Annotated in this window: 160 protein-coding genes and 1 riboswitch (1 of these 161 running past the window's edge); of the genes, 120 read left to right on the forward strand and 40 right to left on the reverse strand. The window is 52.2% G+C overall.

Annotated elements, in window-relative coordinates:
• The 3 genes from purL to Q399_RS0107980 all read left to right on the forward strand — a co-directional run.
• On the forward strand, nucleotides 1–273 hold the end of the coding sequence (purL, locus tag Q399_RS0107970; RefSeq protein WP_031567521.1) for a phosphoribosylformylglycinamidine synthase. Its footprint begins 3621 nt before the window's first position; the window shows 273 of its 3894 coding nt (coding positions 3622–3894); the start codon falls outside the window, past its left edge; the stop codon is at nucleotides 271–273.
• Between the two features lie 262 nt (nucleotides 274–535).
• Entirely contained in the window at nucleotides 536–1777 is a 1242-nt protein-coding gene (locus Q399_RS0107975) for an HlyD family secretion protein (protein WP_031567522.1), read from the forward strand.
• Complete coding sequence (locus Q399_RS0107980; RefSeq protein WP_031567523.1) at nucleotides 1777–3882, forward strand: peptidase domain-containing ABC transporter; 2106 nt, start codon at nucleotides 1777–1779, stop codon at nucleotides 3880–3882. The genes Q399_RS0107975 and Q399_RS0107980 overlap by 1 nt, the downstream gene beginning before the upstream one ends.
• Before the next feature lie 211 nt (nucleotides 3883–4093).
• Here Q399_RS0107980 and Q399_RS0107990 read toward each other — a convergent pair whose 3' ends face one another.
• Complete coding sequence (locus Q399_RS0107990) at nucleotides 4094–4792, reverse strand: OmpW/AlkL family protein (protein ID WP_031567524.1); 699 nt, start codon at nucleotides 4790–4792, stop codon at nucleotides 4094–4096.
• A 368-nt stretch (nucleotides 4793–5160) separates the two neighbouring features.
• On the opposite strand from Q399_RS0107990, the gene Q399_RS0108000 reads away from it, so the two are divergent.
• On the forward strand, nucleotides 5161–6429 hold the full coding sequence (locus tag Q399_RS0108000; protein WP_031567525.1) for a sugar MFS transporter: 1269 nt from the start codon (nucleotides 5161–5163) through the stop codon (nucleotides 6427–6429).
• 42 nt (nucleotides 6430–6471) lie between these two features.
• On the opposite strand, the gene olsF is transcribed toward Q399_RS0108000, so the two are convergent.
• Nucleotides 6472–8184 carry a bifunctional ornithine lipid synthase OlsF gene (gene olsF / locus Q399_RS0108005; RefSeq protein WP_031567526.1) on the reverse strand — a complete coding sequence of 571 codons (1713 nt, stop codon included), beginning with the start codon at nucleotides 8182–8184 and terminating at the stop codon, nucleotides 6472–6474.
• A gap of 179 nt (nucleotides 8185–8363) precedes the next feature.
• On the opposite strand from olsF, the gene Q399_RS0108010 reads away from it, so the two are divergent.
• The 3 genes from Q399_RS0108010 to Q399_RS0108020 are packed head-to-tail and all read left to right on the forward strand — an operon-like array spanning nucleotide 8364 to nucleotide 10665.
• Nucleotides 8364–9287, forward strand: coding sequence for a 2-hydroxyacid dehydrogenase (locus Q399_RS0108010; RefSeq protein ID WP_031567540.1), 924 nt, complete (start codon nucleotides 8364–8366; stop codon nucleotides 9285–9287).
• Nucleotides 9287–10051: an enoyl-CoA hydratase-related protein gene (locus Q399_RS0108015; RefSeq protein ID WP_031567542.1), complete on the forward strand. Its 765-nt coding sequence runs from the start codon at nucleotides 9287–9289 to the stop codon at nucleotides 10049–10051. Before Q399_RS0108010 ends, Q399_RS0108015 begins: the two co-directional genes overlap by 1 nt.
• A 17-nt stretch (nucleotides 10052–10068) precedes the next feature.
• Entirely contained in the window at nucleotides 10069–10665 is a 597-nt protein-coding gene (locus Q399_RS0108020) for a GNAT family N-acetyltransferase (RefSeq protein WP_037045887.1), read from the forward strand.
• 310 nt (nucleotides 10666–10975) lie between these two features.
• Here the strand turns inward: Q399_RS0108020 and smrA are convergent, their stop codons facing one another.
• Complete coding sequence (gene smrA / locus Q399_RS0108030) at nucleotides 10976–11554, reverse strand: DNA endonuclease SmrA (protein ID WP_031567548.1); 579 nt, start codon at nucleotides 11552–11554, stop codon at nucleotides 10976–10978.
• Between the two features lie 176 nt (nucleotides 11555–11730).
• On the opposite strand from smrA, the gene Q399_RS0108035 reads away from it, so the two are divergent.
• Entirely contained in the window at nucleotides 11731–12120 is a 390-nt protein-coding gene (locus tag Q399_RS0108035) for a hypothetical protein (RefSeq protein ID WP_031567550.1), read from the forward strand.
• Between the two features lie 42 nt (nucleotides 12121–12162).
• Here the strand turns inward: Q399_RS0108035 and Q399_RS0108040 are convergent, their stop codons facing one another.
• Entirely contained in the window at nucleotides 12163–13500 is a 1338-nt protein-coding gene (locus tag Q399_RS0108040) for a M20/M25/M40 family metallo-hydrolase (RefSeq protein ID WP_031567552.1), read from the reverse strand.
• A gap of 387 nt (nucleotides 13501–13887) precedes the next feature.
• Here Q399_RS0108040 and Q399_RS0108045 point away from each other — a divergent pair, with 387 nt between their 5' ends.
• The gene (locus Q399_RS0108045) at nucleotides 13888–14190 is read left to right on the forward strand and encodes an ArsR/SmtB family transcription factor (protein ID WP_031567555.1); all 303 of its coding nucleotides are present in this window, start codon (nucleotides 13888–13890) and stop codon (nucleotides 14188–14190) included.
• A 181-nt stretch (nucleotides 14191–14371) separates the two neighbouring features.
• Here the strand turns inward: Q399_RS0108045 and rpsT are convergent, their stop codons facing one another.
• Nucleotides 14372–14644 (reverse strand): 30S ribosomal protein S20, encoded by a 273-nt coding sequence (gene rpsT / locus Q399_RS0108050; protein WP_031567557.1) that lies wholly within the window; start codon nucleotides 14642–14644, stop codon nucleotides 14372–14374.
• A gap of 173 nt (nucleotides 14645–14817) precedes the next feature.
• Here rpsT and murJ point away from each other — a divergent pair, with 173 nt between their 5' ends.
• From murJ to Q399_RS0108145, 19 genes are all read left to right on the forward strand, one after another.
• Nucleotides 14818–16407 carry a murein biosynthesis integral membrane protein MurJ gene (gene murJ / locus Q399_RS0108055; RefSeq protein ID WP_084164204.1) on the forward strand — a complete coding sequence of 530 codons (1590 nt, stop codon included), beginning with the start codon at nucleotides 14818–14820 and terminating at the stop codon, nucleotides 16405–16407.
• Nucleotides 16408–16456: 49 nt separating this feature from the next.
• Complete coding sequence (ribF, locus tag Q399_RS0108060; protein WP_031567563.1) at nucleotides 16457–17386, forward strand: bifunctional riboflavin kinase/FAD synthetase; 930 nt, start codon at nucleotides 16457–16459, stop codon at nucleotides 17384–17386.
• Nucleotides 17387–17436: 50 nt separating this feature from the next.
• Complete coding sequence (gene ileS / locus Q399_RS0108065; protein ID WP_031567565.1) at nucleotides 17437–20265, forward strand: isoleucine--tRNA ligase; 2829 nt, start codon at nucleotides 17437–17439, stop codon at nucleotides 20263–20265.
• Entirely contained in the window at nucleotides 20265–20771 is a 507-nt protein-coding gene (gene lspA, locus Q399_RS0108070) for a signal peptidase II (RefSeq protein WP_031567568.1), read from the forward strand. The genes ileS and lspA overlap by 1 nt, the downstream gene beginning before the upstream one ends.
• The gene (gene fkpB, locus Q399_RS0108075) at nucleotides 20768–21196 is read left to right on the forward strand and encodes an FKBP-type peptidyl-prolyl cis-trans isomerase (RefSeq protein WP_031567571.1); all 429 of its coding nucleotides are present in this window, start codon (nucleotides 20768–20770) and stop codon (nucleotides 21194–21196) included. Before lspA ends, fkpB begins: the two co-directional genes overlap by 4 nt.
• 2 nt (nucleotides 21197–21198) lie before the next feature.
• A complete protein-coding gene (gene ispH / locus Q399_RS0108080; RefSeq protein ID WP_031567573.1) occupies nucleotides 21199–22128 on the forward strand; it encodes a 4-hydroxy-3-methylbut-2-enyl diphosphate reductase in 930 nt (309 codons plus the stop codon).
• Nucleotides 22129–23238: a sensor histidine kinase gene (locus Q399_RS0108085; protein WP_051685844.1), complete on the forward strand. Its 1110-nt coding sequence runs from the start codon at nucleotides 22129–22131 to the stop codon at nucleotides 23236–23238.
• Entirely contained in the window at nucleotides 23219–23935 is a 717-nt protein-coding gene (locus Q399_RS0108090) for a LytR/AlgR family response regulator transcription factor (protein ID WP_031567578.1), read from the forward strand. Before Q399_RS0108085 ends, Q399_RS0108090 begins: the two co-directional genes overlap by 20 nt.
• Nucleotides 23936–24060: 125 nt before the next feature.
• Nucleotides 24061–24630, forward strand: coding sequence for a GspH/FimT family pseudopilin (locus Q399_RS21450; RefSeq protein WP_084164219.1), 570 nt, complete (start codon nucleotides 24061–24063; stop codon nucleotides 24628–24630).
• Complete coding sequence (pilV, locus tag Q399_RS0108100) at nucleotides 24627–25073, forward strand: type IV pilus modification protein PilV (protein ID WP_031567581.1); 447 nt, start codon at nucleotides 24627–24629, stop codon at nucleotides 25071–25073. The genes Q399_RS21450 and pilV overlap by 4 nt, the downstream gene beginning before the upstream one ends.
• A gap of 8 nt (nucleotides 25074–25081) precedes the next feature.
• Nucleotides 25082–26032 carry a prepilin-type N-terminal cleavage/methylation domain-containing protein gene (locus Q399_RS21455; RefSeq protein WP_157836256.1) on the forward strand — a complete coding sequence of 317 codons (951 nt, stop codon included), beginning with the start codon at nucleotides 25082–25084 and terminating at the stop codon, nucleotides 26030–26032.
• Nucleotides 26033–26042: 10 nt separating this feature from the next.
• Nucleotides 26043–26537: a pilus assembly PilX family protein gene (locus Q399_RS21460; RefSeq protein WP_051685846.1), complete on the forward strand. Its 495-nt coding sequence runs from the start codon at nucleotides 26043–26045 to the stop codon at nucleotides 26535–26537.
• A 38-nt stretch (nucleotides 26538–26575) separates the two neighbouring features.
• Nucleotides 26576–29848, forward strand: a complete 3273-nt coding sequence (locus Q399_RS0108115) for a pilus assembly protein (protein ID WP_051685847.1) — start codon at nucleotides 26576–26578, stop codon at nucleotides 29846–29848.
• A 10-nt stretch (nucleotides 29849–29858) separates the two neighbouring features.
• Nucleotides 29859–30284: a type IV pilin protein gene (locus tag Q399_RS0108120; protein WP_037045892.1), complete on the forward strand. Its 426-nt coding sequence runs from the start codon at nucleotides 29859–29861 to the stop codon at nucleotides 30282–30284.
• Between the two features lie 59 nt (nucleotides 30285–30343).
• Nucleotides 30344–30793, forward strand: a complete 450-nt coding sequence (locus tag Q399_RS0108125) for a prepilin-type N-terminal cleavage/methylation domain-containing protein (protein ID WP_031567590.1) — start codon at nucleotides 30344–30346, stop codon at nucleotides 30791–30793.
• Nucleotides 30790–31731 carry a PilW family protein gene (locus tag Q399_RS0108130; protein WP_031567591.1) on the forward strand — a complete coding sequence of 314 codons (942 nt, stop codon included), beginning with the start codon at nucleotides 30790–30792 and terminating at the stop codon, nucleotides 31729–31731. The genes Q399_RS0108125 and Q399_RS0108130 overlap by 4 nt, the downstream gene beginning before the upstream one ends.
• Before the next feature lie 20 nt (nucleotides 31732–31751).
• Complete coding sequence (locus tag Q399_RS0108135; protein WP_031567594.1) at nucleotides 31752–32096, forward strand: hypothetical protein; 345 nt, start codon at nucleotides 31752–31754, stop codon at nucleotides 32094–32096.
• The gene (locus Q399_RS0108140) at nucleotides 32093–33430 is read left to right on the forward strand and encodes a hypothetical protein (RefSeq protein ID WP_031567596.1); all 1338 of its coding nucleotides are present in this window, start codon (nucleotides 32093–32095) and stop codon (nucleotides 33428–33430) included. Before Q399_RS0108135 ends, Q399_RS0108140 begins: the two co-directional genes overlap by 4 nt.
• Nucleotides 33430–33834, forward strand: coding sequence for a type IV pilin protein (locus tag Q399_RS0108145; protein WP_031567598.1), 405 nt, complete (start codon nucleotides 33430–33432; stop codon nucleotides 33832–33834). The genes Q399_RS0108140 and Q399_RS0108145 overlap by 1 nt, the downstream gene beginning before the upstream one ends.
• Here the strand turns inward: Q399_RS0108145 and Q399_RS0108150 are convergent.
• Entirely contained in the window at nucleotides 33831–34361 is a 531-nt protein-coding gene (locus tag Q399_RS0108150; protein ID WP_051685848.1) for a GspH/FimT family pseudopilin, read from the reverse strand. The genes Q399_RS0108145 and Q399_RS0108150 overlap by 4 nt on opposite strands.
• A gap of 185 nt (nucleotides 34362–34546) precedes the next feature.
• Here Q399_RS0108150 and Q399_RS0108155 point away from each other — a divergent pair, with 185 nt between their 5' ends.
• The 5 genes from Q399_RS0108155 to Q399_RS0108175 are packed head-to-tail and all read left to right on the forward strand — an operon-like array spanning nucleotide 34547 to nucleotide 40175.
• Entirely contained in the window at nucleotides 34547–36169 is a 1623-nt protein-coding gene (locus tag Q399_RS0108155) for an NAD+ synthase (protein WP_031567602.1), read from the forward strand.
• Nucleotides 36170–36177: 8 nt separating this feature from the next.
• Nucleotides 36178–36516, forward strand: a complete 339-nt coding sequence (gene glnB, locus Q399_RS0108160) for a nitrogen regulatory protein P-II (RefSeq protein WP_031567605.1) — start codon at nucleotides 36178–36180, stop codon at nucleotides 36514–36516.
• A 5-nt stretch (nucleotides 36517–36521) separates the two neighbouring features.
• A complete protein-coding gene (locus tag Q399_RS0108165; RefSeq protein WP_245612864.1) occupies nucleotides 36522–37850 on the forward strand; it encodes a PqiA/YebS family transporter subunit in 1329 nt (442 codons plus the stop codon).
• Nucleotides 37816–39597: an intermembrane transport protein PqiB gene (gene pqiB, locus Q399_RS0108170; RefSeq protein WP_031567609.1), complete on the forward strand. Its 1782-nt coding sequence runs from the start codon at nucleotides 37816–37818 to the stop codon at nucleotides 39595–39597. The genes Q399_RS0108165 and pqiB overlap by 35 nt, the downstream gene beginning before the upstream one ends.
• Nucleotides 39594–40175 (forward strand): ABC-type transport auxiliary lipoprotein family protein, encoded by a 582-nt coding sequence (locus Q399_RS0108175; RefSeq protein WP_031567611.1) that lies wholly within the window; start codon nucleotides 39594–39596, stop codon nucleotides 40173–40175. Before pqiB ends, Q399_RS0108175 begins: the two co-directional genes overlap by 4 nt.
• Nucleotides 40176–40186: 11 nt before the next feature.
• Here Q399_RS0108175 and Q399_RS0108180 read toward each other — a convergent pair whose 3' ends face one another.
• The gene (locus tag Q399_RS0108180; RefSeq protein WP_245612853.1) at nucleotides 40187–41317 is read right to left on the reverse strand and encodes an anhydro-N-acetylmuramic acid kinase; all 1131 of its coding nucleotides are present in this window, start codon (nucleotides 41315–41317) and stop codon (nucleotides 40187–40189) included.
• Nucleotides 41318–41323: 6 nt separating this feature from the next.
• A complete protein-coding gene (locus Q399_RS0108185; RefSeq protein WP_031567616.1) occupies nucleotides 41324–42628 on the reverse strand; it encodes a peptidoglycan DD-metalloendopeptidase family protein in 1305 nt (434 codons plus the stop codon).
• 161 nt (nucleotides 42629–42789) lie between these two features.
• Between Q399_RS0108185 and tyrS the strand changes: the two genes are divergently transcribed.
• The 3 genes from tyrS to Q399_RS0108200 all read left to right on the forward strand — a co-directional run bounded on the left by tyrS (nucleotide 42790) and on the right by Q399_RS0108200 (nucleotide 45231).
• A complete protein-coding gene (gene tyrS, locus Q399_RS0108190) occupies nucleotides 42790–43992 on the forward strand; it encodes a tyrosine--tRNA ligase (RefSeq protein WP_031567618.1) in 1203 nt (400 codons plus the stop codon).
• Between the two features lie 153 nt (nucleotides 43993–44145).
• Nucleotides 44146–45003, forward strand: coding sequence for an SPFH domain-containing protein (locus tag Q399_RS0108195; protein WP_031567620.1), 858 nt, complete (start codon nucleotides 44146–44148; stop codon nucleotides 45001–45003).
• Between the two features lie 12 nt (nucleotides 45004–45015).
• Nucleotides 45016–45231 (forward strand): type II toxin-antitoxin system antitoxin, encoded by a 216-nt coding sequence (locus Q399_RS0108200; protein ID WP_031567622.1) that lies wholly within the window; start codon nucleotides 45016–45018, stop codon nucleotides 45229–45231.
• Here the strand turns inward: Q399_RS0108200 and pnuC are convergent.
• The 7 genes from pnuC to dksA all read right to left on the reverse strand — a co-directional run bounded on the left by pnuC (nucleotide 45171) and on the right by dksA (nucleotide 51237).
• On the reverse strand, nucleotides 45171–45761 hold the full coding sequence (gene pnuC, locus Q399_RS0108205) for a nicotinamide riboside transporter PnuC (protein WP_031567624.1): 591 nt from the start codon (nucleotides 45759–45761) through the stop codon (nucleotides 45171–45173). The genes Q399_RS0108200 and pnuC overlap by 61 nt on opposite strands.
• The gene (gene panC, locus Q399_RS0108210; protein WP_031567626.1) at nucleotides 45761–46603 is read right to left on the reverse strand and encodes a pantoate--beta-alanine ligase; all 843 of its coding nucleotides are present in this window, start codon (nucleotides 46601–46603) and stop codon (nucleotides 45761–45763) included. The genes pnuC and panC overlap by 1 nt, the downstream gene beginning before the upstream one ends.
• Nucleotides 46604–46618: 15 nt before the next feature.
• Nucleotides 46619–47410: a 3-methyl-2-oxobutanoate hydroxymethyltransferase gene (panB, locus tag Q399_RS0108215; RefSeq protein WP_031567627.1), complete on the reverse strand. Its 792-nt coding sequence runs from the start codon at nucleotides 47408–47410 to the stop codon at nucleotides 46619–46621.
• Between the two features lie 92 nt (nucleotides 47411–47502).
• On the reverse strand, nucleotides 47503–47997 hold the full coding sequence (gene folK, locus Q399_RS0108220; protein ID WP_031567628.1) for a 2-amino-4-hydroxy-6-hydroxymethyldihydropteridine diphosphokinase: 495 nt from the start codon (nucleotides 47995–47997) through the stop codon (nucleotides 47503–47505).
• Nucleotides 47994–49649, reverse strand: a complete 1656-nt coding sequence (gene pcnB, locus Q399_RS0108225; protein ID WP_245612854.1) for a polynucleotide adenylyltransferase PcnB — start codon at nucleotides 49647–49649, stop codon at nucleotides 47994–47996. Before pcnB ends, folK begins: the two co-directional genes overlap by 4 nt.
• Nucleotides 49650–49891: 242 nt before the next feature.
• Nucleotides 49892–50785 (reverse strand): tRNA glutamyl-Q(34) synthetase GluQRS, encoded by an 894-nt coding sequence (gene gluQRS / locus Q399_RS0108230; RefSeq protein ID WP_245612855.1) that lies wholly within the window; start codon nucleotides 50783–50785, stop codon nucleotides 49892–49894.
• 2 nt (nucleotides 50786–50787) lie between these two features.
• Entirely contained in the window at nucleotides 50788–51237 is a 450-nt protein-coding gene (gene dksA / locus Q399_RS0108235; protein ID WP_031567631.1) for an RNA polymerase-binding protein DksA, read from the reverse strand.
• A gap of 243 nt (nucleotides 51238–51480) precedes the next feature.
• On the opposite strand from dksA, the gene Q399_RS0108240 reads away from it, so the two are divergent.
• The 7 genes from Q399_RS0108240 to Q399_RS0108265 all read left to right on the forward strand — a co-directional run bounded on the left by Q399_RS0108240 (nucleotide 51481) and on the right by Q399_RS0108265 (nucleotide 63168).
• Nucleotides 51481–52281: a sulfite exporter TauE/SafE family protein gene (locus Q399_RS0108240; protein WP_031567633.1), complete on the forward strand. Its 801-nt coding sequence runs from the start codon at nucleotides 51481–51483 to the stop codon at nucleotides 52279–52281.
• A gap of 89 nt (nucleotides 52282–52370) precedes the next feature.
• Nucleotides 52371–53669 (forward strand): aminopeptidase PepB, encoded by a 1299-nt coding sequence (gene pepB, locus Q399_RS0108245; protein WP_031567635.1) that lies wholly within the window; start codon nucleotides 52371–52373, stop codon nucleotides 53667–53669.
• A gap of 63 nt (nucleotides 53670–53732) precedes the next feature.
• Nucleotides 53733–56207 (forward strand): ATP-dependent helicase HrpB, encoded by a 2475-nt coding sequence (hrpB, locus tag Q399_RS0108250; RefSeq protein ID WP_031567637.1) that lies wholly within the window; start codon nucleotides 53733–53735, stop codon nucleotides 56205–56207.
• On the forward strand, nucleotides 56204–58441 hold the full coding sequence (gene mrcB, locus Q399_RS0108255; RefSeq protein WP_031567639.1) for a penicillin-binding protein 1B: 2238 nt from the start codon (nucleotides 56204–56206) through the stop codon (nucleotides 58439–58441). The genes hrpB and mrcB overlap by 4 nt, the downstream gene beginning before the upstream one ends.
• A 24-nt stretch (nucleotides 58442–58465) precedes the next feature.
• Nucleotides 58466–60616: a winged helix-turn-helix domain-containing protein gene (locus Q399_RS0108260; RefSeq protein WP_031567641.1), complete on the forward strand. Its 2151-nt coding sequence runs from the start codon at nucleotides 58466–58468 to the stop codon at nucleotides 60614–60616.
• A gap of 106 nt (nucleotides 60617–60722) precedes the next feature.
• On the forward strand, nucleotides 60723–60920 hold the full coding sequence (locus Q399_RS22085) for a hypothetical protein (RefSeq protein ID WP_157836257.1): 198 nt from the start codon (nucleotides 60723–60725) through the stop codon (nucleotides 60918–60920).
• Nucleotides 60921–61020: 100 nt separating this feature from the next.
• The gene (locus tag Q399_RS0108265) at nucleotides 61021–63168 is read left to right on the forward strand and encodes a winged helix-turn-helix domain-containing protein (protein ID WP_031567643.1); all 2148 of its coding nucleotides are present in this window, start codon (nucleotides 61021–61023) and stop codon (nucleotides 63166–63168) included.
• An 18-nt stretch (nucleotides 63169–63186) separates the two neighbouring features.
• Here the strand turns inward: Q399_RS0108265 and hemL are convergent, their stop codons facing one another.
• The 4 genes from hemL to Q399_RS0108285 all read right to left on the reverse strand — a co-directional run bounded on the left by hemL (nucleotide 63187) and on the right by Q399_RS0108285 (nucleotide 67834).
• Nucleotides 63187–64467: a glutamate-1-semialdehyde 2,1-aminomutase gene (hemL, locus tag Q399_RS0108270; protein WP_031567645.1), complete on the reverse strand. Its 1281-nt coding sequence runs from the start codon at nucleotides 64465–64467 to the stop codon at nucleotides 63187–63189.
• A gap of 18 nt (nucleotides 64468–64485) precedes the next feature.
• On the reverse strand, nucleotides 64486–65496 hold the full coding sequence (locus tag Q399_RS0108275) for an aspartate carbamoyltransferase (protein ID WP_031567647.1): 1011 nt from the start codon (nucleotides 65494–65496) through the stop codon (nucleotides 64486–64488).
• 154 nt (nucleotides 65497–65650) lie between these two features.
• Nucleotides 65651–66082, reverse strand: coding sequence for a CopD family protein (locus Q399_RS0108280; RefSeq protein ID WP_031567650.1), 432 nt, complete (start codon nucleotides 66080–66082; stop codon nucleotides 65651–65653).
• A 45-nt stretch (nucleotides 66083–66127) separates the two neighbouring features.
• A complete protein-coding gene (locus Q399_RS0108285; RefSeq protein ID WP_031567652.1) occupies nucleotides 66128–67834 on the reverse strand; it encodes a chloride channel protein in 1707 nt (568 codons plus the stop codon).
• A gap of 56 nt (nucleotides 67835–67890) precedes the next feature.
• Here Q399_RS0108285 and Q399_RS0108290 point away from each other — a divergent pair, with 56 nt between their 5' ends.
• The 3 genes from Q399_RS0108290 (at nucleotide 67891) to Q399_RS0108300 (ending at nucleotide 69672) form a co-directional block, all read left to right on the forward strand.
• A complete protein-coding gene (locus tag Q399_RS0108290) occupies nucleotides 67891–68616 on the forward strand; it encodes a DUF6776 family protein (RefSeq protein ID WP_157836258.1) in 726 nt (241 codons plus the stop codon).
• A gap of 57 nt (nucleotides 68617–68673) precedes the next feature.
• Entirely contained in the window at nucleotides 68674–69015 is a 342-nt protein-coding gene (erpA, locus tag Q399_RS0108295; protein ID WP_031567658.1) for an iron-sulfur cluster insertion protein ErpA, read from the forward strand.
• Nucleotides 69016–69429: 414 nt separating this feature from the next.
• Nucleotides 69430–69672 carry a helix-turn-helix domain-containing protein gene (locus Q399_RS0108300; protein ID WP_031567660.1) on the forward strand — a complete coding sequence of 81 codons (243 nt, stop codon included), beginning with the start codon at nucleotides 69430–69432 and terminating at the stop codon, nucleotides 69670–69672.
• Nucleotides 69673–69738: 66 nt separating this feature from the next.
• Here Q399_RS0108300 and Q399_RS0108305 read toward each other — a convergent pair whose 3' ends face one another.
• The 5 genes from Q399_RS0108305 to Q399_RS0108325 all read right to left on the reverse strand — a co-directional run bounded on the left by Q399_RS0108305 (nucleotide 69739) and on the right by Q399_RS0108325 (nucleotide 73907).
• A complete protein-coding gene (locus tag Q399_RS0108305) occupies nucleotides 69739–71085 on the reverse strand; it encodes an AmpG family muropeptide MFS transporter (protein ID WP_031567662.1) in 1347 nt (448 codons plus the stop codon).
• Nucleotides 71086–71160: 75 nt separating this feature from the next.
• Nucleotides 71161–71481, reverse strand: coding sequence for a hypothetical protein (locus tag Q399_RS0108310; protein ID WP_031567665.1), 321 nt, complete (start codon nucleotides 71479–71481; stop codon nucleotides 71161–71163).
• A 120-nt stretch (nucleotides 71482–71601) separates the two neighbouring features.
• Nucleotides 71602–72189 carry a peptidylprolyl isomerase gene (locus tag Q399_RS0108315; RefSeq protein WP_031567667.1) on the reverse strand — a complete coding sequence of 196 codons (588 nt, stop codon included), beginning with the start codon at nucleotides 72187–72189 and terminating at the stop codon, nucleotides 71602–71604.
• Between the two features lie 3 nt (nucleotides 72190–72192).
• Nucleotides 72193–72753: a YajG family lipoprotein gene (locus Q399_RS0108320; RefSeq protein WP_031567670.1), complete on the reverse strand. Its 561-nt coding sequence runs from the start codon at nucleotides 72751–72753 to the stop codon at nucleotides 72193–72195.
• 2 nt (nucleotides 72754–72755) lie between these two features.
• Nucleotides 72756–73907 carry a methyltransferase gene (locus tag Q399_RS0108325; protein ID WP_031567672.1) on the reverse strand — a complete coding sequence of 384 codons (1152 nt, stop codon included), beginning with the start codon at nucleotides 73905–73907 and terminating at the stop codon, nucleotides 72756–72758.
• Nucleotides 73908–74015: 108 nt separating this feature from the next.
• Here Q399_RS0108325 and Q399_RS0108330 point away from each other — a divergent pair, with 108 nt between their 5' ends.
• The 14 genes from Q399_RS0108330 (at nucleotide 74016) to Q399_RS0108400 (ending at nucleotide 88570) form a co-directional block, all read left to right on the forward strand.
• Nucleotides 74016–74579 (forward strand): alpha-ketoglutarate-dependent dioxygenase AlkB family protein, encoded by a 564-nt coding sequence (locus Q399_RS0108330; RefSeq protein ID WP_245612856.1) that lies wholly within the window; start codon nucleotides 74016–74018, stop codon nucleotides 74577–74579.
• Between the two features lie 120 nt (nucleotides 74580–74699).
• Nucleotides 74700–75035, forward strand: a complete 336-nt coding sequence (locus Q399_RS0108335) for a BolA family protein (RefSeq protein WP_031567677.1) — start codon at nucleotides 74700–74702, stop codon at nucleotides 75033–75035.
• A 119-nt stretch (nucleotides 75036–75154) separates the two neighbouring features.
• On the forward strand, nucleotides 75155–76345 hold the full coding sequence (gene fabV, locus Q399_RS0108340; RefSeq protein WP_031567679.1) for an enoyl-ACP reductase FabV: 1191 nt from the start codon (nucleotides 75155–75157) through the stop codon (nucleotides 76343–76345).
• Between the two features lie 348 nt (nucleotides 76346–76693).
• Entirely contained in the window at nucleotides 76694–78034 is a 1341-nt protein-coding gene (locus Q399_RS0108345; protein ID WP_031567681.1) for a Na(+)-translocating NADH-quinone reductase subunit A, read from the forward strand.
• Nucleotide 78035: 1 nt separating this feature from the next.
• Nucleotides 78036–79241, forward strand: coding sequence for an NADH:ubiquinone reductase (Na(+)-transporting) subunit B (locus Q399_RS0108350; protein WP_031567683.1), 1206 nt, complete (start codon nucleotides 78036–78038; stop codon nucleotides 79239–79241).
• Nucleotides 79234–80022 carry a Na(+)-translocating NADH-quinone reductase subunit C gene (locus tag Q399_RS0108355; protein WP_031567685.1) on the forward strand — a complete coding sequence of 263 codons (789 nt, stop codon included), beginning with the start codon at nucleotides 79234–79236 and terminating at the stop codon, nucleotides 80020–80022. Before Q399_RS0108350 ends, Q399_RS0108355 begins: the two co-directional genes overlap by 8 nt.
• A complete protein-coding gene (locus tag Q399_RS0108360) occupies nucleotides 80015–80644 on the forward strand; it encodes an NADH:ubiquinone reductase (Na(+)-transporting) subunit D (protein WP_031567687.1) in 630 nt (209 codons plus the stop codon). The genes Q399_RS0108355 and Q399_RS0108360 overlap by 8 nt, the downstream gene beginning before the upstream one ends.
• 10 nt (nucleotides 80645–80654) lie before the next feature.
• Nucleotides 80655–81263, forward strand: coding sequence for an NADH:ubiquinone reductase (Na(+)-transporting) subunit E (nqrE, locus tag Q399_RS0108365; protein ID WP_031567689.1), 609 nt, complete (start codon nucleotides 80655–80657; stop codon nucleotides 81261–81263).
• A 25-nt stretch (nucleotides 81264–81288) separates the two neighbouring features.
• Nucleotides 81289–82521: an NADH:ubiquinone reductase (Na(+)-transporting) subunit F gene (gene nqrF, locus Q399_RS0108370; protein ID WP_031567692.1), complete on the forward strand. Its 1233-nt coding sequence runs from the start codon at nucleotides 81289–81291 to the stop codon at nucleotides 82519–82521.
• Nucleotides 82522–82725: 204 nt separating this feature from the next.
• On the forward strand, nucleotides 82726–82938 hold the full coding sequence (gene nqrM, locus Q399_RS0108380) for a (Na+)-NQR maturation NqrM (protein WP_031567696.1): 213 nt from the start codon (nucleotides 82726–82728) through the stop codon (nucleotides 82936–82938).
• A 36-nt stretch (nucleotides 82939–82974) separates the two neighbouring features.
• Entirely contained in the window at nucleotides 82975–84513 is a 1539-nt protein-coding gene (locus tag Q399_RS0108385; protein ID WP_031567698.1) for a M17 family metallopeptidase, read from the forward strand.
• 164 nt (nucleotides 84514–84677) lie between these two features.
• Nucleotides 84678–87296 (forward strand): ATP-binding protein, encoded by a 2619-nt coding sequence (locus tag Q399_RS0108390; RefSeq protein ID WP_245612857.1) that lies wholly within the window; start codon nucleotides 84678–84680, stop codon nucleotides 87294–87296.
• Nucleotides 87297–87306: 10 nt separating this feature from the next.
• Nucleotides 87307–87720, forward strand: coding sequence for an HIT domain-containing protein (locus tag Q399_RS0108395; RefSeq protein ID WP_031567703.1), 414 nt, complete (start codon nucleotides 87307–87309; stop codon nucleotides 87718–87720).
• 10 nt (nucleotides 87721–87730) lie between these two features.
• Complete coding sequence (locus Q399_RS0108400) at nucleotides 87731–88570, forward strand: HDOD domain-containing protein (RefSeq protein ID WP_031567705.1); 840 nt, start codon at nucleotides 87731–87733, stop codon at nucleotides 88568–88570.
• Between the two features lie 63 nt (nucleotides 88571–88633).
• Here the strand turns inward: Q399_RS0108400 and Q399_RS0108405 are convergent, their stop codons facing one another.
• Both Q399_RS0108405 and Q399_RS0108410 read right to left on the reverse strand, forming a co-directional pair.
• The gene (locus tag Q399_RS0108405) at nucleotides 88634–89539 is read right to left on the reverse strand and encodes a recombination-associated protein RdgC (protein ID WP_031567708.1); all 906 of its coding nucleotides are present in this window, start codon (nucleotides 89537–89539) and stop codon (nucleotides 88634–88636) included.
• Between the two features lie 104 nt (nucleotides 89540–89643).
• A complete protein-coding gene (locus tag Q399_RS0108410; protein WP_031567710.1) occupies nucleotides 89644–91386 on the reverse strand; it encodes a sensor histidine kinase in 1743 nt (580 codons plus the stop codon).
• 330 nt (nucleotides 91387–91716) lie between these two features.
• On the opposite strand from Q399_RS0108410, the gene Q399_RS0108420 reads away from it, so the two are divergent.
• From Q399_RS0108420 to ung, 7 genes are all read left to right on the forward strand, one after another.
• Nucleotides 91717–92082, forward strand: a complete 366-nt coding sequence (locus tag Q399_RS0108420) for a response regulator (protein ID WP_031567712.1) — start codon at nucleotides 91717–91719, stop codon at nucleotides 92080–92082.
• Nucleotides 92079–92693 (forward strand): hypothetical protein, encoded by a 615-nt coding sequence (locus Q399_RS0108425; protein ID WP_031567715.1) that lies wholly within the window; start codon nucleotides 92079–92081, stop codon nucleotides 92691–92693. Before Q399_RS0108420 ends, Q399_RS0108425 begins: the two co-directional genes overlap by 4 nt.
• Complete coding sequence (locus tag Q399_RS0108430) at nucleotides 92693–93664, forward strand: sensor domain-containing diguanylate cyclase (protein ID WP_031567717.1); 972 nt, start codon at nucleotides 92693–92695, stop codon at nucleotides 93662–93664. Before Q399_RS0108425 ends, Q399_RS0108430 begins: the two co-directional genes overlap by 1 nt.
• A 202-nt stretch (nucleotides 93665–93866) precedes the next feature.
• Nucleotides 93867–96326, forward strand: a complete 2460-nt coding sequence (gene thrA / locus Q399_RS0108435) for a bifunctional aspartate kinase/homoserine dehydrogenase I (RefSeq protein ID WP_031567720.1) — start codon at nucleotides 93867–93869, stop codon at nucleotides 96324–96326.
• Between the two features lie 2 nt (nucleotides 96327–96328).
• A complete protein-coding gene (gene thrB / locus Q399_RS0108440) occupies nucleotides 96329–97261 on the forward strand; it encodes a homoserine kinase (protein ID WP_031567723.1) in 933 nt (310 codons plus the stop codon).
• Nucleotides 97262–97317: 56 nt separating this feature from the next.
• On the forward strand, nucleotides 97318–98604 hold the full coding sequence (gene thrC / locus Q399_RS0108445; protein WP_031567726.1) for a threonine synthase: 1287 nt from the start codon (nucleotides 97318–97320) through the stop codon (nucleotides 98602–98604).
• 3 nt (nucleotides 98605–98607) lie between these two features.
• Nucleotides 98608–99270 (forward strand): uracil-DNA glycosylase, encoded by a 663-nt coding sequence (gene ung, locus Q399_RS0108450; RefSeq protein WP_211253236.1) that lies wholly within the window; start codon nucleotides 98608–98610, stop codon nucleotides 99268–99270.
• 367 nt (nucleotides 99271–99637) lie between these two features.
• Here ung and Q399_RS21875 read toward each other — a convergent pair whose 3' ends face one another.
• The 3 genes from Q399_RS21875 to tal all read right to left on the reverse strand — a co-directional run bounded on the left by Q399_RS21875 (nucleotide 99638) and on the right by tal (nucleotide 102584).
• A complete protein-coding gene (locus Q399_RS21875) occupies nucleotides 99638–99811 on the reverse strand; it encodes a DUF3545 family protein (RefSeq protein WP_084164207.1) in 174 nt (57 codons plus the stop codon).
• Between the two features lie 175 nt (nucleotides 99812–99986).
• Nucleotides 99987–101603, reverse strand: a complete 1617-nt coding sequence (pgi, locus tag Q399_RS0108460; protein ID WP_031567730.1) for a glucose-6-phosphate isomerase — start codon at nucleotides 101601–101603, stop codon at nucleotides 99987–99989.
• Between the two features lie 27 nt (nucleotides 101604–101630).
• Complete coding sequence (gene tal, locus Q399_RS0108465; RefSeq protein WP_031567732.1) at nucleotides 101631–102584, reverse strand: transaldolase; 954 nt, start codon at nucleotides 102582–102584, stop codon at nucleotides 101631–101633.
• 272 nt (nucleotides 102585–102856) lie between these two features.
• Between tal and Q399_RS0108470 the strand changes: the two genes are divergently transcribed.
• The 4 genes from Q399_RS0108470 to Q399_RS0108490 all read left to right on the forward strand — a co-directional run bounded on the left by Q399_RS0108470 (nucleotide 102857) and on the right by Q399_RS0108490 (nucleotide 109156).
• Nucleotides 102857–104476, forward strand: a complete 1620-nt coding sequence (locus tag Q399_RS0108470) for a response regulator (RefSeq protein ID WP_031567734.1) — start codon at nucleotides 102857–102859, stop codon at nucleotides 104474–104476.
• 48 nt (nucleotides 104477–104524) lie between these two features.
• Entirely contained in the window at nucleotides 104525–105307 is a 783-nt protein-coding gene (gene yaaA, locus Q399_RS0108475; protein WP_031567736.1) for a peroxide stress protein YaaA, read from the forward strand.
• Nucleotides 105308–105393: 86 nt separating this feature from the next.
• A complete protein-coding gene (locus Q399_RS0108480) occupies nucleotides 105394–106692 on the forward strand; it encodes an inosine/guanosine kinase (protein WP_031567741.1) in 1299 nt (432 codons plus the stop codon).
• A gap of 190 nt (nucleotides 106693–106882) precedes the next feature.
• Complete coding sequence (locus tag Q399_RS0108490; RefSeq protein WP_031567743.1) at nucleotides 106883–109156, forward strand: carbohydrate binding family 9 domain-containing protein; 2274 nt, start codon at nucleotides 106883–106885, stop codon at nucleotides 109154–109156.
• A gap of 73 nt (nucleotides 109157–109229) precedes the next feature.
• On the opposite strand, the gene srmB is transcribed toward Q399_RS0108490, so the two are convergent.
• On the reverse strand, nucleotides 109230–110486 hold the full coding sequence (srmB, locus tag Q399_RS0108495) for an ATP-dependent RNA helicase SrmB (protein ID WP_245612858.1): 1257 nt from the start codon (nucleotides 110484–110486) through the stop codon (nucleotides 109230–109232).
• Between the two features lie 144 nt (nucleotides 110487–110630).
• Between srmB and Q399_RS0108500 the strand changes: the two genes are divergently transcribed.
• Complete coding sequence (locus tag Q399_RS0108500; RefSeq protein WP_245612859.1) at nucleotides 110631–111305, forward strand: tRNA1(Val) (adenine(37)-N6)-methyltransferase; 675 nt, start codon at nucleotides 110631–110633, stop codon at nucleotides 111303–111305.
• A gap of 9 nt (nucleotides 111306–111314) precedes the next feature.
• Nucleotides 111315–112511, forward strand: coding sequence for a winged helix-turn-helix domain-containing protein (locus Q399_RS0108505; RefSeq protein ID WP_031567749.1), 1197 nt, complete (start codon nucleotides 111315–111317; stop codon nucleotides 112509–112511).
• Between the two features lie 23 nt (nucleotides 112512–112534).
• Here the strand turns inward: Q399_RS0108505 and Q399_RS0108510 are convergent, their stop codons facing one another.
• Nucleotides 112535–112906 carry a DUF3718 domain-containing protein gene (locus Q399_RS0108510; protein WP_031567752.1) on the reverse strand — a complete coding sequence of 124 codons (372 nt, stop codon included), beginning with the start codon at nucleotides 112904–112906 and terminating at the stop codon, nucleotides 112535–112537.
• Between the two features lie 122 nt (nucleotides 112907–113028).
• A riboswitch (cyclic di-GMP riboswitch) is annotated at nucleotides 113029–113117 on the reverse strand.
• 144 nt (nucleotides 113118–113261) lie between these two features.
• A complete protein-coding gene (gene fldB, locus Q399_RS0108515; RefSeq protein ID WP_031567755.1) occupies nucleotides 113262–113804 on the reverse strand; it encodes a flavodoxin FldB in 543 nt (180 codons plus the stop codon).
• Nucleotides 113805–113905: 101 nt separating this feature from the next.
• Between fldB and xerD the strand changes: the two genes are divergently transcribed.
• From xerD to Q399_RS0108565, 9 genes are all read left to right on the forward strand, one after another.
• A complete protein-coding gene (xerD, locus tag Q399_RS0108520; RefSeq protein ID WP_051685850.1) occupies nucleotides 113906–114829 on the forward strand; it encodes a site-specific tyrosine recombinase XerD in 924 nt (307 codons plus the stop codon).
• 18 nt (nucleotides 114830–114847) lie between these two features.
• Nucleotides 114848–115567: a bifunctional protein-disulfide isomerase/oxidoreductase DsbC gene (dsbC, locus tag Q399_RS0108525; protein ID WP_031567759.1), complete on the forward strand. Its 720-nt coding sequence runs from the start codon at nucleotides 114848–114850 to the stop codon at nucleotides 115565–115567.
• Nucleotides 115568–115571: 4 nt separating this feature from the next.
• A complete protein-coding gene (gene recJ / locus Q399_RS0108530) occupies nucleotides 115572–117296 on the forward strand; it encodes a single-stranded-DNA-specific exonuclease RecJ (RefSeq protein WP_031567762.1) in 1725 nt (574 codons plus the stop codon).
• 121 nt (nucleotides 117297–117417) lie between these two features.
• Nucleotides 117418–118516, forward strand: a protein-coding gene (prfB, locus tag Q399_RS0108540; RefSeq protein WP_169739306.1) for a peptide chain release factor 2 whose coding sequence is annotated in 2 segments (ribosomal slippage) — nucleotides 117418–117492 and nucleotides 117494–118516 — 1098 coding nt in all. Because the reading frame shifts where the segments join, the coding sequence is not laid out codon by codon here.
• A gap of 26 nt (nucleotides 118517–118542) precedes the next feature.
• The gene (gene lysS, locus Q399_RS0108545) at nucleotides 118543–120069 is read left to right on the forward strand and encodes a lysine--tRNA ligase (RefSeq protein WP_031567767.1); all 1527 of its coding nucleotides are present in this window, start codon (nucleotides 118543–118545) and stop codon (nucleotides 120067–120069) included.
• 426 nt (nucleotides 120070–120495) lie between these two features.
• Nucleotides 120496–122781, forward strand: a complete 2286-nt coding sequence (locus Q399_RS0108550; protein WP_031567770.1) for a catecholate siderophore receptor Fiu — start codon at nucleotides 120496–120498, stop codon at nucleotides 122779–122781.
• Nucleotides 122782–122856: 75 nt separating this feature from the next.
• Nucleotides 122857–123537, forward strand: coding sequence for a Fe2+-dependent dioxygenase (locus Q399_RS0108555; protein ID WP_031567773.1), 681 nt, complete (start codon nucleotides 122857–122859; stop codon nucleotides 123535–123537).
• Nucleotides 123538–123776: 239 nt separating this feature from the next.
• Complete coding sequence (locus Q399_RS0108560; RefSeq protein ID WP_031567775.1) at nucleotides 123777–124658, forward strand: ABC transporter ATP-binding protein; 882 nt, start codon at nucleotides 123777–123779, stop codon at nucleotides 124656–124658.
• 10 nt (nucleotides 124659–124668) lie between these two features.
• On the forward strand, nucleotides 124669–128226 hold the full coding sequence (locus Q399_RS0108565) for a M1 family aminopeptidase (protein ID WP_031567778.1): 3558 nt from the start codon (nucleotides 124669–124671) through the stop codon (nucleotides 128224–128226).
• Nucleotides 128227–128315: 89 nt separating this feature from the next.
• On the opposite strand, the gene Q399_RS0108570 is transcribed toward Q399_RS0108565, so the two are convergent.
• The 4 genes from Q399_RS0108570 to ygfZ form a co-directional block, all read right to left on the reverse strand.
• Complete coding sequence (locus Q399_RS0108570; protein ID WP_031567781.1) at nucleotides 128316–128813, reverse strand: CreA family protein; 498 nt, start codon at nucleotides 128811–128813, stop codon at nucleotides 128316–128318.
• 66 nt (nucleotides 128814–128879) lie between these two features.
• On the reverse strand, nucleotides 128880–129911 hold the full coding sequence (locus Q399_RS0108575; RefSeq protein ID WP_031567783.1) for a DUF2804 domain-containing protein: 1032 nt from the start codon (nucleotides 129909–129911) through the stop codon (nucleotides 128880–128882).
• A gap of 134 nt (nucleotides 129912–130045) precedes the next feature.
• The gene (locus tag Q399_RS0108580; protein WP_031567785.1) at nucleotides 130046–130537 is read right to left on the reverse strand and encodes an FKBP-type peptidyl-prolyl cis-trans isomerase; all 492 of its coding nucleotides are present in this window, start codon (nucleotides 130535–130537) and stop codon (nucleotides 130046–130048) included.
• Nucleotides 130538–130544: 7 nt separating this feature from the next.
• Nucleotides 130545–131519: a tRNA-modifying protein YgfZ gene (gene ygfZ, locus Q399_RS0108585; RefSeq protein ID WP_031567787.1), complete on the reverse strand. Its 975-nt coding sequence runs from the start codon at nucleotides 131517–131519 to the stop codon at nucleotides 130545–130547.
• A 145-nt stretch (nucleotides 131520–131664) separates the two neighbouring features.
• Here ygfZ and Q399_RS0108590 point away from each other — a divergent pair, with 145 nt between their 5' ends.
• Genes Q399_RS0108590 through Q399_RS0108600 form a run of 3 tightly spaced genes read left to right on the forward strand, consistent with a single transcriptional unit; the run spans nucleotide 131665 to nucleotide 132718 of the window.
• Entirely contained in the window at nucleotides 131665–131916 is a 252-nt protein-coding gene (locus tag Q399_RS0108590) for an FAD assembly factor SdhE (RefSeq protein WP_031567789.1), read from the forward strand.
• A gap of 3 nt (nucleotides 131917–131919) precedes the next feature.
• Nucleotides 131920–132396, forward strand: a complete 477-nt coding sequence (locus tag Q399_RS0108595) for a hypothetical protein (protein ID WP_031567791.1) — start codon at nucleotides 131920–131922, stop codon at nucleotides 132394–132396.
• Nucleotides 132397–132442: 46 nt separating this feature from the next.
• On the forward strand, nucleotides 132443–132718 hold the full coding sequence (locus Q399_RS0108600) for a hypothetical protein (protein ID WP_051685851.1): 276 nt from the start codon (nucleotides 132443–132445) through the stop codon (nucleotides 132716–132718).
• Nucleotides 132719–132801: 83 nt separating this feature from the next.
• Here the strand turns inward: Q399_RS0108600 and nadB are convergent, their stop codons facing one another.
• Entirely contained in the window at nucleotides 132802–134409 is a 1608-nt protein-coding gene (gene nadB / locus Q399_RS0108605) for an L-aspartate oxidase (protein WP_031567795.1), read from the reverse strand.
• Between the two features lie 257 nt (nucleotides 134410–134666).
• Here nadB and rpoE point away from each other — a divergent pair, with 257 nt between their 5' ends.
• The 11 genes from rpoE to acpS all read left to right on the forward strand — a co-directional run bounded on the left by rpoE (nucleotide 134667) and on the right by acpS (nucleotide 143896).
• Nucleotides 134667–135242: an RNA polymerase sigma factor RpoE gene (rpoE, locus tag Q399_RS0108610; RefSeq protein WP_031567797.1), complete on the forward strand. Its 576-nt coding sequence runs from the start codon at nucleotides 134667–134669 to the stop codon at nucleotides 135240–135242.
• Nucleotides 135243–135267: 25 nt separating this feature from the next.
• A complete protein-coding gene (locus Q399_RS0108615; RefSeq protein WP_031567800.1) occupies nucleotides 135268–135909 on the forward strand; it encodes a sigma-E factor negative regulatory protein in 642 nt (213 codons plus the stop codon).
• Nucleotides 135906–136868, forward strand: coding sequence for a MucB/RseB C-terminal domain-containing protein (locus tag Q399_RS0108620; protein WP_245612860.1), 963 nt, complete (start codon nucleotides 135906–135908; stop codon nucleotides 136866–136868). Before Q399_RS0108615 ends, Q399_RS0108620 begins: the two co-directional genes overlap by 4 nt.
• Nucleotides 136869–136970: 102 nt before the next feature.
• The gene (locus Q399_RS0108625; RefSeq protein WP_051685852.1) at nucleotides 136971–137504 is read left to right on the forward strand and encodes a SoxR reducing system RseC family protein; all 534 of its coding nucleotides are present in this window, start codon (nucleotides 136971–136973) and stop codon (nucleotides 137502–137504) included.
• 127 nt (nucleotides 137505–137631) lie between these two features.
• Nucleotides 137632–139431 carry a translation elongation factor 4 gene (gene lepA, locus Q399_RS0108630; RefSeq protein WP_031567807.1) on the forward strand — a complete coding sequence of 600 codons (1800 nt, stop codon included), beginning with the start codon at nucleotides 137632–137634 and terminating at the stop codon, nucleotides 139429–139431.
• 164 nt (nucleotides 139432–139595) lie between these two features.
• The gene (gene lepB / locus Q399_RS0108635) at nucleotides 139596–140459 is read left to right on the forward strand and encodes a signal peptidase I (protein WP_031567809.1); all 864 of its coding nucleotides are present in this window, start codon (nucleotides 139596–139598) and stop codon (nucleotides 140457–140459) included.
• Nucleotides 140460–140467: 8 nt separating this feature from the next.
• Nucleotides 140468–141139 (forward strand): ribonuclease III, encoded by a 672-nt coding sequence (gene rnc / locus Q399_RS0108640; protein WP_031567810.1) that lies wholly within the window; start codon nucleotides 140468–140470, stop codon nucleotides 141137–141139.
• Nucleotides 141132–142049 carry a GTPase Era gene (gene era, locus Q399_RS0108645; protein ID WP_031567814.1) on the forward strand — a complete coding sequence of 306 codons (918 nt, stop codon included), beginning with the start codon at nucleotides 141132–141134 and terminating at the stop codon, nucleotides 142047–142049. The genes rnc and era overlap by 8 nt, the downstream gene beginning before the upstream one ends.
• Entirely contained in the window at nucleotides 142049–142753 is a 705-nt protein-coding gene (recO, locus tag Q399_RS0108650) for a DNA repair protein RecO (protein WP_031567819.1), read from the forward strand. Before era ends, recO begins: the two co-directional genes overlap by 1 nt.
• 34 nt (nucleotides 142754–142787) lie before the next feature.
• Nucleotides 142788–143519 (forward strand): pyridoxine 5'-phosphate synthase, encoded by a 732-nt coding sequence (pdxJ, locus tag Q399_RS0108655; RefSeq protein WP_031567821.1) that lies wholly within the window; start codon nucleotides 142788–142790, stop codon nucleotides 143517–143519.
• Nucleotides 143519–143896 carry a holo-ACP synthase gene (gene acpS, locus Q399_RS0108660; protein WP_031567824.1) on the forward strand — a complete coding sequence of 126 codons (378 nt, stop codon included), beginning with the start codon at nucleotides 143519–143521 and terminating at the stop codon, nucleotides 143894–143896. The genes pdxJ and acpS overlap by 1 nt, the downstream gene beginning before the upstream one ends.
• Nucleotides 143897–143905: 9 nt before the next feature.
• Here acpS and barA read toward each other — a convergent pair whose 3' ends face one another.
• The gene (gene barA / locus Q399_RS0108665) at nucleotides 143906–146716 is read right to left on the reverse strand and encodes a two-component sensor histidine kinase BarA (RefSeq protein ID WP_031567826.1); all 2811 of its coding nucleotides are present in this window, start codon (nucleotides 146714–146716) and stop codon (nucleotides 143906–143908) included.
• Nucleotides 146717–146839: 123 nt separating this feature from the next.
• Between barA and rlmD the strand changes: the two genes are divergently transcribed.
• The 19 genes from rlmD to Q399_RS0108760 all read left to right on the forward strand — a co-directional run bounded on the left by rlmD (nucleotide 146840) and on the right by Q399_RS0108760 (nucleotide 167805).
• The gene (rlmD, locus tag Q399_RS0108670) at nucleotides 146840–148162 is read left to right on the forward strand and encodes a 23S rRNA (uracil(1939)-C(5))-methyltransferase RlmD (RefSeq protein ID WP_031567828.1); all 1323 of its coding nucleotides are present in this window, start codon (nucleotides 146840–146842) and stop codon (nucleotides 148160–148162) included.
• Nucleotides 148163–148194: 32 nt separating this feature from the next.
• Nucleotides 148195–150384, forward strand: a complete 2190-nt coding sequence (gene relA / locus Q399_RS0108675) for a GTP diphosphokinase (RefSeq protein WP_031567830.1) — start codon at nucleotides 148195–148197, stop codon at nucleotides 150382–150384.
• A gap of 67 nt (nucleotides 150385–150451) precedes the next feature.
• A complete protein-coding gene (gene mazG, locus Q399_RS0108680) occupies nucleotides 150452–151270 on the forward strand; it encodes a nucleoside triphosphate pyrophosphohydrolase (RefSeq protein WP_031567832.1) in 819 nt (272 codons plus the stop codon).
• 189 nt (nucleotides 151271–151459) lie between these two features.
• Nucleotides 151460–153100, forward strand: coding sequence for a CTP synthase (locus Q399_RS0108685; RefSeq protein WP_031567834.1), 1641 nt, complete (start codon nucleotides 151460–151462; stop codon nucleotides 153098–153100).
• A gap of 56 nt (nucleotides 153101–153156) precedes the next feature.
• Entirely contained in the window at nucleotides 153157–154449 is a 1293-nt protein-coding gene (gene eno / locus Q399_RS0108690) for a phosphopyruvate hydratase (RefSeq protein WP_031567836.1), read from the forward strand.
• Nucleotides 154450–154571: 122 nt separating this feature from the next.
• Nucleotides 154572–155255 carry a hypothetical protein gene (locus Q399_RS0108695; RefSeq protein ID WP_051685853.1) on the forward strand — a complete coding sequence of 228 codons (684 nt, stop codon included), beginning with the start codon at nucleotides 154572–154574 and terminating at the stop codon, nucleotides 155253–155255.
• A gap of 67 nt (nucleotides 155256–155322) precedes the next feature.
• Nucleotides 155323–155607, forward strand: coding sequence for a cell division protein FtsB (ftsB, locus tag Q399_RS0108700; RefSeq protein WP_031567841.1), 285 nt, complete (start codon nucleotides 155323–155325; stop codon nucleotides 155605–155607).
• The gene (gene ispD / locus Q399_RS0108705) at nucleotides 155604–156296 is read left to right on the forward strand and encodes a 2-C-methyl-D-erythritol 4-phosphate cytidylyltransferase (protein WP_031567843.1); all 693 of its coding nucleotides are present in this window, start codon (nucleotides 155604–155606) and stop codon (nucleotides 156294–156296) included. The genes ftsB and ispD overlap by 4 nt, the downstream gene beginning before the upstream one ends.
• A complete protein-coding gene (ispF, locus tag Q399_RS0108710; RefSeq protein ID WP_031567846.1) occupies nucleotides 156293–156778 on the forward strand; it encodes a 2-C-methyl-D-erythritol 2,4-cyclodiphosphate synthase in 486 nt (161 codons plus the stop codon). Before ispD ends, ispF begins: the two co-directional genes overlap by 4 nt.
• Nucleotides 156775–157839 (forward strand): tRNA pseudouridine(13) synthase TruD, encoded by a 1065-nt coding sequence (gene truD, locus Q399_RS0108715; RefSeq protein ID WP_031567848.1) that lies wholly within the window; start codon nucleotides 156775–156777, stop codon nucleotides 157837–157839. Before ispF ends, truD begins: the two co-directional genes overlap by 4 nt.
• A complete protein-coding gene (gene surE, locus Q399_RS0108720; RefSeq protein WP_031567850.1) occupies nucleotides 157840–158592 on the forward strand; it encodes a 5'/3'-nucleotidase SurE in 753 nt (250 codons plus the stop codon). It abuts the gene before it with no gap.
• Nucleotides 158592–159248, forward strand: coding sequence for a protein-L-isoaspartate(D-aspartate) O-methyltransferase (locus Q399_RS0108725; protein WP_031567852.1), 657 nt, complete (start codon nucleotides 158592–158594; stop codon nucleotides 159246–159248). The genes surE and Q399_RS0108725 overlap by 1 nt, the downstream gene beginning before the upstream one ends.
• A 20-nt stretch (nucleotides 159249–159268) precedes the next feature.
• A complete protein-coding gene (locus Q399_RS0108730) occupies nucleotides 159269–159847 on the forward strand; it encodes a YqaA family protein (protein ID WP_031567854.1) in 579 nt (192 codons plus the stop codon).
• Between the two features lie 154 nt (nucleotides 159848–160001).
• A complete protein-coding gene (locus tag Q399_RS0108735; RefSeq protein ID WP_245612861.1) occupies nucleotides 160002–160715 on the forward strand; it encodes a peptidoglycan DD-metalloendopeptidase family protein in 714 nt (237 codons plus the stop codon).
• A 78-nt stretch (nucleotides 160716–160793) separates the two neighbouring features.
• Complete coding sequence (rpoS, locus tag Q399_RS0108740; RefSeq protein WP_031567858.1) at nucleotides 160794–161792, forward strand: RNA polymerase sigma factor RpoS; 999 nt, start codon at nucleotides 160794–160796, stop codon at nucleotides 161790–161792.
• A gap of 249 nt (nucleotides 161793–162041) precedes the next feature.
• Complete coding sequence (locus tag Q399_RS0108745) at nucleotides 162042–163490, forward strand: circularly permuted type 2 ATP-grasp protein (protein ID WP_031567859.1); 1449 nt, start codon at nucleotides 162042–162044, stop codon at nucleotides 163488–163490.
• Between the two features lie 3 nt (nucleotides 163491–163493).
• On the forward strand, nucleotides 163494–164462 hold the full coding sequence (locus tag Q399_RS0108750; protein WP_031567860.1) for an alpha-E domain-containing protein: 969 nt from the start codon (nucleotides 163494–163496) through the stop codon (nucleotides 164460–164462).
• 18 nt (nucleotides 164463–164480) lie between these two features.
• Nucleotides 164481–166904: a circularly permuted type 2 ATP-grasp protein gene (locus Q399_RS0108755; RefSeq protein ID WP_031567861.1), complete on the forward strand. Its 2424-nt coding sequence runs from the start codon at nucleotides 164481–164483 to the stop codon at nucleotides 166902–166904.
• Nucleotides 166905–166938: 34 nt separating this feature from the next.
• Nucleotides 166939–167805, forward strand: a complete 867-nt coding sequence (locus tag Q399_RS0108760) for a transglutaminase family protein (protein WP_031567862.1) — start codon at nucleotides 166939–166941, stop codon at nucleotides 167803–167805.
• A 48-nt stretch (nucleotides 167806–167853) separates the two neighbouring features.
• Here the strand turns inward: Q399_RS0108760 and mutS are convergent, their stop codons facing one another.
• Nucleotides 167854–170439, reverse strand: coding sequence for a DNA mismatch repair protein MutS (mutS, locus tag Q399_RS0108765; RefSeq protein ID WP_031567863.1), 2586 nt, complete (start codon nucleotides 170437–170439; stop codon nucleotides 167854–167856).
• A gap of 34 nt (nucleotides 170440–170473) precedes the next feature.
• On the opposite strand from mutS, the gene Q399_RS0108770 reads away from it, so the two are divergent.
• Together Q399_RS0108770 and recA are read left to right on the forward strand one after the other, a co-directional pair.
• Nucleotides 170474–170986 (forward strand): CinA family protein, encoded by a 513-nt coding sequence (locus Q399_RS0108770; protein ID WP_031567865.1) that lies wholly within the window; start codon nucleotides 170474–170476, stop codon nucleotides 170984–170986.
• Between the two features lie 42 nt (nucleotides 170987–171028).
• Nucleotides 171029–172084, forward strand: a complete 1056-nt coding sequence (gene recA / locus Q399_RS0108775; RefSeq protein ID WP_031567866.1) for a recombinase RecA — start codon at nucleotides 171029–171031, stop codon at nucleotides 172082–172084.
• A 94-nt stretch (nucleotides 172085–172178) separates the two neighbouring features.
• Here the strand turns inward: recA and Q399_RS0108780 are convergent, their stop codons facing one another.
• Nucleotides 172179–173120, reverse strand: coding sequence for a type 2 periplasmic-binding domain-containing protein (locus Q399_RS0108780; RefSeq protein WP_211253240.1), 942 nt, complete (start codon nucleotides 173118–173120; stop codon nucleotides 172179–172181).
• Nucleotides 173121–173266: 146 nt separating this feature from the next.
• Here Q399_RS0108780 and metA point away from each other — a divergent pair, with 146 nt between their 5' ends.
• From metA to metH, 3 genes are read left to right on the forward strand one after another with little or no spacing between them, the layout of a single operon-like run.
• A complete protein-coding gene (gene metA, locus Q399_RS0108785; RefSeq protein WP_031567868.1) occupies nucleotides 173267–174199 on the forward strand; it encodes a homoserine O-acetyltransferase MetA in 933 nt (310 codons plus the stop codon).
• Nucleotides 174196–175260 carry a homocysteine S-methyltransferase family protein gene (locus Q399_RS22315; RefSeq protein ID WP_031567870.1) on the forward strand — a complete coding sequence of 355 codons (1065 nt, stop codon included), beginning with the start codon at nucleotides 174196–174198 and terminating at the stop codon, nucleotides 175258–175260. Before metA ends, Q399_RS22315 begins: the two co-directional genes overlap by 4 nt.
• The gene (metH, locus tag Q399_RS0108795) at nucleotides 175260–177887 is read left to right on the forward strand and encodes a methionine synthase (protein ID WP_031567872.1); all 2628 of its coding nucleotides are present in this window, start codon (nucleotides 175260–175262) and stop codon (nucleotides 177885–177887) included. Before Q399_RS22315 ends, metH begins: the two co-directional genes overlap by 1 nt.
• Nucleotides 177888–178539 lie beyond the last annotated feature (652 nt).

Here is a 178539-nt window from a genome sequence, read left to right on the forward strand (position 1 = left end):
GCACAAGCCTTAGCGGCGGCGGAGCAAAGCGGCACTATCGCGCTGCGTTTTGTCGATAACTATGGTCAGGTCACCACCCAGTATCCGGCCAACCCGAACGGCTCAGCCAACGGCATCACGGCACTGACCACCACAGACGGCCGCGTCACTATTATGATGCCGCACCCTGAGCGTGTATTCCGCGCCGTCAGCAACAGCTGGCACCCGGACGAGTGGCGGGAAGACAGCCCATGGCTGCGCATGTTCCGCAACGCGCGGGTCTGGTTGGGTTAATCAACTGATCCTCTTCAAAAAACCGCCGGGAGCGGTTTTTAACAACGCATCGCGTTGGCCTGCAAGGTGAGCGCCAGGGATGGTGCGAATAAAAAAACCAGCTTCGGCTGGTTTTTTTGTTTGATGTCCAGTTCGATACGTCGTCGGTATGCAGGCTGGGCAGCGCACCGCCTACTATTGCCGGTTGCGTTTGGCCATAGCTTCGTTTTAAGCTGAACCTCACGCAGTGACGCGCTATAACAATTCCAATAGAAGCGAGCCGATGTCTTCCATTTTTCGTCCCGAAGTGCTGGCCAGGCAGCAACAGCGCTTGCAAGGCCAAATCAACCTGACCCGACCGCCGCAGCTGGTATGGCTGAGTGGCTTGTTATTGGCAATTGCACTGCTGAGCATCAGCTTTTTACTCAGCGCCGACTATACCCGCAAAGAAACCGTGCAAGGCTTGCTGTTGCCAGTGCAGGGCCAGGTCAGAGTGCAGGCGCAAAACAGCGGAGTGGTCAGCCAACTTAATGTGCAGGAAGGTCAGCTGGTCAAAGCCGGCACGCCATTGCTGCAACTGAGCAGCAGTAAAATTGGTGCCGGTCAGACCGATTTAAGCCAAAGCCTGCAAACCGAAATGGACCGGATGCTGCAGAACAAAATCAATGAGCAGCAGCAACTGCAGCAACGCCATCAGCTCGAGCAACAGGCGCTGCAGAATCAAATCGACAATGATAAAGCCCGTTTAACCGAACTGGCACAGCAGCTGGTGACTTTTCGCGAACGTCTCAATATCAATCAGCAGCAGCTGGCGCAGCTGCAAAAATTGTCCGGCAGTGGTTATATCTCCGGCCTTGAAATCAACAAACAAAAAGACGCTTTGCTGGCGCTGCAACAGCAGGAGAAAAGCCTGCAATCAGAACAGCTGAAACTGCAACAGCAACTGCAACAAAATCAAGATTTACTCAATCAGTTGCCACTGCGTCAGCAAACTGAATCAGCACAGCTGGACAACGCCATTTCCGCGTTAAAAAATCAAAAAACTGAGCTGCAGCAGCAACAGGAGATTTGGCTGACCGCACCAGTGGACGGGCAGGTCAGTGCGCTGCGTGTCAGTGCCGGCCAAAGCTTAGATGCCGGGGCTGTGGCGCTGACGTTGTTGCCAGCCAATGCTGAACTCGAAGCCGTGTTGTATGTGCCAACCCGGGCTATCGCTTTTGTTAGTACCGGCCAGCCGGTGCGCATTCGCTATGACGCCTTCCCGTTTCAACGCTTTGGTGTGTTTAGCGGTACCGTACATGAACTGAGTAACACCGTGTTATTGCCGGCCGAAGTAGCGGAAGTAGCACTGCAGCAGCCGAGTTACCGGCTGAAAGTGCGCTTGAACGGCCAGTCCATTCAGGCTTATCAGCGGGAGTTACCACTCAAAGCGGGCATGACGTTACAGGCCGATTTAATCACCGAACAACGTAATTTATGGCAGTGGTTGTTTGACCCGATCCTGGCCTTACGGGGACAATTCTGATGAGTCAGCTTGCCAGTCAACTGAAGTTATGGCCCGCCCAGCGGCTGCCGGTGTTATTACAATCCGAAGCAGCCGAATGTGGTATTGCCTGTCTTGGCATGGTGGCCGGTTTTTATGGCCATCATCTAAACATTCAGCAGCTTCGCGCTTTATTTGGCAGCTCGATTGCCGGCTGCACCATGAAAGATTTGGTCGAATTTGCCAGCACGCTGGCGCTCAGCAGCCGCGCGTTGAAGCTCGAACCGCAAGCGCTTGGTAAATTACAGCTGCCGGCGATTTTGCACTGGGATATGAATCATTTTGTTGTGCTGAAATCAGTGCGGCGCGGCAAAGCAGTGATCCACGACCCGGCGCGCGGCGAGCGCACACTGAGCCTGGCCGAAGTCTCCGAACATTTTACCGGCGTAGCACTGGAGCTGTTACCGACGCAGGATTTCAGCCAAAGACCGGCCGATAAAGGCCTGCGGCTGCGTGATTTCTGGTCCGGTATCAGCGGGCTGAAACGCTCGGTGGCGCTGATTTTAACTTTATCGTTGTTATTGCAGCTGTTTACGCTGGTCGCGCCTTATTACCTGCAGCTGGTGGTCGATGATGTGCTGCTCAGTGCAGACCGCAGTTTGTTGCTGGTGCTGGCACTTGGTTTTGGTCTGTTGTTGCTGTTTGAGATCAGTACCTCGGTGCTGCGCTCTTTTGTGCTGCTGCATTTTAACAGCGCGATGAATATTCAGATGGCGGCGAATCTGCTGCATCACCTCATTCGCCTGCCATTGAGTTACTTCGAAAAACGCCAGATTGGCGATGTGTTGTCGCGTTTTGGTTCGCTGCAACAAGTGCGCGAACTCTTGACCAGTGGCGTGATGGAAGCGCTGATCGACGGCCTGATGGCAGTGGCCATTCTGGCTGTATTGCTATGGTACAGCCCGTTATTGTGTCTGATTGTGCTGATAGCGCTGCTCTGTTACGGCTTGGTGCAACTGCTGATGTACCACCAGTACCGCAAAGTGTCTGAGCAACAAATCGTGGCGCAGGCGCAGGTGCAAAGCCATCAGATTGAAACCGTGCGCGCGATGCAGACGTTAAAGTTGTTCAGCGCGGAAGCCAAACGCGAAGCCAGCTGGCTGCATTTGTATATCGCTGCTGCCAATCGCGGCATTCAGCTCGGCGTATTTAACTTAAGTTTTCAGCATATCAATAAGTTATTGACCGGTATTGAGCATGTGCTGGTGATTTATTTTGGCGCTTTGCTGGTGCTGGACGGTGGTTTCAGTACCGGTATGTTGTTCGCATTTATCGCCTATAAAAGTCAGTTTATGGAGCGGATGTCGCGGCTCATCGATAAAGGCCTGGCGCTGAAAATGCTCAATCTGCATTTTGCCCGGCTGGCGGATATTGTTGCCACACCGCGCGAAGATAAGCAGGTTAGCGGAGCGCAGCGTGAGCTGGTGCTCAGCGGCCAAATCAGCGTGGATAATTTAAGTTTTGCCTATAGCAGCACGGGTGCGCCGGTGTTGCAGCAGGTGAGCCTTGACGTCGCCGCCGGTGAATCTGTCGCTGTGGTTGGCCCTTCCGGCTGTGGCAAAACCACATTGTTAAAGCTGATGCTGGGGCTTTTTACGCCGCAGCAAGGCGAAGTGCGGGTCGATGGAGTGCCACTCAGTCAGGTCAATCAAGCCTGTTATCGCAATCAGATTGCCGCAGTGATGCAGGACGACCAGCTGTTATCTGGTTCCATCCGCGACAATATCTGCTTTTTTGCTGATGAGCCGGATGATAGCTGGGTGCAGGAGTGTGCCAAACTCGCGGCGGTGCATGAAGATATCGGCCGGATGCCGATGGGGTATCACAGCCTGATTGGCGATATGGGCTCGGCATTATCTGGCGGCCAGAAACAGCGGATTTTGCTGGCGCGCGCTTTGTACCGGCGGCCGAAGATTCTGTTTTTAGATGAAGCCACCAGCCATTTGGATATGGCCACTGAAGCCGTGGTCAGCTGCGCACTGCAACAGCTGCAAATTACCCGGATTATTATCGCGCACCGGCCTGAGACTATTGCCTCGGCAGACCGGGTGTTGACCTTGCCGGCATTGCAGCAGGGGCCCAACTGATAACTTCGGTTTTAGAAGTTTGCCTAACTAATTACAGTCTCGACCCTAAGCATCACCGAAAATTGCTCCTGCATTTTCGGTGTACCGTCCATCCTGGACATAAAAACAGCGGCATAGCCGCTGTTTTGTTCCCCCTTATTCTGCACCTTCCGTGCTGCTACACCGGCTGCCTGCCGGCGTCTACCCTGTTTGCCGCAGGATAAATTCTTGCTTACATGCTCCAGCGCACGCCAACCATGTAAACCCATGGATCGATTTGCACATCAACGCTTTGGATCACGTTGTTATTGACGCGGACTTCACCAGTCGTGTCGATATCCATTTTGCTGACCGCAAAGTGAGCACCCCAGTTGTCGCTCAGTTTGTAGTTAAAACCAGCTTGCAGCGCCAGGCCCCAGCTTGCTTTTAATTTCAGGTCGACATCATCAGAAGCTGTGGTCACTTTCAGTGCCTGCAGAGTGGTTTTTAACGCACCTGAGGCAGACTCATCAAAGAATTTGGTGTAGTTCAGACCGACGCCAACAAAGGGGTCAAAGTTGCTGTTACCGACGTCAAAGTGATACTGCGCCACTAAAGTTGGTGGCAAATGTTTGGTGTTACCAATCGCCAGACCATCAATGGCTGAGCCTTTTACCGCGATATCGTGGCTGAAAGGGGTGGCGGCAATCAGTTCTGCGGTCCAGTTTTTATTGAATTTGTAGTCGATAGTTAGGCCCAGCTGGGTGTTGTTGTCGACAGAGACTGCTGTGGAGCCTGTTGGTAAACCGGCAACTTTTTCCACTACGTTCAGTGAGCTGCTGCTGTCGCTCGGTGCCACAGTAATAGCGCCAACGTTGACAGAGATATTGGCAGAAGCGGCGGTAGTAAAACCAGCCAGGGCCAGTGCAAATAGGTTCAGTTTAGTGTTCATGTTATTTTCCTTCAGAGACACAGGTCTTGTTTAACTGCGGGCATTGTGCGCTTCTGCGCAGGCAAAACTTTGGGCTGGATCAAGCTTTTGCCGCAACAAGCCGCTTTGCAGCACCAAACTTTGATATGAAACAAACTTTGCTGAAGTGGTAGCTTGTGGAGGATAAAGAGGTACATTTTCGACAAAATGTTGGAAACTTACATACGTATGGCAGGGTTGAGGTGTTTGCAAGCCGCTGATTGATGCGTATAGTACAAACAGCTAAATCTGGCTGCGGGCTTCGTCAGCACTGACTGACAGAGGGGAGAGACCGCCTTAGCCGTTTTAGTCACGCACAGGATAGACACTTCCATAACAAGAGAAATTGTATGTCAGTAACCACACCATCCGGCGAGGCTTATACCACCAACGCCAGCGGGCAGAATCATGGTTTTGCCCTGACCAGCCTGACGTTTTTGTTTTTTATCTGGGGTTTTATCACTTGTCTGAACGACATTTTGATCCCGCACCTGAAAAATGTGTTTGACCTGAGTTATACCCAGGCATCCTTAATTCAGTTCTGTTTCTTTGGCGCTTATTTCCTGGTGTCGCTGCCGGCAGGTTTGTTGGTGCGTCGCGCCGGTTATCAGCGTGGTATTGTCATTGGCCTGCTGATCGCAGCCAGTGGTTGTGTGCTGTTTTATCCGGCCGCTTCAACCCAGACCTATGCGTTGTTTTTAGGCGCATTGTTTGTGCTGGCGTCGGGCATCACCATTTTACAGGTGGCAGCCAATCCTTATGTGACCGCGCTTGGTCGTGCTGAAACTGCATCGAGCCGCTTGTCGATGACTCAGGCCTTTAACTCGCTCGGCACTACTATCGCGCCCTGGTTTGGTGGTCTGATGATCATGGGCGCTGTAACGGCGGCCGCCGGCACTGCTCAACATAAATTACAGGAAGCGCAAGCAGTACAAATTCCTTATCTGATGCTGGCCGGAGCCTTATTGGTGCTGGCTGCTGTGTTTGCCAAATTAAAGCTGCCGACAGTGTCAGAGCACCATGTCGATGAAAAAGTAAATGCTGATCCGGGTTCAGCCTGGCAATACAGCCACCTGGTACTGGGCGCGTTGGGGATTTTTGTCTACGTCGGCGGTGAAGTGTCGATTGGCAGTTATCTGGTGAATTTCCTTGGTGAGCCGCATATTGCCGGCATGCCGGAAGCACAGGCGGCAGCTTATTTAAGTTATTACTGGGGCGGCGCTATGGTCGGCCGGTTTATCGGTGCTGCGGTCATGCAAAAAATCTCTGCCGGGAAAGTGCTGGCCTTTAATGCCGTCGTTGCTGCTTTGCTGGTTGTGGTCGCTATTGTCGGCAGCGGTCCGCTGGCGATGTGGTCTTTGCTGGCGGTTGGTTTGTTTAACTCTATTATGTTCCCGACAATTTTCAGTCTGGCAGTGACAGGCCTTGGTCGTTTCACCAGTAACGGTAGCGGTGTACTTTGTGCTGCTATTGTCGGTGGCGCATTAGTGCCGGTATTGCAGGCTGTATTGGCGGATACCATCGGCTTGCAACTGAGCTTTATCGTGCCGGTGTTCTGTTACGTCTACATCTGTTATTACGGTCTGGTTGGCTCGAAGATTAAGCAGCCACAGATTTAAATGCGGATGATCAAAAACGCCGGCAACTGCCGGCGTTTGTTTTTAGGCGTCGCCCAAATACCTCGCCCGTTTTGCCGCTTTAATCTTACTGATATCCACCAGCACCAACCCGTCGATGCAATCGGCAAATTCCGGGTCCACACCAAAAGATAAAAACTGCACACCACCGGGTTCGGCCAGTTCACTGTACTGTTTGTACAAAGTCGGTACCGCCAACCCCATATTAGCCAGCAGGTGTTTCAGCTCGACAAAATCTTCGGTGTAATTGGTACCACTAAAATGCTGCTGCAGCTGCTGCATCGTGGTGATGTCGAGCGCATAAGGCCGGTTTGGCAGGGCGCTGTCATCTTCGCTGCTGAAATACAAAGTGTAAAAATACACCAGCAAATCGCGCGCAGCTTTTGGATAACTGTTCGATAAACTGACGCCGCCAAACAAATACCGGATATGCGGACGCTGTTTTAAATAAGCGCCGATGCCGTACCACAAATAATCCAGGCTGCGTTTACCCCAGTATTTCGGCTGGACAAAACTGCGGCCAAGCTCCAGTCCTTGCGCCAGCACCGGCTGCAATTGTTCACTGAACTGAAATAAGGATGCCGTGTACAGGCCTTGTTGGCCGTGCTCGGCCAGCACAGGTGCCGCTTCAGCAAAACGATAAGCACCAACAATTTCCAGCTCGTCGTTGTCCCATAAAATCAGCTGCTGGTAATAACTGTCGTATTTGTCGGTGTCACGGCGTTTGCCGCTGCCTTCGCCAACAGCCCGAAAGGCGATTTCACGTAACCGGCCTATTTCGCGCAGCAGCACGGAGCCCGGTTCCGGCTGATACAAATAAATTTGTTTGCCGTCGGCGGTTTCGCCGAGTCGCGGGCATTGGCTGATAGCTTTTTTCAGCATTTGCCGGTCTTCCGGATGGGCGATTGCCGATTGGGTTTTTAGCAGCGGAGCTTTGTCTTTGGCGAGGCGATACAGATGTTTTTTAAACACTTTGACCATAGTTTTATGGTCAAACAACGGCTGGGCAAAGCTGTCGTACGGGATCATGTCACCGATGCGCAGGCCAATATGTTTATGCTTTTGCTTAAACATCTCCTGCACCAGCAACATGGTCGATAGCGGCTTGTACAGCATCGAGGCGCCATAAAACAGCAGTGAATTGCGCGCATCGATATAAATCGGCAGGATCGGCGCTTTGGCGGCCCGGGCAAAGCGTAAAAAGCCACCGTGCCATTTGCCGTCACGCACGCCGTTCGGTTTTAGCCGCGACACTTCGCCGGCCGGAAACAAAATCACCGCGCCTTCAGCCGCCAGATGGGCACCGATATTATCCAACATCCGCCGCTCAGTATTGCCTTGCATGTTATTGACCGGCAGCAGCAGGTCGTGTAACGGGCCAATACTGCTCAGTAACTGATTCGCCACCACTTTGACATCAGGCCGGATATCGCTGACTAGCTTAATCAGGGCCAGGCCATCCAGCGAGCCAATCGGGTGATTGGCGATAATGACAACCCGGCCGGCCGCCGGAATGCGCTCTAATTCGTTGTCGCGCACCTGATAGCGAAACGCAAAATAATCCAGCACCTGCTCGACAAACTCCAGGCCAAACAGATGCGGATATTGCGCTGCAAAGCGCTGAAATTCATCTTCATGCAGCAGATGTTTCAGCGCGCCTTTGACCGGTTTGGCCAGCCAGCTGTTGTTATTCAGTTGCGGCAGGTGCCGCTCGACGACTTGTTCCACATTTAACATGCTTGCCTCGGTGCCGGGTCATTCGGTATCACGCCAAGGCTAAGCAGGCTGTATGACAGTCCGGTCACAGAATTATGGCAATTTGCTGAAATTTCCGGCGGATGATTGGATTTCTGACTGGTCAGGCAGGGATAGGGCTGTTTAGAATGACGCCATATCTTCTGTCGATTGAGCCAGTTATGAGCGTTGCGCTGATTATTCCGGACCGAAAACTAGATGGCGTGATTGCCGCATTACAGCAACAGTTGCCGGAGGTGGCGATTGAAGTCTGGCCGCAGCTGCAAAACCCGGCTGCTGTCGATTTTGCGGTGCTGTGGAAACAGCCGCCTGGCGTGGTCGCAGCTCTGCCCAACCTCAAAGCACTACAGTCCTTTGGTGCCGGCGTTGATAGTATTCTGTCAGACAGCACCTTGCCACCAGACTTGCCACTGGCGCGTATCGTCGACCCGCACCTGACCGCGTCTATGCTGCAATACCTCGATACTGTGCTGAATTATTACCGGCTGCGGTTTGATGAATTCAGCGCCAATCAGCAGCAACAGCTGTGGAAACCGCGCTCACCGCGGAGAATTCAGCAGATTTGTGTGTTGGGCTTAGGTGAACTGGGCGCAGCAGCGGCGCAACATTTTGCCGCTTTGGGTTATCAGGTCAGCGGCTGGTCTGGCAGTCAACGCCAGATCAGCGGCGTACAGTGTTTCGCCGGCCCCAACCAGTTTTCCGCCGCAGTGGCGCAAGCTGATATGCTGATTTGTCTGTTGCCGTTAACGCCGGCGACCGAAAATCTGTTGAATAAAACGCGGCTCGCGCAGCTTAAACCGGGTTCTATTCTGGTCAACGTGGCGCGTGGTGCTATTGTGGATGACGAGGCTTTATTAGCGGCCTTGCACAGTGGTCAGATTGCCGCGGCTTGTCTGGACGTGTTCCGCACAGAACCTTTGCCGGCAGAGCATCCATTCTGGCACACACCGGGTATGCTGCTGACACCACATATTTCGGCGGTGACTAATGCCGATACCGCTGTGGCACAAATTGCCGAAAACTACCGCCGGGTGCAGGCAGGCCTGCCGATGGTTAATCAGGTCGACCGCACAAGAGGATACTGATGGCTGCTTATACTTTAGAAATCATCGAGCATCTGGCTGTACTGACGTTAGTCAGCAGCGAAAAACGTAATTTGTTAACGCCAGCGTCGGCACTGGAAATCGCCAAAGCGGTGGAAGGTTTGCTGGACAACCCGGCAGTCAAAGCCTTAGCGGTGACGGGCCGCGCCGGTGCTTTTTGTTCTGGTGCTGATTTGTCGGCGCTGCAGCAGGCAGCAAAGGGCGATGGTGAAGAACTGCAGCAGATTTATTCGGCTTTTACCTCTGTGGCACACAGCCCGTTATTTACCATCGCATTGGTCAATGGCCCGGCCTTAGGCGCCGGCATGAACCTGGCGATGGCCTGTGATATTCGCCTGGCGAGTCCGGAAGCCTGGTTCGAGAGCCGGTTTTTTAATCTGGCCATTCATCCGGGTGGTGGCCACACCTGGTTATTACCGCAACTGGTCGGCTGGCAGCAGGCTGCGGCGATGATTTTCTCCGGTGAACGGTTGTCGGCTCAGCAGGCCCTGGCGCAGGGTTTTGTTAAAGAACTGGTTGATGAGGAAGTGCTGCTGACCCGTGCCAAACAGTTGTGCGCCCATCTGTCGACCATTCCAACCGCGCTGGTACGCCAGACTAAAACTTCCATGTTGCAATTACGCAGCTGTTACCGGCAGGACGATGCAGTCGCTTTTGAGTTTCGCCAGCAGTTTCAGTCGTTGCAGACCGATGCGGCGCAACAACACATTGCAGCCTTGCTGGCCCGTATCCAAAAAAATAACTGACAGGATTTACCGACTCGATGACACAAAGCACGCAATCGCTGCCACTGGTGACCACCTGGCATCTGGATTATCAGGGGCCTGAACTGACATTGCCGCTCTGGCCGGAAGGCGTATACCTGCAGGAGGCAGAAGTACCAAGCCCGGAGTTTAGTCAGTTTTTGTTTGTCGCCGTCGGTGCGCCCTGGCGCTGGTATGGCCGGCTTGGCTGGACCTATCAGCAGTGGGCTGAACATCTGAGTTCGGGTCAGGTACGCACTTTTGTGCTGTATCAGCGCGGTACGCCGGCAGGTTTCTTTGAGTTGTGTCGCCATCCGGAACATAACAATAGTGTAGAGCTGAAATACTTTGGCCTGCTACCGGCATTTGTCGGGCAGGGACTTGGCGGAGGCTTAGTGCAGGCTGCTATTGCGTTGGCGCAGCAGTGGAGTCAGGGACGCGTCTGGTTACATACCTGTAGTGACGATCATCCGGCCGCATTATCGACTTATCAAAAGCAGGGTTTTGTGTTGATTCAAACAGAGACCGAAGTTTCCGCGGCACCAGTGGATTACGCCACGGCAATCCTTGATGCGGCTTTTGTGCACAGCCGCCTGGCCAGTTTTAAACAAAACTGAATAAAGTGTCGGATCAATTGGTTAGTGCTGTTGTGATCCGACTTTAAACGCTCTACACTGGCGAAGATCCCGGTTCAGGAACAGTTGACTCCTCTGGTCAGCGTAGGCTGTTTGGCCGTAACTCCTACCGGGTGTGGTGTTTACCCAGACAACAAAAATAATGAGGGGCCCCCATGCGTAAAGCATCCAGCCGCGGTTTTGGATTCACTGCCATCGCAGTGCTTGTTATCCTGATGGCCTGTTCGGCCTTGTTCACCAGCGCAGAAGCCGCCGTTTTATTACTGAGTTGAGCGCCAGCTGACCACAAACATTATCTCTTCTGATGCATTTCGCGGTTTTCGCGTTTTTGCTCGGCATTTTTCTGTAATAACACATAAGTTGCGGCGTAACCGCCCTGCGCTTTTAATGCGGTATGACAAGCCAGCACTTGCGGAATTTGTTGCAGCCATTTAAAGGTATAACTGCGTAAAATAGCCGGATGAGGTTTACTGTCACGCCCCATACCGTGATGCACCAGTAAAGTTCTGATACCGCGCTGATGACAATCCAGTACGAACTGCGCCAGAGCCGAACGCGCTTCGACCAATGATTTTCCCAGCAACATCAACGTGGCGTCGACCTGATATTTTCCTAACCGCAGATTTTTGTACACACCTTCCTGTACACCATCTTTTTTGTAGGCAAGGATTTCGTCGGGTTTGACTAAATCAACATATTCCATGCTGAGATAATTAGGGTCGTATTCCGGCTCAAGCTCTGCCGCCTTGCGTCGCGCCAGCTGCGCCAGTGTTGGCGCGCCGGCACCATTTTCGTCGGCTAACACGTCGGCATCCAGTCGTTTGACACCAGACATTTCCTGTAAAAACAACTCAAGTTCATCATTGGCCATGTTCGATACTTCAGATCAGCAATGTGGAATAAGCCGGATTATACGCGGCCTGTAGCAGTCAGACCATGCAGTACGGTGATTTCCTCCTGCCAAAAGTGCCAGAGGCTCAACTGGCAGCCGGGGGACTTTCAGCTAGACTGCAAAGATATTGTGATTGTAAAGGGAGGGATGAACCGATGTTATCACAGCGGGTTTATGAGAGTTTGCCGTATCTTTATCTGGGACTTGGCATGTCGATTTTATGTTCGGTAAAAAACCCTTATGCTTTGTCCTCTGCGTTGTTATTTATTCTTGCCGGGGCTGTGGTCTGGGTGGTGCGTTCAGAACATAGGCGGATCCGTCATCGCCTGACGCAACAGGCACATGGCTCGCTGCCATTCTGGTGTTATGAAATGCTGCCTTTCAGCTATCTGACGTTAGGTGTATCACTGCTGGTATACAGTGAAAATATGTTGATGTACCCGTCGGCAGTGGTGCTGGCGGTGATCGGTTTTCAAGTCTGGGTGATGCGGGCGTTGCAACGCCGGCCGAGCCATCATGTCATGCCAAAGCGGGTGTCGGGCTGAGCTCAATCCAGGCCCGGTAGTTGCCGGGCCCGGTTCAGCCGATTACTTGCGAAAATCTACAGTGCTGTTGGCGACAACACTGGTCATGCGGATCCAGGCTTGCAGATTCTGCTGCAGAGCTGCAGGATCAATCTTATCCAGCGTGTCGTTGGGCGTGTGATGGTAATCGAAATAATCAGAACCATCCTGCTCAAGACTGACTACTGGCACCCCAAGGGCTTTTAATACTGACACGTCGGGACCACCAAAAGCATCGTTATTGCCGGGCTGAATTTGCAGCGGCGTCAGTTGTTTTTGGATCTCAGCAGCGAATGGCAAAGATTTGGGACCGAAATTGGTTGAAAATTGCCAGATGCGGCCCGCACCAAAATCCGATTCTGAAGCCAGCACATGCTTGTCGAGTTCTTTGGCATGTTTTGCCGCATAAGCACGGGCACCGACTAAACCACCTTCTTCATTGCCGTATAACACGACGCGAATAGTACGCTTGGGTTGGCCTTGCTGTTTGATAATCGCAGCGGCTGCCATCACTAAACCAACTCCCGCGCCGTCGTCCAACGCGCCAGTGCCCTGATCCCAGGAATCGAGGTGAGCGCCAATCAGCACAATTTCATCCGGCCGCTCTGAGCCGGTGATTTCACCAATCACATTGTGACTGATAGCATCTTCGGTTTGTTGGGTGTCGAGCTGCAGTTTGATTTTCGCTTCTGGCGCTTTGGTCAGGATCCGCGCCAATTGTTGGGCATCCGGGGCAGAGATAGCTACGGCCGGAATTTTTGGTACTGCCGGGTCATAGGTCATTTTACCAGTGTGGGCAAAACGATTGCTGCTGGTGCCAACCGAACGAATGATCAGTGCTTTAGCACCAAGTCTGGCGGCTTCTACTGCGCCTTTGGCGCGAGCTCCGACCACTTTGCCGTATTGAGAACCGGCTTTGTCTTTGGTCATGGCTTTATTGATAAACACAATTTTGTCTTTTACTTGCTCAGGTTTAGCTGCCATCAATGCTTCCAGGCTGTCGAACATCACCAGGCTGGCATCAATGCCATTAGCCGGTGTGCCGACAGACCCGCCTAAAGCGGTCAGCACTAAGGCTTGTGGAAACGGCGACAGAACTTCCAGCCGGGCCTGACCGCGCTGCCAGTAGGGTGTGACAAACTCTTCGGTCCAGACTTTGTCAAAACCCAGCGCCTGCAGATTTTTTGTGGCCCAGGCCACCGAAGCCCGATCGCCGGGGCTGCCGGCCAGCCGCGGGCCCACTTCTGTAGTAAGACTTTCGGTCAGCTGGTAAGCAAGCTGGTCATTGAACGAAGTTGCGGCAGCCAGACTGCAGAGCGGCGTCAGCATCAGACTAAAGAAAAGGGGTTTTAGCGCTTTCATAGAGTTCCTGGAATTTTCTGTATGTTGTAGTGGTCAATCTAACATAGCGTGTTCATTCACCAGAAGGGCAGCATGACCCGTTTACCGGGGAGTTAGTCGCAGTGCCAGACGGCGAAAATATACAAAAGTTAACATTTTGTAGGTGTGTAATTGCTTTATTAGCAGGGTATAATTTGCTTGTTTTGGGTGACAGCTGCGCGCCGTAAGGCTTTCAAGACCATTTGCTCAGCTTTTTACCAGATTATCGGATGTTATTTTTTCTAAATTAAAAAGCTTTGAAAGTTAATTAATTAGAAAAAATAAGCAACTAATTCACAAAATAGCTATTGTAAGCTGCGGCTTGCCTGTTAGATAATGAGACGTCTAGACATGCACGGTGAAAACAACATGAACTTACAAGATATGGTGAATAATTCGGCTAAAGCGGTCAGACTGCTGAAAGCTGTATCGAATGAACGCCGGCTGTTAATCCTGTGCCATCTGCTGAGCGGTGAATTATCGGTCGGAGAGATGAATGAAAAGCTGGGATTGAGTCAGTCAGCGTTATCACAGCATCTGGCTTTGTTACGCCGCAACAAGCTGGTGAAAACCCGCAAAGAAGCACAAACTGTGTTTTATAGTATGAACAGTAAAGAAGCAGAAGCGGTGATTGGCTTAATGCACTCGTTATACTGCGCAAAGACCGCCTGAACAATCATAAAATCAGAGCGCTATTGAGACAAAATAAAAAACCAGCTTTTCAGCTGGTTTTTTCGTTTCTTGTCATTGAACCGGATTAAAATCTGATATTCATCGACATTTGTTACTACAGCCCGACGATATCTGCAGATACAAAAAAACGCCTTTCGGCGTTTCTTTGTGAGCTAATCAATTAAGCAGCTGTTACTAATGCCTTAACGTGGGCATTCAAACGTGACTTATGACGAGCTGCTTTGTTTTTATGGATCAGACCTTTGTCTGCCATACGGTCCAGCACTGGAACCATTTTCTTGAACGCTTCTTGTGCGGCTACTGCATCAGTAGTTAACACTGCTGCGTAGGTTTTCTTAATGAAAGTACGCATCATTGAGCGCTGACTTGCGTTTTGCTGACGACGCTTTTCTGATTGAATAGCGCGTTTCTTAGCAGACTTAATGTTAGCCAAGGTAACACTCCTAAAAACTAAACCGGGACTCTTTAAAGGCCGCATAATATGCCTATTTTATCGCCCTGTGTCAAATCATTTTGCGGCTGATTTCAGTGATTTTGAACGGATTAAAATCACAGGAAGCTGGCATAAAGCGGATGCTTTAGTGACAATAGCGCCAGAAGCAAAAGATGGAGTTTCCCTTGTCTGCGAAGTTATTGAAATCCGGCATGATTGTCAGCGTAATGACGCTGATTTCCCGCGTACTGGGACTGGTCCGTGATGTGGTTACCGCCAACGTCTTAGGTGCCGGCGCTGCCGCTGACGTCTTCCTGATGGTCAACCGTATTCCGAATTTCTTGCGCCGGCTGTTTGCTGAAGGTGCATTCTCTCAGGCTTTTGTGCCTGTGCTGTCTGAGGTCAAAGCCAGGCATGGTGATGACGCGGTGCGTGAGCTGATGGCAAAAGCAGCGGGCACGCTGGGGATGATTGTCACCGTGGTGACTCTGCTCGCGATGCTGGGGTCTCCGGTGCTGATGGCGCTGTTTGGCATGGGCTGGTTTGAAGATTATCTGCAGGGCGGCCCCGACGGCGCCAAATATGAACAAGCCAGTGTGCTGCTGAAAATTACTTTTCCCTATCTTTGGTTTATTACTTTTGTCGCGCTATCCGGCGCCGTACTAAATGTTTACAACAAATTTGCCGTGGCAGCTTTCAGCCCGGTCTTTCTGAATATCGCCATGATTGGCGCGGCATTGTTTCTAACGCCTTACACTGAAGACCCGGCGGCGGCTTTGGCCTGGGGCGTGTTTTTGGGTGGTTTGTTTCAATTCCTGTTCCAGCTACCATTTTTAGCCAAAGCTGGTTTGTTAGTATTACCGCGTTGGGCCTGGCAGGACGAGTACATTGTCCGCATCCGTAAGCTAATGCTGCCGGCGTTATTTGGTGTGTCGGTCAGTCAAATCAACTTGCTGCTGGATGCCATTATCGCGTCTTTCCTGCAGACCGGCTCGGTCAGCTGGTTGTATTACTCCGACCGTTTACTGGAATTTCCGCTTGGCATGTTTGGCATCGCGATTGCGACCGTTATTTTGCCGAACTTGTCGCGGTTACACGCGCTGGATAATCAAAAAGATTTTCGCGCAACCCTCGATTGGTCGATCAGCCTGATTTGTTTATTGGGTATTCCGTCAATGTTTGGCCTGATTGCTTTGGCAGAACCGATTCTGCTGACAGTCTTTGCCCACGGCAAATTCACCGCTTTTGATGCGACCCAGGCCAGCTGGAGTCTGATTGCTTATTGCATCGGTCTGGTGCCTTTGATGTTGATCAAAGTGCTTGCGCCGGCGTTTTACGCGCGGCAGGACATCAAAACCCCGGTGCGGATTGGCATTATCGCCATGATTGCCAACATGGTATTTAACCTGATGCTGGCGCCATTTATCAGTTATGTCGGTCTGGCGCTTGCGACGACGCTGTCCGGCGCACTGAATGCCTGGTTGCTGTATCAGGGCCTGAAAAAAGCCGACATCTATCAGCTATCACGTCACACGCTGCTGACGATAGGGCGCGCTATATTGGCCGCTATGGCGATGGCGGCGCTGATTTGGTACTTGTTACCCGATATGGCGATGCTAAGGGCCTGCAGCTTTGGTGAACGGTCATTCACAGTGGGGCTGGTGATCCTGGCGGCGGTACCGCTGTATTTTGTCGCGCTGGCCTTGTTCGGTGTCCGGTTGCGTGACCTGAAACGGCAAACTATTGCTGAAAGTCACGACTGATGTCGTTATAATCGGCCGTTTAGACAGCAAGACAGAGAAGCGCAAACGGATGGAGTTGATTCGTGGCCTGCAGAATATTCTGCCGCAGCACCGGGGTTGTGTGCTGACCATTGGCAACTTCGATGGCGTCCATCTCGGGCATCAGGCGGTGTTGGCACAGGTCCGGCAGATCGCGTCTGCGCTGCAATTACCAGCGGTGGTGATGGTGTTTGAACCTCAGCCGCTGGAACTGTTTAAGCCTGAACTGGCGCCGGCACGTTTGACCCGTTTTCGGGAAAAATATCACTGGCTGGCGCGACAAGGCTTAGACCGCCTGCTCTGTGTCAAATTTGATCAGGCTTTTGCCAGTCAGGAGCCTGACTATTTTATCCGGCAGTTATTGCTGGAAAAACTCGATGTGCGGCATTTAATCGTCGGTGACGATTTCTGTTTTGGGAAAAACCGTGCCGGTAACTTTGCGCTGCTGCAACAAGCCGCCACTGAACATGGGTTTGGCTTAACGCCGACCGCCAGTCTGAAACTGGCGCAGCATCGGGTCAGCAGTACGCTTATTCGCGAAGCGCTGGCGGCGGATGATCTTGATAGCGCTGCAGCCATGCTCGGCCGGCCATTCTCGTTGATGGGGCGGGTACGGCACGGCCAGAAGCTCGGGCGACAACTCGGCTTTCCGACGGCCAACGTCTGGCTGTACCGAAAGAAATTACCGCTGCATGGTGTTTTTGCCATTGAAGCCCATACAGCTCAGGGTAATTTTCGCGGTGTCGCCAACATCGGTTTACGCCCGACTGTGCAAGGGCGGGTTGAACAATTAGAAGCGCATTTCTTTGATTTCAAAGGCGATTTATACGGCCAGCAAATTGAAGTGGTGCTCAGAAAAAAAATCCGTGCTGAACAAAAGTTCAGTTCGGTTGACGAATTACAGCAGCAAATCCAACGCGACGCGCAAGCCGCCCGCGAATATTTTGCCGCTTTGCTTTAATACCAGCACCGCCAGACGCGGGCTGAGACAGCCAACACGGGATTGATCGGATGAGTGATTACAAAGCAACGCTGAACCTGCCGGATACGGCCTTTGCGATGCGCGCCAACCTGGCGCAGCGTGAGCCGCAAATGTTAGCAAACTGGACTGCGGCTGACTTATACGGTCAGATCCGCGCGGCGAAAAAAGGTAAAAAGACTTTTATCCTGCACGACGGCCCGCCGTACGCCAACGGCAACATTCACATCGGCCATGCCGTCAATAAAATCCTGAAAGACTTCATTGTGAAATCCCGCACTCTGGCCGATTTCGACGCGCCTTATGTGCCGGGGTGGGATTGTCACGGTCTGCCGATTGAGCTGGTCGTGGAGAAAAAATACGGCAAACCGGGCGTGAAGTTGACCGCTGCTGAATTCCGTGAAAAATGCCGTGAATACGCGCTGACGCAAATCGAAGCACAAAAAACTGATTTTATCCGCTTAGGTGTGCTGGGTGACTGGAACAATCCGTACCGCACCATGGATTTTGCATTTGAAGCCAATATCATCCGTTCTTTGTCGCGCATCATTGAAAATGGTCATTTGCATCAAGGCTTTAAGCCGGTGCACTGGTGTACCGACTGTGGGTCAGCACTAGCTGAAGCGGAAGTGGAATATCAGGATAAAGTCTCACCAGCCATCGACGTGCGTTTCCGCGTGGTTGACGAAGCAGTTGCCGACAAATTCGACCATCCGGCTGGCCATGCCGGCACAGGCACAATCTCGATTGTGATCTGGACCACCACGCCGTGGACTATCCCAGCCAACCGCGCTGTGGCACTCAATGCGGCACTTAGCTACAGCCTGGTGCAGGTGGAAGAAGGCCCGAATGGCGCTGAGCGTTTGATTTTGGCCACTGATTTAGTTAAAGACGTGATGGCACGCGCCGGTATTGAAAAATACCATGCGCTGGGTTTTGCCAAAGGCGAAGCGCTGGAGCTGGTGCAGCTCAAGCATCCGTTATACGACTTCACTGTGCCTGTGGTACTGGGTGACCACGTCACGACAGATTCAGGTACCGGTGCTGTGCACACGGCACCAGGTCATGGTCAGGAAGATTTTGTGGTTGGCCTGAAATATGGCCTGGAAGTGGCGAATCCGGTGGGAGGCAATGGGGTTTATCTGCCAGACACGCCAATGTTTGCCGGTCAGCATGTATTTAAAGCCAACGATTCTGTGGTTGAAGCGTTAAAAGAAGTTGGCGCACTGCTGGTACATAAAGCCTACAAACACAGCTACCCACATTGCTGGCGCCATAAAACGCCAATTATTTTCCGTGCGACGCCACAGTGGTTTGTCAGCATGGATCAGGCCAAGCTGCGCTCAACCTCATTAACGGAAATCGACAATACCCGCTGGATCCCGGATTGGGGTCAGCAGCGTATTGAAAACATGGTCGCAGGCCGGCCGGATTGGTGTATTTCACGCCAGCGTACCTGGGGCGTGCCTATTGCGCTCTTTGTGCATAAAGATACTGGCGCATTGCATCCAAACACCAAAGCGTTGATGGAACAGGTCGCAGCCAAAGTGGAGCAAGCCGGTATTCAGGCCTGGTTTGATTTGGACGCGGCAGAACTGTTAGGTGCTGAAGCTGCTGATTACGTCAAAGTGACCGACACGCTGGACGTCTGGTTTGACTCCGGCGTGACCCATGCCTGTGTGATTGATCCTCGGCCTGAATTTGGCGGCGCAACGCAAGCCGACATGTATCTGGAAGGTTCAGATCAGCACCGCGGTTGGTTTATGTCGTCCCTGATGACCGGTGTCGCCATCAAAGGCCATGCGCCATACAAACAAGTGTTGACCCATGGTTTCACTGTCGATGGTGAAGGCCGCAAAATGTCAAAATCGCTCGGCAACGTGGTGTCACCGCAGGATGTGATGAATAAACTCGGTGCTGATATTCTGCGTTTGTGGGTAGCGACCACCGACTACACCTCAGAAATGACAGTGTCGGATGAAATTTTAAACCGTGCTGCCGACAAATACCGCCGTATCCGCAATACCGCACGCTTTATTCTGGCCAACCTGAATGGTTTTAATCCGGCCACTGATTTAGTGCCGCTAAACGAACTGGTTGAACTGGACCTGTGGATGGTACAGCGTGCAGCTGAACTGCAAAAAGAAATCGAAGCGGATTATCTGGATTATCAGTTCCATCTGGTCAGCCAAAAGCTGATGAATTTCTGTACTGTCGAACTGGGCAGTTTCTACTTAGACGTGATTAAAGATCGCCAATACACCGCCAAAACCGACGGTCTGGCGCGCCGTTCTTGTCAGACTGCGCTGTATCACATCATTGAAGCCATGGTGCGCTGGATGGCGCCTATTATGAGCTTCACCGCGCAGGAAATTTGGGAAGCTTTACCAGCCCGCGCTGAGCCGTTTGTCTTCACCGGTGTCTGGTACACAGGTCTTGCTGAAGTACCAAACGGCAAAGTATCTGATGCGTTCTGGCGTCAACTGCTGGCGGTGCGTGATGAAGTGAATAGAGTCATCGAAGTGGCGCGTAAAGACGGCAACATCGGTGCATCTTTACAGGCGGAAGTCACACTGTACGCCGAAGGTGAGCTCGGTTCACAATTGCAGCAACTCGGCGATGAACTGCGGTTTGTACTGATGACATCAACTGCCGCTGTTGAAGTGAAAGCTGCGCCTGCAGATGCAGTCGCAACCGGCATAGCTGGCCTGGCAGTACAAGTGGTGACGTCAACAGCGGCCAAGTGTGACCGCTGCTGGCATCACCGCCACGATGTTGGCGCCAACCCGGCGCATCCGCTGATTTGTCTGCGTTGTGTCGACAATGTCGAAGGCGCCGGCGAACACAGGACTTTTGCCTGATGCGGTTACTGAACGACACAGGCTGGCGCTTCTGGTGGATAGCGCTGTTGGTGCTGGTCGCTGACCAGCTCAGCAAAATTTGGGTATTGCAAAACTTCGAGCTGGGCGAGTCGATTCAGCTATTGCCGGTGTTTAATTTCACCTATGCGCGTAATTACGGCGCGGCCTTTTCGTTTTTAGGTGACGCCGGTGGCTGGCAACGCTGGTTGTTTACAGCGATCGCAATTGTGGTCACTTGCGTATTAAGCGTTTGGTTAAGCCGGCTGCAGCGCTCGCAGCTGAAACTGAGCCTGGCGCTGGTGCTGATTATTGCAGGCGCCATCGGGAATTTAATCGACCGCAGCCTTTATGGTTATGTAGTTGATTTTCTTCATGTCTATTACCAGCAGTGGCATTATCCGGTATTTAACATCGCCGATTGTGCCATTACGATTGGTGCCGGTTTACTGATTTGGGACAGTTTTACGTCCGATGAAGAACCCGCACAAACGAGGACAAACGGATGATTGGGGCAGGCAGTACCGTCATTTTTCATTTTGATATCAAACTAGCCGACGGCAGTGCCGCGGAAAGTACCCGGGTCCATAACAAGCCGGCGAAGCTGCAGATGGGCGATGGCTCTTTGTCACCAGCTTTTGAAGCGGAATTAACCGGTTTACAGGCCGGCGACAAAAAAACTTTTACGCTGGCGCCGCAAGACGCTTATGGCATGCCGAACCCGGACAATATTTATTATGTCGACCGTAGTAAATTTTCGCTGGATGCGCCGGCGCAGGTTGGCATGATCATCGGTTTTGCCATGCCGGATGGTTCCGAGTTGCCGGGGCTGGTGCGCGAAGTGGTCGGTGATTCGGTCACTATCGATTTTAATCATCCGCTGGCCGGGCAGACTCTGACCTTTAACGTCGAAATTGTTGAGGTTATCAACTAATTATGGATATTTTTCTCGCCAATCCACGCGGCTTTTGTGCCGGTGTCGACCGGGCTATCAGTATCGTCTCACGCGCATTGGAACTGTACGAGCCGCCGATTTATGTGCGTCATGAAGTGGTGCACAACAAGTTTGTCGTGGACGGCCTGCGTCGCAGCGGTGCGGTGTTTGTTGATGAGCTGGATGAAGTGCCGGATGGCAATATTGTGATTTTCTCGGCCCACGGCGTATCTCAGGCGGTGCGTGAGAACGCCCGTCAACGCGGCTTAAAAGTGTTTGATGCAACCTGCCCGCTGGTCACTAAAGTGCATATGGAAGTCACCCGCGCCAGCCGCAAGGGCGTGGAATGTATTCTGATTGGCCACGCCGGTCACCCGGAAGTCGAAGGCACTATGGGCCAATACGATAACCCGGAAGGCGGCATTTATCTGGTGGAATCGGTAGAAGATGTGGAAAAGCTGCAGGTGAAAAACCCGGCTGAGCTGTGTTTCTCCAGCCAAACCACCTTGTCAGTCGATGATACCGCTGATGTGATTGACGCGCTGCGGCAGAAATTCCCCGATATCGAAGGCCCGCGCAAAGACGATATTTGTTACGCCACCCAGAACCGTCAGGACGCCGTGCGTGAACTGGCCGCTAAAGTGCAGTTGTTGTTGGTGGTTGGTGCGAAAAACTCCAGTAATTCCAACCGGTTGCGTGAATTGGCGGAAAAAATGGGCTGCTGTGCTTATCTGATTGATACTGCTGCAGATATTCAGCAGGACTGGCTGAAGGATGTTCAGGCAGTCGGCGTGACTGCAGGCGCGTCTGCGCCAGAAGTGCTGGTGAAGCAAGTGGTAGAGCAGCTGACGGCATGGGGTGGAAAACAAGTCATTGAACACCCGGGCCGGGAAGAACACGTCGTGTTTGCCGTCCCGGCGGAGCTGCGCTGAGTGAGCCGCCGGCAGCGCGGTGCTTATTCGCAGCGCGTTGCTCAGCTGCAGCGCAATGCTGCTGCACCCCGTATGCCGGTAGAACAATTACTGCCGGAGTTTTGCCGCAGTGGCACAGTGCTGCGTATCATCATTCTGGCCCAGGCGTTGGCGATATTGCTGGCGCTGGTGCCGGGCGTGACCTCGGAATTCTGGTCGCGGCTTGGCCTCATGTCTTTATTTGTGCATTGGGTAACGTTGCCGTTACTGGCACTGCTTTGTGTGTTTCAACGATATTGGCGGCAGTTCAGCCCGCCGGCTCTGGCCTGGTTTTTCCTGCTGTTGCTATTGCTGATCAGTCTGGTTGTTGGCACTTTTGCCCATCAGTTCTTACAAAGCGCGGGCTGGCCGGGCGCCGGTGCTTATCACAGTTTTTTACTGCAAGTGTTGTTCATGAGTCTGTTGGTTGGCGTCATCGGCATTCAGCTCGGTACTTTGTATGTGCAACAACGGCTACGCCTCGATGCGCAGGCGCGGGCTGAACTGGATGCATTGCAAGCCAGGATCCGGCCGCACTTTTTGTTTAATAGCCTCAACACTGCTGCGGAGCTGACCCATAGCCAGCCCGACCTGGCCGAACAGGCTTTGCTGGATTTGGCCAGTTTGTTCCGGGCGGCGCTGCATTCTGATACTGCGGTGACGCTGGAAGAGGATCTGCTGCTGGCCCGGCGTTATCTGGCGCTGGAACAGCTAAGGCTACAACACCGCTTGCAGCTGGATTGGCAGGTGCCAACGCAGTTACCGCAAATCAAGATCCCTTGTCTGACATTACAGCCGTTACTGGAAAATGCTGTGCGGCACGGCATTGAAACCCGCTCTGAACCGGGGTTGATCCGGCTGCTGCTGACGTTGGGTAATGACGCGGTCAGTTTGCAGATTGAGAACCCACGCGGGCAGAATCTGCCCCATTCCGGTGGCAATGGTATTGCGCTCGGCAATATCCGCCGCCGGCTGGAGCTGATGTATGGCGATAAAGCCCGGCTTGTGGCGGTGATGAGCGAAGACAGTTATGGTTTAAAACTGACGTTGCCGTTGGCAGAGGAGGGCGTAGATGCGCGTACTCATCGTTGACGATGAACCCCTGGCCCGCAGTCGGCTGAATCGTTTATTGACGCAGCTTGGTGGTTATCAGGTGGTGGCTGAGGCTGAGAATGGGCAGCAGGCGCTTCAGCTGTGTAGCGAACTGAACCCGGATTTGGTGTTGCTGGATATTGAAATGCCAGGCGCCGACGGACTCAGTGTGGCGGCAGAACTTGGCAACAATCAGCCACCGCCGGCGGTGATTTTTGTCACCGCACACCCGCAACATGCACTGGCTGCTTATCAGGTGGCCCCGGCCGGTTATCTGCTCAAACCCGTCGGGCTTGAGGCTTTGCAGCAATGCCTGCAACGGTCAGGCGTTAGTACTCGTGTGCATCTGGAAAAACAAAAAGCCAGTGCGCCGCGGCTGAGCTTCCGCATTGGCCTGGAGCAGCGCAGCATTTTGCTCAGCGAACTGTTTTATTTGCAGGCAGAAGACAAATATGTGCGTCTGGTGTACCAGGGCGGCGAAGCATTGACTGAAACCAGTCTGAAGCAACTACAGGAAAAATATCCGGACCAACTGCTGCGCATTCATCGTCATACGCTGGTGCTGGTGGAGCGGGTCTGTGGGGTGAGCCGCGGTGCAGATGGCCAGCATTTGATCCTGTTACGTGATTGTCCGGACCAACCGGAGATCAGCCGGCGTGAACTGGCGCAAGTCAAAGCATTGCTGCAATCCTCTTAACACTCCGTTCTGTGGTTTTTCTCTGACTAACGGTACATTTTTCCCGATATACGGTTCGATTTTTTCCGCGGGATGCGGCAATCTTGGCACTATGTGGTTGCTTTAAGGTTTGGGACAGGATTCAGATGATGAAGTCGTTACGGCTGCAACAAGGGGTAACTCTTATTGAATTGATGGTGGCCCTGGTCGTTCTTACCATTGGCATCGTCATCGCTGGCCCCGGGTTTAGTTCTTTCAGCGGCAGCAGTAAGCTTGAATCGCAAAGCCGGGAGATCCAAAACGCTTTGATGTTCGCCCGCTCTGAAGCGATCCGCCTCAATCAAAATGTGTTGTTTTGTCACAGTACCGACAGTCTGGTCTGTTCCGCGCCGCCATCATCCGGCTGGAAGGGCTGGTTAGTGATCCCCGCTGCTGCCGCTATCGGCTCCGAAACCGGTCCGGTATTGCGGGCCAACCAGTTTTCCGACAGCGCAATCAAAGTCGGCTCCGGTACAGTGCTTGCCAGCTCGCAGCACGCGCTGCGCTTTAATTCGCAAGGCCTGATCCGGGTGTTCGGCAATAACACGCCGCTCAGTGACAGCATCAATCTGTGTATCGCTGATGCATCTTTAAAGCCGAACCAATATCAGGTGCAGTTTAATTCCGGCGGCCGCCTGCAACAAATCACTTCAGATACCAACGGGAGCTGTCTATGAATACTTTGCATAGTCAGCGCGGTATTTCGTTGCTCGAAACGCTGATCGCAGTGCTGGTCCTGGCGATAGGCCTGTTAGGTGTGGCCGGTTTACAGACCACCAATTTAAAAAACAGTCAAAGTGCGCATCAGCGCACTATGGCGGTGATGCTGACCGGCAGTATGGCTGAACGGATCCGCGCTAACAATGCCATTGCGGCAACCGGAGCTTTTGCGCTGGCGAAAACCTGTAGCAGCATCAGTGCTACCGGTTCAATTCAGAATGTAGAACGTGGTCAGTGGATCGCAGAAATTTTGCTCGCCTTCGGTACTGCCGGCACCAGCTGCGGGGAAGTCAGTTATGATGCGGCCAATCGCATTTACACCATCACGGTGAGCTGGGATGACTCACGGGCGTTGGGCGGTTTAAGCACTATGAGTCTGCGCCAGCAGGTAAGGATTTAATGATGCGGATGCAGAAACCTCAGAAACAACAGGGCTTTACTCTGACCGAACTGATGATAGCGCTGGTACTGGGCAGTTTTCTGGTGGCCGGTGTAGTTGGCGTCTATGTATCAAATATTCGCACCGGACAAGTACAGCAACGCTTAATGTCGTCGCAGCAAGCCAGTCAAATTGGCTTTCAGTTATTAAGCCGGGACGCGATGCACGCCGGCTTTTCCGGTTGCGCCAATATGATCCAACAACGGGTGGTCAACGTGTTAAATCCGCCATTGGCCTGGTGGGCGATTTGGACCGCAGGTATCCGTGGTCACGAGCAGGGCGCTGTACCGCAATTTGCCGGGGCCGGCATCCTGCCGCTCGCGGGGGCGGATGGCGTGCAGCTGATGTATGGCCGCGGCACCAGCGCGTCGATTGTCTCGCACAATGTGGTGGGTAATCCGCCGATGGTGATCAATCAAAATGTCGCGGGCATAGTCGCGAACGACATCGTGATGGCCTGCGATTCAAAAATGGCGGTGATTTTTCAGGTCACTGCAATTGCCGGCAATAACATCAGCCATGCGGTTGGGGCGGGCGCGCCAGGTAATGCCTCGCTGAATTTTGGTTTTGGTGCCAATGGCGCGAATTTCCCGCAGAGTTTGTCGTCTGATGCCGGCACTGTGATGCCGCTGGAAACAGTTGGCTGGTTTGTTGGTACGAACAGCGATGGCAATTCATTGTACCGGGTTGCACTTGTAGCCGGACAAATGCGCACCGAGGAGATCCTGCCCGGCGTCGATAATCTGCAGATCCAGTATTTGTCCCGTGGCGCAGCCAACTATGTCAATGCTAATGCAGTGGCAGATTGGGAGCAGGTCGTGGCGCTGCGCGCGACGCTGACCCTGACCAACGATGCCAAAATGCCGGTGGCTGCCGGGCTTCGGACTTTCACTCAGGTTATTAACCTGCGCAATCACTGAGGCCAGCACTATGCAGCAGAATCAACAACGCGGAATCGCCTTAGTCCTGAGTTTACTGATGCTGGTGGCTATCACCCTGCTGGCAGTCAGCGCCATGCGTGGCACCACTTTGCAGGAAAAGATGGCATCCAATCTGAACGACCGCGAAGTGGCGAAGCAAGTGGCTGACGCCACATTACGTCAGGTCAGTACTTTATTACCGCCTGCAGCCGGCAGCGCATGGTTCAGTGCGCCTATCCCGGTGCCGGTGCAGGGGACTGCCGACCGCTGGAACAATCCTCTGGTTTGGGCCAACGCCGGCACGGTTGCTGTGGTGGTAAACGGTGTCAGCTATAGCGGCCAGTTTTTGGTCGAAAATATGGGATTCTGGACCAGCCGGCAGGACCCGACCTGTAAACCGAAAGAAAATCCATTGTGTGAACGTCAGACCTACCGTATCACAGTGCGCAACCAGCCAGTAAATGGCCGGGCCGCAGTCGTGGTGCAGGTGGTCTGGCGGATTTAACTGCACGTCAACATGTCCTAGTCGACAGGAGAAGGATGATGGCAAAGAAAACTTGGCATTGGCAATCGGCCCTTTGTGGTGCTTTGCTGGCCAGCGGAACTGTCCAGGCCGCTATCGATATCGCCTCTGCACCGCTGGAAACAGGCTCGACAGTGGACCCGAATATTTTCTTCGTGATTGATGATTCGGGGTCGATGTTGCAGGGCATGATGCCTGAGAATTTGGAAGACAATGCCAGTGTCAACGATTCTTGCTCAAAAAAAACTTATGCCGGCCTCAGCATGTGTTACTACGATATGACGGGTCGTGAGTATCTGGCCTCTCCGCATCTGAATAAACTGTATTACAACCCAGATGTGACTTATCCGGTGCCGACCAAAGCGGATGGAACCACCTTTGGACCTGCCTCTTTTACAGCGGCAAAAATCGATGGATACGTCAGTACTTCCGCATCAGTCAATTTGAGTAGTGAATATCGGGCAATTATGGCTGCAGGCAGTATAGGCACAGGTGCCAAGACCGTTTTTGCAGTGAGCCCGGATGGGGTAGCGGGGCCGGCTTTTTTTTACAAATATACGGTTGGTTGCATAAATAGCGTTTACAGTGACTCCTGCTATAACATTGAATATCTCAATACCACTGCGAAACAACAAAATTTTGCCAATTGGTTCTCGTATCATCGTACCCGTTTGTTGGCTGCGAAATCAGGCATTGGTAGCGCCTTCCACCAGCAAGGCACTGCGATGCGGGTTGGTTATGGTTCTATTAACGAGATGTCGTCTAGGGTCGGCGTCAAACAGTTCAGTGGTACTAACAGAACTGCATTTTTTAACTGGTTGTATACCTTGCCGCCAGATTCTGGCGGGACGCCGCTACGCAGCGCATTAATCAGCGCCGGTAACTATTACAGAACTGAGGAGCCATGGCGGGTTGATCCGGCAAATTCCTCATCGGCGCTGCTGGAATGCCGTCAGAGCTTTACCATCCTGATGACCGATGGTTATTACAATGACAGTGCCCAGGGTGGTGAACACGACAACAGTGCCGGTACGACCATCACCGGGCCAAAAGGTAAAACTTATACCTACGCGCCGCAGAGTCCATTTGCATTCAATACCAAAGACACTTTGGCTGATATCGCGATGAACTATTGGAAAAATGATGCCGATGCCAGCTGGTCTGCTTCGAAAAAAATGGAAAATACCGTGCCAACTTCGGCCGCTAATCCGGCATTCTGGCAACATATGGTCACTTTTGGCGTTGGTTTTGGCGTGCAGGGCTCAATCAATCCGACAACCGCTTTTAATGCCATCAGTAGCGGTGCCACCATTAACTGGCCGAGCACCAGCACAGATCCGGGCAAAATCGATGACTTATTACATGCTTCGGTAAATGGTCGCGGTGGCTTTTTCGCAGCAAGCGATCCGGTGGCATTTTCGCAGGGTTTAGCGGACACCCTGAGCGCTATTGCTGAACGGATTGGGACCTCCTCGAATATTGCAGCGACGGCCATTAACTCGCTGCAATCAGAGTCAAATCTGTATCAGGCGCGTTATGTTGCCGGCGAATGGAGCGGCGACCTGTGGGCTTACGATACCGATGACACCACTACACCTATCTGGAAAGCCAGTGATGTGTTGCCGGAGCATGCCAGCAGAAAAATAATGTATGGTGCTGATTCTGGCGCGGCAAAAAACTTTAACTGGAGCAATTTATCAACAGCGGAAAAAACAGCACTGAGTAATGTCAGCACAGTACTGGATTATATTCGCGGCGACACCACGCTGGAAAAACGCAATCCGGGGGGGATTTACCGTAATCGTGGAAAAATCCTCGGCGATTTGGTGAACTCTTCGCCAGAACTGGTGGAAGCGCCTTATGACCTGAGTTATCACAGATACAACTGGACTGGCGCTTCTTCTTACCGCAGTTTTATTGAAGGACCGGCGAAATCACGCACGCCTATGCTGTATGTTGGTTCAAACGACGGTATGTTGCATGGATTTAATGCGAACACCGGGGTTGAGGTTTTTGCATATATTCCAAAAGCGGTGATGGCACCATTGCCATCGGATACCGTTAATGTGCTGAAAAAGTACTCAGAGCCTAATTACAGCCATAAGTTTTCAGTCGATGGCTCTCCGATTGTTGCAGATGTTTATGTCGGCAGCATGGGCTGGAGAAGTTTGTTAATCGGTTCGCAGGGACGTGGTGGCAATAGCCTGTTTGTGATTGATGTCACAGAACCCGACAGTGTCACGCCTGGCAATATTATGTGGGACAAATCATTCAGTGAGTTGGGTGCATATCTTGGCACGCCACAAGTGACAAGAACTGAGTCTGGGCAATGGGTGATTGTTGCTGGTTATGGCTATAACAACTCGACCGACCAATCCGGTTTGCTGGTGATTGATCTGTTGTCAGGTAATATTGTGAAGCAACTGGCGACTGGTAAAGGCTCATCCAGCGATCCAAATGGTATGGCTGAGGTCAATTTGCTGGATGTTGATGCGGACGGAAATACGGATTGGGTTTATGGCGGCGACATGCATGGTTATGTATGGAAGTTTGATCTTTCATCATCATCCAGCTCTGCATGGAATATAGCCTATAGCGGCCAACCGCTGTTTCAGGCCAAAAATGGCAGTGGCACCCGGCAGATGATCACTGGCGGGGTCCTGTCCAGCGTTGAGCCAACGACCGGAAAAGTCTGGTTGTTCTTTGGTACCGGCCGTTATCTGAACGTGAACGACCCCAGCAATAATGACCAGCAGACCTGGTATGGTCTGATCGACGGTGCGACTATCAGTGGCCGCACTGAGCTGGACAGCCGGACTATGACCAATGTCGGCGATCAGCGGGTGGTGACTGAAGTGAGCAGTTTGACACCCGGCAAAAAAGGCTGGTACATGGATTTGATCGACACCCGCGAACGGATTGTTGATATGCCGCTGATGGTCGGTCCGGAACTGGTGATGAACACGACGATCCCGGATACTAACGTCTGTAACCCCAGCGGTTCCGGTTATCTGATGGTCGTGTCACCTTACACCGGTGGCCGGCTGAAAAAGACCTTTTTTGATATTGATGACAACAATGAATTTGATGAAGACGATAAAGTCAGCGTGGCCGGTAACCCGACTGTGGTCAGTGGTATCAAAGTCAGCAGTCTGAACTCGGTGACCCGTCTGGCAAAGGTTGGTGAGCTGATCAAGAGCTTTAATAACTGTGAAGGCGGTTGTATTGAATCAAGGGCTATAGATCCGACGCGCAATGTCGGCATGCAGTCCTGGCGTGAACTGACGAATTAACAGGTGAAATATGCAGTCAAAACAACGGGGTTTTAGTCTGATGGAACTGATGGTGGCAGTGGCGGTGGCGGGCATTCTGCTCGCCATTGCGGTGCCTTCTTATCAGAATTATCTGAATGGTAATCGCAGGGCCGTGGCCGGTGCTTGTCTGGTCGAGATGTCTCAGTTTATGGAACGGGTTTATACCAGCAGTATGGTTTATAACCTCAATAACGGCGTTGCGACCGCGCTGCCGGCTACAACATGTCAGCAGACATTAGATGCCACTTATACCTTCACTCTGTCGGTTGCTGCACAGACTTACACGATTTCTGCGGCACCAAAAGGCGCACAAAGTGGTGATACAACCTGCGGTACTTTGACCATCAATCAGGCTGGTGTGCGCAGCGCTGCAGGGCTCAGCACCGCCGACCAGATCAAAAAATGCTTTGGTTAGTGGCATATTTGAAAATTTAAGTTAAATTAAATGTAAATTTCAGGTGTAAGGATATACCTGTGTTTACGAAAGGATTCAGTTTACTGGAAACCCTATTGGCATTAGCGCTGAGTTGCTTGCTGTTGTTATCAGCGCTCAGTTGCCAGTGGTTTGCCCGCCGTAGTTTTCAAGTCAGCCTCGAACAGATGACAGCCATGCATCTGTTAATTGATATCAGCAATAGTACCGATAGTAGCCGCTTTATACCCGGTCAATCGGTGGCGGCAGCCCTTGCTGCCTGCCCAACCTGTGACGCCTTAACCTTACAGCATTTGCAGTCCGCGGTGGCTATGTTGACGCAAGGACCGGGACAGCAACTCCGGGAACCCGAACTCTGTACTGACGGCGTTGCTGGTAAGCGTCGCCTGATACTGAGCTGGAAAAGTGCCGTGGTACCTGCTGCAGATCCGCTGATTCGTTGCGGCGGTGGCAGTGGTCGCCGCCAGGCGATGCTGGAGCTGTCCGAATGAGCCGGTACTTTTCACTGCAACAAGGCTTTTTGTTGGTCCAGCAAATGGTCGTTTTGTTGTTATCAGCATTGTTGTTGCTCATGTTCAGCAGTGCACTGGTTATACAGTGGCAGGCGTTTCGCCAGCACAGCCAGCTGACGTTGCTGCAACAGACGTCTGTGCAACTGCACGCTTTGTTGCAGCGCGAACTGAGTAACAGTAAATTTTGGGCTGGCTTACAACATACACAGTTGTTACCTCCAGCAGTGCCGGTGTCCGGCGATTGCCCCAGTGCGGCGCCCGATAGTGGCAGTTTCCCAACCAATAGCAGGCAATGGTTACCATTTTTCGCCGGTACTGTCGGCAGTGCCCTCACGCCGTTTTGCCTGACCAATGCCAGTAAACAATCCGATTTTATTCAGCTTAAACATCTGGCCGGTGACCCTTTGGTGCTGGCAGACCTGCGTAACAACCGGGCATATCTGCAACAAACTGGCTGGCAGGGGCGATTTGTCAGTAGCAACGATGCCGGCTTAGACGCGCAAGCCTGGTACTGGCCTTATGTGCATGAATTGTATTATGTCGCGGGACAGACCCTTGCCGGAGTGGGCATTCCGGTACTGATGCGCAAGCGGTTGATCCGCAACGCGCAGGGTAATTTTGTGGTGGATACTCATGCAGTGCTGGACGGAGTAGAGCTGTTGGTATTTGAACTGGGCCTGGATGCCGACGGCGATGGTTATGCCGAACAGTTTTTGCCGGCGGCTCAGATGACCGCAGCGCATTGGCGTCAGCCTCGTCTCATCAGTCAGGTGCGTTATTTTGTGTTGCTGCGTGCGCTGCAAGCAGAGCCCGGTTATCGCAATCAACAGCAATATCAGCTGGGACAACGGCGTTTTCAGGCACCGGGCGATCCTTACCGGCGATTACTTATCAGCAGTTCTGTATCACTTCCATAACCGCAATCAGGAGTCGCTCTATGTGTACAAAAGGATTTGTGCTGGTGATGTGTTTGTTATTTGGCTTGCTGTGCAGCGCGCTGGCGCTGGCCGCTTTGACTCTGACTGCGCTCAGTGCGCAGTTTAATCAGGCCTTGTTGTGGCAAAAGCAAAGGCCGGCAACGTTACTGCTACCACAAATAACAGCCGGGAATGCGCCGGAGCAACAGCTGGTGCCGTGCCCGCCACAATTTAATCTGTGGCCGTCTGACTGGCAAAGTTGCCAGCTCAGGCGTGCAGCCAACAAGGATCTCACAGTCGATAGTGATGCCGGTGTCGTCGTGACCTGGCAGATTGACCCACAAACCCATGGAGGGGAATTATGAAAAAGTGTCTGATGTTAGCGGTAGCTTTTGGCAGCGTCGCTGCCACTGCCGCGTGGGCTGAGGCCTGGCAGGAGACAGCTGCCGGAACTTTACAGTTGCGGTCAGCGACGACTTTGCAGACGGGCTGCGCTGCCGGTCATGCAACATCGTATCTGAGCTTCCCGTTCAGTGGACATCCGCAATATCACCGCGCTGCGTATCAGGACCGACATTTTAGTTTCCACGCGGATGGGGCTGCGCCTTTGCAACTCATTCCGCTGAGTGGGACTACTGCAAATGCAACGTCGCGACAGGCAGCATTTTGGGGTGTCCTGCCGGCGGGGGACCGTCGCGGCGTGCCAGCATTGCGGTTGTACTGGCAGGATGAAGCTGCGGCTGTGGTCCGCTCAGCGCGGTTAACCCTGGCCCCGCTGCAGTGGCTCCCCGAGTGGACGGTGAGTTATCAGCCGGCGGCTGCGCCCTGGCTGTCAGATCAATTGATTCCGAAGCGGCTGGCTGACGAGCCTGCCAGTGAATGGCTGTTGCTGCCGGGAGATGCGCAGGTGCCAGTTCGATTATTTGCTGCTGACAACGGCTTGCCGCGCCAATTGTCATTGCCGGCGACGGCCGGGGTGTTTTCGCTGCTGCCGCTGGCGGAGGATCCGGATCAGGACGGACTGGCCGAACGGCTCTATCTGCTCAGCCAACAAGGCGTATTGTGGCAATTTGCCTGGCAGGCTGGTAGTGGCTGGCAGGCGAGTCTGGTCGCAGATTTACACAGCAGTGGCTGGGATTTCAGCGGCAGTTTGCAGCGTTTTGCTGCGCGCTGGCAGACCACGGCCGGCTGGCACGAAGGTGAAGTTTTTGTGATCCTGGCGCGTTCAGGCGCTGATTACCGGCTGTTGGTGTTGCGGCGCGACATAAATACCGAACAACCTCTGAGCTTTGCTGATGTGGCAATGGCTCCAGATTTAACTAAAGCTGGTTGGTACACCGAACTTGCTGATGCGCCGCTCAGTCGTGCCAAAGTACTGGCAGGTGTCCTCTATCTGCCGCTCAAAGCGGAGAGCGGTTGTGCTGACGATGCGGCTTACGATCAAATTCTGGCACTACAGCTCTATAGCGGCGCTGCAGCCTACGACGAGCCAGTACTTCGTTTGGCGCAACCACTGCAGGCGCCACTGCGGATGGTGCAGTCGGCACAACAACTGCAGTTGTGGTCAGGTGCGGTGCCGGTTGTTCCCCAACTGATGACGTTAAGCCCGGCCTGTCCGAACTGTACTGAGCAGTTAACTCCGCAGCATTTACAGGGCCAGCAGACTATCGCCGTGTTTCGGCGTGAGCAGGTGTACTGATGAAAACAGCAGCTCGCGCTTTTGTTCTGGTAGAAATGATGGTGGTGGTGGCGCTGTTTGGTATTTTGCTGGCGATGATAGTGCCCGGCTATCAGCAGCAGGTACTCAACAGCTATCGCTTTGAGGCCACACAGGAACTCTTGCGTCTTGCCGTATTACAGCAGCAATTTTATCTGGAGCAGCAGCACTACACGGCCGCATTGTCATCTCTGGCAGCACCGGACGACAGCTATCTTACAGCCAGCGGGCGCTATAAGATTTCGGCTGTGGCTTCTGCACAAGGCTTTCTTTTACAGGCCGAAGCGGTTGGGCCACAACGTAAAGATTCGGCTTGTCAGTGGTTTCGGCTGGACCAGACCGGCCAGAAGTTCAGCAGCCCGACCGCCGATTGCTGGCATTTTTAATACGGGCATGGCAGTTCATGCCATTGCAGCTGGCTGCGTCCGCTCTGACTGACACTCAGGCTGGCGTGCCAGCGATATTGCACGACACAGTATATAAAAGTGCCATTTTGCAGCGCATTCAGACTGCCGTCGGCACGAAACTCCAGCAGTTCCCTGTTGTAATACAGGCGGTGGTTGGGCTTTAAAGCATCGATTTGTTTCAGCACCGCACTCCCAGGCGATGCATCAAAAATTTGCACCGGCGTCTCGCTCCAGCGTCCGTCACATTGCTTCAGTTGACGGGGACAGACTGTGACGATACTCCCCAGGCTCACCGCTTGCACTCTGGCGTAGCTGAGCTGCTGGCGAAATTGTTGCATAAAACTTTCTGCTTGTTGCCGGGCAAACAGCTCGGCGAGGCTTGGCACAGCCAACAGCGACATCACAGCGAAAATCGCCAGACAGACCAGCAGTTCTGTTAATGAAAATCCGCCAGTTACGGATGAGGTTACGGACGCTGGAATAGGACTTGATTGTGGCAGTTCCATGGCATGTTCCTGTGTTTCGGTTCCGTGAAGACACTCGTTTACCTTAGTCGTCAAGCTGCAGGCTTGCAAGTCGGTTAGCGCTCGCGGATTTTCCGGTTATTCCGGCAATCCAGACCCACAGTGGTTTGAGAAAACAGCGAAAAATCGCTACCATAGCGCCCAAGTTGTTGTACAGGCACCCTGATATGTCGCATTCCATTTCCGTCAGTTTGATCCAGCAGCGTTTCAGCGTCGGTGCTGTGCAGCAAAACTGTGACAAAATCCTGCAGTTCGCCGCCGAAGCTGGCACCGATTTAGTGATTTTTCCCGAGCTGACGCTGACCGGTTATCCACCGGAAGATTTATTGTTCCGCGCTGATTTACAGCAGTATGTTGACGCTGCACTGGCACAGATCACTGCCGCAAAACTGCCATACACCCTGTTAATTGGTCATCCCTGGCAACAAGATGGCAAATTATATAACGCTGCTTCTGTCATCCGCAGCGGCCAGCTGATTGGCCGTTATTTCAAGCAATGCTTGCCGAATTACGGTGTCTTCGACGAGCAGCGTTATTTCACGCCAGGCAGCGACACTTTTGTGTTTGAATTGAACCAGCAAAAATTTGCTGTGCTGATTTGTGAAGACGTCTGGCACGGCGAACCGGCCGCGGCAGCCAAAGCCGCCGGTGCTGACTGGGCGCTGGTATTAAACGCATCTCCTTATGAAATCGGCAAAAAAGCGCAGCGTGAGCACCTGCTTACCACACTCGCCAAACGATTGCTGCTTGGTTTTGTTTACGTCAATCAGATGCAAGGCCAGGACGAGCTGGTGTTTGATGGCAGTTCGTTGATTGTTTGCCCACAAGGTGAAATCGCGCTGGCGGCACCGGCTTTTGCAAGCGGCATTTATTCCGCCCAATTACGCCATCAACAGCAAGGCTGGCAAGTGGGGCATCAGCATGCCCGGCCAGCAGCGCAGTCAGTCGAAGCTGAGGTTTATCAGGCTTTAGTGGTCGCGACGCGTGATTACATCGAACAAAATGGTTTCCCAGGCGCTGTGCTGGGCCTGTCAGGTGGCATTGATTCGGCGCTGACGCTGGCCATTGCCGCCGATGCGATTGGCGCCGACAAAGTGCAGGCGCTGATGCTGCCGTTTCGTTATACCTCAGGCATTAGTGTGGATGATGCCACCGAACAAGCCCGCACCATGGGCATTGAGTTTGACGTGGTGTCGATTGAACCGATGTACGACGCATACATGTCCCAGCTCACGCCATTATTTGCCGGCCGTAAAGCTGATACCACTGAAGAGAATTTGCAGGCGCGCTTGCGCGGTGTGCTGTTAATGGCGCTGTCGAACAAAACCGGCCGCATTTTACTGACCACCGGCAATAAAAGCGAAGTGGCTGTCGGTTATTGCACCTTGTATGGCGATATGTGCGGCGGTTTTGCCGTGATTAAGGACATCCCAAAAACCCTGGTTTACCGCCTGGCGGAATACCGCAATACCATCTCGCCGGTTATCCCACAACGCGTCATCGACCGGCCGCCGTCGGCGGAGCTGGCACCGGGCCAAACCGACCAGGACAACTTACCGCCTTATGATGATTTGGATGCAATGATTGAAGCTTATGTCGAACAGGACAAATCGCTGTCCGACATTGTGGCGATGGGCTATGCTGAAGCCACTGTCCGTCGTGTTCTCAATCTGATTGATTTTAATGAATATAAACGCCGGCAATCGGCAATTGGCCCCAAAGTTACGCCACGTAATTTTGGCAAAGATCGCCGGGTGCCGATCACCTCAGCGCTGCGCAAACAAAGGTAAAGCGGGTTATGAAAAAAATTGAAGCCATTATCAAACCTTTTAAACTCGATGACGTGCGCGAAGCGTTGGCAGATATTAATGTCACTGGCATGACAGTGACTGAAGTCAAAGGCTTTGGCCGGCAGAAAGGTCACACCGAACTGTACCGTGGTGCTGAGTACATGGTGGATTTCCTGCCAAAAGTGAAATTAGACATCGTCGTCGCCGACGATCAGGTCGACCGTTGCGTTGAAGCTATCATGAAAACGGCACAGACCGGCCGGATTGGTGATGGCAAGATTTTTGTCTTTGATGTCGAGCGGGTGATCCGCATCCGTACCGGCGAAGAAGACGAAGAGGCGATTTGAAGTCAGTGTCTGCCAGCCTGGTGTCAGACTCATCAATGGCACCAGTTCCGGCGTCGCCGCAAGCGGCGCCCGCGGAGCTGGTGCTTTGCCGCTATTGCGATTTATTGCAACACCTGCCGGCATTGGCCGATGGCGAAGAAGCCCATTGCAGCCGCTGTGGTCATGAACTGGATGCCCGGCAGCGTGAATCTGCCCTGAGGCCGATTTTATACGCGTTATCCGCGCTTTTTATGCTGGTGCTGACCAATCTGTTCCCATTTGTTGGCATGGATGCGGCCGGTAGCCATCGTGACATGACCTTCCTCGATACGTCAGCTGTGTTACTGGATGAAGATTATCCATGGCTTGCAGTGTTGGTCTGGCTCTTTATTCAGGCTATTCCAGCCTTTTGTATGATAGCCATTATCTATTTGAAACTGGGTATGTTTTACCAGTTGCCGGCTTTAGTTCAAGTGGCACGTCTGCTTTATGCGCTGAAGCCCTGGAGCATGGTCGATATTTTTCTGATGGGCTTATTGGTTAGTTTCGTCAAGCTGCTGACCCATTTTGAGCTGACGCTCGGCATGAGTTTTTGGGCTTTTTGTGGTTTTTGCCTGCTGCACCTGCGCACTTTTCAGGTGGTGGACCGGCACGAACTCTGGTCACGTATTGCACCGGCGCCGCAGCCGGTATCCGGTGCTGTGGCAGGTTTCACGGGGCTCAGCCAGCAACTGAAAGTCTGCCAGTGTTGTACTGCTTTAGTCCCGCTGGCCGAGCCGCGCTGCAGTCGCTGTGGCAGCAAAGTGCGGGCCCGCATTCCGGCTAGTGTACAAAAGACCATCGCGCTGTTGGTCACTGCGACCATTTTATATATTCCGGCGAATTTATTGACGATGATGGAAACCGTGTCGCTCGGCGACAGCATCGAATCGACCATTATCAGCGGGATTTTGCTGATGTGGGCCGACGGGGCTTATCCGGTGGCGATTGTGGTGCTGCTGGCGAGTGTGGTGGTGCCTATTGTCAAAATCGTCGTGATGTTCTGGTTATGTTATCTGACGACGCTGCCATTGAGTGAACGCAGCAAACACGGCACCTGGGTTTATCCGGTGGTGGACTGGATTGGCCGCTGGTCGATGGTCGATGTGCTGGTGGTAGCTATTCTGGCTGCGCTGGTGCGCTTCGACAGTCTGGTTGGTGTTTATCCTGGCGCTGCGACTTTTGTATTTGCTGCCGTGGTGATAGTGACGATGTTGGCGGCGATGAGTTTTGATCCGCGCTTATTATGGGACCCGAGTCCTGCAGAAATGGAGTTACAAAGTGACAAACAGTCCGGTACAGGCCACAGTACGTAAAATCAGCCAATGGTCGCCAATCTGGATAGTGCCGGTCGCTGCTGTGTTGATCGGCAGCTGGATGCTGTACCACACCTTTCAGAATCAGGGCCCAACAGTAACTCTGCTGGCGAGTAATGCTGAGGGTATCATCTCCGGCAAAACCCAGATCAAAAGCCGCAGCGTCGACGTCGGTAAGGTGGTGTCGGTCGAGTTATCGCAGGATTTAAAACAGGTAGTGATCAGAGCGCGGATGAATCCGGGCACTGCAAATCTGCTGAACGACGAATCTCAGCTCTGGGTGGTCAAACCCACTATCGGCCGGGGTGGTGTCAGCGGTCTTAATACGCTGTTGTCCGGCGCTTATATCGAATTGCAGCCCGGCAAAGGCGACAGCGGCAAATACTTCTTTGAACTGTTGGAAACGCCGCCTATTGCGCCGCCGGATGCACCGGGTGTGCGGATTTTCTTAAGCAGCAGCGACGCCGCAGCGCTGGCAGTCGGCGACCCGATTTTATATCGCGGTTATGATGTCGGTACTGTTGAGCGCAGTGAGTTCGACATGCAAAAACGCAATATGCGTTATCAGCTGTTTATCCGCGCGCCTTATGATGCTTTGGTCACTGAAAACGTCCGCTTCTGGAAATCGTCCGGCATGGCGCTGGATATGTCGGCAGAAGGCGTACGGATTGAAATGGCGTCGATGGCGACATTGCTTGGCGGCGGTGTGACTTTTGACGTGCTCGACGGCTGGCCGGCCGGCAACAAGGCCGCCAATAACAGCGATTTCCAGCTGTTTGAGAACCGCAAAAGTATTCAGGATGGTCTTTATAACGAGTATCTCGAGTACCTGCTGTTTTTTGACGAATCTATTCGTGGCCTGACTGCCGGTGCGCCGGTGGAATATCGTGGCGTGCGCGTCGGTACTGTCGCTTCGGTGCCTTATTTCTTTAACATGAAAAACCCGCTGCAAGTGGCATTTAATAAAGGCATCCCGGTGCTGATCCGGATTGAAACCGGCCGTTTGTACGACAATCTGACTTTGCCACAGCTGCAGGCAGAACTGGATCAGGCGGTGAGTCTGGGCCTGCGCGCCGTACTGAAAACCGGTAACCTGCTGACTGGAGGTTTGTATATCGATTTAAATCAGCAAAGTGGAGCGGAAACCAAAGCAGTGGCTGCGCCGGTAACTGTCGCCGCCAGCCCTGTTGCAGAAAATCCACCCTCTGCAACTGAGGCTGATACTGTGGCTGTTGTAGTGGAACAACCGGCGACAACGCCGCCAGTAGTCGCAACACCGCTGCTGCCAGAACCGTTACCTGAGTTTGCCGGTTATAAAATTCTGCCGACCAGCCGAAGTGGCCTTGGCCATATCGAACAAAAAGTGCTGCAGGCGCTGGATAAAATTAACAATCTGCCGGTGGAACAAGTACTGGCAGATAGTTCCGCCACTCTCAATGCAACCAAAGATCTGATGCAGCAAAGCCAGCAGCTGGTACAAAGCCTGGATGCGTTGGTTAAAGCAGATGCAACCCAACAGCTGCCTGCCGAAGTGAATAAAAGTCTGGCGGATTTACGTAAAACGCTGGCTGGTTTAAGCCCGGGTTCGCCGGTGTATGAACGTATCAACAGCAATTTGCAGGCGATGGACAAAGTGCTGCGTGACCTGCAGCCGGTGGTGCAGACGCTGAACCAACAAAGTAATGCGCTGATCATCAGCGCCGATCCGGCGGCAGATCCGGAACCTGAACAAGGAAATGAACCATGAAAGCAGGACTGTTTCTGAGCGGTATTACCGCGTTGACCTTATTGGCCGCCTGCAGTTCGTCGGTGGAGCTGCGGTACTATCAGTTACCTCAAACCGCCATGGTGACGGCACCACCTGCTGCCAGTGCGCAGGTACTTTATGTTGAACCTGTAATGGTTGCGTCATTTCTCAATACTAATGCGCTGATTTTGCAGACTTCTGCCGTCGAATTGCACAAAACGACGCAGCATCAGTGGGCGGAAGCGCTGGACCAGCAATTACAACGATTGTTAGTCAACGGTTTGCAGCAGGCGTTGCCAGCGTATCGGGTGACAAGCCAACAGCCTGGCAGCGATGCGATGCGGTTGTTAGTGCAGGTTGAGCAGTTCCATGGTCAGCAGCAGGGGATTGCGCTGGTTAGCGGGCGTTTTCATTTGCTGAAGGGTGATAAAGTGCAAAGCCAGAGTTTTCAGTTGCAGCTGCCACAACCGGAAGAGGGTTATCCGGCGTTGGTGGACACACTCGGACAAGGCTGGCAACAGGCGATCACGCAGTTTGCTGCAGCTGTAAGCAGCATGGCGCCCGCATCCAACTCATAACCAGATCACGTTCAGGGCGTGTAACGCACGCCCAATACCAGCGATTGGCTGGCTCCGGTCACCGCCGGCACATTACCAGGAATTTGTTGGTCAAAAGCATAAGCCAGCCAGGCAAATGCCATGGCTTCAACCCAATCAGGATGCACACCTAAGGCTTCCGTGGTGTTGATCTGACATTGTGGCAATAGCTCAGCTAAATCCTGTAGCAATACGGCGTTATGTGCGCCGCCGCCACAGACATAAATCTCCGACACCACAAAACGGCTGACCGCCAGAGCTATAGTACCGGCAGTAAAGCGGCTTAAGGTGCGCTGCACGTCGGCGGCTGTCGGCATGTTGCCCGTCGTCGCCTGCAGTTGCTGCAGCTGTTGTTGAAGCCAGTTGAGCTGAAAGTATTCGCGTCCGGTACTTTTAGGGCCGGTCTGCTGGAAATATGGGTCGCTCAGTAACAGACCCAATAACGCGGCATCAAGCTGACCGCTGGCGGCAAAAGCGCCGTTGGCGTCATAAGCTTTGCCTTGCTGCAATTCAATCCAGTTATCCAGTAAACAGTTGCCGGGACCAGTATCAAAACCTTGCACAGGCTGATGCGGTAATAACAGCGTGATATTGGCAATGCCACCAATATTCAGAATACAGCGGCCCTGGTCTTTGGCAGCGAAAATCGCCTGATGAAAGGCCGGCACTAAAGGTGCACCTTGTCCGCCATAAGCGATATCTTTACGGCGAAAATCGGCAATGACCGGGATTTGCGTGAGCATGGCGAGGCGATGCTGGTCACCAATCTGGTAGCTGAATGGCTGGCTGGCGTTAGGTCTATGCCGGATCGTCTGACCGTGGCAGCCGATCGCGAGGATCCTTGTTGGATCAACCTGCGCTTGTTGCAACAGTTGCAGCACCGCATCGGCGTAACAATCGGCCAGATCGGCTTCAGCCAGACCCAACCGTTCAATTTCATTGGCGCCAGGCTGGGCTAAAAGTGCTAATTCTGCTTTTAATTCAGCAGGGTAGGGCAGGCATAAGCTGTGAACAAGCTTGGGATAAGCTGCACAGAAATCTACCAGCACCACATCAACACCATCCAGGCTGGTGCCTGACATGATGCCGATGTAGAGGGCTTCATTTGAATAGTCGGTGGTCACAACCAATTATTGGTTGGCAGCCAGTACCACACGCTCATGGGCTTTGAGCTGGGCGATTTGCTGTTTGGCGATTTTGGTAAACTCAACACGTGCCACGCCTTGCAGTGGTTCGGCTTGTGGCAGCTTCACAGTGCGTGGGTTCCGGTGCACACCGCCAACAACAAATTCATAGTGCAAGTGAGCACCAGTGACACGGCCGGTTGCGCCTAAACGACCAACGATGTCACCTTGTTTGACTTTGTCGCCACGCTTCACGTCGCGTTTAGACAAATGCAGATACTTGGTCACAATACCGTTTGCGTGCTGGATCACCACGTAGTTACCATTGGCGCCTTTCATAGCAGATTCAATGACTTTGCCATCACCGGCCGCCATAATTGGCGTGCCCATCGGTGCAACATAATCAACACCGTTGTGGGCTTTGATTTTACCAAGGACAGGGTGTAAACGACGTGGATTAAAGTTGGAGCTGACATAGCGGAAGTTAACCGGTGCGCGCAGGAAGGCTTGTCGCATCGATCCGCCATCCGGCTTGTAGAAGTTGCCGTCGGTATGACGCACTGCCTGATACAGCTGGCCCTGGTTCTGGAACTGGGCAGCAACGATAGCACCGTTACCGATAAACTGGCCTTCAGCATACTGGCGTTCAAACATCACACTGAAAGAGTCACCAGAGCGAATGTCTAACGCGAAGTCGATGTCATAACCGAATACGTTGGCGAGGTCGATGATTTGCGCTTCAGATAAACCGGCGTTCATTGCTGAACCCCAGAAGCTGCCGCTGATGATGCCAGCGACGACTTCAGTGCGGGTTTCGATTTCTTTTTGCAGTTGTTTGGCGACAAACTGACCGTCGTCACCACGGGTGATGCGCAGGGTTTTCAGGTTACTGAGGTTGTAACGCAGTTCCTGTAATTTTCCTTCAGCATCCAGACCAAACTCGACCTGTACACCCGGAAACAACCGGGTCAGGTTTTTCGCGTCTTTACCGGCGTCTAACACGGCTTGCATGGTTTGGGCGTCGATTTTAGCGCGTTTGAATACAGAACCTAAATTGTCGCCTTTTTTCACTTCAACAGAGATCCACTCTAACGAGTTGTCTTCGGTTGGGATGGTGGTTTCAGCAGTTTGTGGCAGGGAATCAGTGACAACAGGGACAGCAAGACTGTAACGCTTGCCGACTTCTAAACTGGATTTTTCACTGTCTTTGGACGCTTCAGCTTTTTCTGATGGTAAAAGCAGCGTCACAGACAAAATAGTGGCCAATGTGGCTATCAGAACACGGTGCGGAGTAGGCAAAGATGAAAACATTGAAGGCGCATCTCTTATTATTATGGTTCTTTCCACGTAAAAAATGAGCATATAACGATTTTTTGCAAGATCCAAGACTTTTGTGCGTTTAATCGGGAGTAATGTTGCAGTAGAATGCGGACTTAGATTTTTAGCTGAAAAAATATCCGGAGAACTGGCGCATGACGCAGTGGCAACAGGCCCTGGCCGAGATCAAGCGGGGCTTAGAAGAGATCCTGCTGGAAGACGAATTAATCGAAAAACTGAAGGAAGGTAAACCGCTGAAAGTAAAAGCCGGTTTTGATCCAACAGCTCCAGATTTGCACTTAGGTCACACCGTCCTGATCAATAAATTACGCACTTTCCAGCAGCTCGGTCACGAGGTGATTTTCCTGATCGGCGATTTCACCGGCATGATTGGCGATCCAACCGGCAAAAACGTCACTCGCAAGCCTTTAACGCGTGAAGACGTACTGGCGAATGCCAAGACTTATCAGGATCAAGTATTTAAGATCCTAGATCCGGCCAAGACGCGCATTGCTTTTAACTCCGAATGGATGGAAAAACTCGGCGCCGCCGGCATGATCAAACTGGCCGCCCGCCAGACCGTCGCCCGCATGCTGGAGCGCGACGATTTCAAAAAGCGCTACGCCAACAATCAATCCATCGCTATCCATGAATTTTTATATCCGCTGGTACAGGGCTGGGATTCTGTAGCACTGCAGGCCGATATCGAAATGGGTGGCACGGATCAGCGCTTTAACCTGCTGATGGGGCGTGAGCTGCAAAAAGACGAAGGTCAGCGTCCGCAAACGGTATTAATGGTACCGCTGCTGGAAGGTTTGGACGGCGTGCAGAAGATGTCGAAATCACTCGGCAACTACATCGGCATCACCGACAGCCCAACCGAGATGTTTGGTAAAGTGATGTCGATCTCAGACGATCTGATGTGGCGTTATTACGATCTGCTGAGTTTCCGCGCTATCGAAGACATCGCTGCACTGAAACAACAAGCAGCAGATGGCCGCAATCCACGTGACATCAAAATCGAACTGGCGAAAGAAATCATCGCCCGTTTCCACTCTGATGCCGACGCAGAAGCCGCGCATCAGGATTTTATCCAGCGTTTTTCCAAAAACGCGTTACCGGATGATATCCCGGAGCTGACACTGAATATCGAAGGCGATAACCTGCCAATAGCTCAGCTGTTAAAAGAAGCCGGCCTGGTAGAAAGCACTTCAGAAGCGTTGCGGATGATCAAACAAGGCGCGGTGAAACTGAACGGCGACGTGAAAGTGGAAGACAGCAAGCTGGTGTTTGAAAAAGGCTCCAGCACCATTTTCCAGGTTGGTAAACGGAAGTTCGCCAAAGTGACTTTGGTATGATCGATCAAAGATCCTGAGATCCTTTCGAAAAACGACAAAACCGCCTCCCGGCGGTTTTGTCGTTTTAAGCGCCGAAAAATCCGACAATTTGCTTGCACTCTGATCCAATGCGATCTATTGTGATATTAAATTGATATCACATTGAGGTGAGTTATGCTGAAAGAAACCCGAGCGCAGGCCAAATCCGGTTTTACTACTTTGTTTGTGTTGCTCGTACTGCAGATTGCGTCTGTGGCATTGGTCCTGACCATGCCGCCGCTGTTAAAAGTGTTGGCATTGCTGGGCGGGATTGTGGTGTTTATCTGTTGGTTTGGCTTTTATATGGTGCAGCCGAATCAGTCGGCGGTGCTGCAGTTGTTTGGCCGTTATGTCGGCACTGACTTTGAAAACGGCCTGCGCTGGGCCAATCCGTTTTACAGCAAACAAAAAGTCAGCCTGCGGGTACGAAACTTTGAGAGCAGTAAGTTAAAGGTCAACGACCATGCCGGTAACCCGGTGGATATCGCCGCTGTGGTGGTGTGGAAAGTGGTCGACAGCGCCGAAGCGGTGTTTGAAGTGGAAGACTACGAGAACTTTGTCAGCATTCAGAGCGAAGCCGCCATTCGTTATTTAGCGTCGAGTTATCCGTACGAAGCAGAGAAAGAGCACGATATCAGCCTGCGCAGCAGTGGCACTGACATTACTGATTTGCTGCGTACCGAAATCCAAAACCGTTTACATAAAGCCGGCGTGGAAGTGATTGAAGCGCGGATCAGCCACCTGGCTTATGCACAGGAGATCGCCAGTGCCATGTTGCAGCGTCAGCAAGCGCGGGCTGTGGTGATGGCGCGTCAGCAGATTGTTGAAGGCGCGGTTGGTATGGTCGAAATGGCGCTGCAGCGTTTGTCGGAAAAAGATGTGGTGCAGCTCGATGAGGAACGCAAAGCGGCGATGGTCAGTAATCTGCTGGTGGTACTCTGTGGTGACCACAGTGTGTCACCGGTGATTAATACCGGAACTATTTATTCTTAAAAAAGGTGAGCCGTGGCTAAAAAAGCTTTTGCGCTGCGCATCGATGAGCAGATGTTGCAGGCGCTGCAACACTGGGCGGATGATGAGTTTCGCAGCGTCAATGGTCAGATTGAGTTTTTGCTGCGGGATGCGCTGGTTAAAGCTGGCCGCGTCAAACGGATAACGCTTCAGCCGACAGATTTATCCACAGAAGAGCCGGCAGATCCTGCCGGCGGCGACAACCACTGACGCCATTGCCACAAGCCATAAGCAGCATTCAGCCAATACAACGCATAAAACGCCGCGGTCAGTTCCAGACCGCGGTGATAATACAACGGGATGGCAATGCTGTTGACCAGTAACCAACACCACCAGTTTTGCAGGTAACGCCGAATGAGCAGCAACTGCGCCAACACGCTGAGTGTCAGCACCAGACTATCCCAAAACGGCGCATAAGCGTCAGTCCAGAAATGTAACAGCGCGCCATAGAGCGCGGCTATGACTAACGCTGCGGTAAGATAGGGTAGTAAACATCGGCTAGGTAATTGCCGGATCGGCAAGGCCTGTGCACCCCGCCAGCTGAACAGGCCCCAGACTGCGGCCGCGATGAAAAATAACTGAAGAACGACGTCGGCATAAAGCTGATGCTGATAACACAGCACACCAAACAAAGCACATCCGGCGATAGTCGCCCACCAGGTCAGCGCCGAGTTGCGGGCGGCCAGCCAGATGGAGCTTGCGACCAGCAGGTTGGCAGCGAGCTCCAGGGCCGATGGCATCAGACTTCCAGATTATCAATCAGGCGCGTAGTGCCCAAAAAAGCGGCCAGCAAAATCACTAAAGGTTTGCTGTTGCTGTCTGCCAGCTCCAGTGTCTGGCGATCGCAGATATGAATATAATCCGGCCGGAACCCTGCCTGGCTCAACGTGTCGGCAACTTGTTGTTCCAGTGCGCGGAAGTCGGCAAAACCATGGCTGATTTGCTGGCGCAGCCATTGTAGTTGCTGATAAATCAGTGGCGCTTTAGCGCGGGCTTCAGTGGATAAATAACCATTGCGTGAACTGAGCGCCAGGCCATCTGCGGCGCGTTCGGTGTCGATGCCGATGATTTCAATCGGGAACGACAAATCGGTCGTGAGCTGACGGATCACCGCCAGTTGCTGGTAGTCCTTTTTGCCGAACAGCGCTAAGTCGGGCTGCACCAGGTTAAACAGTTTGCTGACGATAGTGGCGACGCCGCGGAAATGGCCGGGTCGGCTCGCACCACAATGCTTATCGCCTACTTTAGGTACTTCAACCGCAGTTTGTACATCCAGACCACGCGGATACATCAGCTCCGGCGTTGGCGTAAATACGGCATCGGCCTGATGTTCAGTCAAACCGGCGCAGTCTTCAGTCAAAGTGCGCGGATAACTGGCCAAATCTTCATTGGCACCAAATTGCATCGGATTGACAAAAATCGACACAATAACGCGGTCGGCGCGCTGGCGCGCTTCATCGACCAGCTTAAAATGACCGGAATGCAGATTTCCCATGGTTGGCACAAAAGCCACGGTCTGGCCGGCCTGACGCCAGGCCCGAACCGTCGCGCGTAATACTTTAATATCAGAGATCACCAGCATCAGAAGGCTCCCGTATCAGAAACTATGCTCAGGGCCAGGAAAGGCCGCACTTTTCACATCCGCGACAAATTTACTGATGGCTTTTTTGATATCACCGGTTTCCTGCAGGAAATTTTTCGAGAACTTCGGAATATAACCGCTGCTGATCCCCAGTAAATCATGCATCACCAATACCTGACCGTCGGTGACGACACCGGCGCCGATGCCGATGACCGGAATACGCAGCGCTTTGCTGATGCGCTCAGCTAATAAAGTTGGGATACATTCGACCACTAACAGCTGACAACCGGCCTGCTCCAGCGCAATCGCCTGCTGCAGGATATGCTCTGCAGCGGCATCGTCGCGGCCCTGCACTTTAAAACCACCAAACACGTGTACAGATTGCGGGGTCAGACCAATGTGTCCGCAGACCGGCACACCGCGTTCGGTTAAAGCTTTGATGGTGGGTAACAGAAATTCGCCGCCTTCCATTTTGACCATATTGGCGCCGGCCTGCATCATCGGGGTGACGTTGGCAAAGGCCTGCTCCATAGTCGCGTAGCTCATAAAAGGCATATCGGCGATGATAAAGGCCTGTGGCGCACCAGCGCGTACACAGCGGGTGTGATAGGCAATTTGTTCAACGGTGACGGGCAGGGTATCAGGTTGCCCTTGCAGCACCATCCCCAGCGAGTCGCCGACCAATAAAGTCTCGACGCCACTGTCAGCGAACAATTTGGCAAAGCTGGCGTCGTACGCCGTCAGCATGGTGATTTTTTCACCTTGCTGTTTCAGTTTCAGCAAAGTTGCCGTGGTAATTTTTGCCATGATGTTCTCATCCGACCATTAGAAAATCCGCGCGCAAGATGGCATATTAAGCCAAGCGCTGCAAGCTTCAGGTGGCGCAAAAACGCCAGAGCTCAGACTTGTGGCGCCGCCAGAATTGTCAGACCGTTACGCGGTACTTGCAAAGCAATCTCTGCCAGCGCACCGATGCCTGGGATCTGCAGTGCCGGTGCCAGTTCCAGCAAAGGGTAGACGACAAACTCACGTTGGTGCAGGCCATAATGCGGCACTGTCAGCCGTGGTGTTGCGAGAATTTCTTCGCCATACAGCAGGATATCCAAATCCAGCGTGCGTGGGCCCCAGCGTTCATCTTTACGTTGCCGGCCCTGTTCCAGCTCAATGCGCTGTAATTCGTCCAGTAAGGCTTCCGGCGCTAAGTGCGTATCCAGCGCCGCCACCGCGTTGACATAATCCGGCTGGTCCTGCGGCCCCATAGGCTTGGAGCCGTAGAAGCTACTGACGGCGGCAAGCTGGCTTTGCGGTAACTGCATCAAAGCGTTCACCGCTTGCTGCAGCTGCAAAAGCGGTGCGTCGAGGTTAGCGCCAAGGCCGAGATACACCCGGATCATGCCTGATCTGCCGCCGGTTTACGTCGCACGGGTTTGCGTTTACGCCGTGGCTTGCGCGGTTCAATGCCTTCTTTGCCCAAATCCAGCACCAGTTCTTCGCGCTCAGCGTCATCGGCGTTGACAAACTGCTGCCACCATAACGCCAGTTCGGCCAGCTGACCGCCTTCGGCTTTGGCGCGCAGTTGCATAAAATCAAAAGCACCGCGGAATTTTGGCAACTCCATCAGTTTAAAGGCGCGCCGGCCGGCCCGTTTGCTCAGGCGGCCCTGCAGCGACCATAAGTCGCGTACGACCAGCGTAAAACGTTTTGGAATGCCGATAGTGCGGACCAGATCGTCCAGCACTTCGGTCATGGCGATATTCAACGCGTCGATGTCATTGAGGCCACTTTCAATCAGCAGGGTCTGCATCCGCAGCTCTACCGGATACCACAACAACGCCGCGTAAATAAACGCCGGCGTGACCGGCTTATCCTGAGCGACACGCTCGTCGGTGTCTTGCAGCGCGTTGGTAATAAGGTGAAACACTTTGCCTTCGCTATCTTGTTTCAGCACTTTGTGCACTTGTGGCAGCAACTGTTTCAGAATACCGAGGTCACGCATCATCACAAAGTTGTCAAACGCTTTGCCAGCCATCAGCAGCTTCAGCGATTCGTCAAATAACCGCGCCGCCGGGATATTTTTCAGCAAGACCGCAAGTTCCGGGATTAATGCAGCAGTGGCAGGTGCCAGATCCATATTCAGTTTGGTGGCAAAGCGGATGGCGCGCAGAATGCGCACCGGATCTTCGCGGTAACGGGTTTCCGGGTCGCCAATCAATTCAATTTTGCGCTGCTGGATGGCTTCTACGCCGTTGGCAAAATCGTAGATAGCAAAATCACGCACTGAGTAATACAGCGCATTGATGCTGAAATCGCGGCGCTCAGCGTCTTCTTCGATAGTGCCGTAGACGTTGTCGCGCAGGATTTGGCCATGATCAGACCGTACGCCGGCCGGGATGTTTTCTTCTTCTTCGCCACCGCTGTGGTGACCGCGGAAGGTCGCCACTTCAATCACTTCACGGCCAAACACCACATGGGCCAGGCGGAAGCGCCGGCCAATCAGCCGGCAGTTTTTAAATACGGCGCGCACTTCGTCTGGTGTGGCGTTGGTAACGACGTCAAAATCTTTTGGAATAAGGCCGAGTAACAAATCGCGGATACAGCCGCCGACCAAATAGGCTTCAAAACCGGCGTCGTTTAAGCGGTACAGCACTTTGAGTGCATTCGGGCTGATATCTTTACGTGAGATATTGTGCTGGTCGCGTGGGATGACGCGCAGCGCCGGTAAAATCGCCGATTGATGGTCAGGGTTCAGTTTAGGGCCAAGATTGCTGGTATCACGACGTGGCCTTGGCGTGTCTCGCTGTGTGTCGCGGTGTGAATCATGGCGCGAACGGTCGCCCTGATACGACGAGTCTTTGTTACGTTCAAAACGTTCACGTGGCGGCCGGCCCGGACGGCCATTGTCGTTGCGCTGATACTCAACATTAGTGCGGCGTGGCCGGCGTTCCGGTGCAGCTGCAGCTGGTTGCTGACTGTCGGTTTGTTCCACCACAGCTTCGGTGATGGCTTTGGCTTTTTTGCCGGTGAGCTTGCGGCAAAAATCTAACACTCTGGAAATAATGGCCTTTCTCCTTGAAAGAACAGTGTTGTGTGGTGAGTTTTGGCGGCGCATTAATGCGGCACTTGTTGGCAGCGCATTCCGGTAACAGACAGACTTCAATGCGGCCGGCGGCCAGTCACCTGACAGGCGGAAAAAATTGCCGGTATGATAACGCAGGCTGTCGAAAAAATGAATGAAAATACCAGTGCCGCCGGTAATCAGCCAGCAATCTGCCGGCAATCTGAACCCGCTCAGTTAAAACTGTTGATTTGAATTTCGGGCTGAGTTGGCACAGCGGCCGCTTGCCAGTGCTGCAGCGCAAACTTCAACAACTCTGTGACAGGTAGCAGCTCTGCATCAGGTGGCAACTGCTGGCCTAAAAACCGTAGCGCGGCCGTCAGCGATTGTGCCGGGGCAAAATGGCGAATATCAGTAGCATGATTTTGTTTGCTGAGTTTGTGACCAGGCGCTGTGACAGCCAGTGGTAAATGGCCATATACCGGCACCTGGGCGTCAAAAGTGCGGCATAGTGCCTGTTGACGCGGGGTCATCTGTAACAGGTCGGCGCCGCGGATCACTTCGCTGATACGTTGCTCGACGTCATCAATCACCACCACCCATTGATACGCAAACAGGCCATCGCGGCGTTTGATGATGTAATCTTCCCCGGCAAGCGCGGTAGGGATTTGCTGTGTGCCGCGGAACAAATCGAGAAATTCAGTGTTGACCCCTGCGCTTTTCAGACGCCAGGCGAGTGGGCCTGCATCGGCTGCCAAACCGAGGCTTCGGCAGTGGCCATCATAAATGCCGCCTAAAGCAGCAATCCGGGCGCGGTTACACTGACAGCCGTACAACTGTTGCCGAAACTTTTCGAAATAATCCTGATATAAATCAATTCGTTGGCTTTGCCAGACCACGCTGTCGTCCCAATAGAGACCAAATTGTTCCAGCGTGCGCAAAATGTCGCTGTCAGCGCCGGGCACAGTGCGGGGGGAGTCGATATCTTCAATGCGGACCAGCCACTGGCCGCCTTGTGATTTTGCGTGCAGATAACTGCCGAGCGCGGCTACTAATGAGCCGAAATGCAAAGGGCCGGATGGCGATGGCGCAAACCGGCCCCTGACACAGGAGAATCCGACGGTCATCATTAACCGCCGAGTTGTTTTTCCTTGATCTCTGCCAGCGTCTTACAATCGATACACTGGTCAGCCGTTGGACGGGCTTCCAGACGTTTGATACCGATTTCGATGCCGCAGGTATCGCAGTAACCAAAGTCTTCGTCTTCGATTTTCTGCAGGGTTTTTTCAATCTTTTTCAGTAGTTTGCGCTCGCGGTCGCGGGCACGCAGTTCCAGGCTGAATTCTTCTTCCTGTGCTGCGCGGTCCACTGGATCCGGGAAGTTTGCAGCTTCGTCGGCCATGTGGTTTTTAGTGCGGTCCACTTCTTCACGCAGCTGTTGACGCCAGGCGTCGAGGATTTTGCGGAAATGTTCCAGCTGCTTCGGATTCATATACTCTTCGCCCGGCGCTTCCTGATAAGGCAGCACGCCAGCCATGGCCAACAGGCCGAGAGATTTGGTAGTTTTGCCTTCTGGCATGGTAGTCTCCTGTATAACAGTGCCAAGCAAAAAGATGGCGGCTATTGATAGCAGAATATCGGCACCATCGCAATCACATTAAAAAAAGCCGCGGAAGTATACAGAGAGACCACAGAACCGTCATCCGGTTCTGCTGTTTTTCTCAGCAAACCGTGGCAATTTTCACCGTTTTCCGTTACATGCGCGGAAAAGGGCCGGCACAATAGCAGAAAATGAAGTAAATAACAGGAGATTGAGGACAAGATGGAAATTTGGTGGGCATTTTTATTATTGGGCGCAGTCGTCGGTTTTGTCGCCGGTCTGCTCGGCGTGGGTGGCGGCGCTATTATGGTGCCGGTACTGACGACCTTGTTTATGTCACTGAATTTTCTGCCTGAACAGGTGGTGCACATTGCGCTCGCAACGTCGATGGCCTCTATTATTCTGACCAGTATCGCCAGTACCCGCACCCACCAGCAACATCAGGCGGTGTTGTGGCCGGTGGTGCGGCTGATGAGCGCCGGCATAGTAGTCGGCACTTTTGGCGCCACTTTTATTGCAGCGCGCGTCAGCGCTTTACCGCTGGCGATTTTTTTCAGTGTCTTTATGGCTTATGTCGCGCTGCAGATGCTGCTGAATATCAAACCCAAACCAAGCCGGCACTTACCTGGGGCTGTTGGCATGACTGCGACTGGTATCGGCATCGGCAGTATTTCTGCATTGGTTGCGATTGGTGGTGGTTCGCTGACCGTGCCATTTCTGACCTGGTGTAATGTGCGGGTGCAACAGGCGATTGGCACTTCTGCTGCGATTGGCTTGCCGATTGCGCTGAGTGGCAGCATTGGTTATGCCGTGGCGGGCTGGGATCAAGTTGGTTTGCCGCCATTTAGCCTGGGTTATATCTATTTGCCGGCAGTGTTATTGATTTCGGCTGTCAGCTTTTTTACTGCGCCGCTCGGCGCAAAACTGGCGCATCGTCTGCCGGTGGCGACTTTAAAGAAAATCTTTGCGCTGTTGCTGATTGGCCTGAGTGCAAAAATGCTGCATAGCATTCTGAGCCATTAACAGTTGCGGTCCGCGTGGCTGTCCTGTCTTTGCTGCGCTGTGATACACTCGGCCCATTGTGGTATTTGTCCCGATTAAAAGGTTTTGTTATGGCTGAACTGTTGCAAATTCAATTAAGCAGCGCTGCTGCTGACGTCCGTTTTGGTAAAAACCCGCTGTTAACACCAACTGCCGATGGTTATCAAATCCATCAAAGTGGTAATGACACGCTGCGGCAAATTCAAAAAGCCGGCCGTACTTTAGATGGACTCGGTGTACAGACTCTGCAACTGGCTGGCGATGGCTGGACGCTGGACAAACAATGGGCCTTTTATCAGGGCTTCTGCAGTGCGAAAAAGTTAGGCGGCGTGCACTGGACCGGTGACGAAAGCACAGTGAAGCAGCTGGTGGCATTACAGCAATGTTTTGCCTGGGCGAAAAAACAAACTAATGCCGCGCCGGAAGATTTGTATCCGGAAAAACTCTGCCATGAAGCCATCGAGTTTATCAGTGCGGTGGCCGGGGCCGGTAAAGTCACACACCGGGTGATCAGCGGCGATGCGTTGCTGAGCGAAGGCTGGGTTGGCGTGCATGCGGTAGGCCGTGGCAGCGACCGCGCTCCGGCGATCCTGGTGCTGGATTACAATCCTTCGGCTGACTCACAAGCACCTGTTGCAGCCGCGCTGGTCGGTAAAGGCATTACTTTTGACAGCGGTGGTTATTCGATTAAAGCCTCTGAAGGCATGCTGACCATGAAGTGCGACATGGGCGGCGCCGCCACTGTTACCGCCGCGCTGGCGCTGGCGATCAGCCAAGGCCTGCAAAAGCGCGTTCAGCTGATTTTATGCTGCGCGGAAAATCTGATTAATGGTCGTGCATTTAAACTGGGCGACATCCTGACTTACAAAAACGGCGTGACAGTTGAAATCGTCAACACCGACGCAGAAGGGCGTTTGGTGCTGGCTGACGGCCTGCAAATCGCAGCAGCTTCAGGTGCACCGCTGGTGATTGATGCAGCGACCTTAACTGGCGCGGCGATGATGGCGGTAGGTACGGAATACAATGCGATTTTTGGTCTGGATAAAGGCCTGCAACAACGGGTGCTGGGCTACGCGAGCACAGTCGCTGAACCGGCTTGGCCATTGCCGCTGGAACGCTGGCACCAACAACAATGTCCGTCTGCTTATGCCGATACTGCCAATAGCCGGCCGGTCAAAGGCGGCGGTACCGGTGGCGCCAGCAATGCAGCTGGTTTCCTCAGCCGTTTTGTCGGCAATGACGGCGCCGGTTGGTTGCATGTTGATTTAGCCGCAGCCTTCCAGGGCACTGCCAATGGCTTCTGGGGCGCTGGCGCAACGGGTATGGGCATCCGGTTAATTGCCGAGACGCTGCTGCGCGAAACTGCTTAATCAGACTTGCGGTGGCGCTGAACCTGGCGCTACCGCATATCACTTTTACTGACACGGACTGCTATGACGCTTGTTCCAGCTGCAGCCTTGCCGGTTGCCGATATTCTGCCTGCGCTAGTGCTGCAACTGGAGCGGCAGTCGGTTTCGATCCTGACTGCGCCGCCAGGTGCAGGTAAATCCACATATCTGCCGCTTTACTTATTGCAACAGTCTGCTTTTGCCGGCAAAAAAATCATCATGCTGGAACCACGCCGGCTGGCCGCCAAAAGTATTGCCGCTTATCTGGCGCAGCAGCTGGGTGAAACTGTCGGCCAGACGGTGGGTTATCAAATCAGACTGGAACAAAAGCAATCTGCTGTGACCCGCTTGCTGGTGGTGACCGAAGGCGTGTTGATCCGCAAAATGCTCAGTGACCCGCTGCTTGAAGACGTCGACCTGCTGATTTTTGACGAATTCCATGAACGCAGTCTGCAAACCGACCTCGCGCTCGCGCTGGCGTTGGAAGTGCAGCAGCTCAACGATCAGCTTAAGTTGCTGCTGATGTCGGCCACGCTCGACAGTGACAAACTCAGTCAGCGTTTACAGGCCCCGGTGCTTAAAAGCCTCGGCCGCAGTTTTCCGGTCGATATCCGCTATCAGGCGCCGACTCAGCAGCCACTGGCGCTGCAATGTGGCGATATCGTGTTGCAGGCGCTGACGCAACATGATGGCAACCTGCTGGTGTTTTTACCGGGTCAACGTGAAATCGACCAGTGTGCCGACTATTTACAGCTGCGCTTGCCGGATGCATCCGTCAAAGTCCATGCGCTGATTGGCAGTTTGTCGCTAGCAGAACAACAAGCCGCCATCGCCGCGCCGCCAGCCGGCCAGCGCAAAGTGGTGCTGGCGACCAATATCGCCGAAACCAGTTTAACTATCGATGGCATCAGTGTGGTCATTGATTCCGGCCAGGCCCGCGCCGCAGTGTTTGAGCCGAAACTCGGTTTCAGCAAACTCGAAACTATTCAAATCAGTCAGGCGGCGGCGACGCAAAGGGCCGGCCGCGCCGGCCGTTTAATGCCAGGCGTCTGTTACCGGCTGGATACCGCTGAGAAATGGCAACGCCGCCGGGCCCAAACGGTGCCGGATATTCTGCAGGCCGATTTACTGGCGCTGCGGCTTGATATCGCCGGCTGGGGCGCCAAAGTCAGTGATTTGTTCTGGCTGGACCTGCCACCGCCAAAACAGCTGCAGGCCGCCGAACAATGTCTGCAGCTACTTGGCGCTTTAGACGAACGGCTGCAACTGACCGCCAAAGGCCGGCAGATGCTGGCGTTACCGGTAGAGCCGCGTTTAGCGGCGATGCTATTACATGCCCGGGAATTAGAGCAGCAAGGTGAGACCGGCGCTACAAGCCTGGCGGCAACCATTGCCGCTCAAATCGAACAGACCCGGCGTTTTACCCAGACTGAACTCAGCAGCCAGCTGCGGCTACAGACTGACATGGCAAAGCAGCAGTACCAGCAGTTGTTACAGCTGATGCACGGCCGGCACAGCGCCAGTCTGCCTCTGGCACTCACGCCTGAGCTGTTAAGCCGGGCCTTCCCGGACCGGATCGCGTTGAATCGTGGCCAGGGTTATCTGCTGGCGAATGGCACAGGCGCCAGTCTGCCGCCGGACGATGCGCTGCAGGGCGCAGCGGTGCTGGTGGTGGCGGATTTACGGCTTTGGCAACAACAAGCGGTGATAAGCCTTGCCGAGAAATGGACGCTTGATGCGTTGTTCCAAAGCTGGCAAGCCGATTTAGACTGGCAGAACCGGCTGGAATTTGATGAACAAAATGGCCGTTTTATAGCTGAAAAACAGCTGCGGCTCGGCGCTTTGGTGCTCAAACGGCAACAGCGTAATGATGAAATACGTAGCGATGACCGGCGACAGGCCTGGCTCGATTATCTGCAGAAAAAAGGTGCACAGGTCTTAAGCTGGTCTGAAGAAGCATTGCAGTTGCAGCAGCGGCTGGCATTGGCGCGCCAGTTACAGCCAGAGCACAACTGGCCGGATTTAAGCCGTTCGCAGCTACAGGATACGTTTTCGGACTGGCTTGGGCCTTATCTGGGCGATGTACGTAGTCTCGCGCAGCTACAACAGCTGAACCTGGCGCAAATTCTGCGCGACAGGCTGGATTATGCCCAGCAACAAAAGCTCGATGCGCTGCTGCCGGCCAGCTGGCGTTCAGTATTGGGCACTTATGTTGCGCTGGATTATCAGCAGGACGGCGAAGTGCATTTAGCTATCCGGCTGCAGGAAATGTTTGGCCAGCTCACCACGCCAACGGTCGGCCAGAGCGCTGTGCCTGTGACTATCACTTTGTTGTCGCCGGCGAAACGACCACTGCAGGTGACGCGTGACCTCGCCAGTTTCTGGCAAAATGCTTATCAGGATGTGAAAAAGGAAATGCGCGGGCGTTACCCTAAACATCATTGGCCGGACGACCCGGCAGAAGCTGAACCCACCAACAAAACTAAAAAAGCGATGGCGAACAAAGCGACGGACCGATGACGACAAAACGTAAAACGGCAAAAAAAACGCCGATGAATCCACTGCTGCGTTCAGTGTTGATATTCAGCCTGAAACTCGGCCTGCTGCTACTGGCGGCGATGTCGATTTATCTGATTTACCTCGACAGCAAAATCACCACGTTATTTTCTGGCCATAAATGGCAGGTGCCGGCGCAGCTCTATGGCCGCACGCTGGAACTGACGCCGGGTAGCCATCTAAATCAGCAGCAGTTTCTCGATGAACTGTCGCGACTGCAATACAGCGCCGACCACCGCTTAAATGGCCCGGGGCAATATGATGTCAGTGGCAATACTGTACATGTGGTGCGGCGCGCTTTTGAATTTCCGGATGGCGCCGACGGTGTACGCCGTTTCAGTGTCGAGTTCGCCGGCGAATTTGTACAGCGGCTGTATCAGGGTGAGAAAACGCTGCAAAAAGCCCGGCTGGAACCGCAATTGTTACAGCATCTGGTGGCAGCCGAGCAGGAAGACCGCGAACTTGTTCGTTTAGCTGATGTGCCGCAGCCGATCCGGGAAACTTTGTTGTTAGTAGAGGACCGGGAGTTTTATAGCCATCACGGGGTGTCGCCGTTATCTATTCTCCGCGCCTTCTGGCAAAACCTGCTGGCCGGTCGCACTGTGCAGGGCGGATCGACGCTGACGCAGCAACTTGCGAAGAACATGTATACCAACCAGCAACGTACTTATTTGCGCAAAGTAAATGAAGCGCTGATCGCGTTGGTGCTGGATTTCCGCTACAGCAAAGACCAAATTCTGGAAGCCTATTTAAACGAGATTTTTATCGGCCAGTTCAAAGACAACCCGGTGCACGGCCTTGGGCTTGGCAGCCGGCTGTATTTTGGTAAACCGTTGGCAGAACTAAAGCCGCACGAATACGCCTTGCTGGTCGGCATTATTAAAGGCCCGTCGGTGTATGACCCGCGCCGCTTTGCTGACCGTGCACTGAGCCGGCGTGATCTCATTCTCGATTTAATGGCTGAACACGGCATTCTGAATCATGACCAGCACAACGCGGCCAAACAGCAGGCGTTGGATGTGATCCCGCTGGGGCAGCATTTAAAAGGCCGTTTTCCGGCCTATATCGACAAAGTGCGGCAGGAATTGCGTCAGCTGATCTCCGATACCTCGCAACTGCAGCAGGGGCTGCGGGTTTTTACTTATCTGGACCCGATGGCGCAACAGGCAGCCGAGCAGGCGATGTCGGCCCGTTTGAGTCAGCTCAATGACAAAATTGAAGGCGCAATGTTGGTCACTGATTATCATCGCGGCGCATTAAAAGCCATTATCGGTGGCCGTCAGATGCAATATGCCGGTTATAACCGCGCTTTATCGGCGCGCCGACAGATCGGCAGTATTGTCAAACCTGTGGTTTATCTGGGGGCATTGCAGCAACCGGCCCTATTTAATCTCGGCACTATTCTGCAAGATACACCGATGAATTTGCGCAGCGGCAGCCGCAATTGGCAACCGCAAAACTATGATAAAAAATTCCGCGGTCCGGTGCCGATAGTGACAGCGCTTAGTCAGTCGCTGAATATTCCGACTGTGCGGCTTGGCATGCAGGTTGGTCTGCCTAAACTGGCTGACAATCTGCATCAGCTCGGGTTGCAGCGTGAGCTGTCGTTGCAGCCGTCGTCTTTGCTGGGGGCTGTTGAACTCAGTCCTTTTGAAGTGGCGCAGTTGTATCAGACGCTTGCGAACAAAGGCCAATATCTGCCTTTGGCTGCTGTCAGTGCCATCACGACGACAGAAGGCCGTGTGCTGCATCAGCGTCAACAAAAGGCTGAACAGCGTATCGCACAGGAGCCATTGTACCTGCTGCAATATGCCCTGCAGCAGGCGACACAGCAGGGCACTGCGGCCGCTTTAACATCACAGTTCCCACGCACCCGCTTTGCCGGAAAAACCGGTACATCCAGCGATTATCGGGACAGTTGGTTCAGTGGTTTTGATCATGAGACCGGCATTGTGGTCTGGTTAGGCCGCGATGATAACCAGGCCATTGGTCTGACCGGTGGTAGTGGCGCCTTACCGGTGTTTGCCGGTTATTTTAGCCGGATGCCGCCAAATTCACTGTTCCGCGCGGTGCCGGATAAAGTTCGTAAACAATTTATTTCAAAATTATCAGGTCGGCCAGTCGCAGAAAGTTGCGTTAATGTATTGTTATTGCCAGTCATTTCAGTTGAAATGCCGTCGAGTGGTACCTGCGATTAATTGTTAATAATAAATGAGCAGCATATGTCAGCCAAACCAGAACAACACTTAAAAGTCGGTGATTGGTGGTATCTGCCCCAACAGGATAAATTAGTCAAAATCGATGAAGCCGGCGATATCAGTGAAACTGCCAGTCTGGATAATCTGTGTCAGAAGGCGCTGAATTATTTTCTGGTCAATGCCGGACGGCTGATCACCCGCGACGAGTTACTCAGTGATGTCTGGGGCGTCCGCGACGTTTCTGACGGTCGTATCTCCCGGGTGATCCGGGTATTGCGGGTTGCGCTGGGCGATGACAGCCGCGAGCCGCGTTACATTGAGACAATCCCCAAGCGCGGCTTCCGCTTTATAGCTCCGGTATCCGAAGTGATTCTGGTTGATGAGAACACTGAAGCAGAGGCTGCCGTCACGGATGTGCCGATCGTCAGTGCACAGCAAAATAGCAGCCGGCATCGTCATTGGTGGCTACTCGCCGGCGCATTTCTGAGTTGTATGCTGATTATCACCGGTTGGCACTATTGGCAGCAAAGCCAGCTGGAACAACATGTCCCCTTTGGCCGCTTTGAACCGCTTTCAAGTATGGATGGATTGGAACTTTATCCGGATGTCTCCAGGGACGGCCGGTATTTGGTGTACGGCCATTCTGCTGATTTTGAGGGTAATTCGTCATTAATCCTGCAAAATACGCAAACTTTGGAAAAGAAGCTTCTTAAAACTGTGAGCACCGGCGGTTTAAGAGGTCCAATATTTTCCCCTGATATGACTCGGGTTGTTTATCAACATTTGCTGAGAGAGCATTTTTGCGAGCTCCGTATCATGACATTAAATGCCAAAACCTATGATGTTGAATCAGATAAACTTTTGACACAGTGCGGGCTGAAAAGTGTTGGTGCCCGAATGAGCTGGTCCCCTGATGGTAAATACGTGGTGTTCCCAAATTGGTTGGCCAGAACTGAAAGTATAGTTTTGCAGCTTCAGCCGGCTGATGGTGGTCCGGGAGAGGAGCTCACTACACCACCGCAAACCAGTTTGGGAGACTTTGCTGCCAGGTTTTCTGCCGACGGCAGTAAAATTGTCTTTGTTCGCGATGTTGCAGGAGGGACCGGGCAGATTTGGTTGTTGGATATGGAAACGAGATCCAGCAAAATGTTATTTCAACCTGAACATAACTATCCGGGAAATGTGGCGTGGACAGTTGATGGTAGAGGCATTATCTATCCGTCTGGCACCAATTCGTTATCAGTGTATGACTTGGCATCTGGTGAGTCGGCATTATTTGCAAATACGGACAGTTCTCCCCATGACGTATTAGTCAGTAAAGATAATCGGATATTTGCGAGTATCGGACGGTTCTGGCAAAGCAGTATCCGTAAAGTAAATAATCGGCTGGAAAACCCAATACAAAGTGCAGACGATGTCGAATTTGCCAAACGGTCGGAAGGCATAGTGCAGTTGAATCCCCATCCGGACGGGCCTGCAGCGGTTCTGACCAGTAGGTCTGGTGGGCAACAGGTTTGGCTCTATTACCCGGATGGACGTCAGAAACAAATCAGCTCATTTACCGGCCAAATGTATCCTAAAGTGCTTGAATTTTCTCCAGATGGTAAGAAACTCCTGGTGCTGGTGAACGCAATGATATGGCTTCTTGAGGATGGCAAGGTGCCTGTAGCTATGACTACTCCTGAACAGCAGAGCCGCGAACCATCATGGGGCGCAGACAGCCAGACCGTCTACTTTAAACTCTCGCATAAAGGGCGTTGGCAGATCATGCAACAAAATATTGCAGAAAATACGCCTAGCGTATTCAGCGATAAATGGGATTTTTTTCAGGAAAGTCCGGATGGTGCTTACCATCTGAGACATGTTCCGGGCGAGCAGCATATGGAACTCGTGTATAAAGAATCTCAGGACGTCATCAAACTGATGAATATGCCTAAGTTTGAGTTTCTCTCCCCCAGAATTATTTTACGCGAAAACGGGGTTTATTTTTCTAAAGCAAGCGGGCCCGACAAAGTTGAGATTTTCCGCTTTAACCTTAAGACTCTGCGGGTTGAAAGTACAGGTGTTGAACAGAAGTACTTAGGTCGACGCTTTGATGTCAGTTTAGATGAAAAGTTTATTTATCAGGACGATGGTAAGCGTGGCGATATAGATATTGCAGAGCTGAAGTTTTAAACGCACTTTTATCAAAGTTTTATCAAAAATCCCTAAAAAAAATTCTCTTTGAAGTATTTAAAGTCAATGGCTGTTTCATACACAACCAAGCTGGTAAGGGATTTTTATGAAAAGTTTAAATGTGCTGCGTTCATCAATGCTTTGTACGGTTTTTCTATGTTCGGTATCGCTATCCGGCGTTGCGGTCAGCGACCCTCAACCAGCGCCAGAGCCTGTGGAAAGTACTCAGCCGTCTGAGCCAACGCCAGTACCGCAAAGCCCGGTATGCGGTGACTGGCCTTACTGCGTCATTGAAAAAAGTTAATGCAAACAGCAGGCTTAATGATTAACCCCATGATAAGCCATCGCTGTTTTTCTAAAGAACTCATGTATACTCCCCGCTATCTGATGGCGGGGGGTGTTGCATGCAGTTGGCGGATACCACTTTAAGTTTTGGTTACTGGAAGTACAGTCCCGGGACTGGTACTTTGTGGCGACTTGAACAAAAAGCTGATACTGCAGATTCCCATCCTCCAATTGAACTGGCACCACTGGTGCTGGAACCGCGCCTGCACAAGTTGCTTAATCACTTTTTAGCCCAACCTGATATCATTCATGCCAAAGCCGATCTGCTGGATGCGATTTGGGGTGATGCAGAGGGGACCGATGCTGCGCTGATGCGGGCCATCGGTGTGCTGCGTAAACTGTTACAGGATACTGCTAAACCTGCCACTTTCATTGAAACCTTGCCAAAACGAGGCTACCGCTGGGTTGCGCCCATTCAAGTGCTGGCCAAGCCTGCTGCAGATAAAGTGGCATTAAAGCTGAAGCCTTCGGTGGTACATGCAAAAGATGAATCTGAAGCCGAATCACCAGTCACTATGGATCCGCCGCAGGCGCAACGGCTGCATAAACGTGAACAACAGCGCCGGCTCAAACTGCTCTCGGTATTCTTTTTCTGTGCCGTGATTGCTTTGGTCATCAGTTTGCTGTTGTTCTTTGGTAAAAACAGCTTTGTGCCTGCATTCACCCAGCAAGTAACTATCAGTGCGATGGCAGGTCAGGAACAGCGACCGCTGTTAAGTCCGGACGGTCAGACTCTTTTTTATCAGCAACGTACCAATGATGGACGCTTGCGCTGGATAGCTCATCATCTGAGTAGTCACCGCAAACAATTGCAAACACAACAATTTGACGCGTTGGGAGCAGGGCAGTGGCTGGGGCGTGACCTCGTGTTTCAGGCGGTCAATGGCAAAAGTTGTAGTATTTTCCGGATGCAGGTACAACAGCTGGACCAGCATATTGCACCTTGGTTGCCATGCCAGCAGTTAATTGCACAGGGATTGGCGACCGATGGTAAGGAACTGGTTTGGCTGGACCAGCATTCCAGCTCTGGCGCTACCCAGTTATGGCGCTTTAACGGCGAGAAAGCTGAATTGCAGCAAAGCTTTGCCGAGTCCTATCAAAAGCCGGTTGCCGTGATGCTGCAGCAACGGAAGGTATGGGTCTTGTTGCAACAAGATCATTTCAACACAACTCTGTTCCATTACGATCTCAGCACGGCTTCTCTGCAGAAGGCAGCTGATTTCCCTTACGCCTTTCATACCATGGCCCGCTGGGATGATAAAAAGTTGCTGCTGTCCGGGCCATCAGGATCATTTATTTTTGAGCCGGCGAACGCCCAGCTTATCGCGCTGCAGCTGGCAAGCGGGGCTTACGCTGATCAGCAAAAGGTTGGGGAGCGTTTGCTTGCCACTCAGGTACCGCAAGATATGGCTGATCTTTTACCATTACAGCTCAGCGATGCCGGACGCAGTTCTACGTTGCTCTCTGCATCGCCATGGCTCAGCAGCAATAAAACCGACCAGCTGTTGAGCTGGAATGCTGCGCAAGCAGCCTTAGTATCTGAGCGTTCCGGCTTGCCGCAAATTTGGTGGTTTGACGGAACAAAGGTCAGCCAGCTGACCCGCTTAACACAATGGCGCCAGATCACGCAGCTCCTTTGGGCCGGTGCAGAGCTGTATGCAGTGATCGATCAACAATTACATCAGGTGTCGCTACAAGATGGCAGTTTAACCGCAGTATTGTTCCAGGATCGACAGCTGCGGCATTTTGCCTTTTGCCATAACCGCTGGTTTTGGGCTGAGTTTAATCATCAGCAATGGCAGCTGAAAACGATGAATCAGGATATGCATCCGATCGAGCTGCGCGCCGATATTGTTGACTTGCGCTGTGCGCCTGGGCAAAGCCTGTTGTTGCAACAGCAAGATGGGACTGTACTACGATTCTGGCTTGAGCAAGAAAAACACTGGGCCTTGCCCTGGGCGCGGAACTGGCGGCAGCTGAGCGGAAACAGCTGGGCGACCACCAGCAAAGGTCTGTATTGGTTGGATGAACATGGGCAATTATGGTTGAGCGACTGGCTGCTGGAGCACCGGCAATTGATCCAGCCGCCAGGCCTGCTTCAGGTCACTGGTTTATATGGCCAGCTGGAACAGGAACAGTTATTTTTGCAATTAGCGCGGGAGCCTGAAACTGATGTGGTCTGGTTACAACCACAACAGTTTCAATAGGCGGGATTGTTCTGGGAATCAAAGCGCGGCAAAGCTGCGACGGGCCGCCGCAATTGTCCGGGCTATATCCTCGTCGGTATGGGCCAGCGACAAAAAGCCAGCTTCGTAGGCAGAAGGTGCCAGATAAACCCCTTCATTTAACATCAGGTGGAAAAAGCGTTTAAACGCATCGATGTTGCACTGCGTCGCCTGCTGATAGCTACTGACCTCCGCTTGTTCGGTAAAGAAAATGCCGAACATACCACCGACCTGATTGGTCGATAACGCCACACCGGCCTCAGCCGCCGCTTGTTTCAGCCCTTGCAGTAACAGGGTTGTTTTCGCTGTCAGTGCTTCGTACACCCCCGGCTGGCTGATGGCTTTTAAAGCCGCCAATCCGGCCGCCATCGCGATAGGGTTTCCGGACAAAGTACCGGCCTGATATACCGGACCCAGCGGCGCAATATGCTGCATAATGGCTTTTTTGCCACCAAATGCACCGACCGGCATGCCACCACCGATGATTTTACCCAGCGTCGTCAGATCTGGCTTGATGTCGTAATAGGCCTGAGCACCACCTAAAGCGACGCGGAAGCCGGTCATCACTTCGTCAAAAATCAGCACACTGCCATATTGGTCACATAAATCGCGCAGGCCCTGTAAAAAGCCAGGCTGAGGCGGAATGCAGTTCATATTGCCGGCCACTGGTTCGACGATGATGCACGCAATATCAGCACCATGTTCCGCAAAGAGCGCGGCTAGTTGTGGCAGGTTATTAAACTCAGAAGTCAGGGTGTATTTGGCAAAATCTGCCGGAACACCAGGAGAATTTGGTACACCAAGGGTTAAAGCGCCGGAGCCGGCTTTGACCAGTAACGAGTCGGCATGACCGTGGTAGCAACCTTCAAACTTCACGATGGTGTTACGGCCGGTATAACCGCGCGCCAGCCGAATAGCACTCATAGTCGCTTCGGTGCCTGAGCTGACCATCCGCACCATTTCCATCGAAGGCACCAGGCTGCTGACCAGTTCCGCCATGTCGATTTCTGCCGGGCAAGGCGCACCGAAGCTCAGGCCTTTTTCAGCGGCTTTGATCACCGCTTCGCGAATAGCCGGATGGTTGTGCCCCAGCAGCATCGGGCCCCAGGAACCGACGTAATCAATATATTGTTTGCCGTCGACGTCATAGATATATGCGCCGTCGGCACGGTCGATAAAGACCGGTGTACCGCCAACGCTTTTGAATGCCCGCACCGGCGAGTTGACACCGCCAGGGATAGTTAGTTGGGCGCGTTCGAACAGTTGTTCAGATAAAGTCATTACGGAAATCCACTTCAGTTATTTGTGTTTGGCGCTGTACCAAGGCACTTCGCATTCGTATTTGTGGATCAAATCTTCCACGCCGAGCGTCAGAGCGAATAACGCCATACGCACCAATACGCCGTTGTCAGCCTGGCGGAAAATCGCCAGATTCGGATTCATATTCAGATCATTGTCCAGCTCGTTGGCTTCAAGCCGGGAATCGCGCGGTAGCGGATGCATAATCACAGTGTTTGATTTGCAGTGTTTGGTGTAAATCTCCTGATTGAGCCGGAACTTACCGCGGTATTTGTTGGCTTCTTCCTGCGACGGAAAACGCTCTTCCTGGATGCGGGTCTGGTAAACGATATCGGCATCGATATTACCGGCCAGCTGATCGGTGATCCGCACTTTATGACCGGCATTTTCGATGGCACTGACGATTTCGTCCGGCATGGCCAGCTCATTGGGTGCTATCAGCGTGAACTGAATATTTTTATACAGGCACAACAGTTTTGACAGTGAATGCACAGTCCGGCCGAACTTTAGGTCGCCGATCATGGCGATATGCATGCCCTCGACACTTTGCTGTGAGGCCGCCAGTTCACGTTCAATGGTAAACAGGTCCAACAGGGCCTGCGTTGGGTGTTCGTTGGCACCGTCGCCGCCGTTTAATACCGGCACCCGGCTGCCTTCAGCAAATTCTGCGACACTGCCGGCCTGCGGGTGGCGCATCGCAATCACATCGCTGTAACTGCTGATCATGCGCGCGGTATCGTATAAAGATTCGCCTTTGGACAGGGCTGATGACTGGATGCCGGTAGTTTCGCGTACTTCGCCGCCCAGCAAGTTAAAAGCACAACCGAAGCTGACGCGGGTTCTGGTACTGGGTTCAAAAAACAGGTTACCCAGAATCGCACCGTCCAGTACCCGGGTGCGTTTTTGCCGCAAGGCATAAGGTTCCATCGAACGGGCAATGCGGAAAACGTGCGAAATACTGTCGCGGTCAAATTGCTTGACCGACAGAATATGTTGACCTTTGAAGTTCATGCTTGGGGCCTATAACTTGAAGTGGCAGACAGCGGTCCGGCCTAAGCTGGTTAACACCGGCCCGCAAACTGGCCGCCATTATAATCAAAGCGACCAGACAAACCTATAGCTGCTGCTGTTTAAAACCGGCAACAACTCAGTGTATTGCGCAGGATCAAAATGGCTTGACTACTGCCAGCAACACCACGGCAAACAGCACCAGCACCGGCGCTTCATTAAAAAAGCGATAAAACCGTGCACTGCGTTTATTGCGGTTGTGTTTAAAATCCGCCAGCAATTTAAAGCAATAACCGTGGTAAGCGTAAAGCATTGCCACCAGCAGCAGTTTGACATGTAACCAGTGGCTGGCGGCAAACCAGGCGCTGCCATAGCTGTGAATTAACAGCGCGCCAAATACCGCCGTCAGGATGGCAAAAGGCGTGACAAAATACAGCAGGCGGCGTTCCATCACTTTGAACTGTGCATCAACTTCGGCCGATTGGGTCTGGGCGTGATAAACAAACAGCCGCGGCAGATAAAAAATGCCGGCGAACCAGGCCACCATAAAAGCGATATGCAGGGCTTTATAAATCAGTAACCAACTCATGGACTTTCCTGTTTCTTTTAAGCAGCAGCGCTGCGTTGTTTGGCATTACAGCAAGTTATTCTGCCGCAGTAACAAGGCGCGAACCTGTTCCCAGCTGACCAGTCCGAGCGGTTGATCTGGCTGTTCATCGTCATACACCAGCACGGCACCTTCGCGGGCATCACCGATTTCGGCAAAGACTTCCGCCATCGTAGCCTGATGACTGACCGCGCCGACCGGCACAAAACGCAGCGCACTGTCGCCGGACATCGACAGGCTGACATCGTATGCCGCCAGTTGAAATTGCTGATCAACAGCATATTGCCGGCGCACCAGGACCAGCTGCTCCGGCGCTGCGCTATCAAGCGCCTGGATCACCTGAGCATCGGTTGGGTTATCCAATAGCTGATAATTCTGTTGCAGCATCGCCAGCACGCCGACCTTTTGCAGTACATCGTCGGCCGGCGCCAGTTTATAGGGCAACTGCAGGAAATCCAGCTGCTGCAGGAAGATTGATTTTGTGTGGAAAAACTGTACGGCGGTAACATAAGAGGCGGTGATCACCAAAATAGATGGCACTACTAGCTGTGGATTGGACGCCAGCTCCATCACCGCCACCAATGCCGCCAGTGGCGCATGTAGAGTGGCGGCCATCATCCCGGCCATGCCGAGTAGTGCATAAGTACCGACCGCACTGTGGTCGCCACTGAATAGCGAGGGCACAAAAGCCAAAATTGTTCCCATCACAATACCGATGCCAAACACCGGACCGACGATACCACCGGGAATGCCAAGGCCCAGCGCAATGACGGTTAACAGAATCTTGCCGGCAAAAATCGCAAATAACAGTAACAACTCGTTCGGCGCCGACACTGCATAGTGGATAGCGCCCGTCTCAGCGCCAAGTGCCTGTGGGATCAAACTGCCGATGGCTGCCGTTAATAATGCAGCCAGCAACAAACGCAAAGCCAGATGCCAGCGCTGGAAGGTGCGCATTGTCAGCATCAGACTTTGATTAAAAAACGTCGCCACCACGCCCATAGCGACACCAGCCAGCAGCAAATAGGGCAGATGCCAGTTGCTCAGCGTGATCATGGTCAACGTATGCAGGTCATTGCCGGTGCCAAAGAAGGCTTGAGTGACTAAAGCGCCCATAGTCGATGCGAGCATAATAGGAACAAACACATGGATACGATATTCCCGAAGCACCACTTCCATGACAAAAATCACCGCAGCCAGCGGCGTATTAAAAGAAGCTGAAATCCCGGCGGCAATACCACAGCCCGCGAGAATGCGGATACTGTTATATGGTAGGCGCAAATATTTACCAAACATGCTGGCACCAAAGGCACCTAAATGCACCGATGGTCCTTCACGACCGACTGAGAAACCGGCGCTGAGCGCTGCAACACCACCAAAAAACTGATGCAGGGTATTTTTCCACGGCATCAGGCCATATTTTAATTTGATGCGATGGATCACAAACGGAATGCCGAGCCGGTAGTGTTTCAGGCCAATTAATAAGCCAAAACAGGTGATCACGGCGGCGGCAATAAACGGCAGCAGAGCGCGCAGTTGAGGCTGCAGGCTGGTGAAATCGTCAAAGTGGGTTAGATAGAAACTCTGGATCGCCATAATACTGAAGCGAAACAACACGATAAGCAGCGCAGCAACAACACCGCCGACGGCGCCGAGCAGGCATAGTTGCAATGAAGTGACAGGTAAAGCTAACCGGCGTCGCAATGGCGGCAGCCACTGTTGCACGCGTTTCATGGTAAAGTACCGGAAAAATCTGCTGATAGTTCAAAGATAACATGTTGAGTCTGCTGATGAAACTTCGGATTAGTCCCGCTCTGACATTGTGGTTTCGCCAAAATTGGTGGTTGTTACCTTTAATACTGCTGGTGGCAGCACTGAGCTGGGGCCTTGGCAACTGGCAGTTGTTGCGGCAACTTTCGCAGTATCAGCAGCAGAGTCAGCTGAATAGTCAGCAACTGCAACAAAGCGAACAGGCAAAAACAGACGCTTTGCGACAGCGTGATTTTATTGCCACTGAACTGGCCGTCGAAAAAAACACTAATCAGCTCTTACAACAGGACATCAAAGAACAGCAGCAAAAGTTGTTTGATCTGAAAAAAGAACTGGCGGTGTATCAAAAGATTGTGGCTCCAGTACCTGAGAGTGGCACGCTGGTGATCGACAGTTTCCGCCTGCAGCCGGGCAGTGCTGTCGGACGCTTTCAGTTTAGTGTGCTGTTGATTGAACAGAACAAACAGAAAAAACAGACGCGGGCCCAGTTGGAAATCAAACTCAAAGGCAAGCGCAAGAAAAAATCAGTTGAAGTCGATTTGTTAAAACTGGCTGGTTTTAGCAACAAAGCGAAACGGCTGGTGATTAAAAATTTCCGTACAGTGGAAGGTGAGTTTGTGCTGCCTGCCAGCTTTGTGCCGGAAAAGCTGTTGATCCGTCTGAGCAGTAACTCTGGCCAGGGCGGTAGCAGCATAATCCTGACGAAGGAACTGGCCTGGGACGGTCAGAGTGAAATACTTGATTAAAATGCTCAGGTATTAGATAATTTCGCTCCATTTTTTCTGTTCCTGTCAGGAGTCGTGATGTCAGAAATGCAGATGCCGATCCAGTTTACTGATGCTGCCGCCAACAAAGTACTGGCACTGGTCACCGATGAAGAAAACCCGGCGTTAAAACTGCGGGTTTATGTCACTGGCGGTGGTTGTTCAGGTTTTCAGTACGGTTTTACCTTTGATGAGAAAGTGAACGAAGGTGATCTGACCATTGAAAAACACGGCGTGACTATGGTGGTCGACCCGATGAGTCTGCAATATTTGGTGGGTGGTGTAGTGGATTACACCGAAGGTTTGCAAGGCAGTCGTTTCATTGTGCAAAACCCAAATGCCACCACCACTTGTGGCTGCGGTTCCAGTTTCTCCGTCTGATTAATTCCTGTCACCGGCCAGTGTTGCACTGGCTGGTCTGTCCTCCCTGAATTTACCGCTGATTTTTTCATCGAATCTTACATCCCCTGCCGACTTGTACTAGAATGGCGCAGTTTTTCTAACAAAAATATTACGATTAGCTGATATAGACCACTGAAATCTCTCCCAGTTTGGGCGCTGCTTCGCATCGGTTTTAATCTTATCAGGCTGATTTAACACAATAAATTACATCTGAGTTACGACAGCGTAAGACACTGGACAAATTTTAACTGTTGTAACTGTACGCTCGTCGCATCCTATGGTTTAATGAACCGATTTTTATTGCTTATTGGGACACCAATAAGGTTTGGATTTTTATTTGGCAGGAAGTGTTTTACATAAAAAAAGCGTTCAACGCTGGGAGACTATTTAGTTATGAAAGGTACCAAAAGCGTCATTTCTGACGAAAATAAAAGATTGTGCTTGTGGCTGAAACGCCAGCGCCAGGATAAAGGACATACCATGCGCAGCCTCTCTGAAGTATTAGGCACACCACATTCTTTTATTGGAAAAGTAGAGAATCAGGAACGTCGTTTAGATGTCGTGGAATTCGTCCGGTATTGCCAGGCATTGGAAGTGGACCCAGCGGAAGGATTACGGCAGGTGACTCAGCCTTAAGTTCTGAGCCAGCTGAATAAAAAGCCTGCAATTGCAGGCTTTTTTTATGACTGGCTGTGCAGCAGATTAGAGTTGTTGTCCGCGCTGTCTCAGCAACAACATGATGTACCACAACAAGCCAAGTGCCGGCAGCACCATCAGGGATGTGAGCAGGAAAAACAACGACCAGTCACCGCCGAGCCAATCCACAAGGCTGCCACCAAAGGATGCCATCGAAGTGCGCCCAAAATTACCGACAGATGCCAACAACGCATACTGACTGGCAGAAAATGCCACGCCGGTAAACGCTGATAAAAATGACACAAATGCCACAATCGAAAATGCAGTGGTGAAGTTGTCCAGAATAATAGTCCAGAATAACAAATGCTCATCAGGGCCGGTTTGTGCCAGCCAGGCAAACATCAGATTACTGGCCGCCATTGCCAGACCACCAATCACCAGACCTTTAAAGACGCCAAAGCGGGTATTAAGCAAGCTGCCTAACAGCGTAAAAAATACCGTGGCGCCCCAGCCGATGAGTTTCGAATATTCAGCAATTTGTTCGTTGGAAAAGCCCACTTCCCGGTAAAACTGGATCGACATCCGGCCAAGGAAGGATTCACCTAACTTAAAGGTCAGGATAAACAAAACCAGCAGCACTGACACTTTCACGCCATTGCGCCGGACAAAGTCAGCAAAGGGCTCCAGCACTGTCACTTGCAGCCAGAGTAACACCGGATGCGACTGGCTATGCTGATAGCGCTCCGCCGCTTTTTGCTGCAGTAAATCGCGATTGGATTCAGGTTCACGTACAAACAAAGTCCCGAGCGCCAGTACTGCCAGCAAAGCAGCCAACCCCAGATAAATAGGCGACCAGCCGAAGCGGTCTGCATAGTGGAAAGCCAGATATCCCGGTAACGAGTATCCGGTCCACCAGCCAGCAACACCCATCGCCGCCGCCGCCGGTAGTTTCTGCGCTTCCTGACCAATAATATCAATCCGGTAACCGTCGATGGCGACATCCATACTGGCCGCTGCGGCAGCGACAGCCAAAGCCAACAATGACGTCCACATCAGACTGGCAGCTGGATTGGTCAGGGCAATGCCAACGGTAAAAAACACAATCAGCAGCTGCAGAGACAAAATCCAGCTACGACGCTGGCCAAGTTTATGGGTCAGATATGGCAGCTTGACGCGGTCCAATACCGGCGCCCACAGAAAATTGATGGCATAAACGGCTGTGACAGAGCCAAAATAGCTGATAGCAGCCCGCGATAAATTGGCATCTTTGAGCCAGCCGGTCATCGCGCTGCTGATTAAGACCCAGGGATATCCGGACGAGCAACCCAGCAGAAAAATAAACCAGAGACGGGGATCACGATAAATCCGGATGGTGGCTAACCAGCCTTGCTCCGGGCGCACAACTTCAGACATCCGGCATGACTCCAGCACGGGCAGACAGAAAGACGCCACATTAACAAAGCCGGTGTGGCAAAGCAAAGTAACAATTCAGGGCCGCACACCAACAAAATCGGCTGGTCCTTGGGTTTTTCCGAGCAAATAGCCCATGCACTGATGCAGCTCCCGCCGCAGACGGCGGTCGGATTTTAATTCAGCTTCTGAGCAGAGTTCGAGTTGATAAATCAGGTGCCAAAACACCATTTCGCGAAACGATTGCGGGACTTTGTTGCTGACCTGCAGTTGCGCCCATTCTTCCAGAGTATCCCAGACAAACAAATGCATTTCCCGGTGCGGTAGCTGTCCACGCAGATACCTGGACAGGAAAAACACCAGTTGTTTGGATTTTTGCTCCAAAAAAGTATCTAACATTCGGACACCCTGTTTAACAAAGGTGGCGCTTGGCCACTTTGGTTAACCCGACAGCAGGTGCGGGTTGAACAGCACAGTGCTGCAGTAACAGCACTGTGACTAGGGCAAGTATAGACGGTATTATTTAGCAGGAAGTAATATTGCGCGGGCGATCACAACGGGTTTTTTCGGCACATTTTCCCAGCCGAGTTTCTCGTTCAGACCGGTTTCGAGTTTGCGAATCTTCTCAATGGTCTCAATCCCTTCAACCACATTACCAAACACGGCGTAACCCCAGTTTTTACCCGGATTTAAGCTGGTGTTTTCATTGAGATTAATAAAAAACTGATTGGTGGCGGTGTGCGGGCCTTTTTCCTGATGTGCCATAGCGACACTGTACTGAATGTTTTTCAGGCCATTGCCGGACTCATTTGGGATCTCCGCGAGGTTTTTGATAGCGACATACTCGCGATCATAACCGCCGCCCTGCAACACAAATTCCGGTTCCAAGCGGTGGAACACAGTGCCGTCATACATTTTTTTATCAACGTAGGTCAGGAAGTTATTCACTGTCAGAGCTGCTTTCATCCGATCCAGTTCGATCACGATGTCACCTTCGGTCGTGATCAGTTTAACCCGCGGAAACAGGTTATCTTTCTGGATATGCTCGCCAGCAGCAAAAACCAACGAACTGCTGAGCAGGCAAATTAGGGCAAAGAGACGTTTCATCACTTAGTTCCTCAGAAAATCCTGCCAGCTTGGGTCACGCAACATGTTGCCCAGCACCTGTTCGGTCAGGACGCGTAACTCACGCTCAGCGACTGCGGTATCCAGTTTAAACGGGCCGGAGAAGCTGCTTTTACCGCTGTAACTTTTGTTGAAAGAGCCGGAATCCCGCTCAATTAACAAGGTCAGCTCGACACTGTTTTTCACCACGTGTTCGACAGCTTTTAACTCGGCATTGGCTTCGAGCTGGTTGATTTGTAAGGTCACAATTACTGGCTCAGCACCGGAAATGCGCGCACCTTGCTGCGTTAATGCGCTGCTCAGAGTTTGTTGTAACTGTCCGGTCAGATCATTGGTAGTCGGATAGGATTTAACGGAATCGCCATCACGCATCACCAGGGTACCGTTTGTCGGTCTGTTGTCCTGTACGTTCAACGCAAAGGCGGTGTTGGTCAGCTGATTTGACTGATTCCAGAAAATTTGCGGCGCAACAATAAAAGACGGCACCGGATTACTGCAACCGGCAACACCAACCGCGAAAACCGCGGCAAGCAGGATTGAACGCATAACTATTTCCTTCTGATAGCTTCAAAGACGCTGAATTTTGCATTACTGGCTACGTGAATACAACCGCCGAACAGGCGTGTCAGTTTTTCACCATACCCAAGGTGGCGGTTGCAGACAATCCGCAGCCGGCCACCGATTTTCAATACACGCCGCGCATCGGCAAACATCTGCCAGGCAATGTGGTCAGTCACGGCTTGTTGCTGGTGAAATGGCGGGTTACATAAAATATAGTCGGCAGACAAGTCGGCTTGCTGACTCAGGCTGTCATCAGCCAGAAATTCACACCGGGTGGCTGTTGGAAAACATGCATTGACGTTGTCTTTGGCCGATTGCACCGCCATAAAAGATTCATCGCAAAACAGCAGATGCGCCTGAGGCTCGGTCGCAAGCACGGCAAGGCCAATCACGCCGTTACCACAGCCTAAATCTATCACGCGCTGCCCAGACTGAACCTGTGGTAAATGTTGCAGGAAAAAGCGGGCTCCAACGTCTAACTGCTCACGGGCAAACACATTGGCGTGATTGATGATTTGCAGCGTGACAGGGCCTTGTGGTGTTGGTAATTCTACCGGCCAGGTCAAGGGAAATTGCGGACGGGTCGGCACCGGTAACTTTTTATCGCAGACGGCGGTGATCAGCCGGCATTTCTTTTCCGTTAAAGAAGCACTGACCGAGCCGATTTCTTCTGCGAAAATCTGCAGTAAATTGGCGTGAATATCTTTTGCTTTAGCAGCTGCAATAAGCGGAGCACCGTCGGGCAGATGCTGTTTCAGTTGGCGGAGCTGGTAGCGCAGAAAACTATGATTGCCGGGTAACTTCAACAAAACTGCGACAAAATCCGGACAAGCTTCGGTGCTGGCAACTTGCTGCACCGGGCTCAGACCGTTCTGTTGCAGGTTGTGTTGGGTCGCCAGCTGGCTGATATAAGAGTCGCTCCACTGCACTGGTGCAAAATGGTGCAGCGCGCAGGCGAGAGTGCCGAACTGGTCGTTGACCACTAATACCGGGGTATCGGCGCTGGCCAGATGCTGCTGGGCGTAGCGGATTAACAGCTCATCGGCGGCATCCCAGGCTTGCAGACTACGGGTTTTCTGCTCCGGCGGAAATCGATCCAGCTGTAGTTGGATCTGGTCTAGGGTAAATTGGCTGGACATAATCAGGTTCGGCAGCAACAAAAGGCGGTTATTTTGACAGAAGCGCAGTCAGGGCACAACGCAGGCGCTGGTGCCACAGCTCCCATACAATCAATTCAGCGTTATTTTTTGCCAGACGCTGAGGTGTATCTGCTACCGGCATTTCTCTGTAGCGCGGAGTCGGCACAATTGTGCCAACAGCTGGCTGGGCTCGACTGGCAGCAGCCGCAGATCCGCTTGTATGGACGTGAAGTGGCGATTCCACGCCGGCAAATCTGGATGGGCGAGCCGCATTGCAGTTATCGCTATTCGGGCGTGACCTTTCAGCCTGAGCCCTGGCAAGCCGGGTTGCAGCAGTTGTGTGAGCGGCTGGTGCGTCACACCGGCCACCCATTGAATGCGGTGTTGCTCAATCACTATCAACATGGTGAACATCACATGGGCTGGCACAGTGATGATGAATGGGAGTTAGGGCCTGATCCGGTGATTTTATCACTCAGTCTGGGCCAGAGCCGTCGTTTTGATTTGAAGCATAAGCATTTGAATACACAGCTAAGTCTTGAACTGAACGACGGTGATTTATTGGTGATGGCCGGCACTTGTCAGCGTTTCTGGCAACACCGGGTGCCCAAACAAAGCCGGGCCCAGTCTGAACGCTTTAATCTGACCTTTCGTTACTTGCCTCAACGTTGATGCAGTAAAACCGGTTTTGGCAAGGGCAAATTTTTATCATTTTTTGCAGCTGAATTTGGGCAGACAAGGCAAAATGCACTGGCTAGTCTGAATATACAACCAACGAAGGAGCTGACAATCATGCTGATCCATACGTCTATCGAACAGAAATTGTTGCAAGCCTTCCAGCCGGTGTTTCTGGACGTGATCAATGAAAGCCATATGCATAGTGTGGCGCCGGGGTCAGAATCACACTTTAAAGTTGTGATCGTCACGCCGGCGTTTGATGGCATGAGGCTGTTGCAACGTCATCGTGCAGTGAACTCTGTGGTGGCCGAAGAGCTGGCGGAGAAAATTCACGCATTAGCACTGCATACCTACACACCAAGCGAGTGGTATGAGTACTACGCTGAAAAACCACCGGTTTCACCCAAATGTTTTGGTGGCTCAAAAAAAGATGCAAAAGCGCTGGGTTGATCGGCAAATTTCGCGCTATCTGCGCTGAACTGGCAGTTTATTTAAGCTGATCAGACCTGTTGCCGCGGTCAGTGTTTTACACTAACCGCGGTTTCTGTCATCACACAGGTTAATTTTTTATGGTTATTCAACCGAAAATCCGTGGTTTTATCTGTACCAACGCGCATCCGGTCGGCTGTGCCGAACATGTTCGTGAACAAATTGCCTACGTTAAACAACATGGCCGGGTAGAGAATGGTCCAAAGAATGTATTAGTGATTGGTGCATCAACTGGTTACGGCCTGGCATCACGCATCACCGCCGCTTTTGGTTCTGGTGCTAAGACCTTGGGTATTTTCTTTGAAAAAGAAGCAACCGAAGGGAAAACCGGTTCAGCCGGTTGGTACAACACCGCTGCATTTGAAGCCGCAGCCGATGCTGAAGGCTTATGGAATAAACACCTGAACGGCGATGCCTTCACCGACGAGCTTAAATCGCAGGCGATTTCGCTGATCCGCGCTGAAATGGGCAAGATTGACCTTGTGGTATACAGTCTGGCGGCTCCGCGTCGCAAAGACCCGGTCAGCGGCGAAATTTACAGCTCAGTGTTAAAACCTATCGGTCAGTCTTACACCGCCAAGAACCTGAACACCAGCAAACGCGAAATTGAAGAAGTATCGGTAGAGCCGGCTAACGATGACGAGATTTTTAACACCGTCAAAGTGATGGGTGGCGAAGATTGGGAACGCTGGTTAGATCAGCTGCACGCAGCTGGTGTGCTGGCTGAAAACGTACAGACTGTGGCTTACACCTACATCGGCAAAGAACTGACCTGGCCGATTTACGGCAAAGCCACTATTGGTCGTGCCAAGGAGGATTTGGACCGTGCAGCTACAGCGATTACGTCCAAGTTAGCAGGGCAGGGCGGTCATGCTTATGTTGCCTCGTTAAAAGCGCTGGTCACACAAGCCAGTTCTGCCATCCCAATCATGCCGCTGTATATCTCATTGTTGTACCGCGTGATGAAAGCCGAGGGTACACACGAAGGCTGCATAGAACAAATCTACGGTTTGTTCCGCCAGTGCCTGTACAACCCGTCACGCGTATTGGATGAAGCCGGTCGTTTACGAATGGATGGCAAAGAACTGGCGGACCACATTCAGGCTGAAGTAACAGCTTTGTGGCAGCAGGTTGAAACCTCAAACATCGACGAGCTGACAGATTACAAGGGGTATCATCAGGAGTTTCTGCGCCTGTTTGGCTTTGGTTATAGCCATGTCGATTATGACGCCGATGTTTCTCCGATGGTGACACTGGCAAATTTAGCTTAAGATGATAAAGCCGCCTGTTGGGCGGCTTTTGTTTGAACGTTGGACGAAAAGGACAGGACGGGTTATTTCAGGCAACAACGGAAAATTCCGCTGAATTTCAGCGAATTTGCGCAGATTTTGCGCAATAGATTCAAAGTTGACTACACTTGCCGACAGTCGCTGTCCTGGCTGCATAAAAGTGTTATTTATCATAGCTGGTCTGTGGGTTTAGTGCTAAAATCCGCCGCTGTGTACGTGTATCTGTTGAAATCTGGTTATAAATCAGCCAGCTTTCGCCAGATGCGCTGCGAGGCGAGCAGCCGTAAAAACCAGGCCCTGTTTCTTCCCGTTAAAGTAGTGCAAGTACGTATGATTAAAATTAAAAAAGGATTGGACATTCCCCTGTCGGGCAGTCCTAAACAAGTGATCCATGACGGTCCTGCCGTCAAATCGGTCGCGTTACTGGGTGAAGAGTATGTCGGTATGCGTCCTACAATGCTGGTTGAGGTTGGGGACAAAGTAAAAAAAGGTCAGGGTCTTTTTGAAGACAAAAAAAATCCTGGCGTGAAATTTACTGCCGCTATCTCTGGAACCGTTACTGCGATTAACCGTGGTGCTAAACGTGTGCTGCAATCTTTAGTGATTGAGGCGGACGGTTCAGCTGACGCGGTGCAATTCCCCAAATTTGCTGCTGATGCACTGAACAGCCTCGACGCTGCTGCAGTGAAACAGCAACTGTTGGATTCCGGTTTGTGGACTGCGTTCCGCACCCGTCCATTCAGTAATATTCCAGCCATTGACAGCTCGCCTCGTGCGATTTTTGTCACTGCTATCGATACCAACCCACTCGCAGCAGATCCAGCTGTAGTCATTGCAGCAGCCGCTGCGGACTTCCAGCATGGTCTGACGGTTCTGAGCAAGCTGACGACAAATAAAATTTATGTTTGTAAAGCTGCTGGCGCCAATGTCCCGGCTGCGGGTCAGGTTCAGGTTGAAGAGTTTGCTGGTCCGCATCCTGCGGGATTACCTGGCACGCATATTCACTTCCTCGAGCCGGTGTCGCTGACCAAAGTGGTTTGGCATATCAATTATCAGGACGTCATTGCCATCGGTAAATTATTCACCACTGGTGAATACCATGCTGAGCGGGTGATTTCCCTGGCTGGTCCTGTCGTTAAAAATCCTCGTTTAATCAAAACTTTACTGGGTGTTTCTATCACTGACCTGGTGCAGAGTGAGCTGCAGGACGGTAGCAACCGTATTATCTCAGGCTCAGTGCTTGCAGGCAGAACAGCAGTTGGTGTTCATGCTTATCTGGGACGCTTCCACAACCAGGTGTCTGTGTTGGCGGAAGGGTTCGAAAAAGAATTCCTTGGCTGGCTGTCGCCAGGCGCAAGTAAATTCTCTGTGACCCGTGCTTACCTGTCGCACTTAAGCCCGAAACGTCTGTTTAATATGACCACAACCACCAACGGTTCAGACCGCGCTATGGTGCCAATCGGCAATTACGAGCGTGTGATGCCGCTGGATATCCTGCCAACATTGTTGCTGCGGGATTTACTGGTCGGCGATTCAGACGGCGCGGTAACCTTGGGTTGTTTAGAACTGGATGAAGAAGATCTGGCGCTTTGTACTTTTGTCTGCCCTGGTAAGTATGACTACGGCGTGGCACTGCGAAATGCGCTGACGACCATCCAGAAGGAAGGCTAAGATGAGTTTGAAGCATTATTTGGAAAGTATTGAACCGCATTTCGAAAAAGGCGGCAAACACGAAAAGTGGTATGCATTGTACGAAGCAGTCGCCACTATTCTTTATACCCCTGGTAAAGTTACGAAATCAGCGACTCATGTCCGTGACAGTATCGACCTGAAACGCATCATGATTTTCGTCTGGTTAATGCTTTTCCCGGCGATGTTCTTCGGTATGTTTAACATCGGCCATCAGGCTGCCATCGTGTTGTCAGAAACGGTTAAATTACCGGATACCTGGCAGGTTGCCTTGTTCCACGCCTTCGGCGGTGAACTGACGCCTGATTCAGGTTGGGGCGCGAAGATGTGGTACGGTGCCTGCTGGTTCCTGCCAATTTACGCCACTGTGTTTATCGTCGGTGGTTTCTGGGAAGTATTATTTGCTTCTGTGCGTAAGCACGAAATCAACGAAGGTTTCTTCGTCTCTTCGATTCTATTTGCACTGATCCTGCCGGCTTCTATCCCGCTTTGGCAAGCAGCTTTAGGTATTTCCTTCGGTATTGTGGTGGCAAAAGAAGTATTCGGTGGTACTGGCCGTAACTTCCTGAACCCGGCACTGGCTGGACGTGCTTTCCTGTTCTTCGCCTATCCGGCACAAATTTCCGGCGATAAAGTCTGGACTGTCGCAGACGGTTATGCGGGCGCGACCTGGTTGTCAAAAGCCGCTAACGGTGAAGTGTCAGACTGGTCTGTAAACGCACAGTGGTGGGATGCCTTCTACGGTTTTATTCCGGGTTCAATCGGTGAAACTTCAACGCTGGCGCTGATGATTGGTGGTTTGGCACTGATTTATCTGCGTATCGCTTCCTGGCGTATTGTTGCCGGTGTGTTGGTCGGTACTATTGTGTTTGCCACTATGTTTAACCTGATTGGTTCAGAAACGAACTCTATGTTTGCGATGCCTTGGTACTGGCACGTGGTATTAGGCGGTTTTGCCATCGGCATGTTCTTTATGGCGACTGACCCGGTATCTGCTTCGTTTACCGACACCGGTAAATGGGCATACGGTATTCTGATTGGTTTTATGGTGGTAATGATTCGTGTGGTGAACCCTGCTTATCCGGAAGGCATGATGCTGGCAATTCTGTTCGCCAACCTGTTTGCGCCTTTGTTTGACTATATGGTCGCGCAATCAAACATTAAGCGGAGGCTGGCTCGTAATGTCTAATAATAACGAAAGCATCGGCAAAACGTTTTTTGTCGTGATTGGCCTGTGTCTGATTTGTGCGATTTTCGTCGCCGCTTCAGCAGTGGGCTTACGGCCGAAACAAGCCGAAAACAAGCTGTTGGATGCGCAGAAAAACATTCTGATTGCGACCGGTATGCTCAATGGCGAAGACATCAAAGCACAGTTTGAAAAACACGTGCAGGTGCGTCTGGTAAATCTGGATACCGGTGACTTTGTTGATCAGGATCCGCTGACCTATGACTACCGCAAGATGATGAAAGATCCTGCTGGTAGTGTGATGTTAGATGAAAAGGACGACCCGGCTAAAATTAAGAGCCGTGCCAACATCGCTCCTGTTTATCTGGCTTATGTTGACGGTGTTGAATCCAAAAACATTTCTTTTGTTGTTCTGCCTATTCACGGGTACGGTCTGTGGTCAACGATGCACGGCTTCCTGGCGTTAGACAAAGACGGCAACACCATTAAAGGCCTGAACTACTATGAGCATGGTGAAACGCCTGGTTTAGGTGGCGAGATCCAGAATCCGAAGTGGGTCGCTCAGTTTGTCGGTAAAAAACTGTTAGACGATGCTGGTCAGCCTGCGATCAAGATCCTCAAACCAGGCAATGCCAACCCGGCGTCTGCATCGGAAGTTGATGGTTTATCAGGTGCCACTCTGACCAGTAACGGTGTGCAAAGTACCTTTGCATTCTGGTCTGGTGCTAAAGGTTTTGCCCCATTCCTGACTAAAGTGCGTCAAGGAGCATTAAACAATGGCTAGTGCAAAAGAAATGAAGTCACTGGTTTTCGGACCAGTGTTTGCGAACAACCCAATTGCCTTACAGGTATTAGGGATCTGTTCAGCGTTAGCAGTCACGACGAAGCTGGAAAAAGCTTTAGTTATGGGCCTGGCGCTGACGTTAGTAACCGCGTTTTCCAGTATGTTTATTTCGATGATCCGTAATCACATTCCTTCGAGTGTGCGGATTATTGTGCAAATGACCATTATCGCATCATTGGTTATCGTAACCGACCAAATCCTGAAAGCTTATGCCTACAGCGTGGCAAAAGAATTGTCGGTATTCGTTGGCCTGATTATTACCAACTGTATCGTAATGGGCCGCGCTGAAGCTTATGCCATGAAGAGCCCGCCATTGATGTCATTCCTGGATGGCATCGGTAATGGTTTAGGTTACACGGTGCTGCTGGTGATCGTTGCTGTGGTGCGTGAACTGTTAGGTTCAGGTTCACTGATGGGCGTAGAAATCCTGCCACTGGTCAGTGCTGGCGGCTGGTATGTGCCTAACGGTTTGCTGTTAATGCCACCAAGTGCATTCTTTATCATCGGTCTGTTAATTTGGGCCCTGCGGACCTGGCGTCCAGAGCAGCAAGAGAAGCACTAAGGAGTCGCAGATGGAACATTATTTAAGTTTGTTTGTGCGTGCTGTTTTCGTCGAAAACATGGCGCTGTCGTTCTTCCTTGGGATGTGTACTTTTATTGCGATCTCCAAACAGGTCAAAACGGCATTTAGTTTGGGTATTGCCGTAACGGTAGTTCTGGGTTTGTCAGTCCCGTTAAACAACATTGTGTTTAAGCAGTTTTTGGCGCCAGGTGCGCTGGACTGGGCTGGCTTCCCTGATACGGATCTGAGCTTCCTTGGCTTTATTGCTTACATCGGTGTAATTGCCGGCTTGGTACAGGTTCTGGAAATGTTCCTGGATAAATATGTACCTGCTCTGTATAACGCTCTGGGTATCTTTCTGCCATTAATCACAGTGAACTGTGCCATCTTTGGCGCCGTTGCTTTTATGGTTGAGCGCGATTACACCCTGGCAGAAAGTACAGTATTTGGTTTAGGTAGTGGTATTGGTTGGACTATGGCGATCACCGTCATGGCAGCTATCAGTGAAAAACTGAAATACGCCGATGTGCCGCTGGCTTTACGTGGTCTGGGTTCACGCTTCTTTATGGTGGGTCTGATGAGTCTGGGTTTCCTGTCGTTCTCAGGCGTATCCCTGTAAGCATCAGTAGTAAAAGGAAAAAACAATGCAATATACTGAGATTTATCTTGGTGTTGGGATGTTCACCTTACTGGTTGTAGCCTTGGTCATTATGATTCTGGTTGCAAAAGCCAAGCTGGTGTCTGCCGGTGAAATTACCATCAACATCAATGGTGATGCCAGCAAAGCGATCAAAGCAAATGCCGGTGGTAAGTTATTAGGTGTTTTGGCTGACAAAGGCATCTTCCTGTCTTCAGCCTGTGGTGGTGGTGGTTCTTGTGGCCAGTGCCGCGTTCATGTGCATGCTGGTGGCGGTGATGTATTACCGGTCGAATTTGGTCACCTGACCAAAGGCGAACGTCGTGAAGGCTGTCGTCTGGCTTGTCAGGTCAGCGTGAAAACTGACATGGACATCGAAGTTGAACCAGAGATCTTTGGGATCAAAAAGTGGGCTTGTACTGTTATTTCAAATGACAACAAAGCCACTTTTATTAAAGAACTGAAACTGCAAATCCCGGATGGCGAATCAGTACCGTTCCGCGCTGGTGGTTACATTCAGATTGAAGCGCCTGCGCACCATGTGAAATATGCCGATTACGATATTCCGGCGGAATACCGTGGTGACTGGGAACGCTTTAAGTTCTTCACACTGGAGTCAAAAGTGGATGAGCCGACGATTCGTGCTTATTCCATGGCGAACTATCCGGAAGAAGAAGGCATCATCATGCTGAACGTGCGGATCGCAACGCCGCCGCCAAACAACCTGACGCTGCCATGCGGTAAAATGTCTTCATACATCTGGAGTCTGAAAGCCGGTGACAAAGTGACGATTTCTGGTCCATTTGGTGAATTCTTCGCCAAAGACACAGATGCGGAAATGGTGTTTATCGGCGGTGGTGCTGGTATGGCGCCAATGCGTTCACACATTTTTGACCAGCTGCGCCGGTTGAAATCCAAGCGGAAAATCAGCTTCTGGTATGGTGCCCGTTCGAAGCGCGAAATGTTCTATGTTGAAGATTTCGACATGCTGCAGGCTGAGAACGAAAACTTCCAGTGGCATGTGGCCTTGTCAGATCCACAACCAGAAGACAACTGGACTGGTTACACAGGTTTTATTCATAACGTCATTTATGAAAACTACCTGAAAAACCACAAAGCACCGGAAGATTGTGAATTCTACATGTGTGGTCCGCCGATGATGAACAAAGCGGTGATCAACATGCTGAAAGACTTAGGTGTTGAAGACGACAATATCTTATTGGACGACTTCGGTGGTTAATCACTGACAGCACGAAAAAAACCAACCTCCGGGTTGGTTTTTTTATGCCTGAAATTTCGCACCACAAGCTGATGTTCCACCGATACAACTGGCTGTTTGGCCGGAAAACATAGTCGTTGACCCGATTTGGCGTTAAAATGGCGCTCCTGCGGCGTCAGTGATCTGCCAGCCACAAAATTTAATTTAATGCGTAGAGAGGTTGTCATGGAAGTATTTCTGTTGACGTTTGCTGTGCTGTTAATCGTCGTGTTGGCCATGGCTGTTGGTTATATTGTGCAACGCAAAACTATCGCCGGCAGCTGCGGTGGTTTAGATGCACTGGGCATTGAAAAAGCCTGTGATTGTGAAAATCCGTGTGAAAAACGCCAGGAACGGATGCGTAAAGAAAAACTCTGGCAAGAAAATAAAATCATCTGATCTCTGGCAGTCCGGCTGCCTGTTAAGGATATACAAATGGCTTACCCTACACCCGTTGCTGTGCCATCCCTGCAGTCTGCCGCACCGTCAGACTGGGATGCACTGATTTGTATCGCAGAAAACTTCCGGCAATTACCTGATGCTGCTTTGACAGATTTCGTGAGTCAGCAACAGTGGATTGACCAACGAATTGGCCGTGAAACTGTCACCAGCATTTGCCCCGCAGCGCCGGGACAACGTCTGATTCTGGCACCAACAGGCCCGTTATTACGTGATTTTGATGATGTGCGCTGTATTGCAGATGTCGCCAAAATTGCGATTCAGCAGGCAAAAGCAGCAGGCGCAGTGCGGCCATTGCTGTGGCTGCAAACGCCGGCAGATCCCCGCTACAGTGAAGCATTAGCGGTGGCGTACCTTGCGGCTGCGCAGGCGTTGTGGCAACCGCTGGAAGGCCGTGAAGCGCGCGGAGAGCTGCAGGTTGAACCTGTATTAGCAATAGGTCTGATTGGTTTGCCAGCTGATGAAGCCAACTTTTTAGCCGCTACCGAAGCAGGACGCCGGCTGGCCCGGGACTTATGTGGCACAGAACCAGAGCGCATGGCGCCATTGCGTTTTGCGGACTACTGCGTTGATGCCTTTGCCGGCACCGATGTGAAGGTCAAAGTCGAAACCAATACCGAACAGCTGCTGGTGGACTATCCGTTACTGATGGCTGTGGCCCGCAGTTCTTTAGCAGTGCCGCGGCATCGCCCTGCAGTGATCCGGTTGGAATACAACCCGTCCGGCCCTGTCAGCAAAACGCTGTTATTCGCTGGTAAAGGGCTGGTCTATGACACAGGTGGTGCAGACCTTAAAATCAATGGCGGCATGGCCGGGATGAGTCGCGACAAAGGCGGCGCCGCTGCAGTGGCCGGTTTTATGAAAACCGTCGCCATGCTAAAACCAGCCGGCTTAAAGGTCGTCGCCGAGATCGGTGCTGTGCGTAACAGTATTGGCTCTGATGCTTTTGTCGCTGACGAGATCATTACCAGCCATGCCGGTGTGCGGGTGCGGATTGGCAATACCGATGCCGAAGGCCGTCTGGTACTGGCCGATTTAATGTCACACTTACGCCAACAGGCGAAAGACGCCGTCAACCCTGCTTTGTTTTCAATTGCGACCCTGACTGGCCATGCTGCCCGGGCAGTTGGCCCATATACAGCACTGGTCGAAAACGGTGCCGCACGCAAAAATGGTGTGTCAGCACAGATCGCTCAGGCTGGCGACATTTGGGGTGACCCTTCTGAGCTGTCGTCCAGCCGGCGCGAGGATTTTGCCTTTATCAAAGCCCGCAGTTGCGCTGACGATGTACTGAGCTGTAACAACGCACCATCGTCAGTGACGGCACGTGGGCACCAGTTCCCAATGGCATTTTTGGTCGTCGCCGCTGGTTTGGATCAAAGTTCGGCACTTGAAAATAGCTTACCTTATGTCCACATCGATATTGCCGGTAGCGGCGTTGACGGCGGTGACTGGCAACATGGCAAGCCGTCTGCTGCCCCTGTGACCAGCTTAGCGGCGACTTATCTGCGTTAGGTCTGAAGTAGCTGCAGTGGAGATGAACTTTGCTGCAGCTCAGCCGTCCTGATGGAAATTGGTTGTCGGCTGCTTGTTGTCTGTTTATGCTGTAGCGAATATCTGCGACAGGTTCGAGTCAGGTTAATGGACGAATGAGACTCCGCGAAACCCTTGTTATCTATATGTTTCCTTTGATGGTTTTGCCAACCTTAGCCTTTGGCTATCTGGCATATCGTTACAGCGAATCGTCGTTTGTCCAGCAAGCCTTCATCAAGGTGGCGCAGCATCTTGAGATCCAACAAGAAAAACTCAGCAGTTATCTGAATAATCATCAGATGCATCTGCAGCATCTGAGCCGAAGTGAAAGTACACTCGCATTTCTTGACTCGCAGACTGCCGACTTGCCACGCCTGAAAGACCAGTTCCGGCAATATCAGAAAGCCAACCCTGATGTTGAGCAAATTAAGTTATTACGCCTCAATGGCGAGTTGGTGTTTCAGTTGCCGCAACAAAACGGCGAAAATATCTCAGGCAGCCGCTTTCGCGCCGACTATTTTACTTCACTACAAGGCATGATCGAGGATTCCGGTATCTTCATCAGCCGTGAATCTGACCAGCAAAAATTACACGTGATCCTGGCCCAGAAAATTTACCAGCTGGCCAACAATAGCAGTGAAATCGACCGGCTTTGGGGTTATCTGGTGGTGAACCTGAATGTCGGTCTGCTGGACGAAATCGTCCAGAACCGCCTGTTGTCATCTAATGTGAATTTGATCGTCAGTGCCGGTGGCACCATTGCTTACGCTGACAAAGCCAATTTAATTGGCAGTGCGTTGGCGCCAACCAATTTCTCTCAGGTGCAGCGCTCTGTTGGAGCTGAACATCTGCAATCGATAGTTTTACTCGGTAAGCCAATGCAGGTGCTGGGCGCGTCTTTACCCGGCAACTTCATGCTGGTCAGTGCGGTTGACGAAACAGAATTGATGGATGTTTCTGAGTTTTTGCCTTTGTTTTTGTTTTTCGTCAGCATCCTGTTTTCAGTCGGTCTGCCGTTGTTATGTTACTGGTTGTTGGTTCATTATATTTTTGAGCCCATCAAAGTACTGACTGAGGCCAAAACGGCTGTAGGGCGGGGTGACCTCAGCACCTTGCTGACGGTGAAAAAACAAGATGAACTTGGTGATATGTTCGCCGCATTTAACGTGATGGTGCGCCAGCTTCGGGTCTACCGCGAGCGTGAGCGGGCTTATAAGCAGCAGCTGGAAGAAAAAGTTCAGAAAAGAACGCAGGACCTGGCGCGGGCTAACAGCAATCTGGCCAGCGCGAACCAGCAGCTGATCCTGGCGCGTGAGTCTGCCGAACAGGCTAACCGGCTTAAAAGTGTATTCCTGGCTAACATGAGCCATGAAATTCGCACGCCATTGACCGCCATCATCGGTTTTAGCGAACAAGCACTGGTGGAACAAGACCCAGAGCAAATGAATGATTACCTCAAACGCGTCCTGCGCAGTGGCGATCATTTATTAAATCTGATCAATGACATCTTAGATCTGTCAAAAATCGAAGCTGATAAACTGGAATTGTCTTATGCCCAGTTTAATTTTCTGCAGGTTATTGATGATATCTATCAGCAAACCCGGAATCAGGCTCAGGCCAAGGCGCTGGACTGTGTGCTGGAACTGAACTATCCATTGCCAGCCTTTCTGCGCACCGATGAATTGCGTTTTCGCCAGGTGTTGTTAAATCTGACCAGCAACGCACTGAAGTTTACGCAGCGTGGCAAAGTGCTGATCCAGGTCAGTTATCAGTCTGGCGACGAGCTGTTGCTGATCCGGATTAAAGATACCGGTATTGGTATGAGTGCTGAGGAACTGACCAAGTTATTCCAGCCGTTTGTTCAGGCGGACGCCACAGTTACCCGTAATTTCGGTGGCACCGGGCTGGGGCTGGTGATTTCGAAGAAGCTAATGCAGCAGATGAACGGTGACATTCGGGCCGAAAGTGTGAAAGGGCTCGGTAGCTGCTTTGAAATTCAAATGCATTGCGACACCCAACAAATCAGTCTGGTTGACCATTTTGAGCCGGTGGCAAATTCGGAGCAGATCCAACCGGAATCCGATTGTCAGCCACAACTACGGATTCTGGTGGCTGAGGACAATACCGATAACCAGCTACTGGTTGCTGTGTTACTGCGTAAGATCAATGCGGAATTTACCATGGTCGCTAATGGCCATCAGGCCGTACAAAAACTGCTGCTGGAAGATTTTGATTTAGTGTTCATGGATATGCAGATGCCGGAAATGGGCGGCGAAGAGGCAACCCGACTGATCCGCCATGCCGGTATAGATGTCCCTATTATTGCGCTTACTGCAAACGTGATGCGGGAAGATCACCAGCGTTATCTTGAAGCGGGATGTCAGGCGCTGCTGGGCAAACCGATAGTGCAGCACGATTTTTACGCTATGATCCGCCAGTACACCCGCAAAGATCGTCAACTCGAAGATGAGCTGGCGTTAAAGCTTGAACAGGATCCGGCCATTATTGCGCTGAAACAGGATTTTGCGCAGCGGCTGCCCGCGCAATTGCAGCAGCTGGCCCAGTTACATCATCAACAAGACCTGGCTGCATTGCAGTATGAAGCCCACAGCCTGAAGGGCTGTGCCGGTAGTATGGGGTTTCCGGAAATTACCCAGCTGGCAGCAGAACTCGAGCTGTCAGCGAAATCCCAGGACGCTTTTGCCTGTCAGCTGATTATTCAGCGAATGCAGCAACATACCGGCCAGACTGTGGCCATTGGTTAAGAGTAAAACGATGCCAGACAGTTTTCAGTTACACCCGCAGTTAGCGGCAGATTCAGTATTCCTGGCGGATTGGCCTTTGTGCCAGGTCAGGCTTATCAATGACCAGCAATATCCATGGTTTATTTTGGTCCCCAGGTGCGAGGGGGCGCGTGATGTTATTGATTTAACGGAAGCGGAGCAGTTGCAATTATGGGCAGAAAGCCGGGCGCTTAGTCTTTATCTGCGCCAGGATTATCATCCCGACAAGTTGAACCTCGCTGCACTTGGCAACATGGTGCCACAGTTGCATTTGCACCATATTGCGCGATTTGTGCAGGATCCGAGCTGGCCTGCACCTGTCTGGGGGAAATATCCTGCCAAGGCTTATTCCGCGTTACAATTAACGGAGATCCAGCGGCGCTGGTCCGCACGTTCATCGGTTTAAAGGAGTTTATATGTCGGCGGATAATGCTTTATTGACGTTGTTGATGGAAAAACTACGCAACAATTTACTGGTACTGCCGACTTTACCTGAGATCGCGGTCCGGGTGCGGCAGGCGGCAGATGACCCGGATATTAATCTGCATTCAATGGCAGAAGTGATTGCGCTGGACCCGGCGCTCGCTGCAAGGATGCTGAAAGTTGCCAACAGTGCCTTTTTAGGCCGCAGTATCAAAGTGAACACGTTAAATCAGGCGGTGACGCGGATTGGCTTGTTTCAGGTGAAAAATATCGCGACTGCCATGGCGCTGGAGCAACTTTTTGTCAGCCAGCATCCGCAAGTGTTGGAGCAAATGAGCGAGCTGTGGCGCGAGACCATTGAAACCACCTGCATTGCGATGGCCTGTCTGAAGTTCTACCAGCAAAGCCACAAACATGTCCCGCTCAATCTCGATACGCTGACCCTGGCTGCGCTGGTGTATCAGATCGGTGCTTTACCGATTTTAACTGAGGCCGAAAAGTATCCGGCTGTATTTGCTGAACCCACGTATTTGCGTCACGCCATTCGTGACCTCTCGGCCAGTATCGGCGTCGTGATCCTGCAAAGTTGGGGTTTTGCTGACATTTTTATCAAAGTGACGCAGGATTGGGCGGGGCTGCAAACCAGTGATGAGGTTTGCTATACCGATTTTGTCCGACTGGCTGCGATTGCGCGGCAACAGTTTCCAAGGCGCAGCAATGAACCCCAGTTACTGGAGCAGTATTTGGCACAGGGATTAATCCCCAAAGTGAATTTTATGCAGGACCCGCAGATAGCGCAGAACTATCAGGATGCGAAGACCATGTTTATGTGAACCCGGTGCTTTGCTTCTGATGCTAAAACGAAATCGGGGCGATTAAATCGCCCCGATTATTGATCAAGCTTTGACCAGCGGCTGAACCTGGTCTTTGATAACGTGCAGCACTTGCGCCAGCTCGTTAGCCATCACTAACAAATCCGCATCGAGGCGCAGGATTAGGTCTTCCCAGCCCAATTCATCATTTTTATTCGCCAGCAACTCTTCAAACTGCAGCTTTTTGATGCTGCCATCTTCACAAATCATCAGACTCAGCAGCTCTGGCTGTACCAGCTCTAATTTGGTGACCAGCTTATCTTCGAGGTGACTTTGCACTTCATCAGTGGTCAGAAGATGGTTACTGAAACGAACTTTGGCACCTTCTTCATCCGGCGCTTTTAGCTCTGCATCATGACCCAGACTAAAACCGGCTGGCAACGCCTGATTGCTGAGCCATTGTTGCATCGACTGGCTGAGCTGATTGCTGTCAATCCATGGCACTGCCGGTAAAGACCCTAGCGCCTTGCGCAGTAGCGCCAGCAAATCCTCGGCGCGGCTGGCAGAACTGGTGTTAACGATAAACCAGTTATTTTTTGCATCGTAAATCGCCTGCGTCACGGTTGAACGGCTAAATGCCCGTGGTAACAATGTTTGTATGAGTTCTTCTTTCAGCGCCTGTTTTTCTTTACGTCCTAATGGCCGGCCTTTTTCCGCTTCCAGCGTGTCAATTTTTGGTTGTAATTCTTCATTGATCACGGCGGCAGGCAGCACTTTTTCCTGACGCTTCAACGCGAATACAAACAGATGCTCCAGCTGATGCGCGTAGGATTTAATGCTGGGGTGCAGCGGGAAGGTAAAGCCGAGTTTCAACGCATCCTGGCCCATGCAGGGCGTGAATTTATGCTCAGCCAGTGCAGTATCGAGTTTATCGATATTGAGGTTTAACGGTTCAGTAATTTGATATACACGCAGGTTTTTAAACCACATAGTCAGCAAGGTCCGAAATTCAGAAAAGGCGGTCAGTATAACCGGAATGGACGAGGCGACAACCCGGCGACGTTAGAAAGCAAGGTCGCCGGTTGGATGATTGCTCAACGTTTCAGCACTTTGGGGAAACGAATATGGTAGGCCAGGCCCTGACCTGGTTCACTTCGCACCTGAATGCTGCCGCCAAGTGTCTGCCGTACCAGGTTGTAGGTAATATGTGTGCCAAGGCCGCTGCCACCCTGATCCCTTTTGGTGGTAAAGAACGGATGGAACAGTTTTTCCAGTTGCTCTGCGGTTAGGCCTTTGCCGTTGTCGCTGTAATTGATATCAACAATGTTGCCTTCGTCGATAACAGTAATGTTGATATTGCCTTCTTCCATGTCTTCAAAACCGTGGATTAGAGAATTCATCAGCAGGTTGGTAAAAATCTGCGAAATGGCGCCAGCCGGGCAACTTAACACCAGATTTTCCGGGCAATTGACTTCGATATGGTGTTTGGTCTTTTTAAAATGCGGCTGCAACGAACGGATAATTTCGTTCAGATAATCCTGCAATTGAATAGTGCGGATCGCCTCGCTGGTTTGATCCACCGCGATTTGTTTAAAGCTGGCAATCAGTTCTGAAGCACGCACCAGATTGGTATTTAACAACTCGGTGCCTTGTTTGGCTTCTTCGATAAAATGTTCCAGTGCTTTAGGGGACAGGCTTTTCTCTTGATATGCATGTTCAAGGGTGGCTAGTTTCTCCGCCAGGAAGCTGGTAGCAGTGACGCCAATCCCCACGGGGGTGTTAACTTCGTGGGTAATACCTGCGACCAAACCGCCCAAGGCAGCCATTTTTTCCGACTGTACCAGCCGGTCTTGAGCCTGACGTAAGTCATTGACCAGTTTTTCCAGTTCGGTTTGTTTGTTGCGCAGGGCATCTTCGGTATGGCGGCGGCGCTCAATCTCTTCCCGTAGCGCCTGCTGTTTCACTTCCAACTCTTGTTTTTGCTGTTGCAGGTCCATCATCGCCTGACTGAGGCCTGAGGTTTTACGGGCGACTTCCTGCTCCAGAATGAGATTGTGCTGGTCGAGTTTTTCATTACTCTGCAAAAGTTGTTTTTGTGTGCTTTCAAGCTGGCCTTTGTAATCCTGCACCCGCGCGATCAGGCGGTTAAAAGCATCGGCCATTACCGCCAATTCGTTGGTGTCGCCATGCTGAATTTCGACTTTGGTGCCTTCGAGATTGTCGAGTTCGAGCTCCTCAATCTGTTGGGTCAGTTCAGCGAGCGGCAAGGTCAGTTGTTTGCGAAAGGCGATCAAAAACAGAATGATCAGGAAAGTTGTTTTTAATACGGCGTTACCAATCAGGAAGTAAATCCCAACTTTAATCCGGTCCAACACAATGGTTCGGCTGGAAAACAACGTGACATCGCCGACCTGAGTGGCGCGGCCGGAGAATTCAAAAATCAGCGGAAAGGTATAACCAAACAAACCACTTTGTTGTTCTGTCAGGCGCACGCCTTCTTTCACCAGCTGATTACTATAGCGCTCACTGATATCCACATATTGGCCCAGCTGGGTGATCACAGCGCCGCTGTCGTCACGCACTATGATGCCTTCAATCGACGGGATGGCTAACAGGCCGTCAGCAATAATCAGCGCTTGCTGAGTGTTGAGTTCCCAAATCGCCCGGGTCAGTGAGCCGGAAATAGTCTGCTGCAGAGTGGCGAGCTCGCCGTTAATATGGTTCTTGGTATTAAAGTATTCGGCGACGATTTGGCCGAGGGTCACGACAAAGGTCAGGATGAAATACACTGACAACACTTTAGTCAGCAGCTTACGCGAAAGGCTTTTTTGTTGCATCTGACATCCTGTGATTTGTGAATACGCTGCCAGTAGAGCCCTGGAGCTGCTAGCCAATGCTATAAAATTAGCTAAAAAAAACAATAATTAAAATACTTTACTACATTATTTGGCTACTGTGTGCGGTGCAACAAATGGATCAGAGGCCAGCATCCCTATGCTGCTGCCAAACTATAGTCCAAATCTGGCTTTACGTAGTCACCGGCAGGCCAGTAAAACTGCTGCTGCATTTTACAATAGCCTGTTTACGGATGTTGCAATCAAAGGGGCAAGTGGTTATATTTTGCCCGTAACTTCAAATAATTATTAGAAATACAGAGGCAGTTCTGCATGGCTTTGCCAGTCCTTATTTGTGACGATTCAATTTTAGCCCGTAAGCAAGTGCGAAAAAGTCTGCCGGAATCCTTTGATGCGGAATTTCAGACAGCCGGCAATGGTTTAGAAGCGTTGGCCGTACTGCGCAGTCAGGAAATTGGTCTGGTGTTTCTGGATTTAACCATGCCTGAATTAGATGGCGTCGGCGTGCTCGAAGCGATTAAGGCCGAAGGGATTGATTGTTTTGTTATTGTAATTTCTGCCGACATCCAGCCGGAAATGCAAAAGCGGGTGATGGAACTTGGTGCTCTAGCTTTTGTACAAAAACCGGTAAACGAAGACAAAATCATTGGCGTGCTGAAACAGTATGGTTTCATATGAATAATCTTGGCTTCAGTGAAGAGCAGCGCGACTGCCTGCAGGAAATCATCAACGTTGCGATGGGCCTTGCCAGCGACAAGCTGGCGCGTTTCCTCAACACCTTTGTCCATCTGCAGGTGCCTTCTATTGCTTTAGTCGGCGCTATGCATATCCCGGAAGAATTCGAAAACCGTTATCAGGATGCCGAAGCTGCATTGGTCAGTCAGGGCTTTTTTGGTAACGAAGGCGTGCGTGGCGAAGCCATAGTGCTGTATCAGATGGAAAATGCGCACAAAATCTCCGCTTTGCTCGGTTATGAAGCCGGTGATGTCTCAGAAATTGAAATGTTGACTGACATCAGCTCTATTTTGACCACCACTTTCTTAAACGGTTTAGCCGACCAGATTGAAAACAGCCTGTCATATTCTGCGCCCAGAATATTGTCGTCGCGCCATGGTAATGTTGCCGACGTGCTGAAAAATACTTCGTTTCACTGGGAGCATGCACTAAAAGTGGATATCAGTTATCAGCTTATCGACCACTCCTTTAACTGTGACATGATTTTGCTGATCCCCGGCGAAGCGGTCAGTAATATCAAAAATATTCTGGATCGGATCCTGGAAGCCTATTGATGTTTCAGGAAATGGTCTGCAATCCGGTTCTCGCTGCACTCAATAGCGGCGTGATTGTGATTGATGACGAATACAATATCCGTTATCTGAATGCCTTCATTGAACGGCATGGCAATCTGCAATTGAGTGAAGTGGCAGGTAAGTCGTTGTTTAACGTGTTTGCCGATCTGCCCGAAGCCTGGCTCAAACGCAAACTGATGAGTGTGCTGGATTTAAACTCGCCGGCGTTTAGCAGCTGGGAGCAGCGCCAATACATTTTTAAGCTGCCGCATTTACGGCCTATCACCAGTAGTAGCCAGTACATGGCGCAAAACTGCACTATGCTGCCGCTCGCCACAGCACAACATGAACAACCACTGATTTGTATTCTGATTGAAGATGCCACCGATGCTTTTGTTTACCAGCAGCATTTAAGCCGTACGCTGATCGAACTGGAAAAAGCCAACCGGCAGGATGGCCTGACCAAAGTACAAAACCGGCGTTATTGGGAAGAGCAGCTGAAGCAGGAAATTCATCGCGCCCAGCGTTACCAGCATTCACTCAGCCTGATTTTGTTTGATTTGGATAAATTTAAAGATCTGAACGATAAATATGGCCATCTGGGTGGTGACTTTGTGTTGGTCGAGCTGGCGTCTTTTATCGGCAGTCTGTTACGTGATTCAGATTTACTCGGCCGCTATGGCGGTGAGGAGTTTGGCATTATTTTGCCTGACACTGGCCTGGAAGGGGCGGCCGAGGTCGCCGAGCGGATCTGCCGGGCTGTGGCCGATTATTCGATGCTGTTTAACCAGCAGACTATTCGGGCAACGCTCAGTATGGGCGTGGCTGAATTTGAGCCGAAACAACATTTCTTGCATGACGATTTAATTCGTTGCGCAGACATGGCATTATACAACGCGAAAAGAACCGGCCGGAACCGGGTATGTTGTTATCAGGCCGGCGAAACGGACTATCACAAAAAGGCGAACTGAAATAATCTACACATTTAGATTGACAGACGTCTAAAACAATGCGCATATAAGACGCATGAAATATACCAAAATTATCAATACAACCACCACGATTATTACCACCAGCCCTGCGGGGTAGGAGGTCGGCGGCGTATTGTCTTGAGAAAAGGCCCGTGACCTCAACAGTCACGGGCCTTTTGCGTTTTATCTGAGGAGCAAAAAAATGCGGGTGCTTAAGTTTGGGGGTTCGTCGTTAGCGTCTGTGGCGCGGTTTCTGGAAGTTGCGGCTATTGTGCGGTCGCAACCACAAACCGAGCCGGTTGGACTGGTTTTATCTGCACCACATGGGGTGACCAATTTATTGGTTGAGCTGACGGACCTGGCCTTTCTGGGCACCGGTTATCAGGATGCATTAAATGGCTGGCGGCAGCGGTTGCAAAAAATGCTGGCGGATGCGGCGGCAGTGCTTGATAGTGCCGCGCAGCAGCGGTTGCAAGATGTGGTCGCTGCGCAAGATGCGACACTGAGCAATCGGTTGCAAGGCGTTGAATTACTGCATTATTGTCCGGACCATATCAAGGCACAGTTGTTGGGACTCGGTGAGCAATTCAGTGTCGCACTGATGACCGAATTACTGCTGGCGCAGCAGGTGAAGGCTGTGCTGCTCGATTCGGTGCAATGCGTGAAGAGTCAGGGCGATTACCTGAATGCTGTGGCCGATGTGCCTGCTTCAGAAATTGCGCTGGGTGCAGCTGTGAAAAAGCAGCCGGCGCAGGTTTATGTGCTGGCCGGTTTTGTCTCCAGTAACGCGCAAGGCGAACTTTGCCTGCTGGGCCGTAACGGCTCGGACTATTCAGCCGCGATTGTCGCAGCTGCGCTGCGCGCCTCAGTTTGTGAGATTTGGACCGATGTGGACGGTGTTTATAGCGCAGATCCGCGCCAGGTCAAAAATGCCAAACTGATTGACCACTTGTCTTACGACGAGGCAATGGAGCTGTCTTATTTCGGCGCCAAAGTGTTACACCCGAAAACTATTGGTCCGCTGGCGCGTTATCAAATTCCTTGTTACATCAAAAACACGCTGAATCCGCAGGCGCCTGGCAGCTGTATCGACAACCACAACAGTGGCGACAGTCTGGTCAAAGGTATTTCCAGTCTGGAACATCTGGCGCTTATCACAGTATCCGGCCCGGGCCTCAAAGGCGTGGTGGGCATGGCTTCGCGCATTTTTGCCACTATGGCGCGCGAGCAGGTGTCGGTGAATTTAATCACCCAGTCCTCCAGTGAATTCAGTATCAGTTTCTGTGTGGCGCAGCTCGATTTAACCGCCGCCAAACGTGCGCTCGAAGCGGAATTTGAGCTGGAACTGCAGGGCAAATTATTACGTCCACTGGCAATTCAGACCGACATGGCGATTGTCAGTTTAGTCGGCGACGGTATGCGCCAGCACCGCGGTGTGGCGGCGAAGTTTTTCGCGTCGTTATCCCAAGCCCGCGTTAACGTGGTGGCGATTGCACAGGATTCCAGCGAGCGCTCTATCTCAGCGGTGGTTGAGCAGCAAAGCTGCCAGAATGCGGTGAAAGTTTGTCACGAGAACTTCTTCAGCCATGTGCCGAGTATTGATGTGTTCCTGGTCGGTTGTGGCGTGGTCGGCAGTGAATTGCTGGCGCAGTTCCAGCGTCAGCAACAGTTCCTGCAGGGCCGCAATGTGCGCTTAAGCGTTTACGGCATCGCCAACTCGCGCCAGTTATTGTTAAACGGTCAGGGCATTGATTTAACCCGGTGGCAAGCTGCAATGGGGGCAGCGACTGCCCAGTTCTCGCTGGCGGCGCTGGATAAATTTGTGCAGGAACATCATTTAACCAACCCGGTGTTGATTGACTGCACCAGTTCAGAAGCTATTGCGGCGCAGTACAGCCAGTTCCTGGCGGCGGGTTTTCATGTGGTGACGCCAAACAAAAAGGCCAATACCGCCAGCCTCGAGTATTACCGTGAACTGCGTCAGGTGGCGCAGCGTCACCGCCGTCGATTCCTGTATGAGACCACTGTTGGCGCCGGTTTACCGGTGATTGATACGCTGCAAGGCTTGTTAAACGCTGGTGATGAACTGGTGGCTTTTGAAGGCATATTGTCGGGTAGTCTGAGTTACCTGTTCGGTGAGCTGGAAAAAGGCCTGCCGCTGTCGGAAGTCACTGCCAAAGCCAAAGCCATGGGCTTTACCGAACCAGACCCACGCGATGATTTATCCGGCATGGATGTGGCGCGTAAGCTGCTCATTATGGCGCGTGAAGCCGGTCTTGAGTTGGATTTGGCGGATGTCACAGTCGAAGGTGTGTTGCCGGCTGATTTTGCGCCAGGCACTGATGTGGCGACCTTTATGGCCAAGTTGCCAGAACTGGATAGCTGGTACGCTGACAAAGTTGCGGCGGCGCAAGCGGAAAGCAAAGTGTTGCGTTTTATCGGCGAAATCGCCGAGGGTCAGTGCAGAGTCGCGGTCAAAGCTTTAGATCTGGACCATCCGCTCGCCAAGGTGAAAGACGGTGAAAACGCGCTGGCGATCCATACCCGCTATTATCAGCCGATCCCATTTGTACTGCGCGGTTATGGCGCTGGTGCTGCGGTAACAGCGGCCGGTGTGTTTGGCGATGTGATGCGCACACTCGGCTGGCAGCAGGAGGTTTGAGCATGAAGTCGTATTTTGCGCCGGCCTCCACCGGGAATTTTTCGGTAGGTTTTGATTTACTCGGCGCAGCCTTTGAAGCCGTCGACGGCACTTTGCTCGGTGATGAGTTACAGATTATTGCTGAAGCAGACACCATGTCGCTGGAGCTGGCGGGCCGTTATGTCCACCAGCTGCCAGGCGACAGCAACGACAATCTGGTGCTGACCAGCTTTTATGCTTTTGAGCAAAAGGTTGGCCGCACATTACCGCGGCTGAAACTGCGGTTGGTCAAGCATTTACCGGTCGGCAGTGGCCTCGGCTCCAGCGCCTGTTCCATCGTGGTGGCTTGTTATGCCTTTAACGACTACTTCGGTCATCCGCTCAGCGAACGCGAATTGCTGGAGCTGACCGCCGTCTGTGAAGGCGGCGTCAGTGGCGGTGTGCATTACGACAACGTGGCGCCGTCGTTACATGGTGGCTTGCAACTGATGCTGCCGGAAAGCCCGTTGTTGTATCGCCAACTGCCGTGGTTTTCACACTGGCAGGTGGTACTGAGTTATCCGGGCACTGTGCTGTCGACCAAAGCGGCGCGGGCGGTGTTACCGCAGCAGCTGACACTCAAACACAGTATTCAGTTCGCCGGCACTGTGGCGCGTTTTGTCGCCGCTTTGTATAGCGAAGATGAAGTGGAGGCCTTTGCGGCACTTAAAGATGTGGTCGCCGAGCCAGCACGCACGCCGCTCATTCCGGAGTTACCGGCTATTCGAGCCGCGCTGATGGCGGAGGGGATTGGTCATGTTGGAATTTCCGGCGCAGGCCCTACCTTGTTTGCGCTTTGCAGCACGACAGAACGGGCGGAGTTCGCCCGGGCTTATCTGGCGGCGCACTATGAAAAAAATGCTGATGCGATGACGCACATTTGCCGGCTGGCAACCACAGGGGCGCGCGCCCTTTAGGTTGCTGGTTTGAACAATAAATTCAATGATTTAAGAGCAATGCTCTAGGAACAATTATGTTGTTAAGAAATATCAAAGTGCCGGCTCAGCAGGTCAGTTTTTTAGATGCGGTGCGCATCGGCCTCGGTGAGCAACAAGGTTTATTTTTTCCGGCCAGCTGGCCGAAAGTGGATGTCGATGCTTTGCTGGCGATGCCTTTTGCCAAACGCAGCGCGCATTTATTACATGCTCTAATTGGTGATGAGCTGCCACTGGCTGAGCTTGAGCAAATGCTCGGCGAAGCCTTTTATTTTCCGGCTCCAATCGCAGCGGTCACTGAAGACATTGGTTGCCTCGAGCTGTTTCATGGCCCGACATTAGCCTTTAAAGATTTCGGCGGCCGTTTTATGGCGCGGGCATTACTCGCCGCGCAGCAACGCTCCAATGTCAGCCGCACTACTATTGTCACTGCGACTTCCGGCGATACCGGCGCTGCGGTTGCCCATGCGTTTTATCGCCAGCCGGGTGTGCAGGTGGTGATCCTGTTCCCGAAAGGTAAAATCTCGGTGCTGCAGGAAAAACTGTTCACGACGCTTGGCGACAATATCCATACGCTGGCGGTCGATGGTGATTTTGACCAGTGTCAGGCTTTGGTCAAGGACGTGTTTAATGACCGCGATTTAGTCAGCCGCCTGAATATCAACTCGGCCAACTCGATTAATATCAGCCGGTTATTTGCTCAGGTTTGTTATTACTTCGAAGCTGTGGCGCAGTTAACGCCGGCGCAGCGCGAACAGTTGGTGATCTCAGTGCCAAGCGGTAACTTTGGTAACCTGACGGCGGGCCTGATTGCCAAAGTGCTGGGCTTGCCAATTAAACGGATGATTGCCGCGACTAATGCCAACGACACAGTGCCGCGTTATTGGCAAAGCGGGCAGTGGCAGGTCAATAAAACGGTCGCCACTTTGTCCAATGCGATGGATGTCAGCGCGCCGAATAACTGGCCGCGGGTCGAGGATTTGCTGGCGCAGGGTGTGATCCAAAGGTCTGCACTGTCGACGCAGGTGGTCGATGAAGAAGATACGCAGCTGGGTGTGCGTCAGCTGTCGCAACTGGGGTATTTGTCTGAACCGCACGCGGCGGTGGCGTATCGTGCGTTAAAACGCGAATTGCAGCCGGGCGAATTTGGTTTATTCCTCGGCACTGCGCATCCGGCCAAGTTTAAAGAATCGGTGGAGAATATTCTCGGCAACCCGATTGCGTTACCACCGGCTTTAGCGGCAGTTGCGGGGGAAACAAGTTTAGCGGGCGATTTGGCTGCTGATTTTGTAGAATTGCGCAAAGTGTTGCTCAGTCTGGAGTAAAAAGTGCAATTGTCCTGGCAAGATGTGATTGGAGCGGAAAAAACGCAGCCGTATTTTCAGCAAACGGTTGAGGCGGTGAAACAAGCGCGCGCTGCGGGGACGGTGATTTACCCGCCCGAAGCCGACGTGTTTAATGCGTTTCGCTATACCGGCTTTGACCAGCTGAAAATCGTCATTATCGGCCAGGACCCTTATCATGGGCCTAATCAGGCCCATGGCCTTTGTTTTTCGGTGCGGCCCGGCGTTGCGGTGCCGCCGAGTTTAAAAAATATTTACAAAGAACTGGCGCTGGAATACCCGGATTTTGTTATTCCCAGCCACGGTTATCTGGAAAGCTGGGCCCGTCAGGGCGTGTTGTTGCTAAACACTGTGCTGACAGTAATTGCGAATGAACCGAATTCCCACCGGCATCTGGGCTGGGAAACCTTCACGGATAATGTGATTAAAGCCATCAGCGCCAAGGCTGAGCCTGTGGTGTTTCTGCTCTGGGGCTCACACGCCATCAATAAACAGAAGCTTATCGACAAAAACCGTCATCATGTACTGACCGCACCACATCCGTCGCCATTGTCAGCGCACCGTGGTTTTTTAGGTTGCGGCCATTTTGCCAAAGCCAATGAGTTGCTGGCGGAAATGGGAAAAACGCCGGTGAATTGGCAGGTATAAGTCTTGTCCCCGCTGGGCAGCCTACTGTCCTGGTATTCATGTTCGCCTTGCCCGGCGAGATCGCTTAGCAAAGATTTCCCTTGTCGGTGAGTTCCTTTCTTTTGCTGAAACAAAACAAAGTGACTCACCGTTAGGTGAATTCTTCGCTAGACGGTCTGGCCACAAAGATAAAAATGATTATTGGTTGAGCACAGCAACTATGTTTGCATAAACGCCATACTGTCAGAATACATCCCCGCGTAGCGCGAGCCCGCGCAATAAAAAACCGGAGAAATCTCCGGTTTTTTGCTAAGGCAAATCAGCGATCGCTGCGTGAACAAAGTTTTAAAAGTAAAAAGCCCAACCTGGGAAGGTCGGGCTCTTTACATTAAATCAGTTGTTCAATCAGGTCGTCTTCTAAGCTCCAGTCGATATCTTCGAGCTCTTTTCTCAGACGCTGCCGCTCCTTTACGGCTTCGATTTCGCGCCATTTGCGCTTGACCGGCCGGGCTTTCGCCGCTGGTCGTTCCAACATAGTCAGTAAGTCGTCAAAGCTTTCCATACTTCACCTCGCTACATTGTTGTTGTTATTTTCACCAAAATTGATACCACACTTTTTAGCAAAATAAAATACTTCAATGACAGAAAAATGAAGCGCAGATGAACGGCAAATGGCAGGCAGAAAAAAAGGAGCCGTTCGGCTCCTTTTTGCTCAAAAACTAAACGAATGTAGTAAGTTAAGTTTGCTGAAACTGTTTGATCAGCTGCTCGGTCGAGCTATCAAAAGCGTGGCTGGCAGCACCGGACAACACCTGATAAATCGGCGTGGATAACTGCTTGCCAAGTTCAACACCCCATTGGTCGAAGGAATTGATATTCCACAGCACGCCCTGCACAAAGACTTTGTGCTCATAGAGCGCAATCAAAGCACCAAGGTAATAAGGTGATAACTCTGGCAGCAGCAGCGTATTGCTGGGTTTATTGCCTGGCGATGCTTTATGCGGTGCCAGGAAATCAGCCAGCGCCTCTGAGCCACCTTGTGCCAGCACTTCAGCTTTGGCTTCGGCAATGGTTTTGCCCTGCATCAGTGCTTGTGACTGAGCGAAACAATGCGCCGCCAGGCGGTGATGATGGTCAGCCAGGTCGTGTGACACTTTGATTGGCAGAATAAAGTCTGCTGGCACTGCTAAAGCGCTTTGATGCAACAGCTGGTGATAGGCATGCTGGCCGTTAGTGCCGGCGTCGCCCCAAATCACCGGCGCTGTGGCTGCTGTTAGTGCAGCGCCATCAACATCCACGCTTTTGCCGTTACTTTCCATATCCAGTTGCTGCACATAAGATGGCAACAACCGCAGATAATGGCTGTAAGGTAATAACGCCTGCGCCTGACAGCCCAGACCGTTGATATACCAGACACCGAGCAGCGCCAGAATCACCGGTAAATTCTGCGCCAGTGGCGCGTCACGGAAGTGAGAGTCCATGTCGCGGGCACCGGCCAGCAGGTTTTCAAATTGTGCCACACCCAAGGTCAGGCACAGTGGAAAACCAATGGCCGACCACAACGAATAACGGCCACCGACCCAGTCCCACATCGGCAGGATATGCGAGGCATCGATGCCAAATTCAGCTGCTGCTTTGATATTGGACGATGTCGCCCAGAAGTGCTGCGCAATGGCGGCTTTGTCGGCGCCATGGTCGAGGAACCACTGGCGTACCGCTAATGCGTTTTGTTTGGTCTCTTCAGTACCGAATGATTTCGACGCGACAAACACTAAGGTAGTAGCCGGATTGAGTGGTTTCACCACATCACTGACCACTGCGCCATCGATATTGCCGGCAAAATGCACTTTGACCGGGCTTTGGTTGTAGGGAGTGAGAGCTTCCAGCGCCATTTGAGGGCCAAGCAATGAGCCGCCGATACCGATCCAGACCAGATCAGTAATTGGTTCGCCCTGATATCCCAGATATTGCCGGCTATTGAGCTGTTCCACCAGCGCATACATCTGCGCCCGGCAGGCGGCGATTTGCGCCTGTAAATCTTCGCCGTCCAGCTGCAGTGGCTGATCAGCCGGCGCACGTAGTGCGACGTGCCAGACTGAACGGTCTTCAGTATTGTTAATTCTGTCGCCGGCAAACATGGCCGCCCGTTTTGCTGCGAGTGGGCTTTGTGTTGCCATCTCCAGCAGTTGTTGCCAGATGCCTTGAGTTATCAGGTTTTTTGAATAATCGAGCGTGATCCCAAGGGCCCTGGCGGTAAAACGTTCCGCGCGCTGTGGATCTTCAGCAAACTCCTGACGCAGGTTCAGCGGGGCTTTGGCAAGCGTGGCCAACTGGCTCCAGACTGCAGACGACATAATAAACTCCTGTTAAAAAAGCTGCGCTTAAGCGAGCGCAGCAGTGATCACTTGTTCCAGTTTGCGCTGGTCGATGGCGAATTTGCGGATGCCTTCGGCCAGTTTCTCGGTGGCCATCGCATCTTCGTTCAGTGCCCAGCGGAACGCCTGTTCGGTCAGCTCGGCAGGTTTGGCTGTAGTGGCGCCCTCATCGCGCAGATGTACCTTCAGCTCGCCGCTTTGTTTGCTGAGTTCATCGAGCAGCGCCGGCGCAATAGTTAACCGGTCGCAACCGGCAAGTGCTAACACTTCGCCAACGTTGCGGAAACTCGCACCCATCACGATGGTTTTGTGGCCATGTTGTTTGAAATAACGATAGATTTCGCGCACAGAAATCACCCCAGGATCGGTTTCGGCGTCATAGCTTTGGCCCGTACTGGCTTTGTACCAGTCCAGAATACGACCGACAAATGGCGAAATTAAGAACACGCCGGCTTCAGCACAGGCGCGCGCCTGGCACAGGTGGAATAACAGCGTCAGGTTACATTGAATGCCTTCCTGTTCGAGCTGGCGTGCGGCCTGAATGCCTTCCCAGGTCGAAGCGATTTTGATCAGAATTTTGTCCTTGCCAACGCCATTTTCCTGATACAGCGCGACCAGCTGGCGGGCTTTGGCGATAGTGGCGCCGGTGTCAAAACTTAAGCGCGCGTCGACTTCTGTCGAGATGCGACCCGGTACCAGTTTGCTGATGGCGGTGCCGACATCAACCGCGAACTTGTCGCTGGCGATGCTGATCTGTTCAGCTTGATCTATCGTTTTGCCTTTTGCATAGGCAGCAGCAGCGGTCAGCAAAGGTTTAGCGAAATCCAGGGCGCTGGCGTTCAGCAATAAAGAAGGGTTGGTAGTGGCATCGACCGGACGGAATTGTTCGATGGCGTTCAGGTCACCGCTGTCAACGACCACTGTGGTGACGGTTTTGAGTTGATCAAGAAGTGTTGTCATATTGTTATTTAACCATTTTTAGTCGCGTTTTTAGCCGTATGGCCGTTTAAAAGCGTGATTGTGTAGAAATATTACAACAGAAAGTCGATGAAAACACAGAATTCTGTTGGGTGTGTTGCTGATTTTTTGTCAGATTACTATAGTTGGTTCCAGTCGGTTGTTCCGGTCTCATACGGATGTAGCATTCTTGTCTTTCACTACGTTAACAAAGACAGATAGCTGTTGCGCCATGTACGGCAGTTTGGTCGCAATTTGTAAAGGCATTACAACATTTGAATCTCAAATTTTATAAATCCAAAAAAGTGCTGGTTGTCGATGACTGCGACCCGGTGCGCGCATCCATTAAAGGCATGCTACAGAAAATTGGTTTCGAACATATTGCACAAGCCCCGGATGCCAATACTGCCATTGCCAATTGTACAGAAATCCAATATGACTTCATTTTATCCGATTTCAACCTCGGCGAAGGCAAAGATGGTTATCAACTATTTGAAGCGCTGAAACATTTACGATTATTAAAGCCTGGCTGCTGTTTTATCATTATCAGCGCTGAGAGTCACCGCCAGATAGTGCACGGTGTGATTGAACTGCAGCCGGATTCTTATCTGCTCAAGCCTTTTTCTTTTGTCCAGCTCGAAAAGCGCCTGATGCGCGCATTTGAAATCAAACATTGCCTGAACAAGGTTTATCAGGAAATTGCTGAGGACTTGTTTATTGAAGCAGCAAACTCCTGCGAGCTGGTGATTAAAAATGACCCGGAGTATGCTGTGTTTGCCTTGCGGTTGCGCGGTGAGCTGTTGCTGAAAATTGAACATTATCAGGCCGCAGAACAGTTGTATCTGTCCATTCTGAACCGGCGGGAATATGCCTGGGCCAAGCTTGGTCTCGCTATCGCACGTTTTTGTCAGCAGCGCTGGCTGGAGGCTGAATTCGAGCTGCGTGAACTGTCTAAAATGGATGAAACCCGCGTGGAAGCCTTGGACTGGTTGTCGCGATTGTTCCTCAAACGCCAGCTGTATAAAGATGCTTATGAAACGCTGAATGAAGTGACCAAGCTGTCGCCAAAAAATTACAAAAGACAAAAAGCGCTGGCAAATCTGGCCAATATTAATGGCTTAAAAGACGACGCTGTTAAAATCTACGCCCGGTTGCAGCAGGCGGCGCGTTATTCTATTTATGATACACCGGACAATTTCCTCAATTATGCCCGTGCTATCGTTGAACTGACCAAAGAAGCCAACAAACTGGAGCAGACGCGGCATTTCAAAAAGATTGATGAGATTCTGGCTAATATCGGCAAGCGATTTGCGCTTGAATCTTATCTGCATGAAGAACTGGCGGTCCGGGCACGTGTGGCGATTTTACGCGGCAACATCGATGAAGCCCGCGAGTTACTGGCTAAAAGTGACGCGGCACAAAATACCAAACCCCTGACTGCAGAGGCCTGCCTTGATAAAGCCAAAGCCTATTTTGAAGCCGGTAATTTGTCGCGCAGTGACGAGTTTATGCAGCAGCTGGATGAGATGGCTGAGTATGACGATTTGTTGGCCAATACGCTGACGGTACTGATCCAGTCGGAACACAAAGCGCATGACAATTTGCGCGAAGAAATTAAAACGCTGAACAACGACGGTTTAGACGCTTATCAGAATGGTTACTATGGCCGGGCGCTTGAGTTTTTTAATAAAGCCTTTGATTACATGCCTTACAACCCCAGCCTGGCGCTGAATTTACTGCAAACCATCAGCAAAATTGGTGGTGTGACCAAAGACACCGCTAAACTGGCGCGGCGCTGCGTGGATATTCTGGAGCAAAGTGAACTTAACGAGGGCAACACCAAACGTTTTGCCGCGGTGATGAAAGAGCTAAACAGCTTATTGCAACTGGGCTGAGTGCAGCTTATAGTCGCGCCGCAGTTTTACCTTCAGGAATATGCTTCGATGTTGATGGTTATTTCTCCGGCCAAAGATCTGGATTTTGCACCCTTGTCCCGCCAATTACCGCTGACACAGCCGGATTTTCTCTCAGAGGCGGCTGAATTAAACGCGGTATGCCGTGATTTGACGCCGGCAGATCTGAGCCAGCTGATGCATATCAGCGACAAGCTGGCTGGCCTCAATGCCGCCCGTTTTGCCAGCTGGAGCTTGCCTTTTACTCCTGACAATGCCAAAGCCGCTTTGTTTGCCTTTAACGGCGATGTCTATCAGGGGTTGCAGGCGCAGAGTTTGTCCGACGCCCAGCTTGCTTATGCCCAGCAACATCTGCGCATTTTAAGTGGCCTGTATGGTGTGTTACGGCCACTGGACCTGATGCAACCATACCGGCTCGAAATGGGCACCAGCCTCAACAATCCACGTGGCAAAGACTTGTACCAGTTCTGGGGTAGTCAAATCACTGACAGTCTCAACCAACAACTTGAACAACTGAATGCGCCGTTATTACTGAATCTGGCGTCGCAGGAATACTTCAAAGCGGTGAAGCCAAAACAGCTGGCGAAGCCTTTGATCAACGTGCAGTTCAAAGATCAGAAAAACGGCCAGTATAAAATCATCAGCTTTTTTGCCAAAAAAGCTCGCGGCCTGATGGCACGGTATGTGATTGAACAACAAGTGGATTCGGTCGAAGGCCTGCGAAATTTCGATGTGGCGGGTTATCGTTTTAGTCCCGAGCTGTCTAAAGCGCATGAACTGACGTTTTTACGCGACGAGGCCGCTGCTGGCTGAGCTAGCGCATCACACTTATTTTTATCCTAGTCCGCCACAGGTCAGTTTTGCTAAAATACTGGACTGACCTTCTCTGAGAATCCGTTATGAAATTTCCCGGCCGTCGTAAACTGAAGCATTATTTCCCGGTGTCTTCACCAAAACCACAGTTACCGAGTTTTGAAGTCAGGCCCGAACTCGATACTTATGTGGTCGGCCTGGACCAGACCATTGTTGACGTGGTGGCCAATGTCAGCGACGAATTTTTGGAAAAATACGGCATCGGTAAAGGTTTATCGAATCTGGTGGAACACGGCAAAGCCGACCAGATTTATCAGGAACTGGTGCAAAGTGCGGCGATTTCTGACCACTTCGCCGGCGGCACTATCGGCAATACTATCCATAACTATTCAGTGCTGGCGGACGACAAATCAGTGCTGCTTGGCGTGATGTCCGCCAATATCGCCTTAGGCTCGCCGGCTTATCATTATCTGTGTCATACCAGCAGCAAAGTAGACATGAATCATTTACAGGGCGTGGCTGGCGATATCGGTCGTGGTATTACCATGATCACACCCGATGGCGAGCGGACTTTTGTTATTGACCCGGGCGCGATGGATGAACTCAGTGCCGATGCTATTCCGGAAGATATTATTGCCAAAGCCGCAGCGCTGGTGCTGAGTGCCTATCCGCTGCGCGCCAGCGGCCAGCCTATTCAGCAGGCGATGCTGCGCACACTGGAGCTGGCCAAGCGCCACGGCGTGCCGGTGGTGATGAGCCTGGGAACCAAACATCTGGTGGAAGAACACCGCGAACTGATTCTGCAAACCGTCACTGAGTATGTCGACATGCTGGCGATGAATGAATTAGAAGCCGCAGCGCTGACCGGCATTACCGACCCGCTGCTCGCGGCCGAAGCGGCGCTGGAGCTGACTGATATGGTGCTGGTCACGGCCGGCCCGGAAGGTTTGTATCTCTGCGGTTACACCGATGCCAGCGTGAAGCGTGAGACTACTAACCCGATTAAATCCGGCGCTTTACCAGATTACAACGAATTTGAATTCAGCCGGCCGATGCAGAAAAAACACTGCGCTGAGCCGCTCAAAGTCTATTCGCATATAGACCCCTATTTAGGTGGGCCTGAGCGGATCAAAAATACCAACGGTGCCGGCGATGGCGCTTTAGCCGCGATTTTGCATGATATTGCCGCCAATCATTTCCACCGCCATGCGCTGCCGCTGTCGAGTAAACATGAGCAAAATTGCCTGGCTTATTCGTCCTTTGCGCAAATCTGTAAATACGCCAACCGCGTCAGTTACGCCATTTTGAATCAAAGCGCACCACGTTTATCTCGTGGATTACCGGAAAAAGAAGACAGTCTGGAAGAGGCTTACTGGGAGCGTTGAGTTCCCTGTTTTTCTTTTAGAAACAGGCAAGACGCAGTGATCACACCAGATCTATACAATTTGGTGCGATAGCCGCACCTTGCCCTGTGTTGGCCGCATGCTTCTGTACACAGAGGCCGGCGTCTTTATACTTGGCGGATTTTTCGGCACTTTGGCGCCGGAGCCCGATTGCCTTGTTCATGGATGCTACATGTCTGTTTTAAAATCTCCGTTATTCAGTTCTCTGCTGCTGCTTGCAGGTACTGTTGCCACTGTCCAGGCCGCTGAGCCGTTGTCTATTCCACGTGTCACACCGGCTATTGTTGTGGACGCTGAGCTTAACGAGCCGCAGTGGCAACAAGCCCGTGAAATGCCGATTTTGTATAATACCTGGCCTGCAGAAAACACGCCGGCGCCGGTGAAAACCATGGCGCGGGTGATGGAAGACGGTGAGTTTTTTTATATCAGCTTTGTGGCCGAAGACCCGGACCCAAGCCAAATCCGCGCTTTTTATCGCGACCGCGATAAAATGTGGGATGACGACAGCATCGGTATCAAACTCGACACCTACCACGATAGCAAACTGGCTTACCAGTTTTTCGTTAATGCCTTAGGCGTGCAGGGCGATGCCATTGAAAATGAGATCACCAAGACCGAAAGCGACGCCTGGGATGGCATCTGGCAAAGTGCCGGTAAAATCACCGCGACCGGTTACCAGATTGAAGTCGCCATTCCGCTGCGGTTATTAAACTTTAACGACCGGCTCGACCTGCAACGCTGGAAGCTTGAATTACTGCGCTTTTATCCGCGTGATGTGCGCCATCGTTTATCAAGTAATAAAATCCTGCGCGAAGACCCGTGCTGGATTTGCCAGATGCAGACAGTCGAAGGCTTTCGCGGCGTACAACAAAGTAATCATTTTACCTTAGTGCCGTCTTTGGTGATGGGCGTAGAGCAGCAGCGTGATGTGACGCCACAGGGCAACAGCGACTGGCAAAGTGACCGCAATATCGAGCCGAGCCTCGATGTGAAATGGGGCATCACGCCGGATATCAGCCTCAATGCCACGTTAAATCCGGATTTCTCCCAGATTGAAGCCGACGAAGCGCAAGTGTCGATGAATGATACTTTTGCGCTGTTTTTCGACGAAAAAAGGCCGTTTTTTCTCGACAATGCCGACTATTTCAGCTCGCCGCTGGATTTGGTGTACACCCGCAATGTGTCATCGCCGGATGCCGGTCTGAAGCTGACTGGTCGCGTCGACCAGCAGTCTTTTGCCGTGTTCGCTGCTAATGACAAAGACACCACTTTTATTATACCCGGCAACATCAGCTCGGATTTAGGCTACATCGATGCAAAAAGCGATAACGCCGTGCTGCGTTATCGCTATGATCTGAACCCAAAACTGTCGCTCGGCTGGATCAGCACGCTGCGCAGCAGCGACGATTATCACAACTATGTGCATGGCCTCGATTTGAAATATCAGGCGACGGCACAGGACAAAGTGGTCGCGCAGCTGCTGCACAGTGACAGTGCTTACCCGCAGCAGTTGGCGGCGCAGTTTGATGGCGAAGCAAAGTTGCGCCTTGGTGAGGATTTGTCCGGTGTCGGTCAGTATCTGGCGTATGAACACGAAAGCCGCAGCTTTGTCTGGTACAGCCGCTATCTGGGGTACAGCGAAGATTTTCGTGCCGATATGGGTTATATGCCGCAAACCGACTGGAACAAGTATGTGCATGGCGCTTCATATCAGTGGTTTTCGGATACCAATTGGTGGAACAACATCGAGCTGCGTGGCGACTGGGATATCAGTCATAGCCAGGCTGGTGAGCTGCTGGAAAAAGAATCTGAAGCTGAGTTAATCCTGCATGGTCCTTTGCAGTCTGAACTGTCGTTGATGCTGACCGAACGTGACCGCGTTGGCAGCCGGCTGGATGGCAGCCGGTTAGTAGTTGATGCCAATAGCCAACTCTTTACCGAGCACACCATTGGCACTTATGCATTGGTGCAACCCTGGTCTGGTGTTTACATCGAAGTGGAATCTGAATTTGGCGACAAACTGGATTTTCGTAACAACCGCTTAGGCGATGGTCTGGAAATTGCGCCAGAGATCCGCTGGAACGCCAATATGCATGCACAGGTCGCGCTGCGTCATACCTACCGCACGCTGGATGCAGATGGTGCCGAAGTGTTTACGGCCAATCTGACGGATTTACGCCTCAGTTATCAGTTTTCGGTGCGCAGTTTTGTCCGGCTGGCGCTGATTTATTCGGATATCCGGCAGAACCCGGCGAATAATCTCGGCCCTGTGACTGAACAGTCTGAGGATTTAGGCATGCAGCTGTTGTACAGCTACAAGCTCAATCCACAAACGCTGTTTTTCGCCGGTTACAGCGACCATGCCTACAGCGACGATGAGATCCAGCAGCTAACCCGCGATGACCGCTCAGTGTTCCTTAAATTCAGCTACGCCTGGATGTTGTAGGGCGGGATTTCAATCTACACCACAAATAAAAAACCGCGAGCAGTTCGCGGTTTTTTTGTTTCAGGCTTTGCGCTTATTTTGCTTTAGCCGCCTTCTTCAGTGCTTTTTTCTTCGCGACAGATTTTGGCTTTTTCGCTTTGGTCGAAGGCCGGGCTTCTTTGTGTTTTGGTCTTAAACCTTCGATCACACGGCGTTTTAACAGCGTTTCGGTGTAGCGTTCCACTTTGCCAACCATATCGATGTCATGCGCTTCGACCAGTGAAATCGCAATACCTTTTTTGCCAGCGCGGCCGGTGCGACCGATGCGGTGCACATAAACATCCGCAGTGCGTGGCATATCAAAGTTGATGACATGACTGATATCGTCGATATCAAGGCCGCGTGCGGCGACGTCGGTCGCCAGTAAAATCCGCACCAGGCCTTTGCTGAAGCGCGACACCGCCAGTAAACGTTTGTCCTGTGGCATTTCGCCCTGCAGCCAGCAGGTCTTGAGGCCGGCTGATTCCAGTTGGCCGGCTAAACTCGCCAGCCGCTCACGGGTTTTAATAAAGACGATGACTTTGGTCATCTCTGGCTGTTGCAATAAATGTGTCAGCAGCGCGAGTTTATGCTCAGCATCGTCGGCCAGGTGGATCCACTGCTGGATCTTGCCTTTTTCCCGGCGCGGTGATTCCGCTTCAATGGTAATTGGCTCTTTCAGTGCACGTTTAGCAAAACGTTCAATCGCCACGCCTTCGAGTGTCGCGGAGAACAACATGGTCTGACGGCGGCGTCTGGCGTCACTGATGATCCGGTCCATTTCAGCGACAAAGCCCATATCCAGCATGCGGTCGGCTTCATCGAGAATCAGCACTTCCACTTCATCGCACTGGAAGCTTTCTTCGTTCATGTATTCAATCAGCCGGCCTGGCGTTGCGACCAGGATGTCATTGTTTTTTTCTAAGGTTTCTTTGTGGCTGCCGTAGTTGATACCGCCGGTGATCACGCCACAGTTCAGGCTGCTGTGTTTGGTCAACAGCTGCAGCTGTTCAAAAATCTGGAACGCCAGCTCGCGCGTCGGCGTCATGATCAGTACCCGGGCGAAGCCAGGGTCACGCCGCGGGAAATCAATCAGATACTGTAGTGCCGGCAGTAAAAATGCCAGGGTTTTACCAGTGCCGGTCGGCGCGCTGGCCAGAATGTCGCGACCTTCCAGGGCCACCGGGATCGCCTGTTGCTGAATGGTGGTTGGTTTTTCAAAACCAGCTTCAGTCAAAGCGCGCGCTAGCGCAGGGTCCAGATCAAAATCAGCAAAGCGGAGGATCTCATCCGGGCTCGTCAGGTCAGTCACAGTCAAATACCTTCTGGGTTAACTTGGCGGAGCCACGCTGTACTGACAGCTGAAGCTTCCGTTACACTGCAACCTTTTGCGCGGGGCGCTATGGCTGCAGGCTTTCGTTGTAAACAGTTTTTCGTATCACATCAGCACTGTGCGATGAAAGTCGGCACTGATGCGTTGTTGCTGGGCGCCTGGACTTCAGTGCCGGCCAGCGGCGATTGCCTCGATATTGGCTGTGGCAGCGGCATTTTGAGTCTGATGCTGGCACAGCGTACCGGGTCAATGCAGCTTATCGATGCGGTTGAGCTGGACAGTGCCGCTGCCGCACAAGCCCGGCAGAATGTCCTCGCGAGTCCATGGCCAAACCGGATCCGGGTTATCGAACGGGATATTTTAACCTATCCGGGCAGCGCTGACCACTTGGCACAGCGCAGCTATCAGCAGATCACGTCAAATCCGCCTTATTTTACTGCTGGCTTAACCAATCCGGACCGGCAAAAACAACTGGCCCGCCATAATGATCAACTGCCGTTCGCCGGTTTATTGCAGGCCGCTGCGGCATTACTTGCGCCAACCGGCCGTTTCAGCCTGATTTTACCTGTGCTGGAAGCTGATCGTTTGCTGATTTTGGCGAAAGACAGCGGCTGGCACTTAATCAGGTCACAGGCGGTACAAAGTCAGCCGGATAAAACCCCGGCGCGGCTGTTGCTGGAGCTTGGGCTTGATCCGGCCGCGCCCGAGCAGCTGCCGGTGTTGCTGGTCCGTGATGAACAAGGGCACTACAGTCCGGCCTATCGCCAGTTGCTGGCGGATTTTTATCTGAATTTTTAAGGGGAAGTGATGACGACGACTTTGCCACTCTCATCAGCGGAATTTTTACAGTTGCTGCTGGCGAAGCAGCAACTGAGCAACCCGCAAAGCCGGCGCAGCGGCGCATTACAAGTCATTGAACAGCTTGGTTATGTGCAGATTGATTCGGTTAATGTCGTCGAGCGTGCCCATCATCATGTGTTGTTTAACCGGGTGAAAAACTATCAGCCGAAGTGGCTGGATGATTTATTAGAACAAAAGCAGATTTTTGAATACTGGTCACATGCTGCGGCATTTTTACCAATGCGAGATTTTCGCTTCAGCCTGTATCGCAAAGCACAGCTGCAGCAAGGTCAGAAGCACTGGTTTGCGCCGGACCACCAGCAAATGCGTGAAGTGCGGGCCCGCATTCGTGCCGAAGGGCCGCTCAAAGCGGCAGATTTTGCCAAAACCACAGAAGCCAGTGGCCCCTGGTGGGATTGGCAGCCGGCGAAAAAAGCTTTAGAGCAGCTGTTTATGCAAGGCGAGCTGATGGTGGTGCGCCGCGAACGTTTCCAGAAGGTGTTGGATCTGACTGAACGGGTGTTGCCGGCCGGCACAGATTGCCGGGTGCCAGACGAGCGTGAATATGCCCAGCATTTGATTGAGCGTTTTTTGCAGTGCCACGTAGCCGGTACTGCCGCTCAAATCAGCTATCTGCGGCCTGGAATGAAAGCGCCGGTAACCCATTTATTAAAAGAGCTGGCGCATGGCGGCGTGTTGCACAATTTTCAGTATCAGGGGCAAAGTTATTATGTTGACCCCACACAATGGCAGCTGCCAGCCAAGGCGACTCAAGTCTATTTATTGAATCCGTTTGATAATCTGCTGATCCAGCGCCAGCGTTTGCAGCATTGGTTTGGTGCTGACTATCAGCTGGAAATCTATGTACCGGCGGAAAAACGTCAATTCGGTTATTACAGTTTGCCGGTATTTTATGGCACTGCGTATGTCGGCTTGATGGATGTTAAAGCGCAGCGCGACCAAGGGGTGTTGTTATTGCAACACTTGCAGCTGGCGCCGTTATGGCTTGGGAAAAGTCGGTTTGTGCAGCAGTTTGCCAAAGCGTTACAGACCTACGCCCGTTTTAATGGCTGTACTGATGTGGTGTTAGTGCGGGCAGAACCAAAGCTAAAACATTGGTTCCAAAACGAAATCAGCCCGCTGCTGCAACGCGAAGCGGGCTGATATTCTGCGCTAAAAGCGGTGAATTAGCTGGCGCTGCGCGCTTTGATCGTCTCGATAATTGGTGATGCAGCGAAGCCATTGCTCTGTGCCCATTCCACGTCACCTGAAGAGGCAACCTGGCTGCCTGGTAACTGTTTGACGATAAATTCAGCAGCATCAGCGGCATTGTGTTTGATAGCGAAACGGATCAGCGGCAGACCGTCGCACTGAATACCGTCATAAACGTTTTTGATACGCATACGGTTGTCTGACAGGGTTTTACGGATGCTGTTTTTATCGTTCGCGGCCACGTATGAACACAAAGACTGAGCGATTTGCTCGTCGGCGCTGGCTGGGGTGATGGCAAACAGTGGGCTTACTACAACAGCGATTACAGACAGTGCTTTAAAGTTCATCGTTAACTCCGGTGCCGTCAGGCAATTATCAAGTCAGGGGGATACGATGAAAGGCGAGCAGGACTCCTGCAAAGACGCAAAAACGCTATGCGTTTTGCAAATCTTCATCCCTGTGATGTTGGGATGGCAGCCCGGCTGTCATAGGTTTCTTTAACCCTTAGACCCGAAGCTTTGCGTGAGCAGTCTTTCAACTGTCTTGCCTTTCGATAGGGCGCATTCTATGCAGATAAAATGGCAGTGGCAAGGGTTATTTTAACATTTGTGCACTTTTTTCCACCAAAACTGGTCTGAGCAGAATCATGCACTTAGCGTTATATTGGTGAGAAAACCAGCAAAAATGCGCCTTACAGCGTGGTCAGCTGGTTAACTCTGTCATTTCCGCCAGGATCTGGCTGGTCCAGCCGAGCAGGCGGCTGTCGGTCTGGTCATACTGATTTTCTTCATCAAGTGCAAGGCCAACAAACCATTCGCCGTCCGGTGTCACTGCTTTGGATTTCTCGAATTCATAGCCTGCAGTTGACCAAAAGCCGATACGCTGACAATTCTGCCCGGCTATGGCATCGCTCAGCATGCCCATCGCATCGACAAACCATTCGGTGTAACCAATCTGGTCACCCATGCCGAAAATGGCGACAATTTTACCGTCGAGGTCGACGCCAGCGATGTCGTCCCAATGTGCTTCCCAGTCTTCCTGTAACTCACCGAAATCCCAGGTGGAGATGCCCAGGATCAGCACATCATAATCCTGCATGTGCTGCAGTGGCTGCTGTTTAATATTATGCAGTGATACACTGCTGCCTTCAGGCAAAGCCGGATCCGACTCCAGTAAAACTTTCAGCTTCTCGGCAGTCATCTCGGTATAACAAGTGGTGGACCCGTAGAAAATGGCGATATTCATCAATCACATCCAAAAAAGCGGTGTTGGCGCGAGCCAGGCTGCGCGGATTGTAGCAGAGGGGCAAGGCCAGCCCAAGTGCGGTATAGCCGCCAGGGTTGCTCATGGCTGATCGCCGCCAACGTGCAAAACAGCCATCGGCGCCAAGTCAGGCGCTGATCAGCCAGTTTCTGGACGAACTGTGGCTCAGTGATGGCGTCAGTGCACATACGTTAGCCGCCTATGGCACAGATCTGCGCCAGCTAGCCTGTTTCACTGAGCAACAAGGCCTGTCATTTCCGCAGGCAGATGCGGCTTTATTGGAAGCCTTTCTGGCCAGCCGCTACGACAAAGGCTTGTCGCCGCGCAGCACGGCCAGAGTTCTCAGCAGTCTGCGACGCTTTTTTCAGACTTTGCATCAGCGCGGCGACATTGCGCAAAATCCGCTCGCCGGCGTCATCAACCCCAAACTTGGTCAGCCGCTGCCAAAAACCTTATCAGAACAGGATGTGACAGCCTTACTGGCAGCGCCCGATCTGAACGAGGCCATCCAGTTTCGCGACAAAGTGATGCTGGAGCTGCTTTACGCGTCCGGTCTGCGGGTCAGTGAGCTGGTCAGTCTGAGCTTGCCGCAGGTCAATGCCCGCCAGGGTGTGCTGCGGGTCTTTGGCAAAGGCTCAAAAGAGCGGCTAGTACCTTTTGGTGAAGAAGCCGCGGACTGGCTGCAACGTTATCTGGCACATGGCCGGCCTCTGCTACTGAGTGAACCGACTGATGTGTTGTTCCCGAGTCAACGGGGCGCACAAATGACGCGACAGACGTTCTGGCACCGGATTAAGTTTTATGCGAAAGTGGCCGGCATTGACGCAGAGCTATCGCCGCATACGCTGCGGCACGCTTTTGCCACCCATTTATTGAACCACGGCGCGGATTTGCGCGTCGTACAGTTGTTACTGGGCCACAGTGATCTGTCGACGACACAGATTTACACTCATGTCGCCCAGTTGCGGTTAAAGCAGTTACATCAGTTACATCATCCACGTGGTTAGGATGAACAAGGAATTATCATGAAAAAATTCTGTGTCGCATTGTTGCTGGCGTTGCCTTCGGTGTCTTTACTGGCGGCTCCCGCGGCCCTGCCGGTTGAGCCTAAATTAGCCCAGCAACTGGCCGAACTGGGCCTTAAGCCAACGTCAGTGGCTAATGCGCCGGTTCCGGGATTGTTGCAGGTGTTTACCGACCGCGGGCTGTTTTTCGCAAGCGCGGATGGCCAATATCTGATCCAGGGCGAAGTTTTTGATTTAAAGAACAAAGTGCATGTTAATGAAGAAGTGATGAAGCCAATGCGCCTGGCCGGCGTCAAACAAATGGCGGCGTCAGCGATTGAGTTTAAAGCGAAAAACGAAAAATTCGCCGTGACAGTGTTTACCGATACCGATTGTGGTTACTGCCGCAAACTGCACAGCGAAATGCAGGATTATCTGGATGCCGGCATCACAGTGCGTTACCTGGCTTATCCGCGTGGTGGTGAAAACAGCCAGACTTTCAGTACCTTAGAATCTATTTGGTGTTCAAAGGATAAACAGGGTGCGATGAATAAAGCCAAATCTGGCAGTGAAGTTTCTGTGGCGAAATGCGCCACAAACGTCGCGGCGCAGTATCACATGGGGCAAAGCTTTGGCATTAGCGGGACGCCTGCCTTAGTGTTACCGGACGGCAGTTTAATTCCAGGCTATCAACCGGCTGCAGCTTTAGCAGCCGCACTGACTCAGTTGGCGAAACGCTAAGCTGATGTCCCTGACTAAAACTTTGCAGATCAGGCCGGTGTCTGCCCCGGCCGCGTTTTCTTTACCGGTGCATCCGGTGTTACAACGGCTATATGCGCACCGCGGGCTGGCTGATGCCAATGACCTGGCGCGCAGTGCACAACAACTGTTGCCTTATCAGTTGCTAAAAGGCATGCCACAAGCTGTGGATTTATTGTTAGATGCCCGGCAGCGGCAACAACGCATTCTGATTGTCGGCGATTTTGACGCAGACGGCGCCACCAGCACCGCCACATTGCTGGCTGGTTTACGTGCGCTTGGTTTTGCTAATGTCGATTTTCTGGTGCCAAACCGCTTTGAATATGGCTATGGCTTATCGGTCGAAATGGCTGAGCTGGCGCTTCAGCATGGTGCTGAACTGATTGTCACTGTCGACAACGGCATTTCCGCCATCGAAGGCGTGGCGCGGGCCAAAGCGGCCGGTGTGCGCGTGCTGGTCACGGACCATCACCTGGCGGGCAGCGAATTGCCGGACGCTGATGCCATTGTCAATCCAAATCAACCCGGCTGCGAATTTCCCAGTAAAGCGCTGGCGGGCGTCGGGGTGGCGTTTTATCTGCTGCTGGCGGTACGGGCCGCGCTGCGCGAGCAGGGCGCTTTTGCGTTAATACCAGAGCCAAATCTGGCTGAATTATTGGATTTAGTCGCGCTGGGCACTGTGGCGGACGTAGTACCGCTGGATCGCAACAACCGCATTCTGGTGCATCAGGGCTTGCAGCGTATTCGTAGCGGCAAAGTGCGCCCCGGCATTCAGGCACTGATTGATGTGGCGAACCGCAAAGCCGCTAAGCTGACAGCGCAGGATTTTGGTTTTGCCTTAGCGCCACGGTTAAATGCGGCTGGCCGACTGGATGATATGTCGATTGGCATCGCCTGTTTGTTATCGCCTGATATCAACAATGCACGGCGTTTGGCGGCAGAGCTGGATAGTCTCAATCTGGAACGTCGCGAAATAGAGCAGGGCATGCAAACCGAAGCGATGGCTGCGCTCAGTCGCTTGTCGTTGCAAAGTGCCGATTTACCTTCTTGTTTATGTTTATACCAGAGTGACTGGCATCAGGGCGTGATCGGTATTCTGGCCGGACGCGTCAAAGAAGCCTGGCACAGACCGGTGATCGCTTTTGCCCGTGGCGACAACGGTGAACTAAAAGGCTCAGCCCGTTCGGTCGCCGGTGTACACATGCGCGATTTACTCGAAGCGGTGTCGACGGCAGAACCGGGCCTGATTAAAAAATTCGGTGGTCATGCCATGGCGGCGGGTCTTACTATCGCAGAAGCGCAGTTTGACGTTTTTGTGCAGGCATTGAGTAAGCAGGCCAGTCGCTTTATTCAGCCAGAACACTTAACTGCTGTGGTCTACAGCGACGGTGAATTACAGCCGCAGGAGTTGGATATCAGTCTGGCGCAACTGCTGCAAAACGCCGGGCCCTGGGGCCAGGCTTTTCCGGAGCCGGTATTTCATGGCCGGTTTAAGCTGGTGCAACAACGCTTGCTGGCGGAAAAACATTTGAAAATGATGTTGCAGGGCGCAGACGGCAAACTCTTTGATGCCATCTGGTTTAATGCCGACATTAAAAGCTGGCCCAATCCACAAATTCAGCATGTGGAGCTGGCGTATCAGCTGGACATTAACGAGTTTCGCGACCAGCAGAATCTGCAATTGCTGGTACGGCATTTATGGCCGGCCTGATGCCGGCCAGCAGCCAAGAGTGCGGCTGCTTTTCGGCCATCCATAACGCCGGAAAAGGCTGCACCTCAGGCTGAAATTTTGCTACAATCGGCGCCTATTTTTTCAGGTGTCTGGCAAAATCATGTTTGAAGTCAATCCGGTTTATAACAGTATCAAAGACTTAACTGAACGCACTAACGTGCTTCGGGGGTATCTTTGACTATGATGCAAAGAAAGAAAAGTTAGAAGAAGTCTCGCGCGAACTGGAAGATTCTGCGGTCTGGAATAATCCGGAAAAAGCGCAGGCGCTCGGTAAAGAGCGCTCAGCGCTCGAGCAAATCGTCAATACTATCGATAAACTGGACCAGGGCCTTGAAGATGTCGCCGGTCTGGTCGAGCTGGCAGTTGAAGCCGAAGACGAAGAGACTTTTGTTGAAGCCCAGACGGAGCTGGCAGACCTCGAAGCCCAGCTCGCCAAACTCGAATTCCGCCGGATGTTCTCCGGCAAAAATGACTCCAACCACTGCTTCCTCGACATTCAGGCCGGCTCTGGCGGTACTGAAGCGCAGGACTGGGCCAGCATGCTGATGCGGATGTATCTGCGCTGGGGCGAAGCCAAAGGTTTTAGCCCGGAACTGTATGAAGTCACAGACGGCGACGTCGCCGGCATCAAAGGTTGTACCATTCACTTTACCGGCGAATATGCCTACGGCTGGCTGCGCACGGAAACTGGCGTGCACCGTTTAGTGCGTAAAAGCCCGTTTGATTCCGGTAACCGCCGCCACACCTCGTTTGCGTCGGTGTTTGTGTCGCCGGAAATCGACGACGACATCGAAATCGAAATCAACCCGGCCGATTTACGCATCGACACCTACCGAGCCTCGGGCGCCGGTGGTCAGCACGTCAACAGAACCGATTCTGCGGTGCGGATCACCCACATTCCGACCAACATCGTGGTGCAGTGTCAGAACGACCGTTCGCAGCATAAAAACCGCGACAACGCCTTTAAACAACTGCGTGCCAAACTCTATGAGTTTGAATTGCAAAAACAAAATGCGGAAAAACAAGCACTGGAAGACACCAAGTCCGATATCGGCTGGGGTAGTCAAATCCGCTCTTACGTGCTGGATGATTCGCGCATCAAAGATTTGCGCACCGGTGTCGAAACGCGTAATACCCAGTCTGTACTGGACGGGGATTTGGACAAATTTATCGAAGCCAGCTTAAAAGCCGGTTTGTAATTTTCGCTTAAAATCAGGAACTTAAAATGTCTGAACAGAATACTCCGATTGAAGAACATCAGGACGTCAATAAGCTGATCGCCGAGCGGAAACATAAGCTGGCTGCGCTGCGTGAACAGGGTAATCCGTTCCCGAATGATTTCCGTCGTGACGCCACTTCAGAGCAGATCCTGGCGCAATATGAGCATCTGAGCAAAGAAGAGCTGGAAGAGAAAAAAATCCGCGTGACTGTGGCCGGCCGTATGATGCTGCGCCGTATTATGGGCAAAGCCAGCTTCACCACTATTCAGGACGTTGGTGGCAAAATTCAGCTGTATGTTGCCCGCGACAGCCTGGCGGAAAATGTCTACAACGAAGGCTTTAAAAAGTGGGACTTAGGCGACATCGTCGGTGGCAGCGGCACGCTGTTTAAAACCCAGACCGGCGAGCTGACAGTGTGGCTGGATGAAATTCGTTTACTGACCAAAGCGCTGCGCCCACTGCCGGATAAATTCCACGGTTTAACTGATCAGGAAGCCTGTTACCGTCAGCGTTATCTGGACCTCATCGTCAACGAGCAGTCACGTAAAACCTTCTTAATCCGTTCAAAAACAGTGGCCTATATCCGCCAGTTTTTTAACAGTAAGGGCTTTTTAGAAGTCGAAACCCCAATGCTGCAAAGCATCCCGGGTGGCGCTTCAGCCCGGCCGTTTGAAACCCACCACAATGCGCTGGATATGCAGATGTTCCTGCGTATCGCACCAGAGCTGTACTTAAAGCGCTTGGTGGTCGGTGGTTTTGAAAAAGTATTTGAACTGAACCGTAACTTCCGTAACGAAGGCGTGTCGACGCGGCATAACCCGGAATTCACTATGCTGGAATTCTACTGGGCATATGCCGATTATAACGACTTGATGGACCTGACCGAAGAGCTGTTCCGCGGCTTAGCGCAGTCAGTGCTCGGCACCACAGAAGTGCCATATCAGGGCCATATTTTCGATTTCGGCAAACCATTTGCGCGTATGTCAGTGACTGAATCTATCCTGCACTACAACCCAGATGTGAAGCTGGAACAGCTGACCACGCGTGAAGCAGTTGCCACATTGGCGAAATCCTTAGGCATTGAAGTCAAAGCCAATTACGGTCACGGCCGTATTCTGATGGAAGTGTTTGACGAGCTGGTCGAAACCAAGCTGCAACAGCCAACTTTTATCACTGAATACCCGGCCGAGATTTCGCCGCTGGCCCGTCGCAACGACCACAACCCGGAGATCACTGACCGCTTTGAATTCTTCATCGGCGGCCGCGAACTGGGTAACGGCTTCAGCGAGCTGAACGACGCTGAAGATCAGGCAGAACGCTTCCGCGAACAAGTCGCGCAAAAAGAAGCCGGCGACGACGAAGCCATGTACTACGACGAAGATTTCGTCACAGCACTGGAACACGGTTTACCACCAACCGCAGGCCAGGGCATCGGTATCGACCGTCTGGTGATGTTACTGGCCGACGCGCCAAGCATCCGCGACGTCATCCTGTTCCCGCATATGCGTCACAGCGACAAACACGGCAGCTAAGCTGTTGATGTGATGAAAAAAACCACCTTCGGGTGGTTTTTTTATGCACAAAGGCCTGACCCCACCCCGTCCTTTCCGCTCAAAGCTGTTACCTCCAGACTCCAACAAAGCCAGCAGCGGTAGCCGCGGAGTGAGCGATCAAAAGTGAGCGCGGGAGGCGCGAACGGGCGAACGCAGTGGTGGCGGTGTTGGCTTTGCCTCGACAAAGAAGCTGTTCGTTTAAAGCCGCTAATCCAACCCCCCAACAACCCAGTTTTTCGCTGAAAACCAATCAGACGACTTCCGCACCAAACCAGGCATCAACCCATACAAAATATTAATAAAACACGAATAGGAGTAATTCCTATTTGCAAATGAGAATAGATCTCGATACCATGTCGCCCGAAAACTACAGCAGCCGTACCGGCAGTAAAAAGGGATCTGACCATGTCGTTAATCAAATCAAAGAAACATTCTCAACCTTATCCGGCCGCTCTGGCCTCGGCGCTGATGCTGGCGATGCCGGCTGCTTATGCGCAGGACACCGGCAAACTGGCCGAAGTGGAAGTCAAAGGCAGTGCGATTTCAACCGAACTCATCGCCGAAAAAGCCAGCTCTGCCAAACAAGTGAAGCCGCTGGTCGATACCCCGCAGACCATAGTGGTGCTGAAAAAAGAGCTGTTCCAGCAGCAACAAGCCAACACCTTATCTGAAACCCTGCGCAACACGCCGGGTATCACCATGCTGATGGGTGAAAACGGCAACACCGCGACCGGTGATTCGATTTTTATGCGTGGTTTTGATACACAAAGCAGCATCTACGTGGATGGCATCCGCGATTTAGGCACTATCAGCCGCGATACTTTTAACACCGAACAAGTGGAAATCGCCAAAGGCCCGGCCGGCGTCGATAACGGTCGTGGTGCATCCTCTGGCTATATCAATATGAGCAGCAAAGCGGCGACGCTGGATAGCTTTATCACCGGCAGTGCAACAGTAGGCACCGGTTCACACAAACGCGTCAGCGCCGACGTGAACCAGACGCTGGCTATCGACAATGCGGCTATTCGCGTCAACTTACTGCGCCAGGACAGTGGTGTGCCGGGCCGTGATATCGTCGAAAACAATATCACCGGCATTGCCACTTCGCTGGCGTTTGGCCTGAACACTGAAACCCGCACCACACTGAACCTGCTGCACGTACAACAAGACAATATTCCGGATGGCGGCGTGCCGACTATTGGCCTGGAAGGCTTTTACAGTGCCGCTATTGCCACAGCATTCCCAAACAACACGGCACCGGCTTTTGGCAAAGTAGACCGCGAAAGCTTCTATGGCAGCAAAAACGACTTTGATCACGTCGTCGCGGATATGCTGACACTGAAGGTCGAACATGATTTTGCTGATAACGTGAAGCTGCAAAATACCAGCCGTTATGGCGTGTCATCACAAGATTATATTCTGACCGGCGTGAATACCGGCAACGGCATCACAGTGCCGGCAGCGACCAAAAATGACCTGAATACCTGGACAGTCAATCGCAACCGCCAAGGTAAAGATCAGCAAAACCAGCTGCTGATTAACCAGACCAACCTGAATGCCACGCTGCAGCAGGGCAGTCTGACGCACAATATTGCCTCTGGTATTGAATTCAGCTTTGAAAGTCAGTTGAACTACACGCTGGGCTTACCGACCGGCACGACTCAGGTCAATGCCAATCTTTACAACCCTTCGACTGCAGACGTGTTCGCATTACCAGTCCGCACTGGCGCGAAAACTGACGGCAATACCAGTACTGCCGCTTTATATCTGCTGGATACCATTGATTTAAATGCGCAGTGGCAAATCAGCGCCGGCGTGCGTGCTGAGCACTACAACACTGATACTAATCTGATCACGGTGCAAGCAGCCGCCACTCCACAAACAGTTCCGGTGGGTACTTTAATCGGTTCACAAGCGCGTAAATCTGACAATTTGCTGAGCTATAAAGTAGGCACTACTTACAAACCAACAGAGAATGGTTCGGTGTATCTGTCTTATGCCACGTCACAATTGCCACCGGGCGGCACTAACTTCTCGCTGAGCACTGCGGCGACGAACCAGAACAACCCGATGCTGGACCCGCAAAAAGGCACAAACCTGGAACTGGGTACTAAGTGGCAGTTACTGGATAAAAACCTGTTCGCGACCGCGGCCTTGTTTGAAACCGTCAATAAAAACGAACTGGTGCGCGATGATCTGAATACCTATGTACCGGTTGGTGAGAAAACCGTACGTGGCCTCGAGCTGGCGCTGGTCGGTTCACCACTGCAGAATTTTGAACTGAATGCCGGGATCGCGCTGATGAATCCAAAAATCACCCGTGGCGCTTTATACAGTAGCGCTCCAACGGATGGTGGTGTGATCCAGTGGACGCCAAAAACCACTTTCACGGTGTGGGGCACATACACGCTGGAAAAACTGAAGCTGGGCGGTGGTGCCCGCTACATGGATTCAGTCGCCCGTTCCAATACTACAAACCTGGTAGCTGCGACCAACTCGATGCTGGAAGTGCCGGATTATTGGGTGGTGGATGCGATGGCGACCTATGAGGTGAATCCGACAGTGACAGTGCAATTTAACCTGTATAACCTGCTGGACGAAGAATATGTGCAGTCACTGAATAACGGCGGCGGTCGTTACCATCAGGGCGCGCCACGTTCGGCCAAGCTGGGTGTGAATGTCGCGTTCTAAGTTGATGCGTTCCGAACCTGAGTTAAGCGAAATCTGAGGCAGCCCCAGGGCTGCCTTTTCCCATTGAGGTATCTGATGTTATTACATATTCCTGCCGTGTTAAGCAAAACCGAAGTGGCCGAGTTCCGCCGTTTGCTGGCGCAAAGTAGCTGGACTGATGGCCGCGCGACAGTCGGGCCGCAAGGGGCACAAGTCAAGCACAACCGCCAGTTACCGGTCGACAGCCCGTTGGCGCGGGAGCTGGGCGCACTGATTTTGCAGCGTTTGTATCAGCATCCGCAGTTTTTGTCGGCCGCCTTGCCGCTGCGCACAGTGCCACCGTTGTTTAATGCCTACAGCGGCGGCGAGCATTATGGTTTACATGTCGATGGCGCAATCCGGATTTTACCGGGCAGCACTTTAAGCTTAAGAACCGACGTCTCCTCGACGTTGTTTTTGTCCGAACCGGACGAATACGACGGTGGTGAATTGCAGGTGATGGACACTTATGGCGAACATCAGGTCAAACTGCCGGCCGGTGATTTGATTTTGTATCCGTCGACCAGCCTGCATCAGGTGTTGCCGGTCACGCGTGGCGAGCGGGTCTGCAGTTTCTTCTGGAGCCAGAGCCAAATTCGCGATGACGCCAAACGCGCGTTGTTGTATTCGCTGGATCAGCAAATCCAGAGCCTGCGCCAGCAGCTGGGTGATAGCAGCGAAGTGCTGGCGTTGACCGGGCATTATCATAATCTGCTTAGAATGTGGGCCGAGATATGATATCCCCTTCGTCCTTGAAAATTCGGGGGTGTTGGCTGCCTTCACTCACGGCAATCGCATAGACAACTATGCTCATGCCGATTCGCTCAGTTGCCGCCTACCCGAATCTCCAATGACTTTGGGGATAGGTCTTTTCATTGAAGAAGTATCCGACACAATTTGTAAAGGTATTTAACTGGGCGTCAACAACCGCCTTTGGCATGCTGTGTTGGTCTTCTTTTGTCAGGAACAACCCGGTCATGCTCACAATTACAAATCTAAGCAAAACATATGATAACGGCGTTAAAGCGCTGCAGAATATCAGTCTGAATATCCCCAAAGGCATGTATGGATTGCTCGGCCCGAATGGCGCCGGCAAATCCAGTCTGATGCGTACCATCGCTACTTTACAATCTGCTGATAGCGGCACTGTGCGCTTTGGCGACATTGATGTATTAAAAGACCCGAATGCGCTGCGCCGCACGCTGGGGTATCTGCCGCAGGATTTTCAGGTGTATCCGCGCATCAGCGCAGCAGATTTGCTCGATCATCTGGCGGTGCTCAAAGGCCTCAACGAGAAAAAATCACGGCGTGAAACTGTTGAAGCTTTACTCGCGCACGTCAATTTATATCAGCACAAAGATAAAGCGGTCAGCAGTTTTTCCGGTGGTATGCGTCAGCGCTTTGGCATCGCGCAGGCTTTGCTCGGTGACCCGCAGCTGCTGATTGTCGACGAACCAACTGCTGGCCTCGATCCGGAAGAACGCAACCGTTTCCACAACCTGCTGGTCAGTCTTGGCGAAGATAAAGTCATTATTCTGTCGACGCACATTGTGGATGATGTGGCAGAGCTGTGTCCGCAGATGGCAGTGCTGGCCGGCGGCCAAATACTGCTGACCGGCAGCCCGCTGCAGCTGGTCGACGAATTACAAGGCCAGGTCTGGACTAAAACGGTCAATCAGGCCGAAGCGCAGGAACTGGAACAGCAATTGCCGGTGATCTCGAAACGACTGTTTGCCGGTCGCACTGTGCTGAACGTGTTTGCCATCAGCCAGCCGGTGGGCTTCAGTCCATGCGCCGCCAATCTGGAAGACGTGTATTTCTCTTGTTTGCATCAGGCGCGTCAGCGCCAGTCTGCCTGAGGAGCACCTTATGTTCCTGCAGATGATCCGGTTTGAATGGCGTTATTACCGGCGCCAGCCGTCTTTTTATGTCACTTCAATGTTGTTCTTTTTACTGGCGTTTTTTGCCACAGCATCCGACAACGTGCAAATCGGTGGCGGTGGTGAAGTCTGGGGCAATGGGCCTTTTGCTATCACCCGCACCATCACGACCATGCTGATTTTTTCGATGTTTCTGGTGGTGAATTTTGTCAGCAGTGCGGCGCTGCGTAACCACGCCAGCCAGATGGAAGAACTGGTCTGCACCAAGCCGGTGCCACCTTTGTCTTATCAGCTTGGCCGGTTTTTTGGCAGTTACCTGGTGCTGGTGTTTGTATTTGCCATGGTGCCGCTCGGGACTTTATTAGGCTCGCTGATGCCTTGGGTCGATCAGGCGCGATTTGGCCCGACAGTGCTCAGTTATTATGTCGATGCCTATCTGATTTTCGCGCTGCCATCGTTGTTTGTGTTGTCGGCGCTGTTTTACACCATCGCCAGCAAGTTTAAATCGATGCAGGCTATGTATCTGGTGGCCGTGGTGGTGTTTGTGCTCTATCTGATCGCCGGCAGTTTTGCCCAGTCGCCGGAGTACCGCACTATGGCGGCGCTGCTGGACCCCTTTGGTTTACGGTCTTTTGCCGATGTGTCGAGGTACTGGACTATCGTCGAGAAAAACACCTTAAGTGTCAGTTTCAACGGTGTCTTGCTGCAAAACCGGCTGTTATGGCTGGCGGTGGGCGTGGTTTTGCTGGCGCTGTTTGGTGGTTTATTTAAGCCGCTGGCGCTGACGCCTAAAGCCCGCGCCGGCAAAGCCAAAGCGCAAAGCGCAGTGCCGGTGTTTGCCATCCAGAGCTTGCAAACCAAAGCGCAGGCGCCATCGCAGTGGGCGCAGTTCTGCACACGGCTTGGCTTTGAACTCAAACAAGTGGTGTTCAGTGCGCCATTTTTTATGTTGCTGCTGATTTGTATCTTTAACCTGCTGGCGCCTTTGTTTATGCCACAGCGTTTTTACGGCACGGCCGATTGGCCATTAACCCAGACCATGATTGAGCTGGTGACGGATTCAAGTAGTTTGCTGCTGGTGCTGATCCTGACTTATTACTGCGCCGAAGTAGTCTGGCGTGAACGTTCGCAGGGCATTGGCGACATTATCGACGCCACGCCGGTGGCCAATATGGTGCTGTGGCTGTCAAAACTGCTGGCGGTTGCCGGCGCTATGTTGCTGATGTATCTGGCCTTTGCCTTAGCGACCATCAGCTATCAGCTGCTGAAAGGTTTTGACGATCTGGACCTGATGCAGTATCTGGTGCGCCTCGGTTATTTTAACTTCCTGCCTTTTATGCTGACCGTGGTACTGGCGTTCCTGATTCAGGTGTTAAGCCCGAACAAATATGCCGGTATGGGCATTTTTGTGGTGTATTTCATTCTGACGCAAGTACTGGATGCCTGGGGTTTTAACCACCGCATGTGGCATTTTGCTGCCTCGCCGGCGGCGCCATTCTCCGACTTAAACCGCTTCGGCTGGACCTTAGAAAGTCATAGCTGGTACATGTTGTATTGGGGCGGACTGACGGCGATGTTGTTTGTGCTGGGTTTTGGCATGTTCCAACGCGGGCCGGCGCAAAGTCTGGCGGTGCGTTATCAGCAGCTGCGTTATCAGATTGGCGCCGGTGGTCAGGCGGTGATCCTGCTCGGTAGTCTGGTGTTTGTCGGTAGTGGAGGCTGGATTTATTACAACACCCGTGTGCTGAACCAATACGACAGCGCGGAGCAGCAGATGGATTTACAGGCCGATTATGAAAAAGCCTATAAAGCCGGCGCTGACGACCCAATTCTGGTGGCCCGCAAAGTCGAAGCTTTTGTGGATATCTATCCGGCACAACGTCAGGTTGACGCCCGGATTGAACAAACATTAGTGAATAAATTCGATAAGCCAGTCAGCAAGATGCTGGTGAACTGGCCGAAATACACCCGAACCATGGAAATCATTGCGCCGGGCGCGACGTTAAGCCCACGTGATAATCGTCTCGGCACCGCCTGGCTGGAGTTCAGCACACCGGTGCAACCGGGTGAGACTGTTGCGATGACCATCAAACTTAGCCGCACCAATCCGGGGTTTCAGGATGATGATGTTGATGTCGCGGTGGTTGAAAACGGCACTTTTATCAACAACGCGGAATTGCTGCCACAGTTTGGTTACAACGCCGGTTTTGAACTGCAGGAGCGGCATGAACGCAGCAAACGCGGCTTGGAGCCGGTGCAGCGCGCGCATAAACTGGAAGACAGCAGCCGCTATAACGAAAGTGGTTTTGGCCGGGCTGAAGACTTTATTGACTTCAGCGCGACCGTCTCTACCGCTTCGGATCAAACCGCGCTGGCGCCGGGTTATCTGAAAAAACAGTGGCAGCAGGATGGCCGCAGTTATTTCCGCTATGAAATGAATGCGCCGATGTTTAACTTCTATTCGTTTCTGTCGGCGCGGCTGGCGGTGAAAAAGCAGGATTATCAGGGCGTTTCGCTCGAGGTCTATTATCACCCGGCGCATCACTGGAATATCGATAGGATGATGCAGTCGATGCAGGACTCGCTGGATTATTTCAACAAGGCGTTTTCGCCGTACCAGCACCAGCAAATGCGCATTATTGAATTCCCGGGCTATCGTGATTTTGCCCAGTCCTTTGCCAATACAGTACCGTATTCTGAGGGCATTGGGTTTATCAATGACCTGCGCAACGAAGACAGCATCGACATGCCGTATTACGTCACCGCACACGAAATGGCGCATCAGTGGTGGGGCCATCAGGTCGGCACTGCCAATGTGCAGGGCAGCGCGGTGATCCCCGAAACGCTGGCACAATACAGCGCGCTTCGGGTGATGGAAACTAAATATGGCCAGGCCAAATTACGCCAGTTCTTAAAATACGAACTGGACCGCTATTTACGTGGCCGTACTGATGAGAAAGTGGCAGAAGAACCGCTACTGCGCGCCGAAGGTCAGGGGTATATCCATTACCGTAAAGGTTCTATTGTGATGATGGCCATCAAAGACCGGATTGGTGTAGAGCGACTGGATGAGAACCTCAAGGCGTTTTTGCAGGAATTTCAGTACAAACAAAACCCATATCCAACTACGCTGGATTTACTGCGCCACTTAACGGCTGGCGTTAGCAGTGAAGATAAAGCCTTTATCGAGCAGCAATTCACGCTCATCACTTTGTACGATTTACGCGTGCTGGACCAGCAGAAAACTGAATTGCCGGACGGTCAGCTGCAACTGGATTTAACCATTCAGGCAGCGCGGCTCAGTGCCGACGGTAAAGGCGCTGAAACCGAACAGCCGCTGGACGAAGACATCGATATTGGTGGTTTTAGTGCAGATCCGGATAAGTTTTCGGCGGATAACCAGTTATTGTATCTGCAAAAACACCGGATCAAATCCGGCAAACAGCAGCTACGCGTGGTGGTGCCAAAAGGCACGGCTTATATCGGTATCGATCCGCTGATTAAGCTGATTGACCGCGATGCGGCGGATAATATTCGTAAGCTCTGAGTAGTTCTTCAAACAACAAACCCGCCAATCGGCGGGTTTGTTGTTTACAGCGGTGCTTTGCAAAAACTGATGAAGGTCTTCCTTCCGGCTTATTTGCCTGCTTTAGCAGCCTGTTGCTGCGCTTCCAGTTCCTGCCAGGCCTGGCTGCCCCACAGCGGCACTGTGGTCAGCGAGTGCTTGTCACTGCCGGCACTTTCTTTGGTCGAATACGACAGGTACACCAAAGTTCTGTTATCGGCATCAAAAATCCGTCTGATTTTCAGATGCTTAAACAAAATACTTTTCGATGCGGTGAAAATCACTTCGCCGGATTTGGACTTGTCGATTTTATCCAACATGGCCGCAGTAATTTCTCCGGTCTGACGGCAGGCGATCGACATATCTGATGGGTCTGCCAACGACAAATCAGCTTCAACATGACTGATATGGCAGGTGACACCGGGAATGGCCGGGTCGTTAAAAGTCTGAATTTTAATGTCTTTAGTGGTAAAAAGCCCAAGGCTGACATCACCGACTTCTTTGGGTGAACAGGCACTGAGCGCAGTGAACACCAGACCTGCAGCTAACACACGCTTAAAATGAATCATTACAACTCCTTGTTTAATCTGATTAATAGCTAATGGTCTGAACCACAAAACAGCATTGCCGGCTGGTTACCACTTGGCGTAATGATCTTCTGCCAGCCCCAGACAATGCTGCAGCTGCAGCACCTTGCCACTGCGTAACCGCAGAGTACCACTGTATAACCCGGCATATTGGCGGAAATTACTGGCTAGCAGGCCAAGTTGAAGTTTTTCCTGCCGGCAGAAATCGGCTTCAAAAGTTAAATCCACTTCACCACATAATGTGCGGATGCGCCACGGTGTGGCTTGACCGCGATCAAACTCAAAGCGGGCCGGGCTTAAATGCTGGATGTTGCCGTCATACCACAAGGCGTTTTCGCAAAGCCCGGTTTCGTTGACACCCGCCGCCAGATTCAAACCAAAAGGCACACCGTCCAATAAAGTATTGATGGAACTCCAGCGCCAGCTGGTTTCACGGCGCATAAAACCGGCGGAGAAATCGATACCGCCGCGGGCTTTCGTCAGATCCAGCGGTTGCCCATCAAGCAGCAAACTGCCACTGACACGCAGCGCATTGTTTTTTTCGGTGTAAGTCCAGCCGTTGTAGCCGGTAGGAGCGGCCAGCGCCAGTGGCTGTTGTTGGTCAAAATCAAGCTGTACTTCTGCTGCTAAGCCCGGAACCTTGACAGTCAAAGTCCAGCCGCTGGCGGCGCTCTGAATTTGCCAGTGTTTGGCACCTTTGCCCATTTTCGCTACGCCCCGTTGCGGCGATTCGCTGGTGAGGCAACCAAAACCCAGCGGCGCCAACAAGGCAAATTCGCGCGCTGGTTTGCCTTGCTGATACAGATACACAAAACCAGAACAGACATAACGCACATCAGCAATCGCGACAGCCAGCAGCCAGCCCGGGCCACTGATGCAGACGAATTGAAATTGTTTATAGCCAAAATGCCGGGTCAACCGGCTGACCGGTTTATCGAGCACAGAATGCAGCCGAAAGGCTGGCAGATTTAACTCAGCAACTGACCCATCAAACAGGCCTTGTTGCAGGTTGCCGCTCTCGTCTATCAGCTTTAATGGCGCTTGGGTTAATACAGGCTGGTAACAGTGGGATTCAGACATCAGCGTGATCCGCAAACGGAGATAACAGATTTATATCAGCTTTTTCTGGTCAGACCAAGCGGGTGGTGTTGCGGAGCAAAGGGGAAATGCAGAGGGTGAAAAACGGCTGCCGGTGGTCCGGCAGCCTGAGTATCTTAATGATCGTGGCCTGAGTGGCCATCGATGCCGTGGGCATGGCCGTGTGCCAGTTCGTCAGCAGTGGCATCGCGGACTAACAGTACTTCGATATCAAACGTCAGGTCAATGCCAGACAGCGGGTGATTGCCGTCTACCACAACCTCTTCATCGGTGACATCCAGAACGATGACGGATTGTTCGTGGCCATCCGGGCCCGCGGCGCGAAAACGCATGCCGACTTCCACTTCCATACCTTCGAACAAATTACGCGGTACCGCCTGAGTCAGTTCGTCATGACGTTCGCCGTAGGCATCAGCTGCAGCGATAGCGACAGTAAACTTGTCGCCGGCTTGTTTACCGGTCAGAACCTTCTCGAGACCGCTGATCAGTGAACCGGTGCCGTGGATAAACACTAAAGGTTCGGCGCCAAAAGAGCTGTCGAGTTCGTTGCCGTTGGCATCGCTGACGCTGTAGTGCATGGCGACGACTTTGTTGTGTTGAATAGTCATGAGGACCTCAGGGAGTGATGGAATAAGGTAAAGGTTGTAATTGTAAGCCGACATCCGGCTCTGTCGCCAGCCGGAAATGGTCGGTTGCGCTGATATCGTTGGGTAATACGGCCAGCAATTGCAGCTGGCCCTGAATATTCACTGCATTGACCACCACGCCGCTGCGCCGCCAGTTCTGTTCCAGCTGCAGTTCGATATCGCTACCAGCGACCGGCGTATGCTCAGTATCAGCTTTCAGCAGGTACATGGCTCTTTTGTTTTTGCCCAGATACTTCATCCGCGCCACCATTTCCTGGCCCATATAACAGCCTTTGGTAAAGCTGATAGCGTCTAACGCTTGCAGATTCAGCTGCTGCGGCACATATTCACCAAGTAAGGGTTGTTCCAGATACGGCATGCCGTGCGCGATATGTTGCGCCAGCCAGCGGGTTGGGGCGGCCATCAGCGCCTGTTGTTGCTGCCACAGGGTTTTGGCTTGTTCGATGGCCAGAATCAACACAAAGTGATCGGCGGCGAGGCCTAATAAGTATCCACCATCAACGGCCTGTTGCTGGCCGATGGCAGGTTGCGGATAACCAAGCTGAGTCAGTAAAGTGGCGCTGTCTGCACCGCCAATACCGAACACCGCATATTGGTCCTGCACTTCAGTGAAACTGACTTTAGAAAAGACGCCGTATTTTTTAAGCTGGGCCAGTGAGGCCTGCAGTTCGTCGCGAAACGCCAGCCAAAGCAGGTCGTCGCCTGCCTGCAGCAAGTGGAAAGTGCCCCACATTTTGCCTTTGGCATCACAGTGGGCGCCACGCAGGAAATGTTCGCTGGTCACTTGGGTCACATCACAAGTGACCTGACCTTGCAGAAACTTTTGTTGGTCAGCACCGCTGATTTTTAACAGCTGAAAGGCCGGCAGGGGACTGACAAAAGCGGAAGACAGATTATTTGACAGCTGAGCCAGTTGCTCAGCACTCATCCAGAAACTTTGCATAACAGCGGAGGGCTCCCGACTGAAACCATTTACAGTTGCTTGATCATTGGGTGTAGCTGGCAAAAGCACAACCCCTGACCGATTTTTTTGTTAGAATTTAGCCCTTATCTGCATCGGCGTTTCACGCTGTATTCACAGGAATATTATGACTGCCTTAATGACCAAACCAAAATTACGTTGGGCCTGCCGTCGCGGTATGCTGGAGCTGGACGTATTACTGGCGCCTTTTGTTGAACATGGTTACGACGCGCTGACTGAGCCGGAAAAACACATTTTTGAACGCCTGCTGGCCTGTGATGACCCAGATTTATTCGCCTGGTTTATGGGCCATGCCCAGTCGCCGGACCCGCAACTGCAAGCGCTGGTTCAGGTCATTCTGAACCGGGTACGGGTTTAAAAAATGCAATGCCGGCTGCTCGGCGTCGGGCATTCAGCCTGGCCTGTCCGGCTGCACTGTGGTTTGATCCTGCTGGCGCTGCTCAGTGCAGGCAGTGTAGGGGCCATAGCGCCCTGGTGGCTGCAGTGTGGCTGGTTGCCGGTGTTTTATTATTGTTTTGCAGCCAGACAATTCGCTCAACCGGGCTGGGTATTAAGCTTTGACTCCGGTTTGCAAATACGCAGCGCTGCAGTAGATTCGGCAAATACCTTACCAGAGCAACAGTTGGCCGTTTACCAGGGGGAGTTATTACCCGACAGCCAACAGTGCTGGCTGGGATTCTGGCTGCATTGGCGCAGCAGCGATGGTCAGATAAAGCGGCGTTGGTTGTTTCAGGATGCCTTATCAGCAGCTGATGTGCGGACGCTAGCGCGCCATATTCAACAGCTACGCTGGCAACGACCGGCAGCGCCGGTAGGTTTTATGCAGTGGTTCAGCTAACCCACAACCGCAACAGTCTTCCCCTATTTAAATACAGGACATTCTTATGAGTTTTGTTGAACTAGTCGGATACATCCCGGCGATTATTTTTCCGGTGGCCACTCTGATGCAGCTGGTGCATTTACTGCGCACCAAAGAATCTGCCGGCGTGCCGGCGCTAACCTGGGCTGCTTTTGCGCTGGGCAATATCAGTTTGTACATCTATGCGGAGAAGTACTTTGAACTGCAATCAATCTTGGGTCAGCTGGCGACCGCAGCGCTGCAGATTTATGTCGTGATGCTGATTATCAAATACCGCAAGAAACCGGAAACTACAGCATAGTCAGGGTGCTGACTGTACGTTGAGGGACAAAAAAGCCGGAAGTGATTTCCGGCTTTTTGCTGTTTGGCTTGCAACACAATAACTCAGTCACGCCCCGGTTGCAGCACAGTTGGCTTGCTGTGCGCCGCCTGCTCCGGATAATCCAGCGTGTAGTGCAGGCCGCGGCTTTCCTTGCGTTGCATGGCACTTTTGATGATGAGTTCTGCCACCATGGTCAGGTTACGTAGTTCCAGCAAATTATTGCTGACTCTGAAGTGGCGGTAATACTCCTGAATTTCACGCTGCAGCAGTTCTACCCGGTGTAATGCGCGTTCCAGCCGTTTGGTGGTGCGAACTATGCCAACAAAATCCCACATAAACATTCTGAGCTCGTGCCAGTTGTGGGTGATCACCACTTCTTCATCCGAATTACTGACCCGGCTCTCGTCCCAATCTGGTAGCTCCGGGGTTGGTTTGGATGTCGGCCACTGTTGCAGAATATGCCGTGCCGCACTTTGGGCGAACACCACACATTCCAATAACGAGTTACTTGCCATTCGGTTGGCGCCATGTAAACCGGTATATGCGACTTCACCAATCGCATAGAGATTGGAGATGTCAGTCTGACCATTGAGGTTGGTCATGACGCCGCCGCAGGTGTAATGCGCAGCGGGCACCACCGGAATAGGCTGTTTAGTGATGTCGATACCAACACTTAAGCATTTGGCATAAATAGTCGGGAAATGCTCGAGGATAAAATCTTTCGGCTGATGACTGATGTCGAGATAGACACAGGCGACGCCTAAACGCTTCATTTCAAAGTCGATAGCGCGCGCGACAATATCACGCGGCGCCAGTTCGGCTCTTTCGTCAAAATCCGGCATAAAACGGGTGCCATCAGGGCGTTTCAGATAAGCGCCTTCACCACGCATTGCTTCAGTGATCAGATAGTTCTGCGCATCGGGATGATATAGGCTGGTCGGGTGGAACTGATTAAATTCCATATTGGCGACGCGACAGCCAGCGCGCCACGCCATCGCAATGCCGTCGCCAGACGCTACATCCGGATTGGAGGTATACAGATATACTTTGCTGGCACCGCCGGTCGCCAGCGCAACAAAGCGGGCGGCGATGACTTCAACCTGCTCGTTGTCCCGGTTCCAGACATAAGCGCCGTGACATTGATTACCGTCGATGCCCAGTTTCTGGTCGGTGATAAGGTCGATGGCGTTGTAGTTTTCCAGCAGACGGATATTTGGGTGGCGACGCACCTGATCTACCAGGGTGATTTGCACGGCGCGACCAGTAGCGTCTGCTGCATGCAAAATACGGCGGTGGCTGTGGCCGCCTTCACGGGTCAGGTGGTATTTCAACACACCGTCGTCATCGCGATACTGATCAAAAGGCACGCCTTGCGCAATCAGCCATTCCATCGCAGTTTTGGCGTTTTCGGCGGTAAATTGCACGGCGGCATCTTCGCAAAGGCCTGCACCGGCGATCAGTGTATCGTTGACATGGGATGCGATGCTGTCGTTTTCATCAAACACTGCCGCGATACCGCCTTGTGCATACAAAGTCGAGCCTTCGCGCAGCGGGCCTTTACTCAACACTATCACGTTCAGATCCTGTGCAAGCTGCAGCGCCAGACTTAATCCTGCTGCGCCACTGCCGACAATTAAAACGTCACAGCGATGTTCTTTTTGATGATGCATGCGATACACTTACCCGACAAAAAACAGGATCTTAACCAGATCTACCGGGTTGTCGTACCGTTCGCACGGCTCGCAACCTGCAAATGATCTGAATGAAAAACGCCTTTTTATGCCGAAAAACAGCATGGCGATCATTTTATTGTAACTTTTTTATCGGTGAAACCGAACTTTTTCCGCAGCCCTTCATCTGAGTGAATACGCTTGAGAAGAGCCAGTGACAAATTTAAGCAGTATTGAGACAGGGGAACGGCTCCCAGATGAGCGAGCAAGAATTGGATTGGCAGATTGTCCAACGGGTACAACAAGGGGATAAAGCTGCTTTTAACCTGCTGGTCAGAAAATATCAGCACAGGTTAGCGAACTTAATCTCAAGGTATGTCTCTAACCACGGCGATGTTGCAGATGTAGCGCAAGAAGCCTTCATCAAAGCTTACCGGGCTTTGCCTGGTTTTCGTGGTGACAGTGCTTTTTATACCTGGTTGTACCGGATAGCTGTAAACAGTGCGAAGAATTACCTGGTTGCCAACGGTCGCAAGCCACCGTCAACCGATGTGGATGCTGAGGAAGCAGATTCTTATGAAGGCAGCGATGCACTGAAAGTGCAGGACTCGCCGGAAAAGTTGCTGTTAACCGAAGAGATCCGCCAGGTCGTATTTGAAACGATAGAAAAATTACCGGAAGAATTGCGTACCGCTATCACGTTGCGCGAATTGGACGGTCTGAGTTATGAAGAAATTGCTGAAGTGATGGGGTGCCCAATCGGTACCGTCCGCAGCCGGATCTTCAGAGCCCGGGAAGCGATAGACACCCAGTTGAAGCCACTTGTTGGCTGATTTATCAACGAAGACAGGAATTAGTATGTCGTCTGAACATCAAGAATGGCTCTCCACGGCCAGTGATAATCAAAGCGTCAGTGCAGAGCAGCTCGATTCGTTATTGTCTGATCCACAGTTACAGGCCAGTTGGTTACGTTATCAGCTGGCGGGTTCAGTGATCCGGCAGGAACTGGCGCCGCAGCTTGACATCGATTTTGCTGACCGTTTCGCTGCCGTGCTGGAACAGGAAGATAGCCATCAGTTAGTGGCTGAACCAGTGCCGGTGTTACAGCAGGTTACTGCAAGTCCTGTCAGCAGCAATCAACCAGCTGCGAATCAGGGCTGGTGGAAAATGCTGATGCAAGGTGCAATTGCTGCAGGCGTCGCCATAGTTGCTGTCGTTGGCGTGCAACAGACCCAGCAAAAGCCGGATGATGCGCTGACCGCGCCGCTGCCAGTGCTGCAGACCAGCCCAATTGGTGGTGTCGCAGCGCCAGTGAGTCTGAGCCAGACTTCTGTCGAATCCCGCTTTACCCCGCAGCAGCAGCAACAGCAGCTGGAACAACAACGCCGGCTGCAGGAACTGATGCAGGCGCGTCAGCAACAAATCCGTCTGATGGAACAGGCTGCAGCTCAGCAAGCGAAAAAAGACACGACGGATGAGGGTAAAGGTCAACAGCAGTGAGCCTGACCTCATTCCGTTTCAGTGCCAGCTGGTTCTGCAGTCTGGCACTTGTCCTCTGCAGTCTTTCGGCGCTGGCCGACGACTGGCAGCAGTTTGAACGCACTCAGCAAGCAGTGCGAAAATTCAATTTTGACGTGTCTTTTGTACAGGTCAGACCCAATCAACTGATAACCTATCGTTGGTTACACGGCATTCACGAGCAATCTGGTTCTTTGTCAGTTCCGCTCGAGCTGGAGCGCTTGTTATTGCAGGATGGTGTCGGGACTGATACTTTCCGCCGTGGTGATAAGGTTTATTACGCCGCGCCGGATGCGCCGGTGATAGTCACTCAAAACGATTCAATTAAAGAACTTCCCGCCATTTTGTTCGAGCCGCTGCCGGTGATTCAGCAGCTGTATGACATAGTGCCGGGCAGCAGTGTGCCTTTGTCAGGCCGTACCGCCCAGCTGCTGCGTCTGAGCGCTCGTGACGCCAGTCGCTACAGTTATTGGTTATGGCAGGACGCCGAGACCGGTTTTCCGCTGCGTGTCGATACTGTAGATGAGCAAAATGTCGTGCTGGACCGCTGGATGGTGGTGCATCTGCAGTTAAAACCGGGCTTGCCGGCTGAACTGCAAAGTCTGATTAGCGCGCAATTACCAGAGCAGCCCCATGCGCTGGCAAATAGTCAGGCGCCGCAAGATCAATTTAATCTGAGTTGGATCCCGCCGGGCTACCAGCTGCTGCCGCAGCAGGCTCCGGTGAGCACGCGCAGTGTCCCGGTGTTGGCAAACTGGTTACTGAGCGATGGTTTGCATCAAATCTCGGTGTTTGTGCAGCCGACCGCACGTTTGCCGGAACAACAGCTCAGAGATGGCGCCACGACAATTCTGGTGACGACCCGGCAGAATCTGGACGTGACCGTCATTGGGCCTTTGCGCCCAGAACTGGCGGCTAAACTGGCTGCTGCGGTGGAATAATCTGCCTGTATCCAATGCGGCAGCTCCTCAGGCGGACTGCTGAATTGAGTTCAGCCAGCGGCTCCGGTAAAATTGTGCTCTGCCTCAGCCTGAGATCTTTCCATGATCACTCCTTCTGAAGATAAGTCCTGCCATAGCCCGGAGCAGCCAGATAAAGCGCCTCTACAGACCTTACTGGTTACAGCAACAGTGCTGCGGCAGGATGGCGATGGCGTTTGGCTCAGTACGCCGCTTTCCACCAGCTGCAGCGGCTGCAATCAACAAGATAGCTGTAGCAGCGGCCTGGTCGCCAAAGCGTTACCGGTGCGTCAGCAACAGTTGTTTCTGGCAGGTGCAGCGACATTATTACCAGGGCAACAGGTAGAAATCAGTGTGTCGCCTGGTGCTATTCTTGGCTCAGCGTTACTGGTTTATTTATTACCGCTGGCCGTCTTTATCGCCACGCTGTTACTCGGACAGTTGCTGCAATGGCACGAATTAGCTGCGCTTGCTGGTGCTATCATCGCTACTGCAGCGGTGTTTCGCAGCGTACAGCGAATCGAACTGGGGCGGGCTGGTCAGTTACAAATTCAGTTAGTACGAGTGTTGCCAGACCTTGCTGTGACGCAGGTCTCTGCAGCTGGTCGCTCTGCTTGAAGAACACAGTGCAAGCAGCAGGGAATTAGAGTACAATTCGCGGCAATTTTAATCTGCCGCAAGGCGCAGCGGCATTGCCGCCTGCGAATCCACTTGCAGCTTCATAGCTCAGTTTTGATTGGAAAAAATGTCTAAAATATCCCATATCCGTAACTTCTCGGTTATCGCCCACATTGACCACGGTAAATCTACTTTATCGGATCGTCTGATCCAGTTCTGCGGCGGTCTGTCTGACCGGGAAATGCAGGAACAAGTACTGGATTCGATGGATCTGGAACGTGAACGTGGTATTACCATTAAAGCGCAGAGCGTCACGCTGAATTACAAAGCCAAAGACGGCGAAACCTACCAGCTGAATTTTATCGACACACCGGGCCACGTTGACTTCACTTATGAAGTTTCCCGCTCGCTGGCTGCCTGTGAAGGGGCGCTGCTGGTGGTTGACGCCGGTCAAGGGGTAGAAGCGCAGACAGTTGCCAACTGTTACACCGCGCTGGAAATGAACCTCGAAGTATTACCGGTTCTGAACAAAATCGACTTACCGCAGGCTGAGCCTGACCGTGTTGCCGAAGAAATCGAAGACATTATCGGCATTGAAGCCATTGGCGCTGTGCAATGTTCCGCTAAAACCGGTGTCGGTATTGAAGATGTGCTGGAAACTATCGTTAAAGGCATTCCATGTCCGGAAGGTGATGTTGACGCTCCAACTCAGGCTTTGATCATCGACTCCTGGTTCGACCCTTACCAGGGCGTGGTCTCGCTGGTTCGTGTGAAACACGGCAAAATCCAGGCGAAAGACAAAATCAAAATCATGTCCAGCGGTGCCGTGTATGAAGTCGATAAAGTCGGTATCTTCACGCCCAAAGCCACCAACACCGGCATTCTGAGCACTGGCGAAGTAGGTTTTGTCATCGCCGGTATCAAAGAAATCAAAGGCGCGCCGGTCGGCGATACGCTGACATTAGCGAAAAACTCGGCGGCTGAGCCGTTACCGGGCTTTAAACGCATCAAACCTCAGGTTTATGCCGGTGTATTCCCGGTGTCTTCGGATGACTATGAAGATTTCCGTGACGCTTTAGAAAAACTGAGTTTAAACGATTCGTCGTTGTTTTATGAGCCAGAAAGCTCCAGCGCACTAGGTTTTGGTTTCCGTATTGGTTTCCTTGGCATGTTACACATGGAAATCATTCAGGAACGGCTGGAACGTGAGTACGATCTGGATCTCATCACCACAGCACCAACAGTAGTCTATGAAGTGCTAACCAAAGCCGGTGAAGTGGTGATGGTCGACAACCCAAGCGACCTGCCGCCGGTGGGTAATATTGACGAAATCCGTGAACCTATCGTTGAAGCCCATATTCTGGTGCCGCAGGAATACTTAGGTAACGTTATTAACCTTTGTATCGAAAAACGCGGTGTGCAGATTAATATGAGTTACCACGGTCGTCAGGTTGCCGTCGTGTATGAGCTGCCAATGGCTGAAGTCGTGATGGACTTCTTTGACCGGCTGAAGTCAACCAGCCGTGGTTATGCGTCGCTGGATTATTCGTTCAAACGCTTCCAGGTGTCTGATATGTCGCGCGTAGACATTCTGATCAACGGTGAGCGTGTCGACGCGCTGGCCATTATCAGCCACCGCGACTTTGCCCAAAGCCGTGGCCGCGAACTGGCGGAAAAGTTAAAAGAACTGATCCCGCGTCAGATGTTTGATATCGCTATCCAGGCGGCGATTGGCGCGCATGTGATTGCACGTACTACGGTCAAACAATTACGCAAAAACGTATTGGCCAAGTGTTACGGCGGTGACGTCAGCCGGAAGAAAAAGCTGTTGCAGAAACAGAAAGAAGGTAAAAAGCGGATGAAACAGGTCGGTAACGTGGAAGTGCCACAAGAGGCATTTCTGGCCATCCTGAAAGTCGGTAAATAAACCCGCTGTCTTGTCACACAAAGCACCGCTATGTTGGCCGGTGCTTTGTTTTTTCTGCAGAACGGACTTACAGCTGGTAACAATATAATCCGGCAGGGCGCTCGCCAGCGGCCTGCAATTTTCAGTAAGCTCAGATCGTTATCTGAACGAGGAACGAGAATCTCATGGCTGGATATTTTGCAATTCTGTTAGTCGTCCTGACGCTGGTGTCAGGTCTGATTTGGCTTATCGATACTTTAGTGTTTAAACCAAAACGCGAAAAAGACGCGCCTTTGCCTTATGTCACTGAAACGGCACGGGATATTTTCCCGCTGATCGCCATCATCACTATTTTCCGCTCGTTCATTTATGAGCCGTTCCAGATCCCGTCTGGTTCGATGATGCCGACCTTACTGGTGGGTGATTTTATTCTGGTGGAAAAGTTTTCTTATGATGTGAAAGACCCGGTCTGGAGAAGCACTTTAGTTGAAACCGGCAAACCTGAGCATGGCGATATCGCGGTGTTTAAATATCCGGAAGATCCGACGTCAGATTTTATCAAACGGGTGATTGGTCTGCCGGGTGATAAAATTATATACAAAAACAAGCAGTTATTTATTCAGCGCGCTTGTGACAAGGCCAGCAATCAGCCGTGCCCGACAGTAGAACCGCTGCGGCAGGAATTTAAAAACGAAGGCGAGTTTTTCTTAGGGCCATATCCGCTGAAACGCTTCACGGAGCAAAACCTGACTAAATCTTATGACATCCTGCAAAATGCCATGTTGCCGGAACCGATCCATAATTATTACCGTCAGCCGGGTGTGGCCACCAACGAATTTGTCGTACCTGAAGGCCATTATTTTGTCATGGGTGACAACCGTGACAATAGCCGCGACAGCCGTTACTGGGGCTTTGTCCCAGAGCAGAATCTGGTCGGTAAAGCGGTCTTTATCTGGATGAGTTTTGAATTCAGCGAAGATCCAAATCACTGGTTACCCAGCTGGGTTCCGGTTGGCGTGCGCTTTGAACGCCTTGGCACTATTGAATAAGGTCGGGAATGTTACCTCCTTTAAGTAAACTTGAGAAAAAGCTCGGTTATCAGTTCCACAACAGCGCCTTGCTTGAGCAGGCGCTGACACACCGCAGTTGTAAAGGCCAGCATAACGAACGGCTGGAGTTCCTCGGCGATGCCATCCTTGGATTGGTTATCGCCGAAGCGCTGTACCAGAATTTTCCGAAAACCCGCGAAGGCGATTTGACGCGGATGCGCGCATCTTTGGTCAAAGGCGTGACTTTAGCCGAAATCGCCCGCGAGCTGGACATTGCCCAACATCTGCGTTTAGGCCCCGGCGAATTAAAAAGCGGCGGTTCACGCCGTGAATCCATTCAGGCTGATGCCGTCGAAGCGGTGCTTGGCGCGATTTATCTGGATTCTGGCGCTGAGGCTTGCAAAGAGCGTATTCTGCAATGGTTCGGCAGCAGGCTGCACAGTATCGAACCTGGTGTACAAAAAGACTCAAAAACCTTGTTGCAGGAATATCTGCAAGGCCGGCGTCTGGCGCTGCCACAGTATGAAGTGGTCGCCGTAGAAGGCGAAGCTCATGACCAGACCTTTACCGTGCGCTGTACGGTTGCCGGGCGTCAGGCGGTGCAGGCCAGTGGCAGTTCAAGACGCAAAGCTGAGCAGGATTGTGCTCAGGCCATCCTGGAGCAATTAAAACATGAATGATCTGTTACAAGAAACCGCCGGTGAAACCTTTGCTGGTCTGGTTGCTATCGTCGGCCGGCCAAACGTCGGTAAGTCGACCTTGCTGAATCAGCTGATTGGCCAGAAAGTCAGTATCACCTCAAAAAAACCACAGACCACGCGCCACCGTATTGTCGGTATCGATACTGTCGGTAACTATCAGACCGTGTATGTCGACACGCCGGGCCTGCACAGCGAAGAAAAACGCGCCATTAACCGGCTGATGAATAAAGCCGCCGCCACTTCGATTTTAGATGTCGAGCTGGTGATTTTTGTGGTTGAAGGCACACGCTGGACCGATGACGACCAGATGGTGTTAAACCGCTTAATAGTGGCAAAAAAGCCGGTGATCCTGGCCGTCAATAAAGTCGATTTGTATAAAGACAAAGAAGAGCTGTTGCCGCATCTGCAGTGGCTTGGCAGTCAGTTACAGTTTCTGGAAATTGTGCCTTTGTCAGCAGAAAAAGGCACCAACGTCAGCAAACTGCGGGAAATCGTGCATAGCCAGTTACCGCCGTGCGAGTTTTTCTTCCCGGAAGATTACATTACCGACCGTTCGCAGCGGTTTATGGCCTCCGAAATCGTACGCGAAAAGCTGATGCGCTTTCTCGGCGACGAATTACCGTATTCGGTCACGGTCGAAATCGAACGATTTAAGTGGGAAGAAAAGCATTATCACATCGCCGCATTGATCCTGGTCGAACGCGATACGCAAAAACGCATGGTGATTGGTAAAGCCGGTGAGCGCATTAAGACTATTGCCTCTGAAGCGCGTAAAGACATGGAAGATTTATTCGAACAGCCAGTGTTTTTGCAGATGTGGGTCAAAGTGAAATCCGGCTGGGCTGATGACGAGCGCGCCCTGCGTAGTCTGGGTTACGGCGAAGATTAATGAGTGGACACGCCGTTTCAGCCTATTTGCTGCACAGCGTGGCCTTTCAGGACCAAAAGTTGCTGCTGGATCTGTTGATCCCGGGGCAGGGCCGGGTCAGGGCAGTGGCCCGCCGGCCAGCGAAAAAACACAGCGGCCGAAGTCAGTGGCCGCTGTTTTGTTTGTGTTGGGTGGAGCTGAGCGGCCACAGTGAGCTCAAAACAGTGCGGCGTATCGAAGAGCAGCAGGCCGCTTTGCCGTTGCAAAAAGAGTGGCTGTTCAGTGCGCTTTATCTGAACGAACTGATTTGCCGGTTGTTTCCGGCACAGGTGCTCGCTGAGACGTTATTTGAGATTTATCAGCAGGCCGTGCAAAGCCTGTGGGCGTTGCAGCTGGCAGCTGACAGTGAACAAGCGCGGGCAGAGCTCGAGCAAGTGCTGCGACAGACCGAGCTGCTGTTATTGCAGGAGCTGGGTGTGCCGGTGGATTGCAGTGTTGATGCACAAGGCGAGCTGTTACACCGTGACTGTTATTATCAATGGCAACACGAATATGGTTTTGTCGCCGCGCCACAAGGCTTTTTCGGCGCCGATTTGCTTGCTATCAGCCAGGGCGACTGGTACAGCAGCAGTTTACGCTGCGCCAAACAATTAAACCGGCAGTTGCTGCGGCCATTATTGGGCCCGGCACCACTGCATAGCCGCAGTCTGTTCCGGCAAGACTGAGTTTTTTCACGCTTTGGCGTGTCACGGAGAATTCATGCAACCGATTTATTTAGGCGTTAACATCGACCACGTGGCCACAGTGCGTCAGGCGCGTGGCAGTCAATATCCGGAGCCTGTGCATGCCGCTTTGTTGGCCGAACAATATGGCGCCGATGGTATCACTGTGCATTTACGTGAAGACCGCCGTCACATTCAGGACCGCGACGTGTTTTTACTGCGCCAGACAATTCAGACCCGGCTGAATTTTGAAATGGGCCTGACTGATGAAATGCTGCGCATCGCGCTGGAGCTGAAGCCACATTTTTGTTGTCTGGTGCCGGAAAAACGCCAGGAACTGACCACAGAAGGCGGGCTGGAAATTGCCGGCCAGTTCGACCGTATTAAAACAGCGGTGGATGAACTGAGCAGTAACAACATTCTGGTGTCATTGTTTATCGACGCTGACCACAAGCAGATTGAAGCAGCTGCCCGTAGCGGCGCGCCTTATATCGAAATCCACACCGGCGCTTATGCCGATGCCACTTGCCCGAAACAGCAAAAAGCCGAATTAGAGCGTATTCGTAGTGCCGCTGAATATGCCGCGTCACTGGGATTAATCGTTAACGCCGGTCATGGCCTGCATGTACACAATGTGCAGCCGATTGCGGCCATTCCACAAATGCATGAACTGAATATCGGCCACGCCATTATTGCCCAGGCGATTTTTACCGGCCTGGGTCCTGCGGTCGCAGAAATGAAACGTCTGATGGTCGAGGCGCGTCGCTAATGGCCATTCTTGGCCTTGGCACGGACATCGTCGAGATCAGCCGGATTGAACAAAGCCTGGCGCGTTCACCACGGTTGATTGAGCGCGTGCTGACGGCTGAAGAACAAGCGATTTACGCGGCGCATGCGCAGCCGGCGCGTTATTTCGCCAAGCGTTTTGCCGCCAAAGAAGCGGCGGCCAAGGCGCTTGGCACCGGCATCGGCCGTGGCATTTCGTTTCAGCATTTTAATACCCGCAACGACGAGGCGGGTCGTCCGGTGCTGGAACTGACCGGCGCCGCGGCAGAACTGGCCGCCAGCCTGGGGTTACGTCACACCTGGTTGTCGATCAGCGACGAGCAGGCTTTTGCCATGGCTACAGTGATTCTGGAATCCTGAAGCGACAGCTTAAAAGTTCCACTGTTGTGATTCAGCCAGCAAGTCCTGCAGCTGGTCGGCTAAATCAAATAACTCAGGCTCCAGCTGTAACAGACTGGCGCCGGTTTTCAGCTGGGTTTCGATGGTTTCACTCAATGCTTTGATGTGCGGCACCCCGGTGTAACAAGTGGCACCGTGCAGTTTATGTACCAGCTGGATCAGCGCATCTTTTTGATTACTCTCGCGATATTTCTCTAAATCGGCCAGGGTTTGTGGCAGGCTTGCCAGCAGCAGTTGCAGCATGTCTCTGGCCAGCTCGGTTTTTCCTGCCGCCCGTTGTAATGCCAGCTCCCAGTCGATATGGCGGCTTTGCGGTAACGCCGGTGTTGCGGCGGAAGGAGCCTGCGGCGTAAACACAGTGCTGAGCTGAGGCAAACTGAACGCAGGGCAGCATTCTTTTAACGCGTACTGCAGCATTTGTTCATCCAGCGGTTTACTCAAAAACTCACAGAACCCCAGATTTAATAAGCGCTCGCGCTCACCGGGCAGGGTATGGGCCGTCACTGCGATGATCGGTGTTTCCTCGTTCAGCGAACTTTGCTGAATGCGCTGACAGGCGGTGACGCCGTCCATCACTGGCATATTGATATCCATGAAAATGACGTCGTAATGCGCGTGTGATGCCAGCTGCCAGGCCTCTGCGCCCTGCGTAGCGGAGTCGACCGTCTCGACAAGCTCGCCAAGCAGTGCGTTAATCAGTTTTAAATTGGCTTCGTTGTCATCGACCGTCAGCACCCGTAGCCGCGCTTTCGGCTGACTGGGTGATGGCGTGGCGACCACTTGCTGCTGGTTGTAAGGCCTTGCCAGCGTCGCCGCCAGTTTACGCTGGTGCGCCGGCTTGGCGAGGCATGCCTGTGCGCCGCTTTGTAGCAAAGCTTCGCGTAAATTGGGCGACAGCGAATTGACCAGCAGATACAGATACTGGCAGTGCGGTTTGATTTGCCGGATAAGCTCAACAATCGGATTAAGCTGATCTAACGACACGGTACGGCCAATCAGCGCAATATCAAACTGGTCTTGTTGCGCCAGCGCTTGCTGCAATTGTGCCGGTGTGGCGCAGGCAGACACTCTAAGCCCCCAGCTATTGAGCAAACTCAGCGTGGACTCCCGCGAGTGTTGTTGTGGCTCCAGATACAGCACGGTTTTTTGCCTGAGGAACTGCACCGGCAAAGGTTCGCTGACACTCAGGTGATGCGCCGACAGCGCCAGACTGAACCAGAAGGTTGAACCTTCGCCCGCTTTACTGTGGAAACCAATTTGTCCGCCCATGGCTTCGACCAACCGCTGCGAAATAATCAGGCCAAGTCCGGTGCCACCATAGCGGCGGCCTATGCTGCCGTCGGCCTGCGCAAAGCCGCGAAACAGCTGTTCCTGCTGCGCTGGGGCTATGCCGATGCCAGTGTCCTGAATTTCAAAATGCAGCAGGATTTTGTCGTCATTGGTCGGCTGATGCTGTAGCCGGATCACGATGCTGCCATGTTCGGTAAATTTAATCGCGTTGCCGGCGATATTCATCAGCACCTGATTGATACGCAACGGGTCGCCAATCAGCGCATCCGGCACCTCCGCATCGATTTGCAGTGCCAGTTCAAGTTGTTTGTCAAAAGCGTTCACCGCCAGAAGTTCGACTGCGTCGTGCACTAAATCGCGAATGGAAAAGGGTTCCGGATTGATTGGCATCCGGCCTTCTTCTAATTTGGCGTAGTCCAGCACGTCGTTGACCAGAGACAGCAGGCTGTTGGCTGATTTCTGGATGGTATTGAGATAATCCTGCTGATGGTGCGTCAGTTGTGTTTTCAGCAGCTGCCGGGTAAAACCCAACACGCCGTTTAATGGTGTCCGCAGCTCGTGACTCATTTTGGCAAGGAATTCCGACTTCAGTTTGTTGTCGTCCTGCGCTTTACGCCGCGCCATATCCAGCGCCACGTTTTGCATTTCCAGCTGCTCCATGGTCTGGATTAAGTCGCTGGTGGACTGATCAACGGTATGCTGCATCTCATCTTTGTAGTGTTTCAGTTCGTTGGCGAGCTGATTAATACCAAGGCGCATCAGGTCAAACTCACCAATAAAAGGCTGCTCCAGGTGTTTTTCAAAGCGGCCTTCGGCCAGCCGTTCAATTTGTGCCAGCAATTGTTGCAGCGGCTGACTGAGTTTGCTGAGTAAACGCAGGCTCAGCATCAGCGCCAGACTCAGGGATAACAGCACCAGCAAGGCGGTCACCAGCAGAGAACTCTGCTGCGCCAGCATCACCTTGTCTTTATCCACCTGCACCAGGACATAACCGAGGCGGCCTTCTGTGCGCAATAACTGAGCCGTTTGGCCATCATTGCTGCGGGCACTGAGTGCCAGCGCCTGAATTTCGCTCATCTCCAGCTGAATAGGGGCGCGGATCAGCAGGTAATTATCTTGCTGGCTGAGCTGTGGTAAATCAGGCAACGCGCTGTCTTTGCTTAAGCGCAGCTCAGCGAAGTCTTTGTGCAGATTAGAACTGGCCACCAGCTGATGCTGATGGTCAAAGATGGCGATGGTACGCACCAGCGGTGAGTTTTTACGATGACTGACATCCAGCAAACGCTGCAGGTATGCTTTGTCTTGCTGCAGCAGGCCATAAGCTGAGGCGATAGCCAGCGGTTCGGCGATGTTGGTTGCCTGGTCGGCCAGATAGCGCGATAAATCGGCATATCGCACGTAACTGAAATAACCGCCAAGGCCAGCGCTGGCCAAAAAAGTCGGCAACAACGTGATTAACAGGATCCAATCGCGTAAAGCAATTTTCGTCATCTGGGGCACTGCTTGCTACAATGGGCTATCGGTTATTTATCATGACATAACACCCGGCAAAAACCTATGCGGTTTTCCAGGTGCAAACGGCAAAACAGCACAGGCAAGGCCCGAACGGAATTTATGGTAAGCATCTATCAGACAAAGAAAAAAACTAATTTGCCACAACACGCCATCTTAGACGTCCAACGCTGGGACCATGAAGCTCAGGGCATCAGTACTCATCAAGGCAAGATTTGTTTTATTGAAGCAGCGTTGCCGGGCGAACAAGTGCAGTGCCGCATCACGGAACAGAAAAAAGACTATAGCCGCGTTGTGGTGCAAAAAGTGTTGCAGCCGTCGCCGGCACGGGTCAAACCGCTGTGTCCGTCGGCGGCGCAATGTGGCGGTTGTCAGCTGCAGTTTGTGGCGCCAGATGCTGCACTGCAACTCAAACAACAAGCCGTGGCTGGCTTGCTGGCGCATCAGCTGAAAGTGACCGCATTACCTTGGCAAGCCCCCTTGTCAGCCGTCAGCAGCGGTTACCGGCGCAAAGCGCGGATTGGCGTCTGGTATGACAAACCGAGCCGGCAGTTTGAGGTCGGCTTTCGCCAGGCGGGTGGAAAAGAAATCCTCGATATTGCGCATTGCATGGTGTTAAGTCCGGTCATAGCGCCGGTGCTGTCGGTGCTGCGCACGACCTTGCCGCAGTTGCAGCACGGTAGTGCCATCACCCATGTGGAAGTGCTGGATGCCGATGGTCAGGCCTTTATTGTGATCCGCCACATCAAACCGCTGGCAGAGAGCGATAAATCACTGCTCAAAGCAGCCTGGCCCGAGGCCTGGTGGATTGGCGAGCCGCAAAGTGACGAATTTGTCGCCTGGCAACCGGATACACCACAGCCAGAATATCAGCTGGCATCCGGCCAGCGGCTGCAATTTGACGCCACCGATTTTATTCAGGTCAACGCGCAGGTGAACCAGGCCATGGTGGCGCAGGCAATCGCATGGCTTATGCCAGAAAAGTCTGATCAAGTGCTTGATTTGTATTGCGGTATCGGTAATTTTAGTCTGGCCTTTGCACCATTGGTTGCTGAGGTCACCGGTGTCGAGGGGATGGCCAACATGGTGCAACGGGCCACTGCCAATGCTGCACTGAATGGCTACAGCAACTGCAGTTTTATGCAGGGTGATTTGCATCTGTCGTGGCAAGGCCAGCCCTGGAGCCGCGGAAAATATCACAAGGTCATTTTAGATCCAGCCCGGGCCGGTGCTGCCGGAGCCGTGGACGAAGTCGCCAAACTCAAACCGGCACAGATTTTGTACGTGTCCTGTAATGCGGCGACTTTTGCCCGCGATGCGCGGGTGTTACTGGAAAATCGCTATCAGATTAGCAAAATTGGGGTGATGGACATGTTCCCCTATACCAGTCATCTGGAGCTGATGGCATTATTTGAACTGAGCTGAATAGTTAATACGCTGAATATTTCGAGGTAAGCATGGTCAGGGTCCGGCACTCACACAGCACGGAATACAACGCCGGGGAAACCTCGGCCTGGCTGATTTCTTTGGGGCTCAGTGAGAAAAAAATCGCTTGTCTGCTGGCGGCAGGCGAGTGGCTGAATCAGCAGGAACTGACCGAAGCGACTTGTCCGCAAGTGCGCACCGGCTGGGAAATGGTTGAGATCCTGGCGGATTTACGCATGGATAAAGATGCCCTGACCGCAGCCCTATTGTTTCCGTTGATTGAAGCCAGACTGTTGGATGTGACCGCGCTCGACGCTCATTTCGATGCACCGGTTTGCAACATGCTGCATGCAGTGGACCAAATGGAGGCTATCCGCACCATTCCGGTCGGGCCAAACCAAACGCCAAATGCACAGCAAGCTGACAACCTGCGTAAAATGCTGCTTACCATGGTCGAAGACGTACGCGCCGTGGTGATCAAACTGGCCGCACAAATCTGTTATCTGCGGGATGTTAAAAACGCCGATGAAGAAACCCGTGTGCTGGCCGCCAAACAAACCAATGCAATCTTTGCCCCGCTGGCAAACCGGCTGGGGATTGGTCAGCTGAAATGGGAATTGGAAGATTTAGCTTTCCGTTATCTGCATCCGCAAATCTACAAAAAAATCGCCAGTCAGCTTGAAGAGAAACGCCTCGATCGCGAACAATATATGCGCGATTTTGTGCAGGCAGTGCGCGACAAGATGGCCGTCGAAAAGCTTGATTGCGAGGTCTATGGCCGGCCTAAGCATATTTTCAGCATCTGGAAAAAGATGCAGAAAAAGCATCTGGCATTTGATCAACTCTACGACATCCGTGCCGTGCGGATTGTGACTGAACGGGTGCAGGATTGTTATGCCGCGCTCGGTGTTGTGCACACCAGCTGGCAGCATTTACCGAAAGAATTTGACGATTACATCGCAACGCCAAAACAAAATGGCTATCAGTCGATCCATACCGTAGTGCTGGGGCCGCAGGGCCGGCCTATTGAAATTCAAATCCGTACCCGGCAGATGCACGAAGACGCTGAACTCGGCGTCGCAGCGCACTGGCGCTACAAAGAAGGCGGACCGGCTGGCCGTGAAGGCGCGCTGGATGAGAAAATCGGCTGGTTACGAAAAATTCTGGCCTGGCAGGAAGAAGTGGTTGATTCTTCGCTGGCGGAAGAATTACGCAATCAGGTCACTGAAGACCGGGTTTATGTCTTTACGCCCAAAGGCGATATCGTCGATTTGCCCCTCGGTTCGACGCCGCTCGATTTTGCCTATTATGTACATTCCAATGTCGGCAATCGGTGTATTGGCGCCAAAATCTCCGGCCGCATTGTGCCTTTTACTTATCAGTTAAAAACCGGCGATCAGGTTGAAATTCTGACTGGTCGCGAAGCCAATCCAAGCCGCGACTGGCTGAACCCCAATCTGGGATATCTGAAATCCAGCCGGGCGCGTTCCAAAGTGCAATATTGGTTCCGACTGCAGGACCGTGACAAAAACTATGCGGCCGGCAAAGAGTTACTCGACACTGAACTGGCCCGGCTCAATGTGCCTTTAGACCAGCCGGTCAAAGTGCTGCAGCGTTTTAATGTCAATTCCATCGAAGAACTGTTGGTTGGTATTGGTGGCGGCGAGATTAAAGTCACGCAGGTCATCAATTATATCCAAAGCCTGCATAGCAAACATGACGCGCCGGAAATTGACCCGCGGCTGATCTCCAAGCCCATGCAGACACATAGCAAAAGCCATGTCGTGGTGCAGGGCGTTGGTAATTTGTTAACGCATATGGCGGGCTGCTGCCAGCCGTTGCCGGGCGATGCCATTATCGGCTACATCACGCAAGGCCGAGGCATCGCGGTGCACCGGGATGACTGTGAACAGTTTAAAAATCTGCAGGAACAACATCCGGAGCGGGTAGTGGAAGCGGCCTGGGGCGACCAGTATGCTTCAGGGTATGAAGCCAGCATCCGCATCGTCGCCCACGATCGTAACGGTTTATTGCGCGATATCACCAGTATTCTGGCCAATGAAAAAGCCAACGTGCTCAGAATGAGCAGTAACTCTGATGTGGCACGCCAGACCGCGACCATTTATATGACGCTCGAGCTGTATAACCTTGATTCACTGAACAAATTGCTGACTAAAGTCAGTCAGATTGACGATGTGATTGAAGCGAAGCGGTCGCAGTAGAATCCATGAACCGGTATCGCCTGCTGTCGCGGCGATACCGGTCGCATTCATCCCCGGAATTCAACCGATGTCAAAAAATATCAACGACTTACTCGCCATTATGGCGACATTGCGCGACCCAGAGCAGGGCTGCGCCTGGGATAAAGCTCAGACGTATCAGAGCATAGTGCCTTACACGCTGGAAGAAGCATATGAAGTGGCCGACACCATAGAACGCGGCGCTATCGATGAATTACCAGATGAACTCGGCGACCTGCTATTTCAGGTGGTGTTTTACAGCCAAATTGGTAAAGAGCAAGGCCGGTTTGACTTTGACGACTGCGTCCGTGCTATTTGCGACAAACTGATTCGCCGCCATCCGCATGTGTTTGCGGATACATCGACAGCATCAGCCGGTGCGGCACCAGCCGACGCGACCACAGCCTTAAAGGGCTGGGAAGCTATCAAAGCGGCAGAGCGCGGTGACAATGGTCAGCATAGTGTGCTGGATAATGTGCCGGCTGGCTTACCAGCGCTGACCCGGGCTTACAAGCTGCAAAAACGTTGTGCCAGTGTTGGTTTTGACTGGCCGGATTTGACCGGCTGCTGGGACAAAGTACGGGAAGAGATCTTAGAAGTTGAAGCCGAAATGGATACGCCACAACAAGATCAGGTGGCGCTGGCTGAAGAGCTCGGTGATTTGATGTTTGCGCTGGTCAATGTGGTGCGTAAAGCCGGTTTTCAGCCGGAGACTTTACTCAGAAGTGCCAATCAAAAGTTTGAGAGGCGCTTTCGCGATGTCGAAAAACAATTGTCGAACCAGGGCAAAACACCACAACAAAGTGACCTCGCTGAAATGGACGCCTTGTGGGATCAGGTCAAACGGTTACATAAAACTCAGGAATAACGCGGCCTGAACATCAACTCATTGAAATAAGCCGGCTCAACGCCGGCTTTTTGATTGAGCCTGAGCAGCGGCTTTGTTATACTTTCCGCCCGTCCTGATACCAATATCCTGCAGTCCGAAATCTTCCTGATGATTTGCGATTGCCTGATGCTATTGGTCCATTAAATTCAACGTTGTCTCAGGGGTCTCATGACTACAAGATACATCTTCGTGACGGGTGGGGTTGTCTCATCTTTAGGTAAAGGCATTGCAGCTGCATCGTTAGCGGCAATTTTAGAAGCACGTGGCCTGAAGGTAACGATCCTGAAACTGGATCCGTATATCAACGTCGATCCGGGCACCATGAGCCCTATCCAGCACGGTGAAGTCTTTGTCACCGAAGACGGCGCCGAAACCGATTTAGACTTAGGTCACTACGAGCGTTTCATCCGCACCAAGATGACCAAGCTCAACAATTTCACCCAAGGCAAGATTTATTCTGAAGTGCTGCGCCGCGAGCGCCGCGGCGACTACCTGGGTGCAACTATTCAGGTCATTCCGCATATCACCAACGAAATCAAAGCCCGTGTGGTGGCTGGTGGCGAAGGCTATGACATCGCCATCGTTGAGATTGGTGGCACTGTCGGTGATATCGAATCGCTGCCATTCCTCGAAGCCATTCGCCAGCTCGGCACTGAAATCGGCCGTGAACGTGCGCTGTTTATGCATTTAACGCTGGTGCCGTATTTAGGCACTGCCGGCGAAATCAAAACCAAGCCAACCCAGCACTCGGTGAAAGAATTACGTTCAATCGGTATTCAGCCGGATATTCTGGTGTGCCGTTCAGACCGCGCTATTCCAACCAACGAAAAAGCCAAAATTGCGCTCTTCACCAACGTGGAAGAGCGTGCGGTTATTTCGTTAAAAGACGTCTCCAGCATCTACCAAATCCCAGCGCTGCTGAAGTCACAGGGCCTCGACGATTTAGTGGTCCGTCGTTTCTACATGACTTGCCCTGAAGCAGACCTGACCGAATGGGAACAGGTGCTGTATCAGGAAAGCAACCCGACCGGCGAAGTCACCATTGGTATGGTTGGCAAATATGTTGAATTAAAAGACGCCTACAAATCAGTCAACGAAGCGCTGAATCACGCCGGTCTGAAAAACCGTCTGACGGTTAATATCAAATACATCGATTCACAGGATGTTGAGACCAAAGGCCCAACGATCCTTGCTGGCCTTGATGGCATTCTGGTGCCGGGCGGTTTTGGCGAACGGGGTGTCGAAGGCAAAATTATCGCGGCCAAATACGCCCGCGAAAGCAAAATTCCATACCTTGGTATTTGCCTTGGCATGCAGGTCGCATTGATTGAGTTTGCCCGCAACGTGGCAGGCCTGAAAGGTGCGCATTCAACAGAGTTTAATAAGGACACGCCTTACCCGGTGGTAGGTCTTATCACCGAGTGGCTGGACAGTGCAGGTCAGGTCGAACTTCGTACTGACGATTCCGACTTAGGCGGAACTATGCGGCTGGGCAGCCAAAACTGTAACCTCAAGGCCAATACCAAAGCCCGTGAAACCTATGGTGCGGACGTCATCAGTGAACGTCACCGCCACCGGTATGAAGTGAACAATCACTTTATTCCGAAACTTGAAGAGGCTGGCCTGATTATTTCTGGTTTATCTGCGGATAATCAGTTAGTGGAAATGATTGAACTGCCGAACCATCCCTGGTTTGTCGCCGGGCAATTCCATCCGGAATTTAACTCGACGCCACGAGACGGTCATCCGTTGTTCCAGGGGTTTGTCGCCGCAGCATATAAATATCAGAAGCAACAAACGACCAAATAATGGAAAAGCCGCGACCTCGCTCGCGGCTTTTTTGCTTTGGTCTACAGGGGAATAACATGTCTGAAATTATCAATATCGTCGCCCGTGAAATTCTGGACTCGCGTGGCAATCCAACCGTTGAAGCCGATGTGTTTCTGAAAAGCGGCGTGATGGGCCGTGGTTGTGCACCATCAGGTGCTTCAACCGGTACCCGCGAAGCCTTAGAACTGCGGGATGGCGACAAAAGCCGTTATTTAGGTAAAGGCGTCCGCACTGCAGTAGCCAATATTGACGGCCCAATCAAAGCGGCGTTAGTGGGCCAGTCTGCTTATGACCAGGCTAAAGTCGACCAGATTATGATCGACCTGGACGGCACTGAGTCAAAATCAAAATTAGGTGCCAACGCCATTCTGGCTGTGTCTTTAGCTGTGGCCCGCGCAGCCGCTGCTGACAAAAAAATCCCGCTGTATCAGCACATTGCTGATTTAAACGGCACACCAGGCGTCTATTCAATGCCAGTACCGATGATGAACATCATCAACGGCGGTGAGCATGCTGATAACAACGTCGACATTCAGGAATTTATGGTGCAGCCAGTCGGTGCTAAGTCTTTTGCTGAAGCACTGCGCATGGGCGCTGAAATCTTCCACCAACTGAAAAAAGAACTGCACAGCCAGGGCTTAAATACAGCGGTGGGTGATGAAGGCGGTTTCGCACCAGATTTAAAATCAAATGAAGAAGCTTTAACGGTGATTTCTAAAGCAGTAGCTGCTGCCGGCTACACGCTTAACAAAGACATCACGTTAGCGCTGGACTGCGCGGCCTCTGAGTTCTATGTGGACGGCAAATACAAATTGTCTGGTGAAGGTAAAGAATTCACGTCTTATGAATTCAACGACTTCCTGGCGGGCCTGGCCGAGAAATTCCCAATCGTCTCGATTGAAGATGGTCTGGATGAATCAGACTGGGATGGCTGGAAAGATCTGACCAATAAAATTGGCAACAAAGTCCAGCTGGTCGGTGATGACCTGTTCGTCACCAACACCAAAATCCTGACCCGTGGTATTGAGCAGGGCATTGGCAACTCAATCCTGATCAAGTTCAACCAAATCGGTTCTTTGACTGAAACCTTAGCAGCCATCAAAATGGCAAAAGATGCTGGTTTCACTGCGGTCATTTCGCACCGTTCAGGCGAAACTGAAGATGCCTTTATCGCTGATTTAGCGGTGGGTACTGCGGCTGGTCAAATCAAAACCGGTTCATTGTGCCGTTCTGACCGTGTGTCGAAGTACAACCAGTTACTGCGCATTGAGCAGGAACTGGGTGCGAAAGCACCGTACCGCGGCCGTTCAGAGATCAAAGGCCAATAATCCTTTGATGAAGTCAAAGAGCCGGCAATTGCCGGCTCTTTGCTTGTTGCGCCTGTGAACTATGCTAGCGCAGATCCGTTTTCGCACTGGTCAAACGGCAGAGGGTTGGTTAACATTCGACCATGACAACGCAAAATCAGCTTTGGTTTAATCCGGAGCAGTCCCTGACCTATGCTGAGCTGTGCAATACCTTGTACGAGCGCGAATTGGCACGCCTGGCGTCATCTCCGCCGGAACAATTGCCGTTTTTACCGCGCCGGTTAAAAAGCCTGCCGTTTTATGTGCGCGAAGCTGCCACCCTCATCTTGCAATATCCGTCACCGCTGACGCTCGACAGCCAGAATGCCTGTTGGCTGCATAGCCAGAGCAAACAGTGTCCGGTCCCGCATGTCGATGAATCTGAGAGTATTTTTAGTTATTACAGCAAATCGGCCAAATTGGGCCTGCTGGTGCCGGTCTATGTGCAGCCACAAGGTGCCCAACAACAAGGGCTGCAGCAAATTCTGTTAGATTCAATCGATGAGATTGATCGGGAAGGCCAGCGGCTGCATTGTAACGAACATGGCTGGTTTGCCCTGGCTGGTTGGCCGCAAGAACCTGATAATCAAAACAAATTGTTATTAAAACCCAGCAAAGCCGTGTTGACGGCCGTGTGCTGTGGCCATCAGTGGCGCAACGGCGAGCGCAAAACACCACGTTTACTGAGTCTGCGAGAAATGTTGCTGGCCAGCCGGCTGAACTGGCAAAATTTCGCCAAACCTCATGCGTCTAGGGCCAATGACTTACGTCCAGGCCGCGTAAAATAAGCTGCAGGGCTTTTCAGCGCTGATGACAGCCTGCATAATACCAGCAGATTGCATTTTTGGATTTGTTATGCGGCTGTTAATTATTATCCTGTTTGCGCTGGTCTGCGCGCTGCAATATCGCTTGTGGTTCGGGCCACACAGCGTTAAAGAATATTTTAAGCATCAGGAAGAGCTGAAAGTGCATCTGGCCAGCAATCAGGAGCTGGAAAAACGCAATAAAATGCTGATGGCCGACGTTGCCGATTTACAAAGCGGCCTGGATTCTATTGAAGAACGCTCTCGCAACGAATTAGGCCTGATTAAACAAGACGAAGTGTTTTTCCGCCTGGTAGCCAAACAGGGCACTAAATGACCATTGCGATGTTGATCCCGGCGGCCGGAGTCGGCAGCCGCATGCAGGCCGACCGGCCAAAACAATATTTAACCCTCGCCAATCAAACCGTACTTGAGCATACCGCCGCTAAATTGCTGACATTGCCAGAGGCTCGCCGGTTGTTTTTAGCTTTATCGCCCAATGACCCGTATTTTCCAACGTTACCATTAGCAAAAGACCCGCGAGTGTGCCGTGTCGCTGGTGGCGCTGAGCGTGCGGATTCAGTGCTGGCCGGTCTTTTGGCAATAGACGCTGAGCAGTTTCCCTGGACTTTGGTGCATGACGCGGCCCGCCCGCTGGTGCAGCTCTCTGACATCCGGCAGCTGATCGAGGCATGCCTGCAAAGTGGGACCGGCGGTATTCTGGCGAGTCCAGTGCGCGACACAATGAAGCGGGGCTCTACCCAAACGCAAGGGCCGAGTCTGGTCGCCGAGACCGTTGAACGGCGTCAGCTCTGGCATGCACTGACGCCACAGCTGTTTCCAACTGTTTTACTGCGCGATGCGCTGCAGCGCGCCCTGGCCGCCGGTGTCGCTATTACCGACGAAGCATCGGCGATGGAGTGGGCCGGCCATCCGGTGCAGCTGATCCCCGGTCGCGCAGACAATCTTAAAATTACTCAGCCAGAGGACTTAGCTCTGGCACGCTTTTATCTGGAGCAGGCATGATCTCTTTTCGTATTGGCCACGGTTTTGATGTGCACGCTTTTGGCGGCGAAGGCCCGGTGACTTTAGGCGGCGTCAAAATCGATTATCCGCAAGGCTTGTTGGCGCATTCAGATGGTGACGTGGTGTTGCATGCTGTGTCTGATGCGCTGTTAGGCGCGGTGGCGCTCGGGGATATCGGCCATCATTTTCCCGACACTGACGCGGCTTTTAAAGGCATCGACAGCCGGATTTTATTGCGTAAAGTTTTTGCTGACGTTAAAGCGCTCGGTTATGCCATCGGCAATCTGGATGTGACCATTATGGCGCAGGCACCGAAAATGGCGCCGCATATCGAGGCGATGCGTCACGTGCTGGCGGCCGATCTGGAAACACAATTCAACCAGGTCAATGTCAAAGCCACCACCACAGAAAAACTCGGTTTTGTCGGCCGTAAAGAAGGCATTGCGGTTGAAGCTGTGGTGCTGCTGGTGAAAACTGCATGAGCGACGCAGCAACTCACATTCAGTTTCCGCCGCTGGCTTATCTGTACGGCGAACCGACCTGCCGTGCGCTGCTCAGAAGCGCGCCGGAAGATTTTATCGTTGATGAAGAACTCAGTTTCACCCCAACCGGCGCTGGTGAACATCTGTTGTTGCAGGTCGAGAAAATCGGCCAGAACACGCAGTATGTCGGCAAACAAATTGCTGAAGCTGCCGGCATTAAATCGCGTTTAGTCAGTTACGCCGGTTTAAAAGACCGCCATGCGATTACCCGGCAATGGTTTTGTTTGCCGGTGCCAATTAAGCAGGAACTGAATTATCAAGACTGGCAGATTGAAGGCGTACGGATTTTACAATCGGTGCGTCATCAGCGCCGGCTAAAAATCGGCTCGATTAAACAGAACCATTTCCGCTTGCGGCTGCGCAATGTCTCCGATGCAGCCGAGCTGGAAAAACGCCTGCAACTGATTGGTGCCGGTGTACCGAATTATTATGGTGAACAACGTTTTGGCCGCGATGGCGGTAATCTGCAGCTGGCGGAACATCTTTTTCGTGGTGGTAGCATCAGTGACCGGCAAATCCGCGGTCTGGCATTGTCGGCCAGCCGCTCGATGCTGTTTAACCATCAAGTGTCGCAGCGTTTGCAGCAGCTGGGATTTTTGACGTTGTTACCCGGCAGTGTGGTGCAGCTTGATGGCTCCGGCTCAGTGTTTCAGGTGGACCCGAGCGATAGCGACATTCAGCGCCGATTGCTGGAGCAGGATATTCATCCGACTGCAGTGTTACCGGGGATTGGCAAAGTGCTGGAGCAAGACGAAGCCCTCGCCTGGCAGCAACGGCAATTAATGCCGTGGCAGCACTGGGTGGATGGACTCGTTGCGTTGAATGTGAATACCGAACGCCGCGCGGTGCGGCTGGTGCCAAAAGCGCTGAGTTATCAATGGCAGCATGATACACTCGAGCTCAGTTTTGCCCTGCCTGCGGGTTGTTTTGCCACGTCGGTGCTGAGGGAGTTGGTGAATTATCAGGATATCCGCCGGGATATCGCTGCTCTGGAGTCCTAAATGCGGATTTTGCTCAGTAACGATGATGGTGTGTACGCCAAAGGCATTTTAGTGTTACAGCAGGCGCTGGCGGAGATAGCAACGGTCACCACCGTGGGACCAGACCGCAATTGTAGCGGTGCCAGTAATTCGCTGACCTTGCTCAACCCGCTGCGCACCCAACTCCTCGACAACGGTTTTATTGCAGTCAACGGCACGCCGACCGATTGTGTGCACTTGGCGATTAGCCAGTTGTGTGACAAAACGCCCGATTTAGTCGTCGCCGGCATTAATCATGGCGCCAATCTTGGCGATGACGTGTTGTATTCCGGCACCGTTGCCGCCGCCACTGAAGGCCGTCATCTGGGCTTACCGGCCATTGCGGTGTCGTTGGCGAGCCGGGACGAAGAACATTTTGCCACGGCCGCTTATGTCACGGTCAAAGTCATTCAACAGTTAAAATCGCACCCGTTGCCGGCTGACCAAATTCTCAATATTAATGTACCCGGTGTGCCACTGAGTGATCTCAAGGGCATTCAGGTGACCCGTCTTGGGCGGCGGCACAAGGCCGAAACCATGACCAGTACCACAGATCCCTGGGGCCGGCGGATTTTCTGGTATGGCTCGTTAGGCCCGGAGTTGGATGCCGGTGAAGGCACCGATTTTTATGCCATCGCCAATGGTTATGCCTCGGTCACACCGCTGCAAATCGACATGACGGCTTATCGCAGCTTGCAGCCACTGCAGCAATGGCTGGAAGGGATCCGCTTCTGATGGCTGTTGTAACTTCCCGCAGCGCCCAGGTGCTGGCGCAAAAACTCCAGGCCGATGGCATCAAGTCTACTGAGGTGTTGCAGGCGATTGCGCAAACGCCACGCCATCATTTTGTTGAAATGGTTTTAGCGCATAAAGCTTATGAAAACACCGCATTGCCAATTGGTCAGGGTCAGACCATTTCGCAGCCTTATATTGTCGCGCGGATGACCGAGTTGCTATTGCAGGCCAACAGCGATGGCACGTCCTGGCAGCCGAAAAAGGTGCTGGAAATCGGCACCGGCTCCGGTTACCAGACTGCCATTCTGGCGCGGTTATTTCCGCAGGTTTGTACTGTGGAGCGGATCAAGTCGCTGCAGTTTCAGGCCAAACGCCGGCTGCATCAGCTGGATTTGCATAATGTGGCGATGAAACACGGTGACGGTTGGCTGGGTTGGCAGAGTAAGGCCCCCTTTGATTGTATTATTGTCACCGCGGCACCGACCCAAGTACCGGATGCTCTATTGCATCAGCTGGTCGATGGCGGACGTTTAGTGATCCCGGTCGGCGCCCAGGAGCAAATGCTCAGGGTCTATACCCGCCAACATGATGAATATCCGTCGACCGATGTTGAAGCGGTGCGATTTGTGCCTTTGGTGCCTGGCGAACTGGCCTGATTGATTATTAGGAGATTTTTTTGCGGATTTTTCAGTGGATGTACGACAAAGCGTTGGTTTGGGCGAAGCACCGCCACGCTGAACGTTATTTGTTTGGCCTGAGCTTTACGGAATCAGTGATTTTTCCTATCCCGCCTGATGTGATGCTGGCGCCGATGGCGCTGGCGCACCCGGAACGCGCCTGGCGTCTGGCCTGGCTGACGACTTTAGCCTCAGTATTGGGTGGTATATTCGGTTACTGGCTGGGTTATTTGTTATATGAACCTGTAGTGCTGCCGGTTATTCAGTACATGGGGTATCAGGAAACTTTCGCCACAGTTGAACGCTGGTTTAACGAATATGGCGTCTGGGTAGTGTTTATCGCTGGATTCTCTCCAATCCCGTATAAGCTGTTCACCGTCGGCGCTGGTCTGATGCATATGGCTTTTTTGCCATTTGTTATTGCATCTTTTATCGGTCGGGCCAGCCGGTTTTTCCTGGTCGCGGGCCTGATGTACTGGGGTGGTGCCAGAATGCAGGCCAAGCTGCGCGAAATCGTCGATATCTTAGGCTGGGGCACTGTGGCTCTCGGCGGTATTGCGTATCTGATTTATGGCTGATTCTTTGCAACAAGTTCAGGCTGGTTACAGCGCGGCGCGTGTCAGTCAGGCCGGGCTGACCCTTTGGCTGTGTTTGCTGCTATCGGGCTGTGGTGTCAACAGCAGCCCGGCGCCGGTCGACAGCTGGCAGAGCCGCAAGGCGACCAACAAAACCTTGCAGGCAGATACCTATCAGGTGAAAAGCGGCGATACGCTGTTCTCAATTGCATTTCGCAATGGCATGGATTATCGGAGCCTTGCAAGGCTGAACCACATTGCCGAACCCTATACTATTTATGTTGGCCAAATTTTGGTTGTTTCAAACAATAGTACAGAGTCTGGTAGTGGGCGTAATCTAGTTACAACAAGCCTCAAATCAAATAAGAACTATTCAAATTCAAACAGTTCCGACACTGCATCAAAAAGCGCTAAAGTAGTTGCACCGCAAAATCAAAAGCGTTATGGTCAAAATGAACGGGTCGAAGAACCCGAAAAAACCGCAAACAGTACCATTAATGGAAACGTTCGGCAATGGCATTGGCCAGTGAAAGGCCCGATATTGGCGAAATTTTCCAGTCAGGAACACGGTAACAAAGGTCTTGATATTGGTGGTGCTTACGGGACACCGGTTAAAGCGGCAGCAGCAGGTCAGGTGGTATACGCCGGCAATGCACTGCGGGGTTATGGCAACTTAATTATCATTAAACATAATGACGATTTTTTAAGTGCTTATGCCCACAATCACCGTTTATTGGTGAAAGAGCGCGAATCGGTGGCAGCAGGACAGACCATCGCTGAAATGGGCAATTCCGATGCAGACCGTGTTCAACTGCATTTTGAAATCCGCTATCGGGGAAAATCTGTCGATCCGCTGCGTTATCTGAAATAAATAACAGCACACAATCGCATCATTGAAGAATGGATTTCTGGCACTGACGCGTGACCCTTGCAGATCTGGGAGACGGATATGGGACAAAAAGACGAAGATGAAGTAGTTGATTTCAAGGAAGCGGAATTGACAGAAGACGTGGCGATGCTGGATGACGAATCAGCAGAGCCGGATATGGCAAGCCTCGCCACTGAAGAAGACAATACACCTGACGATGTGTTCACCCGTGACGACAGTCAACGCGCGATGGACGCCACACAAATCTACCTCGGCGAAATCGGATTCTCGCCGCTACTCAGCGCCGAAGAAGAAGTCTACTTTTCCCGCTTAGCCTTACGAGGCGACGCAGCCGCCCGCAAACGCATGATTGAAAGTAATTTACGACTGGTGGTGAAAATCGCCCGGCGTTATATCAATCGAGGTTTAGCGCTGCTTGATTTGATTGAAGAAGGCAATTTGGGCCTGATTCGCGCTGTGGAAAAATTTGATCCGGAACGCGGTTTCCGTTTCTCCACTTATGCCACCTGGTGGATCCGCCAGACCATTGAACGCGCCATTATGAATCAGACCCGGACCATCCGGTTACCGATTCATGTGGTGAAAGAACTGAATATTTACCTGCGTGCAGCCCGCGAGTTATCGCAGCGGCTGGACCATGAACCGACGCCGGAAGAAATTGCCGCCGCTTTAGACCGTCCGGTCGAAGAAGTGCGCAAAATGCTGAAACTGAATGAAAAAATCACCTCAGTTGACACGCCGGTGGCCGGATCTTCGGAAAAACAACTGCTGGATATTCTGGCGGATGAAAAAGAGTTAGGACCGGAAACTGAACTGCAGGATGCTGATATCCGGCAGCATTTGGTGGTTTGGCTGGAAGAACTGAACCCAAAACAACGTGAAGTGTTGGCCCGGCGTTTTGGTCTACTTGGTTACGAGCCTTCGACTTTAGAAGATGTGGGCCGCGAAATTGGCCTGACCCGTGAACGGGTGCGGCAAATTCAGGTCGAGGCGCTACGCCGGCTGCGGGAAATCGTCACGCATCAGGGGTTGAATATCGAGACGCTGTTTCAGGAGTGACCTGAGAATGGCTTAGAAAAAGCGGGCAATGCCCGCTTTTTGCTTTTGTACTGCCATAAAACAGCCAAGCAACATCGCCCGCAGACAACTTCACTTTACAAGAATTCTCCCACGCTTCGGTTAAAGCTCAGCCTTTGCTTTACGCTGGCACAGCCTTTGCTCCATCTGCATTATCTGCGCGTTTTTGCACCAAAACAGCGTGCCAGGGATACAGACGCAGAGATACCGGACAAATAGCGGAGTGGTAGCATGGGGCAGAGTTTCAGCGGATATCCGCAATTACCTGATTGTTTCGATGAGCTGGTTTCGCCAGCAGGCACAGCAAGAGCGCCGGCCACGGCAATCGCCCGTTTTATTGAGCGCCATGGCACTACTGAATTATTACGTCGCCAACAGCAACTGGACCAGACTATTCGCAGCATGGGCGTGTGTTTCACCTTATATAGTGAAGGCCAGAATATCGACCGCGCCTGGCCGCTGGACGTCATGCCCCGCACTATTCCACTCAGCGAATGGCGCCGCACCAGTGCCGGCCTGATGCAAAGGCTGCAGGCACTGAATCTGTTTATCGATGATTTGTACCACGACCAGCGCATTTTACGCGCAGGCATAGTGCCGGCTGAGCTGGTGCTGCAGTCGCGAAATTTTCTTGCACCATGTCGGGGCGTGTCGCCCCCTTTTGGCGTCTGGTCCCATATTTGTGGCACCGATTTAGTTCGCGACGGGCAAGGTCAGTTTTTGGTGCTGGAAGATAATTTACGGGTACCGAGCGGTGTGTCTTATATGCTGGAAAACCGCACAGTGATGAAACGGGTGTTTCCGGAGCTGTTCGCCGATTCGACCATAGTACCGGTAGATGATTATCCGCATCAGTTGTGGAAAATGCTGGCGTCGCTCTCACCAAGGCCTGGCGACGTGCCTTGTATCGTGTTACTGACGCCAGGCATTTATAACTCGGCCTATTTTGAGCACAGTTATCTGGCGCAGCAAATGGGTATTGAACTGGTTGAAAATACCGACTTGCAGGTGGACGCAGACGGCGTGTATTTACGGACGCTCAATGGTTTGCAACGGGTGGATGTGATTTACCGCCGCGTCGACGACATTTTCCTCGACCCGACTGTGTTCCGGCCTGACTCCGTGCTTGGTGTACCCGGCTTATTTCAGGCCTGGGCCAAAGGCCAGGTGGCTATTGCTAACGCGCCGGGTTCCGGTGTTGCCGATGACAAAGTCATTTATGCCTATGTGCCGCAAATTATTGAATATTACCTTGGCGAAAAACCATTGATTGACAACGTACCGACTTATCTGTGCTCCGATGAACAACAACGGGCTTATGTGCTGGCCAATCTCGACCAGCTCGTGGTGAAGCCTGCTAATGAGTCCGGTGGCTATGGCATTTTGATTGGGCCGCGCGCCACAGATGCGGAGCGGGCATTGATGGCAGAGGCTATCGCGAAAGACCCGCGTAATTTCGTCGCCCAGCCCACTTTACAATTATCAACCGCGCCGACTTTGTGTGACGGCGTGCTGGAGCCGCGCCATCTGGATCTGCGGCCATTTGTGCTGCAGGGGCGGGATTTGTATTGCAGTACCGGCGGGTTAAGCCGGGTCGCACTGCGTCGGGGCTCGCTGGTCGTCAATTCATCGCAGGGTGGCGGCAGCAAAGATACCTGGATCATCAATGATGAGGTGTAAAGCATGTTATTAAAATCGCTAGATCACGTATTTTGGCTCGGTCGTTATCTGGAACGGCTCGATGATACCGCGCGGCTGATCAATGCCACTAGTCATGTGTTGATTGACAGTCATCAGGACACTCAATTTGGCTGGCCGATATTGCTTGAGGTGCTGGGGCAGGACAGCGCAGCCTTGTTGCAGAAATTTCAGCAAGGCGACACACCGCTGACGCTGGCTGAAACCGAAAGGGCAGTGATGGCTTGCCTGATTAACGCGCCGGACAGCCCGGTGTCTATCCGCGCCACCTGCGCGGCATTAAAACAAAATGCCAGGACGCTTCGGCCTTTAATTCCCCGTGATATGTGGGAGGAACTGAATGCGCTGGATTTGTTTTTGCAGCAACATTGCAGTACTGCAGTGAGCCGCCAGCAGCGTTATCAGCTGATGGCCGAAGTCAGCCGGCGCTGTCAGATGGTGGTCGGTGTGCTCGATGGCACTATGCTGCGCGGTGATGCTTTTGATGTATTTAATATTGGTCGCCATCTGGAGCGGGCGGACATGACGACCCGCATTATGGATGTGCTGGTGTTACAGCAATTACAGCCGACTCAAATCAAAAGACCGAAATTCCGCTGGTTGTCGGTGCTGAATGCGCTGGGCGGGATGGAGTCCTATCAATATTATCTGGCGCACCAAAAAGGCGATGTCGATGCCATCGATTATCTGCTGACCTATGCGGATTTTCCGCGCTCAATCAGTTATTGTCTAAACCGGGTGGCAGCTTCGGCTAAAACGCTGCCGCATGCCGGCGCCATTCTCGCACAGCTGCAACAAGTGCAGGCTTTGCTGAAGCCACAAGCGCTGTCTGAGTTATCGACGGTGCAGTTGCATAGTCTGATTGATGAACTGCAGGCTGGCATCATTGGCCTGCATCAACAAATTCTGGAGCCATGCCTGCAGCCGGTAGCTGTGGTGCAATTGTCGGCCTGAACCTGACAAGGATCTGTAGTGACAGCATTTGAACCGGAACACCGGGCACGGCTGATGCAATGGCTGACGGCACAGCAGGCCGGCTTGCCGGTGTTGTATCGCGAATTACAGCAACAGTTGCGCGAAAATGCCGCTGGATTCGGTACTGTGTCGTCGCCCCAGCGTCAGCTTGACCCTTTACCATTATTGGTCAGCGAGCTTGATTGGCGTCAGCTGGAGGCCGGCATGTTGCAGCGGCAAAAATTGCTGCAGATAGTGCTGGCAGATCTGTATGGGCCACAGCAATACATCCGGCCTGATTTGTTACCGGCCGAAGCGGTGTTTCGCTCGCCGGCGTTTTTAATGAGTGCGGTCGGCTTAGTTGCGGCGCCGGCAGACTGGTTGCCGTTATTCAGTCTGGATCTGGTGCAGTCAACGACAGGGCAGTGGCAGGTGCTGCGGGACCATGCGTTATTGCCAGCGGGTCTTGGTTATCTGGTTGAACACCGGCTGGCCTTTAATCAGCTGGCTCCGGTGCAAGCCTTGGATCTGCCCAAAGCGCAAATCGCCTGTTTTTACCGGCGTTTACAGCAAAGCCTGCAAGACCCCGGAGCTCTGTCAGCGACAGCGCCGGCGTTGTCGGGGCTTTGGATCACCTCTGTACATAGCAGTCATTATTTTGAGCAGGCATATCTGGCCAATTATCTGGATGTGGCTGTGGTGCATGGCGCTGACTTAACCTTCCGTGACGGTGCGCTGTGGCTGAAAACCCTGACAGGACTAAAGCCGATTGCCGCTCTGCTGCGTTATCAGCCGGATGCACAAACAGACCCGCTGGAGCTGGAACCGGCAGCTGGCGGCTGTGCCGGTCTATTGCAAAGCATCCGGCAGCAGCAGCTTTGTTGTCTGAACCCGCCTGGCAGCAGTGTGCTGGATACCGGCGTGTTACAACCTTTTTTACCGGCTTTATGTCAGGCGCTGCTTGGCGAGCCTTTATTACTGGCCCAGCCCGACACGTTGTGGCTGGGGCATCCTGAACAGTTGCAGCAGTTTCTTGCTGCGCCGACCCGCTTTCACTTGCGCCGGATCAGCTCTCAGCAGCAGTTTGTGCCGGCTTCGCTCGAACCTCCGGCGCTGCAGGCCTTGCTCCGTCAGCTGCAGCGGGATAGTGCGGACTACATTGCCACTGAGTCCTTATCACTGCAGCAGGAGCCTTGCTGGCAGCCTGGCTCCGGTAATTATCACGCATACACAAGCTTGCGGCTGTTTAGTCTGCACAATGAAAAGCTGCCCGGTATGGTGTTGCCTGGTGGTTATGCTCAGATAACTGCTGATCCCTTGCAACTGCAGTCCGGCGAGTCATCGGGTTTGCAGCGGGTCAAAGATGTTTGGGTGTTGGCTGACAGGGGGCTAACGGCCAGTCTGTTGCAAAGTAGCAGCGGCGCGCTGGACTTGTCACGCCACAGCGGGCTGGTGACCAGCCGGGTGGCAGACCATTTGTTTTGGCTGGGGCGATACAATGAGCGACTCAATCAGATTTGCCGCGCTTTACGCACAGCGTTGTCGCTGGTCAATGCCGGTACCGGTGCGGCAGAGCTGCAGGATGTCGCGCCCTTGTTGCAATTTTGCCGGCAAGCGAATGGCTTAGCGGGCGAGGCGACGGACCTGGACGAGCTGTTACAGCAATTATTTGACCCGGCGCAGCCGGGTAGTCTGTTTGCTATTTTGCAAGCGTTATTGTTCAACGCACAGTCGGCGCGGGAATATTTTGCCGCGGACACCTGGCTGGTTCTCGACAAATTACAACAGGCACTGTGCGCTCTGCCGGCATTACAGCAGCAAGATCCTGCTTTACTGCTGTCGGGCCCTTGTTTACGTCAGCTCGATGACATCATATTGCTGCAAACCGCGTTGTATGGCCTGAGCAATGAAACCATGAGCCGGACTCAGGCACTGCGGCTGATGGATTTGGGTCAGCATATTGAACGCGGCTTGCAGACGGCCGCGTTATTACAGGCGGTGTTTGTACGCTCGCAAGGTGCACCCAGGGCATCGGCGGTGCTTATGGAAGCGGTGTTACGTCTGGCAGATACCGTGAACACCTATCGGCGGCGTTATCGCAGTCAATTGCATCCGCTGGCCGTGATTGACCTACTGGTGTTTGACGACAGCACACCGCGCTCGGTGGGATATCAGTGTCTGCGTATTCAGCGCCAGTGCGCCGATTTACCCAAGCTTGCCGCGCAACCTGGTTTGTCAGCGGAACAACGGCTGGCGCTGGAACTGGTCACTTTGCTGCAACTGACTGAACCGCAATCGTTGTTTGATGCAGAGCAGGGTGCTACACCGGCACTTGGTTTGCTGCTCAGTCAAATCCAGCACCGGTTAAAATTGTTGTCCGACAGTATTACGTTGTCTTATTTCAACCATGCGCCGCCGAGCAGCAGCTGGCAGAGTTTTTAAGGATGGACATGAGTTTTGGCATTGCGGAGGTCCGGTGCGTTATCAACTGAGTCATCTGACCCGTTATCAGTATCAAAGGCCGATCGCAAACAGCTATAACCTGACTTGCCTGCAGCCGAGGCAATTGCCCTGGCAACAAGTACTGGATGTCCAGCTGAAGGTCACGCCAATGCCTTGTACCCAATACTCTCACGTGGATTTATTTGGCAATCAGCGCCAGTTTTTGCATCTGTTGGCGCCGCATCAGGACATGACAGTGCAGTTGCAGGCGCAGATTGACGTTCATCCCCGGCAGTTGGCGGCCCAACTCGGTGACGGCTTGTCACTGACCGATGCGACTGAGCATCGGCAGCTGACCGACCCTGTGGTCGCTTTATGCCGCCATGCCAGCCGCAATATTCCGTTGCTGGCGGATGCTGCTGCACTCTGGCAGCAGGTGTACCGGGCGGATCTGTCGATGCTGCAAAATGTTGCTTTACTCAATCAGCTGATTTATCAGGAATTTCAATATGATCCTGAATTCAGCACTGTGGTCACGCCGATTGCGGATGTCTTGCAGCACAAGCGCGGTGTTTGTCAGGATTTTGCCCAGCTGGCGATCAGCTGTTTACGCAGTCAGGGCGTTGCCGCCCGTTACGTCAGTGGTTATCTGGAGACTCGCCCGCCGCCGGGGCAGCCACGCCTGCAGGGAGCTGATGCGTCGCATGCCTGGTTTGCGGTATTTGACCCCAGACTTGGTTGGGTGGATTTTGACCCGACGAATAATGTGCTGGCGGATGTACAGCATCTGACACTGGCTTTTGGCCGCGATTATGCTGATGTAGTGCCATTAAAAGGTGTGCTGCAGGGCATTGGCGAGCATCAGTTGCAGGTCGCAGTTGATGTGCTGGCGCTGGACTAAAAAACGGTACCAGCATAGCAGCTGGCACCGTTTTTTAATGCGGGCTATTTAAAGCTGGCGTTTGAGGGCGAACAATAAATCGAGTGCCTGCCTTGGTGTCAGGTCATCCGGATCAACTTCGGCCAGTTGCGTCAGTACCGGATGTGGGGTTGGTTCGGCAAACAAATCAGCCTGCGCCGGCTGCGCCGGCTGCGCCGCCTTCACGGCGTTGTCCGCTTTTGGCTGCTGTTGCTCCAGAGCCGCGAGTTTACGCTGCGCCTGCTGGATCACGATTTTGGGAACGCCAGCCAACTGCGCGACCTGCAGACCATAGCTTTTACTAGCTGCACCCGGCTGCACCTGATGCATGAACACAATATGTTCATCATGTTCAACCGCATCCAGATGGATATTGGCAACACCACTCAGCAATGAAGGTAAATCCGTCAGCTCAAAATAATGCGTAGCAAATAAGGTCAGTGCTTTGAGTTTGGTGGCGAGATACTCGGCACAGGCCCAGGCCAATGACAAACCGTCATAAGTACTGGTGCCGCGGCCGATTTCGTCCATTAACACCAGGCTTTGTGCGGTGGCATGGTGCAAAATAGTCGCGGTTTCAGTCATTTCCACCATAAAGGTCGAACGGCCGGACGCCAGGTCGTCCGAAGCACCGACCCGGGTAAAGATCCGGTCCACCGGCCCCAAAGTGGCCGTTTGTGCCGGCACAAAACTACCGATATAAGCCATCAACACTATCAAGGCCGCCTGGCGCATATAAGTCGATTTACCGCCCATGTTCGGGCCTGTCACCACCAACAAATGCCGCTTCGGTGTCAGTTCCAGCGGGTTGGCAATAAAAGGCTCAGTGGTCATCTGCTCCACAACCGGATGACGGCCTTGCTCGATATGGATACCGGTCTCTGCCACCAGTCTCGGTTGGCAGTAATTCAGTCGTACCGCGCGTTCGGCAAAGTTGGTCAGTACGTCCAGTTCCGACAAACTGGCCGCGAGTTGCTGCAGCGCGGCTAAATCCGGTGCAATCAAATCAAACAGTTGTTCATACAGCTGTTTTTCAAGGGCGAGCGCTTTACTTTCGCTGCCTAGTACCTTGTCTTCATATTCCTTTAGTTCCGGAATAATGTAACGCTCGTTGTTTTTCAACGTCTGACGGCGGATGTAGTCCGGCGGCACTGCATCTGCTGCTGCGCGGCCGGTTTCGATGTAATAACCGGCGACTTTATTAAATCCAACTTTGAGCGACGCAATGCCGGTACGGGCTTTTTCGCGTTGTTCCAGCTGTTCCAGATAATCGGTCGCACCTTTGGCTAAAGCCCGCCATTGGTCCAGCTCCGCTGAATAACCTTCGGCGATGACGCCGCCATCGCGGATCAGCACCGGTGGGTTGTCAATAATGGCGCGTTCTAATAATTCCGTCAGGGCCGGCATTGGTTCGCAGTCTGCAGCCAGTTGCTGTAAGCGTTGGCTTTGCAGCTGACTTAGCAATGGTGTCAGTTCCGGTAGTTGCTGCAGCGCCTGACGTAACCTGGCGAAATCGCGTGGCCGTGCGCTACGCAGTGCCAACCGGGCGACAATTCGTTCAATGTCACCAATCTGTTTCAGCAGTGGTTGTAACTCGGCATCATATTGCTGCAGTTCGCTGACGGCCAGATGGCGCGCTGTGATAATGGCCTGATCGCGCAGCGGGGCATGGATCCAACGTTTTAATAAGCGGCTGCCCATCGCGGTCTGACATTGGTCGAGCACTGCAGCAAGAGAATGCGCATATTGGCCGTTTAAGGTCTGAGTCAGTTCCAGATTACGCCGCGTCGCGGCGTCCAGCACTATATGATCGCTGTGCTTTTCTAAGGAAATACTGCGTAAATGCGGTAGATTGGCACGTTGAGTATCTTTGACATATTGCAGCAGGCAGCCGGCCGCCATCAGACCAAAGCGGGCGTCCTGCACGCCAAAACTTTGTAAATCGCGCGTGCCGAATTGCTGGCACAAAGCACGTTCAGCGCTGCTTTGTTCAAAATCCCATACCGGCCGGCGGCGCGCGCCTTTACGGGCCAACACTAATTCCGGTAGCGGCTGGTCTTCACAATATAATAATTCAGCCGGATTCAGCCGTTGTAACAGCGCGGCGAGGTCGTCCAGGGCTGGTAATTCAGTCAGGACAAAACGGCCGGCACTTAAATCCAGGTACGCCAGGCCAAATTGTTGTTTATGCTGATAAACAGCAGCAAGCAAAGTGTCCTGGCGTTCTTGCAGTAAAGCTTCATCGGTGACTGTGCCGGGAGTCACGACCCGCACCACTTTGCGATCAACCGGGCCTTTGCTGGTCGCCGGATCGCCAACCTGTTCACAAATCGCTACGGATTCGCCGAGCTGTACCAGCCGCGCCAGATAGTTTTCCACTGCGTGATGCGGCACGCCGGCCATAGGGATTGGTGCTCCGGCCGACTGACCGCGTTTGGTCAGCGAGATATCCAGCAACGCCGCTGCTTTTTTTGCATCGTCATAAAACAGCTCATAAAAATCGCCCATCCGGTAAAACAATAAAATCTCCGGATTCTCTGCTTTGAGCGCGAGGTATTGTTGCATCATCGGCGTATGGGCAGTTGTCGCTTGCCCGGTCTGGATTTCTGACGGCATAATTAAAATTCTGATGTCCCAAAATGGAATGAAAATGACAGTTCCGGCCCATACCGAGACACTGGCCTCTGCACTGGGTCAGCTATTATTGCGGAAAAAGCTCAGCATCACCACCGCCGAATCCTGTACCGGCGGTGGGATCTCCTACGCGTTGACCGCGATCCCCGGCAGCTCAGCCTATTTGGACCGCAGTTTTGTTACTTACAGCAACAAAGCCAAACAGCAGTTATTGGGCGTTAAAAGCGCGACATTATTGCAGTTTGGTGCTGTCAGTGAAGAGACTGTCGCTGAAATGGCCAGCGGAGCTGCAACGGCTGCAGGCGCGGATTGTGCTGTGGCGGTATCCGGTATCGCCGGCCCGGATGGTGGCAGTGCATTAAAACCGGTGGGGACTGTCTGTTTTGGTTTTTATGTGCAGGGCGCGGTCGCTACAGTGCGAATTCTGCTGCATGGCGACAGATCGGCTGTCCGGCAACAAAGTATCGATTTTGCCTTGCAGCAGATGATTCAGTTATTGACAGCACAAATTGATTCAACTACTGTATGAGCATACAGCATTTCAGGCAAAACCCTTTTTCCGGAGTTCCAGATGGACGACAATAAACAAAAAGCCCTCAGCGCAGCCTTAAGCCAAATCGAGCGTCAGTTCGGTAAAGGTTCAATCATGAAGCTTGGAGATAACACCTCGCTTGAGATTGATGCGATTTCTACCGGCTCTCTGGGTCTGGACATTGCGCTTGGCATTGGTGGTTTACCTTGTGGCCGGATCGTTGAAATTTATGGTCCTGAATCTTCAGGTAAAACGACCTTAACGCTGCAGGTGATTGCCGAAGCGCAGAAAATGGGTAAAACCTGTGCTTTTATCGATGCGGAGCACGCGCTGGATCCGATTTACGCCGGCAAACTGGGTGTGAAAGTCGAAGATTTATTAGTTTCTCAGCCTGATACCGGCGAACAAGCCTTAGAGATTTGCGACATGTTGGTCCGTTCTGCAGCAGTAGACGTCATCATCGTCGACTCTGTAGCCGCTCTGACACCAAAAGCAGAAATTGAAGGCGACATGGGCGACAGCCACGTCGGCCTGCAGGCCCGTCTGATGTCACAAGCGCTGCGTAAACTGACAGGGAATATCAAACGCTCAAACACTTTATGTATTTTCATCAACCAAATCCGGATGAAAATCGGTGTGATGTTCGGTAACCCGGAAACAACCACAGGTGGTAACGCACTGAAATTCTACGCCTCAGTCCGGTTAGATATCCGCCGTATTGGTTCTGTTAAAGAAGGCGAAGAAGTGGTGGGTAACGAAACCCGCGTTAAAGTAGTGAAAAACAAAGTCGCACCGCCGTTCCGTCAAGCTGAATTTATTATTCAGTACGGTGCCGGCATCAGTAAAACCGGCGAACTGATTGACTTAGGCGTTGCAGAAAAACTGGTCGATAAAGCCGGCGCCTGGTATGCCTATAAAGGTAATAAAATCGGTCAGGGTAAAGCTAATGCGATGAAGTATCTGGCAGAAAATCCAGCTGTAGCACAAGAGATTGAAACCGAACTGCGCAACCGTTTGTTACTGCAACCAACCAAAGGCGCTCCAGCTGTTGAAGAGTTAGCTGCCGAGCCGGCTGAGCTTGATGAAGAATTTTAAACTGCAGACTAAGTACTGCATGGCAATTTTTCAATAACCTGGCGAATTGCAGCACAGGTCTGATACAGAAAATGGCCCGCTTGGGCCATTTCTTTTACTGTTGACGTTCATCGGATTTACTCAACGGTTTGGATGGTAAAGCTGGCTTTATTTGCGATGTTGCGTCCGCAGGCAAATTCAATATCTGCACTGAATTTTCTGGCAACATAAAACCGGCTTGTTTATACAACTGCTCAATCCTGCCATTATCCCGCAGAATTTTGAGGCCTTTATTCAAAGCCTCACTGGCATAACGACCGTCCGGATGAGATTTACTGATGACAAAATGCCGGCTGTCGTTCAGCAAAATTGCAACTCCAGGTACGACTTTTAAACGCAGTTGTTCCAGTTGATAAATGCCGTTTTCATCATGAAAAAACGGCATCAGCATAAAATCAACCCAACGCATATGCACCATCCGTGCCTGACTTAACCATTCATCTTCCTGAATGAGTTCCTTCAGCGCTAATGCGCTCATCGTTTCCCAGTCGGTGCGCCACTTCGGCGTAGAGACCCCGCTGAATTTACGCAATTCCGCTAAAGTCCGGGTGCGTAGCACTGGCAGATTTTCCGGACTGGTGTATATACCGGCTAAATATTCTCCGCGTCGAACCACCGGTTCGCTGAGGTAAACTTTGCCTGCCATGGCTTTGGCATCCGTCAGCCAATAGGTGTCAAAGCTCAGCAGTGAATCGCCACTCTCCAGCATTTTGGTATTGCGGAAATTAAACTTGCCGGGTTGATAATAAAAGTTCTTGGTAAACCCGCCCAAAGCTAAGGCCTGTTGCAGCAATACCATATCTGCAACATCACGCCGCATGGTCGCCCCGCGGAAATCCACAACACTCAGCACCGGGCGGCCGTTGAGGAACTTCAGATAATCTTCGTAAACATCGTCACGAATATAGACCGGAATTCCCTCGGACTCAGGTAAAACGGGCTCTGCCAGACACCAAAAGCCCAGAACCAAACTACAGATGCAGCCAATTATTTTCATGGTCACTCCGTTTCTTAGCTGAGTTCCAGCATAGAGCTGAAACGACAGTATTTCAAAATAACAAATAGACGTCTAAACGTATAGAAGTTGACAATTGGCGGGTGATTCGGCAAAGTGACGCATCTTTGTGGTGTTGTGGAGCCTGTATGCCAATTAAAGTGATAGATCAGTTGCCAGCAGTTGAAGCCTTGTCGGCAGAAAATGTCTTTGTGATCACTGAAAGCCGGGCCCGCACTCAGGATATTCGCCCGCTGCGCATTGCTATATTGAACCTGATGCCCAACAAAGTGACTACTGAAATTCAGTTATTGCGCTTGCTGGCCAATAGTCCGCTGCAGGTTGATATCGAATTAATTCGGCTGGACAACCATGTCAGCAAACACACGCCGGAAAGTCATCTGAATTGTTTTTATCGTTATTTTTCTGATGTGCAGCAGCAAAACTATGATGGTTTGATTATCACCGGTGCACCGCTTGGGCTGGTCGATTATGAGGATGTCAGTTATTGGCCACAGTTATCCGAAATACTGTCCTGGGCCGATCGACACGTCACATCTACATTGTTCCTCTGTTGGGCGGCTCACGCAGCTCTTTATTACTACTATGGCTTGCAGCGGGAGATCCGCGGCGAAAAACTGTCCGGTGTCTACTGGCAAAATGTGGTGCAGCCTTTGTGTCCACTAGTACGTGGTTTTGATGACAGCTTCCTCGTACCGCATTCTCGTTATGCCCAAGTGCCAAAACAAAAGTATCAGCAACATGCGGACATTCATGTATTGGCCGAAGCCGACGCCACCGGCGCTTATTTATTGCAAAACTCCAGCGGTAGCCGGATTTTTGTCACTGGGCACCCGGAATATGACTTAACCACATTAAACGATGAATACCAGCGTGACCTTGCCGCAGGTTTAAACCCTAAAGTGCCGGAGAATTATTTCCGAGACAACGACCCAAGCAAAGGTCCAATGAAACTGTGGCAGAGTCATGCCTTTTTGTTATTCAGTAACTGGCTGAATTATTATGTCTATCAGGCTACACCATTTGATTTAGCTCGCGTCGGCGAGGGGAGAGCTGTATGAGTGCCCGACTGACTACCGACCAATTTAAACAATTACTGGCACAGCGTATTTTGGTGCTGGACGGCGCCATGGGCACCATGATCCAGAATTTCCAGTTGCAGGAAGCCGATTATCGTGGCACTGAATTTGCCGACTGGCCTTCAGACCTTAAAGGCAATAATGATTTATTAGTGCTGACTAAGCCCGAAGTGATTCTGTCCATACACCGGCAGTATCTCGAGGCTGGCGCGGACATTCTGGAAACCAACAGTTTTAACGCTACTACTATTGCGATGGCCGATTACGACATGTCGCATCTGGCAGCACGGATTAACCGCGAAGCGGCGCGTCTGGCGCGGCAGGCTTGTGATGAATTCACCGCAAAAAATCCGGCAAAACCTCGTTTTGTCGCCGGTATTCTGGGGCCAACGAACCGCACTGCGTCGATTTCGCCGGATGTGAATGACCCGGGATATCGCAATGTCAGCTTTGATCAGCTGGTTGCTGCTTATACCGAAGCGACCCATGCACTGATTGAAGGCGGTGCCGATCTCATCATGCTCGAAACCATTTTTGATACGTTAAACGCAAAAGCCGCCGCTTTTGCGGTGCTGCAGGTGTTCGATGAACTCGGTTATAAGTTACCTGTGATGATCTCCGGGACTATCACAGACGCATCAGGCCGGACTTTATCGGGCCAGACCACTGAAGCCTTTTATCATTCGCTGGCGCATGTCGAACCGGTCAGTTTTGGCCTGAACTGCGCGTTAGGCCCGGATTTGTTAAGGCCTTATGTCGAAACCATGGCGACTATCGCCGAATGTGCGACTTCTGTACATCCAAATGCCGGCTTGCCAAATGAATTTGGCGAATATGACCTGAATGCGACGGATATGGCGGCAGAAATCAGAGACTGGGCCAACAACAACTTTATTAATATTGTCGGCGGTTGCTGCGGTACGACGCCTGAGCATATTCGTGTTATTGCTGATGTCGTTGCGGACTTACCGCCGCGTTTGCCGAAGCCGGTCAGTCACAGTTTTAATCTGGCTGGTCTTGAAGCCTTTTCACTGGAGTGGTGATGCAACAACAAGCCCGCTTTATCAACATTGGTGAGCGCACCAACGTCACGGGATCTGCCCGCTTCAAAAAACTGATCATGGACGGCAAATTTGAAGCCGCGTTGGATGTGGCGCGGCAGCAGGTCGAAAATGGCGCCCAAATCATCGATATCAACATGGACGAAGCGATGCTCGACAGCAAAGCTGCCATGGTGCGTTATCTGAATTTGCTGGCCAGTGAGCCTGATATTGCCCGTGTGCCAATTATGGTCGACTCGTCGAAATGGGAAGTGATTGAAGCCGCGCTGAAATGTATTCAGGGCAAAGCAGTGGTCAATTCGATTTCTTTAAAAGAAGGTGAAGCGCCTTTTATTCAGCAGGCGAAGTTATTACGCCGCTACGGCGCCGCTGTGGTCGTGATGGCATTTGATGAAGTCGGCCAGGCCGACACCAAAGTGCGCAAAGTTGAAATTTGTCAGCGCGCCTACAAGATTCTGGTCGAAAAAATCGGTTTCCCGCCACAAGACATTATTTTTGATCCGAATATCTTCGCCGTTGCCACTGGTATTGAAGAGCATAACAACTATGCCGTTGATTTTATCGAAGCCACCCGCGAGATAAAGCGGCTCTGCCCACATGCAAAAATTTCCGGCGGTGTGTCGAACGTGTCATTTTCCTTCCGGGGCAATGATCCGGTACGCGAAGCCATTCATTCGGTGTTTTTGTATCACGCCATCAAAGCTGGCATGGACATGGGTATCGTCAACGCCGGTCAGCTGGCGGTCTACGATGATATTCCGGAGCTACTGAAAGACCGTGTTGAAGATGTGGTGTTAAACCGCCGGCCCGATGCGACTGAACGTTTACTGGAAATCGCTGCACAGTTTAATGGCAAAGGGACGGTTGCAGTCAAAGAAGACGATGCCTGGCGCAGCTGGCCGGTAGCCAAGCGGTTGGAGCATGCGCTGGTCAAAGGTATTACTGATTTCATCGATCAGGATACCGAAGAAGCACGTTTGAGTGTCGAGCGTCCGCTGCATGTGATCGAAGGCCCGTTGATGGACGGCATGAATGTCGTCGGTGACTTGTTTGGCGAAGGCAAGATGTTCCTGCCGCAGGTGGTGAAATCGGCCCGCGTAATGAAAAAGGCCGTAGCTTATCTGCAGCCCTATATAGAAGCGGAAAAAGCCGGCTCCGGTGCCACGACTCAGGGCAAAGTACTGATGGCTACCGTCAAAGGCGATGTGCACGATATCGGTAAGAATATCGTTGGTGTGGTGCTGCAGTGTAATAACTATGAAGTGATTGACCTTGGTGTCATGGTGCCGTGCGCCACTTTGCTGCAAAAAGCCAAAGAGCTGAATGTGGATGTCATCGGTTTATCAGGTTTAATCACACCATCGTTAGACGAGATGGTGCATGTCGCCAAAGAAATGACCCGCCTTGGTTTTACTATCCCACTATTAATTGGCGGCGCAACTACTTCCAAAGCGCATACCGCAATCAAAATCGCACCGCATTATGCGCATGGCGTGGTGTATGTGCCGAACGCGTCGCGTAGTGTGTCTGTGGTGCAGTCGCTGATTTCGGCCGAGCTGAAGCCAGATTATCTGGCGCGGGTGCAGGATGAATATGTGCGTGTCATCGAGCAACATCAGCGCAGCCGTAAACATGAAGAAATGCTGACGCTGGAACAGGCGCGGGCTAATCGTTTTCCACTGGATCTGCAAAAAGTCGCTCCGGCTCCGCGGCAGCCTGGCGTGCATGTCTGGCAGGATGTTGATTTAGCAGTGTTGCGCGATTACATCGACTGGACCCCGTTTTTCCTGACCTGGCAATTATCCGGTAAATTCCCTGCAATTCTGAATCATGCCGAAGTTGGGATGGAAGCCCGCCGGGTGTATCAGGATGCCAATGCGATGTTAGATCGGATGATCGCAGAACGAAAAGTCACGGGGCGCGCCGTATTCGGTTTATTCCCTGCCAATAGCGATGGCGATGACATTATTGTCTGGACCGACGAAAGCCGCACAGCCGAGCGTTGCCGTTTGTTTAATCTGCGCCAACAAGTCGCACTTCGTAACAAAGCGCCGAACTGCTCTTTAGCTGATTTCATCGCACCTGTGGAATCAGGAATTTCCGACTACATCGGTGCCTTTGCTGTCAGTACCGGTTTTGGCGCGGATGAGTTTGCCGCAGAATTCGCCAAGGCGCATGATGACTACAACAGTATTATGGTGAAAGCGCTGGCCGATCGCTTAGCAGAAGCGCTGGCCGAGTATCTGCATATGAAAGTACGCAAAGAATACTGGGGTTATGCCGCCAATGAACAACTGGATAATGAGCAGCTTATTCGGGAAGCTTATCAGGGGATTCGTCCGGCGCCGGGCTATCCGGCTTGTCCTGAACATACTGAGAAGGGCACTTTGTTCTCTTTATTAGATGCAGAGGCGCAGATCGGTATGTTGCTGACCGAAAGCTATGCCATGTGGCCGGGCGCTGCAGTATCGGGCTGGTACTTAGCACATCCGGATAGCAAGTACTTTGCGGTCAGCAAGATTGGTGAAGATCAGCTGTCAGAATATGCGGCGAAGAAAGGCTGGAGCCGCAGCGAAGCAGAAACCTGGTTAGCACCAAACCTGCGCTAACGGATATTTACTGCTATATAGAGTAGGTAACAGAAGCCAATCGCTGCCGCGATTGGCTTCTTTGTCTCTGTGCTGGCGGCTTTATCAGCAGGTTTTTACGATAAAAACAGCACTTCGAGCAAAAAACACCCGAACGATCGCAAAACCCCAACTTTTCTCAAATTTAAGCTTGCGTAAGTTTCGTGAGGGCCTATAATGCGCGCCATGCCGACGGGGTGAAGCGAAACGCGAAACGCCGGGTGAGTTTGAAAAGTGAAAAATAGTCGATAAAAAGACGCTTGACACGAAATGAAAACTGACTAAAATGGCCGCCTCGCAGTGAGGTTGGGGTGAAAGCCTCAAAATCGCAAGCAAGGCAAGTAAGTAGGTTGAGCAGAGTAGTTTATTTAAATAGTAAATTTCTCTGCTTGACTTAAAATCTGGGAAGTGTAAGATACGCCTCCCGCTTCGAAGTCGAAGCACGCTCTTTAACAATTAGCAATCAATCATCTGTGTGGGCACTCGTTGGAGATGATTCGCGTAATACGAATAAATCTTCAGTTGAGTGACTATATAGTCAATTTATTTAGTCAGTAAACTGAGCAAAACTTTTAATTGAAGAGTTTGATCATGGCTCAGATTGAACGCTGGCGGCAGGCCTAACACATGCAAG

The sequence above is a fragment of the Rheinheimera texasensis DSM 17496 genome (genome assembly GCF_000711985.1).
In the GTDB taxonomy this organism is placed as follows: Bacteria; Pseudomonadota; Gammaproteobacteria; order Enterobacterales; family Alteromonadaceae; genus Pararheinheimera; species Pararheinheimera texasensis.

Bases quoted from the DNA above. Each gene is read 5' to 3' on its own strand.
- Q399_RS0107975 (WP_031567522.1), top strand. From the start codon at position 536: ATGTCTTCCATTTTTCGTCCCGAAGTGCTGGCCAGGCAGCAACAGCGC.
- Q399_RS0107980 (WP_031567523.1), top strand. From the start codon at position 1,777: ATGAGTCAGCTTGCCAGTCAACTGAAGTTATGGCCCGCCCAGCGGCTG.
- Q399_RS0107990 (WP_031567524.1), bottom strand. From the start codon at position 4,792: ATGAACACTAAACTGAACCTATTTGCACTGGCCCTGGCTGGTTTTACT.
- Q399_RS0108000 (WP_031567525.1), top strand. From the start codon at position 5,161: ATGTCAGTAACCACACCATCCGGCGAGGCTTATACCACCAACGCCAGC.
- olsF (WP_031567526.1), bottom strand. From the start codon at position 8,184: ATGTTAAATGTGGAACAAGTCGTCGAGCGGCACCTGCCGCAACTGAAT.
- Q399_RS0108010 (WP_031567540.1), top strand. From the start codon at position 8,364: ATGAGCGTTGCGCTGATTATTCCGGACCGAAAACTAGATGGCGTGATT.
- Q399_RS0108015 (WP_031567542.1), top strand. From the start codon at position 9,287: ATGGCTGCTTATACTTTAGAAATCATCGAGCATCTGGCTGTACTGACG.
- Q399_RS0108020 (WP_037045887.1), top strand. From the start codon at position 10,069: ATGACACAAAGCACGCAATCGCTGCCACTGGTGACCACCTGGCATCTG.
- smrA (WP_031567548.1), bottom strand. From the start codon at position 11,554: ATGGCCAATGATGAACTTGAGTTGTTTTTACAGGAAATGTCTGGTGTC.
- Q399_RS0108035 (WP_031567550.1), top strand. From the start codon at position 11,731: ATGTTATCACAGCGGGTTTATGAGAGTTTGCCGTATCTTTATCTGGGA.
- Q399_RS0108040 (WP_031567552.1), bottom strand. From the start codon at position 13,500: ATGAAAGCGCTAAAACCCCTTTTCTTTAGTCTGATGCTGACGCCGCTC.
- Q399_RS0108045 (WP_031567555.1), top strand. From the start codon at position 13,888: ATGAACTTACAAGATATGGTGAATAATTCGGCTAAAGCGGTCAGACTG.
- murJ (WP_084164204.1), top strand. From the start codon at position 14,818: ATGGAGTTTCCCTTGTCTGCGAAGTTATTGAAATCCGGCATGATTGTC.
- ribF (WP_031567563.1), top strand. From the start codon at position 16,457: ATGGAGTTGATTCGTGGCCTGCAGAATATTCTGCCGCAGCACCGGGGT.
- ileS (WP_031567565.1), top strand. From the start codon at position 17,437: ATGAGTGATTACAAAGCAACGCTGAACCTGCCGGATACGGCCTTTGCG.
- lspA (WP_031567568.1), top strand. From the start codon at position 20,265: ATGCGGTTACTGAACGACACAGGCTGGCGCTTCTGGTGGATAGCGCTG.
- fkpB (WP_031567571.1), top strand. From the start codon at position 20,768: ATGATTGGGGCAGGCAGTACCGTCATTTTTCATTTTGATATCAAACTA.
- ispH (WP_031567573.1), top strand. From the start codon at position 21,199: ATGGATATTTTTCTCGCCAATCCACGCGGCTTTTGTGCCGGTGTCGAC.
- Q399_RS0108090 (WP_031567578.1), top strand. From the start codon at position 23,219: ATGCGCGTACTCATCGTTGACGATGAACCCCTGGCCCGCAGTCGGCTG.
- Q399_RS21450 (WP_084164219.1), top strand. From the start codon at position 24,061: ATGATGAAGTCGTTACGGCTGCAACAAGGGGTAACTCTTATTGAATTG.
- pilV (WP_031567581.1), top strand. From the start codon at position 24,627: ATGAATACTTTGCATAGTCAGCGCGGTATTTCGTTGCTCGAAACGCTG.
- Q399_RS21455 (WP_157836256.1), top strand. From the start codon at position 25,082: ATGCAGAAACCTCAGAAACAACAGGGCTTTACTCTGACCGAACTGATG.
- Q399_RS21460 (WP_051685846.1), top strand. From the start codon at position 26,043: ATGCAGCAGAATCAACAACGCGGAATCGCCTTAGTCCTGAGTTTACTG.
- Q399_RS0108115 (WP_051685847.1), top strand. From the start codon at position 26,576: ATGGCAAAGAAAACTTGGCATTGGCAATCGGCCCTTTGTGGTGCTTTG.
- Q399_RS0108120 (WP_037045892.1), top strand. From the start codon at position 29,859: ATGCAGTCAAAACAACGGGGTTTTAGTCTGATGGAACTGATGGTGGCA.
- Q399_RS0108130 (WP_031567591.1), top strand. From the start codon at position 30,790: ATGAGCCGGTACTTTTCACTGCAACAAGGCTTTTTGTTGGTCCAGCAA.
- Q399_RS0108135 (WP_031567594.1), top strand. From the start codon at position 31,752: ATGTGTACAAAAGGATTTGTGCTGGTGATGTGTTTGTTATTTGGCTTG.
- Q399_RS0108140 (WP_031567596.1), top strand. From the start codon at position 32,093: ATGAAAAAGTGTCTGATGTTAGCGGTAGCTTTTGGCAGCGTCGCTGCC.
- Q399_RS0108145 (WP_031567598.1), top strand. From the start codon at position 33,430: ATGAAAACAGCAGCTCGCGCTTTTGTTCTGGTAGAAATGATGGTGGTG.
- Q399_RS0108150 (WP_051685848.1), bottom strand. From the start codon at position 34,361: ATGGAACTGCCACAATCAAGTCCTATTCCAGCGTCCGTAACCTCATCC.
- Q399_RS0108155 (WP_031567602.1), top strand. From the start codon at position 34,547: ATGTCGCATTCCATTTCCGTCAGTTTGATCCAGCAGCGTTTCAGCGTC.
- glnB (WP_031567605.1), top strand. From the start codon at position 36,178: ATGAAAAAAATTGAAGCCATTATCAAACCTTTTAAACTCGATGACGTG.
- Q399_RS0108175 (WP_031567611.1), top strand. From the start codon at position 39,594: ATGAAAGCAGGACTGTTTCTGAGCGGTATTACCGCGTTGACCTTATTG.
- Q399_RS0108185 (WP_031567616.1), bottom strand. From the start codon at position 42,628: ATGTTTTCATCTTTGCCTACTCCGCACCGTGTTCTGATAGCCACATTG.
- tyrS (WP_031567618.1), top strand. From the start codon at position 42,790: ATGACGCAGTGGCAACAGGCCCTGGCCGAGATCAAGCGGGGCTTAGAA.
- Q399_RS0108195 (WP_031567620.1), top strand. From the start codon at position 44,146: ATGCTGAAAGAAACCCGAGCGCAGGCCAAATCCGGTTTTACTACTTTG.
- pnuC (WP_031567624.1), bottom strand. From the start codon at position 45,761: ATGCCATCGGCCCTGGAGCTCGCTGCCAACCTGCTGGTCGCAAGCTCC.
- panC (WP_031567626.1), bottom strand. From the start codon at position 46,603: ATGCTGGTGATCTCTGATATTAAAGTATTACGCGCGACGGTTCGGGCC.
- panB (WP_031567627.1), bottom strand. From the start codon at position 47,410: ATGGCAAAAATTACCACGGCAACTTTGCTGAAACTGAAACAGCAAGGT.
- folK (WP_031567628.1), bottom strand. From the start codon at position 47,997: ATGATCCGGGTGTATCTCGGCCTTGGCGCTAACCTCGACGCACCGCTT.
- gluQRS (WP_245612855.1), bottom strand. From the start codon at position 50,785: ATGACCGTCGGATTCTCCTGTGTCAGGGGCCGGTTTGCGCCATCGCCA.
- dksA (WP_031567631.1), bottom strand. From the start codon at position 51,237: ATGCCAGAAGGCAAAACTACCAAATCTCTCGGCCTGTTGGCCATGGCT.
- Q399_RS0108240 (WP_031567633.1), top strand. From the start codon at position 51,481: ATGGAAATTTGGTGGGCATTTTTATTATTGGGCGCAGTCGTCGGTTTT.
- pepB (WP_031567635.1), top strand. From the start codon at position 52,371: ATGGCTGAACTGTTGCAAATTCAATTAAGCAGCGCTGCTGCTGACGTC.
- hrpB (WP_031567637.1), top strand. From the start codon at position 53,733: ATGACGCTTGTTCCAGCTGCAGCCTTGCCGGTTGCCGATATTCTGCCT.
- mrcB (WP_031567639.1), top strand. From the start codon at position 56,204: ATGACGACAAAACGTAAAACGGCAAAAAAAACGCCGATGAATCCACTG.
- Q399_RS0108260 (WP_031567641.1), top strand. From the start codon at position 58,466: ATGTCAGCCAAACCAGAACAACACTTAAAAGTCGGTGATTGGTGGTAT.
- Q399_RS22085 (WP_157836257.1), top strand. From the start codon at position 60,723: ATGAAAAGTTTAAATGTGCTGCGTTCATCAATGCTTTGTACGGTTTTT.
- Q399_RS0108265 (WP_031567643.1), top strand. From the start codon at position 61,021: ATGCAGTTGGCGGATACCACTTTAAGTTTTGGTTACTGGAAGTACAGT.
- hemL (WP_031567645.1), bottom strand. From the start codon at position 64,467: ATGACTTTATCTGAACAACTGTTCGAACGCGCCCAACTAACTATCCCT.
- Q399_RS0108275 (WP_031567647.1), bottom strand. From the start codon at position 65,496: ATGAACTTCAAAGGTCAACATATTCTGTCGGTCAAGCAATTTGACCGC.
- Q399_RS0108280 (WP_031567650.1), bottom strand. From the start codon at position 66,082: ATGAGTTGGTTACTGATTTATAAAGCCCTGCATATCGCTTTTATGGTG.
- Q399_RS0108285 (WP_031567652.1), bottom strand. From the start codon at position 67,834: ATGAAACGCGTGCAACAGTGGCTGCCGCCATTGCGACGCCGGTTAGCT.
- Q399_RS0108290 (WP_157836258.1), top strand. From the start codon at position 67,891: ATGAAACTTCGGATTAGTCCCGCTCTGACATTGTGGTTTCGCCAAAAT.
- erpA (WP_031567658.1), top strand. From the start codon at position 68,674: ATGTCAGAAATGCAGATGCCGATCCAGTTTACTGATGCTGCCGCCAAC.
- Q399_RS0108300 (WP_031567660.1), top strand. From the start codon at position 69,430: ATGAAAGGTACCAAAAGCGTCATTTCTGACGAAAATAAAAGATTGTGC.
- Q399_RS0108305 (WP_031567662.1), bottom strand. From the start codon at position 71,085: ATGTCTGAAGTTGTGCGCCCGGAGCAAGGCTGGTTAGCCACCATCCGG.
- Q399_RS0108310 (WP_031567665.1), bottom strand. From the start codon at position 71,481: ATGTTAGATACTTTTTTGGAGCAAAAATCCAAACAACTGGTGTTTTTC.
- Q399_RS0108315 (WP_031567667.1), bottom strand. From the start codon at position 72,189: ATGAAACGTCTCTTTGCCCTAATTTGCCTGCTCAGCAGTTCGTTGGTT.
- Q399_RS0108320 (WP_031567670.1), bottom strand. From the start codon at position 72,753: ATGCGTTCAATCCTGCTTGCCGCGGTTTTCGCGGTTGGTGTTGCCGGT.
- Q399_RS0108325 (WP_031567672.1), bottom strand. From the start codon at position 73,907: ATGTCCAGCCAATTTACCCTAGACCAGATCCAACTACAGCTGGATCGA.
- Q399_RS0108335 (WP_031567677.1), top strand. From the start codon at position 74,700: ATGCTGATCCATACGTCTATCGAACAGAAATTGTTGCAAGCCTTCCAG.
- fabV (WP_031567679.1), top strand. From the start codon at position 75,155: ATGGTTATTCAACCGAAAATCCGTGGTTTTATCTGTACCAACGCGCAT.
- Q399_RS0108345 (WP_031567681.1), top strand. From the start codon at position 76,694: ATGATTAAAATTAAAAAAGGATTGGACATTCCCCTGTCGGGCAGTCCT.
- Q399_RS0108350 (WP_031567683.1), top strand. From the start codon at position 78,036: ATGAGTTTGAAGCATTATTTGGAAAGTATTGAACCGCATTTCGAAAAA.
- Q399_RS0108355 (WP_031567685.1), top strand. From the start codon at position 79,234: ATGTCTAATAATAACGAAAGCATCGGCAAAACGTTTTTTGTCGTGATT.
- Q399_RS0108360 (WP_031567687.1), top strand. From the start codon at position 80,015: ATGGCTAGTGCAAAAGAAATGAAGTCACTGGTTTTCGGACCAGTGTTT.
- nqrE (WP_031567689.1), top strand. From the start codon at position 80,655: ATGGAACATTATTTAAGTTTGTTTGTGCGTGCTGTTTTCGTCGAAAAC.
- nqrF (WP_031567692.1), top strand. From the start codon at position 81,289: ATGCAATATACTGAGATTTATCTTGGTGTTGGGATGTTCACCTTACTG.
- nqrM (WP_031567696.1), top strand. From the start codon at position 82,726: ATGGAAGTATTTCTGTTGACGTTTGCTGTGCTGTTAATCGTCGTGTTG.
- Q399_RS0108385 (WP_031567698.1), top strand. From the start codon at position 82,975: ATGGCTTACCCTACACCCGTTGCTGTGCCATCCCTGCAGTCTGCCGCA.
- Q399_RS0108390 (WP_245612857.1), top strand. From the start codon at position 84,678: ATGTTTCCTTTGATGGTTTTGCCAACCTTAGCCTTTGGCTATCTGGCA.
- Q399_RS0108395 (WP_031567703.1), top strand. From the start codon at position 87,307: ATGCCAGACAGTTTTCAGTTACACCCGCAGTTAGCGGCAGATTCAGTA.
- Q399_RS0108400 (WP_031567705.1), top strand. From the start codon at position 87,731: ATGTCGGCGGATAATGCTTTATTGACGTTGTTGATGGAAAAACTACGC.
- Q399_RS0108405 (WP_031567708.1), bottom strand. From the start codon at position 89,539: ATGTGGTTTAAAAACCTGCGTGTATATCAAATTACTGAACCGTTAAAC.
- Q399_RS0108410 (WP_031567710.1), bottom strand. From the start codon at position 91,386: ATGCAACAAAAAAGCCTTTCGCGTAAGCTGCTGACTAAAGTGTTGTCA.
- Q399_RS0108420 (WP_031567712.1), top strand. From the start codon at position 91,717: ATGGCTTTGCCAGTCCTTATTTGTGACGATTCAATTTTAGCCCGTAAG.
- Q399_RS0108425 (WP_031567715.1), top strand. From the start codon at position 92,079: ATGAATAATCTTGGCTTCAGTGAAGAGCAGCGCGACTGCCTGCAGGAA.
- Q399_RS0108430 (WP_031567717.1), top strand. From the start codon at position 92,693: ATGTTTCAGGAAATGGTCTGCAATCCGGTTCTCGCTGCACTCAATAGC.
- thrA (WP_031567720.1), top strand. From the start codon at position 93,867: ATGCGGGTGCTTAAGTTTGGGGGTTCGTCGTTAGCGTCTGTGGCGCGG.
- thrB (WP_031567723.1), top strand. From the start codon at position 96,329: ATGAAGTCGTATTTTGCGCCGGCCTCCACCGGGAATTTTTCGGTAGGT.
- thrC (WP_031567726.1), top strand. From the start codon at position 97,318: ATGTTGTTAAGAAATATCAAAGTGCCGGCTCAGCAGGTCAGTTTTTTA.
- Q399_RS21875 (WP_084164207.1), bottom strand. From the start codon at position 99,811: ATGGAAAGCTTTGACGACTTACTGACTATGTTGGAACGACCAGCGGCG.
- pgi (WP_031567730.1), bottom strand. From the start codon at position 101,603: ATGTCGTCTGCAGTCTGGAGCCAGTTGGCCACGCTTGCCAAAGCCCCG.
- tal (WP_031567732.1), bottom strand. From the start codon at position 102,584: ATGACAACACTTCTTGATCAACTCAAAACCGTCACCACAGTGGTCGTT.
- yaaA (WP_031567736.1), top strand. From the start codon at position 104,525: ATGTTGATGGTTATTTCTCCGGCCAAAGATCTGGATTTTGCACCCTTG.
- Q399_RS0108480 (WP_031567741.1), top strand. From the start codon at position 105,394: ATGAAATTTCCCGGCCGTCGTAAACTGAAGCATTATTTCCCGGTGTCT.
- Q399_RS0108490 (WP_031567743.1), top strand. From the start codon at position 106,883: ATGTCTGTTTTAAAATCTCCGTTATTCAGTTCTCTGCTGCTGCTTGCA.
- Q399_RS0108500 (WP_245612859.1), top strand. From the start codon at position 110,631: ATGAAAGTCGGCACTGATGCGTTGTTGCTGGGCGCCTGGACTTCAGTG.
- Q399_RS0108505 (WP_031567749.1), top strand. From the start codon at position 111,315: ATGACGACGACTTTGCCACTCTCATCAGCGGAATTTTTACAGTTGCTG.
- Q399_RS0108510 (WP_031567752.1), bottom strand. From the start codon at position 112,906: ATGAACTTTAAAGCACTGTCTGTAATCGCTGTTGTAGTAAGCCCACTG.
- fldB (WP_031567755.1), bottom strand. From the start codon at position 113,804: ATGAATATCGCCATTTTCTACGGGTCCACCACTTGTTATACCGAGATG.
- xerD (WP_051685850.1), top strand. From the start codon at position 113,906: ATGGCTGATCGCCGCCAACGTGCAAAACAGCCATCGGCGCCAAGTCAG.
- dsbC (WP_031567759.1), top strand. From the start codon at position 114,848: ATGAAAAAATTCTGTGTCGCATTGTTGCTGGCGTTGCCTTCGGTGTCT.
- recJ (WP_031567762.1), top strand. From the start codon at position 115,572: ATGTCCCTGACTAAAACTTTGCAGATCAGGCCGGTGTCTGCCCCGGCC.
- lysS (WP_031567767.1), top strand. From the start codon at position 118,543: ATGTCTGAACAGAATACTCCGATTGAAGAACATCAGGACGTCAATAAG.
- Q399_RS0108550 (WP_031567770.1), top strand. From the start codon at position 120,496: ATGTCGTTAATCAAATCAAAGAAACATTCTCAACCTTATCCGGCCGCT.
- Q399_RS0108555 (WP_031567773.1), top strand. From the start codon at position 122,857: ATGTTATTACATATTCCTGCCGTGTTAAGCAAAACCGAAGTGGCCGAG.
- Q399_RS0108560 (WP_031567775.1), top strand. From the start codon at position 123,777: ATGCTCACAATTACAAATCTAAGCAAAACATATGATAACGGCGTTAAA.
- Q399_RS0108565 (WP_031567778.1), top strand. From the start codon at position 124,669: ATGTTCCTGCAGATGATCCGGTTTGAATGGCGTTATTACCGGCGCCAG.
- Q399_RS0108570 (WP_031567781.1), bottom strand. From the start codon at position 128,813: ATGATTCATTTTAAGCGTGTGTTAGCTGCAGGTCTGGTGTTCACTGCG.
- Q399_RS0108575 (WP_031567783.1), bottom strand. From the start codon at position 129,911: ATGTCTGAATCCCACTGTTACCAGCCTGTATTAACCCAAGCGCCATTA.
- Q399_RS0108580 (WP_031567785.1), bottom strand. From the start codon at position 130,537: ATGACTATTCAACACAACAAAGTCGTCGCCATGCACTACAGCGTCAGC.
- ygfZ (WP_031567787.1), bottom strand. From the start codon at position 131,519: ATGCAAAGTTTCTGGATGAGTGCTGAGCAACTGGCTCAGCTGTCAAAT.
- Q399_RS0108590 (WP_031567789.1), top strand. From the start codon at position 131,665: ATGACTGCCTTAATGACCAAACCAAAATTACGTTGGGCCTGCCGTCGC.
- Q399_RS0108595 (WP_031567791.1), top strand. From the start codon at position 131,920: ATGCAATGCCGGCTGCTCGGCGTCGGGCATTCAGCCTGGCCTGTCCGG.
- Q399_RS0108600 (WP_051685851.1), top strand. From the start codon at position 132,443: ATGAGTTTTGTTGAACTAGTCGGATACATCCCGGCGATTATTTTTCCG.
- nadB (WP_031567795.1), bottom strand. From the start codon at position 134,409: ATGCATCATCAAAAAGAACATCGCTGTGACGTTTTAATTGTCGGCAGT.
- rpoE (WP_031567797.1), top strand. From the start codon at position 134,667: ATGAGCGAGCAAGAATTGGATTGGCAGATTGTCCAACGGGTACAACAA.
- Q399_RS0108615 (WP_031567800.1), top strand. From the start codon at position 135,268: ATGTCGTCTGAACATCAAGAATGGCTCTCCACGGCCAGTGATAATCAA.
- Q399_RS0108625 (WP_051685852.1), top strand. From the start codon at position 136,971: ATGATCACTCCTTCTGAAGATAAGTCCTGCCATAGCCCGGAGCAGCCA.
- lepA (WP_031567807.1), top strand. From the start codon at position 137,632: ATGTCTAAAATATCCCATATCCGTAACTTCTCGGTTATCGCCCACATT.
- lepB (WP_031567809.1), top strand. From the start codon at position 139,596: ATGGCTGGATATTTTGCAATTCTGTTAGTCGTCCTGACGCTGGTGTCA.
- rnc (WP_031567810.1), top strand. From the start codon at position 140,468: ATGTTACCTCCTTTAAGTAAACTTGAGAAAAAGCTCGGTTATCAGTTC.
- era (WP_031567814.1), top strand. From the start codon at position 141,132: ATGAATGATCTGTTACAAGAAACCGCCGGTGAAACCTTTGCTGGTCTG.
- recO (WP_031567819.1), top strand. From the start codon at position 142,049: ATGAGTGGACACGCCGTTTCAGCCTATTTGCTGCACAGCGTGGCCTTT.
- pdxJ (WP_031567821.1), top strand. From the start codon at position 142,788: ATGCAACCGATTTATTTAGGCGTTAACATCGACCACGTGGCCACAGTG.
- acpS (WP_031567824.1), top strand. From the start codon at position 143,519: ATGGCCATTCTTGGCCTTGGCACGGACATCGTCGAGATCAGCCGGATT.
- barA (WP_031567826.1), bottom strand. From the start codon at position 146,716: ATGACGAAAATTGCTTTACGCGATTGGATCCTGTTAATCACGTTGTTG.
- rlmD (WP_031567828.1), top strand. From the start codon at position 146,840: ATGGTAAGCATCTATCAGACAAAGAAAAAAACTAATTTGCCACAACAC.
- relA (WP_031567830.1), top strand. From the start codon at position 148,195: ATGGTCAGGGTCCGGCACTCACACAGCACGGAATACAACGCCGGGGAA.
- mazG (WP_031567832.1), top strand. From the start codon at position 150,452: ATGTCAAAAAATATCAACGACTTACTCGCCATTATGGCGACATTGCGC.
- Q399_RS0108685 (WP_031567834.1), top strand. From the start codon at position 151,460: ATGACTACAAGATACATCTTCGTGACGGGTGGGGTTGTCTCATCTTTA.
- eno (WP_031567836.1), top strand. From the start codon at position 153,157: ATGTCTGAAATTATCAATATCGTCGCCCGTGAAATTCTGGACTCGCGT.
- Q399_RS0108695 (WP_051685853.1), top strand. From the start codon at position 154,572: ATGACAACGCAAAATCAGCTTTGGTTTAATCCGGAGCAGTCCCTGACC.
- ftsB (WP_031567841.1), top strand. From the start codon at position 155,323: ATGCGGCTGTTAATTATTATCCTGTTTGCGCTGGTCTGCGCGCTGCAA.
- ispD (WP_031567843.1), top strand. From the start codon at position 155,604: ATGACCATTGCGATGTTGATCCCGGCGGCCGGAGTCGGCAGCCGCATG.
- ispF (WP_031567846.1), top strand. From the start codon at position 156,293: ATGATCTCTTTTCGTATTGGCCACGGTTTTGATGTGCACGCTTTTGGC.
- truD (WP_031567848.1), top strand. From the start codon at position 156,775: ATGAGCGACGCAGCAACTCACATTCAGTTTCCGCCGCTGGCTTATCTG.
- surE (WP_031567850.1), top strand. From the start codon at position 157,840: ATGCGGATTTTGCTCAGTAACGATGATGGTGTGTACGCCAAAGGCATT.
- Q399_RS0108725 (WP_031567852.1), top strand. From the start codon at position 158,592: ATGGCTGTTGTAACTTCCCGCAGCGCCCAGGTGCTGGCGCAAAAACTC.
- rpoS (WP_031567858.1), top strand. From the start codon at position 160,794: ATGGGACAAAAAGACGAAGATGAAGTAGTTGATTTCAAGGAAGCGGAA.
- Q399_RS0108745 (WP_031567859.1), top strand. From the start codon at position 162,042: ATGGGGCAGAGTTTCAGCGGATATCCGCAATTACCTGATTGTTTCGAT.
- Q399_RS0108750 (WP_031567860.1), top strand. From the start codon at position 163,494: ATGTTATTAAAATCGCTAGATCACGTATTTTGGCTCGGTCGTTATCTG.
- mutS (WP_031567863.1), bottom strand. From the start codon at position 170,439: ATGCCGTCAGAAATCCAGACCGGGCAAGCGACAACTGCCCATACGCCG.
- Q399_RS0108770 (WP_031567865.1), top strand. From the start codon at position 170,474: ATGACAGTTCCGGCCCATACCGAGACACTGGCCTCTGCACTGGGTCAG.
- recA (WP_031567866.1), top strand. From the start codon at position 171,029: ATGGACGACAATAAACAAAAAGCCCTCAGCGCAGCCTTAAGCCAAATC.
- Q399_RS0108780 (WP_211253240.1), bottom strand. From the start codon at position 173,120: ATGAAAATAATTGGCTGCATCTGTAGTTTGGTTCTGGGCTTTTGGTGT.
- metA (WP_031567868.1), top strand. From the start codon at position 173,267: ATGCCAATTAAAGTGATAGATCAGTTGCCAGCAGTTGAAGCCTTGTCG.
- Q399_RS22315 (WP_031567870.1), top strand. From the start codon at position 174,196: ATGAGTGCCCGACTGACTACCGACCAATTTAAACAATTACTGGCACAG.
- metH (WP_031567872.1), top strand. From the start codon at position 175,260: ATGCAACAACAAGCCCGCTTTATCAACATTGGTGAGCGCACCAACGTC.